192 protein-coding genes, 3 tRNA genes, 3 pseudogenes and 1 riboswitch are annotated in these 224,955 nt (G+C 75.5%); of the genes and pseudogenes, 109 read left to right on the forward strand and 89 right to left on the reverse strand.

Translation table 11 applies throughout. The features are described 5' to 3' along the window. Nucleotides 1–50 precede the first annotated feature (50 nt). From IE329_RS09080 to IE329_RS09095, 4 genes are all read right to left on the reverse strand, one after another. Nucleotides 51–704, reverse strand: coding sequence for a fasciclin domain-containing protein (locus tag IE329_RS09080; protein ID WP_190210335.1), 654 nt, complete (start codon nt 702–704; stop codon nt 51–53). A gap of 120 nt (nt 705–824) precedes the next feature. Continuing rightward, the gene (locus IE329_RS09085) at nt 825–2,474 is read right to left on the reverse strand and encodes a molybdopterin-dependent oxidoreductase (RefSeq protein WP_308438358.1); all 1,650 of its coding nucleotides are present in this window, start codon (nt 2,472–2,474) and stop codon (nt 825–827) included. A gap of 198 nt (nt 2,475–2,672) precedes the next feature. Then, the gene (locus tag IE329_RS09090; protein WP_190210337.1) at nt 2,673–4,193 is read right to left on the reverse strand and encodes an SDR family oxidoreductase; all 1,521 of its coding nucleotides are present in this window, start codon (nt 4,191–4,193) and stop codon (nt 2,673–2,675) included. Between the two features lie 28 nt (nt 4,194–4,221). After that, entirely contained in the window at nt 4,222–5,385 is a 1,164-nt protein-coding gene (locus IE329_RS09095; RefSeq protein ID WP_229927284.1) for a spore photoproduct lyase family protein, read from the reverse strand. Nucleotides 5,386–5,605: 220 nt separating this feature from the next. Here IE329_RS09095 and IE329_RS09100 point away from each other — a divergent pair, with 220 nt between their 5' ends. From IE329_RS09100 to IE329_RS09135, 8 genes and pseudogenes are all read left to right on the forward strand, one after another. Further along, the gene (locus tag IE329_RS09100) at nt 5,606–6,046 is read left to right on the forward strand and encodes an ester cyclase (protein WP_190210339.1); all 441 of its coding nucleotides are present in this window, start codon (nt 5,606–5,608) and stop codon (nt 6,044–6,046) included. A gap of 20 nt (nt 6,047–6,066) precedes the next feature. After that, a complete protein-coding gene (locus IE329_RS09105; RefSeq protein ID WP_190210340.1) occupies nt 6,067–7,101 on the forward strand; it encodes a helix-turn-helix transcriptional regulator in 1,035 nt (344 codons plus the stop codon). A gap of 280 nt (nt 7,102–7,381) precedes the next feature. Further along, nucleotides 7,382–7,966, forward strand: coding sequence for an ECF RNA polymerase sigma factor SigK (sigK, locus tag IE329_RS09110; protein ID WP_190210341.1), 585 nt, complete (start codon nt 7,382–7,384; stop codon nt 7,964–7,966). Continuing rightward, a complete protein-coding gene (locus IE329_RS09115) occupies nt 7,963–8,718 on the forward strand; it encodes an anti-sigma factor (RefSeq protein ID WP_190210342.1) in 756 nt (251 codons plus the stop codon). The genes sigK and IE329_RS09115 overlap by 4 nt, the downstream gene beginning before the upstream one ends. 178 nt (nt 8,719–8,896) lie before the next feature. Then, complete coding sequence (locus tag IE329_RS09120; RefSeq protein ID WP_229927311.1) at nt 8,897–10,192, forward strand: NAD(P)/FAD-dependent oxidoreductase; 1,296 nt, start codon at nt 8,897–8,899, stop codon at nt 10,190–10,192. 110 nt (nt 10,193–10,302) lie between these two features. Next, nucleotides 10,303–11,064: pseudogene (locus IE329_RS09125) on the forward strand (DUF1365 domain-containing protein); the annotation flags it as partial. 191 nt (nt 11,065–11,255) lie between these two features. Next, complete coding sequence (locus IE329_RS09130) at nt 11,256–12,584, forward strand: SAM-dependent methyltransferase (RefSeq protein ID WP_373311117.1); 1,329 nt, start codon at nt 11,256–11,258, stop codon at nt 12,582–12,584. Nucleotides 12,585–12,663: 79 nt separating this feature from the next. After that, on the forward strand, nt 12,664–13,521 hold the full coding sequence (locus tag IE329_RS09135) for a DUF1295 domain-containing protein (RefSeq protein ID WP_190210345.1): 858 nt from the start codon (nt 12,664–12,666) through the stop codon (nt 13,519–13,521). A gap of 13 nt (nt 13,522–13,534) precedes the next feature. Here IE329_RS09135 and IE329_RS09140 read toward each other — a convergent pair whose 3' ends face one another. Then, nucleotides 13,535–14,626: a PP2C family protein-serine/threonine phosphatase gene (locus tag IE329_RS09140; protein ID WP_190210346.1), complete on the reverse strand. Its 1,092-nt coding sequence runs from the start codon at nt 14,624–14,626 to the stop codon at nt 13,535–13,537. A 198-nt stretch (nt 14,627–14,824) separates the two neighbouring features. Here IE329_RS09140 and IE329_RS09145 point away from each other — a divergent pair, with 198 nt between their 5' ends. Further along, nucleotides 14,825–15,766 (forward strand): pseudouridine synthase, encoded by a 942-nt coding sequence (locus tag IE329_RS09145; protein ID WP_190210347.1) that lies wholly within the window; start codon nt 14,825–14,827, stop codon nt 15,764–15,766. 36 nt (nt 15,767–15,802) lie between these two features. Here the strand turns inward: IE329_RS09145 and IE329_RS09150 are convergent, their stop codons facing one another. Together IE329_RS09150 and IE329_RS09155 are read right to left on the reverse strand one after the other, a co-directional pair. Further along, on the reverse strand, nt 15,803–16,258 hold the full coding sequence (locus IE329_RS09150) for a nuclear transport factor 2 family protein (RefSeq protein WP_190210348.1): 456 nt from the start codon (nt 16,256–16,258) through the stop codon (nt 15,803–15,805). Nucleotides 16,259–16,341: 83 nt separating this feature from the next. Continuing rightward, nucleotides 16,342–17,262: a zinc-binding dehydrogenase gene (locus IE329_RS09155; RefSeq protein ID WP_190210349.1), complete on the reverse strand. Its 921-nt coding sequence runs from the start codon at nt 17,260–17,262 to the stop codon at nt 16,342–16,344. A gap of 119 nt (nt 17,263–17,381) precedes the next feature. Between IE329_RS09155 and IE329_RS09160 the strand changes: the two genes are divergently transcribed. The 3 genes from IE329_RS09160 (at nt 17,382) to IE329_RS09170 (ending at nt 20,462) form a co-directional block, all read left to right on the forward strand. Next, nucleotides 17,382–18,350 (forward strand): LysR family transcriptional regulator, encoded by a 969-nt coding sequence (locus tag IE329_RS09160; RefSeq protein ID WP_190210350.1) that lies wholly within the window; start codon nt 17,382–17,384, stop codon nt 18,348–18,350. 118 nt (nt 18,351–18,468) lie between these two features. Next, nucleotides 18,469–19,392, forward strand: a complete 924-nt coding sequence (locus tag IE329_RS09165; RefSeq protein WP_190210351.1) for an SDR family NAD(P)-dependent oxidoreductase — start codon at nt 18,469–18,471, stop codon at nt 19,390–19,392. After that, complete coding sequence (locus tag IE329_RS09170) at nt 19,389–20,462, forward strand: S-adenosylmethionine:tRNA ribosyltransferase-isomerase (RefSeq protein WP_190210352.1); 1,074 nt, start codon at nt 19,389–19,391, stop codon at nt 20,460–20,462. Before IE329_RS09165 ends, IE329_RS09170 begins: the two co-directional genes overlap by 4 nt. A gap of 64 nt (nt 20,463–20,526) precedes the next feature. On the opposite strand, the gene IE329_RS09175 is transcribed toward IE329_RS09170, so the two are convergent. Next, nucleotides 20,527–21,438, reverse strand: a complete 912-nt coding sequence (locus tag IE329_RS09175; RefSeq protein WP_190210353.1) for an aminoglycoside phosphotransferase family protein — start codon at nt 21,436–21,438, stop codon at nt 20,527–20,529. A gap of 162 nt (nt 21,439–21,600) precedes the next feature. Here IE329_RS09175 and IE329_RS09180 point away from each other — a divergent pair, with 162 nt between their 5' ends. The 4 genes from IE329_RS09180 to IE329_RS09195 all read left to right on the forward strand — a co-directional run bounded on the left by IE329_RS09180 (nt 21,601) and on the right by IE329_RS09195 (nt 26,605). Further along, a complete protein-coding gene (locus IE329_RS09180; RefSeq protein ID WP_190210354.1) occupies nt 21,601–22,983 on the forward strand; it encodes a uracil-xanthine permease family protein in 1,383 nt (460 codons plus the stop codon). Nucleotides 22,984–23,108: 125 nt separating this feature from the next. Continuing rightward, entirely contained in the window at nt 23,109–24,818 is a 1,710-nt protein-coding gene (locus IE329_RS41815; protein ID WP_190210355.1) for a response regulator transcription factor, read from the forward strand. A gap of 147 nt (nt 24,819–24,965) precedes the next feature. Further along, a complete protein-coding gene (locus tag IE329_RS41440) occupies nt 24,966–25,439 on the forward strand; it encodes a tetratricopeptide repeat protein (RefSeq protein WP_190210356.1) in 474 nt (157 codons plus the stop codon). Continuing rightward, nucleotides 25,436–26,605 (forward strand): flavin-containing monooxygenase, encoded by a 1,170-nt coding sequence (locus tag IE329_RS09195; protein ID WP_190210357.1) that lies wholly within the window; start codon nt 25,436–25,438, stop codon nt 26,603–26,605. The genes IE329_RS41440 and IE329_RS09195 overlap by 4 nt, the downstream gene beginning before the upstream one ends. Before the next feature lie 57 nt (nt 26,606–26,662). Here IE329_RS09195 and IE329_RS09200 read toward each other — a convergent pair. From IE329_RS09200 to IE329_RS09215, 4 genes are all read right to left on the reverse strand, one after another. Beyond that, nucleotides 26,663–26,742, reverse strand: a tRNA-Tyr gene (locus IE329_RS09200). 168 nt (nt 26,743–26,910) lie between these two features. Beyond that, nucleotides 26,911–26,995: transfer RNA gene (locus IE329_RS09205), tRNA-Ser, on the reverse strand. A 4-nt stretch (nt 26,996–26,999) separates the two neighbouring features. Continuing rightward, nucleotides 27,000–27,072 (reverse strand) — tRNA-Gln (locus tag IE329_RS09210). Between the two features lie 311 nt (nt 27,073–27,383). Beyond that, on the reverse strand, nt 27,384–27,935 hold the full coding sequence (locus IE329_RS09215; RefSeq protein WP_190210358.1) for a TIGR03086 family metal-binding protein: 552 nt from the start codon (nt 27,933–27,935) through the stop codon (nt 27,384–27,386). Between the two features lie 119 nt (nt 27,936–28,054). On the opposite strand from IE329_RS09215, the gene IE329_RS09220 reads away from it, so the two are divergent. Further along, the gene (locus tag IE329_RS09220; RefSeq protein ID WP_190210359.1) at nt 28,055–28,411 is read left to right on the forward strand and encodes an ArsR/SmtB family transcription factor; all 357 of its coding nucleotides are present in this window, start codon (nt 28,055–28,057) and stop codon (nt 28,409–28,411) included. Between the two features lie 36 nt (nt 28,412–28,447). Further along, the gene (locus IE329_RS09225) at nt 28,448–28,897 is read left to right on the forward strand and encodes an SRPBCC family protein (RefSeq protein WP_190210360.1); all 450 of its coding nucleotides are present in this window, start codon (nt 28,448–28,450) and stop codon (nt 28,895–28,897) included. A gap of 176 nt (nt 28,898–29,073) precedes the next feature. Here the strand turns inward: IE329_RS09225 and IE329_RS09230 are convergent, their stop codons facing one another. After that, a complete protein-coding gene (locus IE329_RS09230; protein WP_190210361.1) occupies nt 29,074–29,808 on the reverse strand; it encodes an ABC transporter ATP-binding protein in 735 nt (244 codons plus the stop codon). 176 nt (nt 29,809–29,984) lie between these two features. Here IE329_RS09230 and IE329_RS09235 point away from each other — a divergent pair, with 176 nt between their 5' ends. The 4 genes from IE329_RS09235 (at nt 29,985) to IE329_RS09250 (ending at nt 37,541) form a co-directional block, all read left to right on the forward strand. Then, nucleotides 29,985–33,344 carry an ABC transporter permease gene (locus IE329_RS09235; RefSeq protein WP_190210362.1) on the forward strand — a complete coding sequence of 1,120 codons (3,360 nt, stop codon included), beginning with the start codon at nt 29,985–29,987 and terminating at the stop codon, nt 33,342–33,344. Beyond that, on the forward strand, nt 33,341–36,133 hold the full coding sequence (locus IE329_RS09240) for a hypothetical protein (protein WP_190210363.1): 2,793 nt from the start codon (nt 33,341–33,343) through the stop codon (nt 36,131–36,133). Before IE329_RS09235 ends, IE329_RS09240 begins: the two co-directional genes overlap by 4 nt. Further along, nucleotides 36,130–37,134, forward strand: a complete 1,005-nt coding sequence (locus IE329_RS09245; RefSeq protein WP_190210364.1) for an ABC transporter ATP-binding protein — start codon at nt 36,130–36,132, stop codon at nt 37,132–37,134. The genes IE329_RS09240 and IE329_RS09245 overlap by 4 nt, the downstream gene beginning before the upstream one ends. Nucleotides 37,135–37,274: 140 nt before the next feature. Then, entirely contained in the window at nt 37,275–37,541 is a 267-nt protein-coding gene (locus tag IE329_RS09250; RefSeq protein WP_190210491.1) for a metal-sensitive transcriptional regulator, read from the forward strand. 120 nt (nt 37,542–37,661) lie between these two features. On the opposite strand, the gene IE329_RS09255 is transcribed toward IE329_RS09250, so the two are convergent. Further along, nucleotides 37,662–38,429 carry a CbtA family protein gene (locus IE329_RS09255; protein WP_190210365.1) on the reverse strand — a complete coding sequence of 256 codons (768 nt, stop codon included), beginning with the start codon at nt 38,427–38,429 and terminating at the stop codon, nt 37,662–37,664. Between the two features lie 20 nt (nt 38,430–38,449). Then, complete coding sequence (locus tag IE329_RS09260; protein ID WP_073921339.1) at nt 38,450–38,665, reverse strand: CbtB domain-containing protein; 216 nt, start codon at nt 38,663–38,665, stop codon at nt 38,450–38,452. A gap of 315 nt (nt 38,666–38,980) precedes the next feature. On the opposite strand from IE329_RS09260, the gene IE329_RS09265 reads away from it, so the two are divergent. From IE329_RS09265 to IE329_RS09285, 6 genes and pseudogenes are all read left to right on the forward strand, one after another. After that, complete coding sequence (locus IE329_RS09265; protein ID WP_190210366.1) at nt 38,981–39,583, forward strand: histidine phosphatase family protein; 603 nt, start codon at nt 38,981–38,983, stop codon at nt 39,581–39,583. Nucleotides 39,584–39,681: 98 nt separating this feature from the next. After that, a complete protein-coding gene (locus IE329_RS09270) occupies nt 39,682–39,903 on the forward strand; it encodes a hypothetical protein (protein WP_073921337.1) in 222 nt (73 codons plus the stop codon). 73 nt (nt 39,904–39,976) lie between these two features. Then, nucleotides 39,977–40,849, forward strand: a pseudogene (ligD, locus tag IE329_RS40415) (non-homologous end-joining DNA ligase); the annotation flags it as partial. A 192-nt stretch (nt 40,850–41,041) separates the two neighbouring features. Next, entirely contained in the window at nt 41,042–41,899 is an 858-nt protein-coding gene (locus IE329_RS40420; RefSeq protein ID WP_229927314.1) for an ATP-dependent DNA ligase, read from the forward strand. A gap of 144 nt (nt 41,900–42,043) precedes the next feature. Next, on the forward strand, nt 42,044–43,165 hold the full coding sequence (gene ku / locus IE329_RS09280) for a non-homologous end joining protein Ku (RefSeq protein WP_190210368.1): 1,122 nt from the start codon (nt 42,044–42,046) through the stop codon (nt 43,163–43,165). A 334-nt stretch (nt 43,166–43,499) separates the two neighbouring features. Further along, nucleotides 43,500–43,958 (forward strand): DinB family protein, encoded by a 459-nt coding sequence (locus IE329_RS09285; protein ID WP_229927315.1) that lies wholly within the window; start codon nt 43,500–43,502, stop codon nt 43,956–43,958. A gap of 23 nt (nt 43,959–43,981) precedes the next feature. On the opposite strand, the gene IE329_RS09290 is transcribed toward IE329_RS09285, so the two are convergent. The 3 genes from IE329_RS09290 to IE329_RS09300 all read right to left on the reverse strand — a co-directional run bounded on the left by IE329_RS09290 (nt 43,982) and on the right by IE329_RS09300 (nt 49,027). Beyond that, a complete protein-coding gene (locus IE329_RS09290) occupies nt 43,982–44,575 on the reverse strand; it encodes a 3'-5' exonuclease (RefSeq protein WP_190210370.1) in 594 nt (197 codons plus the stop codon). A 62-nt stretch (nt 44,576–44,637) separates the two neighbouring features. Beyond that, nucleotides 44,638–46,956 carry an alpha-N-acetylglucosaminidase gene (locus tag IE329_RS09295; RefSeq protein WP_229927286.1) on the reverse strand — a complete coding sequence of 773 codons (2,319 nt, stop codon included), beginning with the start codon at nt 46,954–46,956 and terminating at the stop codon, nt 44,638–44,640. A gap of 262 nt (nt 46,957–47,218) precedes the next feature. After that, nucleotides 47,219–49,027: a glycoside hydrolase family 35 protein gene (locus IE329_RS09300; protein WP_190210372.1), complete on the reverse strand. Its 1,809-nt coding sequence runs from the start codon at nt 49,025–49,027 to the stop codon at nt 47,219–47,221. A gap of 544 nt (nt 49,028–49,571) precedes the next feature. On the opposite strand from IE329_RS09300, the gene IE329_RS09305 reads away from it, so the two are divergent. Continuing rightward, nucleotides 49,572–50,684, forward strand: a complete 1,113-nt coding sequence (locus IE329_RS09305) for a substrate-binding domain-containing protein (protein WP_190210373.1) — start codon at nt 49,572–49,574, stop codon at nt 50,682–50,684. A 123-nt stretch (nt 50,685–50,807) separates the two neighbouring features. Here IE329_RS09305 and IE329_RS09310 read toward each other — a convergent pair whose 3' ends face one another. Together IE329_RS09310 and IE329_RS09315 are read right to left on the reverse strand one after the other, a co-directional pair. Continuing rightward, the gene (locus tag IE329_RS09310) at nt 50,808–51,500 is read right to left on the reverse strand and encodes a VOC family protein (protein ID WP_190210374.1); all 693 of its coding nucleotides are present in this window, start codon (nt 51,498–51,500) and stop codon (nt 50,808–50,810) included. 104 nt (nt 51,501–51,604) lie between these two features. Next, on the reverse strand, nt 51,605–53,770 hold the full coding sequence (locus IE329_RS09315) for a DUF2264 domain-containing protein (protein ID WP_190210375.1): 2,166 nt from the start codon (nt 53,768–53,770) through the stop codon (nt 51,605–51,607). A 346-nt stretch (nt 53,771–54,116) separates the two neighbouring features. On the opposite strand from IE329_RS09315, the gene IE329_RS09320 reads away from it, so the two are divergent. The 5 genes from IE329_RS09320 (at nt 54,117) to IE329_RS09340 (ending at nt 59,359) form a co-directional block, all read left to right on the forward strand. Then, nucleotides 54,117–55,463 (forward strand): ABC transporter substrate-binding protein, encoded by a 1,347-nt coding sequence (locus IE329_RS09320; protein WP_190210376.1) that lies wholly within the window; start codon nt 54,117–54,119, stop codon nt 55,461–55,463. Next, a complete protein-coding gene (locus IE329_RS09325) occupies nt 55,463–56,485 on the forward strand; it encodes a carbohydrate ABC transporter permease (protein WP_190210377.1) in 1,023 nt (340 codons plus the stop codon). Before IE329_RS09320 ends, IE329_RS09325 begins: the two co-directional genes overlap by 1 nt. After that, nucleotides 56,482–57,393, forward strand: a complete 912-nt coding sequence (locus tag IE329_RS09330) for a carbohydrate ABC transporter permease (protein ID WP_190210378.1) — start codon at nt 56,482–56,484, stop codon at nt 57,391–57,393. Before IE329_RS09325 ends, IE329_RS09330 begins: the two co-directional genes overlap by 4 nt. A gap of 327 nt (nt 57,394–57,720) precedes the next feature. Next, the gene (locus IE329_RS09335; protein ID WP_229927317.1) at nt 57,721–58,701 is read left to right on the forward strand and encodes a hydroxyacid dehydrogenase; all 981 of its coding nucleotides are present in this window, start codon (nt 57,721–57,723) and stop codon (nt 58,699–58,701) included. A gap of 187 nt (nt 58,702–58,888) precedes the next feature. Next, the gene (locus IE329_RS09340; protein WP_190210380.1) at nt 58,889–59,359 is read left to right on the forward strand and encodes a hypothetical protein; all 471 of its coding nucleotides are present in this window, start codon (nt 58,889–58,891) and stop codon (nt 59,357–59,359) included. Nucleotides 59,360–59,476: 117 nt separating this feature from the next. On the opposite strand, the gene IE329_RS09345 is transcribed toward IE329_RS09340, so the two are convergent. The 5 genes from IE329_RS09345 to IE329_RS09365 form a co-directional block, all read right to left on the reverse strand. Further along, entirely contained in the window at nt 59,477–59,983 is a 507-nt protein-coding gene (locus tag IE329_RS09345) for a DUF2199 domain-containing protein (protein WP_190210381.1), read from the reverse strand. A gap of 7 nt (nt 59,984–59,990) precedes the next feature. Then, on the reverse strand, nt 59,991–61,196 hold the full coding sequence (locus IE329_RS09350; protein ID WP_190210382.1) for a glycerate kinase: 1,206 nt from the start codon (nt 61,194–61,196) through the stop codon (nt 59,991–59,993). A gap of 102 nt (nt 61,197–61,298) precedes the next feature. Continuing rightward, complete coding sequence (locus IE329_RS09355) at nt 61,299–62,189, reverse strand: sugar phosphate isomerase/epimerase family protein (protein WP_190210383.1); 891 nt, start codon at nt 62,187–62,189, stop codon at nt 61,299–61,301. Continuing rightward, nucleotides 62,186–63,349: a dihydrodipicolinate synthase family protein gene (locus tag IE329_RS09360; RefSeq protein WP_190210384.1), complete on the reverse strand. Its 1,164-nt coding sequence runs from the start codon at nt 63,347–63,349 to the stop codon at nt 62,186–62,188. Before IE329_RS09360 ends, IE329_RS09355 begins: the two co-directional genes overlap by 4 nt. Nucleotides 63,350–63,402: 53 nt before the next feature. After that, nucleotides 63,403–64,554, reverse strand: coding sequence for a Gfo/Idh/MocA family protein (locus IE329_RS09365; RefSeq protein ID WP_190210385.1), 1,152 nt, complete (start codon nt 64,552–64,554; stop codon nt 63,403–63,405). Between the two features lie 128 nt (nt 64,555–64,682). On the opposite strand from IE329_RS09365, the gene IE329_RS09370 reads away from it, so the two are divergent. Together IE329_RS09370 and IE329_RS09375 are read left to right on the forward strand one after the other, a co-directional pair. Continuing rightward, on the forward strand, nt 64,683–65,744 hold the full coding sequence (locus IE329_RS09370; RefSeq protein WP_190210386.1) for a LacI family DNA-binding transcriptional regulator: 1,062 nt from the start codon (nt 64,683–64,685) through the stop codon (nt 65,742–65,744). 253 nt (nt 65,745–65,997) lie between these two features. Beyond that, complete coding sequence (locus IE329_RS09375) at nt 65,998–66,627, forward strand: class I SAM-dependent methyltransferase (protein ID WP_190210387.1); 630 nt, start codon at nt 65,998–66,000, stop codon at nt 66,625–66,627. 55 nt (nt 66,628–66,682) lie between these two features. Here IE329_RS09375 and IE329_RS09380 read toward each other — a convergent pair whose 3' ends face one another. Continuing rightward, nucleotides 66,683–67,192: a MarR family transcriptional regulator gene (locus IE329_RS09380; protein WP_229927287.1), complete on the reverse strand. Its 510-nt coding sequence runs from the start codon at nt 67,190–67,192 to the stop codon at nt 66,683–66,685. Between the two features lie 102 nt (nt 67,193–67,294). Between IE329_RS09380 and IE329_RS09385 the strand changes: the two genes are divergently transcribed. Continuing rightward, a complete protein-coding gene (locus tag IE329_RS09385) occupies nt 67,295–68,143 on the forward strand; it encodes an alpha/beta fold hydrolase (protein ID WP_190210388.1) in 849 nt (282 codons plus the stop codon). A 219-nt stretch (nt 68,144–68,362) separates the two neighbouring features. After that, nucleotides 68,363–69,064 carry an SDR family oxidoreductase gene (locus IE329_RS09390; RefSeq protein WP_190210389.1) on the forward strand — a complete coding sequence of 234 codons (702 nt, stop codon included), beginning with the start codon at nt 68,363–68,365 and terminating at the stop codon, nt 69,062–69,064. 96 nt (nt 69,065–69,160) lie between these two features. Here the strand turns inward: IE329_RS09390 and IE329_RS09395 are convergent, their stop codons facing one another. From IE329_RS09395 to IE329_RS09410, 4 genes are all read right to left on the reverse strand, one after another. Next, nucleotides 69,161–71,725, reverse strand: coding sequence for an ABC transporter permease (locus tag IE329_RS09395; protein ID WP_190210390.1), 2,565 nt, complete (start codon nt 71,723–71,725; stop codon nt 69,161–69,163). Continuing rightward, the gene (locus IE329_RS09400) at nt 71,722–72,525 is read right to left on the reverse strand and encodes an ABC transporter ATP-binding protein (RefSeq protein WP_190210391.1); all 804 of its coding nucleotides are present in this window, start codon (nt 72,523–72,525) and stop codon (nt 71,722–71,724) included. The genes IE329_RS09395 and IE329_RS09400 overlap by 4 nt, the downstream gene beginning before the upstream one ends. A gap of 198 nt (nt 72,526–72,723) precedes the next feature. Further along, nucleotides 72,724–73,170: a GlcG/HbpS family heme-binding protein gene (locus IE329_RS09405; protein WP_190210392.1), complete on the reverse strand. Its 447-nt coding sequence runs from the start codon at nt 73,168–73,170 to the stop codon at nt 72,724–72,726. A 162-nt stretch (nt 73,171–73,332) separates the two neighbouring features. Continuing rightward, entirely contained in the window at nt 73,333–74,544 is a 1,212-nt protein-coding gene (locus IE329_RS09410) for an MFS transporter (RefSeq protein WP_190210393.1), read from the reverse strand. Nucleotides 74,545–74,754: 210 nt separating this feature from the next. Between IE329_RS09410 and IE329_RS09415 the strand changes: the two genes are divergently transcribed. Further along, a complete protein-coding gene (locus IE329_RS09415) occupies nt 74,755–75,225 on the forward strand; it encodes a MarR family winged helix-turn-helix transcriptional regulator (RefSeq protein WP_190210394.1) in 471 nt (156 codons plus the stop codon). Between the two features lie 535 nt (nt 75,226–75,760). Here the strand turns inward: IE329_RS09415 and IE329_RS09420 are convergent. Then, the gene (locus tag IE329_RS09420) at nt 75,761–76,720 is read right to left on the reverse strand and encodes an SIS domain-containing protein (RefSeq protein WP_190210395.1); all 960 of its coding nucleotides are present in this window, start codon (nt 76,718–76,720) and stop codon (nt 75,761–75,763) included. A 211-nt stretch (nt 76,721–76,931) separates the two neighbouring features. Here IE329_RS09420 and IE329_RS09425 point away from each other — a divergent pair, with 211 nt between their 5' ends. Further along, nucleotides 76,932–77,438, forward strand: a complete 507-nt coding sequence (locus IE329_RS09425) for a MarR family winged helix-turn-helix transcriptional regulator (protein WP_190210396.1) — start codon at nt 76,932–76,934, stop codon at nt 77,436–77,438. An 86-nt stretch (nt 77,439–77,524) separates the two neighbouring features. Then, entirely contained in the window at nt 77,525–79,150 is a 1,626-nt protein-coding gene (locus tag IE329_RS09430) for an MDR family MFS transporter (RefSeq protein WP_190210493.1), read from the forward strand. A 231-nt stretch (nt 79,151–79,381) separates the two neighbouring features. On the opposite strand, the gene IE329_RS09435 is transcribed toward IE329_RS09430, so the two are convergent. The 9 genes from IE329_RS09435 to IE329_RS09475 all read right to left on the reverse strand — a co-directional run bounded on the left by IE329_RS09435 (nt 79,382) and on the right by IE329_RS09475 (nt 94,032). After that, nucleotides 79,382–83,185 carry a S8 family peptidase gene (locus IE329_RS09435; RefSeq protein ID WP_190210397.1) on the reverse strand — a complete coding sequence of 1,268 codons (3,804 nt, stop codon included), beginning with the start codon at nt 83,183–83,185 and terminating at the stop codon, nt 79,382–79,384. A gap of 235 nt (nt 83,186–83,420) precedes the next feature. Then, nucleotides 83,421–84,659 carry a styrene monooxygenase/indole monooxygenase family protein gene (locus IE329_RS09440; RefSeq protein WP_190210398.1) on the reverse strand — a complete coding sequence of 413 codons (1,239 nt, stop codon included), beginning with the start codon at nt 84,657–84,659 and terminating at the stop codon, nt 83,421–83,423. Nucleotides 84,660–84,777: 118 nt separating this feature from the next. Further along, nucleotides 84,778–85,467, reverse strand: coding sequence for a GTP-binding protein (locus tag IE329_RS09445; protein ID WP_190210399.1), 690 nt, complete (start codon nt 85,465–85,467; stop codon nt 84,778–84,780). Beyond that, entirely contained in the window at nt 85,448–85,906 is a 459-nt protein-coding gene (locus IE329_RS09450) for a DUF742 domain-containing protein (RefSeq protein WP_190210400.1), read from the reverse strand. Before IE329_RS09450 ends, IE329_RS09445 begins: the two co-directional genes overlap by 20 nt. A 20-nt stretch (nt 85,907–85,926) precedes the next feature. Next, a complete protein-coding gene (locus tag IE329_RS09455; RefSeq protein ID WP_190210401.1) occupies nt 85,927–86,394 on the reverse strand; it encodes a roadblock/LC7 domain-containing protein in 468 nt (155 codons plus the stop codon). Beyond that, the gene (locus IE329_RS40430) at nt 86,391–88,823 is read right to left on the reverse strand and encodes an ATP-binding protein (RefSeq protein ID WP_229927288.1); all 2,433 of its coding nucleotides are present in this window, start codon (nt 88,821–88,823) and stop codon (nt 86,391–86,393) included. The genes IE329_RS09455 and IE329_RS40430 overlap by 4 nt, the downstream gene beginning before the upstream one ends. Before the next feature lie 1,912 nt (nt 88,824–90,735). Continuing rightward, entirely contained in the window at nt 90,736–91,101 is a 366-nt protein-coding gene (locus IE329_RS09465; protein WP_190210402.1) for a hypothetical protein, read from the reverse strand. Between the two features lie 370 nt (nt 91,102–91,471). After that, the gene (locus IE329_RS09470; RefSeq protein ID WP_190210403.1) at nt 91,472–92,752 is read right to left on the reverse strand and encodes an FAD-dependent monooxygenase; all 1,281 of its coding nucleotides are present in this window, start codon (nt 92,750–92,752) and stop codon (nt 91,472–91,474) included. Nucleotides 92,753–92,934: 182 nt separating this feature from the next. After that, nucleotides 92,935–94,032, reverse strand: coding sequence for a glycoside hydrolase family 19 protein (locus IE329_RS09475; protein ID WP_370882339.1), 1,098 nt, complete (start codon nt 94,030–94,032; stop codon nt 92,935–92,937). A gap of 327 nt (nt 94,033–94,359) precedes the next feature. On the opposite strand from IE329_RS09475, the gene IE329_RS09480 reads away from it, so the two are divergent. After that, nucleotides 94,360–95,118 (forward strand): GntR family transcriptional regulator, encoded by a 759-nt coding sequence (locus IE329_RS09480; RefSeq protein WP_190210404.1) that lies wholly within the window; start codon nt 94,360–94,362, stop codon nt 95,116–95,118. Between the two features lie 45 nt (nt 95,119–95,163). Here IE329_RS09480 and IE329_RS09485 read toward each other — a convergent pair whose 3' ends face one another. Further along, nucleotides 95,164–95,574, reverse strand: coding sequence for an HIT family protein (locus IE329_RS09485; protein ID WP_190210405.1), 411 nt, complete (start codon nt 95,572–95,574; stop codon nt 95,164–95,166). A gap of 363 nt (nt 95,575–95,937) precedes the next feature. Between IE329_RS09485 and IE329_RS09490 the strand changes: the two genes are divergently transcribed. The 14 genes from IE329_RS09490 to IE329_RS09555 all read left to right on the forward strand — a co-directional run bounded on the left by IE329_RS09490 (nt 95,938) and on the right by IE329_RS09555 (nt 110,410). Further along, the gene (locus IE329_RS09490; protein WP_190210406.1) at nt 95,938–96,243 is read left to right on the forward strand and encodes an antibiotic biosynthesis monooxygenase family protein; all 306 of its coding nucleotides are present in this window, start codon (nt 95,938–95,940) and stop codon (nt 96,241–96,243) included. Nucleotides 96,244–96,459: 216 nt separating this feature from the next. Then, complete coding sequence (locus IE329_RS09495) at nt 96,460–99,924, forward strand: ATP-binding protein (protein WP_190210407.1); 3,465 nt, start codon at nt 96,460–96,462, stop codon at nt 99,922–99,924. Between the two features lie 135 nt (nt 99,925–100,059). Beyond that, nucleotides 100,060–100,455: a cupin domain-containing protein gene (locus IE329_RS09500; protein WP_190210408.1), complete on the forward strand. Its 396-nt coding sequence runs from the start codon at nt 100,060–100,062 to the stop codon at nt 100,453–100,455. Nucleotides 100,456–100,460: 5 nt separating this feature from the next. Continuing rightward, on the forward strand, nt 100,461–100,979 hold the full coding sequence (locus tag IE329_RS09505) for a hypothetical protein (protein WP_229927289.1): 519 nt from the start codon (nt 100,461–100,463) through the stop codon (nt 100,977–100,979). Nucleotides 100,980–101,311: 332 nt separating this feature from the next. Next, on the forward strand, nt 101,312–102,193 hold the full coding sequence (locus IE329_RS09510; RefSeq protein WP_190210409.1) for an SMP-30/gluconolactonase/LRE family protein: 882 nt from the start codon (nt 101,312–101,314) through the stop codon (nt 102,191–102,193). A gap of 156 nt (nt 102,194–102,349) precedes the next feature. After that, nucleotides 102,350–102,477, forward strand: a riboswitch (FMN riboswitch). 179 nt (nt 102,478–102,656) lie between these two features. Next, nucleotides 102,657–103,319, forward strand: a complete 663-nt coding sequence (locus IE329_RS09515) for a riboflavin synthase (protein ID WP_190210410.1) — start codon at nt 102,657–102,659, stop codon at nt 103,317–103,319. Beyond that, nucleotides 103,316–103,963 (forward strand): nicotinamide mononucleotide transporter family protein, encoded by a 648-nt coding sequence (locus tag IE329_RS09520; RefSeq protein ID WP_229927290.1) that lies wholly within the window; start codon nt 103,316–103,318, stop codon nt 103,961–103,963. The genes IE329_RS09515 and IE329_RS09520 overlap by 4 nt, the downstream gene beginning before the upstream one ends. Next, nucleotides 103,960–105,222 carry a bifunctional 3,4-dihydroxy-2-butanone-4-phosphate synthase/GTP cyclohydrolase II gene (locus tag IE329_RS09525; RefSeq protein ID WP_190210411.1) on the forward strand — a complete coding sequence of 421 codons (1,263 nt, stop codon included), beginning with the start codon at nt 103,960–103,962 and terminating at the stop codon, nt 105,220–105,222. The genes IE329_RS09520 and IE329_RS09525 overlap by 4 nt, the downstream gene beginning before the upstream one ends. A gap of 47 nt (nt 105,223–105,269) precedes the next feature. Further along, the gene (gene ribH, locus IE329_RS09530) at nt 105,270–105,755 is read left to right on the forward strand and encodes a 6,7-dimethyl-8-ribityllumazine synthase (RefSeq protein WP_073921289.1); all 486 of its coding nucleotides are present in this window, start codon (nt 105,270–105,272) and stop codon (nt 105,753–105,755) included. A gap of 163 nt (nt 105,756–105,918) precedes the next feature. Beyond that, nucleotides 105,919–106,191 (forward strand): phosphoribosyl-ATP diphosphatase, encoded by a 273-nt coding sequence (locus IE329_RS09535; RefSeq protein WP_073921288.1) that lies wholly within the window; start codon nt 105,919–105,921, stop codon nt 106,189–106,191. A gap of 167 nt (nt 106,192–106,358) precedes the next feature. Continuing rightward, complete coding sequence (gene hisG, locus IE329_RS09540; protein ID WP_073921287.1) at nt 106,359–107,207, forward strand: ATP phosphoribosyltransferase; 849 nt, start codon at nt 106,359–106,361, stop codon at nt 107,205–107,207. Nucleotides 107,208–107,298: 91 nt separating this feature from the next. Next, nucleotides 107,299–107,748, forward strand: coding sequence for a PH domain-containing protein (locus tag IE329_RS09545; RefSeq protein ID WP_229927291.1), 450 nt, complete (start codon nt 107,299–107,301; stop codon nt 107,746–107,748). A gap of 281 nt (nt 107,749–108,029) precedes the next feature. Further along, entirely contained in the window at nt 108,030–109,364 is a 1,335-nt protein-coding gene (locus IE329_RS09550) for a hemolysin family protein (RefSeq protein WP_190210412.1), read from the forward strand. Next, a complete protein-coding gene (locus tag IE329_RS09555) occupies nt 109,361–110,410 on the forward strand; it encodes a hemolysin family protein (RefSeq protein WP_190210413.1) in 1,050 nt (349 codons plus the stop codon). Before IE329_RS09550 ends, IE329_RS09555 begins: the two co-directional genes overlap by 4 nt. A 34-nt stretch (nt 110,411–110,444) precedes the next feature. Here the strand turns inward: IE329_RS09555 and IE329_RS41820 are convergent, their stop codons facing one another. Further along, complete coding sequence (locus IE329_RS41820) at nt 110,445–112,286, reverse strand: NAD(P)H-binding protein (RefSeq protein WP_308438359.1); 1,842 nt, start codon at nt 112,284–112,286, stop codon at nt 110,445–110,447. A 108-nt stretch (nt 112,287–112,394) separates the two neighbouring features. Here IE329_RS41820 and IE329_RS09570 point away from each other — a divergent pair, with 108 nt between their 5' ends. After that, nucleotides 112,395–113,333 carry an AraC family transcriptional regulator gene (locus IE329_RS09570; protein WP_190210414.1) on the forward strand — a complete coding sequence of 313 codons (939 nt, stop codon included), beginning with the start codon at nt 112,395–112,397 and terminating at the stop codon, nt 113,331–113,333. A 27-nt stretch (nt 113,334–113,360) separates the two neighbouring features. Here IE329_RS09570 and IE329_RS40440 read toward each other — a convergent pair whose 3' ends face one another. Together IE329_RS40440 and IE329_RS09585 are read right to left on the reverse strand one after the other, a co-directional pair. After that, nucleotides 113,361–115,709 carry an AAA family ATPase gene (locus IE329_RS40440; RefSeq protein ID WP_229927319.1) on the reverse strand — a complete coding sequence of 783 codons (2,349 nt, stop codon included), beginning with the start codon at nt 115,707–115,709 and terminating at the stop codon, nt 113,361–113,363. A gap of 367 nt (nt 115,710–116,076) precedes the next feature. Then, the gene (locus IE329_RS09585; protein WP_373311127.1) at nt 116,077–116,697 is read right to left on the reverse strand and encodes a uridine kinase family protein; all 621 of its coding nucleotides are present in this window, start codon (nt 116,695–116,697) and stop codon (nt 116,077–116,079) included. A 203-nt stretch (nt 116,698–116,900) separates the two neighbouring features. Between IE329_RS09585 and IE329_RS09590 the strand changes: the two genes are divergently transcribed. Beyond that, on the forward strand, nt 116,901–118,064 hold the full coding sequence (locus tag IE329_RS09590; protein ID WP_190210415.1) for an acyl-CoA dehydrogenase family protein: 1,164 nt from the start codon (nt 116,901–116,903) through the stop codon (nt 118,062–118,064). Nucleotides 118,065–118,172: 108 nt separating this feature from the next. Here the strand turns inward: IE329_RS09590 and IE329_RS09595 are convergent, their stop codons facing one another. Continuing rightward, nucleotides 118,173–118,703, reverse strand: a complete 531-nt coding sequence (locus IE329_RS09595; protein ID WP_190210416.1) for a hypothetical protein — start codon at nt 118,701–118,703, stop codon at nt 118,173–118,175. Nucleotides 118,704–119,175: 472 nt separating this feature from the next. Between IE329_RS09595 and IE329_RS09600 the strand changes: the two genes are divergently transcribed. From IE329_RS09600 to fxsA, 4 genes are all read left to right on the forward strand, one after another. Further along, nucleotides 119,176–119,616 (forward strand): Lrp/AsnC family transcriptional regulator, encoded by a 441-nt coding sequence (locus IE329_RS09600; protein WP_030058365.1) that lies wholly within the window; start codon nt 119,176–119,178, stop codon nt 119,614–119,616. Nucleotides 119,617–119,668: 52 nt separating this feature from the next. Then, a complete protein-coding gene (locus IE329_RS09605) occupies nt 119,669–121,288 on the forward strand; it encodes an amidohydrolase (RefSeq protein WP_190210417.1) in 1,620 nt (539 codons plus the stop codon). A gap of 164 nt (nt 121,289–121,452) precedes the next feature. Then, nucleotides 121,453–123,117 (forward strand): apolipoprotein N-acyltransferase, encoded by a 1,665-nt coding sequence (lnt, locus tag IE329_RS09610; RefSeq protein WP_190210418.1) that lies wholly within the window; start codon nt 121,453–121,455, stop codon nt 123,115–123,117. Between the two features lie 57 nt (nt 123,118–123,174). Beyond that, nucleotides 123,175–123,753: an FxsA family membrane protein gene (fxsA, locus tag IE329_RS09615; RefSeq protein WP_229927292.1), complete on the forward strand. Its 579-nt coding sequence runs from the start codon at nt 123,175–123,177 to the stop codon at nt 123,751–123,753. A gap of 307 nt (nt 123,754–124,060) precedes the next feature. Here fxsA and IE329_RS09620 read toward each other — a convergent pair whose 3' ends face one another. From IE329_RS09620 to IE329_RS09630, 3 genes are all read right to left on the reverse strand, one after another. Then, nucleotides 124,061–124,435 (reverse strand): RNA polymerase-binding protein RbpA, encoded by a 375-nt coding sequence (locus IE329_RS09620; RefSeq protein ID WP_030396357.1) that lies wholly within the window; start codon nt 124,433–124,435, stop codon nt 124,061–124,063. 340 nt (nt 124,436–124,775) lie between these two features. Then, entirely contained in the window at nt 124,776–126,431 is a 1,656-nt protein-coding gene (locus tag IE329_RS09625) for a hypothetical protein (protein ID WP_229927293.1), read from the reverse strand. A gap of 211 nt (nt 126,432–126,642) precedes the next feature. Then, nucleotides 126,643–126,837: a hypothetical protein gene (locus IE329_RS09630; protein WP_073921277.1), complete on the reverse strand. Its 195-nt coding sequence runs from the start codon at nt 126,835–126,837 to the stop codon at nt 126,643–126,645. A gap of 378 nt (nt 126,838–127,215) precedes the next feature. Here IE329_RS09630 and IE329_RS09635 point away from each other — a divergent pair, with 378 nt between their 5' ends. The 3 genes from IE329_RS09635 to IE329_RS09645 all read left to right on the forward strand — a co-directional run bounded on the left by IE329_RS09635 (nt 127,216) and on the right by IE329_RS09645 (nt 129,457). After that, a complete protein-coding gene (locus IE329_RS09635) occupies nt 127,216–127,656 on the forward strand; it encodes an ankyrin repeat domain-containing protein (protein ID WP_190210420.1) in 441 nt (146 codons plus the stop codon). A gap of 138 nt (nt 127,657–127,794) precedes the next feature. Next, nucleotides 127,795–128,310: a GNAT family N-acetyltransferase gene (locus IE329_RS09640; RefSeq protein ID WP_190210421.1), complete on the forward strand. Its 516-nt coding sequence runs from the start codon at nt 127,795–127,797 to the stop codon at nt 128,308–128,310. A gap of 127 nt (nt 128,311–128,437) precedes the next feature. Then, the gene (locus IE329_RS09645; protein ID WP_190210422.1) at nt 128,438–129,457 is read left to right on the forward strand and encodes a serine hydrolase domain-containing protein; all 1,020 of its coding nucleotides are present in this window, start codon (nt 128,438–128,440) and stop codon (nt 129,455–129,457) included. A 153-nt stretch (nt 129,458–129,610) separates the two neighbouring features. Here the strand turns inward: IE329_RS09645 and IE329_RS09650 are convergent, their stop codons facing one another. The 5 genes from IE329_RS09650 to IE329_RS09670 all read right to left on the reverse strand — a co-directional run bounded on the left by IE329_RS09650 (nt 129,611) and on the right by IE329_RS09670 (nt 134,665). After that, a complete protein-coding gene (locus tag IE329_RS09650) occupies nt 129,611–130,015 on the reverse strand; it encodes an SHOCT domain-containing protein (protein ID WP_190210423.1) in 405 nt (134 codons plus the stop codon). Nucleotides 130,016–130,195: 180 nt separating this feature from the next. Then, entirely contained in the window at nt 130,196–131,869 is a 1,674-nt protein-coding gene (locus IE329_RS09655) for an alpha/beta hydrolase (protein WP_229927294.1), read from the reverse strand. A 203-nt stretch (nt 131,870–132,072) separates the two neighbouring features. After that, nucleotides 132,073–132,735, reverse strand: a complete 663-nt coding sequence (locus tag IE329_RS09660; protein ID WP_190210425.1) for a vitamin K epoxide reductase family protein — start codon at nt 132,733–132,735, stop codon at nt 132,073–132,075. Nucleotides 132,736–132,877: 142 nt separating this feature from the next. Continuing rightward, nucleotides 132,878–133,819, reverse strand: coding sequence for a DsbA family protein (locus IE329_RS09665; protein WP_190210426.1), 942 nt, complete (start codon nt 133,817–133,819; stop codon nt 132,878–132,880). A 192-nt stretch (nt 133,820–134,011) separates the two neighbouring features. Continuing rightward, nucleotides 134,012–134,665: a hypothetical protein gene (locus tag IE329_RS09670; RefSeq protein ID WP_190210427.1), complete on the reverse strand. Its 654-nt coding sequence runs from the start codon at nt 134,663–134,665 to the stop codon at nt 134,012–134,014. 779 nt (nt 134,666–135,444) lie between these two features. On the opposite strand from IE329_RS09670, the gene IE329_RS09675 reads away from it, so the two are divergent. From IE329_RS09675 to IE329_RS09685, 3 genes are all read left to right on the forward strand, one after another. Beyond that, on the forward strand, nt 135,445–135,747 hold the full coding sequence (locus IE329_RS09675) for a hypothetical protein (RefSeq protein WP_190210428.1): 303 nt from the start codon (nt 135,445–135,447) through the stop codon (nt 135,745–135,747). After that, nucleotides 135,744–136,130: a hypothetical protein gene (locus IE329_RS09680; protein ID WP_190210429.1), complete on the forward strand. Its 387-nt coding sequence runs from the start codon at nt 135,744–135,746 to the stop codon at nt 136,128–136,130. The genes IE329_RS09675 and IE329_RS09680 overlap by 4 nt, the downstream gene beginning before the upstream one ends. Before the next feature lie 162 nt (nt 136,131–136,292). Beyond that, entirely contained in the window at nt 136,293–137,249 is a 957-nt protein-coding gene (locus IE329_RS09685; protein WP_190210430.1) for a CHAD domain-containing protein, read from the forward strand. A gap of 72 nt (nt 137,250–137,321) precedes the next feature. On the opposite strand, the gene IE329_RS09690 is transcribed toward IE329_RS09685, so the two are convergent. Beyond that, complete coding sequence (locus IE329_RS09690; RefSeq protein WP_190210431.1) at nt 137,322–138,236, reverse strand: uracil-DNA glycosylase; 915 nt, start codon at nt 138,234–138,236, stop codon at nt 137,322–137,324. Between the two features lie 181 nt (nt 138,237–138,417). Between IE329_RS09690 and IE329_RS09695 the strand changes: the two genes are divergently transcribed. The 3 genes from IE329_RS09695 (at nt 138,418) to IE329_RS09705 (ending at nt 141,109) form a co-directional block, all read left to right on the forward strand. After that, nucleotides 138,418–139,401 carry a slipin family protein gene (locus tag IE329_RS09695; protein ID WP_229927295.1) on the forward strand — a complete coding sequence of 328 codons (984 nt, stop codon included), beginning with the start codon at nt 138,418–138,420 and terminating at the stop codon, nt 139,399–139,401. Nucleotides 139,402–139,497: 96 nt separating this feature from the next. Continuing rightward, a complete protein-coding gene (locus tag IE329_RS09700) occupies nt 139,498–139,920 on the forward strand; it encodes a CBS domain-containing protein (RefSeq protein ID WP_073921268.1) in 423 nt (140 codons plus the stop codon). Nucleotides 139,921–140,098: 178 nt separating this feature from the next. Further along, the gene (locus IE329_RS09705) at nt 140,099–141,109 is read left to right on the forward strand and encodes an MBL fold metallo-hydrolase (protein ID WP_190210432.1); all 1,011 of its coding nucleotides are present in this window, start codon (nt 140,099–140,101) and stop codon (nt 141,107–141,109) included. Between the two features lie 100 nt (nt 141,110–141,209). On the opposite strand, the gene IE329_RS09710 is transcribed toward IE329_RS09705, so the two are convergent. Continuing rightward, complete coding sequence (locus IE329_RS09710) at nt 141,210–142,844, reverse strand: beta-propeller fold lactonase family protein (RefSeq protein WP_190210433.1); 1,635 nt, start codon at nt 142,842–142,844, stop codon at nt 141,210–141,212. A gap of 185 nt (nt 142,845–143,029) precedes the next feature. Beyond that, nucleotides 143,030–145,921 (reverse strand): FAD-binding and (Fe-S)-binding domain-containing protein, encoded by a 2,892-nt coding sequence (locus tag IE329_RS09715; RefSeq protein WP_190210434.1) that lies wholly within the window; start codon nt 145,919–145,921, stop codon nt 143,030–143,032. Nucleotides 145,922–146,042: 121 nt separating this feature from the next. Between IE329_RS09715 and IE329_RS09720 the strand changes: the two genes are divergently transcribed. After that, nucleotides 146,043–146,672: a hypothetical protein gene (locus tag IE329_RS09720; RefSeq protein ID WP_190210435.1), complete on the forward strand. Its 630-nt coding sequence runs from the start codon at nt 146,043–146,045 to the stop codon at nt 146,670–146,672. A gap of 52 nt (nt 146,673–146,724) precedes the next feature. Here the strand turns inward: IE329_RS09720 and IE329_RS09725 are convergent, their stop codons facing one another. From IE329_RS09725 to IE329_RS09740, 4 genes are all read right to left on the reverse strand, one after another. After that, complete coding sequence (locus IE329_RS09725) at nt 146,725–147,759, reverse strand: glycosyltransferase family 2 protein (RefSeq protein WP_190210436.1); 1,035 nt, start codon at nt 147,757–147,759, stop codon at nt 146,725–146,727. 351 nt (nt 147,760–148,110) lie between these two features. Then, on the reverse strand, nt 148,111–148,809 hold the full coding sequence (locus IE329_RS09730; protein WP_190210437.1) for an aggregation-promoting factor C-terminal-like domain-containing protein: 699 nt from the start codon (nt 148,807–148,809) through the stop codon (nt 148,111–148,113). Between the two features lie 554 nt (nt 148,810–149,363). Further along, nucleotides 149,364–150,299 carry an EI24 domain-containing protein gene (locus IE329_RS09735; RefSeq protein ID WP_190210438.1) on the reverse strand — a complete coding sequence of 312 codons (936 nt, stop codon included), beginning with the start codon at nt 150,297–150,299 and terminating at the stop codon, nt 149,364–149,366. Between the two features lie 189 nt (nt 150,300–150,488). Beyond that, nucleotides 150,489–151,916, reverse strand: coding sequence for an amino acid permease (locus IE329_RS09740; protein WP_190210439.1), 1,428 nt, complete (start codon nt 151,914–151,916; stop codon nt 150,489–150,491). A gap of 346 nt (nt 151,917–152,262) precedes the next feature. Between IE329_RS09740 and IE329_RS09745 the strand changes: the two genes are divergently transcribed. Beyond that, nucleotides 152,263–153,681 (forward strand): metallophosphoesterase, encoded by a 1,419-nt coding sequence (locus IE329_RS09745; RefSeq protein ID WP_190210440.1) that lies wholly within the window; start codon nt 152,263–152,265, stop codon nt 153,679–153,681. A gap of 66 nt (nt 153,682–153,747) precedes the next feature. On the opposite strand, the gene IE329_RS09750 is transcribed toward IE329_RS09745, so the two are convergent. Next, the gene (locus IE329_RS09750; protein WP_190210441.1) at nt 153,748–153,969 is read right to left on the reverse strand and encodes a hypothetical protein; all 222 of its coding nucleotides are present in this window, start codon (nt 153,967–153,969) and stop codon (nt 153,748–153,750) included. A 248-nt stretch (nt 153,970–154,217) separates the two neighbouring features. Here IE329_RS09750 and IE329_RS09755 point away from each other — a divergent pair, with 248 nt between their 5' ends. Then, on the forward strand, nt 154,218–154,532 hold the full coding sequence (locus IE329_RS09755) for a hypothetical protein (protein WP_190210442.1): 315 nt from the start codon (nt 154,218–154,220) through the stop codon (nt 154,530–154,532). A 117-nt stretch (nt 154,533–154,649) separates the two neighbouring features. On the opposite strand, the gene IE329_RS09760 is transcribed toward IE329_RS09755, so the two are convergent. Together IE329_RS09760 and IE329_RS09765 are read right to left on the reverse strand one after the other, a co-directional pair. Then, nucleotides 154,650–156,062: an NADP-dependent succinic semialdehyde dehydrogenase gene (locus IE329_RS09760; protein ID WP_190210443.1), complete on the reverse strand. Its 1,413-nt coding sequence runs from the start codon at nt 156,060–156,062 to the stop codon at nt 154,650–154,652. Nucleotides 156,063–156,183: 121 nt separating this feature from the next. Then, nucleotides 156,184–156,465 (reverse strand): DUF6158 family protein, encoded by a 282-nt coding sequence (locus IE329_RS09765; RefSeq protein WP_073921258.1) that lies wholly within the window; start codon nt 156,463–156,465, stop codon nt 156,184–156,186. Between the two features lie 221 nt (nt 156,466–156,686). On the opposite strand from IE329_RS09765, the gene IE329_RS09770 reads away from it, so the two are divergent. Next, nucleotides 156,687–157,298, forward strand: a complete 612-nt coding sequence (locus IE329_RS09770; protein WP_229927296.1) for an HPP family protein — start codon at nt 156,687–156,689, stop codon at nt 157,296–157,298. Between the two features lie 50 nt (nt 157,299–157,348). Beyond that, nucleotides 157,349–158,338 (forward strand): adenosine deaminase, encoded by a 990-nt coding sequence (locus tag IE329_RS09775; protein WP_190210444.1) that lies wholly within the window; start codon nt 157,349–157,351, stop codon nt 158,336–158,338. Between the two features lie 103 nt (nt 158,339–158,441). Here the strand turns inward: IE329_RS09775 and IE329_RS09780 are convergent, their stop codons facing one another. Then, on the reverse strand, nt 158,442–158,948 hold the full coding sequence (locus IE329_RS09780) for an ATP-binding protein (protein WP_190210445.1): 507 nt from the start codon (nt 158,946–158,948) through the stop codon (nt 158,442–158,444). Between the two features lie 290 nt (nt 158,949–159,238). Next, a complete protein-coding gene (locus tag IE329_RS09785; RefSeq protein ID WP_190210446.1) occupies nt 159,239–159,700 on the reverse strand; it encodes a VOC family protein in 462 nt (153 codons plus the stop codon). Between the two features lie 274 nt (nt 159,701–159,974). Between IE329_RS09785 and IE329_RS09790 the strand changes: the two genes are divergently transcribed. The 5 genes from IE329_RS09790 to IE329_RS09810 all read left to right on the forward strand — a co-directional run bounded on the left by IE329_RS09790 (nt 159,975) and on the right by IE329_RS09810 (nt 164,441). Beyond that, nucleotides 159,975–160,145 carry a hydrophobic protein gene (locus tag IE329_RS09790; protein WP_190210447.1) on the forward strand — a complete coding sequence of 57 codons (171 nt, stop codon included), beginning with the start codon at nt 159,975–159,977 and terminating at the stop codon, nt 160,143–160,145. A 643-nt stretch (nt 160,146–160,788) separates the two neighbouring features. Further along, nucleotides 160,789–161,703, forward strand: coding sequence for a SigB/SigF/SigG family RNA polymerase sigma factor (locus IE329_RS09795; protein WP_190210448.1), 915 nt, complete (start codon nt 160,789–160,791; stop codon nt 161,701–161,703). A 220-nt stretch (nt 161,704–161,923) separates the two neighbouring features. After that, nucleotides 161,924–162,304, forward strand: a complete 381-nt coding sequence (locus tag IE329_RS09800) for an STAS domain-containing protein (protein ID WP_229927297.1) — start codon at nt 161,924–161,926, stop codon at nt 162,302–162,304. A gap of 285 nt (nt 162,305–162,589) precedes the next feature. Further along, nucleotides 162,590–163,105, forward strand: a complete 516-nt coding sequence (locus IE329_RS09805) for an ATP-binding protein (protein WP_229927298.1) — start codon at nt 162,590–162,592, stop codon at nt 163,103–163,105. Nucleotides 163,106–163,559: 454 nt separating this feature from the next. Continuing rightward, on the forward strand, nt 163,560–164,441 hold the full coding sequence (locus tag IE329_RS09810; RefSeq protein WP_308438360.1) for a PP2C family protein-serine/threonine phosphatase: 882 nt from the start codon (nt 163,560–163,562) through the stop codon (nt 164,439–164,441). A gap of 69 nt (nt 164,442–164,510) precedes the next feature. Here IE329_RS09810 and IE329_RS09815 read toward each other — a convergent pair whose 3' ends face one another. The 3 genes from IE329_RS09815 to IE329_RS09825 all read right to left on the reverse strand — a co-directional run bounded on the left by IE329_RS09815 (nt 164,511) and on the right by IE329_RS09825 (nt 165,943). Next, on the reverse strand, nt 164,511–164,948 hold the full coding sequence (locus IE329_RS09815) for an ATP-binding protein (protein ID WP_229927299.1): 438 nt from the start codon (nt 164,946–164,948) through the stop codon (nt 164,511–164,513). 168 nt (nt 164,949–165,116) lie between these two features. Then, nucleotides 165,117–165,554 carry a response regulator gene (locus IE329_RS09820; RefSeq protein WP_190210451.1) on the reverse strand — a complete coding sequence of 146 codons (438 nt, stop codon included), beginning with the start codon at nt 165,552–165,554 and terminating at the stop codon, nt 165,117–165,119. Then, entirely contained in the window at nt 165,554–165,943 is a 390-nt protein-coding gene (locus tag IE329_RS09825) for a hypothetical protein (RefSeq protein ID WP_190210452.1), read from the reverse strand. The genes IE329_RS09820 and IE329_RS09825 overlap by 1 nt, the downstream gene beginning before the upstream one ends. Before the next feature lie 142 nt (nt 165,944–166,085). Between IE329_RS09825 and IE329_RS09830 the strand changes: the two genes are divergently transcribed. The 8 genes from IE329_RS09830 (at nt 166,086) to IE329_RS09865 (ending at nt 175,400) form a co-directional block, all read left to right on the forward strand. Continuing rightward, a complete protein-coding gene (locus tag IE329_RS09830; RefSeq protein ID WP_229927300.1) occupies nt 166,086–167,762 on the forward strand; it encodes a sensor histidine kinase in 1,677 nt (558 codons plus the stop codon). After that, nucleotides 167,759–169,063: a PP2C family protein-serine/threonine phosphatase gene (locus tag IE329_RS09835; RefSeq protein WP_373311133.1), complete on the forward strand. Its 1,305-nt coding sequence runs from the start codon at nt 167,759–167,761 to the stop codon at nt 169,061–169,063. The genes IE329_RS09830 and IE329_RS09835 overlap by 4 nt, the downstream gene beginning before the upstream one ends. A gap of 147 nt (nt 169,064–169,210) precedes the next feature. Then, nucleotides 169,211–170,068, forward strand: a complete 858-nt coding sequence (locus IE329_RS09840; protein ID WP_229927301.1) for an STAS domain-containing protein — start codon at nt 169,211–169,213, stop codon at nt 170,066–170,068. Continuing rightward, nucleotides 170,065–170,442, forward strand: a complete 378-nt coding sequence (locus IE329_RS09845) for an STAS domain-containing protein (RefSeq protein ID WP_190210455.1) — start codon at nt 170,065–170,067, stop codon at nt 170,440–170,442. The genes IE329_RS09840 and IE329_RS09845 overlap by 4 nt, the downstream gene beginning before the upstream one ends. A 38-nt stretch (nt 170,443–170,480) precedes the next feature. Further along, entirely contained in the window at nt 170,481–170,864 is a 384-nt protein-coding gene (locus IE329_RS09850; protein WP_373311141.1) for an ATP-binding protein, read from the forward strand. Then, nucleotides 170,852–171,904, forward strand: coding sequence for an ATP-binding protein (locus IE329_RS09855; RefSeq protein WP_190210456.1), 1,053 nt, complete (start codon nt 170,852–170,854; stop codon nt 171,902–171,904). The genes IE329_RS09850 and IE329_RS09855 overlap by 13 nt, the downstream gene beginning before the upstream one ends. Next, nucleotides 171,901–173,787 carry a hybrid sensor histidine kinase/response regulator gene (locus tag IE329_RS09860; RefSeq protein WP_229927302.1) on the forward strand — a complete coding sequence of 629 codons (1,887 nt, stop codon included), beginning with the start codon at nt 171,901–171,903 and terminating at the stop codon, nt 173,785–173,787. Before IE329_RS09855 ends, IE329_RS09860 begins: the two co-directional genes overlap by 4 nt. Further along, nucleotides 173,784–175,400 carry a fused response regulator/phosphatase gene (locus tag IE329_RS09865; RefSeq protein ID WP_190210457.1) on the forward strand — a complete coding sequence of 539 codons (1,617 nt, stop codon included), beginning with the start codon at nt 173,784–173,786 and terminating at the stop codon, nt 175,398–175,400. Before IE329_RS09860 ends, IE329_RS09865 begins: the two co-directional genes overlap by 4 nt. 33 nt (nt 175,401–175,433) lie before the next feature. Here the strand turns inward: IE329_RS09865 and IE329_RS09870 are convergent, their stop codons facing one another. From IE329_RS09870 to IE329_RS09890, 5 genes are all read right to left on the reverse strand, one after another. Continuing rightward, nucleotides 175,434–175,835 (reverse strand): response regulator, encoded by a 402-nt coding sequence (locus IE329_RS09870; RefSeq protein WP_229927303.1) that lies wholly within the window; start codon nt 175,833–175,835, stop codon nt 175,434–175,436. A 37-nt stretch (nt 175,836–175,872) separates the two neighbouring features. Then, a complete protein-coding gene (locus tag IE329_RS09875) occupies nt 175,873–176,259 on the reverse strand; it encodes a hypothetical protein (protein ID WP_190210458.1) in 387 nt (128 codons plus the stop codon). A 185-nt stretch (nt 176,260–176,444) separates the two neighbouring features. After that, a complete protein-coding gene (locus IE329_RS09880; protein WP_190210459.1) occupies nt 176,445–177,086 on the reverse strand; it encodes a vitamin K epoxide reductase family protein in 642 nt (213 codons plus the stop codon). Next, nucleotides 177,083–177,913 carry a DsbA family protein gene (locus IE329_RS09885; protein ID WP_190210460.1) on the reverse strand — a complete coding sequence of 277 codons (831 nt, stop codon included), beginning with the start codon at nt 177,911–177,913 and terminating at the stop codon, nt 177,083–177,085. The genes IE329_RS09880 and IE329_RS09885 overlap by 4 nt, the downstream gene beginning before the upstream one ends. A gap of 104 nt (nt 177,914–178,017) precedes the next feature. Next, entirely contained in the window at nt 178,018–178,731 is a 714-nt protein-coding gene (locus IE329_RS09890) for a hypothetical protein (protein ID WP_190210461.1), read from the reverse strand. 149 nt (nt 178,732–178,880) lie between these two features. Here IE329_RS09890 and IE329_RS09895 point away from each other — a divergent pair, with 149 nt between their 5' ends. Beyond that, the gene (locus tag IE329_RS09895; RefSeq protein ID WP_190210462.1) at nt 178,881–179,747 is read left to right on the forward strand and encodes an Fpg/Nei family DNA glycosylase; all 867 of its coding nucleotides are present in this window, start codon (nt 178,881–178,883) and stop codon (nt 179,745–179,747) included. A 60-nt stretch (nt 179,748–179,807) separates the two neighbouring features. On the opposite strand, the gene IE329_RS09900 is transcribed toward IE329_RS09895, so the two are convergent. After that, nucleotides 179,808–180,662 carry an SAM-dependent methyltransferase gene (locus IE329_RS09900; protein WP_190210463.1) on the reverse strand — a complete coding sequence of 285 codons (855 nt, stop codon included), beginning with the start codon at nt 180,660–180,662 and terminating at the stop codon, nt 179,808–179,810. Between the two features lie 487 nt (nt 180,663–181,149). On the opposite strand from IE329_RS09900, the gene IE329_RS09905 reads away from it, so the two are divergent. Next, the gene (locus IE329_RS09905) at nt 181,150–181,875 is read left to right on the forward strand and encodes a polysaccharide deacetylase family protein (protein WP_190210464.1); all 726 of its coding nucleotides are present in this window, start codon (nt 181,150–181,152) and stop codon (nt 181,873–181,875) included. Between the two features lie 104 nt (nt 181,876–181,979). On the opposite strand, the gene IE329_RS09910 is transcribed toward IE329_RS09905, so the two are convergent. Further along, nucleotides 181,980–182,900, reverse strand: coding sequence for an NAD-dependent epimerase/dehydratase family protein (locus IE329_RS09910; RefSeq protein WP_190210465.1), 921 nt, complete (start codon nt 182,898–182,900; stop codon nt 181,980–181,982). Nucleotides 182,901–183,159: 259 nt separating this feature from the next. Here IE329_RS09910 and IE329_RS09915 point away from each other — a divergent pair, with 259 nt between their 5' ends. The 5 genes from IE329_RS09915 (at nt 183,160) to IE329_RS09935 (ending at nt 189,614) form a co-directional block, all read left to right on the forward strand. Beyond that, nucleotides 183,160–183,933 carry a TetR/AcrR family transcriptional regulator gene (locus tag IE329_RS09915; RefSeq protein ID WP_190210466.1) on the forward strand — a complete coding sequence of 258 codons (774 nt, stop codon included), beginning with the start codon at nt 183,160–183,162 and terminating at the stop codon, nt 183,931–183,933. Between the two features lie 425 nt (nt 183,934–184,358). Further along, nucleotides 184,359–184,694, forward strand: coding sequence for a hypothetical protein (locus tag IE329_RS09920; RefSeq protein ID WP_190210467.1), 336 nt, complete (start codon nt 184,359–184,361; stop codon nt 184,692–184,694). Nucleotides 184,695–184,892: 198 nt separating this feature from the next. Continuing rightward, on the forward strand, nt 184,893–186,539 hold the full coding sequence (locus IE329_RS09925) for a beta-N-acetylhexosaminidase (protein WP_229927304.1): 1,647 nt from the start codon (nt 184,893–184,895) through the stop codon (nt 186,537–186,539). Nucleotides 186,540–186,767: 228 nt separating this feature from the next. Then, nucleotides 186,768–187,832, forward strand: coding sequence for a class I SAM-dependent methyltransferase (locus tag IE329_RS09930; RefSeq protein WP_190210468.1), 1,065 nt, complete (start codon nt 186,768–186,770; stop codon nt 187,830–187,832). Between the two features lie 237 nt (nt 187,833–188,069). After that, complete coding sequence (locus IE329_RS09935) at nt 188,070–189,614, forward strand: M1 family metallopeptidase (RefSeq protein WP_190210469.1); 1,545 nt, start codon at nt 188,070–188,072, stop codon at nt 189,612–189,614. Nucleotides 189,615–189,687: 73 nt separating this feature from the next. On the opposite strand, the gene IE329_RS09940 is transcribed toward IE329_RS09935, so the two are convergent. Both IE329_RS09940 and IE329_RS09945 read right to left on the reverse strand, forming a co-directional pair. After that, nucleotides 189,688–190,509, reverse strand: coding sequence for a class I SAM-dependent methyltransferase (locus IE329_RS09940; protein WP_229927305.1), 822 nt, complete (start codon nt 190,507–190,509; stop codon nt 189,688–189,690). A gap of 193 nt (nt 190,510–190,702) precedes the next feature. Continuing rightward, nucleotides 190,703–193,147 carry a phosphocholine-specific phospholipase C gene (locus tag IE329_RS09945; RefSeq protein WP_190210470.1) on the reverse strand — a complete coding sequence of 815 codons (2,445 nt, stop codon included), beginning with the start codon at nt 193,145–193,147 and terminating at the stop codon, nt 190,703–190,705. Nucleotides 193,148–194,312: 1,165 nt separating this feature from the next. On the opposite strand from IE329_RS09945, the gene IE329_RS09950 reads away from it, so the two are divergent. From IE329_RS09950 to IE329_RS09990, 9 genes are all read left to right on the forward strand, one after another. Further along, nucleotides 194,313–194,585: a hypothetical protein gene (locus IE329_RS09950; RefSeq protein WP_190210471.1), complete on the forward strand. Its 273-nt coding sequence runs from the start codon at nt 194,313–194,315 to the stop codon at nt 194,583–194,585. Continuing rightward, nucleotides 194,582–194,857 carry a hypothetical protein gene (locus IE329_RS09955; RefSeq protein WP_229927306.1) on the forward strand — a complete coding sequence of 92 codons (276 nt, stop codon included), beginning with the start codon at nt 194,582–194,584 and terminating at the stop codon, nt 194,855–194,857. Before IE329_RS09950 ends, IE329_RS09955 begins: the two co-directional genes overlap by 4 nt. Before the next feature lie 258 nt (nt 194,858–195,115). After that, entirely contained in the window at nt 195,116–195,637 is a 522-nt protein-coding gene (locus IE329_RS09960) for a hypothetical protein (protein WP_190210472.1), read from the forward strand. Next, on the forward strand, nt 195,634–197,508 hold the full coding sequence (locus IE329_RS09965; RefSeq protein WP_190210473.1) for a GMC family oxidoreductase: 1,875 nt from the start codon (nt 195,634–195,636) through the stop codon (nt 197,506–197,508). Before IE329_RS09960 ends, IE329_RS09965 begins: the two co-directional genes overlap by 4 nt. After that, nucleotides 197,505–198,482: a hypothetical protein gene (locus IE329_RS09970; protein ID WP_229927307.1), complete on the forward strand. Its 978-nt coding sequence runs from the start codon at nt 197,505–197,507 to the stop codon at nt 198,480–198,482. Before IE329_RS09965 ends, IE329_RS09970 begins: the two co-directional genes overlap by 4 nt. Before the next feature lie 449 nt (nt 198,483–198,931). After that, nucleotides 198,932–199,789, forward strand: coding sequence for an RICIN domain-containing protein (locus IE329_RS09975; RefSeq protein WP_190210474.1), 858 nt, complete (start codon nt 198,932–198,934; stop codon nt 199,787–199,789). Between the two features lie 350 nt (nt 199,790–200,139). After that, on the forward strand, nt 200,140–201,246 hold the full coding sequence (locus tag IE329_RS41445) for an AMP-binding protein (protein WP_373311136.1): 1,107 nt from the start codon (nt 200,140–200,142) through the stop codon (nt 201,244–201,246). Between the two features lie 54 nt (nt 201,247–201,300). Beyond that, nucleotides 201,301–202,467 (forward strand): hypothetical protein, encoded by a 1,167-nt coding sequence (locus tag IE329_RS09985; RefSeq protein ID WP_190210476.1) that lies wholly within the window; start codon nt 201,301–201,303, stop codon nt 202,465–202,467. 160 nt (nt 202,468–202,627) lie between these two features. Then, nucleotides 202,628–202,927, forward strand: a complete 300-nt coding sequence (locus IE329_RS09990; RefSeq protein ID WP_190210477.1) for a hypothetical protein — start codon at nt 202,628–202,630, stop codon at nt 202,925–202,927. 201 nt (nt 202,928–203,128) lie between these two features. On the opposite strand, the gene IE329_RS09995 is transcribed toward IE329_RS09990, so the two are convergent. Further along, nucleotides 203,129–203,695 (reverse strand): PadR family transcriptional regulator, encoded by a 567-nt coding sequence (locus IE329_RS09995; RefSeq protein ID WP_190210478.1) that lies wholly within the window; start codon nt 203,693–203,695, stop codon nt 203,129–203,131. 207 nt (nt 203,696–203,902) lie between these two features. On the opposite strand from IE329_RS09995, the gene IE329_RS10000 reads away from it, so the two are divergent. Both IE329_RS10000 and IE329_RS10005 read left to right on the forward strand, forming a co-directional pair. Next, nucleotides 203,903–204,295 (forward strand): nuclear transport factor 2 family protein, encoded by a 393-nt coding sequence (locus IE329_RS10000; RefSeq protein WP_190210479.1) that lies wholly within the window; start codon nt 203,903–203,905, stop codon nt 204,293–204,295. 207 nt (nt 204,296–204,502) lie between these two features. Further along, complete coding sequence (locus tag IE329_RS10005) at nt 204,503–205,000, forward strand: SgcJ/EcaC family oxidoreductase (RefSeq protein WP_190210480.1); 498 nt, start codon at nt 204,503–204,505, stop codon at nt 204,998–205,000. Nucleotides 205,001–205,101: 101 nt separating this feature from the next. On the opposite strand, the gene IE329_RS10010 is transcribed toward IE329_RS10005, so the two are convergent. Next, entirely contained in the window at nt 205,102–206,439 is a 1,338-nt protein-coding gene (locus IE329_RS10010; RefSeq protein WP_229927308.1) for a cytochrome P450, read from the reverse strand. Nucleotides 206,440–206,898: 459 nt separating this feature from the next. Between IE329_RS10010 and IE329_RS10015 the strand changes: the two genes are divergently transcribed. Beyond that, nucleotides 206,899–208,779, forward strand: a complete 1,881-nt coding sequence (locus tag IE329_RS10015) for an FHA domain-containing protein (RefSeq protein ID WP_190210482.1) — start codon at nt 206,899–206,901, stop codon at nt 208,777–208,779. Here IE329_RS10015 and IE329_RS10020 read toward each other — a convergent pair. The 10 genes from IE329_RS10020 to IE329_RS10065 form a co-directional block, all read right to left on the reverse strand. Further along, a complete protein-coding gene (locus IE329_RS10020) occupies nt 208,739–211,006 on the reverse strand; it encodes an AfsR/SARP family transcriptional regulator (protein WP_190210483.1) in 2,268 nt (755 codons plus the stop codon). The genes IE329_RS10015 and IE329_RS10020 overlap by 41 nt on opposite strands. A 225-nt stretch (nt 211,007–211,231) precedes the next feature. Next, nucleotides 211,232–211,963, reverse strand: a complete 732-nt coding sequence (locus tag IE329_RS10025; RefSeq protein ID WP_190210484.1) for a dienelactone hydrolase family protein — start codon at nt 211,961–211,963, stop codon at nt 211,232–211,234. Between the two features lie 280 nt (nt 211,964–212,243). Continuing rightward, a complete protein-coding gene (locus IE329_RS10030) occupies nt 212,244–213,476 on the reverse strand; it encodes an MFS transporter (RefSeq protein WP_373311137.1) in 1,233 nt (410 codons plus the stop codon). After that, complete coding sequence (locus IE329_RS10035) at nt 213,473–213,619, reverse strand: hypothetical protein (RefSeq protein ID WP_190210485.1); 147 nt, start codon at nt 213,617–213,619, stop codon at nt 213,473–213,475. The genes IE329_RS10030 and IE329_RS10035 overlap by 4 nt, the downstream gene beginning before the upstream one ends. Before the next feature lie 224 nt (nt 213,620–213,843). Beyond that, nucleotides 213,844–215,289: an RICIN domain-containing protein gene (locus IE329_RS10040; RefSeq protein ID WP_190210486.1), complete on the reverse strand. Its 1,446-nt coding sequence runs from the start codon at nt 215,287–215,289 to the stop codon at nt 213,844–213,846. Between the two features lie 541 nt (nt 215,290–215,830). Continuing rightward, the gene (locus tag IE329_RS10045) at nt 215,831–218,482 is read right to left on the reverse strand and encodes a SpoIIE family protein phosphatase (protein ID WP_229927325.1); all 2,652 of its coding nucleotides are present in this window, start codon (nt 218,480–218,482) and stop codon (nt 215,831–215,833) included. A gap of 588 nt (nt 218,483–219,070) precedes the next feature. After that, nucleotides 219,071–220,822: a glycoside hydrolase family 35 protein gene (locus tag IE329_RS10050; RefSeq protein ID WP_190210488.1), complete on the reverse strand. Its 1,752-nt coding sequence runs from the start codon at nt 220,820–220,822 to the stop codon at nt 219,071–219,073. A gap of 123 nt (nt 220,823–220,945) precedes the next feature. After that, nucleotides 220,946–222,283, reverse strand: a complete 1,338-nt coding sequence (locus IE329_RS10055) for an ABC transporter substrate-binding protein (protein ID WP_190210489.1) — start codon at nt 222,281–222,283, stop codon at nt 220,946–220,948. Nucleotides 222,284–222,339: 56 nt separating this feature from the next. Continuing rightward, nucleotides 222,340–223,233, reverse strand: a complete 894-nt coding sequence (locus tag IE329_RS10060; protein ID WP_229927309.1) for a carbohydrate ABC transporter permease — start codon at nt 223,231–223,233, stop codon at nt 222,340–222,342. Continuing rightward, on the reverse strand, nt 223,230–224,180 hold the full coding sequence (locus IE329_RS10065; RefSeq protein WP_373311138.1) for a carbohydrate ABC transporter permease: 951 nt from the start codon (nt 224,178–224,180) through the stop codon (nt 223,230–223,232). The genes IE329_RS10060 and IE329_RS10065 overlap by 4 nt, the downstream gene beginning before the upstream one ends. A 588-nt stretch (nt 224,181–224,768) precedes the next feature. Between IE329_RS10065 and IE329_RS10070 the strand changes: the two are divergent. After that, nucleotides 224,769–224,955 (forward strand): annotated as a pseudogene (locus IE329_RS10070) (substrate-binding domain-containing protein); the annotation flags it as partial.

Consider the following 224,955-nt stretch of genomic DNA (forward strand, 5'->3'; position numbering starts at 1 on the left):
GAGCCCGGACCGACCGACGGTCCGGGCTCGCGCGCGTTCGGGGGAGGTGCTCAGGAGGTCGGCATCAGCACGGTGTCGACGATGTAGACGGTCGCGTTGGCCGTGTGGACGTTGCCGCAGAGCACCTTGGCGTTGCCGTTGACGGTGAAGTCCTGCCCGGAGCCGGCCACCGTGAGGTCACTGCCCTCCAGGGTCTTGTGGCTGCCGGCCAGCGTCGCGGGCGCCAGGCTCTCCGGGGTGACGTGGTAGGTCAGGATCTTGGTGAGCATCGCCTTGTCGGCGAGCACCTTGTCCAGCGTCTCCTTCGGCAGCTTGGCGAAGGCGTCGTTGGTGGGCGCGAAGACGGTCACGTTCTTCGCCGAGTTCAGGGTGTCCGCCAGGCCGGCCGCCTTGACCGCCGTCACCAGGGTCGACAGCAGCGGGTTGTTGGAGGCGGCGGTGGCGACCGGGTCCTGGGCCATGCCGTTGAAGCTGCCCGCGCCGTCCTTCGGCACGGCGGCGCAGGCGGCGCCGAACGGCTCGGTCATCGAGGCGGCGGACGGGGCCGGAGCGGCGGGGGCGGAGCTGGTGGCCGCCGGTGCCGAGGAGCCGCTCTTCGCCGAGGAGGACGACGAGTCGCCGCTGCTGCCACAGGCGGTCAGGCCGAAGGCGAGGGCGCCGGCGGCGAGCAGGGCGGCGGTGGTGCGGATGCGGGTCACGGACATGAGAGGTCACTTCCTGTGGGGTGGCCGGCTCCGGGCATGGCGGTGCCATGGCCGGGACGGCGGTGGTGTCGCGTACCGGGCTGGTAGGCGGGGTGGGGATGTGGTTCGGGGCGGTAAGGGTCAGACGACGGTCACCACGGTGCTGTGCCAGCCCGTGGACCCGCTGGGGAAGGGTGCCGCCCTGGCCTCGGGCTGGACGGCGCCGGTGGTGTCGGTGGCGCGGACCTGGAGGGTGTGGGTGCCGGGCCGGGCACCCGGCCAGTCCCAGCTCCACTGCCGCCACAGGTCGGGCCCGGCGTCGGCGGCCAGCGTCGCCTCGGCCCACGGCCCGTCGTCGACCCGGACCTCCACCGCGGCGACCCCGCGGTGGGTGGCCCAGGCCGTGCCGGCCACCGTGACGGTGCCGGCCGGGACCCGGGCGAAGCCGGCCGGCACCTCGATCCGGGAGGCGGTCCGCACCGCGCCGGTGCGGTCCCAGCCGCGCCGCACCCAGTACGGGTCGTACCGGGCGAAGGTGGTGACCTCCAGCTCGGTCAGCCACTTGGTCGCGGAGGTGTAGCCGTAGAAGCCGGGGACCACCGTGCGGCACGGGAACCCGTGCGCGACCGGCAGCGTCTCGCCGTTCATCGCCACCGCCAGCAGGGCCCGCCGGCCGTCGAGCACCGACTCCAGCGGGGTGCCGATGCTCATGCCGTCCTGGGAGCGGCCGACCAGCTGGTCCGCGCCGGCCCGCACCCCCGCCGAGCGGAGCAGCGCCGGCAGCGCCGCCCCGAGCCAGCGGGTGGTGCCGACGTACGGCCCGCCCACCTCGTTGGAGACGCAGGACATGGTGTGGTCCAGCTCCTCCAGCGGCAGCCGCAGCAACTCGTCGAAGCTGATCAGCAGCGGGCGGTCGACCAGGCCGTGGACGCGCAGCGACCAGCGGTCCGGATCGATCTTCGGCAGGGTCAGCGCGGTGTCGACCCGGTAGAAGTCGGCGTTCGGGGTGACGAAGGGCGACAGGCCCGGGATGCCGGGGTGCACGGCCGCCGGCAGGGCGGTGGCCGGGCGGGCCGGTGGCGGTATCCGGACGGCGCGCCGGGCGGCGCTGATGTCGTTGCGGGACTGCGACAGCGAACGCCCCGCCCAGCCGACGGCCGCGGCCACCGCCACGGTGCCGCCGGTGGCGACCAGGAACTGCCGGCGGTCCGGCCGGACGGGCTCCGGCGCGTCGGCCGGTGCCGGATCGGCCGCCGGTGCGGGTGCCGGTGCGGACGGGGGCCCGGCCGGCAGGGCGCGGCGGTACCGGCCGGCCAGCAGCACCAGCACGGCGGCTCCGCCCAGTCCGGCGGCCAGCGAGGGCAGCAGGTAGGCGGGGCCCGAGGTGCTCCGGGACATCGCCGCCCACGCCCCGACCCCGCCGAAGACGGCGAACATCGCCGCGCCGGCCCGCGGACGCCGGACGGCGATCAGCCCGGCCAGCACCGCCAGCGCGGTGAGGGTCAGGTAGATCCCGCCCAGCAGCACCGGTTTGTCGTTGGTGCCGAAGGTCCGGACGGCGTACTCCTTGAGCGGAGTGGGCGTCAGGTCGATGGCGGCCGAACCGACCGCCAGCGCCGGGGCGCCGGCCGGGCCGGTGAACGCCGAGACCAGTTCGCCCAGCGCGATCGCCGAGGCGGCCGCGGCCACCCCGACCGCCGCGGCACCCGCCGCCCGGACCGCGGACGCGCGCAGGCGCCGGGGGCGGGATGCGTCGGGGGTTGCCGGCGCCTGGCCGGGTTCGCTGCTCACACCCACCATTCGGGGCGGCGGGTCCGCCGGATGGGTGCGAATTGCGATCTCACCCCCAGGGGTGAAATCCCCGCTCTGACCAGGGAGTTCAGCAGCTACCTGCTACCTGCTGCCCGCCGCCTGCCACCCGCTGCCCGCCGCCCGCCGCCCGCCGCCCGCCGGTGCGGACGGTGCGGTGCCGGTCCGGCGGACGACGGGTCAGCCCGCGGGCGCCGCCGCGTACTGCTCGGCCCGCGCGGCGATGTTCCGCGCCATCCCGCCGAACACGACGCTGTGGAAGGGCGCGACGGACCACCAGTACGCGTGGCCGGCCAGCCCGCGCGGGTGGAACAGGGCCCGCTGGCGGTAGACCGCGCCGCCCCGCGCGTCCGGCTCCACCCGCAGCTCCAGCCAGGCCGGCCCGGGCAGCCGCATCTCGGCGCGCAGCCGCAGCAGCCGGCCCGGCTCGATCTCCTCCACCCGCCAGAAGTCCAGCGAGTCGCCGACCCGCAGCCGGGCCGGGTCCCGCCGGCCGCGCCGCAGGCCCACCCCGCCGACCAGCCGGTCCAGCCAGCCGCGCAGCGCCCAGGCGAGGGGGAAGGAGTACCAGCCGTTCTCGCCGCCGATCCCCTCCACCACCCGCCACAGCGCGGCCGGCGGCACGTCCACCGCCAGCTCCCGGTCGTCCTCGTACAGGGTGCCGCCGGCCCAGTCCGGATCGCTCGGCAGCGGATCGCTGGGCGCGCCCGGCAGCGAGGCCGAGGACCACCGGGTGCTCACGTCGGCGTCCCGGATCCGCTTGAGGGCGAGCCGGACGGCCTCGTCGAAGCCGGTCGCGCCGCCGGGCGGGACGGGGGAGAAGCGGAGGATGTCGTGCTCGCCGCAGACCACCTCGTACCGCAACGACTCGACCAGCGGCCGGGCCAGGCCGCTCGGCACCGGCGTGACCAGCCCGACCCAGTGGCTGGACAGGCTCGGCGTCAGCACCGGCACCGGCACGATCACCCGCCGGGGCAGCCCGGCCACCCGGGCGTAGCGGAGCATCATCTCGCGGTACGTCAGCACGTCCGGCCCGCCGACGTCGAAGCTGCGGTTGACCTCGGGCGGCAGCCGGACGCAGTCGACCAGGTGGCGCAGCACGTCCCGGACGGCGATCGGCTGGATCCTGGTCCGCACCCAGCTGGGGGTGACCATCACGGGCAGCCGCTCGGTCAGGTGACGCAGCATCTCGAACGAGGCGGACCCGGAGCCGATGATCACGGCGGCCCGCAGCTCCGCCGTCGGGACGCCGCTCTCCCGCAGGATCCGGCCGACCTCGGCCCGGGAGCGCAGGTGCGGCGAGAGCTCCCGCTCGGGGACGCCGGCCGGGACCAGCCCGCCGAGGTAGACGATCCGCCGGACCCCGGCCGCGGCGGCGGCCCGCCCGAAGGCCCGGGCGGCGTCCGCGTCGCGCCGTTCGAAGGAGGGGCCGGTGCCCAGCGCGTGCACCAGGTAGTAGGCCACCTCGACGCCCTCGAAGGCCGCGGGCAGCGTCTCCGGGCGGGTGACGTCGCCGCGGGCGCTCTCCACCCGCCCCCGCCAGGGCAGGTCGCGCAGCCGGCCGGGGTCGCGGGCCAGGCAGCGCACCCGGTGGCCGGCCGCGAGCAGTTCGGGCACCAGCCGCCCGCCGATGTAGCCGGTGGCGCCGGTCACCAGGATGCGGGTGCCGCCGGCGCTGTCGCCGGCGGGGCTGTCGGTCATCGGTGCCTCCGGGGGTCGGGGGGATCGCTCAGAACGCGTACCTGATCCGCAGCCACGGTGCGTGCCGCTCGACCAGGCCCCGCAGGGTACGGACGGCGGCACCCTTGAGGCCGGTGCGGTAACGGACGTTCCAGGCGCCGTTCTGCGAACGCTTGGCCTCCTGGAGGCCGGGCCGCCAGAGCACGTCCTCCGCCCTGGGGTGCCAGCCCAGGTTGACGTCGTGCAGCTCGCGGTTGTGGGTCAGCATGATGATCTCCGCGGCGGCCTGTGCCTTCACGGCGCCCGGCAGGGTGTCGTCCATCCGGCGCAGCAGATCCGCCCAGTCGTGTTCCCAGCCCTCGCGCAGCACGACCGGGGAGAAGTTGAAGTGCACCTCGTACCCGGCGGCCAGGAAGTCCCCGGCGGCGGCCAGCCGCTCCGGCACGGGGCTGGTGCGGATGTCCAGCAGCCGGGCGTCGGCGGGCGGCATCAGCGAGAAGCGGATCCTGGTCCGGCCGCGCGGGTCGAGCGCCAGCAGCTCGCGGTTGACCCACTTGGTGGCGAACGAGGCCTTGGCGGTCGGCCAGTGCCGGAAGGCGCGGATGAGGTCGGCGGTGTTGTCGCAGATCAGCGCATCGACCGAGCAGTCGTTGTTCTCCCCGATGTCGTACACCCAGGACACGGGGTCACAGCTGTTGGGCTCGGTCTTGGGGCCCTGCCGGGCGACATGGCGGCCCAGGTGGGCGACGATCTTGTCGATGTTGGTGAAGACGGTGACCGGATTGGCGTACCCCTTGCGCCGGGGCACGTAGCAGTAGGCGCAGGCCAGCGCGCAGCCGTTCGCCGAGCTGGGCGCGATCCAGTCCGCCGAGCGGCCGTTGGGCCTGGTGGTGAGCGACTTCTTCACCCCGAGCACCACCACCTCGCTCTTGACCCGGGCCCAGCGGGCCACGTTGCCCTCGTTCCCGTGCAGGTGCGGGATCTGCCAGTGCGAGGGCACCGCGATCACCTTCGCGTCGGGGAAGCGGTCGAGCACCTGCCGGCCGCGCGGGGAGGCGGCCGCCGCCGGCTCCGCGTAGATCTCCCGGACGTCGAACAGCCGGCGCTCCGGGCCGGTGCCGCCCGGACCGCCCGCACCGGTGCCCGGACCGCCCGTACCCGTGCCCGTACGGATCGCGCCGTCGCCCGTCCCACTGCCCGTCCCGCTCGTCACCGTGCGCCGCTCCCTCGTTCGTCCCGGCCCGCGGGCCCCCGCCCGGCGGCTTCGCCGCGGAGTATTCGGTGCGGGCGGCTCGGAGGATTGGTGCCGGGCCCGGGCGGTGGCGGGCCGTCGTCGGGGCGCGCGGCGGATCCGTGCCGGGCCGCGGCCGCGTGGGGGGAAACCCCAGGTTTCTGGGGTACCAGGAGCCTCGGCGGCGTCCGAGACTGTGGCCATGGACACCATCGAGAAGACCCGAATCACAGCCAACCGGGAGATCGTGCGTGCCTTCATCGACGCACTGTTCACCAAGGGCGACCTCGCGGCGGTCGACGAGTACCTCGCCGAGGACTTCCTCGACCACGACCCGCCCGTCGGTACCGACACCGGTCGCGAGGGCATGCGCGCCGCCGCCGCCCTGTTCCGCGGTGCCTTCCCCGACTGGCACTCCATGCCGGACTTCCTCGTCGCAGAGGACGACCTGGTCGTGGAGCACTTCAGCGCCGCCGGCACCCAGCGCGGCGAGATCTTCGGCGCGCCGGCCACCGGCCGCACCGTCACGCTGCGCGGGATCAACATCTTCCGGGTCCGGGAGGGCCGCATCGTCGAGCGCTGGGGCCGGCTCGACGAGCTGGGGCTGCTGCGCGGGCTCGGGCTCGTCCAGGGCCCGGGGTAGCCGGGAGTAGGCTCGGACGCGTGGCAGGTGCGGCCGTGGAACGCCGGCTCGCCGACATCGAACGACGGTGCCGCGGCGGGCTGGACGCCGCCACGCTGGGCACGGAGATCGTCGGCCGGCTGCGCCGGGTGGTACCGGCGGAGGCGGCCTTCTCCGCGACCGTCGACCCGGTGACCCTGCTGTTCACCTCGGCGACCGCCGAGGACCCGCTCGGCCCCGCGACGGCGCTGTTCCTCGACAACGAGTTCGGGCGGGCGGACGTCAACAAGTTCGCCGGTCTCGCCCGGGCGGCGGATCCGGTCGGGTCGTTGGACCGGGCCACCGGAGGCGACCGCACGGACAGCGCCCGCCACCGGGAGATCATGGCCCCCCTCGGCCTCGGCGACGAACTGCGCGCCGCGCTGGTCACCGGGCACCGCTGCTGGGGAGTGCTCTGCCTGCACCGGGAGGCCGCCTCCCCGGGCTTCACCGACGCGGAGATCGCCCTGGTCCGACGCGTCGTACCGGCGCTGGCGGCCGGTCTGCGCACGGCGGTGACCGCGGCACCGCCTCCGACGGCCGCCGCCGCCCCGGACGGGGTGGGGCTGATCCTGCTCGACTCCGCCCTCAGGACGGTGTCCATGAGCCCCGAGGCCGAGCAGTGGCTGACCGACTTCCCCGACGGCGACCGGCAGGGCGGGGGCCTGCTCCCGGTCAGCGTGCTCGCGGCCGCGGCCGGCCCGGTGCCCTCGACCGTCCGCGTCCGCGGGCGCTCCGGTCGCTGGCTCGCCCTGCACACCAGTCGCCTCGGCCCGCAGATCGGCGTGGTGGTGGAACCGGCCCGGCCGGCGGAACTCGGCGCCGTCCTGCTCAGCGCCCACGGCCTCACCGACGCCCAGACCCGGGTCGCGGCCCTGGTCATCCGGGGGCGCTCCACCCGCCAGCTGGTCGACGAGCTCCACATCTCCGCCAACACCGTCCAGGAGCATCTGACCGCCGTCTTCGACAAATTCGGGGTCCGGAGCCGCCGCGAGCTCGTCGCCGTGGTGCTGGCGGACCTCTCCGGGCCCGGCTAGGGAAGAGGCCGCCGCGGTCGCCCCTCCGGGGCCCGCTCCTCCCGTGGGCCCCGCCTGCCCGCGTTCGGCCGGAACCGCGAAAAATCCCCGGCCGCGGCCAATCCACCGGCCAGGCTGATCCGAACACCAGATGCCCGCCCCCGCGCAGTGCTCGGGGCCGGACCGGACGTCCCATGCCCAGCAGGAGGCCAGTCATGCCCGCGACCCCACCGCAGGACCGCCCGTCGGTCCTGTACCAACGAGCGACGGCGCGGCGCGCCGGCCGTCGGGAGGTGGCGGCATGAACACGGTGGTCCATCTGTCCGGTCCGCAACGCCGAGGCCCTGACCTGCGGGAGCTGCTGACCAAGGTCGCCTTCGGTGACCAGGAGGCCTTCGGCCGGCTCTACGACGTGGTGGCCGGCCCGGTGCTCGGCCTGGTCCGGCGGGTGCTGAGGGACCCGGCGCAGTCCGAGGAGGTCACCCAGGAGGTCATGCTGGAGGTCTGGCGCACCGCCGCCCGCTACCAGCCCGAGCGCGGCGAGGTGATGGCCTGGGTGATGACCCTCGCCCACCGGCGCGCCGTGGACCGGGTGCGCAGCGCGCAGGCCGCCGCCGACCGGGACCGGCGGGCCGCCGCGCAGGCCCACGTGCCGGCCTACGACGAGGTCGCCGAGCAGGTCGAGAACCGGCTGGAGCGCGAACAGGTCCGCCGCTGCCTGAAGATGCTGACCGAGCTCCAACGGGAGTCGGTCACCCTGGCGTACTACCGGGGCTGTTCCTACCGGGAGACCGCCGAGATGCTCGGGGTGCCGCTCGGCACCGTCAAGACACGCATGCGGGACGGTCTGATCCGGCTGCGCGACTGCCTGGGGGTGGGGTCATGAGCACGGCCGCCGATCTGCACACGCTCACCGGCGCGTACGCGGCGCACGCGCTGCCGGAGGCGGAGAGCCTCGCCTTCGAGCGCCACCTGGCCCAGTGCCCGGCCTGCGCGCTGGAGGTGCAGGAGTTCAGGGCCGCGCTGGCCCGGCTCGGTGCCGCCGAGGCGACGCCGGTGCCGCCCGAACTCAAGCTGCGGGTGATGGCCGGCATCGGGTCGGTGCGCCAACTCGGGCCCGGCGGGCCAATGGACGAGCACGAGCCGGCGAGCGGCGGCGGGCGCGGCCGACTCGCCCGCTCCTGGCCCAAGTTCGCGCTGGCCGCCTCGGTGGCGGTCGCGCTCGGTCTCGGCGGCGTCGCCGTCAACGAGCACCGGCAGGCCGAGCGCGCCGACCGGCAGTCCGCCCAACTGCAGCAGCAGGCAGCCGCGTTCAGCTCGCTGCTGACCGCACCGGACGCCCGGACCAGGACGGCCACGGCCGGCTCCGGCGTCGGCACCGTGGTCTGGTCCGAGAGCCTCGGCCAGGCCGGATTCCTCGCCGCCGGCCTGCCGGACCTGCCGAAGGACAAGGTCTACGAACTCTGGTTCAACGACTCCGGCACCATGCGGCCCGCGGGCCTGCTGCCCACCACCACCGGCTCGTTGCTGCTCACCGGCGGGATCGACGGCGCGGCCGGGGTCGGGGTGACGGTCGAGCCGGCCGGCGGCTCGGCGGCGCCCACCGGCGCCCCGGTGATGCTGATGCCGTTCGTCTGACCGGCTGCCCGGATTCCGGCCAATCCGGCCGCCCTCCCGCTCCGAATACCTGATGTCCAGGGGAAAGGCGGCCCACCCGGAGGCGGGTGGGCCCGACGGAACGGGAGGGGTGTGCGTGAGCGTGCCCGAACTTGCCGCAGCGGCGCAGATCGCGGGTGACGATGCCGGACGGCGCCGGGTGCGCCCGCACGCGGGGGGCCGCCGCACCGCGGTCGTCGGCAGCGGGGTGGCCGGCCTCACCGCCGCGTACCGGCTGCACCGGGCCGGTGCGGAGGTCGAGTTGTTCGAGGCCGACAGCCGGCTGGGCGGCCACGCGCACACCCAGGACGTGACCGGCGCCGACGGGCGCAGCGTGCCCCTCGACACCGCCTTCCTGGTGCACAACGAGCGGACCTACCCCCATCTCATCGAGATGTTCGACGAGTTGGGGGTGGCCACCCGGCCCAGCGAGATGAGCATGTCGGTGCACTGCCGGGGCTGCGGCCTGCAGTACGCCGGCGCCCGCGGACCGGGCGGCCTGTTCGCCCAGCCGTCCCGGCTGCTGCGCGGCGACTACCTGAGGATGCTCGCCGAGGTGCCGCGCTTCCACCGCCGGGCCCGCCGGCTGCTGGCCGCCGCCGGCCCCGGTGCGGACACCCTGACCCTGCGGGACTTCCTCGCCGACGGCGGCTTCTCGCCGTACTTCGTCAGCCACTTCATGACCCCGGTGGTCTCGGCGGTCTGGTCCTGCGCGCCGGACATCGCCGGCGACTACCCGGCCCGCTACCTCTTCGCCTTCCTGGACAACCACGGGATGCTGGGCGTCACCGGCTCGCCGACCTGGCGGACGGTGGTCGGCGGCTCCCGCGGGTACGTGGAGAAGATCGCCGACCGGCTGACCGCCGTCCACCGGGGCACCCCGGTGCGTGCCGTGCGGCGCCACCCGGACGGGGTGGAGATCGTCACCGGCGGCGGCGAGCGGGCCGCCTTCGACTCGGTGGTCCTCGCCACCCACCCCGACCAGGCCCTGAGCCTGCTGGCCGACCCCACCGAGGCGGAGCGTGACGTCCTCGGCGCGTTCCGGTACTCGCTCAACCCGACCGTCCTGCACCGGGACGCGAGCCTGCTGCCGACCGCCGCCCGGGCCCGCGCCTCCTGGAACTACCGGATGGCCGACTGCGGCGGCAGCGCCGACCGGGTCGAGGTGAGCTACCACCTCAACCGCCTGCTCGGCCTCGACACCGCCGAGGACTACCTGGTCACCCTGAACGAGGACGCCGGCCACCCGGTGCCGCCGGAGCAGGTGGTGGCCCGGATGGTCTACCGTCACCCCGTCTACACCCCGGAGAGCGTCGCCGCCCAGCGCCGGCTGCCCGAACTCACCACCGGGCGCACCGCCTACGCCGGGGCGTACCACGGCTGGGGCTTCCACGAGGACGGCTGCCGCTCGGGGGTGCTGGCGGCCCGGGCCCTCACCGGGGCCGTGGCGCCGTGAACCGGCCCGCAGCCCCGGCCCGCGCCGGGAACGGCCGGGCGCCGGGAACGGCCGGAGCACCGGCAGCGGCACTGGCACCCGCCGAAATGCCGGCACCGGCACCCGCCGAAATGCCGGCACCGGCACCGGCCGGAGTGCCGGCTCCGGCCGAGGCGCTCCGGGTGGAGCTGCCCGGGCCCTGGGGCGCCGCCCTCTACGACTGCCGGACGACCCATGTGCGCACCGGCGCCGTCCGGCACTCCTTCAGCCACCGCACCTACCTGTGGCTGGTCGACCTGGACCGACTGCCCGTCCTGCCCGCCGTGCTGCGCCCGCTGGCCCGGTTCCGGCCCGCGGACCACGGCGACGGACGGCGCCCGCCGCGCCAGGACATCGAGGACTTCCTGGCCGGCCACGGCATCGACCTGGCCGGCGGGCAGGTGCTGATGCTGGCGCACGCCCGCTCCTTCGGGCACGTCTTCAACCCGCTCACCGTCTACTGGTGCCACGCCGCGGACGGCACGCCGCTCTGCACGGTGGCCGAGGTGCACAACACGTACGGCGGGCGGCACCGCTACCTGTTGCGGCCGGACCGGCAGGGCCGGGCGAGCGCCGGCAAGGAGTTCTACGTCTCGCCGTTCTTCCCGGTGGACGGCGAGTACCTGATGCGGGTGCCGGAGCCGGGGGCCCTGCTGGACCTCACCATCCACCTGCGCCGGGGCGGGGAGCGGGTGTTCACCGCCACCCTGCGCGGGACCAGGCGGCCGGCCGGCCCGCTCGGGCTGCTCCGGGCGGCCGTCCGGCACCCGCTGTCCACCCTCGCGGTCTCCCTGCACATCCGCTACCAGGGCGTCCGGCTGCTGCTGCGCGGCCTGCCGGTCCACCCGCGCCCGGCGCAGGACGGCCCGGCGGCGGACGGTCCGGCGCAGGACGGTCCGCCGCCCGGTGGCGCCGGGCCCGGCCGGGCCGGTCCCCGGAACCACCAACCCGCCTGCCCCGCCGCGGACCTGCCCGTACCCGCCGGCCCCGGCCCCGCCGCACCCCGTCCCTCCACCTCCGACGTCAAGGAAGAAGCCCCGCCCTCGTGACGACCTACAGCACCTACCGACCCTCCGCCGCGCCCGGACGGCCGCAGACGCCCCCGTCCGAGACCCCCGAGGTCGACCTGCTGCGCTGGCCCGACGTGGCCCGCGTGCCGGGCGGCCCGGTGCGGGCGGCCGTCGCCGGCCGGCTGCTGCGCAGCGTCGCCCGCCGGCTCGGGCTGCGCGTCGAACTGCCGGGCGGGCGGCTGCTGGTGCCCGCCCCCGAGCAGGCACCCACGCTGCGCCTGCACCGCCCGCGCGACTTCCACCGGCGGATCGGCGCCGACGGCCTGATCGGCTTCGGCGAGTCCTACCAGGCCGGCGACTGGGACTCGCCCGACCTGGTCGCCCTGCTCACCGCCCTGGCCGCCTCGCCCGGCACCCTGGTGCCGCCCCGGCTGCAGGGGCTGCGCCGCTGGCACGCCCAGCGGCCCCCGCTGGCCGAACTGGGCACCCAGGCCAACACGCGGCGCAACATCCAGCGCCACTACGACCTCTCCAACGACCTCTTCGCGCTCTTCCTGGACCCGACCATGACGTACTCGGCGGCGCTCTTCCCGCCCGGCGGGGACGGTGCGGCGGAGCCGGCCCGGGCCGGCTGGGACGACCTGGTGCCCGCCCAGCACCGCAAGATCGACCGTCTGCTCGACCTGGCCGGGGTCGGCCCCGGCAGCCGGGTGCTGGAGATCGGCACCGGCTGGGGGGAACTCGCCCTGCGGGCGGCCGGCCGCGGCGCCGACGTGGTCACACTGACCCTCTCCGAGGAGCAGCGACGGCTCGCCGAACGCCGGATCGCCGAGGCCGGCCACGCCCGCCGGGTCGACGTCCGCCTCTGCGACTACCGGACCGCCCAGGGGAGTTACGACGCGGTGGTCAGCGTCGAGATGATCGAGGCGGTCGGCCGGGCGTACTGGCCCGCCTACTTCGCCACGCTGGACCGGGTGCTGGCCCCCGGCGGGCGGGCCGCGCTGCAGGCGATCACCATGCCGCACGAGCGGATGCTGGCCAGCTCGGGCACCTACACCTGGATCCTCAAGTACATCTTCCCCGGCGGGCAGATCCCCTCGGTCGAGGGCCTCGCGCAGGCCGCCGCCGGGCACACCGGGCTGCGGCTGACCCACCGGGACGCCTTCGGGCCGCACTACGCGCAGACCCTGCGCCTGTGGCGCGAGCGGTTCACCGAGCGGGCCGACGAGGTGGCCGCGCTCGGCTTCGACCACGTCTTCCACCGGATGTGGGAGCTGTACCTGGCGTACTCCGAGGCCGGCTTCCGGACGGGCTACCTGGACGTCCAGCACCTGCTCTTCACCCGCGAGGAGCGGCCCCGATGAGGGCCCCGGCGACAGGGAGCCCGGTGGCAGGGGCCCGGGCGACAGGGGCCCCGGTGCGGGCCGACGGGCGGGCCGAGCGATGAGCGGCGTCGACGCGGGCGCGCTGCTGGCCGGCCTCGCGGCCACCCTCGGCGCGGCGCTGGCCGTGATGCTGGCGGCCTTCACCGTCGGCGTGCGGACCGGCCGGCACCGCGGCGTGGACGTGGCCTGGGGGCTGGCCTTCGCGGCCGTCGCGCTGACCGGGTACGCCGTCTCCGCCGGGCACGGCGACCCGGGGCGCCGGCTGCTGGCGACCGTACTGGTGCTGGTCTGGGGCCTGCGGCTGTCCGCCCACATCGGGTGGCGATCGCGCGGCGCGCCGGAGGACCCGCGCTACGACCGGATGCTCGCCAAGGCCCCGGGCGGGCGCCGGACGGCGTACGCGCTGCGGATCGTCTACCTGCTCCAGGCGGGCATCCTCTGGTTCGTCTCGCTGCCGGTGCAGGTCGCCCAGCAGCTGCCGCGGCCGCCGGGCCCGCTCGCCTGGGCCGGGGTCGCGGTGTGGGCCGTCGGCCTGTTCTTCGAGGCGGTCGGGGACGCCCAGCTGGGCCGCTTCAAGGCCGACCCGGCCAACCGCGGCCGGGTGATGGACCGGGGGCTGTGGCGGTACACCAGGCATCCGAACTACTTCGGTGACGCCTGCGTCTGGTGGGGCCTGTTCCTGCTGGCGGCCGACGCGCCGATCGGGTGGGCCACCCTGTTCAGCCCGCTGCTGATGACGTACCTGCTGGTCAACGGCAGCGGCAAGCCGATGCTGGAGCGGCAGCTGAGCGGCAGCAAGCCCGGCTGGGCCGAGTACGTGGCCCGGACCAGCGGCTTCGTCCCACTGCCGCCCCGGCGCCGGGGCGGTGCCGGCCGGGACACCCCGGCGGCGCGGCGCCGGCGCGGCGGTGGGTGAGCCCGGACCGGGGTCAGTGCGTCCAGCGCAGGGCCAGCATCGCCGCGTCGTCGTCCAGCCCCGTCCGGGTGTGGTTCCGGACATCGGCGAGCAGGGCCTCCAGCACCTCGTCCGGGTCCTCGGCGGGCAGCCCGGCCAGCCGCTCGGCCAGCGGGTAGAACCGGCCCTCGGCGTCCCGCGCCTCGGAGACCCCGTCGGTGTACAGCAGCAGCAGGTCGCCCGGGCGCGGGTCGAACAGGCCGGTCGTGTACCGGCCGCCGGCCAGCTCCAGCAGGGCCAGCGGCGGGGCGTGCTCCGGCGGCTCCAGCTCGCAGACCACGCCCGCCCGCCGCAGCATCGGGTGCGGGTGGCCGCAGTTCACCAGCTCGACCGGGCCGGGCCGGGACGGGACGTCGGCCAGCATCGCGGTCACGAACCGCCCGTCGGCCGGGCGCCGGGCCAGCGCGGCGTCCAGCCGGCCGGCCAGCCCGGTCAGCGAGGGCTCGGTCCGGGCGGCGTCCCGGAACACCCCCAGCACGTCGGCCGCCGTCTCCACCACGCCCAGTCCGCTGCCCTGCACGTCGCCGAGGATGAGCCGCAGGCCGCGCGAGGTCTCCACCACGTCGTACAGGTCGCCGCCGATCCGGGCCTCGGCCGCGGCGGCGGCGTAGCGGACGGCGATCCGGACCCGCCCCACCCGCTCGGGGGGCGGGCGCAGCAGGGCCCGCTGGGCCGCCTCGGAGACCGTCCTGACCTGCAACAGCTCCCGTTCGCGGGCCGTCACCAGGACGACGTTGGCCACGCTGGCCAGGGTCGCGGCCACCACCGCGATCAGCGCCGTGACGTGCACCGAGGCCGAGATGCCGCGGTTGGTGACCGCCAGCAGGCCCACCGAGAGGACGGCGGCGACGCCGGCCAGCAGGGGCACCCGGGCCGCCCGCGTGCTCGCCCCCGCCAGCACCGGCACCGCCGCCAGCACGGGCGAGACCGTGGTGCCCGGCCCGGACAGCGCGTCGGTGGCGACCGCGGCGACCAGCAGCAGGTAGGCGGCCGTGAGCAGCCGCCGGGCCCGCCGGGGCAGACGGGCCGGCGGGAGCTTCACGTCCTTGCGGGCGCCGCTGGTCAAGGCATCACTCCTCCGGGCGCGGCGGTACGGGCGGGCGCGGCACCGGGCTCGCCCGCCGCCGTCCTGCTTCCACCGTCCACTCTCCACCGGGCGCGGCCGGGCGGCCACGCCGGACCGGGCGGCCGGGGCGGGCGCCCGGGAGGTGGGGTGCGGCGACCCGGGCCGGCCGCCGCCCGCGGGCGTCTAGGCTGAGCGGCGATGAGACGCAAGACCGCGACACCGCCCGCCCCGCTCCCGCAGCGCCACGGCGTCGACCCCGTACGGCTGAAGCTGCCCGGCGAAGGCGCCTGGCCGACCCTGCGCGCCTACCTGGCGCACCGGCTGCCCGCCGTCGACCCGGCCAGGATCGACGCGATGCTGCGCGGCGGCGAGATCCACGGCCCGGACGGCCCGGTCGCCCCCGACGCCGCCTTCGTGCCCGGTGTCCACCTGTGGTTCTACCGGGACCTGCCCGAGGAGGTGCCCGTCCCCTTCGCGGTGGACGTGCTGCACCGGGACGAGCACTTGGTGATCGCCGACAAGCCGCACTTCCTGGCCACCACGCCGCGGGGCCGGCACGTCACCCAGACGGCGCTGTCCCGGCTGCGGCACGACCTCGGCCTGCCCGCCCTCAGCCCCGCGCACCGCCTGGACCGGCTGACCGCCGGGCTGGCCATGTTCGTGGTCCGGCCCACCGAGCGGGCCGCGTACCAGAACCTCTTCCGCGACCGGCTGGTCCGCAAGGAGTACCGGGCACTGGCGCCGTACGCGCCCGGGCTGGAGCTGCCGCGCACGGTACGCAGCCGGATCGTCAAGGAGCGCGGGGTGATCGCCGCGCAGGAGGTGGCCGGCCCGCCGAACAGCGAGAGCCTGATCGAACTGGCCGGGCACGCCGACGGGATCGGCCGCTACCGGCTCAGCCCGAGCACCGGGCGCACCCACCAGCTCCGCCTGCACATGAGCGGCCTGGGCATCCCGATCCTGGGCGACCCGGTGTACCCGGTGCTGCTGGCCGAGCCGGCCCCCGACGACTTCAGCCGCCCCCTGCAACTACTGGCCGCGGTGCTGGAGTTCACCGATCCGGTGACCGGGGAGCAGCGCCGCTTCGAGAGCCGGCGCCGGCTGTCGGCCGAGCCGCCCGCGAGCCGGCCCGCCGGCTGAGCGGAGCCCGCCGCACGCGGTTGCCCGCAGCCGTGCTCAGCCCGGCTGCGGGCCGCCGAACAGGCTCCGCTCCACGTGCTGGGTGTCGGCGTACTCCCGGACCGAGGTGATCAGGCCGTCCTGCACGGTGAAGACCCCCAGGCAGGCGTTGTCGTAGACCCGGCCGGTCGCGGCCAGGCCCTTGGACGTCCACTCGGCCACCACCTGCCCGCCGTCGGCGATCACGTTGGTGAGCGTCACGGCCGGGGCGCCGCTGGGCGCGAACAGCACGCCCGCCCCCAGCAGGAACCCGTCCACGATGGTGTCGCGGCCGCGGTACACCCCGGTCAGCGGGACGTCGCCCGGGTACGTCCAGGTGGCGTCGGCCGCGAAGCTGGCGCGGACGGTCACCAGGTCGCCCTCGGCGACCGCGTTGACGTAGCGCACGACGACGGTACGGGGGTCGGTCGGGTCGACGCCCGGCTCGGGCGTGGCGGGGGTGGGGGCGTTCATGCCGGTCTCTCCTCGGGTTTGTCGGCGGTGTGGTGCGGCCGGTGGGTGCGGTTGGTTGGTGGGCCGGCCGGGCCCGGCCGGGCTCAGGACAGCGTGAGGACGGCGTTGCCGCGGATCCGGCGGTCCCGCAGGTCGGCCAGGACCTCCGGGGTCCGCAGCCAGTCCTCGGTCAGCCCGATCTCGGGGTGCAGCCGGCCCTCGGCGACCAGGCGGACCAGGGTCGCCAGGTCCGGGGCGTCGGGCCCGTCGTGGTCGGCGTAGCTGAAGTGCCGGACGGTGGCGGAGACCGGGCCGGCGAAGAAGTCGAAGAAGTCCAGCACGGCCGGCTCCCGGCTCGCCTGGCCGAACCAGACCAGCTCGCCGCGCGGCGCCAGCCGGGACAGCGCGAGCGGGAGGTTCTTCCCGCCGGTCGACTCCAGCACCAGGTCGAAGACGCCCTCCGCCTCCTCGATCCCGCGGACCACCGAGGCCGCGCCCAACTCGGCCAGCCGCTCACCGCGTTCGGCCGAGGCGGTGACCGCCGTGACCGAGCCGCCGGCCGCCGAGGCCAGCTCCGTGACGTAGTGCCCGACCCCGCCGGAGGCCCCCGTGAGCAGGATCCGCCGGCCGGTCACCGACCCGGCCGTCCGCAGCAGCCGCAGCGCCGTCAGGCCGGCCAGCGGCAGCGCGGCGGCCCGCACCGCCGGGACGGAGCGCGGCAGCACGGCCAGCGACCCGGCCGGCACCGCCACGAACTCGGCCCAGCCCCCGCCCGCCGGATGGCCGACCACCCGCTGCCCGACCGCCGGCCCGGAGCCGTCCGGCGCCGCCTGGACCACCAGGCCGGCCACGTCCTTGCCCGGCCGGGCGCCGCCCGCCGGGCCCTCCAACTGGAAGATCTCGCCCCGGTTCACCGAGTACGCGTCCACCTTCACCAGCACCTCGTCGGGCCGCTGCACCGGCTCCGCGACCTCCGTACGCCGTACCGCCGCCGCCCGGTCCCCGGTCGCCACAAACGCCTTCATCGCCCTGCTCCTCGCTGTCCCGGCCGGTGCTCCCCGGCCGGACACCAGCAAACCGCCAGGCCCCGGAGGCGGTCCAACAACCGGAAGCCGGTGGTGACAACCGCCGGTTGTGGGCCAGGATGACGGGCGTGGATCTTGACCTCGCCCAGGTGCGCGCCTTCGTGCAGACCGCCGACCACCTGCACTTCGGCCGTGCGGCGCAGCACCTCGCACTGACCCAGCAGGCGCTCTCCAAGCGGATCGCCAGGCTGGAGGAGGGCCTGGGCGCCCTGCTGTTCGAGCGCGGCCCGGCCGGGGTCGCCCTCACCCCGGCCGGCGTCCGGCTGCTCGGCCCTGCCCGGGCCCTGCTGGCCGCCGGCGAGGCCGCCGTCGCCGCCGTCCGCCGGGAGGAGCGTCCCGTCCGGCTGGACGTCTGGGGCCACCTGTTCGCCCCGCTGCGCACCCTCCGCGAAGTCCTGGACGACCCGGCGTCCGCCGCCGTGCACGCCGAGGTCGGCCCGGCCCGGGACCTGCCGGCCGTGGCGGCGGCCCTGCTGCGCGGCGACAGCGACGCCGGGTTCGGCCGGTACCACCCGTTCGGGGACGGCCGGGACGAGGCGCTCGCCCACCGCCTGGTCCGGCTGGAGCCGGTCGACGCGATCATGGCCGTCGGCCACCCGCTGGCGGGCCGCCCCGCGCTGCGCCCGGCCGAACTGGCCCGGAGCCTGCTGGTGCTGCCCGCCGCCGCCGAACGGCTGGACTTCGCGCGGCGGTTCGCCGAGGAGTTCGCCGTGCCGGTGCTCCCGGGCGAGGCCAATCTCGGCTTCGAGCACCTGCTGGCCCGGATCCGCTCGACGCCGGGCGGCTTCACGCTCTTCCCCGCCGAAGTCCCGCTGCCGGACGGCTCCGGCCTGGTCGCGGTGCCGCTGGCCGACCCGACCCCGCTGTACGCCTGGTCGCTGCTCCGGCCGTCCGGCCGGCCGGCCCCGGCCGTGGACGCGCTGCTGCGCGCCTGCGCGGAGGCGGGCCGCCGCCGGCGCTGGCTGGAGTACCGGCCCGAGCGGGACTGGCTCCCGGAGGCCGACCAGGAGCAGGCCCGGGCGCTCTGACCGCGGCGCCGGACCCGGGGAGCGGAGGGGCCTAGGCCCGGCCTAGGCCCAAGGGACCAAGCAGCCGACCGGCCCGCGGCCGATCCGCACGGAGCCCTCGCGGAGCGAGAGTTGTGCCATGAACGCATCGCAGACGCCGCCCGCGCAGACCACCACCGGCACCCGCCCGTCCGCCGTGACCGGACCGGCGTCCGGGCCCGTGACCGAGCCCGCACCCGGCCCCGCTGCCGGGCCCGGCCCCCGGGTGGCCCTGATCACCGGGGCCTCGCGCGGCCTGGGCCTGGAGCTGGCCCGGGCCCTGGCCGCCGAGGGGCGGCAGCTCGTCCTGACCGCCCGCGACGCGGCCGAACTCGCCGCCGTCGAGGCCGAACTGGCCGTCGTCACCAAGGTGGTGGCGCTGGCCGGGTCGGTGGTCGACGACGGCCACCGGGAGCGGCTGGCCGAGGCCGCCGCCGCCCTCGGCGGGGCCGGGCTGCTGATCAACAACGCCTCCACGCTGACCGGTTACGACCTGGCCGGGGCCGCGCTGCCGAGGCTCGCGGACTTCCCGCTGCCCGGACTGCTGGAGACCTTCGAGGTGAACGTCCTCGGGCCGCTCGCCCTCACCCAGCTCGTGCTGCCCCAGCTGCGCGAGCAGGCGGGCTCGGTCGTCAACGTCAGCTCGGACGCGGCTGTGGAGGCGTACGAGGGCTGGGGCGGCTACGGCGCCTCCAAGGCCGCGCTCGACCACGCCTCGGCGGTGCTGGCGGCCGAGGAGCCGGAGCTGCGGGTCTGGGCCGTCGACCCCGGCGACATGCGCACCCGGATGCACCAGGAGGCGTTCCCCGGCGAGGACATCTCGGACCGGCCGCTGCCGCGGACCGTCGTCCCCGCCTTCCTCGCCCTGCTGCGCGATTGCCCCGCCTCCGGCCGGTACCGCGCCGCCGACCTGCTCGATGCCCCCACCAACGAGTCCGTCGTACCGGCCACCGGGTCCGCAGCCCCCACCACCGGGTCCGTCCCCGCCACCGCCACCTCCACCACCGACGAGGAGCACCGATGAGCACAGCCCTCGGCAGCCGCTTCGACTTCACCGTCCCGCCCGAACTCTCCGCCCGGGCCCCGGCGGAGGCCCGTGGAGTCGGCCGGGACGGCGTCCGGATGCTGGTGGGCCACCGGAACACCCTGGCCGTCGAGCACCACCGCTTCACCGACCTGCCGCAGGTGCTGCGGGCCGGCGACCTGCTGGTGGTGAACAACTCCGCCACCCTGCCCGCCGCGCTGACCGGCCGCCTCCCCGACGGCACCGCCGTCGCCCTGCACCTGTCCTCCGCCGAGCCCGGCCCGCTCGGCACCCACCTGGTCGAACTGCGCAGCGCCCCCGACGTACCGGGCGCGGCCGCCGGCTATTACCCGCCGGAGGCCGGCCCGGCCCGGGCGGGGCTGCGGATCGCGCTGCCCGGCGGCGCCGACGCCGTGCTGGGCGAGGCCTTCACCGCCCGGCTCCGGCACGCCCGGCTCACCCTGCCCGACGCGCTGCCGGCCTACCTCGCCCGGTACGGCCGGGCGGTGCGCTACGGCTACGTGGACCGGGACTGGCCGGTGGAGGCCTACCAGACGGTCTTCGCCACCGTCCCGGGCAGCAGCGAAATGCCCAGTGCGGCAAGGCCGTTCACCGCCGATACGGTGGCCCGGCTGGTCGGCCGGGGGGTTCTGGTCGCGCCGGTCACCCTGCACACCGGGGTCGCCTCGCCCGAGGCGCACGAAGCCCCGTACGCCGAGCGGTTCACCGTCCCCGCCACCACCGCCGCGCTGACCGGGCACGTCCGGGCCGCCGGGGGCCGGGTGATCGCGGTCGGCACCACGGTGGTCCGGGCCCTGGAATCGGCGACCGGGCCGGACGGCGTGGTCCGGGAGGCCGACGGCTGGACCGAGCTGGTGATCACCCCGGAGCGAGGGGTCCGCGCGGTGGACGGCCTGCTCACCGGCTGGCACGAGCCGCAGGCCTCCCACCTGCTGATGCTGGAGGCGGTGGCCGGCCACGCGCTGCTGGAACGCTGCTACGCGGAGGCGATCGAACACCGGTACCTCTGGCACGAGTTCGGCGACGTGAACCTCCTGCTGCCGGACTGACCCGAAACCCGGGCCGGGCCGCGTCGGCGTCCCGGAGCACGGCCCCGGCCGCCCGGGCGGCGGGTCAGCCGAACAGGTCGTGGTCGGCCAGGACCTCACCGAGGACCCGGCGGTGCTCGGCGGCCGTCACCGGATCGCGGGCGAGGAACTCCACCAGGCAGATCAGGGCCTTCCACACGGCCCACCCGCGGGCCCGCGCCCACATCGCGGCGTCCTGGCCGACAGCCGTCCGGAACGCCTCCCGGCTCTCGCCCGAGAACATCGTCCAGGCGATCACCAGATCGCAGGCGGGGTCGCCCACCCCGGACGTCCCGAAGTCGATCACCGCGGCCAGCTTCCCGTCCCTGACCAGCAGGTTGCCGCTCGCGATGTCGCCGTGGAACCAGACCGGCGAGCCCTGCCACCCCGCCGCCAGCGCGGCCTGCCAGACGGCCGCGGCCCGCCCGGTGTCGACCAGGCCGGCCAGGGCGGCGAGGGCGGCCCGGGTCTCCCCGTCGTAGAAGGCCGGCGGCGCACCGCGGTGGAAGCTGTGGGCCCCGGCGGACGGCCCGTCGGCCGCCTCGATCCGCTGCAGGGCGAGGAGGAACCCGGCCACCGAGACGGCGAACCCCGGCAGGTCGTCGACCGGGCCGCGGTTGGCGCTCTCGCCCTCCAGCCAGCCGCGGACCGACCAGCCGAACGGGTACCCCTCGCCCGGCACCCCCTGCCCCAGGATCCGGGGCACCGGCACCGGCAGGGAGGGGGCCAGCACCGGCAGCCACCGGCTCTCCTTCTCGACGGCGGGCGCGTAGCCGGCGGCGGTGGGCAGGCGCACCGTCATCGCGTCCCCGAGGCGGTAGGTGCGGTTGTCCCACCCGTCGACGGCGACCGGCCGCACCGGCAGGTCCCCCCATTGCGGGAACTGGGCGCGGATCAGCCGCCGCACCAGCTCCGCGTCGATCCCGGCACGACCGTCCTTGTAGCGGCTCCCGACCATCCCGCGATCCTGTCCGCCGGACCGTCGGGACGCAATCGAATTCCGCCGGGGCCGGCCGCCCTTCCTCGCACGATCGGCCGTCCCCGCTGGTGCGCGGGAGGCGGCTGTGATCGGCTCCTGATCACCTGTGTCTGTCGCGGACGCCGAGCGCGAGGAGTGTCGATGGGCCGCTTCGGGTGGAAGCTGCACGGTGACGGGCGCAACCCCGCGGTGGGGGAGGTCGTCAGGCCCGACGAACGGCTGACCTGGGGCCGGACGGTCGGTCTCGGCGCGCAGCACGTGGTGGCGATGTTCGGGGCCACCTTCGTGGCACCCGTCCTGATGGGCCTGGACCCGAACCTCGCGGTGCTGGTGTCGGGCGTCGCGACGATCTTCTTCCTGCTGGCGACCGGCGGCCGGATCCCGTCCTACCTGGGCAGCAGCCTCTCCTTCGTCGGGGTGGCCGCCGTGATCCGCGCCCAGGGCGGCGACTCGGCCACCCTCACCGGCGCCCTGCTGGTGGTCGGCGCCGTCCTGACGGCCTGCGGCGCGGTGGTCCGGGCCGCGGGCGCCCGGGTGATCCACGCGGTGCTGCCCCCGGTGGTGACCGGCGCCGTGGTGATGCTGATCGGTTTCAACCTGGCGCCGGTCGCGGCCGGCACCTACTGGCCGCAGGACCAGTGGACGGCCCTGCTGACCATGACCTTCACCGGGCTGGCGCTGGTCGTCCTGCGGGGCTTCTGGTCCCGGATCGCGATCTTCCTCGGACTGCTCTTCGGCTACGCGGTCTCCTGGCTGTTCGACCGGATCTTCGGCCGGATCCACTCCGCCGACGGCTCCGGCGCCGTCACCGACCACTGGCGGCTGGACCTGTCGGGCGTCGGGAAGGCGGACTGGATCGGGTTCCCCACCCTGCACGGTCCGAGCTTCTCCGCCTCGGCGATCCTGGTCGCGCTGCCCGTGGTGGTGGCCCTGATCGCGGAGAACGCCGGCCACGTCAAGGCCGTCGGCGAGATGACCGGGGACCCGCTGGACGACCGCCTCGGCCAGGCCGTGATGGCCGACGGCGCCGCCACCATGATGTCCACCGTCGTCGGCGGCCCGGCCACCACCACCTACGCGGAGAACATCGGCGTGATGGCCGCGACCCGGGTGTACTCCACGGCCGCCTACTGGTGCGCGGCCGGCTTCGCGATCCTGTTCGGCCTCTGCCCGAAGTTCGGCGCCGTGGTGGCCGCCATCCCGGGCGGCGTCCTCGGCGGGATCACCGTCGTCCTGTACGGCATGATCGGCCTGCTCGGCGCCCAGATCTGGATCCACAACCGGGTCGACCTGACCAACCCCCTGCACCTCGTCCCGGTCGCGGCCGGCGTGATCGTCGGCATCGGCGGGGTCACCCTCAGGTTCACCGACACCTTCGAGCTCGGCGGCATCGCCCTGGGCACCCTGATCGTCGTCCTCGGCTACCACGGCCTGCGCCTGGCGGCCCCCGCCCACATGAAGCACCCGCAGGCCGCCTCGCTGGACGCCGGCGCCGCCGAGTACGACGACGGGGCCGGCCGCTGAGACACCGGCCACGCCTCCCGGGCCGGGCACCGGCCTGGCGGGCCCCGGCCCGGCCGCGGGCTGACAGCGGGCGCACTCCGGCGGTCTAATGGAGTCCGGCGGCCTTCCGCGGGTCAGGAGGCGTGATGGCTGCGACCGGCACGGCTGCGACCCTGGCGGACGCCCGCCAGGCGCACGAGGACCAGGCGTGGCAGGACGCCTGCGCGGAGTTCGCGCGGGCGGACGGGCGCACCCCGCTGGCGATCGACGACCTGGAGGCCTGGGCCGAGAGCGCGCACATCCTGGGGCGCGGCCCGGAGGCCTGCCGGCTGCTGGAGCGCGCCTACCGGATGCGCGCGGAGGCCGGCGAGGTGGGAGGCGCGATCCGGTGCGCCTTCTGGCTGCACGAGGCACTGACCATGCGGGGCGAGTTCGGGCACGCCGGGGGCTGGCTGGCGCGGGCCGCCCGGCTGGCGCGCACCGCGCCGGGCTGCGCGCAGGAGGGGTACCTGCTGCTGCCGGAGGCGGAGCGGCAGCTGGCGCGGGACGCCGGCGCCGCGTTCGGGACCGCCGCGCGGGCCCTGGACCTGGCCGTCCGCTGCGGCGACCGCGACCTGGCCGTGGCCGCCACCCACCTCCAGGGGCTGGCCCGGATCAGGCAGGAGCGGGTCGAGGACGGGCTGGCACTGCTGGACGAGGCGATGCTCGCGGTGACGACGGGGGAGACCTCGCCGCGGGTGACCGGGTGGGTCTACTGCGACGTGATCGCGGCCTGCGGCGACCTCCAGGAGCTCCGGCGGGCCAGGGAGTGGACGACCGCACTGGACGCCTGGATGGCCACCCGGCCCCAGTTCGTCGGCGGCTACTCCGGCATCTGCCTGATCCACCGCTCGGAGCTGATGCGCCTGCTCGGCGACTGGCCGAAGGCCGCCCTGCAGGCGCGGACGGCCTGCGAGCGCCTCACCCAGGGCTTCGCCGAGATGCTGGCCGGCGCCGCGTTCTACCAGCTCGGCGAGGTCAGCAGGCTGCGCGGGGACTGGCCGGCCGCCGAGCAGGCGTACCGCCGGGCCGGCGCCCACGGTTGCGACGCCCAGCCCGGCCTGGCCCTGCTGCGGCTGGCGCAGGACCTGCCGGAGCCCGCCGTGGGCGGAGTCCGCCGGGCCCTCGCCGAGGCCGCCGGCCGGACGGCCAGGGCGAAGCTGCTGCCGGCCTGTGCGGAGATCATGCTGGCCGCGGGCGAGTCCGGGGCGGCCGCCGAGGCCGTCGCCGAGCTGGCCGAGATCGCGCAGGCGTACGACCGGCCGGCGATGCGGGCCCGCACCGAGTACGCCCGGGCCGCCGTCCGCCTTGCGGCGGGCGACAGCGCCGCCGCGCTGACCTCGGCCCGGCTCGCCTGGCGGCTCTGGCGGGAGCTGGACGTGCCGTACGAGGCCGCCCGCTCCCGGGTGCTGGTGGCACTGGCCTGCCGGGGCCTGGACGACGAGGACTCGGCGGCCGGGGAGTTCGAGGCCGCGCTGCGCGGGTTCGAGGCGCTGGGGGCGGTGCCCGACCGGGTCCGGACGGAGGCGCTCGTCCGGGCCCGGCCGGGCGGCCCGACCGCGGCCGGGCCCGCCGACGGCGGACGGGCCCGGGCCGCCGGGCCGCCGGCTGGCCTCACCCCGCGCGAGACGGAGGTGCTGCGGCTGGTCGCGGCGGGGGACACCAACCAGGCCATCGCGCGGCAGCTGGTGCTCAGCGAGAAGACGGTCGCCCGGCACCTCAGCAACATCTTCCGGAAGCTCGGGGTGGGCTCGCGCACGGCCGCCGCCGGGTACGCCTTCGAGCACGGACTGCACCGGCCCCCGCCCGGCCGGTAGCCGGCGCGCGGCCCCGGCGCCCGTGTGCGCAGAACTACCCACGTCACCGGCACGGGATTGCGCGATTCTTCCGATGCCCGGACCAGCACCGCTCCGTAGCGTCGGAGACGTGAGCGCGGGGGTTCCGCGGCGACCTGGGAGTCGATCATGGTGACGGGCGGGCCGGTCGGGGCGACGGACGGCACACGGGGCACCGGCCGTGGGCCCGGGCCGCGGGCCGAGGGTGAGCCCGTACGGTTCGCCGCCGCGGTGATGCGCGGGACGGCGCTGGCGGAACTCGGTGACTACGCCGGGGCCGAAGCCGTCCTGCGGGGTGCGATCCGGGTGCACGAGGCCGTGCACGGCCCGGACGATCCCCGCCTCGCGCTGCCGTTGCGGGCCCTCGCCGCGACCAGGGCGGCGCGCGGCGGCCTCGCCGAGGCGGAGCGGCTGTCCCTGCGGGTGCTCGCCCTCGTCCAGGACGGCGCGGGGCACCCGGCAGCCCGCGGCGCGGCAGCGGTACCCCGTCCCGCACCGGCAGCGCCCGCCGCCGCTGCGGCGGCACCGCACGGAACACCCCCGGCGGGCGCCGACGGCGGGGCCCGGCGGCAGGAACAGGAAGGGAGAAGTGAGCAGTCATGACCGAGGAGCGCTTCGAAACGGTGATCATCGGTGGTGGCCAGGCCGGCCTCAGCGTCGGCTACCATCTGGCGTCGCTGGGCAGGGAGTTCGTGATCCTGGAGGGCGGCCGACGGGTCGGCGACAACTGGCGGGTGCACTGGGACTCGCTGCGCCTCTACACCCCGGCCCGCTACGACGGCCTGCCCGGCATGAAGTTCCCCGCACCGCGCTGGTCCTTCCCCGGCAAGGACGCGATGGGGGACTTCCTCGCCGCCTACGCCGAGCGGTACCGGCTGCCCGTCCGGACGGAGGCGAGGGTGCGGCGGCTGCGGCCGGACGGTGACGGCTATCGCGTGAGCCTCGGTCACGGCGACAGTGACGGTGACGGCGAACTGCGGGCCGACAACGTGGTGGTGGCGACCGGCACCTTCGGTCGCAAACCGTACGTGCCGTCCTTCGCCGAGGAGTTGGACCCGGGCATCCGCCGGCTCCATTCGGCCTCGTACCGGAACGAAGCCCAACTGCGGCCCGGGCCCGTGCTGGTGGTCGGGGCCTCGCACTCGGGGGCGGACATCGCCTTCGAGGCGGCCGCCCGGCACCGGACCGTCCTGTGCGGCCGGGACACCGGGCAGATCCCGTTCCGGCTCGGCTCCCGGCCGATGAGGGCCGTCGCCCCGCTGCTCTGGCTGGTCGCCGGCCACCTGCTGACCGTCCGCACCCCGATCGGGCGCAAGGCGGCAGCCGAGATCCGTGTGCACGGCGGCCCGCTGCTCCGGGTGAGGTCCGCGGACCTCGCCGCCGCCGGCGTGGAGCGGGTCACCGACCGGATGACGGGCGTGCGTGGCGGCCGCCCGGTGCTGGCCGGCGGGCGTGTCCTGGACGTGGCGAACGTGGTCTGGTGCACCGGGTTCCGGCAGGACTTCAGCTGGATCGACATCCCGGTGTTCCGGGAGGACGGCTGGCCGGAGGAGAGCTGCGGCATCGTGGCCGCCTCGCCCGGGCTGTACTTCGCGGGCCTGTCGTTCCAGCGTGCCTTCAGCTCGATGCTGGTCGGCGGCGCCGGCCGGGACGCCCGGATCGTCGCCAGGCACATCGCCGCCCGCGAGCGCCCGACGGCCGGGCGCACCGGGCGCACCGGGACTCCCGGGAGCGCCGGACGGCGGCCCGGGGCGGTGACGGCCGCCTGACCGGCGGCGCACCGGTCGGCGGTGCCTGCGGGCCGGCGGGACGTGCCCGGCCGGGAGTGGGCGAGGACGGAGTCGAACCGTCACAGCCGAAGCGGGGGCTTTACAGGCCCTTGGGCTCACCAGTGCCCAGCTCACCCTGGACGGAGGGGCGGGCGGACGGACCGCGGACGCCTTCGCGTCGCGGGGGTCCGCCCGGCCCGGGCTCGGTTCGAGTTGCCGGCCCGGCCCTCCGGGAACTGCCGAGTGCGCTCCTCGGGAGCGCACTTCACAGCAAGGTCATGTATCGAGTGGATGACTTCACTGCGCGGAGAGTGCGCGGATCGAACGCGCGCGGGCTCGCACCCGACCACGGCTCAGCAAGCCGCTGCCCTACCACTCGGCCAACTCTCCAACGCTGCCGGACGAGGATTCGAACCTCGAATCTCCTGAGTCAGAGTCAGGCGTGCTGCCAGTTGCACCATCCGGCACGGGAGGGCGGCACGAAAAAGCCGCCCTCGCGGGGATTCCCCCGGGGCGGCTCGGCCGTCGGCCGGTCACCGTGCGAGGGGAAGTCCCCGACTGCGCCGGGAACGTGCGGAACGCTGATACGACTGGACAGTGGTGGTGTTCATCATGCGTTCCTTCCTGCGTTCTCCGGTGGCGATGCGCCCACTCTGCACCAGGGCGATCGGGGCGGGCAACCGCATTTTCCGCGACGGCCCGCCGGGGATTCCGGCGGGCCGCCGCGGGGCCGGTCCCGCTGCGGCGGGTCGTCGGCGGGGCTCGGCGGGCCCGCCGGTCAGGGGCGCCGGGCCGGGGTGCGTCCGCTGGCGCCGAGCGCGCGGTCGAACGGGCCGGCGTCGGCCGGGACGTCGACCGGAGGTCCGTACGAGCCGTTGGCGCGGGCCTGGCCGGCGAGCTGCTCGACCACGCCGAGGACGGTCTTCGCGGTGCTCTCGCCGACCGGGTGGTCGAGGCCGAGTGCCTGGGCCAAGTCCCATCCGTGCAGGGCGAGTTCCTGTAGCGTGATGGCCGCGGCGACCTCGGCGGGCAGGGTGCCGGGCCCGAATTCGGTGGTGCCGGAGAGCGCGTCGGGGGCGCGCCAGGCGGCGGCGGTGCGTTCGGCCGCGCGGGCGACGGCGGCCGGGTCGGTCAGCGGCGGGACGGGTTCGGCGGGGCGGGGCTCCTTGCGGGCGGCCCGCTCCGAGTCGGGCAGGATGCCGCCGAGGTGGGCCAGCAGGTCGCCGACGGAGTAGTCGGGGCAGGGGGTGCGGCGGTCGAGCTGGTCGGGGGTGATCCGGCCGGCGGTGGCGGCGAACAGGGTGGCGAGTTCGCTCAGTGCGGTGCGCATGGCGACGGTCCTTGCGGGAGAGGGGTGGTGCGGCCCTGGGGAGCGGGCCCATTCGCTTAAGTCGAGACTAAAACGACGGCCCGGCCGTCGCAAGCTGAAGCCATGACTAAAATGTCCCCATGGATGCGGTGCGCGTGGTCGCCGAACCCAGACGGCGCGCGATCCTGTGGCTGATCTGGGACGAGGAGTTGTCCGCCGGCGAGATCGCCGAGCGGTTCGACGTCACGTTCGGCGCCGTCTCGCAGCATCTGAAGGTGCTCCGCGACGCGGGGCTGGTTACGCTGCGCCAGGAGGGCCGCAAGCGCTACTACCGGGCCGACCGGGACGCGATGGGCCCGCTGGCCACGTACCTGCAGACGATGTGGGCCGACAGACTGGACGCCCTGGCCGAACTCGCCGAGCAGGCGGAGCGGGCCGGGAGCACGGAAGACCCCGAACGCGCCGCCCGGGCCCGGCAGGCGGACCCCCGGGCCTGACCGGCCCGCCCCGGGCCCGAGGGAAGGACCCCACCCATGAGCGACCCCGTGGTGACCGTGGAGCGGCGGATCGCCGCCCGGCCCGAAACGGTGTTCTCCTTCTTCACCGACCGTGACCGCTGGCTGTCCTGGATGGGCAGGGACGGCGACTTCGCGTTCGTCCCGGGCGGTGCCTACCGCACCCACGTGGCCGCCGCCAACCACGCGGCCGGGCACTTCGTGGAGATCGACCCGCCGAAGCGGGTGGTGTTCACCTGGGGCTGGGAGAGCGGCGGGATGCCCCTCCCGCCCGGATCCAGCACGGTCGAGATCACCCTCGAACCCGAGGGCGAGGGCACCTTCGTCCGGCTGGTCCACCGCGACCTGCCGCCGGAGGCCTGCGTCCCGCACCACGAGGGCTGGGTGCACTACCTGGACCGGCTGGTGGTCCGCGCCGAGGGCGGCGACCCGGGCGTCGACAGCTGGTTGGAGAGCACCCACGTCTGACAGGCGGCCCGTCCCGCCGGCCGGCAGCCCGCCGGCCGGCAGCCCGCCGGCCGGCAGCACGGCAGCCCGGCAGCCCGGTGGCCGGGCCGCCCGGGCCGGGTGGGGCCGCCGGCGGCCCGGGTCCTTCCGCACCGTCCGGCCCCCGTGCTGCCCGGTACGGTCGCGCCGGGGCCGGGCTACTCGGCCGCCTGCTCGGTCGTCCGGCCGTCGCGCAGTTCCACCACCCGGTCGGCGAGTTCCATCAGGGCGGGGTCGTGGGTGGCGACCAGGGCGGTGACTCCCTCGCTGCGGACCACCGCGCGGAGCAGCTCCATCACCGAGCGGCCGGTCTCGGAGTCCAGCTGGCCGGTCGGCTCGTCCGCGATGATCAGGGCCGGCTCGTTGGCCAACGCCCTTGCGATGGCCACGCGTTGCTGCTGGCCGCCGGAGAGTTCGCCCGGCCGTTGGCCGGCGTGGCCGGCCAGGCCGACCAGGGCGAGCAGGGCGTGGGCCCGCTCCTCGCGCTGCTTGGCGGGCAATTTGCGCAGGCGCATCGGGACGCCGACGTTCTCGGCGGCGGTGAGCACGGGGATCAGGCCGAAGGACTGGAAGACGAAGCCGATCCGGTCCCGGCGCAGGGCGAGCCGGCCGTCCTCGTCCAGCGAGGCCAGGTCGGTGCCCTCCAGCTCGACCCGCCCGCCGGTCGGGGTGTCCAGCCCGCCCACCAGGTTGAGCAGGGTGGTCTTGCCGGAGCCCGACCTGCCCTTGAGCGCGGTGAGTTCGCCACGGGCGGCGGAGAAGCTGACCCCGCGCAGGGCGTGCACGGCCTGCGGTCCGCTGCCGAAGCTCCGCCGCAGGTCCTCCACCAGCACCATGGGTGCCGGGACGTCCGCCGGTGAAGCCGCCGGTGTGCCCGCCGCTCGCTGGCTCATGCTGAGTCCCCCCGGGGGTCGGCCCGGAGGCCGGTCGTTGTCGGTGTGATGTTCGTGAGGGTTTGAATTTGCTCATCCTTTGCGCGAATTGCGCAAGACCCTTCCATGCGATGATCGAATCTGACAGGATCGTCCGCTATCCGGTGTGAAGGAACCGGCCTTGGGGGAGGAACGGCATGCTCGGGTTCGTCCTTCGCCGCCTGCGCGGGCGACTCCCGCTCGCCGCGGCCGTCCTGGTCACGGTGCTGATCACGACGGCGATGCTGACCGCGATCGTGGCGTTCAACCGCTCCGTGGGCGAGGCCGGTCTGCGCCAGGCGCTCCAGGGGCCCGGCCGGAGCAGGGCCACCGTCCTGGTCACCGGGGAGCGCGCCGCCCCGGACCGCGGCACCGACGACGCGGCCGTCCGGGCCTTCGCCGGCGACCTCTTCGGCCCGCTCCCGGCCCGGGTCGAGAGCGCCGCCCGCAGCCGCTCGTACGGGCTGCCCGCCGCCGGACCCGAGGCCGCCGGACCGGGGGCGGTCGGCGCCGCCGACGGCCGGGGCGCCACCGGCAAGGACCCGGATCTCACCGTCCTGGTGGCCCTCGACCGCGACCGGGCGCACCTGCTGGCCGGCCGCTGGCCGCAGCCGTCCGCCCCGACGCCCCGGGCCGCCGGACCCGCCGCCGGCGCTGCCGTCGAGGCCGCGGTCCCGCCCGCCGCGCTGGCCCGCCTGGGGCTGACCGCCGCGGCCCTGCCCGCCCCGGTGACCCTGGCCGACCGCTTCCAGGGGAGCTCGCTGACGGTGCTGGTCACCGGTGTGTACCAGGCGGCCGACCGCACCGACCCGTACTGGCGGCTCGACCCGCTCGGCGGCGCGGAGGTGCAGGTCAGCAGCTTCACCACCTACGGGCCCCTGCTGGTGGACGACGCCGCGTTCACCTCCGGCACGCTGGTCCAGAGCGGCCGGAGCTGGCTGGTCCGGGCCGACTTCGGTGCCGTCCGGCCCGCCGGGGCCGAGGCCCTGCGGCTTCGGGCCGACACCGTCGCCGCCGCCCTGCAGCACACCGCCGCGCTCCGCGTGCAGACCGAACTCACCGCCCTGCTCGGAGAGTTGAAGTCGGGTTCGGTGGTCGCCCGGTCGACCGTACTCATCGGCGCCCTGCAACTCGCGGTGCTCGGCGCGGCAGCCCTGCTGCTGGTCGTCACCCTGCTGACCGGCCGGCAGGAGGGCGAGAACGCCCTGCTGGCCGCCCGAGGCGCCTCGCGCGGCCGGATCGGCCTGCTCACCGCCGCCGAATCCGTCCTGCTGGCGCTGCCCGCGGCCCTGCTCGCACCCCTGCTCACCCCGCCGCTGCTGCACCTGCTGGGCCGCTTCGGACCGCTCTCCCGGGTGCCGCTGGACACCTCCCTGCCGTGGATCCTGTGGCCCGTCGCGGCCGCCTGCGCGCTGGCCTGCGTGCTGCTCACCACCCTGCCCGGACTGCTCCGCGGGGCCGGCGCCGCCGCGCTGCGCCGGGCCGGCCGCCGGCAGGCCGTGGTGGCCGGCGCGGCGCGCTCCGGCGCCGACCTCGCCCTGCTCGCCCTCGCCGTGCTGGCCCACCGGCAACTGGCCCGGCAGAGCGGCGGCCCGCTCGCGGCCGAGACCGCCGGGCGGCTCGGCGTCGATCCCGTCCTGGTCGCCGCACCGACCCTGGCCCTCTGCGCCGGCACCCTGTTCGTCCTGCGCCTGCTGCCGTTCGCCGCCCGGCTGGGCGGCCGGCTGGCCGCCCGCGGACGGGGCCTGGGCCCGGCCCTGGTGGGCTGGCAGTTCGCGCGCCGGCCCGGCCGGGCCACCGGACCGGTCCTGCTCCTGGTGCTCGCCGTCGCCACCGGGGTCCTGGCGCTCGGCCAGCACAGCGCCTGGTCCGCCTCGCAGCGCGACCAGGCCGACTTCGCGACCGCCGGGGGGCTGCGGATCACCGGCTCCGGCCTGGCCGCGATGGGCCAGGGCGGACGCTACGCCGCGCTGCCCGGCGGCGAACGGCTGATCCCGGTCGTCCAGGCCGACCAGTCGCTGCCCGGCGGTGGCACCGGCCGGGTGCTGGCGCTGGACGCGGCCGGCGCGGCCGAGCACCTGCGGGTCCGTCCCGACCTGTTCGACGGGCACGGCGCCCGCGAGCTGCTGGCGCCGCTGGTGCGCCCCGCACCCTCCGGCCGGGCGGCCGGCGTCGTGCTGCCGGGCCACCCGGCGCGGATCGACCTGGAGGTGGGCGTCCGGGTGCTGCAACGCTCCGCCGCGGCCGGGCCGCCGTCCGACGGCGCGCCCGTCCGCCCCGGCCTCTGGCTGATGCTGCGCGACCGCTTCGGCACCACCTACCGCACCCTCGTCCCCGGCCTGCCGGCCGAGGGCGAGGCGAAGGTCTCCGTCGACCTGGCCGCGCTGACGGACGCCCCGCTCGGCTCCGTCGCCGCGCCGCTGACCCTGACCGGCCTGGTGGTCGGCTACGGCTGGGCGGGCGGCGAACGGATCGAGGGCGAGCTGACGGTGGGCCGGATCGCGGCGGCCGACACCCCGGACGGCCCGGCCGCACCCCTCCCCGCCGGGCCGGACTGGTCGCAGGCGCCCGCGACGGGCGGCGGCACCGCGGCCGTGACCGTGGAGGACATCCCTGCGGAGCAGCGGGCCGCCGGCACGCTGCTCCGGCTGCGCTACCGCAGCGGGCCCGCGGACTTCCGCGGCGTCCGCGTCCCGCTGGTCCCGGCGGGCGGCGCCCCGGTCGCGTCCGCCGGCGGCGAACTGCCCGGCCTCGCCACGCGCGACTACCTGACGGCCGTCGGCGCCTCCGTCGGCGAGCTCGTCCGGGTGCCCTTCGGCGGGGTGCGGGTGCCGGTCCGGATCACCGCCGCCGTGGACTCGGTGCCGGTGGCCGGCCGCACCGCGCTCGTCCTCGACCTGGGCTCCGCCGGGCGGCTGCTGGCCGGCAGCGGGGTGGAGACGCCCGTCCCGAACGAGTGGTGGCTGCCCGCCACCTCCGAGCACGACCCCGACCCGGTGGCGGCGGCCGCCGCGCTCCGCTCCGCACCCGGCACCCAACTCCTGCACCTGCGCGAGGAGATCGTCGCCGGGCTGCTGGAGGACCCGGTGAGCGCCGCCCCGCAGACCGCGCTGGCCGCGCTGGCCGTCGCCACCGCGGTGCTCGCCGCGATCGGCTTCGCCGCGGCCGCGGCCGCCGCGTCGGCCGAACGGGCGGGGGAGTTCGCCGTGCTGATGGCCCTCGGCGTGCCGCGGCGCCGGCTGACCCGTACGGTCGCCGCCGAGCAGGCCGTCCTGGTCGGCCTGGGCACGCTGGTCGGGATCGGCCTGGGCACCCTGATGGTCCGGCTGATCGTCCCGCTGGTGGTGCTCACCCCGGCCGCCCGCCGGCCCGTGCCGGACGTGCTGGCCGGGCCGCCCCTCGGCGCGACCCTGCTGCTCGCGGCCGCGATCGGCGCCGTGCCCCTGCTGTCGGCCTTCCTCGGCGGTCGCCACCGCCGGGGCCCGGCCGCCCGGCTGCGACTCGTGGAGGAGATGTGAGCACCCGCGACCAGGCCGGACCGGCCGACCGGACGGGACGGGCCGACCGGGCCCGGCGGCCCGCGCCGTGGGTGCGCACCCGGCTGCGTGCGGCGCCGCCGGCCGTCCTGCTCGGCGCCGCCCTCGCCTTCGGCCTGGTCCTGCTCGCCACGGCCCTGCCGCGCGCCCTGGACCGCGGCGCCGACGGCGCGCTGCGCTCCTACCTCCGCGACGCCGGCCCGGTCGCGACCAGCCTGCTGGCCAGCGCCCCGCTGAGACCCGGGCAGGACTCGCCCGAGAGCCTCGACACGGCGCTCGCCACCCTCCGCGGCCGGGTCGGGTCCGCGTTCCGGCTCGACCCGAGCGGGCCGGTGCACGGCGCCCGTGCGCTGCACCCGCGCAGCCTCTCCAACCCCGAACTCGCCCGCCCCGAAGCGGTGCCGCCCCAGCTCGGCCTGTACTTCCTGCCCGCCGCCGGCGACCACGTCCGGCTGGTCGAGGGCCGGTGGCCCGCCGGCGGCCCGGCCGACGGCCCCATCCCCGTCGCGCTGGCCGCCGAGGCCGCCGCGACCCTCGGCGCCCGGGTCGGCTCCGTCCTGGTGGCCCCCTCCTCGGTCGGGGTCCCGCTGCGGGCGGAGGTGGTCGGCCTCTACCGCGCCGCCGATCCGGCGGAGGACTACTGGACCGGCCTGTCCTGCCTCACCGAGGCCTGCCTCAGCCTGACCAACGTCCTGCCCGCCGAGTCCTTCTGGACGACCGCCGGCCTGGTCGGGCCGGAATCCGTGGACCGACTGGCGGACTGGGGCGTCCGGGCCGAGGACTTCTGGCGGCTGCCGCTCGACCCCGGCGGGATGCGGGCCGACCGGCTGGCCGGCACCGGCGCCCAGCTGGCCTCCTTCGTGACCGGCCCGCAGGCCGCCGAACTGGCCTCCGCCACCGGCCGCGGCGAACTGCGGATCGCCTCCGACCTGCCGGACCTCTTCACCCGGGCGCAGGCCCGCCGGTTCGCCGCCGCGCCGCTGACCGCCGTCGGCCCGGCCGGCGTGGCCGGGGTCGCCCTGGTGGTGCTCTGCCTGGCGGCCGGACTCACGGCCGACCGCCGTGCCGGTGAGCTGCACCTGCTCCGGGCCCGCGGCGGGTCACGCGCCGGCATCCTCGGCCGGCTGCTCGGCGAGGGCGCGGTGACCGTGCTGCCCGCGGCGGCCGCCGCCACCCTGCTGGCCTTCGTCCTGCTCCCCGCACCGCGCTGGACGGCCGCCCTGCTGGGGGCCCTCGCCACCACGCTGCTCGCCCTGCTGGCGCTGCCGGTCCGGGCCGCCGTGCTGCTCGCCGCCCCCCGGTCGGCCGCCGGGCGGCGCCGCACGGTCGCCGAACTCGCCGTGCTGGCCGCCACGGTGGCCGCCGTGACCGAAGTCCGCCGCCGGGGTGTCGCGCCGCCCGGCGAGGGCCTGGACCCGCTGCTGGTCGCCGCCCCGCTGTTGCTGGCGCTGACCGGCGCGCTGCTGCTGGCCCGGCTCCAGCCGGTGCTGGTCGGGGCGCTGGCCCGGGCCGCCGGGCGCGGCCCCGGCGCGATCGGCTTCCTGGGGCTGGCCCGCGCGGCCCGGGGCACCGGGGCCCGCCCCGGCGCCCCGGTGCTGCCGCTGCTCGCCCTGTTGCTCGCCGTCACCACGGCCGGTTTCGGCGCCACCGTGCTGGACGCGGTGGACCACTCCCGGCTGCGGGTCGCCCGGCTCGCCGTCGGCGGTGACGCCGCCGTCGCCGCGCCCGTCCGGGGCACCCTGCCGGAGGCCTTCACCCGGGCGGCGGCGGGGCTGCCGGGCGTACGGACCGCCACCGCGCTCTGGACGGACGACGACATCGCGCTGCCCGCCGCCGCCGGCCGGGACCGGGCCACCGTGGTCGTCGCGGACCCGGCCGGGTACGCCGAGCTGGCCCGGACGGTCGGCCGCGGGCGCTTCGACCCGGCGCTGCTGGCCGGCGCGGGGCCGGGCGCCCCGGTGCCCGCGCTGGTGAGCGCCGACCTCGCCGGGTCGCTCGGCCCGGCCGCCTTCCCCCTGCGGCTGGCGGGCGGGACCGAGTTCCTGGCCACCGTCGCCGGGGTGGTCGACGGCACGCCGGCCCGCCCGAACGCGACGAAGGCGCTGATCGTGCTGCCGGCCGGCCCGACGGCGCTCAAGGTGCCCGCGGTCGGCCTCCCCAACCGCTGGTACGCGACCGGGAGCGTCGAGGACGACCGGCTGCGGGCCCTGGTCCGCGACACGGTCGCGCCCCCGGAGCCGCCCGCCGGTGCCCGGCCGGCACCGGCCGGCCGCGCGCAGGCCGGCCCGACGGTGCTGACCAGTGCCGCCATGGCGGCGAAGCTCGGCGCCGACCCGCTGCAGCACTCCGCCGGCCGGCTGTTCCAGGCCTCGGTGGCCGGCGCGGCGGGCCTCGCGCTGCTGGCGGTGCTGCTCACGCTCGTCCGGGCGGCGCCCGAACGGGGCGCGCTGCTGGCCAGGTTGCGCACCATGGGCCTGCGGCCCCGGCAGGGGCTGGCGCTGATCCTGGCCGAGACCCTGCCGCAGACGCTGGTGGCCTCGGCGGGCGGGATGCTGCTGGCGCTCGCCGCCGTGGCCCTGCTCGGGCCGGCCGTCGACCTGACCTCGCTGGTCGGCGCGGCGGTGCCGGCCGGGCTGCGGCCGGCCGCGCTGCCGGTGCTCACCCAGGCCCTGGGCCTGGCCGCGCTGGTGTCCGCCGGGGTGCTGGCCGAGGCCGCCGTGTCCGGGCGGCGACAGATCACCACCGAGTTGAGAGCAGGGGACAGCCGATGAACAGCGCGCCGCACGGCCCGGCCACCGAGCAGGTGCCGGCCCACCGCCCGCCCACCCTGGCGGAGTTGCGGCAGCGGGCGCTGGCGGCCGCGGCCCCGCGCACGCACGGTGCCGGGCTGGCGATCGTCTGCGAACGGCTGGTCCGGATCTTCAGCGCGGACGGGGTCGAGGTCCAGGCGCTGCAGGGCCTGGACCTCCAGGTCGACCAAGGTGACCTGATGGCCCTGGTCGGTGCCTCCGGCAGCGGGAAGTCCACCCTGCTCAACATCCTGGCCGGCCTGGACGTCCCGACCGCCGGCACCGCCACGGTGGCCGGCCGGGACCTGCTGGGCATGACCGCCAAGGAACGGCTGGCCTACCGCCGGGACGTGGTCGGCTTCATCTGGCAGCAGACCGCCCGCAACCTGCTGCCGTTCCTGACGATCGCTCAGAACGTCGCGCTGCCGATGCAGTTGCGCGGCGAGCGGGGCGGCCGGGCCCGCTCGGCGGCGCGCGCCGCCCGGGTGGGCGAGCTGCTGGAGGCGCTGGGCATCGGCGAGCTGGCCGGGCGCCGCCCGGCCGAGCTGTCCGGCGGCCAGCAGCAGCGGGCCGCGATCGCGGTGGCGATGGCCAACGACCCGGCGGTGCTGCTGGCCGACGAGCCCACCGGCGAGCTCGACTCGGAGACCGGTGCGGGGGTCTTCGAGGCCTTCCGGACGGTCAACCGCGAGCTGAACGCCACCGTGGTGATCGTCACCCACGACCCGCTGGTGGCCGGCGAGGTGCGCCGCACGGTCGCCGTCCGGGACGGGCGGACCAGCAGCGAGGTGCTGCGCCGTACCGTCACCGACGAGTACGGCGAGGAGTCGGTCAGCGAGCGCGAGTACGTGATGCTGGACCGCACCGGGCGGGTGCAGCTGCCGGCGAAGTTCCTGGAGGCGCTGGGCATGGAGCACCGGGTGGCGGTCGATCTGGGCGCCGACCACATCGCCGTCCGTCCGGACGGCCTGCCGGGGCACTGAGCCGCCGTGTCCGCCGCCCGGCCGTCCGTCCTTCGCCGGGCCCGCCCGCGTTCCGGCGGGCCGGGCCGCCGGGCGGCGGCCACCGGCGCGGATACCCCAGGGGGTACGATGGAGTGAACCATCGCGAGGAGGAGATGTCCGTGACCGTCGACGAGGAAGCCACCGGCGCCGTCCTGAACCGCCTGCGCCGCGCCCAGGGCCAGCTGAACGGCGTGATCGCGATGATCGAGGCCGGCCGGGACTGCAAGGACGTGGTCACCCAACTCGCGGCCGTCTCCAGGGCGCTGGACCGCGCCGGATTCAAGATCGTGGCCAGCGGGATGCGCCAGTGCCTGGCGGCCGCCGACGGCGGGACCCCGCCGATGTCCGAGGCCGAGCTGGAGAAGCTGTTCCTCACCCTCGCCTGAGCCCCGTCCCCGGCTGAGGCCCTGTTCCCGCCCGGGCGGCACCCGGCGAAGCCGGACGGGGCCGGTGGCCGCGACGAAGGTCGCTGCCACCGGCCCCGTTTCCGTGACCGGTACCGGGGGTCAGACCGCGGGAGCGGCGGCCTCCGGTGCGGCGGTGCGCTCCACGGCCGGAGCCGCCTTCGGGTTGAGCACCCGCTCGGCCAGGTGGCCGAAGAGCAGACCGAAGGACACCCAGAGGGTGACCTGGATGGCGAGGGCCGAGAGCCGGAACTGCCAGAGCAGCGTGGCCGGGAAGTCCTCCGGCACCTCGTTGACCGCGGGCAGGAACGCGTAGGCGAGGCCGACGGCCAGGGCGAACCCGGCCGCCGCGGCCACCGTCGCGTACCAGGTGCCCAGGCGCGGCGCCAGGCGCTTGCCGACGATCACCGCGGCGACCGCCAGCAGGATGCTGAGCGCCATCATCAGGAAGTACAGCGTGGTGCGCTTGCCGATCGTCTCCGGGTCGCCCACCGACGGCGGGTTGGCCGGGTACTTGAGGAACGGGACGACGTAGACCGCGAGCAGCGCCGCACCGGAGAGCAGCGCGGCGGTGGCGCGGGCGCCGAACCGGCCGACCCGGCCCAGCGCGAAGCAGAACGCGAGCGCGCCGAAGCCGCCCACCGAAATGCCGTAGACGAGCACGCCGGTGGCGAGACCGGCGGTCGACTGCACGGCACGGCTGACGAGTTCGACCTCGCCGTGTTCGTGCGCGTGCGCCTCCTCGAACGCGATCGCGGCGTCGACGTGCGGCTCACCCATCAGGTAGGCGACGATCAGGGCGAGCACGCCTGCGGCGAGGCCCGCGAGCATGCCGCGGACGAGCAGGGATCTGACAGCTGTGGAGTTCATGGAGCGGTTCCCCCGGAGTTTCAGTGGCAGGGGAAACCGAGCAGGTGGCGGCCGTCGTGCACCCATTCGTGCACGCTCTCGCCGGAGATGAGGGACGTCGCGCCCTGCTCGGCGCCGACGAAGTAGATGAGCGCCAGCATCAGGATGCCGAAGAAGACCGCCCAGGGGGCGATCGCCTTGAGCGGCAGGGTCAGTGGTGCGGCGGGGATGGCTGCGGGGGCAGCGGACTGTGCCATGACAGAGGAACCTCCTCGGGAACTCGCGTCCCGCTAGATGGTGCAGAAACGACGGCATCGGGTCTGACTCCCCGGCAGAACCGCCCGTACGGGCCGGTGCTGCGGGCTTACAGTGGCGCGACCGTGCCGGATTCTCACCGGACTTCCGTCATACCGTCGTCGTATCGGGCTTGAAGGTACCGTCTGCGGTCGGGTCCGCCAAGGGCGTGGGGACGGCGCTCTTGGGGCGGCGCCGCGCCGGTACCACCGCCGAGCGCCCGGTGCACGGAGCGATTCACCCCCGCGGCAGAGGAGTTGGACAGGATGGAGCGAGCGATGACCGTCCGCGTGACCTTGGTCTCAGCGGCGATGGGCAGCGCGCTGCGGGAGGCCCGCTTCGACGACGGCGGGCCGCTGGAGCCGGCCGGCCTGCGGCAGGCCGAGCGGGCCGCCGGTGCGCTGCCGGCCGCCGCCCGGGCGTACGCCTCCCCGTCGCCGCGCTGCGCCGCCACCGCCGCGGCGCTCGGCCTGCGGGCCGAGCCGGCGCCCGCGCTGGCCGGGTGCGCGATGGGCCGCTGGACCGGCCTGACGCTGGCCGAGGTGGCGGCGGCCGAGGGCGCGGCGGTGGCCCGCTGGCTGTCCGACCCCGCGGCCGCCCCGCACGGCGGCGAGAGCCTGCTCGACCTGTTCGCCCGGGTCGCCGGCTGGCTGGACGCGCTGCCCGGCGTCGTGGCCTCCGGCGTCGTGGCGTCCGGCGACGGCCGCGGCCCGGTGGTCGCCGTGGTCGAGCCGGACGTCGTACGCGCCGCCGCGCTGCACGCGCTGGGCGTGCCCGGGCCGGCCTTCTGGCGGCTGGACGTGCCTCCGCTGTCCGTCACCGAGCTGACCGGCCGCTCCGGCCGCTGGAACGTCCGCTGGGGGAGGCCGGCCGGCGGGTAGGCCCGGGCCGCGTCGCCCGATCGGCCGATCGGGATGGCAGCCGGGCCCGCCCGGCCAGAGCCTGGGGGCATCGTCCCCGTCCCCCGAGGAGCCCCGTCATGACCGTCACCGCCGACCTGGACAAGGTGCTGGACAAGAAGTACGAGAACCTGAGCCTGCCGGAGGTGCTCGACGCACCGGTCGCCGCCCTGGCCGGCCTCACCGACGCCCACGGCGAGGCGCTCGCCTCGCTGCGGATCAAGACCGTCGGCGACCTCGGCCGCAACAAGTACATCCGCTGGGCGGTCGCGATGGCCGACCTCCAGGACCGCACCCACTGAGCGGTCGCACCCCTGGTCCCGGCGGCCGCACCCGCGGCCGCCGGCCGGCGCGCGGGAGGTGGCGGCGGTGCCGATGACGGTGGTCGAGGGGCGCAGGCTCAACCTGTCCCACCTCGACAAGGTGTACTTCCCGCGGACCGGGACCCGCAAGGGCGAGGTGATCACCTACTACGCCACCGTGCAGTCGGCGCTGCTGCCCCACCTGCGCGACCGGCCGCTGTCCTTCCTGCGCTGCCCCGAGGGCGTGGAGGGCGAGCGGTTCTTCGCCAAGAGCCCGCCGGCCGGCACCCCCGGCTGGGTGCGCACCGTCGCCGTGCCGAGCACGGCCGGCGGGCTGCGGCAGGTGGTGGTGGAGGACGGCGCCACCCTGGTCTGGGCGGCCAACCTCGGCTGCGTCGAGTTCCACGTGCCGCAGTGGCACGGCGCCGAACCGGCGGTGGCCGACCGGCTGGTGCTCGACCTCGACCCCGGCGAGGGCGCCGACGTCCTGACCTGCCGGGCGGTCGCCCGGCTGCTGCGCGAGCGGCTGGCCGCGGACGGCCTGACCACCTGGGTCAAGACCTCCGGCTCGAAGGGCCTGCACCTGCTGGTGCCGATCACCCCCACGCCGGGGGAGGAGGTCTCCCGGTACGCCAAGGCGGTGGCCGCGGAGCTCGAACGGCTCCACCCCGACCTGGTCGTGCACACCATGGCGAAGGCCCGCCGGGTCGGCCGGGTGCTGGTCGACTGGTCCCAGAACGCGGCGAGGAAGACCACGGCCGCGCCCTACACCGTCCGGGCCCGCCCCCGCCCGACCGTCTCGACCCCGGTCAGCTGGGAGGAACTCGACCGGGCCCGGTCCGCCGGGGACCTGGAGTTCACCATCGCCGACGTCCCCGGCCGGCTGCGGGCGGACGGCGACCTGCTCGCCCCGCTGCTGCTGCCCTCCCGGGCCCGCCCGCTGCCCGAGGCCGCCGGGCCGGCCCGGGGCGCACCGGCCGCCCCCGGGCGCCGGCCGGCTCCCGCCGCGCCGGAGCGGGCGGCCCCCGGCAGGCCACGGCGCCCGGCGTCCACCCCGGCGGTGACCGCCGCGTCGACCCCGGCGTCGACCCCGGCGGCCACGGCCGGGGCCCGGCCGCCGGAACCGCCGCTGGAGGTGATGCGCCCGGCCGCCGTCGACGAGGTGCCGGAGCCGGACGGCCTCGGCGGCTCCGGCGTCGTCTACGAGCTGAAGCTGGACGGCTTCCGCTGCCTGGCCTTCGCCCGCGGTGACCGGCCGCCCTACCTGCAGTCCCGCTCCGGCCGCGACCTCTCCGCCGACTTCCCCCCGATCGCGCGGGCGGTCGCCCGGCTGCCGGTCGGCCTCGTCCTGGACGCCGAACTCGTCGCCTGGCGGGACGGCCGGTTCGCCTTCGAGGAACTCCTGCGCACCCGCGCCGCCCGCGAGGCGGACGACGTGGTGCTCGGCCTGATCGCCTTCGACGTGCTGGCACTGCCCGGCGGGCAGGACGTCCGCGGGCTGCCGCTCACCGACCGGCGCCGGCTGCTCGCGGAGGTGCTGGCCGGGGTGCCGCCGCCCGTCCAGCAGGTGATGGCCACCACCGACCGCGCCGAGGCGCTCAGCTGGGTCGAGCGGCTCGCCGCGACCGGCGTCGAGGGCCTGGTCTGCAAGGGCGCGGCCTCCCCCTACCGGGCCAGGGGCGCGGGCCGGGTCTGGGTGAAGTACCGCCCGCACGACACCACCGACGCCACCGTCACCGCCCTCACCGGGACGGCCGGCCGGCCGCAGGCGCTGCTGCTGCGGCTGGAGGACGGCCGCGAGGTGCTCAGCTCCCCCCGGCTCACCCCCGTCCAGGCCCGCCGGGTGGCCGAGGCGGCCGCCGGACTGCTCGGCGAGCCGCGCACCGACCCCGAGCACGGCCCGGTGCACCCGCTGGCCGGCCCGCTGCGGGCCGAGGTCCGGTTGGACACCGGACGGGTGCTGCGGGCCCGCTTCGTGCGGCTGCGCGGCGACTGACCGGCCGGGCGCCCGCAAGGGTGCGGCCACCGACGGACCAGCCCGGACGGACACGTGCGCCGACCAGGCCGAAAGTGGTCCCATGGATGCAGGACCTCGGCAGCGCGCGGCGCGCCCGGGCGGTCGTTCGAGAGGAGGCCAGTGATGGCCCGACCGATTTGGAGCGGGATCCTGAGCTTCGGCCTGGTGTCCGTGCCGGTGTCGCTGTACGCGGCGACCGAGGACCACACCGTGCACTTCCGGCAGATCCAGCGCGGCACCTCGGACCGGGTGCGCAACCTGCGGGTGAACGAGCGCACCGGTGAGGAGGTCGCCTTCGGCGACATCGTGAAGGGCTTCGAGACCGCCGAGGGCGAGTACGTGGTGGTCGAGCCCGAGGAGCTGGACCAGATCTCCCCCGGCCGTTCCAAGACCATCGAGATCACCGGCTTCGTCGACCTCGACCAGGTGAAGCCGATCTTCTTCGACAAGACCTACTACCTGGGCCCCAAGGGCAAGGAGTACGGCAAGGTCTACACCCTGCTGCAGAAGGCGCTGGAACAGGCCAACCGGGCCGGGATCGCGATGTTCTCGATGCGCGGCAAGGAGTACCTGACGGCCGTGCGGGCCGAGAACGGCATCCTCACCGCCCACACCATGCACTTCGCCGACGAGGTGCGCGACCCGCACCACGAGATCGGCAACCTCCCGGACGGCGACACCGCGGTCAGCGACCGCGAACTGACCATGGCCGAGCAGCTGATCGAGATGCTGGCCGTGGACTGGAACCCGGACGACTACCACGACACCTTCGAGCAGAAGGTGCACGAGCTGATCGCGGCCAAGCAGTCCGGCGCCGATTACGCCGCCCCCGAGGCAGCGCCCCGGCCCAGCAACGTCATCGACCTGATGGACATCCTCAGCCGCAGCCTGGAGAGCGCCGGCCGGCCGGCCGGGGCCGCCGGACCGGAGCAGGCCGAGGAGGCCGAGGAGGCCGAGGAGGCTCCCCGGAGCGGTCGGACCGCCGCCGGCGGCAAGGGCGCCGCGAGCCGGAAGACCGCTGCCACCACCAGGAGCAGCGGCAAGGGCAGCGGGAAGAAGGCCGCCGCCGAGGACCTGTCGCGGCTCACCAAGGCGGAGCTCTACAAGCGGGCCGGCGAGCTCGACATCCCGCACCGCTCGACGATGACCCGGGACCAGCTCCAGGCCGCCCTGGAGGAGACCACCGCCCGGGCCGGCGACCGCCCGGCCGCCAAGCCGCGCCGGCACCTGCGGGCGGCCTCCTGAGCACCGGCCCGCTCGCCTCCGCGCCGGAGCCCGGGCGGCGCGGAGGCCCCGGGCCGTCCTGCCGTGCCGCCGGCGTGCCGGGCGGCCTCTCCGGGCGGCGTTCCCGAGCGGGCGTTCCCGAGCGGGCGTTCCCGAGCGGCTGGGGCAGGCTGCGGGGGCAGGCACCCGGGCGCCGAAAACCCCTTGATCGCCGGCCCGGGCGGCGCGGTAGCCTGGCACGTCGATTCGGGCCGCCCGCGCGACGGGTGACGGGCACCGCGGCAGGCCGCGGGCGGAAGGACCAGCAGTGACCACCGAACGGATCGCCCCGCCCCTCACCGGCGGCGAGCGCGAGATGCTGCGCGCCTTCCTCGACTTCCACCGCGCCACCCTGGCGATGAAGTGCGACGGCCTCTCCGACGAGGAGCTGCGCCGGCGGTCGAGCCCGCCGTCGACGCTCTCCCTGCTCGGGCTGGTACGGCACATGGCCGAGGTCGAGCGGACGTGGTTCCGGCGGGTGATCGACGCCGAGGACGTCCCGCTCGTCTGGTCGGACGAGGTCGACTACCAGGCCGCCTACGACGCGAGCACCGCCACCCGCTCGGAGGCGTTCGCGGCCTGGCAGGCCGAGGTGGAGCACTCCCGGCGGATCGAGGCGGCCGCCGAGTCGCTCGACGTGACGGGCCACCAGCCGCGCTGGGGCGAGGACGTATCGCTGCGCCTGGTGATGCTGCACATGATGCACGAGTACGCCCGGCACAACGGGCACGCGGACTTCCTGCGCGAGGGCATCGACGGGGTCGTCGGCGCCTGAACCGGGCCGTCCGGCCCGGGGGTTCACCCGGTGGCCGGGCGGCCGCCGAGCGCTGCGCCGGCCGGCCAGGCGCCCCGGGCCGACAGTCCGAGGACCAGCGCCGCGATGTTCCACGCGTCGTCCTCGCCCCGGTGGTGGCGCCCCTCCAGCGGCAGTCCGGCGATCTCCAGCGCCCTGGCCATGCCGGGGCGTCTGCGCAGCCCGTGCGCCTCGGTGAACACCGCCTTGGCGTTGGTGTGCAGCCGCCCGAAGGGGTACTCGGTGCGGGTGGCGGCGCACTGCCGGGTGAACTGGTGCCGGTCGTAGTCGCCCCAACTGGCCCAGGGGCGCGAGCCGGACCGGTGCTCAGCGGCCAGCAGCCGGCAGGCCTCGGCGAAGCCGAGCCCGGTGTCCACCTCGGCCTGGGTCAGCCCGGTCAGCGCGGTGCAGAACGCGCTGACGGACGAGCGCTCCGGCCGGACCAGGATCCGGTGGCGGCCCACCCGCTCACCGCGGCCGGGGTCGACCACGGTCAGCCCGATCTCGATGATCTCGCTGACCGCGCCCGGCGGCGGCTGCCCGTCCCAGCAGGTCGCCTCGACGTCCACCACGTTCCACAGCCCGCCCCCGTCGTCCATGCCGCCCAGGGTAGGGAGCCGGGCGCGCCGGGGCACCTGGATTTCGGCCCGCCCGGCGGTGCTCAGCCGCGGCCGGGCGCGCGTGCCCCCGCTGCCACGGCCGCCGCCGCGGCCCGGGCCAGGGCGACCGGGTCGCCGCCGGCGGTGACCGGGTGGGCGTCCGTCCGCCGGGCCCAGTCGTCGTCGATGCTGAACCAGTCCACCGGGGCCGGCGGGGTGCCGGTGGCCAGCGCCGCGTCCAGCGAGTCGAAGTACACCCCCCAGCGCTCCGCGTAGAGGCCCGAGACCAGCCCGGACCACTCCCGGCCCGCGTAGTCGTGCAGCCCGCCGCCGTCGCTCGGGCCGCGACCGCCCCAACTGGTCAGGATGGAGCGGGCGTCGTACTCCAGCTGGTCCGCCTCGGCCGGTGACGCGCCCTGGGCCCGGGCCGCGGCCAGCCACGGCCCCAGGAGGAACCGCCGGTCGGATCCGAGGAGTTCGTCCAGCAGGCCGAGCGCGTCCTGCCAGCCGGCGGCCGCCGACCGGAAGCCCGCCAGGTCACCGGCCTCGTAGGCGGCCCTGATCCGGGGCAGCAGGGCCCGGCCGTGATCGGCCAGTGCCTGCCGGGCGAGGTTCACCAGGTCGAAGCGGTAGGCGTCGCCCGTCCGCAACGCCGGTGCCACTGCCAGCAGTTCGTCCAGTGCCCGGCGCACCAGAGCGGGGTCGTAGCGGATCGAGGGCGGGCTCCAGCCGGCCGCGCTGGTGACGGTCAGGCTCGGACGCGCGGCGAACAGGCCGTCCTGTGCCTCGCTCCAGGTGTCGGAGGGCATCGCGTACGGGCCCTGCCGCAGGGCGTCCCAGGCGGCGGCCGCGTGCGGGTCGGCGGCGCCGTAGCGCCGGGCGGCGTAGCCGCCGAACCAGCCCGCCAGGTCCACCGGCCCGTCCTGCCAGGCCAGTCGGGTGAACAGGGCGAAGGCGGCCGGGTCGGCGCCGGTCCCCTCCGGCAGGTAGGCGATGCCCTGCAGGGCGCTGCCCGGCCGGGTGCGCCACTCCTGGAAGCGCCGCGCCCAGACCCCCGCGTTGGCGCCGATCGTGGTGTGGCCGCCGAAGTTGGGGATGCTGCCGAAGGCGTACGGGGTGCCGTGCCAGTCGGCGTCCCGGTCCAGGCCCTCGTACCGGTCGGACAGGCCGTCCACGATCAGCATCCTGGACCGGTCGACCCCGGCCAGCAGCGCGTCCGAGGGGTTGTCCTGCCAGCCCAGGATGGCCCAGGTCGCCCCGGGGCGGGCGGTGAGCAGCGCCCGCTGGACGGCGGCGGCGGCCGCCGTGACGTCCACCGGGCCCGCCTGGCCGCCCTCGTGCAGCAGGTCCATCTTGAACATCGTGCTGTCCCCGAAGGCCTCGCGCTGCGCCCGGTACCAGGCGGCGGCGAGCCGGCCGAACACCGGCCCGGTCGGGTCCAGCCAGTCGGGCCGGGTGAAGCCGACCCAGTCGCCCTGCGGGACGGTCCTGGCACCGGGGTTGCGGGCGGCGAAGCCCGGCGGCACGGTGCCGAAGTACCCGGGCAGCACGGGTGTCATCCCGAGCGAGCGCAGCTGGTCGGTGATGCGTCGGCCCAACGCGGCCCGGGCGGTGAGGAGTTGCTCGGAGACCGGCCCGCCGAAGCCGCTCATGTTCTGCAGCAGCCACCAGCTCTGGTGGGCCGGCGCCGGGATCCAGCCGCGCAACTCGTCCGCGCCGTAGCCGAATTCCTGCAGCGCCCGGTAGTACGGGTACTCGGCGCCGGCCTGCACGAAGACCTCGTTGACCCCGTGCAGCGCCAGGACGTCGATCTCGTGCTGGTACGCGGCGAAGTCCCGGTAGGCGCCGGAGTAGCCGTCGTCGGTGTCGTTCAGCGCGTAGCGGTGCGGGACGACGGCCGCGCGGGTGACCGGGGCCGGCACGGCCGGCAGCACCGCGGGCAGGGCGGCCGTGGAGTCGCCGGGCAGCCCGATGTCCACCCCGGCCACGTTCTCCAGGTACCAGCCGACGCCGGTCAGCAGCGCGGCGGGGGAGGTGCCCCGGACGGCGACCGCGCCGGCAGTGCCCGAGACGGAGTAGGTGTCGGCGCCGGTCCGCGGAGCCGCCGTCAGGGTGAACTGCGCCGCCCTGGCGGGCAGCAGGCGCCCCAGCGCGGCGACGGCCGGCGCGGTGTCGAAGGGTGCGGCGGTCTGCTGCACGGCGTCGGCCTTCTGTACGGCGTCGGCATTCCGCACCGCGTCCGCCTGCCGGACGGGACGGGTCTGCCGGACGGGACCGCCCGCCGCCGCGGCGGGCAGGGGGGTGGCCCTGGCCGGGCCGGCGGCGGGTACCAGGGCGCAGCAGGCCGCCAGGGCGGTCAGGAGGGCCAGGACCGCCGGCACCGCCGGATTCGAGGGCACTCCGGCGGGTCCGGCGGCGGTCCGGGGCCGGCCGCGGCGGGGACGAGGTGGCATCGGTGCTGCCTTCCGGGCGCGGCGCGGGAGCGCCGGGGGAGGGAGGGGCTCACCTCGGGATTCTCCAGGCCGGCGGGCGCCGGGGCCGGTCCCGACGCCGAGGCGTACGGGTGACAGCGGCGGGCCGGGGTGTCGGGGGGCGGGGTGCCGGGGCGGGGCGCGGCCGGCGGGTGGGCCGGGCCCCGTGCGGTCACCAGGCCGGGATCGGGGCGGGTTCGGCCGGGCCGAGGTCGGGGGTGTCCCGCAGCTCCAGGAGGGGGCCCGCGCGGTGCAGCTCCAGCACGATGATCTCGTTCCGGCCGGCCCGCCACAGCGGCGCGGGCGCGTACAGGGTGCGCTGCGGCCCGTCCTCCCGGTACCGGCCCAGGGCGAAGCCGTTCAGCCAGACCGTGCCCCGGCCCCAGCCGGGCAGGGCGAGGAAGCCGTCGGCGGGGGCGTCGAGGTCCAGCACCGCCCGGTGGAAGGCCGGGCCCCCGGGCGGCCCGACGGGCGGGCCGCCCGGGGCCGGGCTCTCGTCGAACGACAGCCCGGAGAGGTCGGTGAGCGGCAGCGGGCGGATCTCCCAGCCGAACTGGTACTGGCTGTCCAGCCGCACCCCGCCGGTGATGCCCTTGCGGTCGGCGAGCAGCGGGCCGTAGTTGATCCGGCCCGAGTTCTCGACCAGGACGTCGAGTTCGGCGCCGCCGGCCGGGACGGCGAGGGGCAGCGCCCGGCCGGGCCGGTTGCGGTCGAGGACGCCCAGCTCCACCCCGTCCAGGAAGACCTGGGCCCGGTCGGCGAGGCCGTCGATCCGCAGCTCGGCGTGGTCCAGCGGGCCGCGCAGCCGGGTCCGGTAGTGGATCAGGCCGAGCGACTGGCCGAGCGACTCCATCGGCTCGGGCTCGGGCCGGTGCTCCGGTCGGGCCAGCACGTCCAGCGCGGACAGCAGGCCGGTGCGGCCGTCCGGGACGACGCCGCGCGGGGCCAGCCGGGCCGGCGGCGGCGGGGGCGTGTGGGCGACCGGGCCGGTGTGCTTCTCGATCACCTCGCGGAAGCGGTGGAACTTCTCGGTGAGTTCGCCCGCCTCGCCCACCGGGGCGTCGTAGTCGTAGCTGGTGACGGTCGGCTGGTAGACCTCCCCGGTGTGGTTGGCGCCGTTGTACCAGCCGAAGTTGGTGCCGCCGTGGCCCATGTAGATGTTCACCGAGGCGCCCGCCGCGAGGAGTTCGTCCAGCACGCCGGCGGCCTCCTGCGCGTCCCGGGTGTGGTGCGGCTCGCCCCAGTGGTCGAACCAGCCGTGCCAGAACTCCATGCAGACCAGCGGCCCTTGCGGCTGGTGGCGGCGGAGGCAGTCCAGCGCGGACCGCGGGCGGGAGCCGAAGGTGCCGGAGGTGAGGACCCCGGGCAGCCGTCCGCCGAGCTGGAACCCGTCGGCCGCGCCGTCGGCGGTGAACAGCAGGCAGTCGACGCCGCGCCGGACCAGGCCGTCGCGCAGGTGCTCCAGGTAGGCCGTCTCGTTGCCGTAGCTGCCGTACTCGTTCTCCACGCCCATCGCGACCACCGGCCCCCCGTTGCCGGCGAGCAGCGGGAGCAGGACGGGCACCAGGACGTCGAACCAGGCGTCGACGGCGGCCAGGTAGGGGGCGTTGACCCGGCGCAGCCGCATCCCGGGGTCGGCCAGCAGCCACCCGGGCAGGCCGCCGAACTCCCACTCCGCGCAGATGTACGGGCCGGGCCGGACGATCACGTCCAGTCCGAGCGCGCCGGCGGCGCGGACGAAGGCCGCGACGTCCTGCCCGCCGTCGAAGTCGTGCCGGCCGCGCACGGGTTCGTGGACGTTCCAGGCGACGTACGTCTCGACGGTGTTCACCCCCATGGCGCGCAGCCGCAGCAGCCGGTCGTGCCAGAGGCCGGGGTGGACCCGGAAGTAGTGGATGGCGGCGGAGACGATCCGGTGCGGCCGGCCGTCGCGCAGGAAGCCGGTGTCGGTGAGGGCGAGGCTGGGGGCGGGCTGGTGCATGGGGATCCTGGGGCCGGGACTGGGGTGGGCGGGCTGGCGCTCGATGTGGGTAAGCGCTTACCCGATGGGAACGGTACGAGCCTCGGGTCTGGAGGTCAAGGGCGGACCGGGCCGGGCCCGCCCCGGAGAGGAGCGAGCCGGGGAGGGGCGGGCCGGGAGAGGAGCGGGCCGGGGCCGGCCGGGGGAGGGTCCGGGGGAGAACCCCGGGACGACACCGTGCCACCCGGGGTGCACCTGGTGGCGGTGAAGTCGCCCCGGCCGGGTACCCGTCGGTGCCGAGGTCGGAGAAGATGTTGCCGGCCGGCCGGGCGCTTGCGGGCCGGCCCGGCCGGACGGGACGCCGTCGGTGGGCGGCGCTCCGCGGCCGGCGGCGGGCCGTGTCCGGGAGGAGGCAGTGTCCGGGAGCGGCCTTCGGTGGCACCGTAGGCTCGGTAGGCTGATCGAGTCAATACGTTGAGAGCACTGGATCGTATATTGATCGAGTGATACGAATGCGACCAGTTGGGCTCACGTCGAGTCGGGCCCGGGATCGGGGAAGAACGCCATGACCCTTTCGTCGGAGGAACGCCGCGCGCGGATCCTTGAGGTGGTGCGCGACACGGGGACGGTGCGGGTGGTGGACCTGGCCGCCCGGATCGGCATCTCGGCCGTGACGGCCCGCCGCGACGTCGCCGCGCTGGCGGACGCCGGCCTGCTGCACCGCGTGCACGGCTCGGTCGCGCTCCCCGACACCGGGGCGTTCGGGAAGCCGGAGGGCCGCGACCGGGTGATCGGCATGCTGGTGCCCACGGTGGCCTCGTACTTCAACGAGGTGATCGCCGGTGCCCGGGCGTCCGCGGCCACCGCCGGGGCCCAGCTCGTCCTGGCCATCTCGCCCTACGAGGCCCGGGACGACCGGGCCCAGGTGGAGCGTCTGCTGGAGTCCGGCGTGGACGGCCTGCTCCTCACCCCCAACTGGCGGCCCGGCAGTTGGCCCGCCGACAGCGAGTGGCTGGCCGAACTCCCGGTGCCCGCCGTGCTGGTGGAGCGCAAGGCGCGGCCCGGCACGGCCGCCGCGGAGCTGGACGCGGTCTCCTCCGACCACCAGCACGGCGTGCTGCTGGCGCTGCGCCACCTCGCCTCGCTCGGCCACCGGTCGGTGCTGCTGGCCGCCCGCGAGGACACCTGGACGGCGCAGCGGGTCCGGACCGGCTACGCCAAGGGCATGCAGTACCTGGGCATGGAGGCGTACCCGGTGACCGACATCCGGTTGGCCGGCCCCGGGGCGACCGCCGCGTCGCCCGACCTGGAGTACGTGGCCGACCAGATCGCCCGGGCGGTCGGGCAGGGCGTGCGCGCCGCGCTCGTCCACAACGACCAGGACGCCATCCAGCTGGCGCCGTTGATGCGGGCCCGCGGCCTGCGGATCCCGGACGACCTGGCGCTGATCTCCTACGACGACGTGTTCGCGGCCCTGGCGGCACCGCCGCTGACGGCCGTCGCCCCGCCCAAGCGGGCCGTCGGCGGGGCCGCGCTGGACCTGCTGCTGCGCCGGCTCGGCGGCGGCGCCTCGCTGCCCGCCCACCACATCGAGCTGCTGGCCAGCCTGAAGGTCCGCGGCTCCTGCGGCGCCAAGGTGGCCGCGCTGCCTCCGGAGGGCCCGGCGCCGACGGCCTGACCGGCCGTCGGCCCGTCACCCGGCCCGTCACCCGGCCCGCCTTCCGGCGTCGGCCCAGGCGGGTCCGCCCGGTCTCGTGGGTCCGGCCGGCTCCCCGGCGGGCGCCGGCTCCGACGGGACCGGTCAGCCGGCCTCCGGCCCGGGGCAACCGGCCGCGCCGACGCACGCCTCGTTGCCCTCGGGGTCGGCCAGCACGTAGTTCGCCGGCGCGTCGGCGTCGCTGACCAGGCGTCCGCCGGCCGCGATCGCCGCGGCGACCCGCGCCTCGGCCTGGTCGTAGGGCACCCAGACGTCCACGTGGACGCGGTTGCGCTGCGGGCGCGGCGCGTCCATCTCCTGGAACCAGAACGGCGCCCCGCGGCGGCCGGGGTCGACCAGGTCCTCGCCGCTGTGGGCGCGCTCCTGGTAGCCGAGCAGCGCCCGCCAGAAGGGCAGCACCGCGGGGGTCGCCAGGGCGTCGACGGTGATCTGGACGGTCTGCACGGCGGACGGGTCGGCCGCGATGCCCAGCCCGCGGGCCGCGGCCGAGATCTCCCGGGCGAGCGTGACGTGGCGCTCGGTCAGCCCGTAGTAGTCGTCCGTGAGCGTGATCAGCCGTACGGTCACGCCCTCCGGCCGCAGGTCGACGTCCGGCGCGTCCTCCCCGAGGCCGGGCAGCTCGCCGATCGCCCGCACCAGCCGGGCGCCGGCCGTGAACGACCCGGTGCGGAAGTACGCGCAGGCCCCCTCGCCCAGCACCCGCCAGTCCTCCAGGCCGGCACTCCCGTGGAAGTGTGTGGGCCTGATCCGCTCGTCCTCGTCCACCGTCCGCGTCATCGGCCGAACATATCGTGCGCGTCGGACAGCCCCGGCACCGTCCGGGCGGCCGGCGCCCCCGGGCCGCCCGGGGGCGCCGGTCCGGGGGTGGAGTGGCCAGGGGGTCAGAACGGCCGGGGCCCCTCGTCGGCCGGCTCGCAGCGGACGGTGACCGTGCCGGCGCCGAGCAGGGCGTGCTGACGGGTGCCGTCCGGCCACCGCACCTCGACCCAGGCGCCGTCGGGGGTGTGGCCGGTGCGGACCAGCACCCCCGTGGCGGGCTCGGGCGGTCCGGGGGCGTCCGGGCCGGGTGCGGGTGGTGCGGCGCCGAGCCGGGCGCCGCTGACGAAGAGGTCCCCGCCGGGCCGGCCGGCCGTGACGCCGTCCAGCACGGGGACGGCCCCGGCCGGCCCGTACGCGGTGCCGCCGGCCAGCGGGACGGCCCGGGCCGCGCTGAAGCCGTGCAACTGCTTCAGTCCGCAGTGGAGTTCGGCGGCCTGCGGACGGTCGGTGCCGTCCGGCCGGCCGGGCTCCCCGGTGCGCTCGGGGGACCCGCCCCCGGCGGATCCGGTGGGCTCGGCGGGCCCGGTCCGTTCGCCGGGTCCGCTACGGACCCAGGCGTGGGTGCCGGCCGCCCCGGACCGGACGGCCGGGCCGGCCACCGGCCAGCCGCTCTGCCGGACGCCGGTGCCCGCGGCGGCGCCGGTGACCAGGTGGGCGTGGATCTCGTCGGCGCCGCGGGCCAGCACCACCGAGGTCACGGCCGCTCCGGGCAGTTCGGCGCCGCCGCTCCGGGGCCGGTGGCCGGAGGCGGCCCAGCCGGGCCCGGCGCCGAGCGGCCGGATCCGTCCGCGTTCGGTGACCGCCCCGGCGGCCAGCAGCCCGAAGTGGTTGTCCGGCACGTCGCCCGGGGCGCTCGGCCCGGTCGCGGTGGAGTGGGCCAGCCGGGCGTACAGCGGGTCGTCGGGCTGCGTCGCGTCGGCCGGCTGGTCGTCGCTGCCGTGGTTGTGGAGCCGGACGAGCCCGTCCGCGGCGGTCGACTGGACCAGCCAGCCGGGCCGGGGGAGCGGGTGCACGGCGTCGGCGCGTTCGACCGGGCCGGGCTCCTCGGGATCGGTCCAGGCCGGGTGGCCGGGCGACAGCAGGAGTCCGACGAAGCCCTTGCTCGCCCAGTACGGCGAGGCCGGGCCCGAGTACGGCTGGACCATCGGCGGGTACGGCCCGTACCAGCCGAGCGAGAGCAGGCCGTCGGGCCCGGCGGCGCCGCGTTCGAGGAAGTGCCGCAGGGCGCCGGAGGCGAGCCGGCGGGTGGCGCCGGGGGACAGCGGGGTGTGGCCGGTGAGCGCCCCGGCCCAGAGCGGGGCGGCGGCGGCGAAGCGGTAGCCGAGCGAGCGGCCCTGGTGCACGGGTGCGCCGTCGGCGCCGAAGGTCCGGGCGTAGCCGTCCAGGTAGGCGGCGAGCCGGGGGCCGTAGGTGTCGAGCAGCGCGGGGCCGGCGGCGGCCGGCCCCGGGGCGCCGCCGGGACGGCCGGGGGCGGCCGCGGTTGCCTTCGCCGCGAGGTGGGCGTGCAGGACGGGGTACAGGTGGAGGGCCCAGCCGTTGTAGTGGTCGAAGGCCCGGGGGCGGCCGTCGGTGTACCAGCCGTCGCCGCGGTACCACTGCTCGATCCTGGCCAGGCCGGTGTCGACGGCGCGGCGGGCGGCCGCCGGCTCGATGCCGGCCTCGGCCAGGAATCCGCCGACGGTGAGCGGGAAGAGCCACCAGTTGTTGTCGTTCGGGGCCCGGTGCAGGGCCTGGGCGAGCCAGGCACCGGCCCGTTCGCGGACGCCGTCGTCCAGCCGGTCCCAGAGCCACGGGCGGGTCAGGCGCAGGGCCAGGGCGACGGACGCCGCCTCCACCATGGCCTGGCCCCGGTCGGTGATCACGGGCCAGGAGTGCGGGTCGTCCGCGGTGACGGCGCGCTCCGTGGTGGGGGTGCGGGTGCCGGCGTCCAGCCCGGCGGCGTAGCGCTCCAGCAGGCCGCCGGGGTCGGCGCCGCCGGCGCCGGCGATCCGGAAGGCGGCGAGCAGGAAGGTGCGGGCGTAGCCCTCCAGTCCGTCCGAGCGCGGGCCGGACCAGCTGGGGCGGGCGCCGGGCAGGTTGATCAGGGCCTGGCCGGGGCCGGCGTGCGGCCGGACGGCGGCGAGCAGGCCGTCGGCGGCGGCCTCCCAGTGGGCCCGGGTCCAGCCGGTGCGGGGGCTGAGGACGCGGTCCTCGGGCGGGAGGGGGAACGGACGGGGCGGCTGGGGCATGGGGGCTTCCTCGGTCCGGGGCCGGAGCGGGCGGTCACCGCGCGGGCGTCCCGAATCTAGGAAGGCCGTGATCGTTCGTCAAGGATGGCGATCGAATGATCGGGGGGATCGATCGAGTCCGCCGCGGGTCGTTCCTGGGGCGGGACCGCGTGGCGAAGCCCCGGTTTGACGTCGGGGCTGGTCACGGTCGTCGCTCCGGCGGGCCGGCGGGGTTGCGCGCGGCCGTGGGGTGAGGGTCGATCGCGGCGATCGAATGATCGGTCAAAGATCAGTTGATCTAAAACTCTTGACTTCGATCAGCACCCGTCCCAGGATGACGGCACCCCCATCGCAGAGGAGCCGCGCCATGTCCCACACCTCCCGCCGCAGCAGCAGAGCCCTGCGCAGCGCCACCGCGGTAGCAGCCACCACCCTCTCGCTCGCCCTGCTCGCCGCCTGCGGCAGCTCCGGGAGTTCCGACAGCTCCGCCGAGGCCAAGAGCGACGGCAAGCCCGTCACGCTCACCTTCTGGGGCTGGGCCAAGGGCACCAAGGACGTGGTCACCGCCTTCAACGCCTCCCACCCCGGCATCCAGGTCACCTTCGAGGAGATCCCCTCCGGCAACGCCGGCGGCTACGCCAAGCTCGCCAACGCCGTGAAGGCCGGCAACGCGCCGGACGTCTTCAACGTCGAGTACCCCCAGCTGCCCGACTTCGTCAGCCAGGGCGCCGTCCAGGACATCAGCAAGCTGGTCGGCGCCGACCTCAAGAAGAAGTACCTGCCGCAGGCCCTCGACCTGACCACCCTGGGCGGCGCCAGCTGGGCGCTCCCGCTGGACGCCGCGCCGCAGGCCTTCTACTACCGCAAGGACCTCTTCGAGAAGGCGCAGATCACCCCGCCCAAGACCTGGGAGGAGTTCCGCACCGCCGCCGAGCGCCTCAAGGCGGCCGAGCCGACCGCCCGGATCGCCACCTTCTTCCCGGACGACCCGAGCACCTTCGAGGCCAACTCCTGGCAGGCGGGAGCCCACTGGTTCAACGCCGTCGGCACCACCTGGGACGTCCGGATCAACGGCGCCGAGACCCAGCGGGTCACCGACTACTGGCAGAAGATGGTCGCCGACGACCTGGTCAACGTGATGCCCTCGTTCAGCCAGCAGTGGACCGCCTCGCTGCAGAAGGGCGAGACGGCCGGCTACCTGGGCGCCTCCTGGGGCGGCGGGGTGCTGAAGAGCAACCTGCCCGACGCCTCCGGCAAGTGGGCCGTCGCCCCGGTCCCCACCTGGGACGGCAAGCCCGCCAGCGGCATGCTGGGCGGCACCACCTTCGCCGTCTCCAAGGACAGCAAGAAGGCCAAGGCCGCCGTCGAGTTCTCCACCTGGGCGACCACCACCGAGGAGGGCATCCAGGCCCGGATCGCCTCCGGCACCTCCTCCGCCTTCCCGGCCGCCCCCGCGCTGGTGCCGGTCGCCAAGAAGGCCTTCGACACCGCCTTCTACGGCGGCCAGGACATCTACGCCGTCTACAGCGCCGCCGCCACCTCGATCCGCCCCGACTGGACCTGGGGCCCGGCGATGGGCGTCACCAACACCTCGCTCAAGGACGCCTTCGGCAAGGTCGCCGGCAGGACCGACACCATCGAGGCGGCCGTCTCGGGTGCCCAGAAGGCCACCGTCGCGGAGCTGAAGAACCGCGGGCTCCAGGTCGCCGAGTGATGACCCGCCCGCTCGCCCCCCGCACCGGGGCCGGCCCCGGGCCGCGGACCGGGGCCGGTACGCCGGCCCCCGGCCCCGCCGGCTCCCGCGCCGACCGCCCCCGCGCCGACCGCCCCAGCACCGCCCGTACGGCCGGGCGGCGCGGGGCCCCGGCCCTGCTGCTCGCCCCGTTCATGCTGCTCTTCACGGCCTGCACGCTGATCCCGATCGGCTACGCCGTCCATCTGAGCCTCTACACCGAGCGCCGTTCCGGGCTCGGCTTCGGCGGCACCGTCAGCGTCTTCACGGGCCTCGGCAACTACACCCGGGCGCTCGGCGACCCGGCGTTCCGCGAGGGCTTCCTGGCCGTCGCCGGGTACTGCCTGCTGTACATCCCGCTGATGCTCGGGCTCTCGCTGCTCCTCGCGCTGCTGCTGGACTCCGCGCTCGCCCGGGCCCGCCGGTTCTTCCAACTGGCGCTCTTCCTGCCGCACGCCGTGCCCGGCATCATCGCCGCCCTGATCTGGATGTACCTCTACACACCCGAGATCAGCCCGGTGGTCGGAGCCCTCGACACCCTCGGCGCGCAGCCCGACCTGCTCGGCAACCCGCTGCCCGCCGTGGTCAACATCGCCCTGTGGGAGTGGGCCGGCTACAACATGGTGATCTTCTACGCCGCCCTGCAGGCCATCCCCCGGGAGGTCCTGGAGGCGGCCCGGGTCGACGGCGCGGGGGCGCTGCGCACCGCGTTCAGCGTCAAGATCCCGCTGATCCGGGCCTCGCTCACCATGGTCGGCCTGTTCACCGTCATCGGCTCCCTCCAACTGTTCACCGAACCGATGATCCTGCACGGCGCCGCACCGGCCGTGACCAGCACCTGGACCCCCAACATGTACGCCTACTCCGCCGCCTTCGACCGGAACGACTACGGTCTGGCCGCCGCCGCCTCCGTCCTGCTCGCGCTGACCGCCGCCGCGCTGTCCTACGCCATCACCCGGGGCGGCCGGGCCGGCTCCTCCCGACGAGCGAAGGCCGGCGCATGAGCATCCTCGCCCCCGGCCGCCGCACCCGGCCCGACCGCGCGCCCGCCGTGCCGCCGCCCGCCGCCCGCCGGCAGCCCTGGAGCCTGTCCAGGGGAGCCGTCAACGGCGCCCTCGTACTGGCCACCGCCTACACCCTGCTCCCGCTCGGCTGGCTGCTCAGCGCCGCCGCCAAGAACACCGGGGACCTGCTCGGCGGCCGGGGCCTGTCCCCGGAGCGCTGGCACCTCGGCGACAACCTGCACGCCCTGGCCACCACCGGCGACGGCATCTACTTCCGCTGGTACCTCAACTCGCTGCTGTACGCCGGGATCGGCGCCGTCCTCTGCGCCTTCGTCTGCGTCTGCGCCGGGTACGCGTTCCACGTCTACGCCTTCCGCGGCAAGGAGCAGCTGTTCGGACTGGTCCTGCTGGGCGTCCTGGTGCCGACCACCGCGCTGGCGCTGCCGATGTACCTGCTCGCCTCCCAGCTGCACATCGTCAACACCTTCTGGGCGGTGTTCATCCCGTCCCTGGTCAACCCGTTCGGGGTCTACCTGTCGCGGGTGTTCTGCGCCGGCTACATCCCGTCCGAGGTGCTGGAGGCCGCCCGCGTCGACGGCGCGGGCGAGCTGCGGACCTTCTGGTCGATCGGGCTGCGGATGGTGATGCCCGGGTTCGTGACCGTGTTCCTGTTCCAGTTCACCGCGATCTGGAACAACTTCTTCCTCCCGCTGGTGATGCTGTCGGACAACCGGCTCTTCCCGGTCAGCCTCGGCCTGTACGCCTGGAACACCCAGACCACGGCCTTCCCCGAGTACTACCCGCTGGTGGTGACCGGTTCACTGCTGGCCGTCGTGCCGCTGGTGGTCGCCTTCGTCGCCCTGCAGCGCCACTGGAGGGCGGGCCTGACGGCGGGCAGCGTCAAGTGACCTGCCCCGCGCCGCCCGTCCCGGGGCCGCCGTGACGGGCGGCGGCCCCGCGCACCCGTCCCTCCCGTCGACGCCGCCCGGCCCGGTGGCCGCCGCGTCCGGCACCCGGCCGGTGCGGCCCCGCCGCGGCGCCGACGCACACCCCGCCACCGGCGCACCGCGCCGGACCCGGCGGCCCCGCCCCGGCGGCCGCCCGCCCCCACCTGCCCCACAGGAGCCCCCCGAATGCCCGACCTGCAGCCCGCACCCCCCGCCGCAGGGCCCGCGTCCGCCTCCCGGACGGCGTCCGGCGCGGCTCCCGCCCGCCGCCCGCGCGTCCTGCTCGCCATGCAGCCGGACATCGCGCCCCGCCTGCTCGACGCCGACACCCTGGCCAGGCTCACCGCCCTCGCCGACCTCGACCCGGCGCTGGTCGTCGACGACTTCAGCACCCCCGCGGCGGCCGCCGCGCTGCGCGAGGCCGAGGTCATCGTCAGCTGCTGGGGCTGCCCCCCGCTGGACGCGACCGTCCTCGCGGCCGCACCCCGGCTGCGCGCCGTCATCCACGCCGCCGGGTCCGTCAAACACCACATCACCGAGGCCTGCTGGGAGCGCGGCATCGAGGTCACCTCGGCCGCCTGGGCCAACGCCCTGCCGGTCGCCGAGTACACCGTCGCCGCCGTCCTGTCCGCCAACAAGCGGCTGCTGCAACTGCGTTCCGACTACCGCCGGCTGCGCGCCCCGCACGACTGGCAGGCCGGCTACGCCGGGGCCGGCAACTACCGCCGTACGGTGGGCATCGTCGGCGCCTCCCGGATCGGCCGGCGGGTCCTCGACCTGCTGCGCCCGTACGACCTGCACCTGCTGTTGCACGACCCGTACGTGGACGCCGCCGAGGCCGCCCTGCTCGGTGCCCGGTCCGTCCCGCTGGACGAACTCTGCGCCGCCGCCGACGTGGTGAGCGTGCACGCCCCCGAACTGCCGGCCACCCACCACATGATCGACGCCCGCCGGCTCGCCCTGATGCCCGACGGCGCCACCCTGGTGAACACCTCCCGCGGTTCGCTGATCGACCAGGACGCGCTGGTCGCCGAGCTGACCACGGGCCGGCTGAACGCGGTGCTGGACGTCACCGTCCCCGAGGTGCTGCCGCCCGACTCCCCGCTCTACGACCTGCCGAACGTGGTGCTCACCCCGCACGTCGCCGGCTCCCTGGGCGGCGAGCTGCACCGGATGGCGGCGGCCGCGGCCGACGAACTCGCCCGCTGGACCGTCGGGCTCCCGTTCGCCCACCCGGTGGGCCCGGGGGACATCGACCGGTCCGCCTGACGCAATGTCAGGACATGTCCCCCTGGCGGTGGTTGGCCGGGCGCCCCGAGCCGTCCGTGGGACGTCGCCCGGCGGCGGGCCGTCCGTCCGGACCGCCCGCCGATGTTGCGAACCGCCCCGGACGGGGAAGGGAAGCCGGGAGATCGCCGAAGGGCCCGGCCGGCCGGGCGGGGAGGGGCACGCCATCATGGGCAAGCGGGAGTTGGGGCCCTACCCGGGGTTGTTGTACGCGCATCTGACCGACGTCCAGCACGGCGGCAGCGTCAAGGTGCACACGTTCGCCGTCCATCCGCTGCCGATAGCGCGGCCGGCCAAGGGCCGGACGGCCGAGACGCTGATGTGCGGAACCTGCCGGCAGCGGCTGCGCTACACCGTGCTGAGCCTGGCCGGGACGAGAGCCCGCCGCGCCGCGTGGCTCACCGTGGCGATCGTCGGACTCGTGGCCGCCGTGGTGTTCGGGTTCCAGACCTTCGCGCTCGGCGGGGACGTGCTGGAGGAGGGCCGGGAGAACCCGCTCGACCTGTTCGTCCCGCTCTTCCTCGGCGGCGCCGTGGCCGCGGTCACCGGGCTGAGCCGCTGGTGGCACGAGGACGGGGTCCGCGGGCCCGGCCGGCTGCTGGGGATGGGGACGCACAGCCTGCGCTGGCCCCGTTCGTAGCCCGGTGCTCCGGGCACCGGGCACCGCACCGCCGCGAGGCCCACGACCGGACGGGTCGTGGGCCTCGGTCGTGGGCCTCGGGCACGGCCGGACCGCGCGGGCGTCCGGCGGGTGCGGTCAGCCCCGCAGCAGCAGGCCCGCCAGTTCCTGGACCCGGGCCATGGTGATCCCCTCGCGCTGGTCCGCCGCGAGCGGACGGCCGGTGGGTTCGAGTTCGATCAGCGGGCGCCGGCCGACGGCCCGGGTGCGGACGTGGGTCTTGAGGTTGAGGGTCGATTCGGCGTAGACGGGCAGCTCGGTGGAGAGCCGGCCGAAGTACGGCGGCTCCTGCTCGCGTGCCGGGTCCTCCCACAGGTCGTGCGTGCGGGCGAAGTTCGGCTCGCTGAGGGAGACCCAGACGCCCCGGGAGAAGACCTCGTCACTGTCGAGCACCGGTATCTCCACCAGGCCGTGGACGAAGAAGTGCTTCCCCTTGATCATGCACTGGTCGGCGGTCAGCTCACTGTCCCGGCGCCAGGCGTACCGGCCCTTCCAGGTCACCGGGGCCGGGGCGCCGTAGGACATCGGCGGGCCGGACTGCGGTTCGGCGCAGCAGGAGCAGGTGTGGTGGCCATGGTCGGCCATGCCGTGCCTACTCAGGGCCCCTGCCACCCGGCCCGGGGGTGCCCGGGTCCGGCAGTCCCGGGCCGAGGTCCTCGGCGGTCCGCCCGCCGAAGTCCTCGGCGATCCGCGCGCCGAGCCGCTCCAGCAGCGGGCCGGCGCCGGCCATCGAGCGCGCCGGGTCGGGCTCCAGGGCGCTGAGCGGGTACGCGCGGGCGACGCCGAGGGCCGTCAGGCCCGCCGCGTCCAGCGCGAGCCGGCCGCAGACCGCGACCACCGGCACGCCGTCCCGCCGGGCGGCGGCGGCCACCCCGGCGGGGGCCTTGCCCTGCAGGGTCTGCGCGTCGAGCGAACCCTCGCCGGTGATCACCAGGTCCGCGGCGGCGAGCGCCGGGCCGAACCCGGTGGCCTCCAGCAGGACGTCGATGCCCCGGCGCCGGACGGCACCCAGGCCGGCCAGTGCGGCGAATCCGGTCCCGCCGGCGGCGCCAGCCCCGGGCCGCCGGGCCACCGCGGCGGCCTGCCCGCCCAGCACCTCGACCAGCCTGCGCAGGCCCTGCTCCAGCTGCCGGATCTGCTGGGCCGAGGCCCCCTTCTGCGGCCCGTACACGGCGGCGGCGCCGTCCGGCCCGAGCAGCGGGTTGTCCACGTCGCAGGCCAGCACGACGGCGGTGGCGGCCAGCCGGGGGTCGAGCCCGGACAGGTCCGCCCGCGCCAGCCCGGTGAGCGCCCCGCCGCCGGCGGCGAGCGGGTGGCCGGCGGCGTCGGTGAAACGCGCCCCCAGGGCCGTGAGCATCCCGGTGCCGCCGTCCGTCGAGGCGCTCCCGCCGACCCCGAGGACGATCGTCCGCGCGCCCGCGTCGAGCGCGGCGGCGACGAGCTGTCCGGTGCCCCGGGTGGCGGCCCACAGTGGCGCCGGGCGCCCGCCCGGCAGCCGGTCGAGGCCGGAGGCCTGGGCCAGCTCGACCACCGCCGTCCCGTCGCGCAGGGCGAAGGAGGCCTGCACCGGGTCGCCCAGCGGGCCCTCGACCGGCAGGGTGCGGCGCTCGAACCCGGCCGCCACGACGGCGTCCACCGTGCCCTCCCCGCCGTCCGCGACGGGCAGGACGCGCACGACCGAGCCCGGGGCCCCGGCCAGCAGTCCGGCGGCGAGGCGGTCGGCCGCCTGGGCGGCGGTCAGCGAACCCTTGAACTTGTCGGGGGCGACCAGGAAGCGAAGGGCGGTGCGGCGGTTCACGAAGTCCTCCGGGGACGGGACGGGGGCGCTCCGGCGGCGGGCCCGGCCCGTCCCGCCCGGGCGGCGGGCCGGGCCGGGCCGCCGGAGCGCCCGGTGCGGGTGTCAGATCCGGGCGAGGTGGGTGCGGTGGCGTTCGACGAGGGTACGCAGGGCCTGCTCGCCCGGGGTGTCCCAGACCTCCTGGTTGAAGATCTCCACCTCGGTGAACCCGGTGTACCCGGCGGCCGCCACGGCGGCGGCCAGCCGCGGGATGTCGATCAGGCCGTCGCCGACGTGGCCGCGTCCGAGCAGGGCGTCGGCGGGCAGCGGCAGCGTCCAGTCGCAGACCTGGAAGGCCAGGATCCGGCCGGCCGCGCGGGCGATCTGCTCCTCGACCTGAGGGTCCCACCAGACGTGGTAGGTGTCGACCACCACGCCGACGCCGTCGTCGCCGGTGCGGGCCTCCACCTCCTCGGCGAGGTCCAGGGCCTGCCCGAGGGTGGAGACCACGGCCCGGTCGGCGCAGAACATCGGGTGCAGCGGCTCGATCGCCGGCCGGACGCCGTGCTCCTTGGCGAACGGGGCGAGTTCGGCGAGCGCGTCGGCGACCGCGCGGCGCGCGCCGGGCAGGTCGCGGCTGCCCTCGGGCAGTCCGCCGCAGACCAGGACCAGGACGTCGGTGCCCAGGGTGGCCGCCTCCTCGACGGCGCGCCGGTTGTCCTCCAGCGCGGCGGCGCGGCCGGCGGCGTCCGGCGCGGTGAGGAAGCCGCCGCGGCAGAGGCTGGTGACGGTCAGCCCGGCCTCGCGGACCAGCCGGGCCGCCTCGGCGGCGCCGGTCTCGGCGACCCGGTCGCGCCACAGCCCGATGCCGGGGACACCGGCCCGTACGCAGCCGTCGACGGCCTCGGGCAGGGTCCAGCGTTTGGTGGTGGCGGTGTTGAGCGAGAGCCCTTCGAGGCCGGGGGCGGCCGCGAGACGGCCGGCGGCCGGGCGGGCAGCGGGACGGGCGGTCATCCGGCCACGCCCCGCGAGGCGAGGAGGGCCCGCATCCGGGTGGTCGCGAGATCCGGGTCGGGCAGCGCCCCGGCCTCGCCGGCCAGCCGGAACACCTCGGCCAGGTGGACGAGGTCGCGGCTGTCCTGCTCGCCGCCGACCATGGTGAAGTGGTCCTGGTGGCCCGCGAGATGGGCGAGCAGGACCACCCCGGTCTTGTAGTGGCGGGTCGGCGCGGTGAAGATGTGCCGGGCCAGCGGCACGGTGGGTTCGAGGATCGCCCGGTACGCGGCGGTGTTGCCCCGGTCCAGGGCGTCCAGGGCGGCCGCGGCGTGGCCGGCGAGCGGGTCGAAGACCCCCAGCAGGGCGTGGCTGAAGCCGCGGTCGTCGCCGAGGATCAGCTCGGGGTAGTGGAAGTCGTCGCCGGTGTACATCTTGATGCCCTCGGGCAGCGCGCGGCGCAGCGCGATCTCCCGGTCGGCGTCCAGCAGGGAGACCTTGATGCCGTCCACCTTGGCCGCGTTGTCGCGGATGATCTCCAGCACCAGGGCCGCCGCCTCGTCCAGGTCGGCCGAGCCCCAGTAGCCCTCCAGCGCCGGGTCGAAGGGCGTGCCGAGCCAGTGCAGGACGGCCGGCCGCTCCGTCCCGGCCAGCAGCCGGCCGTAGACCTCGGCGTAGTCCTCCGGGCCGGCCGCGGTGGCGGCCAGCGCCCGGCTGGCCATCAGGATCACCTGGGCCCCGGCCGCCTCGACCACCTCCACCTGCTCCTGGTAGGCCTCGACGATCTCGTTCAGGCCGGGTGCGGCGGCGGTCAGCTGGTCGGTGCCCGCGCCGCAGGCCAGCCGCCCGCCGCAGGCCCGGGCGGCGGCGCCGGAGCGGGTGATCAGCTCGCGGGTGGTGGCCCAGTCCAGGCCCATGCCGCGCTGCGCGGTGTCCATGGCGTCGGCGACGCCCAGGCCGAGGGACCACAGGTGCTGGCGGAAGGCCAGGGTGGCCTCCCAGTCGAGCGCGGCGGGCGCGCCGGGGCGGTGCGCCCGGGCGGGGTCGGCGACCACGTGGGCGGCCGCGAACACGGTACGGCTGCGGGCCGGGCCGGCCGGGGCGGGCCAGGAGGGCGGTTCGGGGACCCGGTAGCGCAGGAGGTCCCCGGAGGGGCGGGGGAGCAGGATCTCGTCGGACATGACTGGCCTCGAATCTGGCGGGCGGGTGGAAGGGGACTGCGGCCTGCGATGGCTCAGTGGGCCAGCGGCGGGATCGGCAGGCGTCGCCCGGTCCGGGCCGACTCCTGCGCCAGCTCGGCGAGTTGGACGCCCTTCGCGCCGGCCAGCAGGTCGTAGGGGAAGGGCGCGTCCGCGACCACGTGGGCGAGGAACTGCTCCCACTGGGCCTTGAACCCGTTGTCGAACTCCTCGTTGTCGGGCACCTGCTGCCACTGCCCGCGGAACGGCTCGGTGGCCGGCAGGTCCGGGTTCCAGACCGGCTTGGGGGTGCCGGCCCGGTGCTGGAAGCGGCAGTTGCGCAGTCCGGCGACGGCGCTGCCCTCGGTGCCGTCGACCTGGAACTCGACCAGTTCGTCCCGGTCGACCCGCACCGCCCAGGAGGAGTTGATCTGGGCCACGATGCCGCCCTCCAGCTCGAAGACGCCGTAGGCGGCGTCGTCGGCGGTGGCGGGATAGGGGCGGCCCGCCTCGTCCCGGCGCTCGGGGATGTGGGTGGCGGTGTGCGCGTACACCGAGGTGATCGGCGCGAAGGTCTGCTCCAGCACGTACTGCCAGTGCGGGAACATGTCCAGCACCATGCCGCCGCCGTCCTCGGCGCGGTAGTTCCAGGACGGGCGCTGGGCGCTCTGCCAGTCGCCCTCGAAGACCCAGTAGCCGAACTCGCCCCGGACGGAGAGGATCCGGCCGAAGAAACCGCTTTCCACCAGCCGCTTCAGCTTCCGCAGGCCGGGCAGGAAGAGCTTGTCCTGCACCACGCCGTTGCGGACCCCGGCGGCCCGTGCCAGCCGGGACAACTCCAGTGCGGCGTCGACCGATTCGGCGGTGGGCTTCTCGGTGTAGATGTGCTTGCCGGCGGCGATCGCGGCCCGGATCGCCGGCTCCCGGACCTGGGTCAGCTGGGCGTCGAAGTAGATCTCGTTGGCCGGGTCGGCGAGCGCCTTGTCGAGGTCGGTGGTCCACTGCTCGATGCCGTGCTGTTCGGCGAGGGCCCGCACCCGGTCGGCGTTGCGGCCGACCAGCACGGGCTCGGGCCGGACGACCGTGCCGTCCGGCAGGACGAGCCCGCCCTGCTCGCGGATCGCGAGGATCGAGCGGACCAGGTGCTGGCGGTGGCCCATGCGTCCGGTGACGCCGTTCATGATGATGCCGATCGGCCGGATGGCCATGTCGGGCTCCTTCGTGCGGTGGCCGGCGGGGGCGGATGCGGACGACGCCGGCGGAGGTGGGCGGGGTGGGGGCGCCGTGACGTGCGGAACGGTCATGGTAAGCGCTTTCCACGAGGTACGTTACGAGCATGGCGAACCCCAGGTCAACCACTCGTGCGGGCCGGTCCACCGGCGCCGTCACCCTGCAGCGCGTCGCGGAACACGCCGGGGTGTCCATTGCCACCGCTTCCCGCGTGCTGCACGGCGGCGGCTCGCGCACCGTCGGCGAGGAGCTGCGCCGACGGGTGGAGAGTGCCGCCCGGGAGCTGGGCTACGTCTCCAACGCGCCCGCCCAGGCGCTGGCCCGCTCGGCCACCTCGGTGGTCGGGCTGATCGTGCACGACGTCGCCGACCCGTACTTCGCCGCCATCGCGGCCGGGGCGATGCGGGCCGCCCGCCGCCAACGCCTGATGATCATGATCGCCGCGACCTTCCGCGACCCGGAGCTGGAGATCGAGTACGTCCGCAGCCTGCGCGCCCAGCGCGCCCGCGCCCTGCTGCTGGCCGGCAGCGGTACGGACGACCGCTCGCTGACCGACCGGCTGGCCGCCGAGCTGGCCGGCTTCCGCGAGGACGGCGGGCGGGTCGCCTGCATCGGCGAGCGGGGCGCCGGGCCGGCCGTCCCGCTGGACCATGCCGGGGGAGCGGCCCGGGCGGCCACCGAACTCTGGCGGCTCGGCCATCGGCGGATCGGTGTGGTGGCCGGCCCCGCGGAGCTGCTGACCGTCCAGCAGCGGCTGGCCGGCGCCCGCCAGGCGCTGGCCCAGCTCGGCGGTGAACTGCCGGACAGCCGCGTGGTGTTCGCCGACTTCACCCGGGCCGGCGGCCGCGAGGCGGCGCTGGAGCTGCTCGCCCGCGAACCGGGCCTCACCGCCGTACTGGCCCTGAACGACGTGATGGCGGCCGGCGTGCTGGCCGCGGTGCAGGACGACCTGGGCCGGGCCGTGCCGGGCGACGTCTCGGTGGTCGGCTTCGACGACGTGCCCTTCGCCGTGGACCTGCGGCCGGCCCTGACCACCGTCCGGCTGCCGCTGGAGGAGGCCGGCGAGCGGGCCGTCCAGCTGGTCGTCGAGGAGGCTCCGGCGGACCGCCCGCCGCTGGGCGTCTCCCTGGTGGTCCGGGACAGCACGGGGCCGGCGCCGCAGCGGTAGGACGAAGTCCGCCGGGCGGGACGGCCCGCCGCATTCCGCGGCCCGGAGGCTACGGCGCCCGCGGCCCGGTGACCGACGCGCAGCCCGGTGGCCGACGCGCCGCCCGGCGCGTCCGCCGGTGCCGTCCGTGCGCCGCGCCGCCCGGGCCGCTCGCGGTGCGGCACGTCGCGGCCGCCCGCGCACTACGCTGCCGGAAGGGCCGGCCGGCGCCGGGTCGCGGCGCCGCCCGCCGGGCGGAGCGAGGAGGATCCCGATGGACAGCCAGGACTGGGACGCGCGGTACGGCGCCACCGAACTCGTCTGGGGCACCGAGCCCAACCGGTGGGTGGTCCGCGAGACCTCCGCGCTGCCCGCCGGGCGGGCGCTGGACCTCGCGGCGGGGGAGGGGCGCAACAGCATCTGGCTGGCCGGGCGCGGGTGGCGGGTGACGGCCGTCGACTTCTCGGAGGTCGCCGTGGAACGCGGCCGCCGCCTGGCCGCCGCCGGGCCGGCCGAGGCGGCCGGGCGGCTGGAGTGGGTCCACGCGGACGCGCTCCGCCATGAACCCGAGCCGGACGGCTACCAGTTGGTGCTGGTGGTGTACCTGCACCTGCCGGCCGAGCAGCGGCGGGTGGTGCTGGGGCACGCGGCGCGGGCGCTGGCGCCCGGCGGCACCCTGCTGGTGGTCGGCCACGCCACCGCCAACCTGACCGGGGGCGTCGGCGGGCCGCGGGACGCCGGGGTGCTCTACAGCCCGCCGGACATCGTGGCCGACCTGGCCGGCCACGGGCTGCGCACCGTCCTGGCGGAGGAGGTGCGCCGGCCCGCCGTGACGGCCGAGGGGCGCCGCGCCGAGGCGATCGACACCCTGGTCCGGCTGGAGCGGGAGCGGCCGGCAGGCTGAGGCGGCGGCCGTCGAGGACGCCGGTGCCCCGGCCTGGCGGCCGGCGCCGGCCGGGTCAGCCTGCGGTGGGGTCCGCGGGTGACGGCGTGCCCGGCGGCCGCTCCGGTGCGGCCGCGCGCTGCTCGGCCACGATCCCCTGCACGGCGCCGAGGAAGCGCCGGACCGCCGCGAGCTCCGGCTCGCTGAAGTCCTGGCCGGTTTCGACGATCCCGCTGATCAGCGGCCCGAAGAAGGCCTGCCCCAGGGCGACCGCGCGCTCCTCCACCGCCAGCAGCACCCGCCGCCGGTCGCGGGTGTCCCGGACCCGCCGCACGTGGCCGAGCCGCTCCAGCCGGTCGAGCAGGGCGGTGGTGCCTGCCGAGTTCAGCCCGAGCTGCGCGCCGACCAGGCCGGGGGTCGCGGGGGTGCCCGCCCGGGCGGCGTCCAGGAGACAGACCAGGGCCCGCAGGTCGGTCGGGTGCAGTCTGTTGCGCTGCGCGAACTCGCCCCCGAGCAGGTTGAGTTCGATGGTGATGGCGCGGAGCTGGTGCACCAGTCGCAGGTCGGGCCCGGCCTCGTCCGTCACGTTCTCGCCTTCCGTCGCGGGTGCTTCCCCCAGCGGGTTCGACGGGCATAGTATCTCGCCCGGCGAGATACTCGCTGGGGAACCTGATTCTGGGGGTGTTCCATGACCGACGGCCCGACCCGCTTCCTCGCGGCCTACGACGCCGTCCTCGACGCCTGGCCGGTGCCCGTCGAGCGGCTGGACCTCGGCTCGGCCCACGGCACCACCCGGGTGCTCGCCTGCGGCCCCGAGGACGGCGAGCCGCTGGTGCTGCTGCACGGCGGCGGCGCCACCGCCACGGTGTGGTTCGCCAACGTGGCGGAGCTCAGCCGGACCAGGCGGGTGTACGCCGTCGACCGGATCGGCGAGCCCGGCCGCAGCGTGGCCGGGGGACGGCCGGTCCGGACGGCCGAGGACCTGTTCGACTGGCTGGACGGCGTCCTCGACGCCCTCGGCCTCGGCCGCACCGACCTCTGCGGGCACTCCTACGGCGGCTGGATCGCCCTCGGGTACGCCCTGCACGCACCGGAGCGGGTCCGCCGGCTGGTCCTCCTGGATCCCACCGGCTGCTTCGCCGGGTTCCGCCCCGGCTACCTGCTGCGCGCCCTGCCGATGCTGCTGCGGCCCACCGCCCGGCGGGCCAGGTCGTTCCTCGCCTGGGAGACCGGCGGCGCCGAACTCGACGCCCGATGGCTGGAGTTGTACGGCCTCGGCGCCGAACTGCCCCGTGCCCGGGTGGTGCTGGGGCGGCAGCCGTCGGCGGACCGGCTGCGGGCCTCGACCGTGCCGGTCCTGGTCCTGCTGGCCGGGGGCAGCCGGGCGCACGACAGCCGGCGGGTCGAGGCGGCGGCCCGGCGCCGGCTCCCGGGCGTCCGGACGGCGGTGCTCGACGGCCTCACGCACCACGGCATCCCCTCCGTCGGGGCCCCGGACCTGAACCGCCGGATCGCGGACTTCCTCGGCCGGCCCTGAGGCCGGCCCGGCCGGCCGGGGCGGACCGGTCGCAGCCGGGCGCCCGCTGCCGAACGGCCGGTGCCGGTGGGCCTGCTGTTGACTTGGAGAGCACTCCAAGTGGTGGAATCCCTGCCACGACAGCGGCCACGCCGACAGCTGCCCGACAGCTGCCCGAGCGCCCGACGGCGGCCCGTGAGCCGCCGCCCGGCCGTGGCCGCAGGACTCAAGGGGGTACGGATGACCGACTCGCCCGTCACACTGATCACCGGTGGTGGAAGCGGTATCGGGGCGGCCACCGCCCGGCAGCTGCTGGACCTCGGGCACCGGGTGGCCGTCACCGGGCGCGACAAGGGCCGGCTGGAGCGCTTCGCGGCCGAACTGGGCCGTCCGGCAGAACTGTTGGCGCTGGCCGGGGACGCCGCCGAGTACACCGACGTCGAGGCGGCGGTGGCGGCCACCGTGGCGGTCTTCGGGCGGCTGGACGCCGTGGTCGCCAACGCCGGTGTCGCCACCCACGACACCCTCGCCGACGGCGACCCGGCGGGCTGGCGCGAGATGGTGCTCACCAACGTGCTCGGGCCGGCCCTGCTGATCCGGGCCGCGCTGCCCGGACTCCGGGCGAGCCGGGGGCGGATCGTCCTGGTCGGCAGCGTGGCCGGCTTCGTGCACACCCCCGGCAACATCTACGGGGCCACCAAGTGGGCGGTGACCGGCCTGGCCGAGAACACCCGCCGGATGGTCACCGCCGACGGGGTGGGGGTCACCCTGATCGCTCCGGGACGGGTGGAGACCCCGTTCTGGGACGGGATGGGCGGGCTGCCCGAGGGGCTGCTGCTGACGGCCGACCAGATCGCCGCGTCGATCGTCTGGGCGATCGGGCAGCCGCCCGGCGTCGACGTCAACAACGTCATCATCCGGCCGATCGGCCAGCCGGTCTGAGCGGCCCGGCGGCCCGGCGGCCTGGCGGCCCGCACCGGGACCGCCGGTGCCGGGCGGTGTCGGGCCGGACGGGCCCGACCCGGCTGCGCCGGGCCGTCATTGCCGCCCGGCGCCGGCCTCGATCGGCCGGATCCTGAGCAGCGCCCGGGCCGGCAGCCCGGTGGCCGCCAGGGTGAGGGCCACCGCACCGGCCGCCAGCGGCAGGGCGGTGCCCGCCGGGACGTGGGGGGCGGCGCCGGTGATGCCGCGGGCGATCGGGACGAGCGTGATCCAGGCGATCGCCCCGCCGACCAGCAGGCCGGTGGCCGCCACCAGCAGCGCCTCCCAGCGCATCATGCCGCGGATCTGGCGGCGGGTGGTGCCGGCCAGCCGCAGCAGCCCGACCTCGCGGCGCCGGTCGAGGACCGTCATCACCAGGGTGTTGGCGGCGGCCACGGCCGCGAAGCCGCCGAGCACGCCCGCCATCACGGTGTTGGCCCAGGAGCTGATCTCCATGTCCCGGTCGGCCTGGGCGCGGTAGCCGGCCGCGTCGGTCACCGTCGCCCCCGCGGGGTCGAGCGCCGCCAGCCCTGCCGCGACCGCCGCGCGGTCGGCGCCGGCTGCGTCCGCGACCAGGACCTGACTGTCGAAGGCGCTGCTCACGTGTGCCGCGACCGCCGCCCGGGGCAGCAGCAACTGACCGAGCCCCAGGCCGCGTTCGTAGGTCGCGACGACGAGCGGGGTGACCTCGGTGCCGTCACCCAGCCGGAGCGGCACCCGCTCGCCGACCCTGACGCCCAGGGTGCCGGCCAGCGTGGCGTCGACCGCGACGGTGTCCGGGGCCTTCGCCAGGTCGGCCAACGAGCCCTCCTCGACGCCGAGATCGAGCACCTGCGGCAGCCGCGCCGGGTCGCCGGAGACGCCGAGCGCGGTCGCGGTGGCGAGCGCGTCCCCGGTCTCGTAGACGGCGCCGGTGCGCAGCACACCGAGTGCGGTCCGGACGCCCGGGACTTCGGCGGCCCGGGCGGCGGTGCCGGGCGGCAGGCCCGCGCCGGTGGAGCCGAGCACGTGGTCGGCGACGATCCCGGCCCGGACGTGTTCGGCGGAGACGTGCGCGATGGTGCTCTGCATGAACAGCAGGGTGCCGCAGAAGGCGGTGACCATCGCGATCGGGGTGATCGCGGAGGCCAGCCGGCGGGCGTTGGCCCGGGTGTTGTCGGCGGCCAGCGAGCCGGCGGCGCCCGCACCGCCGGACCGCAGCGGCAGGCCGAGCACGGTGGCGGCGATCCTGGCCACCGTCGGGCCGAGCAGCGCGACCGAGGCCAGCAGGCACATCACCACCCCGAGTGCCAGGTTGGCGGCGTCCGTCCCGGCCCGGCCGGCGGCCAGCGCGGCCAGGGCGACGCCGCCCGCCAGGGTGAGCAGGCCCAGGCCGGTCCGGACGACCCCGGGCCGGGACGGCTCCACCGCCGCCTCGCCGAGCGCCTGGCTCGGCCTGAGCTTCGAGGGCCGGCGGGCGGCCACGTACCCGGCGGTGAGCGCCGACAGCAGGCTGATCAGCACGGCCGCCGCCATCGGCAGCGGGCCGACGTCCAGCCGGACCCCGCGCGGCACCGCGCCGCGCTCCACCAGCTGCCCGAACCACCAGCGGGCCAGGGCGAGTCCGGGCAGGATGCCGAGGGCGGCGGCGACGGGGGCGAGCAGCACCGCCTCGGCGGCGATGGTCCGGCGGATCTGCCGCGGGGTGGCGCCGATCGCACGGAGCAGCGCGAACTCGCGGGCCCGCTGGCCGGTGGCCAGGGCGACGGTGCCCAGCACCACGAAGACGGCGGTCATCGCGGCGATGCCGCCGAACGAGCCGCCCAGGCCGCTCAGCAGCTCCCGGGCCTGGAGCAGCCCGGGCTGCTCGACCTCGGCGCGGTCGTCGCCGGTGAGCACCCGCGCGCGGTCACCGACGGCCTGCCGGACCTGCTCGGCCAGCGTCCCGGTGTCGACCCCCTCGCGCGGCCGGACGGCGATGGCGTCGGCCCGGCCCGGGTGGCCGGAGAGCTCCCCGGCCGCGGCGTCCGCGAACCAGGCACTGGCTGCGCCGGCCCCTTCGGCGGTGAGCCCGGAGATCCGGTAGCCGCCGCTGCCACCCGGTGCGGCGAGGGTGAGCCGGTCCCCGGGTGCCAGGCGGGCGGCCCGCGCCGTGGCGGCGTCCAGGGCGATCTCACCGGCGCCGGGCGCCCGGCCCTCGGTGAGGACGGCCGCGCCCCCGCCGGTGATCGCGGTGGCCGCGTACCCCCGGCCGGTGAGCGGCGGCAGCGCGGCGTCCGGGCCGGGGCGCCCGGTGCGCACCTCCTGGAGGGGGAAGGCGATGTCCGGGACGGCGGCGGCCACACCAAGCCGGGCGGCGATCTCCGCGGCGAGCGCGGTCTCCACCCGGGCGCGTTCCGGCAACGCGGTGCTGACGGTCTCGCGGTCCTCGCCCCGGTCGACGGTGACACGGGCCTGCTGGTCGGCGGCGACCACCACCGGCGTACCGGCGTGGCGTACGGGTGGCAGGTGGGCGGTGAGACCGGTCTGCAGCAGGGTGCCGCAGGCGGTGATGACCGCGGCGCCGAGCAGCAGCGCGACCAGGCTGCCGACGAAGGAGGCGGGCCGGAAGCGCACCGAGGCGCGGGCGAGGCCGTTCGTCATGCCGCCGCCTCCGCGCGCCGGCCGGCGGACCGGGCGGTGAGGGTGATCATCCGCTCGGCGACGCGCTGCGGGTCGGGGCGGACGATCTCGTCGGCGAGCGCGCCGTCGGCCAGGAACAGCACCCGGTCGGCGTGCGAGGCGGCGAGCGGGTCGTGGGTGACCATCACCACCGTCGCGCCCATGGTGTCCACGGCCTGCCGCAGCAGGGTGAGCACCTCGGCGGCGGTGCGGGTGTCCAGGGCGCCGGTCGGCTCGTCGGCGAAGAGCACCTCGGGGCCGGTGATCAGCGCCCGGGCGATCGCCACCCGCTGCTGCTGGCCGCCGGAGAGCTGGCCGGGCCGCCGGCCGGCCTGCTCGGCCAGGCCGACCTGGGCGAGCAACTGCCGGGCCCGTCCGCGGTCCTGGCGCTCACCGGCGAGGCGCTGCGGGAGCAGCACGTTCTGCTGGACGGTGAGCGAGGGCAGCAGGTTGAAGGACTGGAAGACGAAGCCGATCCGGCTGCGGCGCAGCTGCGTCAGCCGGTTCTCGCTGAGCCGGGTGATCTCCTCGCCGCCGAGCAGCACCTCGCCGGAGGTGGGCCGGTCCAGCCCGGCCGCGCACTGCAGGAAGGTGCTCTTGCCGGAGCCGGAGGGGCCCATCACGGCGGTGAAACTCCCACGGGCCAGGGCCAGGTCGATGCCGCGCAGGGCGTGCACGGCGCGGTCGCCGCGGCCGTAGCTGCGCCGCACCGACCGCAGTTCCACCGCGGGGTGCGGGGTGTACGGCGCCGGGGTGCTCGGGCGCTCGTGCCGGGGTGCCATGGTGTGCCTCTCTCCGCTGGTCGTTGACAAGATCAACGGTAGGAAGGACGGGCCGCACGGGCCATGGAGGCCACTGGCGTCCGGGGGGTGGGGATTACCCCCGGTCCGCGGTTCGGGCAGGCTCCCCCGGGCGTCCCACGGGCACGACGGTGCCCCCTCGCCCGGTGGACGGACGAGGGGGCAGGGTCGTACGGGGCGTCAGGCCCGCTGCGCCGATGCCGCGTCCAGGACGGCGGCGGCCGCCGTCGTGGCGAAGGCGTGGTCCTGCGCGGGGGCGCCGCCGCCGACGCCGAGGGCGCCGATCAGCCGGCCGTCGCGGTGCAGCGGGACGCCGCCGGCGATGAAGAGCAGCGGCCGGTCGAGGGCGGTGGGCAGGGTGTGGAAGAGCCCGCCGGGCTGGACGGCGTCGACCAGGTCGGCGGTCGGGGCGTCGAGCTGGAGGGCGGTCCAGGCCTTGCGGGTGCTGGTCTCGCCGGAGATCAGGACGGCCCGGTCGTCACGCCGGAAGGCCAGCAGGTGGCCGCCGGCGTCGAGGACGGTGATGCTGACCGTGACCCCGGCCGACTCGGCGGCGGTACGGGCGGCGGCGACGAGCGCCTCGGCGTCCTGGGTGGTCAGCGGGGTGACGGTGGCTGCGGTGCTCATGGTGTTCGTGTTCCTTGCGTGGACGCGTGGTCGGCGTGCGGGTGTGATGGGCGTACGGACGGGGTGCCGTGCGCCCGGGACGGGTGGCTACGGGGTGGTGTGCGGGCGGGGCGGGGCGGGGCGGGTGGCTGGGGTGGGCTGCGGGGCGGACGGCCGGGCGGCTCAGTGGTGCAGTGCGGGTGCGGCCCCGGTGGCGGTGCGGTCGCGGTGGTCGGCCACCGGGTGGGCGGTGCCACGGCGCTCCAGGGCGCCGGAGACCAGGGCCAGCAGCAGGGCGGAGGCGGCCAGCGCGGCGCCGACCCAGTTGGGGGCCGTCCAGCCGAAGCCGGCCGAGATCACCATGCCGCCGATCAGGGCGGCCAGCGCGTTGCCCAGGTTGAAGGCGCCGATGTTGACGGCGGAGGCCAGCGTGGGGGCGCCGGCGGCCTGGTCGAGCACCCGCTTCTGCAGCGGGGGGACGGCGGCGAAGCCGAGCGCGCCGATCAGCGTGATGGTGACCGCGGCCGCGAACCGGTTGTGGGCGGTGACCGTGAACAGGGCCAGCACCAGGGCGAGCGAACCCAGCGTGACGTACAGCAGCGGCATCAGGGCGCGGTCGGCGAGCTTGCCGCCGAGCAGGTTGCCGCCGACCATGCCGAGGCCGAACAGGACCAGCAGCCAGGTGACGGAGGAGTCGGCGAAGCCGGCCACCTCGGTCATCATCGGCGAGATGTAGGTGATGGCGGCGAAGACCCCGCCGAAGCCGAGCACGGTCATCCCCATCGCGAGCAGGACCTGCACGTTGCGGAAGGCGGCCAGCTCGTGGCGCAGGCGCACCCCCTCGGGCCGGGGGATCTCGGGCACCAGCCGGGCGATGCCGGCCAGGCCGACCACGCCGAGCGCGGCCACCACGAAGAAGGTGGTGCGCCAGCCGGCGGCCTGGCCGATCCAGGTGCCGAGCGGGACGCCGACCACGTTGGCGACGGTGAGGCCGGTGAACATCAGGGCGATCGCGCCGGCCTTCTTGGCGGGGGCGACCAGGTCGGCCGCGACGACGGCGCCGATGCCGAAGAAGGCGCCGTGGGCGAGCGAGGCGACCAGCCGCCCGGCGATCATCACCCCGAAGACGGGGGCCACGGCGGAGAGCAGGTTGCCGGCGATGAACAGGCCCATCAGCAGCATCAGCATCCGCTTGCGGGACACCCGGGTGCCGAGGGCGGTCATCAGCGGGGCGCCGATCAGCACGCCGAGCGCGTAACCGGTGACCAGCCAGCCGGCGGTGGGGATGGAGACGCCGAAGTCACCGGCGACCTGGGGCAGCAGGCCCATGATCACGAATTCGGTGGTCCCGATACCGAAGGCCCCGATCGCCAGGGCGAGTAGTGCGAGAGGCATGGGGTGCACCTTCCAGATGTTTGCTTCCGTGCCTTACGAGCGCCAACAATAATTGCAGGCGCGGGATAATTGCAAGCGCGGGCTATTGTGCGGGTGTCCTATCCTGGGGAGCGCACCGCTCGGACCTCGTCGGGCGCGCAGCCGCGCGGACACCCGCGGGAGCAGCCGCGCCGACCGGGGGGAAGAGCCGCACGGAGGAGGAAGCCGGACATGACCGCCACGGACCCCGCACTCACCGCCCTCGCCCAGGGCTGGTGCGCGCTGTCGCTGCTGCACGGCCGGATCGAGGCCCGGGTGGAGAAGGCCCTGCAGGCCGAACACGGCCTCAGCGCCAGGGAGTTCTCACTGCTCGACGTGCTCGGCCGGCAGCACGACGGCCCCGGCGGGCACCTGCAGATGAAGCAGGTGGCGGACGCCGTCGTGCTCAGCCAGAGCGCCACCACCCGGCTGGTGACCCGCCTGGAGGACCGCGGGCTGCTCTCCCGCTACCTCTGCCCCACCGACCGGCGCGGCATCTACACCGAGGTGAGCGACAGCGGCCGGGCCCTGCTCGCCGAGGCCCGCCCCACCAACGACACCGCGCTGCGCGAGGCCTTGGCGGAGGCCGCCGAGGTGCCCGAGCTGTCCGCCCTGGTGGAGGCCGTCCGCTCGGGCGGCGTGCCGGCCGGCGTTCGGGCCTGATCCGTCCGGCGGATCAGGCCCGCCGGTCCACGTTCGGGGGTTCACGCCCGGCGGTCCATGCCCGGCGGTCCATGCCCGGCGGTCCATGCCTGCCGGGCGCTCGCGGTGGTGCGTCGGGCCCGGCTCCGGTCGGTCCTGGTCACGTCCGGTCCCGGTCACGCCTGCTGTGGCCGGGGGAGGGGTGTCGGAGGAGTCCCGTGCCCTCCCGGGCTCTCCCGCGCCGAGGAGCCCCCGGCAGGTTTCTGCCGGGGGCTCGGTGACATCAGCGTCCAGCTCGCTTCGACGAGATCGCCCTGCCGGTCGGGGCCGGCGGGCCGTGATCGCGGGGGCCGCCGGTGCCGGCGCGCCGACGGCCGTCCTGGTCCGCCGGGACGGGGACGCCCTCCGCCCGGTGGCGCACCGCTGACCCCGGTCCGGCCCGCGTCGACAGGGTTCGGGCGGGCCGCGCGGGTCCGGCCCGGGGCCGGTGCACCACCCCGACGTCGGATCGGCATGGGTGTGCCCCGGCCCGGCCCGCAGTCGGGGCCCGGCAGGCTCAGCCGGGCTGGCCGCCGAGGACCACCGAGCGGGTCAGGTTGAGCGGGCGGTCGGGGTTGCGGCCGGCCGCCTCGGCGGCGGCGACGGCGAGCCGGTGCACCCGGACCAGGTCGGCCATCGGGTCCAGCGCGACGTCCTCCGGTCCGGACCCGGCGACCAGCAGGCCGCCGACCCGGGCGATGTCGTCCGCGAGGCCGGCCGGCAGGGTGCCGAGCATCCAGACCGCGCGGCCGGGGCCGGTGATCGCGATCGGGCCGTGCCGGTACTCCATCGCGGGGTAGGACTCGGTCCAGGAGCCGGCGGCCTCGCGCATCTTCAGCGCGGCCTCCTGTGCCAGGCCGTACGTCCAGCCGGCGCCGAGGAAGGAGATCTGGCCGGCCGTCACGGTACCGGCGGGGAGCTCCTCCGCCAGGGCGCGCTCGGCGTCCCGCGCGGCCGATGCGATGCCGCCGACGCCGGCGGGCAGCGCGTCCTCGCTCTCCAGGTGGGCGCGGAGCAGGGCGAGGGCGGTGGTGGCGAAGCGGGTCTGGACGACCGACTCCTCGTCGGCGAAGTCGAGCACCACGGTGGCGCCGGCCAGCTTCATCACCGGGGTGGCCGGGTCGGCGGTGAGGGCGGTGGAGGGGATCGAGGGGTCGAGCCGCGCGAGCAGGTCGAGCACCTCGGTGGTGGTGCCGGAGCGGGTGAGGGCGACCACCCGGTCGTAGCTCCGCCCGTGCGGGAACTCCGAGGCGGCGAAGGCGTCGGTCAGGCCGTGCCCGCCCTGCTCGCGGAGTGCCGCGTACGCCTGGGCCATGAACCAGGAGGTACCGCAGCCGACGACGGCCACCCGCTCGCCCCGGCGCGGCAGGGCTTCGGCGGCGGCCGGGACGAGGGCCGCGGCGCGGCGCCAGCAGTCCGGCTGGGTGTCGATCTCGACCGCCGTGCGGGAGACGGGGGAGGGCGTCGGGCTCGACATGGGGCGCTCCTGGAAGGCTCGGCACAGCGTGTGATTCGTAGTGCTCATTTGATAGCAGTTTCGCGCATGAATATGCAAGATCGGAATGGCATCGCCCAGGGTGGCCGTCCGGTCCTCCTTCGACTGTGAGGCAGAACACTGCCCCCAGGTTTGGTTGCCTGGGGCAACTAAGGACTATGGTTGCCTGAGGCAACCAAAAGGAGGCGGTCCGATGCGCGACGAGCAGGTGCTCGCCTCCGTCCTGGACAGCCTCGGTGCCGTCATGGAGCTGCGCCGGCACCAGCCGGCCCAGGCCAGAGCGAGGACGGCGATGCTCGCGGTGCTCAGCCGGCACGGCGAGCTGCGGGTGGTGGAGCTCGCCGAACATCTCCAGGTCGACATGTCGGCGGTCAGCCGCCAGTTGGCCCACCTCGAACAGGACGGCCTCGCCACCCGCCGCCCCAACCCCGCCGACGGCCGGTCCTGCCTGGTCAGCCCCACCGAGGCCGGCCTCGACCTGCTCGCCCGGGCCCGCCTGGAGAGCACCCGCCGGCTGGCGTGCTCCACCGAGGCGTGGGACCGCGCGGACCTCCGGGCCCTCGCCGGACTCCTCGACCGCCTCCACCGGGACCTGGCGCACGGGTTCCCACCGCCCGCACCGCCCGCCGTACCCGCACCGCCCGCCGTACCCGCCGTAACCGCGCCGCCCGCCGAAACCGCAGCACCCGCCCGACCGTGACGGGACCAAGGAGTCATGACGTGTCGCACCAGCAAACCAACGGGTCGCCCTCGGGCGTGACCGGGACCGCGGAGGCGGGGGCGCCGATGACGCACCGGCAGATCATGGAGGCCCTCTCCGGCCTCCTGCTCGGCCTGTTCGTGGCGATCCTGTCCAGCACCGTCGTCTCCAACGCCCTGCCGCGGATCGTCTCCGACCTGCACGGCAGCCAGTCCGCGTACACCTGGGTGGTCACCTCGACCCTGCTGGCCACCACCGTCTCCACCCCGATCTGGGGCAAGCTCGCCGACCTGACCAGCAAGAAGCTGCTGATCCAGATCTCGCTGCTGGTCTACATCGCGGGCTCCGCCCTGGCGGGGCTCTCGCAGAACACCGGGATGCTGATCGCCTGCCGGGTGGTGCAGGGCCTCGGGGCCGGCGGTCTCACCGCGCTGGCCCAGGTCATCCTGGCGACCATGATCCCGCCGCGCGAGCGGGGCAAGTACAACGGCTACCTCGGCGCGGTGATGGCGGTCGGCACCATCGGCGGCCCGCTGCTCGGCGGCGTCGTGGTGGACACCTCCTGGCTCGGCTGGCGCTGGTGCTTCTACGTCGGCGTCCCGTTCGCGGTGCTCGCCCTGATCGTGCTCCAGCGCACCCTCAAGCTGCCGGTGGTCCGGCGCAGGGTGAAGGTGGACTACCCGGGTGCCGTGCTGGTCAGCGCGGCGGTCAGCCTGCTGCTGGTCTGGGTCTCGCTGGCCGGTGACAGCTTCGCCTGGGGCTCCTGGCAGACCGCCGTGATGGTCGCCGGCGCCCTGCTGCTGGCGGGGCTCTTCGTCCTGGTGGAGCTGCGCACCGCCGAGCCGATCATCCCGATGCACCTGTTCCGCAACCGCACGGTGAGCCTGTCGGTGGTCGCCAGCCTCGCCGTCGGCACGGCGATGTTCGGGGCGACGGTCTTCCTCAGCCAGTACTTCCAGATCAGCCGCGGCAAGTCGCCGACGATGTCGGGCCTGATGTCGCTGCCGATGATCCTCGGTCTGACCCTCTCCTCGACGATCGTCGGCCGGCTGATCACCTCCTCCGGCCGCTGGAAGCGCTACCTGGTCACCGGCGGCATCCTGCTGACCACCGGGTTCGCGTTGATGGCGACCGTCCGGGTGGACACCTCCCTGGTGCTGCTCTCCGGCTACATGTTCCTGGTCGGCTGCGGCCTCGGGATGACCATGCAGAACCTCGTCCTGGCCGTCCAGAACACCGTGCCGATGCACGAACTGGGCGCGGCCAGCTCGGTGGTGGCGTTCTTCCGGACGCTCGGCGGCACCATCGGCGTCTCCGCGCTCGGCGCGGTGCTCGCCGCCCACGTGAAGACCTACACCGCCGAGGGCCTGGCCGGGATCGGTGTGACCTCGGCCGGCGGCGACGGCTCGCTGCCGGACGTCCGTACCCTGCCCGCACCCATCGCGCACGTGGTCGAGGGCGCCTACGGGCACGCCACCGGCGGTGTCTTCCTGATCGCCGCGCCGATCGCGCTGGTCGCCCTGATCGCGATCCTCTTCGTCAAGGAGACCCCGCTGCGCGGCGGCGGCGCGGCCCCCAAGGCCGGGAGCGCCCCCGGGCGGACCGCCGCCGGATCCGCATCCACCGCCGGTTCCGCATCCGGATCCGCATCCGCATCCACCGCCGGTTCCGCATCCGGATCCGCCACCGAGCCCGCCGCCGTGGCCGGCTGAGGCGGGCCGGGACGACTCCCGCAGACTCGGCGGCCCCGCGGCTCAAGGGACGGGGCCGGGCCGCCGGCCGGGCGCACCCAGGGCATGGGTGCGTACGGCGAAGCCGGGCCGGACCGCATCGCGCGGTCCGGCCCGGCCTGTTCACCTGCTGTGTTCACCCGGCCTCTTCACCGGTCCTGTTCACCGGTCCTGTTCACCGGGCGGCGTCCCCCCGGTGCCGGCGGCGGGCGGTCAGCGCAGGCCGAACGCCCGGATGATCTCCTGGCTCACCGAGCCGCCCTTGCCGTCCGAGGCGGTGGCCCGCAGCGAGACGAACCCGCCCGGCGTCCTCGGCAGCTTGACGTCGGCCGACCAGGCGCCCGCGCCGTCACGCTTGAGCTTGGCGGCGCTCCAGGTCGCACCGTCGTCGAAGGAGACCGACAGGGTCGCCGAGGAGGCCTTGGTCACGCCGTCCAGCCACTCCTGGGTGGCGGCGGAGAGCCCGATCCGGGTGGAGCCGCCGGCCTTGACGTCACCGGCGGTGTCCGTCGCCACGGCGTAGTCGAGCTGCAGCAGCCTGATGTCCTGCTGGAACGGCCCGTCCTGCGGGATCCGGCCGGAGCGGAAGCCCCACTCGGTGTGCGTCCTGGTCGAGGTCTTCCACACCCCGGCGTCCCGGCGGGAGTCCAGGACCAACCGGTACGGCTGCTCCTCGGCCGGCTGCTCCCAGCCGTAACCCGCCCGCCCGGCACCGGACTTCACCAGGGTGTCGCCCCGGTAGAGGGCGTAGGAGGTGGTGTCGTACTCGTCGTCGGGCATCGAGCCGGAGTGGCCGGCGCCGTTGTCCGTCCACATGCTGACGTTGAACTGGATGTCGTCGTAGATGCTGCGGGTGGGCCCCCAGTAGCCGGTGCCCAGGCGCGGGCGCTGGATGCCGCCGAACCAGTCGGTGCGGTAGGTCCGCCCGGGGCGGTAGGTGTCCCTGCCGCCCCGCATCTCGGCCAACTCGGTTTCGTAGCCCGGGCTGTAGACCGCGTGGTCCTCGTACCAGAAGGCGCTGCCGTGCTGCTCGGAGACCCACTCGGTACGGGTGCTCGGGTAGGTCTCCTTCTCCGCGAAGCCGATGCCCGGGCCCCAGGCCGGGATGTCGTAGCGGTAGCCGCCGCCGGGCACCGTGCGGAACCCGTTGTAGGTGGCCTCCACCTTGGCGAGGTCGCGCTTCGGGTCCGGGGTGTAGGCGAGCGCGCGGTCCGGGATCGTGCCGTCGTGCTGGTCGAGCAGGTCGTACAGGTAGCGGGTGTCCTTGCGCTGGGTGACGTCCAGGTCGAACCGGCCGCGCTGGGCGGCGGTGATCAGCGCGGCGCCGGCGTCGCGCATCACCGAGACCACGGTGAGCGGGGTCGCGGTGCCCTGGTCGTCGGCGTAGTACTCCATCAGCCGGCCGGGGCCCTCGTTGACGACGACGAGCAGCTTCGCCCCCGCCGCAAGGGCGTTGGCCGCGCGCTGGGCGGGCGGGACGGTGTCGGTGCGCCGGACGACGACCGCCTTGCCGCGCACGTCCAGGCCCGCGTAGTCGGCCGCCGCGCCCTGCCCGGCGTAGACCGCGCGCAGTTCGGCCGAGCCGTCGGTGACGGTGGCACCGGCCTGCGCGGTGGCCTCGGGGCCCTGGGAGCCGTGGCCCCGGCCGTCCTGCTGCTCCGCGGGGTCGTCCTGGCCGGCCGACCGGCCCTGGCCGCCCTTGCCGTCCGTGCGCAGGTCCACGGCGGGCTCGCCGAGGCGCCAGCGGGTCAGGTAGCTGAAGCTGCCGTCGGTGACCTTCTCGGTCGGGCTCGCGTACAGGGTGTCGTAGGCGGGCGGCATCACGTAGGCGTCGCGCAGCACGTTGCCGTTGCCGAAGGTGCGGGCGAAGTCCCAACGCAGCTGGCGCTGTTCGGCCCGCTGGGGTACCGCGGCGCTGACCCTGCGGGCCTTGCTCGCGTCCAGCGAGACGGTGGCCGGCCCGGTGAGCACGGTCTCGGGGTCGATCAGGACGGCCAGGCCGAGCGAGTCGGGCCGCTCGCCGCCGACGTCCAGCGCCGCCCAGGTGGCGTAGGTGCCGGGCGGCAGGCGCAGGGTGCGCTGCCCGTCCACGGCGATCGGCGACAGGTTCGGGTCGCCCTTCTCGGCGAGCACCACGACGCCGGCCGCCGGCTTGCCGTCCCGTCCGGTCAACTTCACCGTGTAGTCGTAGAGTTCGCGCTCCTTCTGGAGCGCGAAGCCGGTGTGCGCGAGGACCGCGCCGGAGGCCGGGTCGGTGGCGATCACCTGCCCGGAGAAGGTGGTGTCGTTCGGGACGCCCGCCGGGTCCAGGGTGAGCGTGACGTCCGCGGTGCCGCCGGCCGGCACGGTGACCGTCCTCGCCGAGAGGGAGTAGGCGGTGTCGGCGGTGTCGGTCGCCAGGCCGAGGGTGACGGCGGCCGCGCCCGTGTTGCGGTAGGTGACCGTCCGGGTGGCCGGGGCGGCGCCGGCGGTCGGCCAGTGGTAGACCGCGGCCTCCACCGAACCGGTCGCCTCCACCGTCGAGTTGACCGCCGCGAGCACGTCCAGCCGGCCGGTGCCCTGCTCGTACGGGGTGAAGCCGGCCAGCACCTTCGAGGAACTCATCAGAGCCTCCTTGAGCTGCTGCCCGGACCACTCCGGGTGACGCTGCTTGAGGATCGCGGCCGCGCCCGCCACGTGCGGCGTGGCCATCGAGGTGCCGGACATGGTCTGGTACATGCCGCTGCCCGAGGCCAGCGCCTGGGAGCGGGCGGCGGTGATGTCCACCCCGGGCGCGGAGAGGTCCGGCTTCAGCCCGTACGAGCCGCTCAGCGGGCCCATGCTGGAGAAGTCGGCCCGGCCGTCCTGCTTGTCGACGGCCGCGACGGTCAGCGCGGCGGACGCCGAACCGGGGGAGCCGATCGTGCCGGCGCCGTACGCGTTGCCGGCCGCGATCACGTACAGCGGACCGCCGTCCGCCGACAGCGCGTTCACGGCCTGCGCCATCGGGTCGGTGCCGTCGTCGGGAATCGCGGAGCCGAGGCTCATGCTGACCACATCGGCGCCCTGCGCCTTGGCCCACTCCATCCCCGCGATGATCCAGGAGTCCTGCCCGGACCCCTCGTCCGAGAGCACCTTGCCGATCAGCAGGCTCGCACCGGGCGCGACCCCCTTGTAGGCGCCGGCCGAGGCCGCGCCGCTGCCCGCGACGGTGGAGGCGACGTGGGTGCCGTGGCCGTTCCCGTCGGTCACCGCCTGCCCGGGGACGAAGCTCTGCTCGCCGGCGATCCGGTCCTTGACGTCCGGGTGGGTGCCGTCGACGCCGGTGTCCAGCACGGCCACCTTGCGGCCCGTGCCGTCGAAGCCGGCCGCCCACGCCTGCGGCGCGTTCACCTGCGGCACCGACTCCTTGAGGCTCGCCTCCACCCGGCCGTCCAGCCAGAGCTTCTCGATGCCCTTGGACTCGTTCAGCGACCGGGCGGCGGGCTGCGGCGTCAGGTCGTTCCAGAACGCCCTGGCCTCCTTGGCCGGGGCCTTCAGTGCCGCGCCGCCGATGCTCGGCAACTGCCGCACCACGGTGCTGCCGGCCGGCGCGGCCGGCAGCGAGCGGGCGGCCAGGGCCGCCTTGCCGTACGTGGCGATCAGCGGCATCCCGCCGGAGCGCGCGTCGTCGTAGCCCATCCGCACCAGCGCGGTGATGTCGAACAGCCGCTGGTCCAGCTTGCCGGCGGCGAGCAACGGCTGAGCCTCGTCCGGCAGTACGTGGATGTCGCCGCCGGACTGCTGGACGTGCACCCCGCCCCTGGCGCCCTCGGGGCGGTCCACGGTCACCGTGTCCTGGTCGCCGGGGCCGTCGGTGTAGTGCACGACGTCACCCGTGACCAGGGTGAGGTCGTAGGTGCTGGACGGCGCGGCGGCGGTGGGCGCGGTGGCACCCGGCGCGGCGTACGCGGAGGACGGAGGCAGCAGGATCCCGGTGCCGAGCAGCAGCGCGGTGGCGCCGGCCAGCAGGGGGACCCGTCGTCGTATCGGGGTCATGCACATGATGTACAGGCTGACGAGTGCTCAGGGCATCGACTCCGGAAGGCGGGAACCCGCCTGGGCGGCTACCCGCCTGGCCGGGCCGGGGGCGGAGCGGTCCCTGGTGAAGTCGTCCCGGAATCCCTCGGCTCCACGCACCTACGACGGGACAGGACCGGGACACAGTCGTGGTCCCGGCCCCCGCGCACGGGCGGGGGCCGGGGCCACGACGGGGTGCCGGTACGGCGGGCCGTCAGCCCTGCGGGGCCACCGAGCCGAGGTACGCGGCGGCCTTCTCCGGCTCGTAGAACCAGTGCTCGAAGTCGGCCGCGTTGTCGAACCCGTTGGCGAAGCGGTCCGCCACCGGCGGCAGCTGGCCGGCCGCGCCGATCAGGTTCAGCACGTGCTCCGGCGGCGGGGCGAGCATCGCGTTCGTCCACTTGGTGACGTGCTGCGCGGCGTCCCAGTAGCGGTCGAAGGCGGCCTGCATGAAGTCGCGGTCGAAGGCCTTGTCCCCGTGCTCCAGGATGGCCTCCAGGTAGACCGCCGCACACTTCGCCGCGTTGTTCGAACCCTGGCCGGTGATCGGGTCGTTGGCGACCACCACGTCGGCCACGCCCAGCACCAGGCCGCCCCCCGGCAGCTCGCCGACCGGGTTGCGGACCACCGGGGCGTACCGGCCGGCCAGCGTGCCGCCCGCGTCGGTGAGTTCGACGCCGGCCCGGGTGCGGTCGTACTCCCACGGGGTGAAGGTCTTCATCAGGTCCAGGGTGAGCCGCAGGTGCTCGGCCGGGTCCTTGACGTCGCCGAAGACGTCCAGCGGACCGCCGGGGACGCCCTCCCAGAACAGGATGTCACCGGGGCCCGAGGTGGTCAGGGTCGGCATGATGAACAGCTCGCCGACGCCGGGCACCAGGTTGCAGCGCACCGCCTTGAAGTCGTGCTCCGGGCGCGGCCCGAGGCCGTGCACGTAGCTGACGGCCAGCGCCCGCTGCGGAGTGTCGTAGGGGGAGCGCGAGGCGTCCCGGCCGAACATCGAGACCAGCTCGCCCTTGCCGGCCGCGACCAGCACCAGGTCGTACGTCCGGGCGAAGTAGTCCAGGTCGGAGACGGCGACGCCGTGCACCACGACCTGGCCGCCGCGCTCGGCGAAGGTCTCCAGCCAGCCCGACATCTTGATCCGCTGGTCCACGGACTGCGCGTAGCCGTTCAGCCGGCCCACCCAGTCGATCACCCGGGCCGACTCGGGGCCGGTCACCGAGACGCCGAGGCCCTCGATCCGCGGGGCCTCCTGCTCCCAGAAGTTGATGCCGAGGTCCCGCTCGTGCTGGAGCGCGGTGTCGAACATGCACTGGGTGGACATCACCCGGCCGTCGCGGATCTCGTCCGCCGTGCGATTGGTCATCACGGTGACGTCGTAGCCGTTGGACTGGAGCCCCAGCGCCAGCTGGAGCCCGGCCTGGCCGGCTCCGACGATCAGTATTCTGCGCATCGCTGTCTGCTTTCTCGATTGCGAGTGGTGGTCATGCCCGCCCCCGGACCGGACCGGCCGGGGCCCGGCCGGCCCGGGAGGTGCCGGAGGTGCCGCCGTGCCGGAGCGGCCCGGCCGGTCAGAGGCGCCCGGCCTGCGCCGACTCCTGGGCCAGCGCGTGCACGACCAGGGCGGTCAGCACCTCGACCGAGGACGCCCGCTCCCGCGCGTCGCAGAGCAGCAGCGGGATGTGCTCCGGCAGGGCGAGGGAGTCCCGGACGGCCTCGGTCGAGTAGACCGGGGCCCCGTCGAACTGGTTGACCGCCACGACGAACGGCAGTCCGGTGCCCTCGAAGTAGTCCAGCGCGGGGAAGCAGTCGGCCGGCCGGCGGGTGTCCGCCAGGATCACCGCGCCGACGGCGCCGCGGACCAGGTCGTCCCACATGAACCAGAACCGGCCCTGCCCCGGCGTGCCGAAGAGGTAGAGCACCAGGTCGGACTCCAGGCTGATCCGGCCGAAGTCCATCGCCACCGTGGTGGTGGCCTTGCCCGGGACGGCACCGGTGTCGTCGAGCCCGACGCTGGCCTCGGTCATCACCGCCTCGGTGGTCAGCGGGGGTATCTCGGAGACCGAGCCGACGAAGGTGGTCTTGCCCACGCCGAAGCCGCCCGCCACCACGATCTTGGTGGAGGTGGCCGTGCCCGCGATCAGCGGGACGCCCGGGGGCAGGTCCGCCCGGTCGGGCGCACCCGGTGCGCCCGGTACTGCCGGGGCAGTTGGTACGACTGAGGGCCGCTCCCTTGCGGCCTCAGAGCTTGCGAAGTCCACCCAGCACCTTCTCCAGCAGATCACGCTTCGACGTGCCGTGCGCCTCGCCCGCCCCGCCCGGGGCCCCCGCCGAGTCCGTGCCGTGCACCCTGATCCGGCCCTGGTCGGCGAGATCGCTGACCAGCACCTTGACGACCCCCAACGGGATCCGCAGCAGGGCCGAGATCTCCGCGACCGAGCGCATCTGACCCCGGCACAGCTCGCAGATCGCCGCCAGCTCGGGCAGCGCCCGGTCCGCCGGGTCGGTCGGCCGGTTGAGCGCCGACACCAGCGTTTCCACCAGCAGCACGCGGGTGAACCGCGTCCTGCCCCGGGTGATGGTGTACGGCCGCACCCGGGACGAACGCCCCTGGCCCGGCCGGGCCGTCGTGGTCCGTTGTGCGCGCAGAGCGTGGCCCTGCTCTGCCCCGTACGTACCGCCGTTGTCGCTGCCGGCCATGCTTCCCACCTCCCTAGACCTCATCGGACGGCCATCGCCCGGTGGAGTTCGCTGCGCACCTGCGGCGTCAGCGCATGTCCGGCGCGCTCCACGAGCAGCGCCATCTGGTAGGCGACCACGCCCAGATCGCATTCGAGGGAGGCGTACACACCGAGGCAGGAGCCGTCGCTGATCGCCATCACCACGAGATGTCCCTGGTCCATCGTCACCATGGTCTGTTTCACGGCGCCGCGGGCCAGCGAGCCGGCCGCGCCGGCCGCCAGGCTGGTCAGCGCCGAGACGATCGCGGCCAGTTGCTCGGAGCGGGAGCCGTCCCGCGAGTCGGCGAGCAGCAGGCCGTCCGAGGAGACCACCACGGCGTCGACCACGCCCGCGACCGAGCCGAGGAAGTCGTTGAGCAGCCACCGCACGCTGCTGGCGGCCTGGCTGACCGCGGCGGGACCGGGCGTACCGTCGCCCGCCTGTACCAGGTGTCCGGAATAGTTCATCGGTTGTCCCCCTCGGCGGCCGGGTCCTGCGGGCGCTCCGCCGCCGGCGCTGCCGACGGGTCGGTGAGCGGCGGGACGGCCGGCCGGATTGTGGTGGGCGGGGCTGTGGTGGGCGGGGTGGTGGGCCCGGTGGTGGTGGGCGCGGCCGTGCTGGGCCCGGTGGTGGTGGGCCGGTTCTCGGTGATCCGGTCCTCGTCGGGCCGGTCGCCGGTGGGTGGGTTCTCGTCGGGCCGGTCGCCGGTGGGCCGTTCCCCGTCGGGCCGGTGCTCGGTGGGTCGGTCCCCGGTGGGTGGCGTGGTGGGCGCCTGCTCCGGGTGGGCGGCGGCAGGGGCGGCTAGGGCCGAGTCCCGGGCGGCCCGGCGCAGTCCGCCCTGGAAGACGCCCAGTCTGCGACGGAGCTCCTCGGGGGAGACGCCCGACCGGGCGGGGGCGTGCTGCTCGGCGACGGGCTGCCCGGTGACAGGCTGCTGCCCCGCCGCGGGCCGGCCGCCGTCGGCCGCCGGAGGCGCGGTCCGGGCCGGCGTGCTCTCCTCGACCGCCAGGCGGCGCAGGCCGGAGGTGGGGGTCTCCCCGGTACCGGGCAGGCCGTTGCCGCGAGGGATCCGGCGCGGCAGACCGAGCGAGGTGACGGGGGCGTCGTCCGGCAGCGTCCCGCGTTCGGGGGCGCGGGCGCCGTCCCGGGGCTGCTCGGGTATCCGCTCGTCCGCCCGGCCGTGCCGGGCGGCCTGCTCGTCGGGCCGGACGGGGGAGGAGGGGTCGGCCGGGGGCTGTTCCACGGGCTGCGCCACGGGCTGTTCGGCAGGCTGTTCGGCGGGCTGTTCCACGGCGGCCGGTGGGGTCGTCGCGACGTCCTGCGGGCCGTGCCCGGCCGCCGCTGCATCGGCTGCCGCTGCCGGGGCTGCCGGGGCTGCCGCCGCCGGGGCCGTTGCGGCCGGGGCGGGGGCGGTCGGGGGCGTCTGATTCGCGGGCTTGCGGCGCGGCAGGACGGGCGGCTCCCCGCCCGGGACCACGGCCTCGGGGCGGGGCGCCGGGACCGCCGGGCGGGCCTGCGCGGCCGCCAGGGCCTCGGCCTGGATGCGGGCGCTCTCGGCCGCCGAGCTGACGGTCCGCTCCGCGCGGCGCTGGTCGTCCAGGTCGGTGTTGGTGACGGCGTCCTGCTGGAGGGCCTCCCGGGGGAGCATCACCATGGCGGTGATGCCGCCGCCCTGGGCGTTCTCCCGCAGCTGGACCCGGATGCCGTGCCGGCGGGCGAGCCGGGCGACCACGAACAGGCCCATGCTCCGCCCGGTCAGGGCGCCGGCCAGCAAGGCGTCACGGCGGTCGCTGCCGGGCTCGGACGGCTCGGAGAGCTGCTCGTTGAGGGCGCGCAGCCGCTCGCCGGGCAGGCCGATGCCGCGGTCCACCACGGAGATCATCAGCTCGCCGTTGTCGAGCAGCCAGCCGCCGACCTCGACCTGGTCCTGCGGGGGCGAGAAGGCGGTGGCGTTCTCCAGCAGTTCGGCGACAAGGTGGCTGGTGTCGTCGGCCACCGCGCCGCTGAGCCGGATGGAGGCCAGGAAGCCGAGCTTGACCCGCTCGTACCGCTCGATCTCGGAGACGGCGGCCCGGGCCACGTCCAGCAGGGTGACCGTCTTGCGGCTCCGGTGGCTGTTCTCCAGGCCGGCCAGCAGCAGCATGTTCTCGCTGTTGCGGCGCATCCGGGTGGCGAGGTGGTCGAGCCGGAACAGGCTCTCCAGCTGGGCCGGGTCGGCCTCGCGCCCCTCCAGTGCCTCGATCAGCACCAGCTGGCGCTCGACCAGGGTCAGGGTGCGCATCGCGAGGTTCACGAAGGTGGAGTCGACGCTGCCCTCCAGCTCGTCGCGCTCCTTGGCCAGCGCGTCCCGCTCCAGCACGAGCGCGTCGCGGGCCGCCGTCAGGACGTCCCGCTCGGCCGAGAGTTCGGTGACCAGGGCGTCGGTCCCGGCCTGCCGCTCGGCGGTCTCCTCCGACTGCCGGGTCAGCTCGTCCAGGGTGCGGAGCAGCTGCTCACGCTCGTGGAGCAACTGCTGCCGCTCGCCGGCGTAGGCGTGCAGCCGGCGGTCCTGGGTCTCCCGCTCGGCGGTCAGGCCGTGCCGCTCCTGCATCAGGGCGTCCAGGTTCCGCTCGGCCTGGTCCCGGGCGCGCAGCAGCGGACGGGCGGTCGCCCGGCGGGCGACGTACGCGCTGCCGCCGGCGAGGACCACGGCCGCGCCGGCGCCCCAGAGCGCGGGCACGGCGGAGCCGTCCGTCACCGCTCCGCAGCCGGAGAGCGAGAGCACCGCCAGACAACAGGCGAGGGGGCGTGGGAAGCGGCCGGGCATCGGTGCGCCGGCCTGAGCCGACCCGGTACGCGCGGTGCCCTCGTCGGCCGGGCCGCTCAACGCCCCGCCGGGGCGCCGGCGCTCCGTCATCCTTTTACGCAACGGTGCTCACAATCTCGTCAGGCCTCAAGTGCCAACGCACTTTCAGGCCTTCGTGGATCTCGCAGGAGGACGGTAACCCCCGATCCCGCCGCAGACACCCGCGAGAGTCAACCGTAGAAATAGGTGGACAAACAAGATCAACTCTGCATTTCCCCCGTCGGCTTCTCTGATGTGGTGTCATCTCAGCCCGAGTCGTCGCAGGTCAGCGCGGTACCGACAGTTGAGCGGTTGAAACTGTGGGTCACGGGATGTGACGGAGATCTCACGACATCCCGCCAGGTCGTCGGTGGGCGAACTGCTTTGCCTGGTGGGCTCGGTGGCTGTGCAGTCGCAGGGCGGTGGTGGTGGGGTGGTGGGGGTGGGGTGACGGCGGCGAGGTGCTGATGTGCGGTGGTGGTGGTGCTGGTGGTGCTGGTGCTGGTGCTGGTGGTGCGTCGGTGGCGTGGCGGGTGTCGAAGGGGCAGGTGCGGCCGTGGGGGCCAGGGCATCCCCGACGGAGGCTCAGGCGTCCTCGGTCCGGGGCTCGGGTGCCGCCATGGTCGGGAGTGCTCGGGTCGCCGGGGTGATGCCTCTCGGGCTGGTGCATTCCGTCGGCTTCCTTGTGCGGCCGGACGGGGCCGCGCCCACGAGTGCGATGCCTTCGGCGGTGGGTGTTGCTGCTGGTGGGTCCGCTCTAGCCGCCTGTCCCTGACCGGGTCCGCGAGGCTCGCCGGTCATCTTGCCCGTGTCGGCGCCGGGGCCTGCGGGGCTCGGTCGGGCATCAGTAGACCGGTCGGTCCAGTAGAGGCTCGTGCAGATTCGGTAGACCGGTCGGTCCAGTGGGTGTCCGGTGGGTCTGTGGCGTTTCGGTAGACCGGTCGGTCCAGCGGATCCTGTCCCGTGTATCGGTAGACCGGTCGGTCCAGGGCCTGTCCGAAGCTGATCACGTGGCAGGCAGAGGACGAGGTGATGGATGTGACGTGGGAGCAGATCGAGCCCCTTTCGCCGCGTGACGATTGGCGTGGTGGTCCATCCCCCGATCATCAGCAGGTGGCCGATGGGGGACGGCTACCTACGGGCGCTTCGCCCATCCCGCTCGCGCGTGCTCACGCCCGGCACCGTTGGCGACGCCGGCCACCGTGTTCGGCCAGGTCCTTCGCGGCATCCGCGTCTCGCCCACTGTCGTGGGGCGCCCGTGCGCGGTGCCGGATCGGGTCCTGGTGACAAGGCGTATCGCAGCAGGGTCATTGGGCGCCTGCTGCGGCTTCGGAGACCGTTGCGATGGTCCCCGAGGCCGGGGTCAGGCCGCCGACCCCCGACAGCGCGGGCCCTGCGCGGCCGGCTCCCCGCCGCTGGCGGGGGCATCCACGGGTCCGTCTCGTGGTCGAACGACACTTCGCCCGCCTGAAGCAGCCTGTGCAACCGCCACCAGGTGCGACAAGCCCGCTACTCGTCACCCCGTCATGGGCGTCGAGGTGGGCCGCGTCGATGCCGGAGCGCAGCGTGCGAAGTGCTTCTCGATGAACGAGAGCCGAGTCTGCCGGGCTCATTCCGTCCGCGAGTACGAGCTCGCGGATCAAGCCGCGATCCTGGTTGGCCACGTGCAGACCCTCGCACACACGTGGACGCCACTTCGGAGTGAGGGCTGCTGCACCGTGACCTTGCCGGGCACGATCCAGCGGGCTCGCCCGGGGTGCCAATGGACCGACCGGTCGGTCCGGCGGATCCGTCTCGCTTATCAGTAGACCGGTCGGTCTATTAAGCCCGCCTCGCCGCCAGTGAACCGACCGGTCGGTCCATTCCCCGGAATCGCCCACCGGCCGCGCAGCTCCCCGCCGAGCCGTGCAGCCCTCGCGGCAGCCGGGCAGCACCCAGCCGAGCGTGCGGACTCGCGACAGCCGCGCAGCCGCCCGGTGTTCGCTCAGCTCCCGTCCCCGTCCGGCCACTGTGCGACCGGGCCGTAGGAGCCGATCGCCTCGACCAGCGTGCCGGGCGGGACGAAGGAGTCGAAGGCGATCCCGGGGTCGCCGGTGTCGACCGTCACCAGCAGGACGTAGTGGCTCAGCTCGGACCAGCTGTTGCCGCCGATCAGCTCGATCGCGCTGACGTTCCCGGAGCGCTGGGCGGGCCGTTCCAGCAGGGCCGAGAGGTGGGGTGAGACGGCGTCGACGAAGGCCTGCCGGGTCTTCGTCTCCTCGGCCATCTGCTCGTCGGTCGGGTTCGAGCCGTTCCCGGTCTTCTCGATGCCGCTCGGGGGTGCGTCGACGCGGTACACGACGGTCGTCATCAGTGGCCTCTCCGGATCTCGACGGGCGGGGAGCGCCGGCGGGGCCGGGCCCTCGGTCGGCCCTCGGCCCGGCCCTCGGCCCCGGGGCGGCGCTGGACCCGCAAGGGTGCAGTCGCGATGCTTTCCCACCCGCCCGGCCGGTGCGCCGCGACGCACCCGGCGGCCACCGCCCGCCACCCGGCCGGAGTACGGGCCGGGAGCCTCCGGGCCCGTCCTTGCTCGGGGAAGCAGGTGTCCGGTGCTCCGGTCCTCCGGGGCCCGTGCGCCCGCCCGGAGTACGGGACTGCCGGCCCGGCCCGAGGGGCAGCGCCCGGCCGGCAGGGGAGCCGTCTGCGGCCTCTACCCCGCAGGCTGCAGCAGGCGGCCGGGCTCAGGAGGCCGGCGGCCCGGCCACCGGTACCACCGGGCTCCGGAACGCGTGTCCGCCGAAGCCGGCCGTGCCCGCCAGTTGCTCGTCCCACCAGGCGGCCGTGCGTGCGGGGTCCATCGTCGTCCAGTCGGGTGCCTGCTCGACCTGGGCCCGGCCGAGGCGGCGGCCGAGCGTGACCAGCGCGCGCCCTGCCTCGCCGCGCTCGCGCTCGTAGGTGGCGAGCAGGTCCTCCCACGAGGCGGACCGCCGCCAGGCGTCCTCGAAGGCGACGGCGTCCTGAACGGCCTTGGCGGCGCCGCTGGTGTTGTGCGGGCGCACCACGGTGGCGGCGTCACCGGCCAGCAGCAGGCGGCCCGAGGTGCGGCGCGGGGTGTCGAGGTCGTAGATCGGCTGCAGGAAGGTCCGCTCGGGCGGGGTGAGGGCGATCAGGGAGGCCCAGTAGGGCGGGAGGTGCCGCTCGGCGAGCAGCGCGACATGCGCGGTCAGCTCCTCGGTGGCGGCGCCCGGCGGGATGCTGGTCGGGTCCTCCAGCCGCAGGCCGGCGGCGGGCGGCGGGGCGTAGAAGACCCAGTTGACCATCGGCCGGCCGGGCTCCTGGCCGGGGATCCGGTAGAGCACGCACTGGCCGCCGGGAAAGCAGACCGTGGCGGCGTGCTCGGCCGGCCAGGCCAGGTCGGCGGGGCCGGCCAGGTGGTCCAGTGCCGCCAGTCGTTCGGCGGGGAAGCTGCCGCGCCAGCAGACGTACCCGGCGTATCCGGGCCGGGCCTCGGGGCAGACGGCCGTGCGCACCACCGAGCGGTACCCGTCCGCGCCGACCACCAGGTCGAAGCGCTCCTCCCCGCCGGAGACCAGCCGGACGACGGCGCCCGGGGTTCCGTCCGCCGCCGCGGAGGTGTTGCGGACGCCCGCCACCGGGTCGCCGAGGCGGTGCTCCACGGTGGCCGGGGTCCGTTCGCGCAGGCCGCGCCAGAGCAGGCCCCAGTGGTAGGAGCGGAAGGGGAAGGGCTGGTCCCAGAGCAGCCGGCCGAGCGGGGAGCCGTCGGCGGCCAGCCAGTGCCGCCGGGTGAGCCGGTGCCAGGCGATGCCGTCGTCCAGGTGGCCGGCCGCCGCGAGTTCGGCGTACCGGTCGTCGTGCACGCAGAGGCCGACCCCGCGGTCCGTCAGTTCGCCGTAGGAGCGCTCCAGGACGACCACCCGCCGGGCGCCGCCCCGGGCGGCCGCCGCCGCGAACGCGCAGCCCGCGATGCTTCCGCCGACCACCGCGACCGTTCCACCGAGCATGACCGGACCTCCCCGCCACCCGCGCCGCCGCGTCCCGTGCCCCCGGGCCCGCTCCGACCACCGTACGACGTGTACGGCCGACCCGTGGCCGATCCGGCGGGTCGGTGCCGTCCGGGCGTGCCGGAACGCGGAGGAGGGCGCGGCCCGCAGGCCACGCCCTCCCCGTCCGTCAAGGACCGGTGTCAGCAGCTCAGGTTGCTGCCGGCGGTGGTGCCGAGGATCTGGACGAAGCTCTGGTACGAGTTGATCCGGCTCTGGACCTGGGCGGGGTTGCCGCCGTTGCACTCCAGGCTGCCGTTGATGCTGCGGATGGTCTCACCGAAGCCGTAGCCGTTGACCATGGCGTTGTGCGCGGTCATGGTGCCCGGGCCGTTCTGGGTGTTCCAGTACCAGAGGCCGGTCTTCCAGGCGACCGAGGCGTCGGTCTGCACGAGGTTCGGGTTGTGCAGCAGGTCGATGCCCAGGGCGTCGCCGGCGGCCTTGTAGTTGAAGTTCCAGCTCAGCTGGATCGGGCCGCGACCGTAGTACGCGGACTGTCCGGCCGGGCAACCGTACGACTGCGAAGTGTCGCAGTAGTGCGGGTAGTTGGCGGTGTTCTGCTCGACCACGTAGACCAGCCCGCCGGTCTCGTGGCTGACGTTCGCGAGGAAGGCCGCGGCCTCCTGCTTGCGGACGGTGTCGCTGCCGGTGCCGGCGAAGCCGGGGTAGGCGCTCAGCGCGGCGGTCAGACCGGCGTAGGTGTAGAAGGGGTTGCGGCTCGGGAACATCTGGTTGAACTGAGCCTCGCTGACCGGGAATCCGCCCGGGTTGGCGGTCTGCGTCGGGCTCGGGGACGTCCCGCCGCCGGTGCAGGTGTACGGCGACCAGTACCAGGTGCTGATCACCGGGTCGTAGCCGGGGTTGTCGTGCGTGGCCTGGTAGTACTGGCCGTTGGTGTACTTGACGATCGCGCCGGTCAGGTACGTCTGGCCGGCGACCCAGGCCGGGTACGTGCAGCCGGTGCCGGACGTCGGGGTCGGGGTGGTCCCGCCACCGCCGCCGGAGCAGCTGCCCTGGTCGGCCCAGACGCCGGAGGAGCCGCCCGGGGTCTCGTTCTGGGTCCACCACTTCGCGGACCAGTTGTGCGAGTTGTACGAGACCTGGCCGCTGGCGGCGGTGTAGACCGTGGCCGAGTTCCAGGGCGTCGCACAGCCTGCCGCCGAGGCGGAGGCGGGGAGGAGCACGGCGAGCGCTATCGCTGTCGCGACGGCGGCCAGGATGGCCATCACGCGCTTGTGGATCGACATTTCATCACCCCTCGGTGCGGTGGGGGCCGCACGAGTTGGAGGACAGGACGGTCCCGCGGGGGGCCGGCCGTGGGGAGGCCGGGCCCCGACCGGGGTGCGGGCCGGGGCGGAACTGATGGGGACTCAACAGTAGTGGTCTATACCTGTCAATAGGTATGGACCAAATCTCCCGCAAACCTCCACGAGACCCTGCCGGGGCGCCCGTCCGCGGGTACCGGCGCGGGGCCGCCGTGCCGCCGCCCCCGCACCGGCCGCCGTCGCAACCGGGCCACGGCCCGTTCGTGCACCCGGGCGGCCACCGGGATCTGCGAGGATGGCGGGGTGAACGACTACCCCGGCCCCGGTGCGCCGATCAGGTCGGGCATCCCGGACCACGGCCGGGTGCCCAAGTACTACGCGGTCAAAGGCGAGTTGGACGCTCTGCTCGACGAACTCGGCGAGGGCGGGGTGCTGCCCACCGAGCGCGACCTGGCGACCCGCTTCGCGGTCTCCCGGGACACCCTGCGGCAGGCGCTGCGCGAACTGCTGATCCAGGGCCGGGTGCGCCGGCGGGGCCGGAGCACCGTGGTGGCGGGCCCGAAGCTGGAGCAGCCGCTGTCGCTGGCCAGCTACACCGAGGGGGTCCGGCGACAGGGCCGCGTCCCCGGCCGGAACCTGATCGGCCTGGAGACCTTCGCCGCCGACGCCGTGCTGGCCGGGCAGTTGGGCCTGAAGCCCGGCGACCCGGTCTGGCACCTGGAGCGCGTGCTGCTCGCGGACGGCGAGCGGGTCGGCCTGGAGAGCACCTACCTCGCGGTCGCCCGGGTGCCCGCGCTGGACCGCGAGTTCGACCCGGGGGCCTCGCTCTACGCCTACCTGGGGGAGAAGCTCGGCATCGGCTTCGGCGGCGCGGACGAGCGGATCGAGACCGTCCTCGCCACCCCGCGCGAGGCCCTGCTGATCGGCACCCCGCCCGCGCTGCCGATGCTGCTGCTGCACCGGTTGACCCGGGACGAGGACGGCCGGCCGGTGGAGCGGGTCCGCTCGCTCTACCGCGGCGACCGCTTCAGCTTCACCACCCAACTGGGTACGCCGGCCTGAGCCCCGCGCGCCCTCTCCGGCCGGGCCGGCCCGCCCGGCCGGGGCTCAGTCGAGGGCGGCCCGCAGCCGGGCGGCCACCTCGGCGGCCGTCGCCTCGTCGGGGTAGCGCGAGCGCGGCCAGAAGAAGCCGCGCAGCCCGTCCTTCGGGTTCCGGGGCACCACGTGCACGTGCAGGTGCGGCACCGACTGGCTGATCCGGTTGTTGGCCGCCACGAAGCTGCCGGCCGCCGCCATCCCGCGCTCCACCGCGGCGGTGACCAGTTGCACCCGCGCGAAGAACGGCCCGACATCGGCCACGGGCAGGTCGGTGACGGTCCGCAGGTGCTGCCGCGGCACCACCAGGACGTGCCCGGGGAAGAGCGGGCGCTGGTCGAGGAAGGCCACCGCCACCTCGTCGTCCAGCACCCGGTGGGCGGGCAGCCCGCCGGCCACGATCGCGCAGAAGACGCAGTCCATCGGACCAGTGAAACCCGTCGGACGGCCCCGCCCCGGCAGGCCGCGCCGCCGGTCACCGCCGGCCTTGCCCCCCGGCGGTCGGCCCGCTGCCGGACAGCGGCCCCGTACTGGCCCCGTACCGGCCTGGTACCGGCCTGGCGCCGGCCCTGTGACGGCTTCCGACCGGCCTCGTACCGGCCTCGTGCCCGTCCGGGGGCCGCGCGGCCGACGGCCGGCGTGCGACCGGCTGGACGAAGCCACCCGTCCCGGCAAGGGCCCCGCCGGGCGGACAATGGGTGACATACCCGGCGGGTCCGCGAGCCGGCCGGTTCGTCCCCCGACGAGGGGCGGCCACGGTGGCGCGGGCCGTGGGAGGAGGTAGCCGTGATCGTCCGGATCTGGGCCGCGCAGGTCTTGGCGGGGCACGTGGACGCGTTCTGCGCACTGCTGGTCTCCGAGGTGCTCCCGGGGCTGGCCGAGGCGGACGGGTGTCTGGGCGGGGAGGTGCTGCGGTCGATGACCGACGACGGCCACCGGGTGCTGGTGGTGACCCGTTGGCGGGACGAGGCGGCCCTGCGCGGGTACGCGGGGCCGATGTGGCGGATCCGGCCGGTGTGGGCCGAGGGCGAGCTGCGCTACCTGGTGCACCCGCCCGAGGTGACCCACTACCGGCCGCTGGCGACCGGGTGACCCGCCCTGCCCGTCCGCCTTGTCCATCCGCCTTGTCCATCCGCCCTGCCCGTCCGCCCGGCTCGTCCGCCGGACCGCCGCCGGGCCCGCCCGCTCACCGGCCTCACCGGTCCCGACAGCCTCACTGGCCTCACCGGTGCCGCCGCCCCCCACGGAGCCCGGCCGCGCGACGGGCCCGGGCTGGCTACGCTCGAAGCGGGGACGGGAGGACTGCCGATGCCTGGGCTCCCCTTCGTCGGACGTGCCGACCTGCTGGCCGAGATCGGCGACGCGCTCGCCGACACCCGGTCCGGCCGCGGCGGCCTGGTCGCGCTGACCGGCGCGGCCGGGGCGGGCAAGACCCGCCTCGCGGAGGAGGCGGTGCTGGCCGCCGAGGGCTTCCGGGTGGTCTGGGTCTGGTGCCCGCCCGGCGAGGCCGGCAGCGCGCTGCGCCCCTGGTCGCAAGTGGCCCGTGAGCTGGCGGCCGGTGCAGCCTGCGGCCGCCTGGTCCGGCGCTCGCCCGGCCTGCGGGCGCTGATCGCCGGGCACGGCCCGGCCGACCCGCCTTCCGCCGAGGCTCCCGTCCTCAAGGTGCCGGACGTCGCGGGCCCGGCCCTTCCGGTGACCGCCCGGACCCCCCGTCCCGAGCCCCGCCCCGAGCCCGGCCCCGCCTCCGACCCCGTCCCCGAGTCGGCCCCCGGCCCCGACCCCGCCGCCGGCCCGGCGGCCGCGCGGCTCCGGCTGGCCGGTGACCTGGCCGCGTTGGTCCGGGAGGGTGCGGCCGCCGGTCCGCTGCTGCTGGTCGTCGACGATCTGCACGAGGCCGACGCCTCCTCCGTCACGCTCCTGCTGGAGCTGGCGGCGGCGGTCCGTACGGCCCCGGTCCTGCTGCTGGCCACCGCCCGGGACGACGACACGGCCTGGCGGGGCCGGACGGCGGCGCTCGCGGCGCTGCTGCGCACCGCCCGCTGCCTGCCGGTCGGGCCGCTCGCCGAGGCGGAGGTCCACGCGCTGGCCCGGGCCGCGACCGGCGGCCCGCCGGATCCGGCGGCGGTGCGCGAGCTCCTCGCCCGTACCGGTGGGGACGCCTTCTTCGTCACCGAGCTGCTCCGGCGGCCGGGCGGCGCTCCGGTGCCGGTGTCCGTCCGGGCCGCCGTGCAGGCCCGGGTGGCGGCGCTCGCCCCGGAGTGCGCGCGAGTCCTGGGTGCGGCTTCCGCGCTGGGCGCCGGCTTCGACCTTGAGGTGCTCGCCGAGGTCGCCGGGGTGCTGCTGGCGGAGCTGCGTCCGGTGCTCGGGCAGGCGGTGGACGCCGGGCTGCTCACCCTGGCCGAGCCGGGCCGCGGAGCCTTCCGGCACCAGCTGACGCAGGAGGCCGTCCACGACGCCTTGTCCGTCCGGGAGCAGGCCGGGTGGCACCACCGGGCGGCGGACGTCCTGGCCGGACTCGCCGCCCGGGGGCGGGACGTGGGCCCAGCCGAGGTCGCCCACCAGCTCCTGCTGGCCGGCCCGGAGCACTCCCGGCGCGCGGCTGAATTCGCCCGCCGGGCGGGGGCGCGCGCGTACGGACTGCTGGCGTACGAGGACGCGGTGCGCTGGTACGAGGCCGCCGTGCTGGCCCTGGCCTCCGCCGGCGAGCCCGATGCCGGGCCGCCGGACCCGGGCGCCGGTCCCGACGCGTCCGCCGGCCCGGCCCGCGCTCCCGCTCCGGTTCCCGCTCCCGCTCCCGCTCCCGCTTCGGCTCCGGTTCCCGCTCCCGCCCAAGGCTCGGCGGCCGCCCGACCCGCTGCCGTGCCGGATGCAGCCCAGCCTCCCGTCGCCCGGCCCACCGCCGCTGTGCCCGCCGCCGAGCCCGCCACGTCGCCGGCCGAGCTGCTGATCGAGCTGGGCACGGCCCGGACTGCCACGGGGGAGCGGGCCGGGGCCCGGGCGGACTTCCTGCGGGCCGCCGCGCTGGCCCGCCGCAGCGCCCGGCCGGACCTGCTGGCCAGGGCGGCCCTCGGGCTCGGCGCCGGGCCGGCCGGGTTCGAGGTGGCCCTGCTGGACCGCACCCAGCTCGACCTGCTGGGCGAGGCCAGGGCCGCGCTGCCCCCGGAGCGCGCCGACCTGCTGGCCGCCGTCGCCGCCCGGCTCTCGGTCGCGGCCACCCTGGTCGAGCCGGAGCAGGACCGGACCGCCCTCGCCGAGGAGGCGGTCCGCACGGCCCGGGCCGGCCATGACGACCAGGCGCTGGCCTACGCGCTGGCCGCGCTCTGCGACGCCCGGTCCGGTCCGGCGTACTGCGCCGAACGCCTCGACCGGTCCGCGGAGATCGTCCGGCTGGCCCGCCGGCTGCCCGACCCGCCCGCCGAACTCCTGGGCCGGCGGCTGCGGGTGGTCGCGCTGCTGGAACTCGGCCGGGTCGCCGAGGTGGAGCAGGAGGTGCGGGCCTTCGAGGTGACCGCGACCGCGCTTGGCCAGCCGCTGCACGCCTGGTACGTCCCGCTCTGGCAGGGCATGCGCGCGCTGCTGGAGGGCCGGTTCGACGACGTCCGCACCGCCCTCGACCGGGTCACCGCGCTCGGCCGGCGGGCCGGCAGCGACAACGCCGAGCTGCTCGCCGCCACCCAGCGCTGGTGCCTGTTCGCCGAGACCGACGACCGGGCGGGCATCCGGGCGCTCGCCGAGCAGCTCTCGCTGCTGGACGTCTCGCTCGGCCTCTGGCCCCGGGTGACCAAGGCCCTGATCGCGGCCCAGCTCGGCGAGCCGGCCGAGGCCCGGCGGCGGCTGGCGGCGGTCGCCCCGCTGCTCCCGGCCGCCCCCAGGGACAGCGAATGGCTGCCGATGCTGGCCCAGGCGGCGGAGGTCCTCGGCCTGACCGGCCCCGCAGGGGAGTTGGCGGAGCCGGCCCGCCAGCTGTACGACTGGCTGGCGCCGTACGCCGGCCTGTTCGCGGTGGAGGGCATCGGCGCCGCCGTGCGCGGGCCGGTCCACCGCCACCTCGGGCTGCTGGCCGCCGCCCTCGGCGAGCCGGCCCTGGCCGAGCGGCACTTCACCGCCGCGCTGGCCGCCGCCCGGGCCGTCGGCGCGACCGGGCCGGCCGCCAGGATCGCCCAGGAGGCGGGCACCCGCACGCAGCTGGATGGCCGGAGCGTCTTCCGGCGGGCGGGGGAGGGCTGGGAGCTGCGCTTCGCCGGCCGGCAGGTCACCCTGGCCGACAGCAAGGGCCTGCGTGACCTGGCCGTCCTGCTGGCCCGCCCCGGCCGGCCCGTACCGGCCCTCGACCTCGTCGGCGCGGCGGCCGGCCCGGGACGCGGCACGGCCGGTACCGCCGGCGCGAACCCGGACGGGCTCCACCCGCCCGGCGACACCGGGGAGTTGATCGACGCCACGGCGCGACAGGCCTACCGGACCCGGCTCCGGGAGCTGGAGCAGGAGGAGGCCGGGGCAGACCGGGACGGGGACGCCGACCGCTCGGCCCGGATCGCCGCCGAGCGGCAGGCCCTGGTCGGCCAGCTGTCCGCCGCGTACGGACTCGGCGGCCGGCCGCGCCGGACGGGCTCCACCGCCGAGCGGGCCAGGACCACCGTGACCGCCCGGATCCGTGCCGCGCTCGACCGGATCGGCCGGGCCCACCCGCCGCTGGGCCGGCACCTGGCCAACGCCGTCCGCACCGGCACACTCTGCGTCTACGAACCCGAGTCGCCGGTGGACTGGCACCTGTGACGGTACGGTCCGCGGCGCGCCCGGGGGCGTCGCGCCACCGCCACGGGACCATGTGCCGGGCCCCGCCTCACATCGTGCATCCGGACCTCACGCCTGTTGGGTGGAGGGGACCGGAACGGAACGAGGAGGCCCACCATGCCCCGCATCTCGAAGGCCGAAGCGGCGCTCGCCGTGGACGAGCCGGTGATCGAAGGCCGCTACGCCGAACTGGACGGCTACACCGTCGGGTTCGAGACCCACAAGGCCGACCTGGACCCGGCCCCGCTGTTCGCCGGCCTGCCGCAGGACCGCTGCCAGAGCCCGCACTTCGGCCTGGTGGTGACCGGAAGGGTGGTCTACCGCTACCCGGACCACGACGAGGTCTTCCGGGCCGGCGACGCCTACCACGCCGCCCCGGGCCATCTGCCGCTGCTCTTCGCCGGCACCGAGCTGATCGAGTTCAGCCCGACCGAGGCGCTGGAGCGGACCATGGCGGTGGTCGGGCGCAACCTGGACGCCGTGAAGGCGAGCGGCGCGCACGTCGGGAGCTGAGCGCGATGACCCGAGCCATGGCACCGGCCGCCGCGTCGGCCGCGTCGGCCGCACCCGCCGCACCGACCGCACCCGCCGCATCCGCCGCACCGACCGTGCCGGCCGCCGGGGGCCGCACGAGCGGTCCCCGGGGCCGGGAGGCCCTGGCGGACCTGCTGGTCACCTTCCTGGAGACCGGCAGTCCGCCGGCGGGCCTCTTCCGGCCCGATGTCTTCTGCGACCTCACGGTGCCGCAGTGGCGGCTGCAGTCCGAGGGCCTGCCGGGCCTGGTCGCTCTGCGCCGGGCCGGACACCCCGCCCCCGGCGTCGTCCCGCGCCGCCGGGTCGACCCGACCCCGGCGGGGTTCGTGATCGAGCTGGAGGAGCGCTGGGAGCAGGACGGGCAGTCCTGGTACTGCCGGGAGCTGATGCGGGCGGACGTCGAGGACGGCATGATCGCCCGGATCTCCGTCTACTGCACCGGCGACTGGGACGCCGAGCAGCAGCGCCGGCACGGTCAGGAGGTGGTGCTGCTCAGGCCCTGACCCGGCGGGGCCCGGCCCGGCGGCGGGTCGGCCGCGGGCCGGCCGCCCCGAACCCGCAGGCCCGGGCGCCGCCCAACCCCCGGTGCTTCCCACCGCCCGGGCCCGGGCCCCGGCCCCTCGGCGGTCGACTCGGCTGTCGACCGCGCGGCCCATCACTGGCAGGATGGCGCCGAACGGGCCCGGATCCCCGCCGCCCACCCGCTCGGCGGCCTCCACATGCCCGGGGGACCGCCGAGGTGCTGGCCGTCCCGGCCGGGCCCGGCGTCCCGGACGCGAACGGCGCCCGCCGCCGACGGCGACGCCCGCGCCGTCCCCCCGGAGGTCGACACCCGATGAGCAACCCCGCAGGCATCCCCGCCCCCGTGCCGGTCGACGACCGGGTCAGCGGACTCGGCGAGGGGCCGGTCTGGGACGTCCGCAGCAACTCCCTTCGTTGGGTGGACATCCCGGCCGGCGTGGTGCACGACTCCGACGGCGGCTCCCGCCAACTGCCGCCGCCGGCCTCGGCGATCCTGCCGACCGCGGACGGCTGGGCGGCCGTGCTCCGCGACCGCGTGGTCGAGCTGGACGGGCCCGGGGCGGCGGCCGTGCCGCTCGGCGCCGCCGAGCGCTGCAACGACGCCAAGGCCGACCCGGCCGGCCGGCTCTGGGTCGGCACCATGTCCGGCGACGAGCGGCCGGGCGGCGCGGCGCTGCTGCGCCTGGACGGCGCCGTCGCGACCGAGGTGATCACCGGGGCGACCATCGCCAACGGGCTGGGCTGGAGCCCGGACGCCCGCCGGATGTACTGGATCGACACCCCGACCCGGCGGATCGACGTCCTGGACTACGACCTCGCCGACGGCAGCGTCCGGGACCGCCGCCCCTTCGTCGCGGTGGACGCGGACGCCGGCTGGCCGGACGGCCTGGCGGTGGACGCCGAGGGCGCGTTGTGGGTGGCCCTGTGGGGCGGCTCGGCCCTGCACCGCTACACGCCGGACGGGCGGTTGGACACCGTCCTGCCGATCGGCGTGGCCTGCCCGACCAGTTGCGCGTTCGGCGGCGAGGACTTCCGCACCCTGTACATCACCACCGCCCACCGCCCGGACGAGCACGGGCGGTTCGCACCCGACGCGGGCAGGCTGCACGCCGTCCGGGTGCCGGTGCCCGGGCCGCCGCCCACCCCGGCCGTGCTGCCCGCAGCCGCCGGCGGCGCAGCGACCGGCGGCGCCTAGGCTCGGCCGGGAGCCGGGAGCCGGGAGCCGGTCCGGGCGCCCGGCGCACCTACCCCGCGCATTCCCGGAGGGGGAGTGAAACAGCCCACAGTGAATGCCTCTCCCTGCGGCCCGGCGGGTCGTGGCACAATGACGGCAGTAGTAGTAGTGACGTTCAGCGCACTCCGGGGTCGGTGAAAATCCGAACCGGCGGTTACAGTCCGCGACCCGTCCGCAGCCAGCGGGCGGTTGACCAGGTGAGATTCCTGGACCGACGGTTAAAGTCCGGATGGGAGGCGTGCGCGACGGATCGAGCAGTGCCGTGGTCCCCCGGTGGACCGCGGGTGGTGTGCACAGATGGAGCTCTCCCCGGCGACGGCGCCGACGGAGCGGCTCCCGTCGGCGTACGCCCGTCCCTGTGCCGTTCCGTGTCATCTCCCCATGCCGCCCCGGAGTCCGCGCCCTATGCGCGAGGAGAACCCGGGTGTTCACCGGCATCATCGAAGAGCTCGGCGAGGTCGTCTCCATCGAGGAGATCGGCGACTCGTCGCGGATCCGCCTGCGTGGCCCGGTGGTTTGTCAGGGTGCGCACCACGGCGACTCCATCGCGGTCAACGGCGTCTGCCTGACCGTTGTCGACACTCCTGAGCAACTGGCAGCCGAGAACGGCGAGTTCACTGCCGACGTGATGGCCGAGACGCTGCACCGCTCCAGCCTCGGCGCGCTGCGCACCGGCTCCCCGGTCAACCTGGAGCGGGCGATGGCGCTCGGCGCCCGGCTCGGCGGCCACCTGGTGCAGGGTCATGTCGACGCCACCGGCGCCCTGTTGAGCCGCGAGCCCGGCGACCTCGACGCGGACGGCACCGTCCGCTGGGAGGTGCTGCGGTTCTCGCTGCCGGAGAGCATCTCGCGCTACCTGGTCGACAAGGGGTCCATCACGGTGGACGGCGTCAGCCTGACCGTGGTCGAGGCCGCCCGCGACAGCTTCACCGTCAGCCTGATCCCGGCCACCCTCGCGCTCACCACGCTCGGCGCCAAGGCGGTCGGCGACCCGGTGAACCTGGAGGTCGACGTCCTGGCCAAGTACGTCGAGCGGCTGCTCGACTCCCGGGCCCTGCCCGACACCATCGCGAAGGAAGCCTCGTGAACGGGCTGAGCGGCACGGCGTTCACCCTCCTCGGTGAGCCGGTGAAGTGGGCCGACATGATCGGCAACGGGTTCGGACTGGTCGCGCTCGGCTTCGGGTGGCGCCGCTCGGCCTGGACCTGGCCGCTGCAACTGCTCTCCGGCGCCGTCCTGATCGCCGCCTACTGGTCCGGCCACGTGCCCGGCCTGATCGGCAAGCAGCTGATCGTCGTGGTCGCGGCGGTCTGGGGCTGGACCCGGTGGCGCCGGGGCCGGCAGCAGACCGGTGACATCACGGTCCGCTTCGCCACCTGGACCGAGCGGGCGGCGCTGGTCGGCGCCACGGCGCTCGGCACGGCCGCCGTCACCTGGGCCTTCCTGCACATCACCGAGACGGTCTACCACCCCTGGGCGATGGCCTACATCTTCGTCGGCACCCTCGCGGCGATGTACGCGCAGGCCAGGGGCTGGGTGGAGTTCTGGATCGCCTGGATCGCCGTCGACGTGGTCGGTGTCCCGCTCGCGTTCAACAGCGGCTTCGCCTTCACCGGTCTGACCTTCAGCATCTACTTCGTGCTGGTCCTGCTGGGCCTGCGCGCCTGGTGGCTGCGCACCCGTGACACCCGTCCCGTCACCGAAACCGTCCCGCAGGGAGCATCCGCATGAGCACCCAGCCCGCCACCGACGACCTCGCCCTCGACCCCGTCGAGCGTGCCGTCGCGGACATCGCCCTCGGCCGCCCGGTGATCGTGGTGGACGACGAGGACCGCGAGAACGAGGGCGACATCGTCTTCGCCGCCTCCGCCGCCACCCCCGAGCTGCTGGCCTTCACCATCCGCTACAGCTCCGGCGTCATCTGCGTCCCGATGACCGGCGACGAGCTCGACCGCCTCAAGCTGCCCCCGATGACCCAGGTCAACGAGGACCGCAAGGGCACCGCCTACGCCGTCTCGGTCGACGCCCGGGACGGCGTGGACACCGGCATCTCGGCGGCCGACCGGGCCCGGACCGTCCGGCTGCTGGCCTCCGCCGGCACCGAGCCGGGCGACCTGACCCGCCCCGGGCACGTCTTCCCGCTGCGCGCGGTGGAGGGCGGCGTCCTGGTGCGCCCCGGGCACACCGAGGCCTCCGTCGACCTGGCCCGGCTCGCCGGGCTGGCCCCGGCCGGCGCGATCGCCGAGGTGGTCAACGACGACGGCACCATGGCCCGGCTGCCCGAACTGGTCGCCTTCGCCCGTGAGCACGGCCTCGCGATCATCTCGATCGAGGACCTGATCGCCTACCGCCGCCGCACCGAACTGCACGTCGACCGCGCCGCGGTCACCGCGCTGCCGACGGCCTACGGCGACTTCACGGCCGTCGGCTACCGCGGCACCCTGGACGGCATCGAGCACATCGCCCTGGTCGCGGGGGGCCTGGACGCCGACGGCAAGGTGGCGGACGGCGAGGGCCTGCTGGTCCGGGTCCACTCCGAGTGCCTGACCGGGGACGTGTTCGGCTCGCTGCGCTGCGACTGCGGCCCGCAGCTGCAGGCCTCGCTGGAGAAGGTCGCCGCGGCCGGCCGCGGCGTCGTGCTCTACCTGCGCGGCCACGAGGGCCGGGGCATCGGCCTGGCCCACAAGCTGCGCGCGTACGAGCTGCAGGAGCAGGGCCGGGACACCGTGGACGCCAACCTGGACCTCGGCCTGCCCGCCGACGGCCGGGACTACAGCATCGGCGCCCAGATGCTCACCGACCTGGGCGTGCGCTCGCTGACCCTGCTGACCAACAACCCGGACAAGATCGCCGCGCTCACCGAGCACGGCCTCAAGGTGAAGGGCCGCGAGCCCGTCCCCACCGTGCCCGGCGAGCACAACCTGGCCTACCTGCGCACCAAGCGCGACCGGATGGGCCACGAGCTGCCCTGGCTCGGCCAGGACTCCTGACAGCACCCCGCACCACCACCCACCACCACCGAACAGGAAGTACGAACGTGAGCGGCCACGGAGCCCCCGAGCTGACCCTGAAGAACTGCGCCGACCTGCGGGTCGCGGTGATCGCCGCCCAGTGGCACGAGCAGGTGATGGACGGGCTGCTGGACGGCGCCCACCGGGCCCTCAAGGAGCTCGGCATCGAGGAGCCGACCGTGCTCCGGGTACCGGGCACCTTCGAGCTGCCGGTCGCCGCCAAGCAGCTCGCCGAGCGCGGTTACGACGCCGTGGTCGCCCTCGGCGTGGTCATCCGGGGCGGCACCCCGCACTTCGACTACGTCTGCGAGGCGGCCACCCTCGGCCTCACCCAGGTCAGCGTGAACACCGGCGTCCCGGTCGGATTCGGTGTGCTGACCTGCGACAACGAGGAGCAGGCGCTGGACCGGGCGGGCCTGCCCGGCTCCGCCGAGGACAAGGGCCACGAGGCCGTCACCGCCGCCGTGGCCACCGCCGCGGTGCTGCGTTCGGTCTCCGAGCCCTGGCGGTAGGCGCCCGTCCGGCGCCGTCCCGTGCCCGGCCGGTGCCCCCGGCCGGGCACCGTCGTGCTCCCTCCGGCGCACCCGGCCGGGGGGAGTACGACGTCCAAGGCGGTGTCCACGGTCCGGGACCGTTTACCGTCCGTATGCCCGCAAGCCGTAAGGTGAGTCCATCATGGCTTCGAAGACATTCGAGGAGCTCTTCACCGAGCTCCAGCAGAAGGCCGCCACCGGCGACCCCTCGTCCTCCCGCACCGCGCAGCTCGTCCAGCAGGGCGTCCATGCGATCGGCAAGAAGGTCGTCGAGGAGGCCGCCGAGGTCTGGATGGCCGCCGAGTACCAGTCCGACCAGGAGACCGCGGAGGAGATCTCGCAGCTCCTCTACCACCTTCAGGTGATGATGGTCGCCAAGGGGCTGACGCTCGACGACGTGTACGCCCATCTCTAGACCGGGCCCGAGAACTCCGGGTACGGGCCGCCGGCGTGCGGCCCGTACCGCTGTACCGACCGAGTGACCAGCATCAACCGCACCACCCGCACCACCCGTGAGACCTGCACCACCTGTACCACCCGCACCACCCCTCACCCGCTACCTCAGCGAAGGATTCACCACTCATGCTGCGCATCGCCGTCCCCAACAAGGGTTCGCTCTCGGGTCCCGCGGCGGAGATGCTCCATGAGGCGGGCTACCGCCAGCGCAAGGACCCGAAGGAACTCGTCCTGGTCGACCCGAACAACGAGGTCGAGTTCTTCTTCCTGCGCCCGCGCGACATCGCCGTCTACGTCGGCTCCGGCCGCCTGGACGTCGGCATCACCGGCCGTGACCTGCTGCTCGACTCGGCCTCCAACGCGGAGGAGGTGCTCGCGCTCGGCTTCGGCGGCTCGACCTTCCGCTTCGCCCGCCCCGAGGGCCTGGACGTCGAGAACGTGAAGGGCCTGGAGGGCCTGCGGATCGCCACCTCCTACACCGGCCTGGTGCAGCAGCACCTGGCCGACCACGGGGTGAAGGCGACCGTCACCAAGCTCGACGGAGCGGTGGAGACCGCCGTCCAACTGGGCGTCGCCGATGTGATCGCGGACGTCGTGGAGACCGGCACCAGCCTGCGCAACGCCGGCCTGGAGGTCTTCGGCGACCCGATCCTGGTCTCGGACGCCGTGGTGATCCGCCCCAAGGGCGCCGGCGAGGACAGCCGCGTCGAGCAGTTCCTGCGCCGCCTGCAGGGCGTCCTGGTGGCCCGCCGCTACGTGCTGATGGACTACGACATCCGCGCCGAGTCGGTCAGCGCCGCCGTGGCGCTCACCCCCGGCCTGGAGTCGCCGACCGTCTCGCCGCTGCACACCGAGGGCTGGGTGGCCGTCCGCTCGATGGTGCTCCGCAAGGAGGCCCAGCGGATCATGGACGACCTCTGGAGCATCGGCGCCCGGGCCATCCTGGTGACCAACATCCACGCCTGCCGGCTCTGAGCCCGACCCGCTCGGCCGATCGAAGCACGGGCGGGGACGCGAGCGTCCCCGCCCGTTCTCTCTGAGACCCCGCACTCCGTCTGGAGACCCCGTGAGCGCCCCCGTCCAGCTTCCCGTCACCTGGTTCCCGCGCCGCACCCGCGCGGTGCTGCTGCCGGTCAGCGCCCTGCTGGTGGTCATGTTCAGCGCCATCGCGGTCGCGCTGCCGGCCAACTGGCAGCTGAACGACCGGGTGGCGATGGTGGTCAGCGGGCTGGTCTTCGCCGGCGCCGGCCTGATGCTGGCCCGGCCCAAGGTGTCGGCCGACGCCGAGGGCGTCACGGTGGTCAACTTCGTGCGCAGCCGCCGGCTCGCCTGGGCCGAGATCGTCCGGGTGAACTTCCGCCAGGGCGACCCCTGGGCCAGCCTCGACCTGGCGGACGGCACCTCGCTGGCCGCCGTCGGCATCCAGGCGGGCGTCGGCCACCAGCAGGCGGTCAGCGCCGCCCGCGCCCTGCGTGACCTGGTCGAGGGTCACGGCCGGGCACCCGCCGAGGTCTGACCTCCGGCTGGCCGCCGCACCGCCGACCCGGCCCGTGCCGGGACCGATCCGCCGGGCCGCCGGTCAGGCCGATGACCCGACCGGTCGGGCGGATCGCGCGCACGCCGCCGGGTCGAACAAGATCCTTATACTCGTACGGGTATCGTCTACGCTGGTAAAAGCAGGGCAAAGCCCTGTCCTGTCCGCCCGCGACCTGAGGAGTGACACCTCCCCTCGATGGACGATCCGTCCGGTAGTACCGACGCCGCCCCACTTCCGATCCTCGGAAGGCAGGCGGCACTGTGATCACCGCCTGGCTGCTGCTGTTCGCGGCCCTGCTGCTCATCCTCGCCAACGGCCTGTTCGTGGCCGCCGAATTCGCCTTCGTGACGGTCGAGCGCGGTGCGGTCGACCGCGCCGCCGCGGCCGGGGACCCGAAGGCCCGCCGGATCAGCCACGGGCTGCGGCACCTCTCCTTCCAGCTCTCCGGCGCCCAGCTCGGCATCACCGTCACCTCGCTGGTGGTCGGCATGCTCGCGGAGCCGGCCCTGTCCGTCCTGCTCAGCCCACCGCTGACCGCCATCGGCGTCCCGGCGTCCGCCGCCCGCGGCGTCGCCGTGATCGTCGGCATGGTGCTGGCCACCGTGCTGCAGATGGTGATCGGCGAACTCGTCCCGAAGAACTGGGCGATCTCCCACCCGATGCAGGTGGCCCGCGCGGTCGCCGCACCGCACATGGCCTTCTCCGCCGTCTGCCGCCCGCTGATCAGCCTGCTGAACGGCGCCGCCGACCGGACGGTCCGGGCGCTGGGCGTCGAACCGCAGGAGGAGCTGGGCCACGCCCGCACCCCCGCCGAACTGGTCTCGCTGGCCCGCCACTCGGCCCGGGCCGGCGTCCTGGACGAGGAGTCGGCGACGCTGTTCGTGAAGACCCTCGGCCTCGGCGAACTCACCGCCCAGAGCGTGATGACCCCGCGGGTCGACGTCGCCGCCCTCCAGCGCGACGCCAGCGCCGCGGACGTCCTCAACCTCACCCGGGCCACCGGCCTGTCCCGGTTCCCGGTCTACGCCGACAGCCTGGACGAGGTCACCGGCACCGTGACGCTCAAGGACGCGCTCGCCGTCCCGCACGAGCACCGCGGCAGCGTCCGGGTCGCCGACCTCGCCACCGCGCCGCTGCTGGTGCCCGAGACGCTGCCCGCCGAGGCACTGCTCGACCAGCTGCGCCGCCAGCAGCCGATGGCCATCGTGGTGGACGAGTACGGCGGCACCGCCGGCGTGGTCACCATCGAGGACATCGTCGAGGAGATCGTCGGCGAGGTCCAGGACGAGCACGACCCCGAGGACACCCCCGAACTGGTCCCGCTGCCGCCCGTCGACGGACTGCCCGCCTGGGCGGCCGACGGCCGGGCCCGGATAGACCAGCTGGAGGGCCTCGGGCTGCACGCCCCCGAGGGCCCGTACGAGACCCTGGCCGGACTGGTCGCCGACCTGCTGGGCAAGCTGCCCGCGCCCGGCGAGACGGCCGAGCTGCCCGGCTGGCGGCTGACCGTGGAGAACGTCGACCGGCACCGGACGACCAAGGTCCGGGTCGAGCGCACCGCCGAGCACCGCCACGACGAGGACGAGACCCGATGACCGCGCTCCAACTGGCCGCCGCACTCCTGCTGCTGCTGGGCAACGCCTTCTTCGTCGGCGCCGAGTTCGCCGTCATCTCCGTCCGGCGCAGCCAGATCGAACCGCTCGCCGAGGCGGGCAACAAGCGGGCCCGCACCGTGCTGCACGCGCTGTCCAACGTCTCCGCGATGCTGGCCGCCGCGCAGCTCGGCATCACCGTCTGCTCGCTGGGCCTCGGCGCGCTCGCCGAGCCCACCATCGCGCACCTGGTGGAGGGCCCGTTCCATGCGATGGGCGTTCCCGAGGGCCTGATGCACCCGCTCTCGTACGGGCTCGCGCTGGCCGTGGTGGTCTTCCTGCACATGGTGATGGGCGAGATGGTGCCCAAGAACCTGGCGCTGGCCGGCCCCGAGAAGGCCGCGCTGGTGCTCGGCCCGCCGCTGGACCGGCTGGCCCGGGTGCTGGCCCCCGTGATCAGCTTCCTGAACGCCTTCGCCAACGGCATCCTGAAGCTCTTCAAGGTGGAGGCCAAGGACGAGGTCGCGTCGGTCTTCACCACCGAGCAGCTGATGTACCTGCTGCTCGACTCCCGGGACGCCGGCCTGCTCGACGTCGACCGCCAGGAGCGGCTGGAGGACGCGCTGGAGCTGGGCCACCGCCCGGTCACCGACGTGGTGCTGCCGCCCGAGCAACTGGTCACCGTCGGCACCAAGGTGACCGCTGCCGAGATCGAGCAGCTGGCCGTGCGCACCGGTTTCTCGCGCTTCCCCGTGGTGGACGGGGACGTAGCCGGCAACGGCTTCCTCGGCTACCTGCACCTCAAGGACATCCTGGACGTCGAGGACCCGTCCGCGCCCGTGCCGGCCAGGCTCTGGCGGCCGATCACCGTGGTGCGCGGCAGCCTGCCGCTGGACGACGCGCTCGGTGCGATGCGCCGGGCCGCCTCGCACCTGGCCGCCGTGGTCGACGCCGAGGGCCGCACCCTCGGCCTGATCGCCCTGGAGGACGTGGTCGAGGAGCTGGTCGGCGAGGTGCACGACCCGGACCACCGCCCCGCCGCGGCGTAGCGGCGGGCGGCCACCGCGCCGCGGGCCGGGCCGGTCAGGGGACCAGCGTGATCTTTCCCCTGGCCGGCCCGGCCTCGCTGTCCCGGTGCACCCGCGCCAGCTCGTCCAGCGGGTAGGACGCGGCGACCGGCACCGTCAGCACGCCGGAGTCCACCAGCCGTACGAGCCGCGCGAGCTGCCGGGCGTCGTTGCGGGCCACCAGGTGCACGGCGGTGGCGTCCACGCCGGGCGGCACCGGCACCGGGGTGGCCACCGAGACCAGCAGGCCGCCCGGCCGCACCAGCGGTACCAGGGCGGCCGCCGCCTCCGGCGCCACCGGCGCGAGGTTCAGCACCACGTCCACCGGCCGGCCGACGGCCCCGGCGAGCGGCCCGGCGGTGCGGTCGACGACCTGGTCGGCGCCGAGCCGGGCGACCGCCGCGGCGCTGTGCGGGCCCGCCACCGCGACCACCTCGGCGCCGGCGTGCTTGGCCAGCTGGACGGCGAACACCCCCACACCGCCGCCCGCGCCGTTCACCAGCACCCGCTGCCCGGCGCTGAGCCGGGCCCCCTCGAAGACCGCCTGCCAGGCGGTCAGCCCGGCCAGCGGGATCGCGGCCGCGTCCGCCAGCGGCACGGTCCGCGGGGCGGCGGCCAGCAGGGAGGCCGGCGCGAGCGCGTACTCGGCGCCGCCGCCGCCCGCGTCGACCCGCCCGATCACCCGGTCGCCCGGTGCGAGGCCGGTGACGCCCGGGCCCGTCCCGACCACCGTGCCGGCCACGTCCCAGCCGAGGGTGTACGGCAGCGCCACCGGCAGCAGGTCGCGCAGCAGGCCGGCCCGCAGGGCCGCCTCGGTCGGGTTGAAGGAGGTGGCGGCGACCCGGATCAGCACCTCTCCGGACCCGGGCACGGGCCGGGGGACGGTGTCGACGCGGATCACCTCGGGGCCGCCGAACCCGTGGATCCGGGCGGCCCGCATGGTGGGGCGGAACTCGCCGGCGTGCGCCCGCGCCCAGTCGCGGAAGCTCCGGGCCGGCGCCCCGGTGACCTCCCGCACGGTGTCGGTGACCACCGCGGGTGCGGCGAGGGAGGCGGCCAGGGCGCGGAGGACGCCGTCCGCGGCGGCCGCGGGCCAGCCCCGGTCCAGCATCTGCTGCCGGGCCTCCGGCTCGCCGGCCTCCTCCCAGCGGACCGGGCGGCCGAGCGCCTCCCCGAGGATCCCGGCCTGCTCGGACCTGGTCATCGACCGCGGGCCGGTCAGTTCGAGCACGGCGCCGAGCTGCCCGTCGCCGGTGAGGGCCCGGACCGCGACCGCCGCGACGTCCCGCTCGTCCACCGGGGCGGTGCTGGCCGCGCCGAAGGCCTCCCGGACCGCGCCGCCGGCGCGGACGGCGTCGGCCCAGCGCCGGGCGTTGGCGGCGAGGGCGTGCGGGCGCAGCACCGTCCACCCGGTCCCGGAGCGCTCCACCAGCCGCTCGACCTCCCGCTCATGCTCGCGGACGGCGGCCGAGGACAGGTACACCACCCGGCGGGCGTGGCGTGCCGTCTCCTCCAGCACGGCCCGGGCTCCCTCGGCGCCGGCGAACGGCCAGAGCAGGAACACCGCGTCCGCACCGCCGAGTGCGGTCCGCAGGCTCGCCGGGTCGGTGAGGTCCCCGCGCAGCACCCGGACCCCGGCGGGCAGCGCGGCCCGCTCCGGCGCCCGGCTGAGCGCGCGGACCTCGGCGCCGGCCGCCAGCAGGCCGTCCACGACCAGGCGCCCGACCGTGCCGGTCGCGCCGGTCACCAGGACGGTGGGCCGGCCCTGCTCCGGCGGCTGCGCCCGCGGACCCTGCTCCGGCGGGCCCTGCTCCGGCGGACCCTGCTCCGGCGGCTGGTGCGGTGACTGCTCCGACATGGTGGTTCCCCTTTCGTCGGATCCAGCCTAGGAGCGCCGGGTGAGACGACCAATGCGTGCGAGTCCATGATTCATACGCGATCGTGCTCCCGGCGCTAGTATCGCTCCGTGGACCTGCTCAGCGACGTGGTCGCCCTGATGCGCACCGGCGAGCCCCGTTCGGCCCGGGTCGCCTGGTATTCGCCGTGGGCCCAGCGGTTCCCGGCGGTCAGCGGTTCGGCCGGCTTCCAGGTGATCCTCCAGGGCGGCTGCTTCCTGCTCCCGCCGACCGGCCCGCCGGTCGCGCTGAGCGCCGGTGACGTCCTGTTCCTGCCGCACGGGCACGGCTACACGCTCGCGGACGACCCGGGCACCGTGCCGGCCGAGCCCGACTGCGACCCGGCCGCCGAGGCGGAGCTGTTCGCCTCAGCCGCCGCCGGCGACCTGCGCGGCCCCGCCACCGCGGTGACGCTCTGCGGGGGCTACCGGCTCGACCCCGGACGGGCCCACCCGCTGCTCGCCGGCCTGCCCGAGCTGGTCCACCTGCCCGCCCGCCCCGGGCACCGGCCGGACCTGCGGGCGGCGGTCGAGCTGCTGGCGGGCGAGGTGGAGCGCCCCCGGCCCGGCGCCGACACCGTGGTCACCGCCCTGCTCGACATGCTGCTGCTGCTCGTCCTGCGGGCCTGGTTCGAGGACCGGCCCGCGGACGGTCCGGCCACCGGGTGGGCCGCCGCGCTGGCGGACCCGGCGGTCGGCGCGGCGCTGCACGCCGTCCACCGCGACCCGGCGCACCCCTGGACGGTCGAGTCCCTCGGCGCCCGCGCGGGACTGTCCCGGGCGGCCTTCGCCCGGCGCTTCGCCGCACTGGTCGGGCGGCCGCCGCTCGGCTACCTGACCTGGTGGCGGATGACCGTCGCGGCCCGGCTGCTGACCGAGTCGGACGCGCCGCTCGGCGTGGTGGCCGCCAAGGTCGGCTACGGCTCGGAGTTCGCCTTCGCCAACGCCTTCAAACGCGAACGCGGCATCGCGCCGGGCGCCTTCCGCCGGCGGACCGCACCGGCCGGCTGAGCCCGGCCCGGTGCCGCCGGCCCGGCCCTATCCCTCCGCCGGGCCGCCGCGGCCGTCGATCAGCTCGCCGTAGGCCTGCACCAGGTCGGGCAGCCGCAGGGTGGCCAGGTCCTCCCGGCTCGGCTGGCCGCCGGTGAGGGAGAGCCGCAGGTCGCGGTAGGCGCAGGACTTCTCGTACAGGGTGCGGATGAACCGGCCGTTGCCGAGGTCGTCGATCCAGCCCTCGCGGACCACGTGCCCGCAGATGCTGGTGAGCTCCTCGGTGGCGTCCTCGTCCCAGCCGTCGCCGTCGCGGCCGGCCAGTGCGGCGCCGATCGCGGTGAGTTCGGCGGGCCGGTAGCTGGGGAAGTCCACCCGGGTGGTGAAGCGGGAGTTGAGGCCCGGGTTGGTGGCGAGCAGCCGGTTCATCCCCTCCGGGTAGCCGGCCAGGATCACGACCAGCCGGTCCCGGTTGTCCTCGGCCCGCTTCAGCAGCACCTGGAGGGCCTCGTCGCCGTAGGCGTCGCCCTTGCTGTAGCCGGAGTTGGAGAGGCTGTAGGCCTCGTCGATGAAGAGCACCCCGTCGAGTGCGGAGTCGATCAGCTCGTTCGCCTTCACGGCGGTCTGGCCGAGGAACTCGCCGACCAGGTCGGCCCGCTGGGCCTCCACCAGGTGATTGCCGGAGAGCAGTCCGAGGGAGTGGAACACCCGGCCGAGGATCCGGGCCACGGTGGTCTTGCCGGTGCCGGAGGGGCCGGAGAAGACGAAGTGACGTTTCGGCGGCTGCACCGGCAGGCCCTCGCCGGCCCGCAACCGGGACATCCGCAACTGTGCGGACAGCGCCCGGACCTGGCGCTTCACCGGGTCCAGCCCGACCATCCGCTCCAGCGCGTCCAGGGCGGCGTCCAGCTCCTGCCGGCTGCCGGAGCGGCCGGGGGAGGCACGATGGGCCGGCACCGCCTGCGAGCCGACGGCGCGGCCGGGGAGGAACAGGGTGGCCGCCGGACCGGGCTCACCCGGAGCGCCGGAGCCCGAGCCGGTGCCGGTACGGGCACCCGTGCCCTGCGGCGCCGGCCCGTCGAGACCGCCCGGCCGCTCGAAGCCGCCGCCAGGTCCCTCGAAGCCGCCCGGACCGTCGAACCCGCTCGGCCCCTCGAACGCCGGGCCCTCGAACGCGCCCGCCCCGGGGCGTGGTTCGGAGCCGGCGCCGCCCTCGGCCCCCGGTCTGGTGCCGCCCGTCGCCTGCGGCCCGGCCGCGTCGCCGGCGCCCTGGCCGGCGCCCGGGGCCTCCTCGAAGCCCGCCGGCGGGCCGAAGCCCTCGTCCGCCGGGAAGCCGCCCGGCAGGCCGCCCGCGAAGTCGCCCCGGAATCCGGCCGGGAACTCCGCCGGCAGGTCCGCGGGCGGCTCGCCCGGGTAGTCCGCGGTGAAGGCCGCCCCGGATTCCGTCGGGCGCCCGGCCCCGGGCGCCGCGCCGTACCCCACCGGGAGGTCCTCCGGGGTCTCGTAGTCCACTCCGTAGCCCGCCGCGGCCCCGAAGCCCTCGCCCGCCCCCAGCTCCTCCGCCGGGTCGTAGGCCTCGTCGGTGCCGAAACCGGCCACCGGGCCGGCCTCGCGCCCGGCGCCGGTGCCCGCGCCGCCGCCCGCCGACGGCCCGCTGCCGGTGACGCCCTCCAGCAGCGCGTCCACCAGCCCGTCCTCGGCGGAGATCGCCGTCAGCCGGGCGGCGGTGTCCATGAACGCGGGGTCGGCCCGGTGCACCGCGCGGTACAGCGGCAGGGCGGCGGCGCTGCGACCGGCGCCCTCGTAGGCCCGGGCCAGCCAGTAGCGCAGCTCCTTGCGCTGCGGCTGTTCGGAGCGGCAGCGGGCCAGCGAGGCCGCCAGCGGGCCCTGGGCCTGCGCGCACATGTCCAGCCGCACCCGGGCCATCCCGCCGAACAGGCCGGCCTCGATGCCGAGCAGCGGGTCGTCCAGCAGCCGGTCGGTGTCCCGGATGAGCTGCTCCCAGTCCTTCAACAGGTAGGAGCGGCAGGCGTGCAGGAAGCGCACCGACGGGTCCTCGCCGGGGGGCGGGCACTGGGTCAGGGCGGTGTCGAGCTCGGTGAGGTGGCGTCCGTCGAGCCAGTGCGAGGCGTGCGCGAGGGCCAGGTCGCGGGCGTCCTCCAGCACGGGCTGGACCCACCAGCCCAGCCAGTACCAGGAACTGAGCGGCCGTCGGTGCCGGCTGCGCTGCTCGCCGAAGCGCTTGCGGTGCCGGTGCATCGCCAGCAGGGCGCCGGAGGTGTCGCAGCGCAGGGCGTGCAGCCCGAGCCAGGCGTCGGCCATTCCCGGGTCGAGGCGCACCGCCGCCCGGAACTCCTCCTCCGCGCGCGCGTACGCGCCGGCCGTATAGGCGTCCATCGCCCGCAGCCAGGCGCGGTCGGCGAGCCTGCCGGGGCCCCCGCCCGCGTTGTTGCCGTCGGAACTCTCCACCGTCGTCACTCACGCCCCCCGCGGTGTGCATCGGAGCTCGGCCGGCTGCATGGTTCGCCGGTGGAGAGAGCCCCCGGGGCGCATATGCGCCTGCCAGGAATCGTACCGGCGCGGAGCTGATCCGGAAGGGTGCCGCGCCAGGTCAAATCCAAACGGCGCGCGGCTCGTTGGGGTACGGGGGAAGGAGAACGGCATCTCCGGCTCACGGGGGAACAAGCCGGAGATGCCGTGTCTGTGGTTGCGCGATCAACAATCTCGCAACGAGGGAAAACCTAGTTCCCGGCGACGGCCCAGGTCAAGGGAGGTCCGGCAGCTCACCGAGGGTGCCGGAGGCGATCCGTCCGGTTACTCCGTCCACCCGGCTGTCGGCGTACGGACGGCTCGGATCGGCGGCGAAATGCTCCTGCTCGGCCCGCGCCCAACCGGCCCAGAATCCGGCCAGTTCCGGGCCGTCCCGGAGCTCCCCGCGCCGGCGCGCGGCCGCCGCGTCCAGCTCCATCCAGACCAGCCCGGCCAGCCAGGGCCGTACCGCCCGCCGGCCGGCGCCCACGCCCTCCACCAGTACCACCGGGGCCACCGGCACCGTCCGGGTCCCCTCGAACCGGCGCGACGTCCAGTCGTACACCCGGTGCCGGGCCTCCCGGCCGGCGGCCAGCGGCTCCAGCACCTCCGCGCGCAGCCGCTCCGTCCACCCGAACGGCTCGGCGTGCGTCGCCAGGTCGTCCAGATGGACCACCGGCGCACCACCGAGCGCCGCGGCCAGCCGGCCGGCGAAGGTGGTCTTGCCGGACCCGGCGTGGCCGTCCACCCCGATCAGGCGGACCGGCCCGCAGGAGGGCGCCGCCGCGGCGATCCCCGCCAGCAGCGCGCTCAGCCCCGAGTCACCCTCCCGACCTGCACCGTCAGTCACGGCCATCACTGTACGGGCGCCCTCGCGGCCGTGCGGACGGTGATCGGCCGCCGGCCGTGACGGCCGGGCCCGGATCGGGCATACTCACATCGCCAGACATGTGAACGACCGTTCACCGCGACCCGGTGACGGTCGGGCCGACCTGCCACACCCGTGCCGTGCCCGCCACCTCTGGGCCCGGCGCCCGATCGAGGAGGCGACCAACCGCCATGAGCCCCGCACCCGCGAAACCTGTGGACCGCCAGCTCCCCAGCGACGAGGCCCGAGAGCTCCTGAGCCTCACCCGCGACCTGGTCCAGCGCGAGCTCGCACCGCGCGCAGCCGGGGACGAGGCGGCCGACCGCTTCCCCCGCGAGGTCTTCCGCACGCTCGGCGAGGCGGGTCTGCTCTCCCTCCCGTACGGTGAGGAGCACGGCGGCGGCGACCAGCCCTACGAGGTCTACCTGCAGGTCCTGGAGGAGCTCGCGGCCGGCTGGCTGGCCGTCGGCCTCGGCGTCAGCGTCCACACCCTCTCCTGCCACGCCCTCGCCACCTTCGGCAGCGACGAGCAGCGCGCCGCCTGGCTGCCCGCGATGCTCGGCGGCGACCAGCTCGGCGCCTACTGCCTCTCCGAGCCGCAGTCCGGCTCCGACGCCGCCGCCCTGCGCACCCGCGCCGAGCTGGACGGCGAGCAGTACGTGATCAGCGGCACCAAGGCGTGGATCACCCACGGCGGCCAGGCCGACTTCTACAGCGCCCTGGTGCGCACCGGCGAGGACGGACCGCGCGGCATAAGCTGCCTGCTCGTCCCGGCCGGCAGCGCGGGCCTGTCCGCGGCGCCGCCGGAGCACAAGATGGGCATGCGCTCCTCGCCGACCGCCCAGGTGCACTTCGACGGCGTGCGGGTCGCCCGCGAGCGGCTGATCGGCACCGAGGGCCAGGGCTTCCAGATCGCGCTCTCCGCCCTGGACTCCGGGCGCCTCGGCATCGCCGCCTGCGCGATCGGCGTCGGCCAGGCCGCCCTCGACCTGGCCGTCGACTACGCCGGCAGCCGCCGCCAGTTCGGCCGTCGGATCGCCGACTTCCAGGGCCTGTCGTTCATGCTGGCCGACATGGCCACCCAGCTGGAGGCCGGCCGCTCGCTCTACCTCGCCGCCGCCCGCCGCCGCGACGCCGGGCTCTCCTTCTCCAAGGAGGCCGCGATGGCCAAGCTGTTCTGCACCGACGCCGCGATGCGGGTCACCACCGACGCCGTCCAGGTGCTCGGCGGGTACGGGTACACCCAGGACTTCCCGGCCGAGCGGTACATGCGCGAGGCCAAGGTGCTGCAGATCGTCGAAGGCACCAACCAGATCCAGCGCCTGGTGATCGGCCGCCACCTCACCGGCAGCTGAGGCCGGGCGGGTCGACGGTACGTCGGGTGTGAGGCCGTCCGGTCCGGCGGCCGCCCCGTCTCGACGGTGGGGCGCCGGACCGTACGGGTCCGCCACGGGGCCGCCGGGTCAGCGGCGGGCGAGCTGCGCCGCCGGGCGGCGGCCGGCCTGCACGGGGCGGCCCGCCACCGGGCGGGAGGCCGTGCGCTGGGCCGGCACCGCGTCGGGGGCGGCGGGCGCCACCGGCTGCGCGCCGGCGGCCTTCACCGGGCTGTGCGCCACGGCGTGCGAGAAGGGCTGGGTGCGCCAGTCCAGGGCGGCGGGCAGGGCCAGCAGCCCCTCCAGGCCGGGCGCGACGGTGTCCTCCGGAGCGTCGATCTCCGCCAGGTCGTCCGCGGGCACGCCCGAACCGGGGCACAGCGCGGGGGAGAAGGGGTGCCAGGCGGTCGGCAGGACCGCGTGCTGCGGGAGCCGCTCCTCGTCGCCCAGCAGGGCGATCGGGCGGTCGCACTCGGGGCAGTGCACCCGGATGATCTCCCAGGTGTCGGCCTCGCCGGGGTCCGTCCCCGGGGTCGGGCCGTACGAGACCGCGAAGGTGTCGCGGTCGTTCGTATCGTGGGTGTCGTCCGCGCTCAGCGAGCGCTCGTCAACGGCAGACATGGTGATCCCCCTCGGATCGGGCCGGCCTGGTCGGCCAGGGCCACAACCAGCACTTCCCGGTGACGGGGGCTCATAATCCTGCGGTGGGTGGCACGGTGATGCATGGAGTGTGTCGTTCGCCACATTCGTCCGGCACATGACAGGCCCCATATGCGGCGGCTCGCCGCCGGAGCGCTTTAGGCCCGGTGCCGACGGTCGTCGCTCCGTCGCTCGCCCTCCTTGCCCGCCGGCGGGCAGGAGGGGCCCACCCTTTCGGCACCGGCGCGCTCCTTCGGCTCGCAGCCTGGGAGGTGGGGGGTGGAGGTGGGGTGGGGGGTCAGAACGTGCTGGTGCGGCCCGCGCGGGCGGTGGTGACTCGTGGTCGGGCAGGGCCCCGGGGGAGGGGGCGCGGGTGGGTGTCCGTGGACGCCGGCGGGGTGGATTCGGCGGCCGTGTCGGCGGGAGGGTCCGCGGGGCAGTAGGTTTGCGCCTTGTGGAGGATCTCGACCAGCGCATCGTTCAGCTGCTCCTTGAGGACGGCCGGATGAGCTACACGGACCTGGGCAAGGCCACCGGCCTGTCCACCTCGGCGGTGCACCAACGGGTGCGTCGCCTGGAGCAGCGCGGGGTGATCCGCGGGTACACCGCGATCATCGACCCCGACGCCGTCGACCTCGCGCTGACCGCGTTCATCTCGGTCAAACCGTTCGACCCGAGCGCCCCGGACGACACGCCGGACCGCCTGGCCGGGCTGCCCGAGATCGAGGCCTGCCACAGCGTGGCGGGCGACGAGAACTACATCCTCAAGGTGCGCGTGGGCGCTCCCGGCGACCTGGAGGACCTGCTCGCCCGGATCCGCAGCGCGGCGGGCGTCTCGACCCGGACCACCGTCGTCCTCTCCACCCCGTACGAAGCGCGCCCCCCGAAGCTCTGAGACGCGCCCCCCGGGGCGTCCGCCCGGACGGTGCGGGTGCAGACTTGGGCCCATGACCGAACGCACCTCCCGGACCGTGCTGCTGCGCGGCGGATCCGTCTACAGCCCCGCCGACCGGTTCGCCACCGCGATGCTCGTCGAGGGCGAGCACGTCGCCTGGGTCGGCAGCGACGGTGCCGCCGAGGCCTACGCGGACGTCGCGGACGAGATCGTCGAGCTGGACGGTGCGCTGGTCACCCCCGCCTTCGTGGACGCCCACGTGCACGCCACCTCGGCCGGCCTGGCCCTCACCGGCCTGGACCTGACCGGCTGCCCCTCGCTGGGGGAGGCGCTGGAGCGGATCGCCGGCTTCGCCTCCGCCGCCGCCCGCCAGGGGGGCGGGACGGCGGGCGTGCTGATCGGCCACGGCTGGGACGAGACCCGCTGGGCCGAGGGCCGTCCGCCCACCCAGGCCGAGCTGGACGAGGCTGCCGGCGGCGCCGCCCTCTACCTCTCCCGGACCGACGTCCACTCCGCGCTCGCCTCGACGGCGCTGCGCGCGCTCACCCCCGGCCTGGAGGCCCTGCCGGGCCACAGCGCGGACGGTCCGCTGACCCGGGAGGCCCACCACGCGGTGCGCCGGGCCGCCCTCGCCCACCTGACCCCGGAGCAGCGCCGGGCCGCCCAGCGCGCCACCCTGGCCCGGGCCGCCGCGCTCGGCATCGGCTCGCTGCACGAGTGCGCGGGCCCCGACATCTCCTCCGAGCAGGACCTCACCGACCTGCTCGCGCTCGCCGCCGAGGGGGACACCCCCGAGGTCTTCGGCTACTGGGGCGAGCTGGGCGGCGTGGAGGCGGCCCGCCGGCTGGGCGCCGTCGGCGCCGGCGGCGACCTCTTCGTGGACGGCGCGCTCGGCTCGCACACCGCCTGCCTGCACACGCCCTACCAGGACGTGCCGCACACCGGCACCGCCTACCTGACCGCCGAGCAGGTCGCCGACCACGTCGCCGCCTGCACCGAGGCCGGCCTGCAGGCGGGCTTCCACGCCATCGGCGACGCCGCGCTGACCGCCGTGCTGGACGGTGTCCGGGCCGCCGCCGACCGGGTCGGCCCGGCCCGGGTGAAGGCGCTGCGCCACCGGGTCGAGCACGCCGAGGCGCTGGACGACAAGGCGGTCGCCGCCTTCGTCGAGCTGGGCCTGGTCGCCTCCGTCCAGCCCGCCTTCGACGCCGCCTGGGGCGGTCCCGAGGGCATGTACGCCCAGCGGCTCGGCGCCGAGCGGGCGGCCGGGCTGAACCCCTTCGCCGCGCTGCTGCGGGCCGGCGTCCCGCTGGCCTTCGGTTCGGACGCCCCGGTCACGGCCCTCGACCCCTGGGGCACCGTGCGCGCCGCCGCCTTCCACCGCACGCCGGAGCACCGGATCTCGGTCCGGGCCGCGTTCACCGCCCACACCCGTGGCGGCTGGCGCGCGCTGGGCCGCGACCAGGACGGCGTGCTGGTGCCCGGCGCGGTCGCCAGCTACGCGGTGTGGTCCGCCGGCGAGCTGGTCGTGCAGACCCCCGACTCCCGGGTCGCGGGCTGGTCCACCGACCCCCGGTCCGGCACCCCCGGCCTGCCCGACCTGACCCCCGGCGCGCCGCTGCCGGTCTGCCGGCGCACCGTCGTCCGGGGCCGGACCGTCCACCAGGCCTGAGTCGCGGCGCACCGCCGCGCCCCGGGGCCGGACACCGGCGGCCCGGGGCGCGGCCACCCCGTTATCCGTACACCTCCGGATCCGGGGTACCGTCTTCGCACGGCGTCCGGTCGACGGACGGCGAAGGACGCGTGAACACGTACGACCAGAGAGATGGTGCGCAGGTGGCACTGCCCGTCACGCAGGAGCGGTCGGCATCCGGGCCCGCGCCCGAGGAGCCCGCCTCGGCACCCGCGGCCGGCCGGGGCGCCCGTGCCCTCGCCAAGGTCCGCGCCGGCCTGCCCCGGACGGGCCTGGCCGTCCTGCTCGGCCTGCTGCTCGGCGCGGCCTTCCCCCCGTACGACCTGTGGCCGCTCTCGATCGTGGCGGTGGCCGGGCTCTCGCTGCTGACCCGGGGCCGGACCGCCCGGCAGGGCGCCTGGACCGGCTTCGCCTTCGGCCTGCCGTTCTTCGTGCTGCTGCTCAAGTGGCTGACGGTGATCGGGACGGACGCCATGATCGGCCTGTCGGTCGTCGAGGCGCTGTTCGTCGCCGCGCTCGGCGCCGGCCTCGCCGTCACCTCCCGCCTCCCCGGCTGGCCGCTCTGGACGGCCTGCCTCTGGGTCACCCAGGAATGGGCCCGCGACCGGCTCCCGCTCGGCGGGTTCCCCTGGGGCCGGCTGGCCTTCGCCAACACCGCGACGCCCTTCACCCCGCTCGCCGCACTCGGCGGCGCCCCGCTGGTGACCTTCGCGGTCGCCCTCTGCGGCGCCCTGCTGGCCTGGGCGGCGCTGCGCCTGCGCGGGCCGCTCCGGTCCCCCCGGGCCGCCGCGCTGGCCGCGCTGGGAGCCGTCGCCGCCGTCCTGGCCGGGTACGCCGTGCCGGTGCCGACCGCGGCCGACGACACCCTGAAGGTCGCCATCATCCAGGGCAACGTGCCCAACCCCGGGATGGACTTCCTCGGCCGCCCGATGCAGGTGCTCAACAACCACGCGGAGGCCACCGAGAAGCTGGCCGCGGACATCGCGGCCGGCCGCCGGGAGCGCCCCGACGTGGTGATCTGGCCGGAGAACGCCTCCGACCTGGACCCGTTCAGCGACCCGCTGGCCTACCGGCGGATCGACCAGGCCGTGAAGGCCGTCGGCGTCCCCACCCTGATCGGCACCCTGGTCGACGGGCCGGACGCGCAGCACGTCCAGAACGAGGGCATCGTCTGGGACCCGAAGACCGGCCCCGGCGCCTCGTACACCAAGCAGCACCCGGTGCCGTTCGGCGAGTACGTGCCGTTCCGCGCGGAGCTCTCGAAGATCATCACCCGGCTGGACCGGGTCGCCCGCGACTTCTGGCCCGGCACCTCCACCGGCGTGATGCAGCTCGGCCCGGCCCGGATCGGCGACGTGATCTGCTTCGAGGTCGCCTACGACGAGATCGTCCGCGACACCGTCAACCAGGGCGCGCGGGTGCTGGTCGTGCAGACCAACAACGCCACCTACGCCCTCAGCGGCCAACCCGACCAGCAGCTGGCGATGTCCCGCCTGCGTGCCGTCGAGCACGGCCGGGCCGTGCTGATCGCCGCCACCAGCGGCATCAGCGGCGTGATCGCCCCGGACGGCTCGGTGGTCACCCGCACCGACGAGCTGACCGCCGCCGAGATCGCCGCGACCGTGCCGCTGCGCGACGGGCGGACGGTGGCCGACCGGCTCGGCGCCGTCCCCGAGTGGACGCTCGCCGTCGCCGGACTGCTGGCCTGCGGCGCCGCGGCCGGCGCCGGACTGCGCCGTCGCCGCGCCGGACGGCCCGGCGACGGAACACCCGCCGGGGACGACGCGTTGAACCCGGTGGTGCCGTAACCGCCCCGGACTCCGCCGGGCGGCGCGGAGAGCACCGCGATGGAGTGGATCCCTACCGTGACCCAGCAAGCCACCCCCGCCCGCCCGGCCCCCCGGGGCAGACTCCGGCGGGTGCTGCCGCTGCTGATCACCGCCTGGCTGGTCCTGGAGATCTGGCTGCTGGTCCAGGTCGGCTCCGCGATCGGCGGCTTCGCCGTCGTCCTGCTGCTGCTGGCCGGCGTCCTGCTCGGCGGCTGGCTGATCAAGCGGGCCGGCCTGAAGGCGCTCTCGGCGGCCTTGGAGCAGAGCCGTGACCCCAAGCCCCAGCAGGCCCAGACCGGTACCAGCCTGACCGTGCTGGCCGGGCTGCTGCTGATCGTCCCGGGCTTCCTCTCCGACCTGCTGGCGGTGACCCTGCTGCTGCCGCCCACCCGGGCGCTCTGGCGGGCGGCCGGGCGCAGGGCGGCCGGCGCCGCGCTGCGCCGCTCCCCGGTGGCGGGCACCGATCCGTTCGCGGACGCCGTCCGGCTCCAGGAGCAGCTGCGGATCCACCGCCCGGACGGCAAGATCGTCCAGGGCGAGGTGGTCGATCCGGCCCAGGGTCCGCGTGGTCCGCAGGGCCCGGAGACCGGCTACCGCCCGCCGATCGCCGGCTGAGCCGCCGGGACACCGGGCCCGGCCGTCCGACCGGCGGAACTCACCTGACCCGGTACCACCGTTGCCGGTACCACCGTTGCCCGTGGGGGCGGCCCGTCGTCACACCGACGGGCCGCCCCCACGGGCATGCCGGGGGAGCGGACGGGGGAGGGAAGCACCGACGGACAGGCTGCGGGCGGACGCCGACGGACAGGCTCCGGGTGGACGGACAGGCTCCGGGCGGACGACCGGATCCGGACACACGAAAGGGACCCTGAACAATTCAGGGTCCCTTTTCGACTGCCTCCCGCACGGGGCGGGAGCGAGGTCAGGCGCTCTTGCGGGTGTCCCGCGGGTGCACCGCGAGATTCATCCCACCGGAGCGGAGCACGGCCAGCCGTTCGGCCAGCACCTCCTCCAACTCCTCGCGCGTCCGGCGCTCCATCAACATGTCCCAATGGGTACGCGTGGGCTTGGTCTTCTTCTCCTCCGGCTCGTCGCCGTCGAGAAGTACTGCTTCCTGGCCGCAGAAACGGCATTCCCAGGCCGAGGGAATCTCCGCTTCGACGGAGAAGGGAACCTCGAATCGGTGTCCGTTCTGACATGCATACTCGACAGTCTGGCGCGGAGCCAGATCGATACCGCGGTCGGTCTCGTAGCTAGTGGCCCCGAGTCGCGTGCCGCGAAGAGCTCGCTCGCTCATGAATCGTGCCTCCCGGGCTTATGGCCCACAGGACTAGTTGGTCGCTGTTCTTCGTCAGTTCGGTCAACGCCCGGCTGTCGACGAAGATTCCCGTCCGGGGACATGCGTCGTTTGGCGTGCCGCCCCTGTTTGTACCCATCAGCGCCCGATTTGTCACATCTGGCCGGTGATATCACCCTAGGTGTCACTAATTTCACAACTGGTGATCAGTTCGGGTTTCAACCATGAGCGTAGCGGTTCGTGACTTTCCCGGCGTGGCCGGGCCCGGCGGCGGCCCGCGCCGCCGTCCGGCCCGGCGCCCGTCCCGGGGTCCCGGCCGCGCCGGACCGCCGCGCCGGGCTCACCAGACCGGGCGCGGCCGGACGGGCGTGTGCTCCTTGCCCAGCTCGACCGGACGCTCGGCGAGGACGTCCCCCGTCAGGTCGTCCAGTCCACCGGCCGGCTGCTCGCCGGCCCGCCGCACCGGCTCGGCCGGGGGCGCGACCGGAGCTGCGGCCGGGGCCGCCGCCTCGGTCCGGGTGTCCCGGTGCGGCAGCAGTGCGATCACCGCGTCGCGCAGCTGGGCGGGCGCCTCGTCGTCCAGCGGGTCCACGGTCGCCGGGACCTGCAGCCGGACGGGGGCGGCGGTGCCGATCCGGGCGTAGCCGCGCCCGGCGGGGGCGTGCGCGGCGGGCACGATGTCCAGCGGGGCGCCGAGCGCGGCGTGCCCCTCCTCGGGGGTGGTGGGGCCCAGCACCACCCGGGCCCGGGTGGTGGCGCGCAGCGTGGGGGTGATCCGGTCGCGGGCCTCGATGTCGTCGGCGATCACCACGGTGACCCGGGCCGCGCGGCCGTGCCGCAGGGGCGTCTCCAGCAGGTCCTGCGGGTCGGGGCGGCCCTCGGCGTGCGCCAGTTCGCTCAGCTCGGTCGGGTGGTCGAGCAGCAGCCACAGCGGCCGGGTGACGTCCTCCGGCGGGGTGGTGCCGGCGTGCCGGGCGGCGTTCAGCGCGGTCAGCCGGCGGGCGGTCTCCTGGGCCGCCCACTCCAGCGCGGCCAGCGTGCCGTGCAGGCTGGTCTCCACGGTGTGCACGCCGGGCCGGTTCACCAGGCAGGCGTGCTCGCCGGTGCCGGCGCCGTCGATCAGCACCAGGTCGGCGAAGGGCAGGGCCTGCAGGGCGATCGAGCGGATCAGGGTGGAGGTGCCGTGGCCCGTCGCGCCGAGCGCCAGCAGGTGCGGTTCGGAGGAGCGCGGCCCGGTGCGCCAGATCACCGGCGGCTGCTGGGCGCTCACCCCGGCCTGGGTCACCGGGATCATCCGCCGGCTGCCCGCCTCGTCGGTGAAGCCGAGCACGATCTCGCCCGGCGCGGTCACGAAGCGCTGGGCGGCGATGTCGGTGGCCAGCGGGGCGAGCGCGCTCACCCGCAGCCGGTTGGACTCCTCGTCCCAGTCGAAGCGGTACTCGCGGGCCCGGCCCGCCTTGCCCTGGACGACCTGTTCGATCCGGGCCCGGGCGGCCGGCTCGGTGTCGGTGAAGTACGCCGGGTAGGCGAGCTCCAGCTCGGTCAGCCGGCCGTCGCCGTCGAACTCCCAGGAGCCGAAGGCCGTCCGGAACCCGTTCTCGTTCCCGTAGAGCGGGCTCAGGTCGTCGGGCGAGGCCAGGTACGGGGTCAGGGCCGCGTACAGCGCGGTCAGCTTGACCTCGGCGACGTCGGGCTCGGGCGGCGCGGGCGGCGCCTTGGGCGCCCGGCCGACCCAGGCGGCGCTGGCCATCAGGCCGACCAGGGTGAACAGCGGCCCGTGCGGCAGCAGGAAGATGCCGAGCACCATCGCCGCGCAGAGGAAGAGCGTCGGCCCCCGCCGGTCCTTCGGGGTGGCCTGCCAGCGGCCCTTCGCCCACTCGGCGTGGCGCCTGAGCCCACGGCCGATGAGGGTGATCGGCGCGAACATGTCTGCGGCGTGGTCGCCGGCCGTGCGGGCGAGGGTGCGGCCCTTGCTGAGGTGGCGGTTCAGGGACATTCCTGGGACTCCCCGGGCGAGTGGGACGGGTCGGTGGGGGCGGGTCGGGACGGGGCGGGTCTGGACGGGGCGGGCGGGGCTGGGTCGGAGCGGGTCGGATCGGGCTGTGCCGCGGTGCCGGCCGGTGCGGTCCGGCGGCCCGGCCGGCGGGTGAACGGGCAGGCCCGGGGCGGTGGGATCCGCGCCCGGGCCTGTGCGGGGGAGTGGCGGCTCAGAACTTGATGCCGCCGAGCAGTCCGGCCAGGCTCGCGCCGCCTGCCGTGATGCTCGGTGCGATGGACGAGCCCGCCACGTAGAAGCCGAGGAGGGCACAGACCACGGCATGGGAGATCTTCAGACCGTCCCGGCGGAAGAAGAGAAAGGCGATGGTGCCGAACAGGACGATGCCTGAAATGGAGAGGATCACGCGTCTGCTCCTCGGGGAGGGGTGACAGGGACAGTGTCACGGAAAGTGCCCTAATCGTGACAAAAAGTAATAGATGATGGAACGGCGCAAATGGGTGGTTCGATTCGGGAAATTCGCTGACGGGTGTATGCGAACCGCGCGGTCGGGACTGCTCAAGGGCTCCGTTCCGCCGTCCCGAGCCATTCCCGGCCCGCCACCCCCGGGGTGCCGCCGGCGGGTGGAAGTTCGCCCGAACGGACGCGTAACCGACAGGTCGACGTGTCGACATGTCGCGTGGACGCGCACGGTGTGCTCCACATACCGGACAACTGCTGGATCACCGGTACGCCCGGCCGCTACGGTGCCGTACGTCACGTCGTCCCCCCGAAAGGTCCCCTCATGGCCGACTCCGCCGAATCCACCGGCCCCGCCGACCCCGCCGCGCCGCAGGCCCCCGACGCCGAGGCCGACGTGATCGAGCTGGCCGGCCGGCTCTTCGACGCCGCCCGCGCCGGCGACTCGGCCACCCTCGCGGCGTACGTCGACGCCGGGGCCCCCGCCAACCTCTCCAACGACCGCGGCGACACCCTGCTGATGCTGGCCGCCTACCACGGCCACGCGGACGCCGTCCGGGCCCTGCTGGAGCGCGGCGCCGACCCCGACCGGGCCAACGACCGCGGCCAGACGCCGCTGGCCGGCGCCGTCTTCAAGGGCGCCGACGAGGTGCTCACCGCCCTGCTGGACGGCGGCGCCGACCCCGGGGCCGGTACCCCCTCGGCCGTCGACACCGCCCGGATGTTCGGCAAGGACGACCTGGTCGCCCGCTTCACCGCGCGCTGACCCGGCGGCCCCGCCGGGCGGGCGTCCGGCCCGGGCCCCGGACGCCCCCGCCCGCCGGCCGGGCCACCCGCCTCCCGGGCGCCGGCCGGGCCACCCGCCTCCCGGGCGCCGGGCCGGTCCCACGTAGGCTGGACGACCATGGAGAGCACCACGCAGAGCGTCGTCGAGATCCGCGTCACCGGCTACGGGCACCCCGACGCGCAGCGCCTTTCGGCGGAGGTCCAGGAGGAGTACGTCCGCCGCTACGGCGAGGGCGACCTCACCGAGATGCACCCGGACCACTTCGATCCGCCCGCCGGCCTCTTCCTGATCGCCTACCTGGACGGCGAGCCGGTCGCCTCCGGCGGCTGGCGCGCGAAGAAGGCCGGCCCGCACGGCCTGCGCGACGGCGACGCCGAACTCAAGCGGATGTTCGTCGCACCGGCCGCCCGCGGCCGGGGCCTGGCCCGGGCGCTGCTCCGCCGGCTGGAGGAGACCGCCGTGGAGGCCGGTCACACCCGGGTGGTGCTGGAGACCGGCACCCTGCAGCCCGAGGCGATCGCCCTGTACACCTCCGAGGGGTACGCCGACATCCAGAAGTTCGGCCTCTACCGCGAGCACCCGCAGAGCGTCTGCATGGGCAAGGAGCTTCCCCCGGCCGCCCCGCGCCCCTGAGGCCCGCGGGACGCCGTCCGCCGCCCTGCCCCGCCGCCGCGCCGGAGCCAGGTCCTGACCCGTCCGGCGCGGTCGCCGGGCCGCCCCGCTGGGTAGGCTCCCCGCCGACGGCGACGGAGGCGGGGGCATGACCAGCAGCAGCGAGCCACTGGTGGCACTGGTGACGGACGGCCTCCGGGAGGTCGGCACCGGCGCGGTCTGGGCGGTGGGCGACGCGGCCGGTGTGCGCCAGGAGGGGCGGCACGGCCCGCTGGGGCGCCGCCCGGGCGGGCCGGGGATGGCCCGGGACACCCTGTTCGACCTGGCCAGCCTGACCAAGATCGTCGCCCTCTGGCCCTGCGCCGGCGCGCTCTGGTCGGCCGGGCGGCTCCCGCTGGACGAACCGCTCGGCGGCTACTGGCCCGAGGTGGCCGGGCGCCCCGTCGGCGGGCTCACCGCGCGCCGGCTGCTGACCCACACCGCCGGCCTGCCGCCGCGGACCAACTTCGCCCGGCTCTACGGCACCGACCCGGCCGCCGTCCGGGCCGGGGTGCTGGCCGCGCCGCTGCACCGCCCGCCCGGGCAGGCCGTGGAGTACACCGACCGGGCCGCGATCATCCTCGGGTACCTGGTCGAGGCCCTGGGCGGCGCCCCGCTGGCCCGGCTCGCGGCCGAGCAGGTCTGGCGCCCGCTCGGCATGGCCGACACGTCCTTCGGGCCGCTCGGCCCCGACGTCCGCGCCCGCACCGCGCCCACCGAGTTCGACCCGGTCACCGGGGACTACCTCGCGGGGGTCGTGCACGACCCGTCCGCCCGGCTGCTGGGCGGCGTCTGCGGCAGCGCCGGCGCCTTCTCCACCGCCCACGACCTGGGGCTCTTCCTGACCTCACTGCTCGGCCCCGGCCCCGCGGCGGGCTGGGTCGCCGAGTCCCTGCGCGAGCAGACCGGCGGGCTGGCACCGGCCCGCGGGCTCTCCTGGCTCTGCGCCCCCGGGACGGACCCCTCGGCGGGGACCTTCGTCCACTACGGCTTCACCGGCACCGCCATCTGGCTCTCCCCCCGGCAGGGGCGCTGGGCCGTCCTGCTCACCAACAAGATCCACCTCAACCGCGAGCTGCAGCCGCTCACGGACCTGCGGAACGCCTTCCGTCGCGAGGTTTTCGGCTGAGGCCGGCCGCCGCCGTGGCGCGCGGGGCCCCGCCTCCGGCCGGCCGCCACTGTGCCCCCGCCGTCCCACCACTGTGCCCCCGCCGTCCCACCCCTGGACGGCCGACCGCCGCCGCACCCGGGGGTGCGGCGGCGGTCGCGGGACAGGCCCGGATCAGGCGAGCACCTTGGCCTTGGCCTTCTCGTACTCCGCCTCGTTGATGGCGCCGCTGCTCTTCAGCTCGGCGAGCTTGGCCAGCTCGTCCGCATGGCTCCGGGCGGGGCCGCCACCGCCCTCGGCCGCGGTCTTCTGGACGTAGGAGCGGAAGTCCCGTTCGGCGTCCGCCCGCATCTGCATCTCGCGCTCGCCCATGCCCTTGCCGCGGGCGATCAGGTAGACCAGCACGCCCAGGAACGGCAGCAGGATCACGAAGATCGCCCAGCCCGCCTTGCCCCAGCCGCCGACCGAGTCGTCCCGGAAGAGGTCACCGAAGATCCGGAAGAGCAGGAAGAACCAGAGGATCCAGAGGAACAGCCACATCATGGTCCAGAAGATGTTGAGCAGCGGATAGTCGTCCATGGTGCCTCCTGCCTGGGCGGCCGCCCCCGGAACGGGCGCGGCCGGTGAAGGGCCCCTCGCGACTCCTGCGAGCACGTCCGAGGGGCCGCTCTCGCGTTCCACTGTGCTCCCGGGGGGCCCGGCCGCACCTCGCGGCCTGGGCCGACCGGGTGAATCCCGCGCCGCCGCCCGGCCCGGCGGTCACCCGCCGTTCGCGATGATGCCCCTGAGACGGTCCAGGTCCTGGCCGGAGAACCCGGACGGCCGCAGGACGGTGTTCCAGCCGTCCACGTACTCGGCCCGGTACGAGTGGCCGTGGCCGGCCGGCACCCCGGTGGAGAACGGGAGGTCCGCGGTGACCTGCCAGAAGGTGACGAACGGGATCCAGACCATGCCCTGGAGCACGTCCCGGCCGTGCGGCTCGCTGATCCAGTCGGGCCTGCCCAGGATCAGGTGCGGACTCCACCAGACGATCGGGTCCGAGGGGTGCATCAGGTAGAGGACCCTGGTGCCCTCCCACGGCCGGTCGGCCGGCGGGATCCCGGCCGCCGGGTCGTTGCCGAAGCGGACGGTCCGGCCGTCCTTGAAGACCGGCTGGATCTCGGGGCTGCCCGGGTCCCGGTTGTCGCTGAACTCGCGGAAGAGCGTGTTGAAGTTGGGCGGACCGGCGAACAGGGTGCCCGCGGTGCGGTTGCGCAGGTCGGCCTCCCCGCTGAACGCCGTCTCCGCACCGAACGAGCCGAGGCTCTCCCCGGCGACGAACAGCCGGGGCCGGGTGCTCTGGGGCAGCTTCGACCAGACCTCGTAGACCGCGTCGAAGAGGTCCCGGCCGGCCGCCCTGGCCCTGGACTGGTCCACCAGGTAGGAGATCCAGGACGGCAGGTAGGAGTACTGCATGGCGACGGTGGCGGTGTCGCCGCCGCTCAGGTACTCGAAGGAGTCGACCGAGGCCGGGTCCACCCAGCCGCTCCCGGTGGTGGTCACCACCAGGAGGTTCGCCCGTCGGAACCCGCCCGCGCGTTCGAGGTCCTGGACGGCGAGCGCGGCCCGCGCCTCCGTGTCGTCGGCCGACCCGAGCCCGGCGTAGGACCGGATCGGCTCCTGGGCCGGCTGGTGGGTGAACGCGGTGATGTCGGCCTCGGACGGGCCGGTGCCCACGAAACCGCGCCCTTGCCGGCCCAGGGAGTCCCAGGGCACGACCGAGCCCGGGCCGCCCGAGCGCAGGGCGGTCGCCGGCTGCTGCGCGCCCTCGGGCGTCGCGTCGTCCCGGACGGAGAAGATCTCGTTGGCGACGCCGACGAAGCCGTTCAGCAGCAGCCCGCTGATCACCAGGTAGGCCAGGCCGGCGGTCAGCAGCCAGCCGACGGTGTGGGCCGCCCGCCGCCCGAAGCGGCGGCTCAGCCGCCCCGCCGTCCAGCGGTACAGCGCGCGGACGCCGCGGGCCGCCAGCAGCAGGAGCCCGAAGACCACCGCCGCGACCAGGGGGGAGAGCAGCACGTACCAGACGTTGTAGTCGCTCACGCCCATCAGCCCGCGGATCAGGTACTGCCAGTACTGGCCGAGCCCGAAGAAGACCGGGAGCAGGACGGCCGCACCGATCAGCAGGGAACGCCGGGTCCAGGGCCGGGGCTGCCGGGCCTCGCGGTCGGCGAAGGCCCGCCAGACGTACGCGAGGAGGACGCCGAGGCCGTAGCCGATGGCCGCGCCGATGCCCCAGACCAGGCCCTGGACGATGCCGCCGCGGGGCAGCAGCGACGGCGTGAAGGACAGACAGGAGAGGACGAGGGCGCCCCAGCAGCCGGGAATCGTGAGTGCCGGGTCCCAGCGCTTCGCGGGCCGGTCCGCCGGTTTCGGGCCTCTGGCGAAGATTCTCAAGGCGGCCACCGATCGAGAGGGAGCGGACGGCACGACCTGTCCGGTGGGCCGCCCGGGCGGCGGTCGCGGCACCGCGTGACCCGGCCGGACGCCTGCCCGGCTTCCATGGTCGCCCTCCGGGCCGCCGCGCGCCAGGCAACCGGCCGGGCGCGGCGGGCCGGCCGGGACGGCGGGTGAGGTCCGCGGCCGGCCGCCGGGGCGGATCAGAGCAGGGTCCGCCAGTAGGACCAGAACCGGTTGAGCACCAGCAGCGCGATCACCGCGTACCAGAGGGCGGGCACCACCCAGTGGTAGCGGACGGCCTCCCGGACGACCGGGCGCAGGCGCGCGGGGACGGGGACGACACCCCGCCGCAGGGTGTGCAGCGTGAGGTACCAGAACAGGGCGATCGTGACGGCCCAGACCACCATGCAGTACGGGCAGAGCGCGCCGATCCGGTAGAGCGCCTGGACGATCAGCCAGTGGGTGAAGGCCAGGCCGAGGACGGCGCCCAGCTGCAGCCCGAGCCAGAACCAGCGCCGGAACGCCGCCCCGGCCAGCGACCCCGCGCCGACGGCGAGGACCACCGCGAAGGCGGCGATGCCGAGCAGCGGGTTGGGGAACCCGAAGACCTCGGCCTGTGCGGTGCGCATCACCGAACCGCAGCTGATGACCGGGTTGATGTTGCAGCTGGGGACGTACGAAGGGTCCGACAGCAGACGGATCTTGTCGAAGGTCAGGACGGCCGAGGCGATCAGGCCGACGAGGCCGGCCAGGGTCAGCAGCAGGGCGAGGGCCCGGCCGGCCGGCACGGGGGCCAGGGCCCGGGCGGGGGCCGGGTGCTCGGGGCGGGCGGACCCGGCGGGGTACGCGGACAGGACAGTCATCGGGACGGACTCCGGTGGGTGTGGAACTCCGGTGGGCACGGCGGGGCCCGGCCCGGCCTCGGCGGCCGGGCCGGTGCTGTTCTTCGGGGTGCTGCTCAGTGGCCGGCAGGCGGCAGCGGGCGGGCGGCGGCCGCCCGCCCGCTCACCGGGCGCCGGCGGCCTGCTTCAGCTGGGTGGTGAGCTGGTCGGCCGTCAGGGGCCGGCCGCTGTCGTCGGCCAGCTTCACCGGCTTGCCGTCCAGCTTGACGGTCGGCGTGCCCGTCACCCCGCTGGAGTTGAACGCCTCGGCCACCTTGGCCGCCCACGGCGCGTAGGTGCCCTCGGTGACCGCCTTGGTGAAGGCCTCGGTCTTCAGCCCGGGGACCTGCTCGGCCAGCGCCAGGATCCGGTTGACGTCCCCGAAGCCGTCCACGCGCTCCTCCGGCTGGTTGGCGTAGAGCACGTCGTGGAACTGCTTGAACTTGTCCACGCCCTCGTTGGCCGCGGCGCCGGCGGCGGCCAGCGCCGTCCGCGAGCCCCGGCCGCCGAGGTTGACGTCCAGGAAGGCCGCCAGGTGGTACTCGATCTTGTAGGTGCCGTCGTCCGCGAGCTGCTGGACGGCCTTGCCGTGCGCCTTCTCGAAGGTCTTGCAGACGGGGCAGCGGAAGTCCTCGAACACCTGGAGGGTGTGCGCGGCGTCCGGCTTCCCGTAGGTGATCACGGTGCCGTCCGGGCCGGAGGTGTTGGCGGGCACCACCAGCGGGCCGGCCGAGCCGGCCGTCCCGGCCCGGGCACCGGCGGCGGCCGGGGCGTCCTCGGCGCCGCCGCCCGCGGTGCTGATGGCCAGTGCGGTGCCGCCCGCCAGGGCCAGCACCGCGACGATCGCGGCGCCCACCACGATCCGCCGGCGGGTCCGGGCGGACCGGGCCTCCAGGCGGTGGGCCTCCTGGATGCGCTCGCGTGCGGTCGGCAGGGAGGCGCGGTGCGGGTTCTGCGGCGGGAGCGGCCGGGCGCCGCCCGGGGTGCCGGGCGCGCTGCTCCGCGCGTCGGCGGGGTTCGGGACGGCGGGGTTCGGGACGGCGGGTCGGGTCGGGTTCTTGGACATCGGGGTCAACTCCTGGACGGATGCTGCGCCGGCGCGGGCGGCCGCGGCCCGGGGCAGCCCGCCGGAGGGCGGGTGCGGGCGGGCGGCGCGGGGCCGGGCGGTGGATGCTCTGGACGGCCGGGGTGGGCGCGCCGCCGGGGCACCGTCGTCCGGGCACGGCCCGGGGAGCCGTGGAGGAACGGCGGGACGGTCTCAGGCGGCGAGCGCGAGGACCGGCGGGCCGCGTCGGGGGGCCGGGCCGCACAGGACGTCCGTGCGGCGCGGGCGCGGGCGGTCCGCGACCGGCGGCGGGACCAGCCGGACCGGGCTCGCCGGCACCGGCGCGAGCAGCAGCAGCCGCCGGAGCGGGCCGCCGAGCGACTCGCCCAGGGCGCGCAGCGCGCCGGCCAGACCACTCAGCGCGGAGTCGCCCAGCCGGAGCCACAGGGCCGCGACGACCGCGACCAGCAGGTGGACCAGCAGCAGGAACACCTGGGCCGCCGCGGGCGCGACCGGGCCGGGGAGGAACGAGCTGTCCATCGAACCGCCGCCGCAGACCAGCAGGTTCATCCCGTGGACCGGGCCGTGGCCGGCGCCGAAGGCCGGCGCGCAGGTCGTCTGGCCGAGGTTGAAGGTGGTGTTCAGCAGCAGCTCGACGGGGACCAGCACCGCCGAGATGTGCAGCAGCCGCCGTTCGGCGCCGGCCAGTGCGGCGGCGACCAGGAAGACCACCACGGTCGCGCCGGCCACCAGGGCCGGCGGCAGTGGGCGGCCGGTGACGACGACCTGGCCGGACGCGGACAGCGGCACGGCGAGCGCGGTGAACACCGCTGCCCGCAGGGCCCTCGTCGCGTGGCTGGTCGTCATGTTTCGGGAGTATGCCATGCGACCGGCCGCGGGCACGAGGCCGCCCGCTGCGACGCCCGCCCGGTGCGGTGTCCACCCCGGTGGAACGGCCGCCCGGGGACGTACGGGTGTCGCAGCCTCGGGTTCCCGTTCGTCACCCTGGGCCCGCAGCTTCACCCCTGAGGCGGTTTCGGCCGCGGATCCGGGTGATCGACGCCGGGGGGCTCTCAGGGCGGCTGGAGAATCAGCCGATGGACAACGCCGCTCACTCTCCGCAGGCCTCCCAGGCCCCCCAACTGCCGCAGACACCGCACCCGTCGGAGCATTCCGCACCCGCGCACCCGGCCCACCCGGCCGGTGCTCCGCACGGCCCGCAGGCGCCTCCCGCCCCGCACCCCGCGGAGCACCAGGACGACCACCCGTCCGGTCACGACCCGGACGACCACCACCCGTCCGGTCACGACCCGGACGGTCACGACCAAGGCGACCACCACCCGTCCGGTCACGACCCGGACGGCCACCACCCGCCGCAGGACGGCCACCCGTCCCACGACCAGCACCACCCGCCGGACCCGCCGCCGCACGACGGCCACCCGCCGCACCTCCCGCATCCGCCGCACGTGCCGGCGCCCCCGTGCGAACCGCCGCCGCCCCCACCACCCTGTCCACCCCCGCCGCCCTGTCCGCCGCCCAAACCCGATCCCCCGCTGCCCCCGGTGGTCCATCCGCCGGACCCGCCCGTGCCCCCGCCCCCGCCCCCGCCGCCGGACCCGCCGGCGCCGCCACCCCCGCCCCCACCGGTGAAGGCGGAGGCGCCGGAGCCGGTCAAGGCCACCCCGACGGCGGCCGCGCCCGTCCCGGTGAAGCCGGCCAAGGCCAAGGCGGTCGTGGTGGCCGCCCCGCCCCGGCCGACCCCGCCCCCGCCGGCACCGGTGGCCACGCCGGTCGCGGGCACCGCCGTCCCGGCGCCCCCGCCGCCGCTCGCCGTGGCACCCCAACCCGCGCTGGACCCGGTGGTGCTGTCCGTCGTCCTGCTCGTCACCGTCCTCGTCCCCGCGGCACTCGCCGCGATCTTCCACCCCGTCACCAGGAGTCGCAGATGAACCCCGCCCCGATCGTCGGAGCCCTCGCGGCAGCGACCGTGGCCCTGATCAGCCTGGCCGTCGCCCAGCGGATGCGTCCCGCCCTGCCCGAGGGCGAGGAGGCGGACGGCCCGCACCCGGTGCTGTCCACCATCGGCGGCGGCCTGCTGTCGGGCTTCGTGCTGCTGACCGGGTTCCTGGTCGCCACCGGCTGGGCCGCCCACAGCACCCAGGTGGTGCCGCCGGTCGGCCTGTACGCGGCCGACCTGGCGGCCGGCTGCGCCGTCCTGGTCTACCCGTCCCTGGCGGGCCTGCCGTTCAGCGCGCGGCACGCCACCGCGGTCGGCCTGTTCGGTGCGCTGGTCGGGTACACGCTCTCGCTGGCGATCCAGCTGCGGCCCTGAGCCGGGGCGGCCGCCTCCCGTCCTCGGGGCCCGCGCCGGGCCGGCGGTCCCGCGCGGGCCGTCGGCCCGGCACCGGCGCCGGGTGAGTCCTAGGCTGGAGGCCAGAGCTTCGGACCGGCCGGGTCGCCGGCCGGTCCGGTCGACCCGCGAGGGGGTGACCAGGTGCCGGCACCCGCGACCGGCGCACCCGGGACCACGATCGGGGCCGCCGTCCTGGCCAGGCTGGCCGCCCAGGCCGAGGTGCTGGCCGCGCTCGACCCGGCGGTGCGGGCGGACGAACCGGACGCCGTGCACCGGATGCGGGTCGCCTGCCGACGGCTCCGCAGCGCCCTGCAGACCCACCGGCGGCTGTTCGCGGAGGGCCCGGCGCGGGAGCTGGCCACCGAGCTGAAGTGGTTCGGCGCGGTGCTGGGGCAGGCCCGCGACCGTGAGGTGCTGGGCGAGCGGCTGCTGGCCGAGGCGCGGGCACTGCCGCCGCCCTGCCGGCCGGAGCGGACGGCCGGCCGGCTCGCCGCCTGGTCACGGCGGGAGGCGGAACGCGTCCGGCCGGAGGTCGTCGCGGCCCTGGACAGCCCCCGCCGGCAGGCCCTGGCGGCGGGCCTGGCCGGGTTGCTGGCCGATCCGCCGCTGCGCGGCCGGGCCGGGCGGGCCGCCGGACCGGAGTTCTCCCGGATCGCCGCCCGCGAGCAGCGCCGGACGGCCGACCGGGTGCGGACCGCCCTGGCGGCCGGGCCCGGGCCCGGCGGTGACACCGCGTTGCACGAGGCCCGCAAGGCGGCCAAGCGGGCCCGGTACGCCGCCGAGACCGCCGAGCCGGTGGCCGGCCGGGCCGCCCGCCGGTACGCGGCACGGATGAAGGCCGTCCAGGAACTGCTCGGTGAGCACCAGGACGCCGTGGTGGCCGCCGCCGCCCTGCGCGAGCTGGCCGCCGGCACCCACGAGGGCCCGGGCGCGGGGACGGCGACGGGCCCGGACGCGGGCGGTGCACCGGGGCGCGAGGACGCCTTCGCGTACGGCGTGCTGTACGCCCGGCAGCTGGCCGCGGCCTCGGCCGCCCGGGAGCGGCTGCCGGAGGTCTGGGCCCGGGCGGCCGAGCGGCGCCTGTCCCGCTTCGGCTGACCGGTCGGGCCGCGTGCCCCGGCGGCGGACGCCGCGCGCTGCACGCCGCACGGGTCCCGCGCGGCGCGTGCGCTACGGCTGCGGCTCCGGATGCGGGTCCAGGCCCGCGCCGCGGGCCGCCGTGCGCAGGACGTCGCAGAGCATCGCGGGGGTCAGCCGGCCGGTGAAGGTGTTGCGCGGGCTGACGTGGTAGCAGCCGTGGAGCTCCAGCGGCGGTCCGCCGTCGGTGGCCGGCAGGCTGACCCGTGCGCCGTGGCCGAACACCGGACGCGGCCGGGGCAGCTGCCAGCCGGCCTCGGCGAGCGCCGGGAGCAGCGCCTGCCAGGCGAAGCCGCCGAGGGCGACCACGGCCCGGACGTCCGGGCGCAGCAGGGCCAGCTCGCGGGCGATCCACGGCCGGCAGGTGTCGCGTTCGGCGGGGGTCGGCCGGTTGTCGGGCGGCGCGCAGCGGACGGGGTCGGTGATCCGTACGCCGTGGAGTTCCAGGCCGTCGCCGCGCCGGACGGACTCGGGGCGGGAGGCCAGGCCGAGGCGGTGCAGTTCGGCGTAGAGCAGGTCGCCGGACGGGTCCCCGGTGAAGATCCGGCCGGTGCGGTTGGCGCCGTGGGCGGCGGGCGCGAGGCCGACCAGCACGAGCGGGGCGTCGGGCGGGCCGAACCCGGGGATCGGCCGGGCCCAGTAGTCCCAGTCCAGGTAGGACTTCCGCTTGGTGCGGGCGGCCTCCTCGCGCCAGGCGACCAGCCGGGGGCAGGCCCGGCAGCCGGTGACGGCGGCGTCCAGCACGGCCAGGTCGGCGGCGGCCGCCGCGGTGACGGCGGGGTGTCCGGGATGCTCGGGCCGGTCGGGCCTGTCAGGTTCGTTCGCGCGGTCCGTCCGGTCCGGACCGCGCGGTCGCTCCGACGCCGCACCGGGCGCCGGGTGCGGAAGGCGGGCCGGGAGCGACGGGCCGCCGGGGGTGCGGCGCGCGGGAGGCAACTGGTCCGGCATGCCGACGATCCTAGGGGGCCCACCCGCCCCCGCGGCCGGGCGCCGCGCCCGGGGGAGTGCGGCCGGCCTCCGTCCCGGCCGAGCTCCGGCAGGCGTAGCGTGGAAGGCGGCTGTTCCGGTGATCGTCAGCCCGGTCCCACCCCGACCGGGCCGGAGCGGCCGGGTGCCTGAGGTGGCGGCGATGCTGATTATCGATGTGGTGCTGGGGGCAGTGGCGGCGGCGGGACTGTGGGCGGGGCTGAGTTTCCGCGTGGTCCAGCAGTTCCAGCGGGGCGTGGTCTTCCGGTTCGGGCGGGTCCGCGCACAGGTCCGTGATCCGGGCCTGGTGATGCTGATGCCGGTGGCCGACCGGCTGCACAAGGTGAACGTGCAGATCGTGACGATGCCGATCCCGGCCCAGGAGGGCATCACCCGCGACAACGTGACCGTACGGGTGGACGCGGTGGTGTACTTCCGGGTGCTCGACCCCGTCCGTGCGGTGGTCAACGTGCAGGACTACGGCTTCGCGATCTCGCAGGTCGCGCAGACCTCGCTGCGTTCGATCATCGGCAAGAGCGAGCTGGACGACCTGCTCGCCAACCGCGAGCCGATCAACCAGGGCCTGGAGCTGATGCTGGACACCCCGGCCATGGGCTGGGGCGTCGAGATCGACCGGGTGGAGATCAAGGACGTGGCGCTGCCGGAGTCGATGAAGCGCTCGATGTCCCGGCAGGCGGAGGCCGAGCGGGAGCGGCGGGCCAGGATCATCACGGCGGACGGCGAGTTCCAGGCCTCGGCCCGGCTGTCGGAGGCGGCCGCGGTGATGAGCGCGACCCCGGCGGCGCTCCAACTGCGTCTCCTGCAGACGGTGGTGGAGGTCGCGGCGGAGAAGAACTCGACCCTGGTGCTGCCCTTCCCGGTGGAGCTGCTGCGCTTCCTGGACAGCGCGACGGCCGCCAACGTCCGGGCGGTGCCGGCGGGCGAGGCCGAGGGCGAGCAGCAGCCGGGGGTGGTGGAGGCGGTCGAAGCCGTCGAGGCGGCCCGCCGCGGCGTCGAACAGCTGGAACTGCCGCCGCTGGAGGAGCTGTTGGCGCACGTCCCGCGCGAGGAGCGGACGGCGGTCGACGTCCCGCAGGTGGACGGCGCGGACGGCTCCGGGCCGGACGGTCCCGGCCGCGAACCGTGACGTCCGGTGGCGCCGCGGCCGGGGCCGGACCACGATGGGAGCAAGGGGCCAGGAACGGGAGCCGGGGGAGAGGCAGTTACGGCAGGAGGCCTGACGATGACCAGAGCCGGCGACATCATGCACGCGGGGGCGGAGTGTGTCGGCGAGCACGACACCCTCGCCGACGCGGCCAGGATCATGCGGGAGCGGGACGTCGGGGCGCTCCCCATCTGCGGCGACAAGCAGAAGCTGCTGGGTATTCTCACCGACCGCGACATCGTGCTGAAGTGCGTCGCCGAAGGGCGCGACCCCAGCCAGGTCGAGGCCGGTGAACTCGCCCAGGGCCGGCCGATGGTGGTGGAGGACGACGAGGACACCGAGCAGGTGCTCCGGGTGATGGAGCAGTACCGGGTGCGGCGGCTGCCGGTGATCAACCACCCGGACCACGAGCTGGTCGGGATGATCAGCGAGGCGGACATCGCCCGTGGCCTGCCGCAGGCCCGGGTCGCCGAGTTCGTGTCGGTGATCTGCGCCCGGTAGCGCCAGGGCGGCGGCCGGCGGACGTACCGGTCCCCGGAGGGGGAGCCGGTACGTCCGCCGGTGCTGCCCGCCGGGCGGTCCGGGCGGCGGTGTGGTCCGAATCCGTCGCCCGGCGCGTGTTCTCCGGTGGCGGTGCGCGCCCGCGCCCGCCGGAGGAACCCGGAGAGGACACCACCCGATGCGGAAGCCCGCACTCGACCGCCGTACCTTCCTGCGCACGGCGGCCGCCGCCGGGGCCGGACTGCCCGTGACGGCCGCCGCGTTACCCGCCGGAGCCACGCCCCGGGAGCGACCGGGCGGGCCCGCCGCCGCGCAGGAGCCGGACCGGCCCTCCCGGAAGGACCAGGCCGGCACGGTCTTCCGATGGCTCGGCACGGCCGGCTGGCGGATCGACCACGGCGGCCGCACCGTGCTGTTCGACCCCTACCTGACCCGCTTCACCACCGGCCTCTACGTCGACGGCGGCAAGGCCTTCGACCCCGCCACGCCGCTGGTCACCGACCCGGCGCTGGTGGACCCGCACATCGGCACCCCGGAGCTGCTGCTGGTCAGCCACAGCCACTGGGACCACATCAACGACGTCCCCTACATCGCCGCCAGGACGGGCGCGCCGGTGGTCGGCACCGAGACCACCTACCACCTGCTGCGCGCCCTCGACGTGCCCGCCGGGCAACTGATCGTGGTGAAGGGCGGCGAGGTGCTGGACTTCGGCGGCGGGCTGACGGTCGAGGTGGTGGCGAGCCGGCACAGCCGCAACGACCAGCGCCGCTACTTCGCCCCCGGGACGCTGAACGCCCTCCCGCCGCGGCGCCCGGCCACCGTCGGCGACCTGCCCGAGGGGGACACGCTGGCCTTCCAGGTCGGGTTCGACGGCGGCCCGACGGCCTTCCTGACGGGCGCCAGCGACTTCGCCGAGCGGGAGGCGGCCGGGTTGCGGCCCGACCTGGCGATGATCGCCGTCCCCGGCAGCGCCGCCACCCACGGGTACGTGCCGCGGCTGATGCGGGCGCTGGGCAGTCCGCGGACGGTCGTGCCGGTGCACTGGGACACCTTCGAGAGCGCCCTGGTGAACCCCGTCCGGCCGGACCCGCACATGGACCTGGCCGCGTTCACCGCGCAGGTCGCGCAGGCCTCGCCGCAGACCCGCGTGGTGGTGCCGGACTACCTGACGCCGCGCACCTTCGGCTGATCCCGGGCGGGCAGCGCGCCGGCGGGGGGGGCCCCGGGGGGGGGTGCCCCGGGGGGGGGGGCCGGGGGGGGGGGCCCCCCCGCCGGGTGGAGCGGTGCGGTCAGCTGCAGGTGATGCTCAGCGAGCTGTTGGCCTTGCAGGTGCGGGTGGCGCTGTCGTTGGCCGCCGCGGGGTCGGCCGGGACGCTGGCGGTCCGGGTCGCGGTGACGGCGAACGTCCGGTAGGTGAGCAGGCTGACCGGGACGGTGAAGTGCCGGGTCACGCTCGCGCCGCTGGCCACGGCCGGCAGGGTGCAGGTCACCTTGCCGGCGGCCGCCGTGCAGTCGGTCGAGGTCGCGGTGGTCGGGGAGGCCAGCGGCACCGAGACGGTGCCGGAGGTGAGCTTCGAGGGGCCGCGGTTGGTGACGGTCAGGGTGTAGTCGACCCGTCCGCCGAACAGCGAGGTCACCGGCGTCGCGGTGAGGGCGACGGCGAGGTCCGCCTGCTCGGTGTAGGTGTAGCGGTCGCCCTGGACGGCGGGGCTGACCCCCTCCGGCGTGGTGACCCGGATGTCGACCGTCCCGGCGGCGCCGGCCGGCGCGGTGGCGGTGCAGCTGGTGGCGGTGCACGAGACGGCGGTCGCGGCGGCGGTGCCGAAGGTCACCGCGGTGGCGGTGGCCAGGTTGGTGCCGGTGACGGTGACGGCGGTGCCGCCGGTGACCGGGCCGGTCGCGGGGCTGACCGCGGTGACGGTCGGGGTGGGCCGCGGGATGTCCAGCACGCTCACCGCGCCGGCGCCGAAGTCGGCCAGGTAGCCGCGCTTGCCGTCGGGGGTGATCGCCAGTCCGTACGGGTTGGTGCCGACCGGCAGGGTGGCGCTCACCGTGTTGTCGGCGGTGGCGATGACGCTCACCGTGTTGTCGTCGTAGTTGCTGACGAACGCCTGCCGGCCGTCGGGGGCGACGGTGACGGCCAGCGGGTTGGCGCCCACGGCGATGGAGCCGGTGGCGGCACCGGCGGCGGTGTCGATCACCCCGACGCTGTGGTCCTCCCAGTTGGCGGTGTAGATCCGGGCGCCGTTGGGCGTGACCGCCAGGTCGAACGGGGTGCTCGGGACGGTGATGGCGCCGCTCACCGTGTTGGTGGCGGTGTCGACGACCTGCACGGCCTTGTCGCCGGGGACGGCGACGTAGAGCTTGTGGCCGTCGGGCGAGAGGGCCAGCCCGTGCGGCTCGGTGCCGACCGGGACGGTGGCGCTCACCGTGTTGCCGGCGGTCTCGATCACGCTGACGGTGTTGGCGTCGGCGTTGCTGACGTAGACGTGCCCGCCGTCCGGCGCGACCGCCACGTCGAAGGGGCCGGCGCCGACCGGGACGGTGGCGCCGACCGTCCGCGCGGTGGTGTCGATCACGCTGACGGTGTTCTCCGCGGAGTGCGTCAGGTACGCGTGCTTGCCGTCGGGCGCGACGGCGACCGCGTAGGAGCCCGAGCCGGTCTCCACGGTGGCGGCGACGGTGCCGGCCGCGGTGTCGATGACCTTCACCGCGCCGGTGCTCTGGCTGGTGACGTAAGCCTGGGAGCCGTCGGGCAGAACCGCCACCCCGGCGGGGTAGGGGCCCACTTGGATGGTGCTGGTCACGGTGGGCGGTGCGTCCGCGAACGCCGCGCCGGCCGGGCACGTCACCAGCGCTCCCACGGTCAGACCTGTCGCCAGCAGGGCCGTCCAGGGTTTGCGGAACGAACGACGTGTCCTCACAGAAGCCTCCGGGGCTCATCACATTCGGTAGGAGTGGTTCCGGTGGACACCGCAGTGCGTCGCCGGAGCCGGTGCACAGCGTAGGAGGTGTCCTGACGCCGGGTCAGAACGTTGGGTGGATTGTCGTTTAATGATTGAAGTTGAAAAGTCGTGAAATTTGTGGGGCTGTTGGGAAACGGGCCCGGTCACGCCCGTTCGCGCGGCTCCCCCGGACCGGCCCGCAGGGCCCGCTGCAGCAGTTCGGCGAGGTGCAGCGCCCGCCGGCCGTCGCCGAGTTGGGCGATCTGCGTCCGGCAGCTGAAGCCGTCCGCCAGCACCACCGTGCCGGCCGCCGCGGCCCGGACCTCGGGCAGCAGCACCCGCTCCGCCACCGCGACCGACACCTCGTAGTGGCCGCGCTCGAATCCGAAGTTCCCGGCCAGGCCGCAGCACCCGGAGTCGAGCACCCGGTTCGCCAGCCCGATCCGGGCGTCGATCCGGCGGTCGGCCGCGGTGCCCAGCACGGCGTGCTGGTGGCAGTGGGTCTGGGTGATCGCCTCCCCGCCGGCCCGCGGCAGCTCCAGCCCGGCGGCGTACTCGTCCAGGAACTCGGCGAAGGTCCTGACCCGCTCCGCCACGGGCCGGCCGGCCGGGCCGAGCAGCTTGGGCACCTCCTCGCGCAGGGCCGCCGTGCAGCTCGGGTCCAGCCCGACCACCGGGACGCCCTCCGGCAGGGCCCGCAGGCTGCGCCGCATCACCCGGCGGGCGGTGTCCAGCTGCCCGGTGGAGACCCAGGTCAGGCCGCAGCAGACCGGCCCCGTCGGCAGCTCGACCGCGAAGCCGAGGTGCTCCAGCACCTCCACGGCCGCCCGCAGCACCTCCGGCTGGAGGTGCTCGGCGAAGGTGTCCGGCCAGAGCAGCACGCGCTGCCCGCCGGCCGGGGCCGGGTGCGCGGCCCGGTGCCGGCGGAACCAGCGGCTGAAGGTCTCCGGGGGCAGCACGGGCAGCGTCCGGCGCCCGTCGACGCCCGCCAGCCGCTTCAGCGGGCCGGCCGCGGCCGAGCGGGCCACCCGGTTGGCCAGGCCCGGGGCGAGGGCCGTGCCGCGCAGCCAGAGCGGCAGCCAGCCCATCGACCAGTGCGAGGCGGGGCGCAGCCGCCGGCGGTGGTGCTGGTACAGGAACTCGGCCTTGTAGGTCGCCATGTCGACATGGACCGGGCAGTCGCTCGCACAGCCCTTGCACCCCAGGCAGAGGTCGAGGGCCTCCCGCACCTCCTCCGACCGCCAGCCGTCCGGCACCGCCTCGCCGCGCAGCATCTCCGCCAGCAGCCGGGCCCGGCCCCGGGTGGAGTGCCGTTCCTCGCCGGTGGCCATGTAGCTCGGGCACATCACCCCGGTGCTGGTGTCCACGCACTTGGCCACCCCGACACAGCGGTGCACCGCCTTGAGCAGGCTGCCGCCGTCCTGCTCGTAGGGCAGCGCCAGCGGCAGGTCGCGCACCGGGCCGTCGAAGCGCAGGTCCGCGTCGAGGGGGCGCGGGTCGACCAGGTTGCCCGGGTTCAGCAGGTTCTCCGGGTCCCAGATCCGCTTGAACCCGCCGAACAGGGCGATGATCCCCGGCGGGTACATCCGGGGCAGCAGCTCGGCCCTGGCCTGCCCGTCGCCGTGCTCGCCGGAGAGCGAACCCCCGTACGAGACCACCAGGTCGGCGGCCTGCTCAAGGAACTCCCGGAACACCCGGCCGCCGCGCGGCGCCGTCAGCGGGAAGTCGATCCGCAGGTGCACGCACCCCTCGCCGAAGTGCCCGTACGGGACGCCGCGCAGTCCGGACCGGCGCAGCAGCCCGCGCAGGTCGCGCAGGTAGTCGCCGAGCCGCTCCGGCGGCACCGCCGAGTCCTCCCAGCCGGGCCAGGCCTCCCCACCGCCGGGCAGCCGGGTGACGATCCCCGCGCCGGCCTCCCGGACGCCCCAGAGCTGGCGCTGCTCCGCGGGGTCGGTGACCACCGCGGCGGTGGCGGTCCGCTCCCGCCGGACGGCGTCGACCAGGGCGCGGGCGGCGTCCAGCGCCTGCGCCACGGTCGCGCCGCCGGCCTCCATGAACAGCCAGCAGTCGCCGTCCGGCAGCCGGTCCAGCGCGGGCGGCCGGGGGCCGGCCGCGAGCAGGGCGGCGATCAGGTCGCCCGACATCCCCTCCACCGTGAGCGGGCCCAGCGGCAGCAGCGCGGGCACGGCGTCCGCGGCCGCCGTCTCGTCCGGGTAGCCCGCCACCACCAGCACCCGGGCGGCCGGCTGCTCGACCAGCTTCACGGTGGCGCCGAGCAGCAGCGCGCAGGTGCCCTCGGTGCCGGTGAGCGCGCGGGCCAGGTCGTGGCCGCGCTCCGGCAGCAGGGCGTCGAGGGCGTAGCCGGAGGTGCGGCGCGGCAGCTGCGGCATCCCCTGGCGCAGGGCGGCCAGGTTCCGGTCGGCCAGCTCCTGCAGCGCCCGGTGGACCTCGCCGGGCCGGCCCGGCAGTTCGCGCAGCCGCCCGCGCGCGGCGGGGGAGAGCGGGCCGCCGACGGTCAGTTCGGTGCCGTCGGCGAGCAGCAGGTCGAGCGTCTCCACGTTGTCGGCGGTCCGCCCCCAGGCCACCGAGTGCGCGCCGCAGGAGTCGTTGCCGATCATCCCGCCGAGGGTGCAGCGGCTGTGCGTGGACGGGTCCGGCCCGAAGCGCAGCCCGTACGGGCGGGCGGCGGCCTGGAGGTCGTCCAGCACCGTGCCGGGCTCGACCCGGGCCAGCCGGCGCTCCGGGTCCACGGACAGCACCCGGCCGAGGTGCCGGCGGAAGTCGAGCACCACCGCGCCGGGCCCCACGGCCTGGCCGCCGATGCTGGTGCCGGCCCCCCGGGCGACCACCGGCACGCCGTGCTCCCGGCAGAGCGCGAGTGCCGCGCGGACGTCGTCGGAGTCGGCGGGTTTGACCACGCCGAGCGGCAACTGCCGGTAGTTGGAGGCGTCGTGGCTGTACACCGTGCGTTCGGCCGGCCCGAAGCGGACTTCGCCGCGCAGCGCGGCGGCGAGCGCCCGGGCCAGTTCGGTGCCGACGGCGGAGTGCTGGGTCACGGCGTGCCTCCCGGGGCGGGCGCGGCGGTCATAGTGCCGATGATCCCAGCCGGGGCGCCGGGGCGCGGGGCGGCCACCCCGGGCGGAGGCGACGGGGTGTCATGTGGCAGGCTGGGCAGGCATGATCACCGACAACAGCGACCCGGCACGGGTCACCGGGCCCGGCGCGTACCTGGACCGGCTCCCGATCGGCCGGCGTCCGCAGCTGCGGGCGGACGGCGTCCAGGCCTGGGACATCTTCCCCTACGAGGGGGAGCTGCGGGTCAAGGTCCTGGACGAGCCGGTGCTGCCCGAACCGCCCCGGCAGGGCGAGGCCGGCGCCGAGGAGTGCGACCAGTGCGCCCGGCCGGACTCCGACTTCCTCTGGACGGACGAGCACTGGCGGCTGAGCGGGCCCGACCGGCCGGCCGGGTTGCCAGCCATGGTGCTGCTCCAGCCTCGGGAGCACCACGACCTGGCCGACCTGCCGCCCGCCCGGGCCGCCGAACTCGGCGCGATGCTCCAGCGGACCGAGCGGGCCGTCCTGTCGCTCGGCGGGATCGCCCGGGTGCACATCGACAAGTGGGGCGACGGCGCGGCGCACCTGCATTTCTGGCTGATCGCCCGGCCGGAGGGCATGGCGCAGCTGCGCGGCGCCTGCCTGCCGCTCTGGAACGACGCGCTGCCCCCGGTGCCGGCCGAGGAGTGGGCCCGTACTGGCCGGCTGATCGCGGCCGCGATGGCGGCCGGGGGCGGCATCGCGCAGGTCTGACGGCGGCGCGGCCGGATCCGGCGCCCCGGTCGCCCGCTGCCGGTCGGGGCCCTCAGCCGGCCGGCTCCGGGGCCCGGAGCCGGCCGGCCCGGGCGGTGACGGCGCCCCTGGCGATGTGGGAGAGCTTGGCGACCTCGAACGCCGGGTACGAGCCGCCCGCCAGCAGGGAGAACTTCAGCCCCTCCCGACCGGCCGGGCGCCGGTGCCCGGCCGGCAGGAAGCGCCGGTGGTGCTCGGCGGCGCGCTGGAAGAACTGCGGGCGCTCGGCCCTGGACACGCACCCGGCCAGGTCGAAGACGAACAGGTAGTGCCGGATCATCCGGTCGAACAGGTGCGGGCGGACTGCCTCCAGGGCCGGTCTGGCGTCCAGCAGCTCGAAGCTGCGCTCGTACTGGCCGAAGAGGTCGAAGTGGCTGCTGCCGGGCGAGCCGGTGGGGTGCAGGGTGTGCCGGCGGCGCAGCTGGACGCACTCGCGGGGGAGGACGGCGATCCGCCGGGCGTCCATCAGCGCCTGCTGGACGACGGGCACCTCCTCGTAGCGGCCCTCGGGGAAGGCCAGGGCCAGGTCGCTCCAGCGGGCGCGGTTGTGCAGCCGGTCCCAGCTGTGCGGAGGGGCGCCGAACAGTTCGGGGCGCGCCTGCGGTCCGAGGACGGCGCCGCCGGCGGTGCCCAGCTGCTGCTGCGCGCCGCCGGGCCAGTCGCGGCCGCCGTGCCGGCGGGTGTGGCCGAACAGCAGGACGTCCACCTCGCCGGTCTCCGCCAGGCGCTCGGCCAGCGAGTCGAAGGCGTCGGGCGGCAGGACGTGGTCGCTGTCCAGGAAGAGCAGGTACCCGCCGCGGGCCCGGGCGGCGCCGGCGTTGCGGGCCCGGCCGATCCCGACGGCCGCGTTGAGGTGCAGCGCGGAGACGTTCGGGTGCTGGGCGGCGTAGGCGTCGGCCAGGTCCGCGGAGACCTCCGGGGAGCGGTCGGCGACCAGGATGACCTCGAAGTCGCGGAAGGACTGGGCGAGGAGCGATTCGAGGCAGTCCGTCAGCTGTTTCTGCTGGTCGTAGGCGGGGAGTACGACGCTGATCAGGGGTGAGGGCATGCCGTGGAGGGTAGGAGCGGCCGCGTTCGCAGGCAACGGCCGGCGGCCGGCCGAAACTGACCATTCCCCGCCAAAAGGCACGGCGTGCGCCAGATCTTCACGCCGTGCGCCGCGGGCGTCCACCGGGGCCGCGCGCCGGGCGCACGGAACAGCGCACCCGACAGGCCGGCGTGCGCCCCCCGGGACGGCCTGGTCGGACGGTTGACCAGCGCGGATCCGGCCCGGCGCCGGATCATCCGTGTGCGGGTGGTCGGTGCACGGTCGGCCGGTGCACGGGGTGAGCGCAGGTGGCTCCCGGGGGCGGGCCGGGCACCGGGTGCCGGGTGCCCGGGAGCGGCCCGGGCGTCCGGCTCAGTACGCGTGGTGGACCTGCCAGAACTTCCACGCCCCGCACGGGCTGCCGTAGGTGGCGTTCATGTAGCTCAGGCCCCACTTGATCTGGGTGGCGGGGTTGGTCCGCCAGTCCGCGCCGGCCGCGGCCATCTTGGAGCCGGGCAGGGCCTGCACCAGGCCGTACGCGCCGGAGCTGGGGTTGGTGGCCGTCACCTTCCAGTTGCTCTCGCGTTCGATGATGTTGTTGAAGCACTGCAGCTGTCCGGCCGGCACGATCTGCGCGGCGATCTGCTGCGGGGTCCCCGTGAACGCGGAGCCGCTGTTCAGCGCGGGGCGCTGCTGCGAGCGGGAGGCGGCCGCGGCGGCGTCCGCCTTCGCCTTGGCCTCGGCCTGCGCCTTCGCCTGGGCCTGCGCCTGTGCGGAGGCCGCGTCGGCCTGGGCCTTGGCGTCGGCGTCCGCCTGAGCCTGGGCGGCCTGGGCCGCCGCCGCGTCGGCCTCGGCCTGCTGCTTCGCGGCGGCGTCCGCCTCGGCCTGCGCCGACTCCTCCGCGGTCGGCGCCGCGGGGAGCGCGTCGACGGAGGCGCTGGTCACGGTGGTCGCGGCCGCGGCGGTGCCGCTGTCCTGCGGGAGGGCGAGCGAGAGGGTGGCGGCCCCGGCCAGCGCGATGGTGGTCACACCGGTGATCAGGGAGTTGCGGCGGGCATGGCTGAGCGGCATGGGGCGGGCGTCCTCTTCCGTCGGGCGTGGGACCGCGCCGGAGCGCGGGGCGGCCGGGCCCCTCGGGAGGAGGGGGCCGGCGCCGCTCCGCGGGACGGCGGTGACACCCCGGCTGCGGGACGGGGCGGGCAGGTGGCGCGGCGGTGGGACGCCTCGCGGCCTGGCGGCCTGCACATTCTTCGCAGAGCGCCGAGCGGGGAGCAAAATGCCCGGCTACTACGGCCGGTAGTGGACGCGGCGGTACCCGGCCGTAGCGGGGTGCGACGAATCCGGTTACCCGGAGTAGGGGAATCGGGCGCCGGGCCGGCCCGGCCGGCGCCGCGTCCAGGGCCGGAAGTCACCTGGTGGCCCGCGCTCCCGCCCGGGGGCGCCCTCCCCCCGCCGCCCCGGCCGGCGGGCGGCGGAGGGAGGGCGGGGGATGCCCGGCACCCTTCAACGATCAGCGGTAGTAGTGCTGCGGGAGCCTGTGTCCGGCCTCACAGCGGGCCCGCGCCCCCGTGTCGCGGTGTCACCGCCCGCTCACCTTCGGTGGCACCGCCCGGACGGGTCCGGTGCTACGGCGCGGAGCGGTAGGGATTGGCCTCCACCCCGCCCTGGTACGGGTTCCGCACCTGCGGGGGCTCGGCGTACGGGTTCTCGGGGCAGGCGCTCGCGAAGGCCTGGCCGCCGCGGTACGGGGCCCCGTCCGGGGCGTCGCCGGGGTGCTGCCCGGACCCGTCCGCCGCCGGGTCCTCCTCGCCGTCCTGGCCGGCGTCGACCGGGACGAGGTCCCGGGCCAGCAGGGTCGCGCCCGCGACCGCGCCCGGCATCGCCAGCACGGTGAGCAGCGGGACGAGGAACAGCAGGATCAGCGGCACGCCGAACCCGAGCGCCAGCGGGAGCCGGCGGCGCAGCAGCCGGATCCGCTCGGCCTGCGGCACGCCGCGCCGCTGCAGGGCCACCGCGGAGAGCTCGACGACCAGGAAGAAGCCGGAGACGCAGAAGCCGGCGACCGGCACCACGGTCTGGCCGACCACCGGGATGAACCCGCAGGCGAACAGCAGGATGCCGAAGGCGAGCACCCGGACCAGGACGTACAGGCTGTCCCGGGCGGAGATCAGCAGCTCGCGCCAGAGCGGGATCTCCGGCTTGGCCGGTGCGCCGCCCTCGGTCTCGTCCACCTTCTCGCAGAGCGACTCGTAGAAGGGCTGGCCGACCAGCAGGGTCACGGCGGTGAAGGTGATCAGGGCGATCAGCAGGCCGCCGCCGAAGGTGATCGCCGCGAGCGCGCCGCGCAGCAGCCCCTGCCAGGGGGAGCCCCAGCCGTCGGCGAACGGGGTGGCCCAGGCGGCCAGGTCGTCGGCCCTGGTGCTCAGCAGCACCAGCGCCACGATGTACCCGACCAGGGTGATCAGCGCGGGAATCATCCCGAAGCCCCACCAGCGGCCGTGTCGCGCCACCCACTTCTGGCCCTTGGCCAGGTACCCCATCCCCGCCACAAGATCTCGCATAGGGGGAAGGGTAGGGGACGCCGCCGGACCGGTCACCTCAGGCCGGTCGCCTCGGGCCTGGGCCCACGGGCCCGCCGGGTCGCGCTGCCGGCCGGGCCCGGCCGGCGGTGGTCCTGACGACGCGTCCGGCCGCCCGCCCGGCCGGGGCGGGGCGGCCGGCCGGCCGGAGGCGGTGTGCCGGGGAACCGGCTAGGCGGCGGCGAGCGCGGCGGCCTTGCGGCGCCGGTCCACCAGGGCCGCCGCGACCAGGACGACGGCTGCCGCGACCAGCGACAGGTACATCTGGGTCCGGCCGTCGTGGTCGGTGAACATGTAGATCATCACGAACCCGATCAGGCCGATGGTGGCCCAGGTCAGGTACGGGTAGAGCCACATCCGGACGGTGAGCCGCTCGGGCGTCTCCCGCTCGATGATCTTGCGCATCCGCAGCTGCGAGAAGCAGATCACCAGCCAGACGAAGAGGGCCACCGCACCGGAGGAGTTGATCAGGAACTTGAAGACGGTGTTCGGCGAGGTGTAGTTGAAGAACACCGCGAGGAAGCCGAAGACCACCGAGGACAGGATGGCCACCCGGGGCACGCCGCGCGGGCTCACCCGGGCGAAGGCCTTGGGCGCGTCGCCGCGCTGACCGAGCGAGAAGGCCATCCGGGAGGCCGTGTAGAGGCCGGAGTTGAGGCAGGACAGCACGGCGGTCAGCACGATCACATCCATCACCCGGGCGGCGCCGGGGATGCCCACGTGCTCCAGCACCGCGACGTACGGGCTGCCCTTCACCGAGGCGTCGTTCCACGGCAGCAGGGTCACCACGATCGCGATCGAGCCCAGGTAGAAGACGCCGATCCGCCAGATCACGCTGTTGGTGGCCCGGCTGACCGCCTTCTCCGGGTCGGCGGACTCGCCCGCGGCCAGCGTGACGATCTCGCTGCCCATGAAGGCGAACACCACGGTCAGCATGCCGGTGAAGACGGCGCCGACCCCGTGCGGCAGGAAGCCGCCGTTGCCGGTCAGATTGGCCGTGCCGACCGCGCTGGTGCCGGGCAGCAGGCCGAAGACGGCCAGCCCGCCGATCACGATGAAGGCGATGATCGCCACCACCTTGATGCCGGCGAACCAGAACTCGAACTCCCCGTAGGAGGCCACCGAGAAGAGGTTGGTGGCCGTCAGCACGGCCATCACCAGCAGGGCGAACGCCCACTGCGGCACACCGGGGACCCAGGTGTTGAGGATCTTGGCCCCCGCGGTCGCCTCCACGGCGAGCACCACGACCCAGAAGAACCAGTACAGCCAGCCGATGCTGAACCCGGCCCAGCGGCCGAGCGCCCGGTCCGCGTAGGCGGAGAACGAGCCGCTCTGCGGGTCGGCGGCGGCCATCTCGCCGAGCATCCGCATCACCATCACGACCAGTACGCCGGCCAGGGTGTACGAGAGCAGGATGCCGGGGCCGGTGGAGGCGATGCCCGCGCCGGAGCCCACGAACAGGCCGGCGCCGATCACGCCGCCGATGGCGATCATCGACAGGTGCCGGTTCTTCAGGCCGGCCTTGAGGTTGCCGTCCTGGCCGCCGTCGCCGTGGGCGTCCGGGGGTGACGCGGTCCGGGTGGTGGTTTCCGCACTCATCTGCAGGGTGCCTGTGCCTTCCCGCGCGGTCGACCCCTTCGGCCTGTGGTGCCGGAGGGTGGGGGGACGGATCCGCGCAATGCGACGCAACCTAACTTCTACTTCCGGGTATCGGAACAGGGCATCGGATTCTGTCCGCTCAGCGGACGCGTAAGGCCTGGTCAGAGGCCCTTTTGAGTTGTCCGCGAAAGCTCAAATCTGACCCGGGGTCAGGCGGTTCGGCCCCGGTCCGGGCGTGACCCGGCCGTGATCCGGCGGGTGCCGGGGGCAGGTCGGGGGCCGGCCGCGGGGGTGCTCATACTGTGGGGGTGAAGATCAGCGGAACGGTCCCGGAGTTGATGGCGGCGTGATCGTGGTCGTGGTGCTCGCCCTCCTGCTCGCCCTGGCCGTCGTCGGCCTCGCCCACTGGTACCTCTGGCGCCGCCTGGTCCGGGACGTCAGCGCCCCCGGCGGGCTCTGGCGGCGGACCGGCACCGTGCTGGCGTTCCTGCTCCCCGTCCTCGGCATCGGCGCCGTGGCCGGCGGGCGCGCCCTGCCGATGGCGGCCGAGCGCTGGATCGCCTGGCCCGGGTTCCTCTGGCTGGCGGTGCTGCTCTACCTGCTGCTCTTCCTGCTGGCCGGCGAACTGCTCCGGCCGCTGCTCCTGCGGCTGCCCGCCCGCCGGGGCCCGGTCCAGGACGGGTCTCAGGACGCGGTACGGGACGTGGCACAGAGCGGGACCCAGGGTGGGTCCCAGGACGCGGCCGGGGGCGCGACCCCGGCCGGTGCCGCCGCCGGGCCGGTCGCGGCACCGGTGGCGGACCTCGCGCCTGACTCCGGCCCGGCCGGTCCCGCGCCGTCCGCCGCCCCCGCGCCGTCCGGCCCCACCGGCGCGCCGTCCGCCGACGCGGTACCCCCGTCCACCGTGCCCGGCGGCCCGGTGCCCGGCGGCCCCGCCTCGCCGCAGCGGCGGCTGTTCATCGCCCGCACGGTCGCGATCGGCGCCGCCGGCGCCGCGGCCGCCGTGGTCGGCAACGGCACCTACGGCGTGCTGCGCGGCCCGCGCCTCAAGCAAGTGACCGTCCCGCTGTCCAAACTCCCCGTCCGGGCGGACGGCTACCGGATCGCCGTGGTCAGCGACATCCACCTCGGCCCGATCCTCGGCCGCGCCCACACCCAGCGGATCGTCGACACCATCAACGGCGCCCGGCCCGACCTGATCGCCATCGTCGGCGACCTGGTCGACGGCACCGTGCCCGAACTCGGCCGGGACGCCGAGCCCCTGGCGCAGCTCAGGGCCAAGGACGGCGCCTGGTTCGTCACCGGCAACCACGAGTACTTCTCCGGCGCGGCGCCCTGGGTCGACTTCGTCCGCTCGCTGGGCGTCCACCCGCTGCAGAACGCCCGGGTGGAACTCCCCGGCTTCGACCTGGCCGGCGTCAACGACCTGGCCGGCACCTCCGAGGGCGACGGGCCCGACTTCGACAAGGCGCTCGGCGACCGCGACCGCTCCCGTACCTCCGTCCCGCTCTCCCACCAGCCGGTGACCGTGCACGACGCCGTCCGCCACGGCGTCGACCTGCAGCTCTCCGGCCACACCCACGGCGGCCAGCTCTGGCCGGGCAACTACCTGGCCGAACTCGCCAATCCCACGGTGGCCGGGCTGGAGCGCTACGGGGACACCCAGCTCTACGTCACCCGAGGCGCGGGCGCCTGGGGCCCGCCGGTGCGGGTCGGCGCCCCCTCGGACATCACCATCGTCACGCTGGCCTCGCCGCGGGCCTGACGGAACGGACGCGGGGCGGGCGTCGGGCACCCGGCACCGGGCTGCGGAACGGGGCGGCCCGGGCGCTCACAGCGGTCGCAGCCGGAGCAGGGTGATCAGCCGCCGGTCGGCGGGCCGCCCGGTCAGGCGGGCGGCGATGATCCCGGGGATGTCGCTCTCCTGCGAGTGGCCGGGCAGCACGGTCACGTCCGCCGAGCGGACCCCGGCGGTGCCCGCCACGAGATAGGTGACCCGGTAGGTGGTCCGCTCCGGCGGCGGCGCGGACGTGCCCGGCGCGTACTCGATCATCCGCGTCGGCCTCCTCACCAGCGGCCCCGTACCCCTGCGGCCATTCTCGTCCGGGCGGCGCCCGCTGTCCTGGGCGCGGACCCGGCCGGGGCCGCCGTCCGCGCAGAAGTCCCGCGGCGGCCGGTGTAGATCCCTCCGGGACCGGGCAGCACGCCTGTAGGGCCCGGCACCGGCATGATCCGGAGGTGGCGGGCGACGACCGACCCGGACCGACCTGGCGCGTACGCCGGGGTCTGGAGGCGAACGAGATGGATCCGCAGACGACCGGGGGCCCGAGGACGACCGGAGGCCCGGCCGCAGGACCGCCGCAGCAACCGCACGGCCACTGGCTGAAGCGGGCCTGGAAGGCCGATGTCGGGCTGTCCACCACGACGGCGGTGTTCCTGGTGGCGCTGTCCCTGGGCCTGGTCCTGGTGGCCGTCCAGATGTCGTACACACCCTTGCTGGTGGTGTTCGCCGTGGTGTGGGGCGTGACCGTGATGGTCCTCTTCGGCGCGGTCTCGCGCTGGATCAGCAAGAGCCAGGGCCCCGGCCGGCACCGGCGGATGGCCACCGGGCACTGACCCCGCCCGCTCGGCCAGGCGCCGTCCGGACGACCCGCCCCGGACCGGCCCGCCGCGGCGGGCGCGGGCGGGCCGGTCCGGACGGCGCCGGCTCAGGAGGACGCCGGCCCCACGGTCTCAGGCGGACGGCGGCCCCATCCACACCGTGGTGATGTTGCAGAACTCCTTGATGCCGTGGCCCGACAGCTCCCGCCCGAAGCCGGAGCGCTTGACCCCGCCGAAGGGCAGCGCGGGGTGCGAGGCGGTCATCCCGTTGAAGAAGACGCCACCCGCCTCGATGTCCCGGACGAAGCGCTGCTGCTCCGCGCCGTCGGTGGTCCACACGTTGGAGCTGAGGCCGAAGGGCGAGTCGTTGGCCAGCTCGACCGCCTCGTCCACGTCCGCCACCCGGTAGACCGTCGCGACCGGGCCGAAGGTCTCCTCCAGGTGGACGCGCATCCGCGGCGTGATGCCCGAGAGCACCGTCGGCTCGTAGAACCAGCCGGCCGCCAGCGCCGGGTCCAGCCCCGGCGGGCGGCGGCCGCCGCACTCCACCCTGGCCCCGTGCGCCCGGGCGTCCTCGACCAGCTCCTCCAGGTCGGTGCGGCCCTGCTCGCTCGCCAGCGGTCCCACCTCGGTGCCCTCCGCCATCGGGTCGCCGACCTTCAGCGCCCGCATCGCCGCGGTGAAGGCGGCCAGGAAGGGCTCGTACACCTCCGCGTGCACGATGAACCGCTTGGCCGCGATGCAGGACTGTCCGTTGTTCTGGATCCGCGCCCGCACCGCCGTCGCCACGGCGGCCGCCAGGTCGGCGCTCGGCATCACCACGTACGGATCGCTGCCGCCCAGCTCAAGCACCGCCTTCTTCACCTCGTCCGCCGCCGTCGCGGCGACGGCGCGCCCGGCCGGCTCGCTGCCGGTCAGCGTCACGGCCGCGACCCGGCGGTCGCGGATCACGCCCTCCACGGCGGCCGAACCGATCAGCAGGGTCTGGAAGCAGCCCTCGGGGAACCCGGCCCGCCGGAACAGGTCCTCCAGGGCGACCGCCGTCCGGGGCACGTTGGAGGCGTGCTTGAGCAGGCAGACGTTGCCGGCCATCAGGGCGGGCGCGGCGAAGCGGATCACCTGCCAGAACGGGAAGTTCCACGGCATCACCGCCAGCACCGCGCCGATCGGGCGGTAGCGCACATAGGCGTCCGTGGCGCCGGCGTCCGCGATGTCCTCCCGGCGCGGGAGTTCGTCCGCGAGCAGGGCGGGCGCCTGGTCGGCGTACCAGCGCAGCGCCTTGACGCACTTCGCGGCCTCGGCCCGGGCGGCCGCCAGCGGCTTGCCCATCTCCTCGGTCATGGTGCGGGCGACGGCCTCCTGGTCGGCCTCCAGCAGGTCGGCCGCGCGGTGCACCAGCGCGGCACGCTGTTCGAAGTCCGTGGTGCGGTACTGCCGGAAGGCCGATTCGGCCCTGGACAGACACAGCTCGATCGCCGCGTCGTCGTGGGCTTCGAAGGTCTCCAGGGTTTCGCCGGTCGCGGGGTTCACGCTGGCGATGGGCATGGCGGGCTCCCTGACGGGGTGGTGGGCGGTCGGGATGGGCGGTCGGGTGGTGGGGCGGACGGACGGGCGGCCGCCGCGCCGTCCGGACGGCCGGGGTGCCCCGGCCGGAGCCCCCGGGTGTTCATTCCGGCGTGGCCTCGGCCCGGGCGGCCGCCTCCCGGGTGCGGGCGCCGGAGCGGGTACGGGCGGCGGTGACCTGGCGGTTCGGGAACCGGTGCAGGTACTCCGCCTCCAGTTGGGCGGTGCGCGTGGTGTGGTGCGCCAGCGCGTCGTCCGAGCCGTACAGGAAGGTCTCGTGCCTGGTGCGGTGGAGCTGCTCCAGTTCGTGCAGCAGCACCCCGTTGTCCAGGGCGTGCGGGGAGATCCCCTCCGGCTTGCTGCGGGGGCCGTCCGGGTGCCGCATGTCCGTACCTCCTCGGCGGTTGAACCTCCTTCTACCTTCTACCCGGGCTCGTCACTCCGCCGCCGGTGACCGGGCGGCGGACTGGGCCGATCGGGTGCGATCCGGCGCGAGCGGCCCGGGACGGGCGGCGGGCGGGTATCGCACTGCCTGTCGGCGCACCCGCTTTCCTCCCCGCCGACCCCTCGATCCCGGGCCCGCGCCCGGCGCGCCGGACGGTGGCAATGATCCGAAGATTCCTCGCCCGGTTCGAACTGTCGGCGGTGATGGAACGGCACGACCCCAGCCTGGTGCTGGCCTCCTACTCCGCCGTCAACGCCGGCATCTCGCTCGCGGTGATGGCCGCGCTGGCGCACTTCAGCAACGCGCCCTTCCTCTTCCCCTCGCTCGGGCCGACCGCCTTCCTGCTCTTCTACACACCGACGCTGCCGAGCGCCTCGCCCCGCAACACGGTGTACGGGCACCTGATCGGCGTGCTGTCCGGATACTTCGCGCTCGCCGTCACCGGCCTGCTGGACACCCCGCCGAACCTCAACGACATCACCTGGGCCCGGCTCGGGGCGTCCGCCGTCGCGCTGGGCCTGACGTGCGGGCTGATGCCGCTGTTCGGCGTCGCCCACCCGCCGGCCGCCGCGACCACGCTGATCGTCGCGCTCGGCCTGCTGCGCACCCCGCTGCAGCTGACCGTGGTGATGATCGCGGTCGTCCTGCTGGTCGCCCAGGGCCTCCTGGTCAACCGCCTCGCGGGCATCCCCTACCCCTGGTGGCGGCCCGCGCCGCCGGCCGCTCCCAAGCCCGCCCCGGCGGCGGACGGGGTGCGCGGCGGCGGGTCGTAGGATGGTCCCTTTCCTGGTAGTTCCATCCCCGAGTACCGAATCGATCCCTTATGTCGCTGCCCAAGGCCGAACTCCACCTGCATATCGAAGGCACCCTGGAGCCTGAACTCGCCTTCGCCCTCGCCGCCCGCAACGGCGTCACGCTGCCCTTCGCGGACACCGAGGAGCTGCGGCACGCGTACTCCTTCAGCGACCTGCAGTCCTTCCTCGACCTCTACTACGCGCTGATGGCGGTGCTGCGCACCGAGCAGGACTTCGCCGACCTCGCCGACGCCTACCTGGCCCGCGCCGCCGGGCAGGGCGTGCGGCACGCGGAGATCTTCTTCGACCCGCAGGCGCACACCGCGCGCGGCGTGGAGATCGGCACCGTCGTCGAGGGCCTCTCGCGCGCCCTGGAGCGCAGCGAGGAGCGGTACGGCATCAGCACCCAGCTGATCATGTGCTTCCTGCGGGACGAGCCGGCCGCCTCGGCGCTGGAGACCTTCGAGGCCGCCGGGCCGCACCTGCACCGGATCTCCGGCGTCGGCCTGGACTCCGCCGAGGTCGGCAACCCGCCGGCGAAGTTCCGCGAGGTGTACGAGCTGGCGGCCGCCGCCGGCCTGCGCCGGGTCGCGCACGCCGGGGAGGAGGGCCCCGCCGAGTACATCCGCGAGGCGCTGGACGTGCTCGGCGTCGAGCGGATCGACCACGGGCTGCGCTGCCTGGAGGACCAGGAGCTGGTCGCGCGGCTGGTCCGCGAGCAGGTCCCGCTGACCCTCTGCCCGCTCTCGAACGTCCGGCTGCGCTGCATCGACACCCTCGCCGACCACCCGCTGCGCCGGATGCTGGACGCCGGACTGCTGGTCACCGTCAACTCCGACGACCCGGCCTACTTCGGCGGCTACGTGGAGGACAACTTCACCGCCCTGCGGGACGCCCTGGGCCTGGACCGGGAGACCCTGCGCACGCTCGCCGCCAACTCCTTCAAGGCCGCCTTCCTGGACGAGCCCCGCCGCCGCGCACTGCTCGCCGAGGTGGCCGCGTACGAGTTCACCGACTGACCCGTCCCGGGGCGGCCGGCCGGGCCGCCAGGGGTCCTGGCGGTGCGGGTGTCCTGGTCGCGCGGAGGTCCGGGCCGTCAGGGGTCATCCGGGCCGTCAGGGATCAGGGGTCAGGGCGGGGTGCCAGCCGGGCCCAGACCGACTTGCCGCCGGGGAACGCCTCGACGCCCCAGGCTTCGCTGAGCCTGGTGAGCAGGTGCATGCCGAAGCCGCCGTCGGCACCCGGATCGCGCCGGACCGGCAGCCGGGGCGAGGAGTCGCCGACCCGCAGGAGCACCCCGCCCGGCACCGGGCGCAGTTCCAGGTCCGCCGGGCCGCCGGCGTGCCGGTGGGCGTTGGTGACCAGCTCGGACACCAGCAGTACGGCGTGGGCGTACTCCTCGCCGGGGTAGTCCCACTCCCGCAGGGTGTCCCGGGCGAGTTCGCGGGCGCGGGCGAGTGCGCCGCCCCCGGGCGGGATCCGCCACCCCCGGCCGGGCGCGCCGGGGAGGCCTGAGGTGTCCGGGAGGCCTGGGGCGTCCGGGAGTGCTGGCGCGTCCGGGAGGCCCGGGGTGTTCAGGTGGACGGTGGTGTCGGGGCGGACGGCGGCGTCCGGGGTGGTGTCAGTCATCGCGCGGAGCCTCCTCCGGCCCGCAGGGTCCCACCGGGTCCCACCGGCCCGGGGCCGGCCCCCGGGCCGTCCGGGCGTCGCTCTCCGGCTGTGCCATGTCCACTGCTCCTCCCTGGTCCGGGTCGCTTCCGGCTGGTCGGGGCCGGTGCTCGGATGCTCCCGGCCCGCGACCCGCCTACCCGGACGGGTGCGGCGCATGCGGCCGGCGGTCCCTTTTGTCCGTCATCCCGTGCCGGGCCCCGGGCCGGCCGCTCCCGCGCGTGGGCGGCCGGCCCGAGGGCCCGGCCGCGTCAGTCCAGGCAGAACTCGTTGCCCTCGGGATCGGTGAGCACGATGAAGCCGGCGCCCAGCGGGGGAGCGGGCTCGAAGCGGCGCAGCCGGGCCGCACCCAGCGCGACCAGCCGCTCGCACTCGGCCTCCAGCGCCGCCATCCGCTCCTCTCCCTGCAACCCGGGAGCCGCCCGGACGTCGAGATGGACGCGGTTCTTGGCGACCTTGTCCTCCGGCACCTGCTGGAAGAACACCCGCGGCCCGTGCCCGTCCGGGTCCTCGATGGCCGACCGGGTGTTGCGCTGGTCCTCCGGCACGCCGATCCGGGCGAGGAAGTCGTCCCACGCGGCCAGCGGGTCGGCGCCCGCGGGCAGCTCCACCCCGGGCGGCCCGGGGTGGACGTAGCCCAGTGCGTCGCGCCAGAAGGACGACAGCGCTCGCGGGTCGTGGGCGTCGAAGGTGACCTGGAAGCGGCGGCTCATCGGGGTGCTCCGTTCGTAGCGGTGCGGGTGCGGGTGCGGGTGCGGGTGCGGGTCCGGTGCGGACGGTGGTCGTGCGCGGGTGTGCGGCGGGCGGACGCGCGCGCGTCCGCCCGTGCGGGGTTGTCGGCGTGCCCGCAACCACCCTGACACCTGGGACCGACAGGACCGCTGCGGCGGGCCCGGCCGTATGCCCGCCTTCATACGGAAAATTCCCAGGAATAGCCGCGACGGACCCGGGCATGCGCAGTTCGACACCGACTGGGAGGTCTTCGAAATGGGTCCGCTGCTTCTTGTACTTCTGCTCGCACTGCTGCTCTTCGGCGCCGGTTTCGCCCTCAAGGCACTGTGGTGGATAGCAATCTTCGTCCTGGTGGTCTGGCTGATCGGGTTCGTGGCCCGGGGGACGCACCCCTCCGGCGGCCGTCACCGGTGGTACCGCTGGTGACCTGCTGAGCCCGTGGGGCACGGTGATCGCAAGGCAGTTCGGGCGGGGCGCACCCTGGGGTGCGCCCCGCCCGCGTCTGTCCGGCCGCCCGCCCCGGCCCACCCGCCCGGGCGTCCGCATCATTCCTGAAATGACGGGAAGGCGAACGGTGCGGATGTCAGAACGGCCAGGAAAACGTGACGGCAGTTCGCCGGATGTCCCATCACCGGACGCACCGTCGGAATATCGGAGGAAATCCCATGTACATAGGACTCGGCACCGTGGTCATCGTGATTCTTGTCATCCTCGCGGTCCGCGCCCTCCGGCGCGGCTGATCCGGCCTCCGGCGGCCTCCGGGCCGGCCGGAGTTCGGCCGGCCGCGCTCACCGACGAGCGGTGGCCGGTGCGCGCGGTACGGCTCTCGACGGCTCCGGCCCACGGTGTGGGGCCGGAGCCGTCGGCTTTCCGGGAGGAGGCCGGCGCTCGGGGAGCCAAGGGGAGCCCAGGGGAGCCCAGGGGAACAAATCTGTACAAGCATCACTTAAGCCGTATATAAGGTCAGTTTTGTAGGGCGGTGCATGAGCCGGTGATCGCGGGGTAGCCGCGGCCCAGGAGCGTTGCGCCTATCCGTGGCCCGCGTTCGTGACCCGGAAGAGGGATACCCATGGCAGTCCTTCAGGACACAGCGTCAGCCGTCGCTTCGGACCTCGTCGAGGCTCCGGCCCCGACAGACGTCCGACCCGCGGCCGCTCCGGCGGCCCCCGGCGGTCCGGCGCCGCGCATCGAGGACGCCGGTGCGATCGCACCCGCCGACGCCCGGGTGCTGTCGAAGGACCTCTTCCTGCGGCTGCGGGACCTGGAGGAGGGCACCCGTGAGTACTCGTACGTCCGTGGCACCCTGATCGAGCTGAACATGGCGCTGGTGAAGTTCGCCGCCCGGCGCTTCAGCAACCGCAGCGAACCGATGGACGACATCATCCAGGTCGGCACGATCGGCCTGATCAAGGCCATCGACCGGTTCGACCCGACGCGCGAGTTCGAGTTCGTCACCTTCGCCCTGCCCACCATCACCGGTGAGATGAAGCGGTTCTTCCGCGACACCAGCTGGATGGTGCACGTGCCCAGGGGGATGCAGGAACTGCGGCTGGCCCTGGCCAAGGGCTCCGACGAGCTGGAGCAGGTCCTGGACCGCCTGCCGACCACGGCCGAGCTCGCCGAGCACCTCTCGCTGACCGAGCGTGAGGTGATCGAGGGGATGAAGGCCGCCAACGCCTACACCGCGCACTCGCTGGACGCCCCCTCCGAGAACGACGACGCCGGGTCCGGCTCCGGCGCCGGACTGGGCGCCCGGTTCGCGGTGGAGGAGCCCGGTTTCGAGGCGGTGCTGCACCTGGAGACCCTCAAGCCGCTGATCGCCGCGCTGCCCGCGCGGGACCGCAGGATCCTCGCGATGCGGTTCGGCGCCGAGATGACCCAGGGCCAGATCGGCCAGGAGCTGGGCCTGTCCCAGATGCACATCTCCCGGCTCCTCGCCCGCATCCTCGGCCACCTGCGCACGGCCCTGCTCGCGGAGAGCTAGGGCCTGCGCACTCCCCCCGCGCGTCCGCCCCCGGACCGGGGCCGGGCCGGCGTCCGCGCCGCCCCCGGCCCCGGTCCGCGCGGTGCCCGGGGCGGACCGGGGGCGCCCGGACGGGGGTGCCCCCGGTCGGCGACGACCGGCCCGCCCACGGCGGATCGGGCGATTGTATGGTCAGGCGTGAGGGTCGGTGCGGTGCCGACGACGAAGAACTGAGGTGGAGATGAACGATCCGGCGAACGCCGCCGCGATGCCGGCCCCCGACGGGCCGGGCGCAGAGTTCCGGCGGACCGACGACGGCGCGCTGGTCTGTTCCCTGGCGGGTGAGCTGGACCTGGACGGCGTGCTCGCGGTCGGGCCGGCCCTGGAGGAGGCGGTCCGCTCCGGCGCGCCGCTGATGGTCGTCGACCTGTCCCGGGTCGGGTTCTGCGACTCCTCCGGCCTCAACCTGCTGCTGCGCACCCGTACCGACGCCGACAGCGCCGGTACGGCCCTGCGGCTGGCGGGGGCGCCCGACCAGCTGCTGCGGCTGCTGGAGATCACCGGCGCGGACCGGGTGTTCGCACTCGAACCCACGCTCGAGCACGCGCTCGCCGCACGTTGACCGGGCCCGGAGCGGTGCCGGCCACCGGCGCCGGCCGGACGGCCGCACCGGCCGCGCCCGTGGCCGCCGCTGCCCGCCGGGCGGCCCGGCGGCCCGGCCCGGCCCGCCCGCCGTCCGGGGAGATGTGCAGAAACGGGGCACCTGGTGTTCCCCGGGTCTCAGCGGGCAGGCGTGACACGGTACGGAACGGCGTGCGAGCCGCCGGCCCGGCGGACCGCGCCGGACACCACCGGATCCGTGACCTCTCGATCCACCGACAGCGCCGAACCGCGGGGTGAGAACGTAGTGACATCCATCGACCCAGGGGCGGGCGTGCCGCAGCGGGCGGGCGTGCCGAAGGCCGGCCAGCGCCGGCGCCTCGCCCTGCTGGCCGTGCCTGGCCCCGTAGGCCGCGGCCGCCACTTCGCCCGGCAGGCCCTGGAGGACTGGGGGTGGGCCGACGCCGACACCCTCACCGACGACATCCTGCTGATCGTCTCCGAGCTGCTCGCCAACGCCTGCATCCACGGCGGCGGCCCGCGCGAACTCGTCCTCACCGCCTCCCCGGAGGGGCTGCGGGTCGAAGTGCTGGACCACGAGGCGACGCTGCCCAGTCCGCGCCCGCCGCACCTCACCACCGCCCCGGGCGGCCACGGGCTGCACATCGTGGCGCGGCTGTCGGAGCGCTGGGGCGCCGACCTCCACCCGGGCGGGAAGAGCGTCTGGGCGGAGCTCGGCGCGGCCCGCCTGCGCAGTCGCGAACCGGCCGGTCCCGGCGTCACGGGCAGTCCCGCCGGACGGGGTTCCGCGCCGGCGGTGTGAGCGGCTCCGCGGTGCTGACGGCCGACCGGCCGCGCACCACCGCCCGGCCGCGCCAGGGCCTGGGTGAGCCGCCTCCCGGCTGTGCCACCGCCCGGCCGCGCCACCGCCCGGCCGCGCCACCCGCCGGGTGCGCGACCAGGGGTGCCTGCGAGCGGTGCGTGCGAGCGGTGCCGGCGAGCGGCCCCGCACCAGGTGGTGGTGCGTTGCGTTGCGTTGCCCCCACGCCGGCGGGCCCCGGTGGGCGAACCGAGGGGCATGGGAGCGGCCGGGGCGGGCAGGCGGGACGTACGGCGGGGCGGTTCGCCCCCCGCGTCCGGAACGGCGAGTCCTTCCGGAGCCGTACCGCTGCTCCCGAGTCGCGCGCCCTGACCGGCGCGTCCCGAGTCCCGCCCGAGGTCCCATGAATCATCACAAATCCCTGTCTGCCGAGGAGGCGGATCCGTCGGCCGATGGCGTGCCCTCGGCTCGCGAGCGCGAGCTGCTGGCGGCCCTCCAGGACGCCCGGGCCCGCTGCCGTGAGTCGGAGCGTTGTCTCGCGGAGCTGCGGGAGAAGCACCGGGAGGCGACCGCGCGGTACTCGGTGCTGTCGGCCGAGCTGGAGGAGACCAACCGCGGCGTGGTGGCGCTGTACAGCGAGGAGCACCAGTTCGCCCTGACGCTCCAGCGCACCTTCCTGCCGGCGACCCTCCCCGACTGGCCGGGCGTCGACCTGGCGGTGCGGTACCTCCCCGCGGCGACCGAGAACGAGATCGGCGGGGACTTCTACGAGGCCGTCGCCACCCCGGACGGCCTGCTGATGGCGGTCGGCGACGTGGCCGGCCACAACCTCCAGGCCGCCATGGTGATGGGGGAGCTGCGGCACGCGCTGCGGGCGTACGCCAACGAGGGGCACCCGGCCGACGTGCTGCTGGAGCGCCTGGACGCGCTGATGGGCCGGCACCGTCCGGGCTGGACGGCGACGCTCTGCGTCGCGCTGCTGGAGTCCGGTACGGGCCTGCTGCACCTCGCGAACGCCGGGCACCTGCCGCCGCTGCTGATCGGCCCGGACGGCCGGGCCCGGTACGTGCACGAGCACGGTCCGCTGTTGGGCCTGGGCCTGCCGCAGCCGCCGGCCGGCCGGCACGAGGTCGCCCCCGGCAGCAGGCTGGTGATGGTCACCGACGGTCTGGTCGAGCGCCGGGGGGTAGACCTGGACCGGTCGCTGGAGCGGCTGCGGCTGACGGCCGCGGCCGGACCGGCCGAGCCGGAGGCACTCTGCGACCACCTGCTGGACGGCTTCGGCACTCCGCAGGAGGACGACACCGTCGTCTTCGCGGCCCGGCTGGGCGGCATCTGAGCCCGCGCGGGCCGTCCGTCCCGGGTGGGCCCGGGGCGGACGGCGCCCATGACGGACGGCGGTGCCGGCTCAGTCCAGGGGAAGGTGCGCCCGGACGCGCTTGCCGCCCGCGTGCCGCTCGATGTCGTAGCGGCGGCACACCGCGAGGACGATCTCCAGGCCGTGCTGGCCGACCCGCGCCGGGTCGGGGGAGCGGGGCGCCGGCAGACGGGCCTCGGTGTCCCAGACGGTCACCCGGATGTCGTCGACCGTGAGTTCCAGGTCGAGCAGGCACGGGCCCGGGGCGTACTTCGCGGCGTTGGTGACGAGTTCGCTGACCACCAGCCGTACCGTGCCGGCCAGCGCGGCGGTCACCGGTACCGCGTGCCGGGTCTGCGCCTCGGCGAGGAAGCCGTCGGCGAAGCGCCGGGCGGCCGCGGCGGTGCCCGGCTGGCCGTCGTAGGCGGCGCCGGCCCGGAAGGTGATCTCCGTCCAGGTCTGTTCCGTCAGTGTTCCCGCCTCCGGCACCAGGCACCGTCCCCGTTCGTGGGCCCGGTGCGCTCGCGGCCGGGCATGGGCCACCGCCTACCCCGGTTCCGCGAGGTCATGCACCGGCCGTCGGACAAGTGTCCGGCGACCGGGAGGCCCGGCCGGGGGCCGTGCCCGGCCGGATGGCCGCGGGGCTCCGGCCGCAGGTCAGCGGTGGTGCAGGACGGCGGCCGTCTCCAGGTAGAAGTTGTCGATGCTCTGGACGGCCCGGGTGAAGTCGTCGAGGTTGACGGGCTTGGTGACGTAGGCGTTGGCGTGGCGGTGGTAGGCGCCGCTGACGTCCTCCGGGGCTGCGGAGGTGGTGAGCACCACGATCGGGATCAGCTTGAGCTGGTCGTCCGCCTTGAGGACCTCCAGCAGCTCACGGCCGTTCATCCGGGGCATGTTGAGGTCGAGGATGATCAGGTCGGGGTACCGGGCGACGTTCTCCCGCAGGTGTTCGAGGGCGGCGACGCCGTCCTCCGCCTTGACGATGGTGCGAGCCATGCCCTGTTCGAACAGGGCCTCCTCGATCAGCATGGCGTCGGCGAGGTCGTCCTCGACGAGCAGGACGCTGTAGGAGCGGGCTTGCGAGCGGGTGGCCATCAGGCGCTCCGGTTCTCGGAATGGGTGGTGCGATGGGGTAGCGGCGGGACCAGCCCGGGCCAGCGCTGGCGGGCCGCCTGGCGGCTGATCTCGCAGGCCTGGCCGAGCTGCGGGTAGCCCGCCCCGGCCCTGGCCGCGTCACGGGCCGCCTGGTCGGCGAGGCGCTCGGCGGCCTTCCGCAGGTGCATCAGGGCGTGCAGCCGGGTCAGCGCGTCGTGCTGCGGGTCCGCCTCCCAGGGCTCACCGGGTGCGGGGGCGCCGGGTTCGGTGGCGGGCAACGGCCGGAACGCCCGGGCGGCGAGGCGGCCGGCGAGTTCACCGAGCGTCGCGTCCGCCAGGGCCGCGAGTTGGTCCTCGCTCATGAGGGCGGCGAAGCGGTCGGCTGGCATGCCTGCCACCTTAGGGGACCATTCGTCGGGCGACAACCAAACTTGTCGGACGGCGTGTAGGGTGTGGCTGCCGCGGGCGACCTGCCGCAGGCGGGCACGGACGAAGGCGCATCCGGCGACGGATGCCGGACGAAGGACCGACATGGCCAGCCAGACCCCGGCGGCGGAGCACCCCGCCGCCGAGACCCAGGGGCACCCCCGTCCGGAACGGGCGGCCGCCGGCACCGGCGGCTGGAGCACCCGTCGCTGGCTGCGCGTCGGGGTGAGCACGTCGCTGGCGGTCCTCGTCCTGCTCGGAGCGCTGGGGTTCTGGGTGTTCGCCCACTCCTCGGTGGTGAACAACCGGCTGGTCGACGTCAGCTCGCCGGCCCTCATCGCGGCCGTCCGGCTGGAGTCGGGCCTGGTCAACCAGGAGACCGGCATCCGCGGCTACGGCCTCACCGGGCAGGCGGAGTTCCTGGCCCCGTACGAGCAGGGCATCGCCCAGCAGCGGGACGCCGTCGCCGAACTCCGGCGGCTGATCACCGGCGAGCAGAGCCGGGCCGACCTCGACCTGGTCGTCGCCCGGGCCGAGGCCTGGCAGAGCCAGGTGGCCCGGCCGGTGGCCGCGGCCCCGCCGGGCAGTGCCGCACCGGCCGCCGGCCGGCAGACCACCGAGGGCAAGGCGGCCTTCGACGCCCTGCGCGCGGCGATGACGCTGCAGCAGGAGCACCTCCAGGCCGACCGGGCCGAGAGCCGGGCGGCCCTGCAGTCCGTCCGCACCCTGCGCAACGTGGTGTTCAGCACCATCGCGGTGATCATCCTGCTGCTCGCCGCCCTGGTCTTCGAGGGCCTGCGCCGCGGCGTCACCCGCCCCCTGGAGCACCTCTCGGCCGACGCCGAGCGGGTCGCCCGGGGTGACTTCAGCCACCCGATCACCCCCACCGGCCCCGCCGACCTGCGGCAGCTCGCGGCCGTGGTCGAGTCGATGCGCGGCCGGCTGGCCCAGGAGCTCCTCGCCAAGGAACAGGCCCGGCAGGTGCTCGACGCCCAGGCCGTCGACCTGCGGCGCTCCAACTCCGAGCTTGAGCAGTTCGCCTACGTGGCCTCGCACGACCTCCAGGAGCCGCTGCGCAAGGTGGCCAGCTTCTGCCAGCTGCTCCAGCGCCGCTACGGCGGCAGCCTCGACGCCAGGGCCGACCAGTACATCGAGTTCGCCGTGGACGGCGCCAACCGGATGCAGACCCTCATCAACGACCTGCTGGCCTTCTCCCGGGTCGGCCGGGTGCACGCGAGCTGGACGCCGGTCGACCTGGAGCAGGTGTTCGATCGGACCGTCGACTCGCTGAGCATCGCGATCGCGGACAACGAGGCCGTGATCACCCACGACGCGCTGCCCCGGATCAGCGGCGACGCCACCCAGCTCGGCATGCTCCTGCAGAACCTGATCAGCAACGCCGTCAAGTTCCGCAGCCCGGACCGCGCCCCGCGGATCCACCTGGAGGCGGTCCGCGACGGCGGTCTGTGGCGGTGCGCGGTCACCGACAACGGGATCGGCATCGACGGCGACTTCGTGGACAAGGTCTTCGTCATCTTCCAGCGCCTGCACACCCGGGACGCCTACCCCGGCAACGGCATCGGCCTGGCCATGTGCAAGAAGATCGTCGAGTTCCACGGCGGCACCATCGAGGTCGACCTCACCCACACCCCGGGCACCCGCCTGGTCTTCACCCTGCCCGTCGAGGAGTCCGTGGAGCAGCAGGAGACCGCCGGGGCCCCGGCGGCCGGCCGGAGCGAGGGTCGCGTGGCGGCTCCCCGGGCCGAAGCGGGGCGCTCGTGATCCCCGGCCAGCAGCACCGGACCGAACCGCCGGCCCACCCGCTCGGGCAGCCCGGCGCGGAGGCGGCCGGGGTACGCGTCCTGCTGGTGGAGGACGACGCGGGGGACGCCCTGCTGGTCGAGGAGCTGCTCGCCGACACCGACCTGGACCACAGCCTGCGGTGGACGCCGACCCTCGCCCAGGCCGTCGCCGAGCTGGAGCGGGAGCCCGCGGACTGCGTCCTGGTCGACCTCCATCTGCCCGACGGCTCGGGCGTGGGCCTGGTCGCCGCCGTCCAGCAGGCCTGCCCCCGGGCCGCGGTGATCGTCCTCACCGGCATGGCGGACTCCGGGGCCGGCGCGCAGGCCGTCGCGGTGGGCGCCCAGGACTACCTGGTGAAGGGGCAGGTCGACGAGCAGCTGCTGCAGCGCGCCCTGCGCTACGCGGTCAACCGCAAGCAGGCCGAGCTGGCCGGCGCCGAGCTGCGCGAGGACCGCATCCGGGCCCGGGAGAACGCCCGGCTGGAACGCGGTCTGCTGCCGACCCCGTTGCTGCGCGGCGTCACCGCCACCGTCACCACCCGCTACCTCCCCGGGCGCGAGCGCGCCCTGCTCGGCGGGGACTTCCTGGACGTGGTGGAGACGGCGGACGGCACGGTGCACGCCGTCATCGGCGACGTCAGCGGACACGGGCCGGACGAGGCGGCGCTCGGTGTCTGCCTGCGGATCGGCTGGCGCGCGCTCGTCCTGGCCGGCCACCGCGGCGCCGAGCTGCTGGACCTGCTGGAGCAGATCCTGGTCGCCGAGCGCGACCGCTCCGACATGTTCGCCACCTGCAGCCTGGTGTCGATCGCGCCGGACCGCCGGTCGGCGACCCTGTACCTGGCCGGGCACCACGAGCCGCTGCTCACCGCCGCCCGCGCGGAGGGCGCCGGCCGGCCGGCCGGCGCGACCGAGGTGGCCGCGGCGCACGGCGTGGCCCTCGGCATCGCGCCCGGCCTGCGGCACTGGCCCGCCACCGAACTGTCGCTGCCGCCCGCCGGCGCGCTCCTGCTCTACACCGACGGTCTCACCGAGGGCCACTGCGGCCCGGGCGCCGAGCGGCTGGGCACCGAGGGCCTCCTGGAGCTGATCGCGGCCGCGCCGCCATCCGGCCCCGCGGCCTTCCTGGACCACCTGGTCGACACCGTCCGGCGGCTGAACGCGGGCCGGCACGCCGACGACCTGGCCATCCTGCACCTCGCCTGGACCCCCTCCGCGGACCGGCCGGGAGCCGGGGGGCTCGTCCCGGGCCCGGCCATGATCCGGGCGGAGTCGGGCTGAGCGGGTGTGTGGGTCCCGGGGGAGCGGGGCAGGTGCCGAGGGGCCGTTCGTGGTCTGTACCTACTCGGCCGTAGCATGGCGCGGGGCGGTCACGGCCCGCGAAACGTTGGTCGTACGGCCGGATGCCGTTGTGATGAGGGAGTTTTGGTGGCGGAACGTCAGGAATCCGAGCGACTGGTGAAGCTGCTCTCGCAGCAGGGCGACGTCCTCGTCGGCCGGTGGATCGAGGGAGTCTCCCACACGCTGCGCGGGCGACTGAGCGTGCTGGAGCTGGACCGGGAGCTGCGGGAGCTGTACAGCGCGCTCGTCGAGGGCCTGCGGGCCGGTGGGCCGGACTGGCGGGGTGAGGGCTGGTCGGAGGTCCGGGCGCTGCTCACCGAGCTGTCCCGCAACCGCGCCCGGCAGGGGTTCAGCCCGACGGAGACGGCCACCGCCGTCTTCGCCCTGAAGGAGCTGCTCGTCCCCGACACCGACACCTCGCAGCAGGACTTCGCGGCCTACCTGGAGCTGAACCGGCTGGTCGACGCGCTCGGGCTGTTCACCGTGGAGACGTACTCGAAGACCCGTGAGGAGATCATCGGCGCGCAGGCCGAGCAGCTGCTGGAGCTCTCCACCCCGGTGGTCAAGCTCTGGGACGGCGTGGTGGCGGTGCCGCTGGTCGGCACGCTCGACTCGGCCCGGACCCAGGTGGTGATGGAGAAGCTGCTGCAGACGCTGGTCGACACCGGCTCCGAGCAGGCGATCATCGACATCACCGGCGTTCCGGCGGTCGACACCGAGGTCGCCCAGCACCTGCTGAAGACCGTGGTGGCGGCGCGGCTGATGGGCGCCGAGTGCACCATCTCCGGCATCCGCCCGCAGATCGCCCAGACCATCGTCGCCCTGGGCATCCAGTTCGGCGACATCGTCACCAAGGCGACCCTGGCCGACGCCCTCAAGCACGCCCTGCGCCGGATCGGCACCTCGCCCGAGGCCGCCGCCGCCACCGTGCGGGGCGCCCGGTGAGCGAACGCATCCCGGTCCTGCGGATCGGTGACGTCCTGCTGGTCTCCATCCAGACCGACCTGGAGGACCAGTCCGTCCTCGACCTCCAGGAGGACCTGGCGGAGCGGATCGTGGAGACCGGCGCGCAAGGGGTGGTGATCGACATCACCGCGCTGGAGATCGTCGACTCCTTCGTCGGGCGGATGCTGGCCACCACGGCCGCCATCTCCCGGATCCTGGACGCGGAGACCGTTCTGGTCGGCATGCGGCCCGCGGTGGCCATCACCCTCGTCGAGCTCGGCCTGTCGCTCGGCGGGGTCCGTACGGCGCTCAGCCTGGAACGCGGCCTGGCGATGCTCGGCCGGGCCGGTGGCGTCGGCGCGGGGCGCGCGTGATCACGGCCCCCGCCGTACCCGAGGGCGAGCAGCAGACCCTGCCGATCGCCTCGAACGACGACGTGGTGCGGGCCCGGCAGCTGGTCCGCACGCTCGCCCAGCAGTGCAAGCTCTCGCTGGTCGACCAGACCAAACTGGTGACGGCCGCCAGCGAGCTGGCCCGCAACACGCTCGTCCACGGCAACGGCGGGACCATGCGGGTCGGCCTCGTCGACAAGGGCGGCCGCCGGGGCGTCAGCGCGGTGTTCCAGGACACCGGGCCCGGCATCCCCGACCTGGAGCTGGCGCTGACCGACGGCTGGACCTCCGGCGGCGGCATGGGCCTGGGCCTGAGCGGGGCCAGGCGGCTGACCGACGAGTTCGCGATCGACACCGAGGTCGGCCGCGGCACCGTCGTCACCGTCGTGAAATGGACCAGGTGAAAACCCCTTTGCTGTTGGAGACGCAGGACATCGCCTGGTTCCGGGACTCGGAGTCGCTGCCGACGGCGGCACGCGGGGCCGCCACCGCACTGGCCCGCCGGATCGGCCTCGGCGACCAGCGGGCCGCCGAGGTGGGCCTGGCCGTGACGGAGGCGGCCACCAACCTGCGCCGGCACGCCGTCGACGGCTCGCTGCTGCTGAGGGTGCTGCGGAACCAGCACGACGCCGCGGTGGAGTTCCTCACCCTGGACAGCGGCCCGGGCATGCCCGACGTGCCGTACGCGATGACCGACGGCACCTCCTCGGCGGGCACCCTCGGCATCGGACTCGGCGCCATCGCCCGCCTCGCGGACACCTTCGACGTGCACTCCCTGCCCGGCACCGGCACCGTGCTGGCCGCAAGCTTCTGGGGGCCGGGCGCCGCACCGAGGGTGCCGGCCGGCACGACCCTCGTCGGCGGGCTGACCCGCCCGATCAGCGGAGAGGAGTCCTGCGGGGACGCCTGGGCGGCCCGGCCGGCCAGCGCGGCCGACCCCGACGGCCCGCTGCTGGTGATGTTCTTCGACGGGCTGGGGCACGGTCCGATGGCGGCCGTCGCCTCCGAGCAGGCCGTCGCGGCCTTCCGGGCCTCCGTGGCCGGCCGGCCGGCCGAGGTGCTGACCCAGGTCCACCACGCCCTGAACGGCACCCGGGGCGGCGCCGCGGCCGTGGCCCGGATCGAGCCCGCCGCCGGCCGGGTGCTGTTCTGCGGGGTGGGCAACGTCAGCGGGTTCGCCGTCGACGAGCAGAAGCGGCACGCCCTGCTCTCCTCGCCCGGGATCGTCGGCCACCAGCTGCCGACCCTGCGCACCCACGAGCAGGCGCTGCCCGGCGGCGGCGCGGTCGTCCTGCACTCCGACGGGCTCACCGAGCGCTGGCGGCTCGCCGCGATGCCCGGACTGTTGCGGCACATGCCGCTGGTGACGGCCGGCATCCTGCTGCGCGAGGCGGGCGTGCGTCGCGACGACGCCGGGGTCGTCGTCGTCAAGGGGAGCTGGTGACACCCCGGGCGGCCCTGCCGCTGCTGACCAGCGCGGTCGGCTCCGAGCAGGAGATCTTCGCGCTGCGGCGCAGTGGGCGGGTCGTCGCGCAGGCCATGGGCCTGGACAACCAGGCTCAGGTACGGCTCGCGACCGCCCTCAGCGAACTCGGCCGCGACCTGCTCGGCGTCCGCGGCCTGAACGCGTCCTTCACCCTCGCCCCGGGCGAGGCGCCGGCCCTGCTGGTCACCCTCCGCTGGGAGGACCGGCGGCGCTCGCCCGGTGAGGAGACCCTCGAAGCGGTCGGGCGGCTGCTGCCCGGCGCGGTCCGCCGGCCCGCCGTGCCGGGCTGCCTGGTGGTCGAGCAGCCGCTGCCCGGGAACTCGCCGTCGCCGGCCGAGCTGGCCGAACGGACCCTGCGGGTGCTGAGGGCCCAGCCGGCGCCCAACCCGATGGAGGAACTCCGGGCGCAGAACCGGGACCTGATCGCCGCGCTGGAGGACTCCCGCGCCCAGCGCGAGGAACTCCAGCGGCTCAACGAGGAGTTGGAGACGACCAACCAGGGCGTGGTGGCGCTCTACTCGGAGCTGTCCCAGGAGCTGGAGGACACCAACCGCGGTGTGGTCGCGCTCTACGCCGAACTCGATGACAAGTCACGCCAGTTGCGCGAGGCCGGTGACGCCAGGACACGGTTCTGGGCCAACGTCAGCCATGAACTGCGCAGCCCCGCCAACTCGGTGATCGGGCTGGCCCGGCTGCTGCTGGACGCGGACGAGGACCAGCCGGCCGAGGAACGCAGGCACCAGCTGGCCCTGATCGGCGCCTCGGGCAGCACCCTGCTGGCCCTGGTGGACGAACTCCTCGACGTGGCCAAGGCCGAATCGGGCCGGCTGGACCCGCACTGGAGCTCCGTCGACCTGCGGATCCTGCTGGGACAGCTCCGCGGCACCATGCGCGGCCTGGTCCAGTCGCCCGCCGTCACCCTGGTGATCCCCGACCCGCTGCGGCCGCCGGAGCTGACCGGCGACGAGGTCATGCTGACCCGGATCCTGCGCAACCTGCTCTCCAACGCCCTCAAGTTCACCGAACAGGGCGAGGTCCGGCTGGAGGTGGCCACCGAGCGCGCCCCCGACGGCTCCGAGCTGGTCGTGCTGACCGTCACCGACACCGGCGTCGGCATCCCGGTGGACGAGCAGGAGCGGATCTTCGAGGAGTTCTACCAGGTGCGCGGCCCGCACCAGCGGGGCCGTTCGGGCACCGGACTCGGCCTGCCCTACGTCCGCCGGGTGGCCGAACTGCTCGGCGGGTCCGTCTCCCTGGTGAGCGCGCCGGGCCGGGGCACCACCGTGACCCTGCGGCTGCCCGCCGTGCCGCCCGCACTCCGCACCGCGCCCGCGGCCGGGGGCGCGCCCGCCAGACTGGCCGTCCTGGTGACGGTCGACGACGACCCGGCCTTCCGGAGCGGGGTGCGCCCGGTGCTCGGCGAGATCGCCGACCGCGTGGTCGAAGTCCCCCGGAGCGCGGACGCCCTGGCCGCCGTCCGGCGCGAACGCCCCGACGCCGTGCTGCTCGACCTCCACATGCCCGCCCCCGACGGCTACCAGCTGCTGGCGGACCTCGCCGCCGACCCGCTGCTGCGGGACGTCCCGGCCCTGGTCCTCACCTCGGCCCGGAGCGCCGACCTGGACCACCGACGCCTGGTCCACGCCCGGGCGGTGGTCGAGAAGACCGGGCTCGACGCGGCCCGGTTGGCCCGGGCGCTGGCCCTCGGAGCCCGCGTCGGCGCCACCGGCCCCGCGCCGGACGGCCCGGCCGGCACCCCCGCCGGACCTGGGCCGGACGGCCCGGCCGGCACCCCCGCCGCGGCCGCGCCGCGCCCGCACGGAGACGGAACCCCGCCATGACCGAGCAGGCCAATCCCGACAGCGCGGCCGCCACCGTCCTGGTCGTCGACGACGACGACACCAGCCGCTACATCCTGGCGAGTTGGCTGCGCCGGGACGGCCACCGGGTGGCCGAGGCGGCGGACGGCGCGCAGGGGCTGGCGCTGCTCGCCGCCGCGACCGGCGCGGACCGGCCCGAACTCGCCGTCGTCGACGTCAACCTGCCGGACATGAGCGGCTTCCAGGTCTGCGAGAGCATCAAGGCCGACCCGCTCACCGCCCACCTGCCGGTCATCCACGTCTCGGCGACCGCCATCGAGGTCAACGACCGCGCCCAGGGCCTCTACCGCGGAGCCGACGCCTACCTCACCGAGCCGATCGCCCCGACCGAGTTCCTGGCCACCGTCACCGCCGCCCTGCGGTACGCCCGGGCCCGCCGCCGGGCCGAACGCCTGGCCGGCCGGATCGCCGTCCTCAACCAGGTCACCCTGGACGTGTACGGCGCGCGCGACGGCCGGTCCTTCGCCGCCCTCGCGGCGGCGGGCGCGGCCGGCCTGATGTCCGCGCCCGCCGCCGTCCTGGCCCTGGACCCCGACGGGCGGGAGGTGCGGGCCGCGACCGGCGGGCCGGGCGACGGCCCGCGGCCCTTCGGCGGGGAGGCGGCCGTCCTGGGGGTGCTGGCCGACGCCTCCGCCCCGCAGGAGGGGACGGGCACCAGGACGGCGGTGCTGACCGCCGGGCAGTGGGCCGGCCTCACCGGCTGCGAGGTGTTCGAGGGTGCCGGCGAGGTGGCGGTGATCCTGGCCCGGACCTCACCCGGCCGCCCTCCGGTGGCCCTCGCGGTGCCCGCCCGGGCGCTCGGCGGCGGCGACCGCGACCTGTTCGCCCAGCTCGCCCGGACCTGTGCGCTGGCCCTGGAGGCACAGCGCAGCCTGCGGGAGGAGCAGGGCCTCGCCCTCGCGCTGCAACGCACCTTCCTGCCGAGCCGGCTGCCCTCGGCGCCCGGGGTCGGGCTGGCCGTCCGGTACGTCCCGGCCGGCTCCAGGACCGAGATCGGCGGCGACTTCTACGAGGCGGTCGAGACGCCCGGCGGACTGCTGCTGGCCATCGGCGACGTCGTCGGGCACTCGCTCGCCGCGGTGGTCGTGATGGGCGAACTCCGGCAGGCCCTGCGGGCCTACGCCATCGAGGGGCACGAGCCGCACGTCGTCCTCGACCGGCTGGACGCGTTCCTGGCCCAGTTCCACCCCGGGGTCACGGTGACCGCCTGCCTGGTCCTGGTGGAGCCCGGCCGGCGGAGCGTCCTGGTCGCCAACGCGGGCCACGTCCCGCCGGTGCTCCGCGACCCCGGGGGACCGGCCCGGTACCTCACCGAGCACGGCGTCGTCCTCGGGCTCGGCACCGCCCACCCGCCGGCGGTCCGCCACCCGGCGCCGGCCGGGTCCACCCTGCTGCTGTTCACCGACGGCCTGGTGGAGGTCCCGGGCGAGCACCTCGACCGGGGCCTGGAGGCCCTGCGCCGGCGGATCACCGAGGGCCCGCGCGAGCTCGCCGCGCTCTGCGACCACCTGCTCGGCCTGTTCGCCGAGGGCAAGCAGGACGACGTCGCCCTGCTGGCCGCCGGGCTGGACTGACGTCCCCGCCGCCGCACCCGCGCCGGACGGGTGTCAGCGCGCCTCGTGCGGGGGCAGGGCCACCGTGTCGAGGTAGAAGGCGTCGATGCTCTGCGCGGCCCGGGTGAAGTCGTCGAGGTTCACCGGCTTGGTGACATAGGCGTTCGCGTGGTGCCGGTACGAGCTGGTGATGTCCTCGGGGGCCGAGGACGTGGTGAGCACCACGACGGGGATCTGCTGGAGCTCGGTGTCGGTCTTCAGCACGTGGAGCAGCTCACGGCCGTTCAGCCGCGGCATGTTGAGGTCCAGGATGATCAGGTCGGGCAGCCGGCGCAGGCTGTCGCGCAGGTACTCCAGGGCCGCCACGCCGTCCTCGGCACGGGTGATCGTCCGGGCGGAGCCGCGTTCGAACAGGGCCTCCTCGATCAGCATCGCGTCGGCGGTGTCGTCCTCCACCAGCAGGACGCTGAGCGATCGGGCCGGACGGGGACGGTCATCGGGGGCTCCGCTCGGTCGGGGGGTTGCTCGGGGCAGCGGGGACGAGGCCCGGCCAGCGCTTCCGGGCGCCCTGGCGGCTCATCGCCAGGGCCTCCCCGAGCTGCGGGTAACCGGCGCCGGCCTCGACGGCGTCCCGGGCGATCCGGTCGGTCAGCCGCTCCGCCGACCGGCGCAGGTGCACCAGGGTGTGCAGTCTGGCCAGGGCGTCGCCCTGGGGGTCCGCCCCCTCCTCGGGGGCCGTCGGCGCGCCCGGACCGCCGGGGGGCGGCAGCGGCCGGAAGGCCCGCTGCGCCAGCCGTGCGGCGAGGTCGGCGAGGGCGGCGTCGGCGAGGGCCGCGATCTGCTCCTCGCTCATCCGGGGGACTCGGCGGGCACGGGACATGGCACCACCCTACTGGTCCGGTCCCGGGCCGGTCCCGGGGTCCTCGGGACCGGCGGCGGCCGGCCCGGGTGGCGGGCGGACCGTCGACCGCCGGAAAGGCGGCGGCCGGCCCGGGAGATGGATTCCCGGGCCGGCCGACGGCGACGGTGCTCCCGCGGGTGCCGGGCAGGCGCGCGGTGCGGTACTCAGATCAGCGTGCGCCAGTAGTACCAGAACCGGCTGAGGATCATCAGGGCGATCACCGCGTACCAGAGCACCGGCACCACCCAGTGGTAGCGCAGCGCCTCCCGGACGGCCGGCCGCAGTCGTCCGGACACCGGGATCACGCCGCTGCGCAGGTTGTGCAGGGTGGTGTACCAGAACAGCGGGATCATCGCCGCCCAGACCAGCATGCAGTACGGGCAGAGCGCGCCGATCCGGTACAGCGTCTGGACCATCAGCCAGGTGACGAAGCCGACCCCGAACACGGTGCCGGCCTGGAGGCCGAGCCAGAACCACCGCCGGTAGCGGGCCCCGGCAAGCAGGCCCACGCCGATCGCGACCACCACGGAGAAGCCGGTCAGGCCGATCAGCGAGTTCGGGAAGCCGAACGCCTCCGCCTGGTCGCTGCCCATCACCGAGCCGCAGCTGATGATCGGGTTGATGTTGCAGTTGGGGACGTACGACGGGTCCTGCAGCAGGCGGATCTTGTCGATGGTCAGGACGACCGAGGCGGTCAGGCCGAGCGCGCCGGTGACCACCAGCAGCCAGGCGAAGGCCCGGCTCGCGCCGATCGGGGCGCCGCCCGCCCGGGTGGCGTCGGTGCTCTCCAGGCCGGCGGGGGTCATCCGGTGGCCTGCTTGACCATCGCGGTGAACTGCTCCGGGGTGACCGCGGCGCCGTTGCTGAAGACCTCCAGCTTCTTGCCGTCCAGGTTCACCGTCGGGGTGCCGGTGACACCGCTGTTGTCGAAGGCCTTGGAGACCTCGGCGGCCCAGGGGGCGTAGGTGCCGTCCTGGACGGCCTTGACGAAGGCGTCGGTCTTCAGGCCCGGGACCTTGCCGGCCAGGTCCAGCAGGTGGCCGGTGTCGGCGAAGGCGTCGTCGCGCTCGTCCGGCTGGTTGGCGTAGAGCACGTCGTGGAAGGCCTTGAACTTGTCCACGCCTTCGTTGAGCGCCGCACCGGCGGCGGCGAGCGCGGTGCGCGAGCCCTTACCGCCGAGGCCCTTGTCGAGGAAGGTGGCCAGGTGGTACTCGATCTTGTACGTGCCGTTGTCGGCCATTGCCTGCATGGTGGGCCCGTCGGTGGTCTCCAGCTGCTCGCAGTAGGGGCAGCGGAAGTCCTCGTAGACCTCCAGGGTGTGCGCGGCGTCGGCCTTGCCGTACGTCACCACGGTCCCGCCGGGGCCGCCGGCGTTGGCGGGGACCACCAGCGGGCCGCTCTGCGCCCCGCCACCCGAGCCGCCGACGGCGAACGCGACGCCGGCGGCCAGCGCCAGGACGGCCGCCGAGGCGGCGCCGACCACGGTGCGGCGGCGGATCTTCGCGGACCGCTCGGCCCGCCGGCGCTCCTCGTGCAGCCGCTCGGTGGCGGCCCGGCCGGCGGGCTTCCGGGGGCCGTTGCCGTTGCCCTTGTTGTTGGTGCCGTTGGTGCCGTTGGTGCTGTTCTTGCTCATGGGGAGGTCGTCCTGTGCTCGATCGGAGGTCGGCTGGCGCCGGCGGCCCGCGGAGGGGCGGGGGGCCTGGCGCGGCGGGTCGACCGCTGAGAGCGGAGGTGTTCTCAGCAGGCCGGAGCGAGCACCGGCGGACCGCGCCGGACGGCCGGGCCGGTCAGGACGTCCTCGACCGGGAGGTGCTCCCGGCTCGACGGCGGGAGCGGCAGCCGGACCACCGGACGGGCCGGGACCGGCGCGGTGAGCAGCCGGAACAGCCCCCGGACGGTGGCCGTCGCCCGGCGGTGCAGGAAGTCGCGCAGGGTGCGCAGCGACTCGGCGAGGCCGGTCAGGGCGGCATCGGCGCGCCGCAGCCAGAAGGCGGCGACCAGGGCGATCAGGGTGTGCACCAGCAGGAGCAGCACACCGCCGGCGGCGGTCGGCACGCCGGCCGACGCGGCGCCGTGGCCCAGCAGGCCGCCGTCCCCGGCCAGGCTGCTGTTCCCGACGAGGAAGGCGCCGACCGAACCGCCGCGGCAGACCAGCGGCTCGAAGACGTGCGGTCCGGCGCCGGAGCCCGGGCCGCAGGTCGTCTGCGCGAGGTCGAAGAGGGCGGACAGGGCCAGCTGGAGCGGCAGGAACACGGCCGCGATCCGGCCGAAGCCCCGCCGGCGGCCGGCCAGCGCCAGGGCGAGCGCGAAGACGGCGCCGCCCGCGAGGGCCAGCACCGCGACGGGCAGCGGGCGGCCGGTGACCAGCACCTGGCCGAGCGCGGCGAGCAGCACGACCAGCGCGGCGAAAACCGCCGCGCGGAGCGTCCTGGTGGCCTGCTTGCTGTCCATTTGTCCGAGTCTGCCACAGGTGTGTGTGCGGACCGTCGGCCCTGTGAAGAGCCTCACGGTGCGGCCCCGCGTCCGGCGGACGGTTGCGGCGGGGCCGGTCGGGCGTCCGGCGGGCTGCGGCGGCGGGGCGGCTGCGGGAGACTTCTCCCATGCCGGAACTGCCGGAGGTCGAGGCCCTCAGTGCCTTCCTGGGGGAGCACCTGGCCGGGCGCACCGTGGCGAAGGTCCACCCCGTCGCCGTGAGCGCGCTGAAGACGTACGCGCCGCCGCTGAGCGACCTGGAGGGCCGCACCGTCGACGCGGTGACCAGGCACGGCAAGTTCCTCGACGTCGCGGCCGGCGGGCTGCACCTGGTCGTCCACCTGGCGCGGGCCGGCTGGCTGCGCTGGCGCGAGAACCTCCCGCCCGAGCCGCCGCACCCCGGCAAGGGGCCGCTGGCCCTGCGGGTCCTGCTGGCCGAGCCGGCCGGGGCCGGCTTCGACCTCACCGAGGCGGGCACCCAGAAGCGTCTCGCCGTGTACTGCGTGCACGACCCCGCCGAGGTGCCCGGCATCGCCCGGCTCGGGCCGGACCCGCTCGACCCGTCCTTCACCCCGGAGGCCTTCGCCCGCCTGCTGAGCGGCGAGCGCCGCCGGCTGAAGGGCGTCCTGCGCGACCAGGGCGTGCTGGCGGGGGTGGGAAACGCGTACTCGGACGAGGTGCTGCACGCGGCCCGGATGTCGCCCTACAAGCTGGCGGCGAGCCTCGACGAGGAGGAGACGGCCCGCCTGTACGAGGCGCTCGGCAGCACCCTGCGGGAGGCGGTGGAGCGCTCACGAGGGCTGGCGGCCGGGCTGCTCAAGGCGGAGAAGAAGAGCGGACTGCGGGTGCACGGGCGGGCCGGGGAGCCGTGCCCGGTCTGCGGCGACACCATCCGGGAGGTGTCGTTCAGCGACTCGGCCTTGCAGTACTGCCCGACCTGCCAGACCGGCGGCAAACCGCTGGCCGACCGCCGGATGTCCCGGCTGCTGAAGTAGCGGCCACCGGTCGCGGACCGCCGCACCCCGCCCGCGCCGTCGGGGTGCGGCCGGCGGCGGCTACTTCTTGCGGGCGACGCCGGACCAGTAGTAGGCGGTCTCCGGGTCGGCGGTCAGCTCGCCGTCCGGCAGCCAGGACATCACCGGCGAGACCCCGGGCTCCAGCAGCTCCCAGCCGTCGAAGAAGCGCGCCACCTGCTCGCGGGTCCGCGGGACGAGGGTCATGCCGCCCTGGCGGGCGGACTCCTCGACCCGCCGCACCGCCTCGGGGTCGAAGTCCTGGGTCGGGTGGGTCAGGGCGATGCAGCTGCCGGAGGGGAGGGCGTCGCGCAGGGCGGCGACCTTCCCCCAGGGGTCGTCCTCGTCGGCGATCAGCATCAGGACGGCGATCAGCAGCAGGCCGACCGGCTGCTCCAGGTCCAGGGTGGAGGTCAGCGCCGGGTCGGCCAGGAGCTCCTCGGACCGGCCCAGGTCGGCGTGGATGTAGCTGGTGCGCCCCGACGGGTCGCCGACCATCAGCGCGCGGGCGTGGGCCAGCACGATCGGGTCGTTGTCGACGTAGACGACCCGGGTCTCCGGGGCGATGGCCTGGGCGATGTCGTGGGTGTTGGGAGAGGTGGGGATGCCCGTCCCGAGGTCGAGGAACTGGCGGATGCCCTGCTCCCGCACCAGGTGGCGCACCGCGCGGCCCTGGAAGGCGCGGTTCTCCTTGGCCATCGTGCGGATGCCGGGGATCGCCTGCCCGATGGCCTCGCCCATGGCCCGGTCCGGGGCGAAGTTGGTCTTGCCGCCCAGCCAGTAGTCGTAGATCCGCGCGGAGTGCGGCTTGCTGGTGTCGACGCCGAAGCGCTCCCAGTCGCTCACCTCGCTGCGGTCGCCGTCGTCCTGCTGCGCGAAAGCCTGACTTGTCGTCATTACTACTTCCTCTGGAGGCAGATCATCACACTGCGGGCCAGGGTAGCGGTCGTGGCTCGGCGGAGGGGCTGCTTGCGCCGTCCGGGTGGTGAATCGCCCGCTGGGATCCGCGGGCCGGGAGGGAGGCGCGGTGACGGGGCAGGGATTCAGAATGTCGTCCGATCGTCAGATTTACTCGCGAAGAGTGCTGTTGGTCGCCGCCGGCGCTGCCCTGCTGTCGGTGAGCGGGTGCGGTCGCCCGGATTTCCAGCAGGGCGAGAGCGTCGCGTGGCCCGGCTCCGGGGCCTTCGGCGCCGGCCTGGACGCCGGTGCGGTCCCGGCCGGCGGCGACGGCCCCCCGCCGGAGCGCCCGCCGGCCCCGGCCCCCGGGCCGAGCCGTGGTTCGCCGTCCGCCGCCGGGTCGTCCGCCGGGCCGGGCGCGAACCAGGCCGCCGGTTCCGTGCGGAGTCCCGCGCCGAGTGCCGCATCGAGTGCCGCATCGAGTGCCGTGTCGAGTCCCGCCGGCGGGCCCGGGCCGGGCCACGGCACCCCGTCGGTCCAGGGGGCCGGCGCGAGTCCGGCCGCCGCTCCGTCGGCGACGGCTCCCGCCCCGGCGCCCGCGCCGCGGGCCCTGGACCAGGCGCAGAACCGGACGGTCAGCGAGCTGTCGCCGGACCGCCGGGTGGTGGCGATCACCGTGGACGACGGACCCGACCCCCGGTACACCCCGGCGGTGCTGGCGCTGCTGCGGCAGTACGGGATCCGGGCCACCTTCTTCGTGATCGGCCAGAACGCCGCCGAGTACCCCTCGCTGATCCGGGCCATCGCCGACGGCGGCCACCACCTGGCGAACCACACCTGGTCCCACCCCGAACTCCGGCGGCTGTCCGAGGCCAAGGTGCGGACCGAGCTGCAGCGCACCTCGGAGCTGCTGGAGCGGGCCACCGGCCGGGCGACGACCTGGTTCCGGGCGCCGGGCGGGGACTGGTCCCCGGTGACGATGAAGGTCTGCTCGGAGCTGGGGCTGCGCCCGATGAGCTGGTCCGTGGACCCGCAGGACTGGGCGCGGCCCGGTACGGCGGCGATCACCTCGCGGGTGCTGGGCGGCGTGCGGCCCGGCGCGATCGTCCTCAACCACGACGGCGGGGGCGACCGCTCGCAGACCGTCGCGGCCCTGCGGGCCTACCTGCCCGCCCTGATCGACAAGGGGTACGCGTTCACGGCGCCGCCCTGAGCCCCGGCGGGCCTCCCGGGCCGGACGGTCCCGTCCGGGCGCGCTGCCCGGGGCCCGTCCTCCGGGCCCGTCGTCCTGGGCCGGCCGTCCGGCCCGCTCCCGGGTCAGCGGGAGGCGGCGGCGATCGCGCCGAGGAGTTCCGTCCACGGGGTGGGCTCCAGGCCGAAGGTCTTCCGGGCGGCCGTGGAGTCCATCACGAACGGGCTCCGCAACTGGTAGGCGGTCTCCTTGAGGGCCCGGACGGTCGGGTTGAACAGCCCGACCGCGGTGAGCACGGCGTCCGGCAGGCGGGTCACCCCGACCGGCGGCACGCCCGCGGCGCGGCAGAAGTCGGCGACCACCTCGCGCTGGGTCCGGGGCTCGTTGGTCGGCACGTGCCACGGCCGGCCCCAGGCCCGCTCGTCGCCGCCGACGGTCACCAGCAGCCGGGCGGCGTCCTCGGTGTACGTCCAGCTGTGGGTGGTGTCGGGGTCGCGCATCACCTGCACGGCCCGCCCGGCCAGGGCCTTGCCGAAGACGCGGGCGTCGATGGCGCTGAGGGCGCCCGGGCCGAGGTAGTCGGAGCTGCGGATCTCGGTGGCCCGGACGCGCCCCGCCAGGTGCAGGGCGTGGGCGTCCTGCCACATCCGGGCGCGCACCCGCCCCTTCACCGAGTTCGGGTTCAGCGGGGTCTCCTCGGTCATCGGCGCGGTGACCGCGCCGTAGCCGTAGAGGTTGCCGACCGAGGCCAGGACGGCGCCCGAGCGCTCCGCGGCGACCAGCAGGGCGGCGGCCAGCGGCGGCCAGTCGGTGGCCCAGCGGTGGTAGGCGGGCCCGGCGCAGTTGTAGAGCACGGCCGCGCCCCCGGCGGCCTCGGTGAGGGCGGTCGCGTCGGTGGCGTCCAGCCGTATGCGGCGCACGCCGGGCAGCGGGGCCGCGCTCGCGCCGGAGCGGGTGGCCACCGTGACCTCCTCGCCGCGGGCGGCCAGCAGGCGTGCGGTGGCGGTGCCGACGGGGCCGGCGCCGACGATCAGGTGCTTGCTCACGGTGGACTCCTCGGGTGGTTCCGGCCGGGCGGTCGATGGGCGACGCCCGGCGGGTGACCGTCGTCGACATCGGCGAGAACACTGTTCTCGCTCGATGACGAGAGTGGCGGACGCCGGGTGCCGGTGTCAAGAACACCGTGCTCGTTTCCGATCGCCGTTCTCTTTCGCGAGCTGCGTTCTCCTACGTTGGCGGTGTTCTCGTACGAATGCGGCGTTCTCCGATGTTGCGGGTGTTCTCGCCCGCTGCCAGGATGGGCGCATGCCCACCGCGCCCAGATCGCTCACCGCCCGTGAGCGGGCCCGCGTCGAGTTCACCCGGGACATCAAGGAGGCGGCCCGCCGGCAGCTCGCCGAGCACGGGGCCGCCGGGATCTCCCTGCGAGGGGTGGCCCGCGACATCGGCCTGGTCTCCGCCTCCGCGCTCTACCGGTACTTCCCCGGGCGCGACGCGCTGCTCACCGCCCTGATCGCGGACAGCTACAGCTCCCTCGGCGACGCCGCCGAGGCCGCCGCGGCGCCGGACGCCGAGGTCCAGGACGGAGCCCCGGACCCGGGGGACCACCTCGGCCGGTGGGTGGCCGTCTGCCACGCCGTCCGCGCCTGGGCCCTCGCCCACCCGCACGAGTACGCGCTGATCCACGGCTCACCGGTGCCGGGCTACACCGCTCCCGCCGAGACCACCGAGCCGGGCACCCGGGTCCCCTTCCTGATCGGCGGCCTGTTCGCCCGGGCCGCCCAGGACGGCGCCTACCGCCCGCTCGACCGGCTGCCCGTCCCGGCGGACGCGCACCGGGCGCTGCTCCCGCTGCTCGGGCGGCTGCCCGACGGCATTCCCGACCACCTGGTGGTCGCCGGCCTGACGGCCTGGACCTACCTCTTCGGCGCGGTCTCCTTCGAGGTCTTCGGGCACCGCGCCAACATCGTCGACGACCAGCGGGCCTACTTCGACCACGAGGTCCGCCGCCTGGGCGTCCTGCTGGGCCTCGGCCCGGTGGCCGCGGACGGCGGACGGCCGTCCGGGCAGGGCGCCTGACGGTCCGTCCCCACGGCCGCCCGTGCCCACGGCCGCCGGCCCCGGGTGGCCTGGTGGTCCGGTGCCCGGGTGCCCCCGGGGCAGGTCCTCGCCGGGCGTGCGGCGTTCGGCCCAAGCGTCCGCCGTGGCGGTCCGCCGGGCGCCCCTCCCGGTGCCGCCCGGCGCGTTCCCCGTCCGTGGCCGGCCCGCCCCCGGCCCGCCCCCCCGCCTGCACGCGGACCGCTCCCCCGCCTGCACGCGGACCGCTCCCGACCCGGGTCCGGCGCGCACTCGGAGCCCCGGCCGGGGGGTACGCCCTCGCGGTCGACAGGTAAGGGGTTCATGGCCAAAACCACCGAAAAGGGTGAATCAGAAGAACCGTTTCGCCACTTTTCCGGCACCTAGGGTGATTCTGCACCGCTTCACTTGGAAAAGGATCACCTCTCATGCGTCTCCGCAACGCCGCGATCGCCGCCGCCAGCGCCGTCACCCTCGTGCTGGCCGTCCCGGGCTCGGCGAACGCCAGCTTCGGCGAGTTCCGCTACACCTACCGAGACGCCGGCGCGGAGCGGACCGGACGGCTGGTCGGGCCGCCGAGCGGAGCATGCGTCAACCTGGCGGAGGCCACCCGGGAGGAGCCCGCCCGCACGCCGAAGAACCGGACCGGCGCGACCGCCACGGTCTTCCCCGGCCCGGACTGCGCGGGTGACGGCTCGTACGTGCTGCGGCCCGGCGTCGTCGCCCCCGAGGGGTCGGCGGTCCGTTCGGTGGTCTTCTCCTGACGGTGCGGCGCCCCCGCCGGGCGCACGGCCGGCCCCGGACGGCGGAGCCCGGCCGCCGGGGTGGCGGGCCGCCCGCGCCGGCCGGCCGCCCGCCCCTGCACATCTCCCGCACATTTCCCACCATCCCCAGGACGTCCGCCGCCCCGGCTGCCACACTGTCGGCACCCGGGGCGGCCCCGGGTGTCAGGACCCGGGGGAGTGGCTGTGCGGATTGGGCGGGCGGGACTCACCTCCCGGAGCGGCCGGATCGTGCTCGTCAGCACGCTGTTGGCGCTGGTCGCGGCCGGTCTCGGCATCCAGCGGGCGCTGGGTGACGATCCCGGCGGGCCCGGCGCGGGCGCGGCGGGCGGACCCACCGGATCGCACCGGATCGTCCCCGCCCCGCTGACCGTGACCGACGGCACCGGCGCCGGCTACACCCTCACCGCGCGGACCGCGATCAGCGCGGCCGGCGGCAACCCGGCGGCCCGGCGGATCGCCGACCAGCTCGCGGCCGGACTGCGCCGCTCCACCGGCCTCGCCCTGCCGGTGACCGACGACCACGGCGCCCGGGACGGCATCGACCTGGCCCTGGACCCGGCCCTGCCCGAGGAGACCGGTCCCGAGGGCTACCGGCTCCAGGCCGACGGCCACGGCGTGCGGATCACCGCCCGGACCGAGGAGGGCCTCTACCGGGGGACCCAGACCCTCCGCCAGCTGCTCCCGGCCGAGGCCGACAGCCGCACCCCGGCCTCCGCCGACTGGACGGTGCCCCCGGTCGGCATCACCGACCGGCCGCGCTACGCCTACCGCGGCGCGATGCTCGACGTCGCCCGGCACTTCTTCACGGTCGACGAGGTCAAGGCCTACGTCGACCGGCTGTCCCTGTACAAGTTCAACCACCTGCACCTGCACCTGACCGACGACCAGGGCTGGCGGCTCGCCGTGCCCGGCCGCCCGGCGCTCACCGGGATCGGCGCGGCCACCGAGATCGGGGGCACCCCCGGCGGCTTCTACACCGAGGCGGACTACCGCGAGATCGTCCGCTACGCGCAGGAGCGGTACCTGACCGTCGTCCCGGAGATCGACCTGCCCGGGCACACCAACGCCGTGCTCACCGCCCACCCCGAGCTCGACTGCTCCGGCGGGCCCCCCGCGCAGCCCTACTTCGGCAACGCGGTCGGCTTCAGCCTGATCTGCCCGACCGACGAGCGCACCTACGCCTTCACCGGCGAGGTGATCGCCCTGCTGGCCTCGCTGACCCCCGGGCCGTACCTGCACATCGGCGGGGACGAGGTGAAGACCCTGGCGCCGGCCGGGTACCAGGAGTTCGTCCGCCGGGTCGCCGCGCAGGTCCGGGCGGCCGGGAAGATCCCGTTCGGCTGGAACCAGACGGCGCCGGTCGCGGGCGGGGACGGCGTCGGGCTGCTGGAGTTCTGGAGCACGGACGGCGCCGACGCGCGCGCGATGACCGCGGCCGCCGGGCGCGGCGCCCGGGTGGTCATGGCACCGGCCGGCCGGGCCTACCTGGACATGAAGTACGACAGCGGCACCGCGCTCGGGGTCCGGTGGGCGGGCACGGTGAGCGTGAGCAACGCGTACTCCTGGAACCCGGACACCGAACTGGAGCTGCCGGCCGGCACGGTCGCCGGGATCGAGGCGCCGCTGTGGACGGAGACCCTGCCCGGCCTCGCCGAGGTCGACCAGATGGCGCTGCCCCGGCTGCCCGCGCTGGCGGAGGTCGGGTGGTCCGCGCAGTCCGGGCGTGACTGGGACGGCTTCCGGCTCCGGCTGGCCGCGCAGGGCCCGCGCTGGGATGCGGCCGGCTTCGGTTACGCCCGGCGCCCGGAGATCCCCTGGCCGTAGCGGCCCGGAGATCCCTTGGCCGTAGCGGCCCGGGGACAGCGGCCGGCCGCAGCGGAGCGCCCTCCGGCCCGCGCTCCCGCCCGGGGGCCGTTCGCTTCCGCGTGCCGGGCCGGCCGGCGGGAGCGTAGCGTTGCCAGGAGAGAGTATGTCCGGATCATCCGCCCGCCGAGCCGTGTCCGGGCGGCCGAACCCGCCTCCCCGCCGCGGCCCGATGCCGTAGGAGGAGCGATGACTGTTCGGGAGCTCGACCGGGCGAAGCAGGAGGCGTTCGCCGGCCGGATGGTGCAGATGCTGAACGACGGCTGCCTGGCGCTGATGACCAGCCTGGGGCACCAGGGCGGCCTGTTCGACGCCATGGCGGACCTGCCGCCGTCCACCTCGCAGGAGATCGCGGCCGCCACCGGGCTGACCGAGCGCTACGTCCGTGAGTGGCTGGGGTCGATGGTGGTCGGCGGCATCGTCGAGTACGAACCCGGTGCCCGGACCTACCGGCTGCCGGCCGAGCACGCGGCCTCGCTGACCCGGGCGGCCGGGCCGGACAACCTGGCCGGCCTGATGCAGGACTTCGCGATGATGGGCGAGGTCGAGCAGCGGGTCCTGGAGGCCTTCCGGTCGGGCGGCGGGGTGCCGTACTCCGCCTACCCGAGGTTCCAGGAACTGCAGGCGGAGGAGACGAACCGGGTCTACGACGCGGCGCTGGTCGGGAGCATCGTCCCGGTCGTCCCCGGGCTGGCCGAACGGCTGGCGGCGGGGGCCGACGCGATCGACATCGGCACCGGGCAGGGGCATGCGGTGAACGTGCTGGCCCGGGCCTTCCCGGCCGGCCGGTTCCACGGCCTGGACATCTCCGAGGAGGGCGTCGCCGCGGGGCGGGCGGAGGCGGCCGCGCTGGGGCTCGGCAACGCCACCTTCGAGGTGGGCGACTGCGCGGAGCTGACCGGCGAGTACGACCTGGTCACGGCGTTCGACGTGATCCACGACCTGGCCAGGCCGACCGCGACCCTGGCCGCCGTCGCCTCGGCGCTGCGCCCCGGCGGGGTGTTCCTGATGGGTGACATTGCGGCCTCCAGCAATCTGGAGGAGAACGTCGGGAACCCGTTCGCGCCGGCCCTGTACACCTTCTCGGTCTTCTACTGCATGACCGTCTCGCTCGCCCAGGGCGGCGAGGGGCTGGGGACGGTCTGGGGCGAGCAGACCGCGCGGCGGATGCTGGCCGAGGCGGGGTTCACCCAGGTGGAGACCCACCAGGTGGAGGGCGACGTGCTGAACGTCTACTACGCGGCACGGCGCTGACCGCCGGGCACCCGGCACGGTGCCGGCGGTGTCCGGTGCGACGGGGGCCGGACGCCCCCGGGCGGTACGGCGTGAGGTGCGTCTCCGGCGTGGCACGGCGTGATGGCGCCGGAATGACGGTGCGTTAGCTAGCATGAACATTTCATAACAGGAGAGTGGACCGCCGTCCGCCGGGACAGGACGGAAGGCAGACCTGTCGTCAGGTCCCCACCGCCCCAGCGATCCTGGAGGAATCACGTGCGCAAGAGGCTGATCGTCTCTGCCGCGGGCGCCGCCGCCCTGCTTCTGGCCGTCCCCGCCGCGGCCGCCCCGGCCGGAGCCGGCACGGCCGGCATCGGCGACCCGTACTACCCGACGTACGGCAACGGCGGCTACGACGTGTCGCACTACGACATCCGCCTGACCTACCAGCCTGCCACCGACCGGCTGGAGGGCACCACGACCGTCCTGGCCACCGCCACCCAGGACCTCACCCGCTTCAACCTCGACTTCGCCCTGGACGTCAGCCAGGTGCTGGTCAACGGCCGCCCGGCCGCCCACGCCGCCACCGGGGAGCAGGAACTGGAGATCACTCCGGCCGTCCCGCTCGCCAAGGGCGCCACGGCCACCGTCGTGGTCCGCTACGCGGGCACCCCGTCCAAGGTCTCCCGCTACGGGTTCACCGCCTGGCTGCGCACCCCCGACGGCGGGATCGCGGCCGGGGAACCCGAATCGGCCTGGTGGTGGTTCCCCGGCAACGACCACCCCGCGGACAAGGCCACCTTCGACGTCTCCGTCCAGGTGCCCGACGGCACCCAGGCGATCAGCAACGGCACCCTCGTCTCGCAGACCTCCAGGCTCGGCTGGACCCGCTACAACTGGCGCCAGAACAAACCCCAGGCGACCTACCTCGCCACTCTCGCCCTCGGCAGGTTCGAGATCAGCACCGACACCACGCCCGGCGGCCTGCCGGTGCTCAACGCCTACAGCAAGGACCTCGGCGACAACGCCGGCGCCGCCCGCGCCAGCGTCCAGCGCACCGGCGAGGTGCTCGACTGGCTCAGCGGCTACTTCGGCCCGTACCCCTTCGGCTCGGCCGGCGGTTACGTCCCCAACGTGACCACCGGGTACGCGCTGGAGACCCAGGGCCGGGTCTTCTACAGCCCCCGGCAGTTCGCCGCCGGCTCCAACACCTCCGTGGTCGTCCACGAGCTGGCGCACCAGTGGTACGGCGACAGCGTCTCGTTGCAGCGCTGGAGCGACATCTGGCTGAACGAGGGGTTCGCCCGCTACGCCCAGTGGCTCTGGTCCGAGCACGAGAACGAGGGCACGGCCCAGGAGATCGCCGACTACGTCTACGCCCTGCACCCGGCCGGCGACACCTTCTGGAACGTCAAGCCCGGCGACCCGGGCCCGGAGCGGCAGTTCGACGCCGCCGTCTACGACCGGGGCGCGCTCACGATCCAGGCGCTGCGCAACACCGTCGGCGAGGAGGCCTTCTTCCGCATCCTCAAGGAGTGGCCGGCCGAACACCGGTACGGCAACGCGACGATCACGCAGTTCCAGCAGTTCGCCGAGCGGGTCTCCGGGAAGCCGCTCGGCGACCTGCTGAACACCTGGCTCTACACGGCGGGCCGCCCCGCAGCCGGGCCGGCGGCGCCGCCGGCCGCAGGGGCGCCCTTCGCCGCAGCGGCCCGGCCCTCGGCCGACGCGGTGCCGGAACCGCGCTCGTGGAAGCAGATCCGGGCCACCGACGGCGTCCACGACCACGCGGAGCGGCACCCCGCCGGCGCCCGCCCGTAGCCGTCGCCGCGACCGGCCCCGGGCGGGGTGCCCGGGGCCGCACCCGTCGACGCCCGCGTCGTGCCGGGGCCGGTCAGGGCGTGCCGGGCCGGTCCGCCGTCACCAGGTAGTAGTCGAGCAGCCCGTCCCGCCAGGCGGGCAGGAAGTTGCGCGACCAGTGCCCGGGCGGCACCACGCCGCCCGCCAGGAAGCGGTCGAAGCCGGGCCAGACCGCCGGCCCGATCGACCGCACGGCCGGGCGGGCGAACCCGGCGGCGTCCAGGGCCTCGGCGAAGCCGGCGATCGGATGGGGCACGTCCAGCCCGTCCGCGAAGCTCTCCAGCAACTCGCGCAGCGGCCCGGCCGCTGCCGGGCCGCTGGTGAAGAAGGTCGTCACCACCAGCCGTCCGCCGGGGCGCAGCACCCGGGCCGCCTCCCGGGCGAAGCCCGGCAGTTCGGGGAAGTGCTGGGCCGCCTCCACCGAGTACACGCCGTCGAGCGTGCCGGCCTCGAACGGCAGCCGGTCGGCGGCGCCGGTGGTGTATGCGAGCCGGTCCGGGTGGGCGGCCAGCGGGCCGGCGTTGGCGGCCGTCGCCCGGGCCACCTGCTCGGGGTGGATGTCCACCCCCGTGACCGCCGCGAACCCCAGCTCCTCGACCGCCAGCGCGCACCCGAGCCCGCGCCCGCACCCCACCTCCGCCAGCCGGCTCGCCCCGGGGTGCGGGAACTCGCCCAGCACCCGGCGGTAGAGCGCCTGCTGGCTGCGCACCCGGTCCGCCCGGGAGGGCGGGCCGGCCGGAGCCACCCCGCTCCAGTCCCCGAAGTTGATGTACCCGCCGGCGAAGGGCGCCGCGGTGCTGAGGTCCTCCGGTCCGTAGACCCGGCGCACCGCGGGCGGAATCCCGTCCTGGCTCACCCGAACTCCGATCTGTAGCCGCTGCTCCGCGGGCACCTGCGCCGGCGGACGAGGAGTACGTACCCGCACGGGCGCCCCGGTGACACCGCTCGCGCGGGTGGAGCCGGGCCCCGGGGGCGCGCCACCCCGGGCCGCCCGCCTTCGGAGACCGGCACGCCGGCCCCCCGCACCCCGCCAGGCACGCCGCCCGGGGTCAGGTGCCGGTGACGGCGATCTCGGCGGCGGAGGTCCACGGCCCCCGGTTGCCCGCCTCGGTGAGCGCGCGCAGTCGCACGTACCGGCCGTTGACCGTGGGGAAGGTGACGGTCTTGGGCCCGGCGTCGTCGGCGAAGGTGCCGGTGGCGACCGGGGTGCCCCAGTTGGCGGGGTCGTTGCTGACGTAGACCTCGTACCGGCCGATGCGGCCGTTCGCCCCGCCGCTCTGCCTCGGCAGGTAGCGCAGGCCGGTCACCGCGTGCGGGCCGCCGGTGTCGAGCTGGATCTCGTGCGGCAGGGCCGCCGGGGCCGGAGACCACTGGGTGTGCCAGATGGTCTGGGGATCGCCGTCGACGGCGTTGGTCGCCGCGCCGTTCTCGCCGCTGACCTCCTGGCTGTCGACGTGTCTGACGGTGGTCCCTAGGACGCTGGTGACGGCAGGATCGGTGGTGCTCTCCTGGCCGTTCTCCGCGTGGCCGGCGAACCGGCGCAGGAAGCCGTCGGTGGTGTCGGCGGTGGCGGTGAGGTCGTACCACCCGTTGCTGTCGCTGATCGTCCAGGAGTTCTGCACCGTCGCGGAGGCGGGCAGGCCGAACGTCCAGGGGCCGTCCGTGCGGTAGGCACCCGCGGTGACGGTGACGGTGCACGGGGCCGTGCCGCTGTTCACCATGGTGAGGGTGAGGCGGCCGTTCGCGCCGTCGGCCCGTGCGGTGACCTCGGGGTTGGCCCGCCCGGCCGTGGTGGCGGTGACCCGGTTGCCGCGGAACCGCCGGTGCAGGCCGTTCGGGCCGTAGAGGGAGAGGTCGTAGGCGCCGGCCGGACTCCCGCTGACGAAGTAGTCGGTGAGGGTCTTGCCGGCTTCGACGGTGTGCCGCCACGGGCCGTCCGTACGGTAGGCGTTGGGGTGGAGCTGGACGCACTGCCCGGCCGCGCCGGTGTTGGCCATGTCGATGTAGAAGGCCTCGGCGGCGACGCGGCCGGAGGCCTCGAACGCGTACGGCAGTGCTCGGGCCTTGCGATGCCCGGGCTCCTGCACGGGGAGCGTCTGGACGGCGGGCACGGCCGGCGAGGGGAGGTTCGCGCACTGCGCGGCGGCCTGGGCGGAGTAGTTGGCGGTGCTCGGCAGGGCCGGCCAGGTGGTGTTCGCAGAAGCGAAGTTGAAGGCCGACAGCAGGTCTCCGGTGACCGCCTTGCGCCAGGGGCTGATGTTCGGCTCGGCCACCCCGAACACCTGGGAGCAGAAACGGATGACCGAGGTGTGGTCGAAGACCTGCGAGCAGACGTACCCGCCGCGGGTCCACGGGGAGACCACGATCAGCGGCACGCGGAAGCCCAGCCCGATCGGCTTGCCGTCGGAGATCTCGCCGGCGGTGGAGACCGTGGAGAGCCCGTCGGAGTCGGAGGCCGGCGGCATCGGCGGTGGCACGTGGTCGAAGAAGCCGCCGTTCTCGTCGTAGTTGAGGATGAACGCGGTGCTGGACCAGACGGCCGGGTTCGCGGCGAGTTTGGCGAGCAGCCTCGCGGTGAGGTTCTCACCGTCGGCCGGGCGGTAGTTGGAGTGCTCGGACAGGGCCGTCGGGGCGACGATCCAGCTGACCTGCGGCAGCGTGCCGCGTGCGACGTCGTTGCCGAAGGCCGTGACGATGTCCGCGACGGTGGCCAGGCCCTTGGTGCGGAGGGGACTTGACGCCCCCGACTGCTTGAAGGAACTGAACCAGGCGAGTGCGTTGTCGTCGAAGTTGTCGGCCTGCTGGTAGACCTTCCAGCTGACGCCGGCCGCCTGCAGGCGCTCGGCGTACGTCGTCCAGCTGAACCCGGCGCTCGGCTCCGTGTTGTCCATGACCGCGGACTGGCCCACCGAGAGGCCGTTGCTGCCGGTGAAGGCGTGCAGCCGGTTGGGGTTGGTCTGGGTCAGGGTGGACTGGAAGTAGTGGTCGCAGATGGTGAAGTTGTCCGCGAGCTGGTAGTAGAAGTCCAGGTCCGGGCGGGTGAAGTAGCCCATCCCGACGCCCGGGCTGCGGGCGGTGTTCCACGCGTCGAACCGGCCGCCGTTCCAGATGGCGAGGTCGGTCGGCCAGTCCATGGCCGGGGCGTTGGCGCAGGTGGCGGACGTGGTCGTGGTGTTCATCCGGAAGGGCAGGATGTAGCCGGGGCCGCCGGAGGCGGGTTGGTACCAGACGGGGCTGCCGCCCGGGAGGCTCACCGCGTTGCGGTCGCCGAAGCCGCGGACCCCGCTGAGGGACCCGAAGTAGTGGTCGAAGGCGCGGTTCTCCTGCATGAAGATCACCACGTGCTTGACGTCGGCGATCGTCCCGGTCCCGGCCGTCACCGGGGCGGCCATGGCCCGACGGAGCGCGCCCGGCAGCGCGGTCATGGCGGCCGCGGCGGCCGCGCTGCCGAGGAGGGCACGCCGGCTCACGCGGGGGGTGGGTTCGTCGTTCATCTGCGGAACTCCTGCACAGCCGAGGGGGGTGGGGGAAGCCGGTGGACGGGGGATCTCCGTGGACGCGGCCACGCGCAGCGGGCCGCGGGACGGGGTGTGCGCCACGGCGGTGCGGGCCGTACGCAGGGGAATTCCTTCGTGGCTGTGGGCCGCGGCCGGAGGGTGCACCCCGTCGGCCGCCTCGACGGAGACCTGTGGGGACGCCGGTGGGGCCGGTCGTGCCCGGCCGCCGGAGTCCGTTGTCCTGCTCCGGCCGGGCACGCCAGGGTTCTTGAGGGCGCGCCCACCGTCCTCGTGTTTGCGCCAACAGGATGCTGGCGCACAGCTTCCATCGCCGACAGGCGGGGAGTCAAGCCATTCGCGCCGTCCGGTGCGGTTGTCGTAAGAACCGGCCTCAGGGGTCTCCACGAGCAGTGGTGGATCCCCGCCCGTGCCGTGAGCCGCCCACGTTGCGGCGGTTCGGCGGGCGATCCGCCCACTGGTCCGGCAGGTGGGGTGCGAGGTATTGACACTCTCGATGTTTGCGGCAACACTCACCGCGCGGGGCGCCCCGTCGTGACGCGGCCGCCGGCCGGCCCGCACGCTCGCCTCCTCGGTCCACCCCCTTGAGGGGGCACCTCCACGGAGTACCCGTGAGGGAGTGCCTCCACGGGGTGCCCGCCCGACACCGACGGGCGGGCCGGCCAGGTCTTCGCCCCCCGTGCCCCGGCGCCGGGGACCGCCATCGCGCCGACCTGGCCGGAGCCCGGGTCGTCGGCCCGGCGTCGTCACCGTCGCAAGCCGAACAGGGGTGTTCCGGCCCCCACCAGCGGTGTTCGCGGTGCCCCGGAGCCCGGGCCCGGCGGGGCGGTCGAGGTGAGTGTGCGTCCGTGAGTGTTGGGCGGGCGATGGTTGGGGTACCAACAGGGGGACGGCGGGCCCCACCGCCTCGGCGCGGACGGTCCGGGTGTCCCGTACCCGCCGGGTCCGGTCCCGCCGCTTCGCTCGTACGTTCCCAGTCCCTCCCGGCACAGTCGTCCGCGCCGGGCCGAGCCCGGTGCGGCTGCCGGTCTGCCGCCGGCCCCCGACGCTCCGCGCTCCGGCCGGACGTGTCGTCAATCCCCCCGCGCCGTGGCACCGTCGTGCCCGCGCGCCCCCGCCCGCCTCACCGGAACGGAGAACCCGCATGTCGGACGCCGCTCGCCGCACCGCCCGAACGGTGCTGCAGTCCACCCTGGCCCTGGCCGCCGGACTGCCCCTGCTGATAGACACCGCCGGCCTGTCCCGGGCGCTGCCCGGGGTGGGTGTCGCCCTCACCGTCGCGACCGTGCTGACCCGGCTGATGGCCCTGCCGGCCGTCGACCGCGCGCTACCTCCCTGGCTGCGGACCGCCGAACCGCCGAAGGCGCTGCCGACCGCCCCGCCACCGCCGGACGACGCGCCGCCGGAGCAGCCGTGAACCACGGGGACCCGGACGGTCAGCCGGGTCTGGGGGTGGAGGTGGCGGTCAAGCTGGAGCACATCCGCGGCATCATGGAGACCGGGTTCGCCCGGCTCAACGGCCGTCTCGACGTGGTCTCCACCCGGATCGCCCAGTTGGAGGACGAGGTCGCGACCCTGCGCGAGGAGATGGAGGCGGTGCAGCGCTCGCGCTGGCCGCTGCCGTCGCTGGCCGCGCTGACCGGCATCGGCGCGCTGGTGCTCTCCGTGGTGGTCTACCTGCAGCGTTGACGGGCCGGCCACGTTGCGACCCGTGGGGCCCGGGCGCCGGGGCCGGGTGGCCGTCCGCCCGGCCGCGTGCGCCCCCTGCGCCGGGCGTTGCGCGGGAGGGCCGGTCGTGCGCGGGCGTGCGGCGATCTCCGCGCGCTGGGGGCGGCCGCCGTCCGCTCCGGTCCGACCGCACGTACACGCATGACCGCGGGGGTGCGGAGGAATGATCCTCGGCGGCGTCGGCGTCATGCCCATGGCGCACGCCCCGGAAGGTGGGTCATGACCGGTACCGAGGAGTTCCTGTTCCTCTCCGCCGAGTTGACGGGGTTCGGGGTCGGACAGCTGTCCGCGACCGGGCTGGCCGACACCTATCGCAGCCTGGTGCTGGAGCGCGCCGGACCGCCCCGGCTCGACCGCCTGCGGGCCGCCGTGGCCGCCGGCGCCGGCCGGCCGCCCGCCTTCCCCGACGAGTCGGTACGGGAGCTGGCGCGGGCGGTCGTCCACCTCTGGTACCTGGGCACCTGGCCCGGGCTCCCGCCGGCCGGCGCCGAGGGGGCGGCGGACGGGACGGCGGCCGCGCCGCCGGACGAGCAGGTGGACAGGCCGGCGGACGGCCCCTTCGTGGTCTCGTCGCGGGCCTATGCCGAGGGCCTGGTCTGGCGCACCTTCGGCGCCCGGGCGCCGGGCACCGTACCCCAGGCGCACGGGAGTTGGAGCCTCCCGCCGTCCGTGGAGGAACCGGCGGGCGGGCCGCCGGGGCCCCGTCGCGGCGTCGCGACCGCCCCGGCGGGGCAGCGGTGAGCGGGCCGGCCGCCGGCCGGTGGGACGTGATCGTGGTCGGCGCCGGGTTCGCCGGCTCCCTGGTCGCCCGGGACCTGGGCGCCCGGGGCTGGCGCGTCCTGGTGCTGGAGGCCGGCGCGGGGACGCCCGACGACCCCGGCCGGGAGCGGGCCGACGCGCTGGAGAACTTCCGCACGGCCCTCGCCAAGGTGCCCAACTCGCCCTACCCGGTGAGCACCGCCGCGCCCTCGCCGGACATCCTCGACCTCACCGGCCGCCCGGAGGGCGGCTTCGAGGCGGACGGCTACTTCGTGCAGCGCGGCCCGCTGCCGTACGCCAGTGGGTACCTGAGGGCCAACGGCGGCACCGGACTGGCCTGGACGGGCCTGGCGCCGCGGATGCACCCCGAGGACTTCCGCGCCGGCGACTTCGGCCACGGCCGCAACTGGCCGGTCGGGTACCAGGACCTGGAGCCGTTCTACCGCGCCGCCGAACGCGAGCTGGGGGTGGCCGCCGACGCCGACGAGCAGCGCGAGGCCGTCGGCCTGCCCCTGCCGGCGGGCTACCGGTTCCCGACCCGGGCGATCCCGCGCAGCCACCTGGACACGGTGATCGCCGGCGCGCTCGACGGCCACCCGGTCCGGGAGGAGGCCGGGGCCGCGCCGACCACCCTGCGGGTCGTCACCACCCCGCACGCCAGGAACGGCCGGCCGCACCCGGAGCCCGGCCCGGACGGCGGGCCGCGGCCCGGCGCCGAGGACGCGGTCTGCCGCGGGCACGCCAGCTGCGTGCCGATCTGCCCGTCCGGCGCCAAGTACACCCCGCTGCGCACCCAGGCCCGGTGGGCGCCCTCCGTCAGCCTGGTCACCCGGGCCGTGGTCAGCCGCCTCCGGCTGGACGCGGGCGGCCGCGTCACCGGTGTCGAGTACCTGCGCCACCCGGCGGACGGGAGCGCGACGGGAGCCGCGACCCGCACGGCCGAGGCCGATCTGGTGGTGCTGGCCGCGCACGCGATCGAGAACGCCAAACTCCTGCTGCTCTCCGGGGCGGCGGCGGGCAGCGGACAGGTCGGCCGCAACCTGATGGACCATCCGGTGCTGCTCACCTGGGGGCTGATGCCGGGACAGGTCGGCCCCTACCGCGGCCCGGGCTCGACCTCGGGGCTGGAGGGATTCCGGTTCGGCCCGGCCAGGGCCCGCCGGGCGCCGTTCCGGGTCGAGATCGGGAACTGGGGGTGGACCTGGGCGCTCGGCCCGCCGGACGGGCGGGTCGCCGAACTCCTGCGCACCGGCGGGCCGGACGGGCGCGGCCGGTTCGGCCCGGAGCTGCGACGGGCGGCCGGCGACCGGATCGGCCGCGAGTTCGCCTTCCAGTTCGAGATGGAACAGGACGCGGACCCGGCGAACCGGGTCACCCTCGACCCGGCCGTCCGCGACCCGCTGGGCATTCCGCGCCCGGTCCTGCACTACGACCTGTCGGACTGGGTGAAACGGGGGATCGCCGCCGCCAAGGCCGTCTCCGACCAGCTCTTCGCGCTCCTCGGGGCCGAGGACCGGACCCGCTTCGCACCCGGGCCGGGGTGGCCCGGCCGCTTCGAGCACGAGGGCCGTGCCTACGCCTACCGGGCGGCCGGCCACGGCGCGGGGACCCACATCATGGGCGACTCCCCGCGGACCTCGGTGGTCGACCAGTGGCAGCGCTGCTGGGACCACCCCAACCTGTACGCCGTCGGCTGCGGCAGCATGCCCAGCGTCGCGACCTCCAACCCCTCGCTGACCATGGCGGCCCTCGCCCTGCGCAGCGCCGGGCGGATCCACCAGGACCTGCTCGCCCGCCACCGGCCGGTGCCGCTCCGGGGCCCCGCCGCACTCGAAGGAGCCGACCACTCGTGAGCCCGACCCCGTCCCCGACCCCGTCCCCGTCCCCGTCCGCAGGCCCGTCCCCGCGCACCGCTCCGGCCACCCCGCCCGCCCGTTCGGCCGACCCCGGCCGGGCGTACGCCCCCGCGCGGGCGGAGCGGCCGCCGCTGCCACCCGTCCCCGCGCCGTACCAACTCCCCTTCCACTACGGCGCGCTGCACACCGTCGGGCTGGACTACCTGGTGGCCCCGGGGCCGGTCCGGGACCTGCTCGCCGAGCACCATCCCGACCTGGCCGCGGCCGACTTCGACGGCCGGGCCTGCGTCTCCCTCAACTACCAGCTGTACTTCGCCCAGTACCCGGGCGGCGGCGGGATCACCCAGGAGGTGGAGGTCAACATCGTCGCCCACCCCGCGGCCGCGGCCGGCCGGCTGGCCGCGATCGGGTACGGGGAGTACGCGCGCGGGGTCGACCAGACCAAACTGCTCGGCATCGCCCGGATCCACGTCCTGTGCGACAACCCGCTCGCCATCGACGCCGGCCGCCGGCTCTACGCCGAGCCCAAGTCCCCGGGCCGCTTCGAGAGCGTGATGCCCTCGCTCAACGGGCCCGCCGACGGCCGGGCCTGGTCGGTGGTCTGCCGGCAGGCGACGCCCGGTGCGGACGGCGGGGTCGGCCCGGCCGGCCGGACCTTGTTCTCCTTCTCGGCCGATCTGGCCGGCCTCACCCCGGAGCCGGTCAACAGCGCGCCCGTCACCGGGTACGGCACCGATCCGGCGGCGGGTCTGCTCGCCGGGCCGATGAACGTCTACCAGCCCTACCACTACCATGAGTTGGACGGCTCCACCGCGAGCCGGGTCGCCCTCACGGTCGAGGACCGGGCCGCCGGTGCCGGCCGGGACCTCGCCCTCCTGGTCGGTGACGCCCCGGCGGCGGGGGTCTGGACCTTCCAGTCGGCGCCGGTGGCCGCCCACAACCGGCCGTACTACATCCCGTCGAAGCCCTGAGCCCGGCCGGACCCGCCCGCCTCGGCCCGCCGCCCGCCTCGGCCCGCCGCCCGCCTCGGCCCGCCGGGTGGCCCGGGGGGCCGGACGGCACCCGTCGTCCTCGCCGGTCGGGCCCTTGGGGCCGGTCGGCCGGGTCCGGCCCGAGCAAGGAGACGACGGATGCACCGGGACAACGTGACCGCCGTACGCCTGGCTGCCGTACGCCGGGCCCCCGTACGCCTGGCCCCCGTCTGCCCGGCCGTGGGGCGGGCGGCCCCGGGTGCCCGGAGGACGGGCCGGCGTCCGTCGTGACCGGGCGGAGCGTGCGCTGCCACGACCTCGGCCTGCTCGGCGACCGGCAGGACAGGTCGGGCGGGCCGGAGGGGTCGGGCGGGCCGGACAGGTCGGATGGGCCTGACCGTCAGGGCAGGTCGGGCAGGTCGGGCAGGCCGGGTCGGCCGGGGAGGCCCGTGCTCCCGGGCCCCGGCGAGGGGCCCGCCGGCCTGCCGCAGGGGCCGGCCGCGACCGCGGCCAAGGCCGTGGCCTGCCTCGCCCTGGTGCTGGCGGTGCCGCTGACCGGCGGCGCCGGCCAGGCGTCCGGCCGGCCGGCGGACGACCCGGCCGCCGAACCCCGGTCCGCCCACCGCCTGGCCGGCCCGTACACCGACCCTTCGGTCGGGGCGCCGGGCGGCGACAGCGGTGATCCGGCCGGGCGGGCGGCCTCGGCCGAACTGCCGCTCGCCGTCCGGGCCGCCGCGCCCCCGTACCAGGGGCTGGGAATGCTGGTCGCGCAGCGCTCGGGCCTGCGGCTGGAGTCCGCCCCGGCCCAGGAGCGCCCCTCGATGCAGGCCGCCGGGACCGCTGCCGGGGCGGGGGCCGGGATCGATGCCGCTGCCGGGGCCGGGCTCGGGGACCGGGTGGGGGAGGAGGCCGGTGCCGCGGCGGCCGGGGGCGCCCAGCAGTGGACCCTCCGGCCCGCACCGGGCGGGGAGGTGGTCGTCCGGTCCCTGGCGTCGAGCGGCTCCCACGAGCCCAGGGTGCTCACGGTGCTGGCCGACGGCACGGTCGGCCTGCGGTACGACCGGTCGCCGGCCGGCCCGGACGACTCCTCCCAGTTGTGGAGATTCGTTGATCGTTCGGTGGTGGCGCTCCGGGCCGACCCGGTCACCGGGCTGCGGGCGACCGCCTTCAGGATCCTTGCGCACCACGGTGGTTGCCTGCTGGACATGGGCGCCGGCCGGGCACCCGCACTGGGGCCGTGCGAGGACCCGCGGGCCTGGTGGAGGGCCCTGGGCTTGTACCACGGAACCCCCTGGGAGCTTCGGTAGTTGCTACGGGTACCTGAGCAACCGGTGTGCTGCCCGAGGGTGCTGGTGCGCCGTTCGGACGGGGCGCCGAGGGGGCGGACACGGGGCACCGGGACGTTCGGCGGCCGGGGCCGGCCTTGCCCGGCGGCTCGGGCCGGTGCTGGGATGGGCAAGGGAGAGGTGTCCGGGGGTGTACTCCGGGCAGGGCGGGGCAGACGCGTCCGTGGACGCCGGACCCTCCGTCCGGATGCGCCGACGGTCCACACCACGGGGCCGGGCGGGCGGGCCGCGCCGGCGGCCCGCCCGCCATGCCGTCGGCGGTGCCCGTGAACCGCGCTGTTTCCGCCTGTTCGAACGAGGAGTTTTGCAGCATGTACGGGGATGACATGTACGGGAACGGTTCCGGACTGGTGTACCGCTGCGTGGACCGGCACGTCGAGGCCGGCCTCGGCGACCGGGTCGCGATCCACTTCGAGGGCGGCCCCGGTGGCGGCCGCTCGGTCAGCTACGGCCGCCTCCAGCAGGAGGTCGCCCGCGCCGCCGAGGCGCTGGCCGAGCTGGGGGCCGCCGAGGGCGACCAGGTGGCGGTGCGGGCCGCGGCCACCCCCGAGACGGTCGTCACCGTCCTCGCCTGCGCCCGGATCGGCGCCGTGCCCGTGCCGTCGGACGGCCCGTCCGAGCCGGGCGCCGGGGGCGCGGCCGGTGACGTGCTGGCCGTCCGGAGACGTGAGCGGGCGGGGCGGGCCGTCGGTGCCGACGTGGACTGCGGTTGCGGCTGCGCCCGGCCGGCCGAGGCCGGGGAGGGCACGGAGGGTACGGAGGCGGCGCCGGCGGGCGGCAGTTGCGCCGGTGCTTCGGCGGGCCGCCCGCCGAGGGCCGGCCAACCGCGCTGCGGCGGACCGGAGTCCGGCCGCACCGCGCGGGCGCACCCGGGCCCGGCCGCGCCCGGCCGCCGCCGTCCCGGCGCCGCGGCGCCCGCCCAGCTCACCGTCCCGGTCCCCGCCCGGCGCGTCGTTCCCGCGCCCGAGGCGGACGTCGACGTCTACTGGAGCCGGTTCACCGACGGCTGGGGGAGCGGCCTCCCGGAGGGCGTCCGCGGCCCGCTCGCGGCGGGCGCCACGCAGGTGATCCACACGGCCGACCCGGAGGGCCTCCGCGAGGAGGAGCTCTGGGAGACCGTCCAGAAGTACGGCGTGAGCGTGCTCTACACCACCCCCGAGGACATCCGGACGCTGATGCTCTGGGGCGACGAACTGGGCACCCGCCACGACCTGTCCAGCCTGCGCATCCTCGGTACGGTGGGCGCCCGGAGCGGCACCGAGGGCTGGATCTGGTACCGCGACCCGGACGGGGCCGACGGCCTCGGCGCCGAGGACGGCGAGCCGGGCGGAGCGGCGCCGTGGGAACTCCGTACCTGCTCCACCCCGTGGGCCGCGCCGGCGCCGGGCGGCCGGCGCCGGCTGTACGTGGTGCGCTGACCGGCCGCCCGGCTGCACCGGGTGGGCCGGACGGCCCGGTGAGGAGGAGGAAGCGTGCGCGATCCGTTGGAATGGCGGGCCGGGGACGGGCCGTTGGCCGCCTGGCTGGAGCTGGCCGGGGAGCTGCTGGCCGGCCCGCAGCCGGACGGCTACGTCGTCCGGGGCGACGTCCGGTGGCCCGACCAGCCCTACGGCGTGGAACTCGCCCGGGGGTTGACGCCGGCCGCGGTGGCCGGCCTGCTCACGGCGGAGGGCGTGGCGGGCCTGCACGTCCGCACCTCCGGCGGCCGGCGGTTCGCCGAGCCGCACCTGGAGATCGCGCCCACGGCCGAGCCCGGCCTCGGCCCGGACGGCCCCGGCGCGCGGATCCTGCACGTCACGCCGGCCGGGGTGCCGGCCGGCACCGTGCCGCTGGCCGGCCGGATCCGGACGCCCGCCGAACTCGCCGGCTGGCTGGGCCGGCTGTCCCCGCTGCTGCCCGGCGGGATGCCCGGGTTCGACTGGGCGGGGACGGCCCTGGCCGAGCCGCTCGGCGCGACCCTGCTGCTCCGGCGGGACTCCGTCCTGCTGACGCTGCAACCGCTGGAGGCCGCCGAGCGCAGCGGGGCGGACGCCACCTCCCGGCTGGTCCTCACCTCCCGCGCCCCGGACCTGGCGGAGCACGCCGCGCTGCTGGGCCCGCCCGCCGTGCTGGAGGAGCGGACCCTGTCCACCGTGCGCGATCTCGGGCGGTGGCTCGGCGAACTGGCGGCAGGGTGGGGGAGCGGACCGCCGCCGAAGCCGGGCCGCCTGGCGGGCGCCGCACCGCTGCCGCGCGCCACCCGCGCGAGCGTGCGCAGGATCGAGGACGGTGAGGCCGAGCTGATGCTGCGACGGCACGGGCGCTCCGAACTGTGGGTGCGGGGGCCCGCCCCCGAGGTCGCCGCCTGGGCCCTCCCGCTGCTGGAGCCGGCCGTCCACGAGGAGGCCCCGGCCGGCTCCCGGCGCCGGCTCACCCGGTGGCTGGAGCGCGTCGGCGGCGCGGTCCTCGGCGGGCCCGCCGTCTGGACGGTGAGCGGGCTCGCGGCCCCGTTGTCCGCCGCCGAGCTGGCCGGCCGGCTCCCGGCACTGTGCCCCGGACGGGCCTTCGCGGTGGACCGGGCCGGCGCCGGCGAGCTGACCCTCGGCGGGACCAGGACGGCGGACGGCTGGGTCACCGTCACCGGGCGCCGCGCCCCCTGAGGCCGCTCCGGAGAGCGGGCCGAGAGCGGGCCGGAGAGCGGGCCGGAGAGTGGGCCGGAGCGGTGCGGCGGACCTCCGCAGGACCGGGCCGATTGTCAGACCCCGCGCCTAAAATAGGTGTTGTCAGTGAGCACCCCACCGCCGCACCAGGAGGTCGCCGATGTCCGCTGCCACCGTCAGCCGCTCCACGTCCAAGCGCAAGGCCGCAACTCCCGCCCGCCCACGCCGCCGTCTCGGTCCGCCCGCCCCGCAGCCCCTGCCGCCCGGGCTGCCCCGGGCCTGGTACGAGGACCACAACCGCCGCCTCAAGGCGATGCGCCTGGCCATCGTCCTGCTCGACTCCGGCAACTACCTCCCGCAACAGGCGACCAACCGCCGCATCCGCTCGGTCGCGAGCCGGATCGGCATCCACCGGCCTTCGGCGGTGACCTGCCGCGCGGTCAGGTCCCTGCTGGCGTAGTCCTGGTAGGGGGCGGACGCTCCGGGCGGCCCCGGCGCCCGGCCGACGAGCGCCGTCGCGGCCCGCGGCGTCCGCCCCTGTGTTCTCCGCATCCGTGTTCCCGGCCGTCTTCCCGGGCCGCGCCCCGCCGGCGCTCACGGCCGGGGTCGGCGGCCGGCCCCGGACAGCCGTCCGGGCCCGGGACGTTCCCGCCCGCCGCCTTCAGCCGCGGACCGCGGACCGCTCGTCGAGCACCCGGAGCGCCAGCTCGCCCCAGCGGATGTTCTCCCGCTCGAAGGCCATCCCGCGCAGCAGCGTCAGATAGGGGCCGACGCGCTCGGCCCCGGCGAAGTACTGCTCCTCGCTCCGGCCGTTCAGCATCCGGGCCTGGAGCCGTTGGTAACGGGCCAGTTTGGCCGTCGCCCACTCGATCCGCTGCGCCACGGCCGTCCGGACCGCCCCGAGGTCGCCGACGTCCGCGCACCGGACCTTGACCATCAGCTCGTCGCGGACGGCGGTCGGCCTGGCCGGCGATTCGGCGGTGTAGGCCCGGACGGCCGCCAGCCCGGCCTCGGTGAGCGAGAAGAGCCGTTTGGTGGGCCGCCGTTCCTGCTCGACCACGCGTGCGGCGATCAGCCCGTCGCCCTCCATCCGCTCCAGCTCCCGGTAGAGCTGCTGCGGCGTGGCCATCCAGAAGTTGGCGACCGAGGCGTCGAAGGCCTTGGCGAGGTCGTACCCGGACGCCTCACCGTCCAGCAGGGCGGCCATCACCGCGTTGCGCAATGCCATCCGGTCAACCTAGCACCAGGTGGGCGGGCCGCCCGTGGGCCGGCGACCGGTACCCGGCGGCCCGTCCGGCGCCGGCTCCGGTGTTCGTTCCGGTGCTCGTCCCGGTGGTCGGGGGGCGTCTGTGCGCGGGCTCTGGACACCGGGCGGGCGCACCCGGATACTCACTGAAGCACCTACTCAATTTGTTGACTATCGAGAGGTTGGCCCGTGCACCCCTTCCGCAAGGCCGTCGAGGCCCGCGACGAGAAGGCCCTCGCGGCGCTCCTGGCCGAGGACGTCGTCTTCACCAGCCCGGTCGTCTTCAAGCCCTACCCGGGCAAGGCGATCACCGCGGCGATCCTCCGGGGCGCGATGCGGGTCTTCGAGGACTTCGCCTACGTCCGCGAGATCGCCAACCCGGACGGCCGCGACCACGCCCTGGTCTTCACCGCGACCGTGGGCGGCAAGCAGATCCAGGGCTGCGACTTCCTGCACTTCAACGAGGCCGGGAAGATCGACGAGTTCACCGTCATGGTCCGCCCGCTCTCCGCCGCCCAGGCCCTCGCCGAGGCGATGGGCGCGCAGTTCGACCGGATCGCCCAGGAGGCGACGGAGCAGTGAGCGCGGGGCGGCCGTCCGTCCGGACACGGCGGAACGGCCGGGCCGGACCGGAGGCCGCGATCTCCCGTCGCGGTGCCACCAGGACGGCGACGGGGCCAGCCCGGGATGCGTGGATCGCTTGACTTGAAGTGTGCTTCACCTTGGAGGCTGGGAGCGTCCCTCCCCCGGTCGGGAGGGGGCCGCCCGACAGCCACGAGGAGATCCGTCATGAGCCCGCAGATCGCAGGAGTCACCGTTCCCCAGGAGGACGTGGACGCGGTGGTGGCGCTGGTCGCCGACGTCGAGCACGCCCAGCAGCACGCCCTGCCGGAGGCGTTCCTGCGGCACTTCAGGGCGGACGCGATCTGGACCACCGGGCACGGCAGGCTGCTCACCGGCCTGGACGAGATCGCCGCCTTCACCCGCACGGTGCTGCCGCCCACTGCGGACTCGCCCACCACGGCCGGCTACCGGCCCGTCCACATCCTCTTCGTCCGTCCGGACATCGCCGCCGTCAAGGTCCGCCAGCGCCCCGTCACCCGCGACGGGGTGTACCTCGACGAGATCTTCCACGGCCACCCGGACCCGGCCGCCCTCGCCGTCGAACGGCCGGGTGCGCTGCCCGGCACCCCGACCTACTTCCTGGCCAAGGACGACGGCGTCTGGCGCATCGCCGCCGCCCAGAACACCGTCGTCCAGGACCCGGGCACCCTGGCGGCCGGCTGAGGCGGCCGCCGGGGCCCGATGCCGGGTCGGCACGTCCGGGCCTCGCCGCCGCGCAGCACCGCAGCGGCCCGGGCGCCGACCCCGGGCGCCGAGTTTGCGCGTCAGCCCTGGCCGGCGACCGCCGTGAGGGTGGCCGGGGTCGGCCCGTCGGGGCGGACGGTGATGCCGTACGCGGCACCGGCGGGCACCGAGTGGAGCTCCACGCCGTAGGCGGGCAGCAGGTGTTCGAGCAGGACGACCGACTCGCGCAGCGCGAACTGCAGCCCCAGGCAGGCCCGGGGCCCGAGACCGAACGGCAGGTAACTGCCCGGCACCGCCGGCCGCAGTCCCGCCGTGGTGAACCGCGCGGGGTCGAAGCGCTCGGGATCCGGCCACAGGGCCGGGTCGCGGTGCGTGAGGTACGGGCAGACCAGCAGATCGGTGCCCGCCTCGACCCGGTAGCCGCCCAGCACGTCGTCCTCGGTGGCGTGCCGCGGCAGCACCCAGGCCGACGGGTAGAGCCGGAGGGTCTCGCTGACCAGGGCCTGGACGGCCTCGCGGCGCTCCGGCGAGCCCTCGCCGCCGGCGGCCAACGCCCGCCCACGGGCCTCCGGACGGCGGTCGAGGAGCAGGTACAGCCAGGTCAGGGTGCTTGCCGTGGTCTCGTGGCCGGCCACCAGCAGGGTCACCAGCTCGTCGCGGATCAGCCGGTCGGTGTACTCGGGCCGCTCGGCGGCCGCGTCCAGCAGGACGTGCAGCAGGCCCGGGCCGTCGGGGCCGGCCGAGCCGTCCCGGGCCGCCTCGATCGCCCGGGCGGCGACGGCGTCGATCCGGGCCAGGTCGGCCGCGACGGCCTGCTGGGCGCCGGGCGTGCCGACGGGCAGCGTCGGCAGGGCCGCCACCACCGTGCCGACGGAGGCCAGTTCGCGCTCCGTCCCGGCGTCGAGCGGGTGCCCGGTGAGGGAGCGCCAGATGGTGTCGAGGGCGAAGCCGCGCATCTCCAGGCCGATGTCCACGGGCTGCCCGGTCCGGGCGTGACCGGCCCAGCGCTCGGCCGTCCGCCGGGCGGCCGCCTCGATCCGCTGTTCGTGGCGGCGCATCCCCGTACCCGTGAACTGGGCCTGCAGCACCCGCCGTTGCTGCTTCCAGGCCTCGCCGGTGGCGGCCAGGACGCCGTCGCCGATCAGCAGCCGGGCCCGGTGGGACCGTTTCACGTACTGGTCCGGCCGCTGCGCCAGGACCCGCAGGGCGGCCGCCGGGTCGGTGACCAGCACGGTCGGGTCCGGCCCGAGCCGGACGGCGGCGACCCCGCCGAGCCGCTGGCGCACCTGGGTCAGCAGGTCGACCAGGTCGGCGCCCCCGGAGCGCCACCGCTCCACCAGGGCCGGGTCCGCCTCGGGGACGGGCGGTGCTCCCGAGGGGTTCGGGGGGACGGGTGCGGGACTGGCTTGGGTGGCCACCGGTCTTCTCCTGTTCGGCCGCCGGGGGTCGTTCCTGACGGAGCGTCGACAGCTCGGACTGTACGCGAACCGGCGCGACCGGTGACAGCCCGCCCGACGCCCCCGCCGTACCCCGGTGCTCTGGCGTCCCATCCGAAGCAGTGATCGCGGCCGGCTTGCAACCATCGTGCAACTGGTCTGCAACTTCCCGCGTCATGACCTTGCGCGCGGCCGCCCACTGCCACAACCCTTGGACCGGACGCCGATCCGGCGCCCGGCGTCCCTCACGCCGAACCGCTTCCCCCGCAGGCGCATTCACCAGCGGTCTCGCGCCCGGACGGCCCGCCGTCCGGCCGCGCGAGCCTACCGAAGACCGTCCACCACAACGATGTTGGCGAGATGCGTCCGGCAGCCCGGGCGGGCCGCCGGTCCAGGCCCGGACACGGCCGAGCACCCACAGACTCAAGGAGCGGAGTGACGATGCCAGCTGCGATCATCGGGCGCGAGGGGCCCCTGGCCGGACGGCGGTTCCCGATCGGCAGCAAACCGGTCACCTTCGGCCGCAGCGCCGACAGCGGCGTGGTGATCGCCAGCGGGAGCGCCTCGCGGCTGCACGCCGAGGTGGTCCGCGACGGTGACCGGTACATCCTGAAGGACCGGGGGAGCCGCAACGGGACGCTGGTGAACGGCGTCCCGGTGACCTCGCGGGTGCTCAACCCCGGTGACCTGATCACGATCGGCGGCGAGGTCTTCGCCTTCGAGGTCGCCGACTCGATGGAGACCATCACCGAGGTCTTCAGCCTGCCGCCCGCCCCGGCGGAGCCCGTCCTGCACGTCACCGTCTCCGGCGGCGGGCCGGTGGGCCTGGCCTTCGCCCTGCTGCTGGAGCACCACCTGGGGCGGCGGGTGTCCGTCACCGTGCACGACGGCCGCTGGATCCAGGACGGTCCGCGGGTGGTCTGGAAGACCGAGGCGCAGGGCAACGTCCGGCGCCAGCAGGTGGTGACCGTCCAGAGCCGTCAGTTCCTGAACCTCCCGGAGGAGGTCCAGGCCCGGCTGTTCACCGCGGAGGCGTTCTCGGAGATGTGGCCGGCCGGGCCGGACTCCATCCGCGGCTTCGGCCCGCGCAACATCCGGATCGCCCATGTCGAGGACGTCCTGCTGGAGATGGCGAACGAGAAGGCGGACCGGATCCGGCTGGTGCCGGCCAACTTCGACCCGGCCGAGCAGCGCGAGGAGGTCGCCAAGGGGCACGTGCTGGCGATCTGCGAGGGCGGCCGCTCCAGGACGCGGGAGTTCTTCACCGACAAGTTCGGCACCCCGGACACCTCGATCTACTCGCTGGAGGGGCGGCACGTCCAGGACATCGTGCTCGGCCTGCGGGTGAAGTCCGGCCTGTCGGACCCGACGGCCGTCCTGCTGACCGTCGCCCAGAACCGGTTCCTGCTCAACTCGCTGCGCGGCGAGGGCTTCCTGAACATGCGGCTGACCGACGCCGAGGCCCGCGAGGTGATCGGGGTCGACCCCGTCCGGCAGGTCTTCGAGCAGTGCGTCGCCTCCCGGCCGTGCCTGATGGGACGGGACGAGGAGGGCGACTTCCGCTGTTCGACCCACGGCACGCTGTTCCTGCCCGCCCTGGTCAAGGGCTCCGCCCTGTGGAAGAGGGTCCTGGAGGGGCTGGCCCTGTTCGGCGTCACCGAGGACAACCTCAGCGCCGTCACCGGGTTCCGTCTCGACATGGTGCAGCGGCCGCGGTTCACCGCCCACCTCTACTCCGCCACCGCCAACACCCCCGGGACGTACGGGTTCCTGCTCGGCGACGCCGCCAACGCGATCCACTTCTGGCCGGGCCGCGGCCTCAACAGCGGCCTGGCGTCGGCGATCTCGCTCGCCCGCTCGCTGAACAACGCCTGGCGCGGCCGGTCCTTCCGGGACGCCGACTTCGTCCGGCACGAGGCGGCGATGTCGATGCTCCAGTACCGGCACAAGAGCCGCGCCTGGAACGCCATGGTGACCACCGACCAGCAGGGCGTCACCTGCGCCATCAAGGACCGGATCGCCCTGAGCATCGAGGAGGGCCTGCCGGAGGGCGAGGACGGCTCGGCGGACCGCGAGGCGCTGCTGGACCAACTGCGGCAGATCAGGGACCGCCTGGCGCCGCGGATCGCCGGCATGCCGGACGACGCGACCCTGCGCGAGCACCTGGGGCAGCTGAAGGCCGAGACGGTCCGGACCCTGCTGGCGAGCGGCGCCTGGGACACCTTGACGGTCGGCGGCGAGGAGGTCGACATCGACATCTTCTACCGGGAGGGCCCGCCGCTCACCGGGGCGAAGGCGCTGGCGCCGGTCCGACGGCCCTGACCCCGCCGGGGCTGCCCCCTGCCCGGTCCTGACCCTGCCGGCCCCGGCTCCCGGCTCGCCCGGACCGGGCGGGGGCCGGGGCCGGTCCCGTCGGCGCCGGGTCCGGCACCCCGGAGGTGAGGGCCGCCGGTGCGGCCTGGGCCACCGGCGGCGCGAACGGCGGGCGGACGCCCTCCGGGAGCGCCGCGTGCTTCGCCCCCGCCCGGTGGTAGTGGTCGAACAGCCGGACGGTGGCGGCGCGCCCGACGGCCTCGCCCTGCTCGGCCAGCAGCTCCGCGCCGAAGCTGCGGACCAGCCCGGACTGCGCGTGGTGGCCGGGGGACACCTCGGTGAGCAGGTGGTGGTCCGCCAGCGCGGCCAGCGCCCGGCGGGCCCGCGGCCGGTCGCAGTCGAGCAGCGCGGCCGCCGAGCCGGCGTCCACCGGGCGGCCGGGGTGCACCGCCAGCAGGCCGAGCAGGTGCGCGGCGTCCCAGGGCAGGTGACGGTAGGTCATGACCAGCCGGCTGCGCAGGCCGGCCGCGCCGGGGGTGTCCAGCGTCTGCAGCCGGGTGCGTTCGTCGGCCAGCGCGGCCGCCAGGGTGGCCGTGCTCCAGGTCGGGCGGGCGCAGAGCCGGGCGGCGGCGGTCCGCAGGGCGAGCGGCAGCCCGTCGCAGAGCGCGGCGAGCCGCCGCACGTCGACGGCGCCGGCGCCCGTACCGGTGCGGGCGTCCGCGTCCGCCCGGGCCGGCGTACCGGTTACGGCCGGTCCGGGCCCGCCGGGCGGCAGCAGCCGGTCGAGCAGCGCCACCGCGTCCTCCTCCGGCAGGGGCCCGAGCTGCAGCAGGGCCGCGCCCTGGGTCACCGTCACCTCCTCCAGGGTGGCGCGGGCGGTGATGACGGTGACGCAGTGCGGCCCGGCCGGGAGCAGCCCGGCGACCTGTGTCGCGTCCCGGGCGTCGTCCAGCACGACCAGCAGCCGGCGCCGGCCGGCCTCCCGCTGGTAGAGCGCGGCCCGGGCCGGCGACTCGTCGGGAACCGCGGCCGCGGGGACGCCCAGCGCGCGCAGCAGCGCTCCGAGCACCTCGGCGGGCGCGGCGGGGCCGGCCGGGTCGAAGCCGCGCAGCGGGACGAACAGCCGGCCGTCCGGGAACCCGGGGGCCTGCCGGGCCCAGCTCACGGCGGTGGCGGTCTTGCCCACGCCGGCCGGGCCGGTGACGACGGCGATGCCGCCGCCGGCCGGCCGCGGCCCGTGCAGGCGGTCCAGCCACCGGTGGGCCTCGGCCCGGCCGACCAGGTCGTCCGGCAGCCGGGGCAGCGCGAGGCCGGCGGCCGCGGCGCGGTGGCGCTCGGGTGCCGCCGGCCGCTCCGCGACGGGCGGGCCGCACCCGGTGTCCGGTCCGGGGGCCCGGCCGGGGTTCCCCGCCGTGCTCCGGTCGGTGGCCGGTTCGCTGCCCCGGCCGACGGGGCGTTCGGTGGCCCGGCCGGGGGCCCGCCGGGCGGGCAGCGGTGGGCCCCCGCCGTCCGTCCCCAGGGCGGCGCGCAGCGCGTCCCGCAGGGCGGGGCCCGGTGCGATGCCCAGCTCCTCGTCCAGCCGGCGCCGGGCGTGGTGGTAGGCGGCCAGGGCGTCGGGCGCGCGGCCGTCCTGCACCAGGCAGCGCATCAGCAGCGCGACGGCCGGTTCGCGCAGCCCGTCCGTGCGGACGTAGCTCTCCAACTCCGGTACGGCCGCCGCGCCGAGCCCGAGCCGCAGCTGCCGCTCCGCCCAGGCGGCCAGCACCCGGGCCCGGGCCTCGGCGAGCCGGGCCGCGAGGTCCCGGCAGAGCGGCGTGTCCGCGAGGTCGGCCAGCGGCAGGCCGTACCAGAGGTCGAGGGCCTGCTTCAGCAGCAGCGCCGCCGAGCGGTCGTCACCCCCGGCGGCCTCGGCGCGGGCGGCCAGCGCCTCGAACCGGCACAGGTCGATCTGCTCCGCATCGCCGGTGAGGAGGTAGCCGGGTGCCCGGGTGCGGAGTTCGAAGGCGCTGCCGTCCAGGGCCTTGCGCAGGGCCGCGACGTGCCCCTGCAGCGCGGCCCTGGCCCGGGCCGGCGGCTCGTCGCCCCAGAGCAGGTCGAAGAACCGGTCGAGCGGGACGACCCGGTCGAACTCGACGGCCAGCAGGGCCAGGACGGACCGCTGTTTCGGCCCGGCCACGGTGGCGGGAACGCCCGCCGCGGTCCGTAGTTCGATCGGCCCCAACAGTCGTATGCCCACGCCGTCCACCCTACTGGCCGTCGCACCGGATTCCGGTCACGGATGGTCGCAGGGCGGTCGCGGGCCGCCCGCCGGGCCGTCGGCCCGTCGGCCGGACGGCCCGTCAGGCCGCCCGGTCCGTGGCCCGCGCACGGCCCGCGCCGGCCGTGGCCGGATCACGGCCGGCGCACCGGAGCGAACCGGCGGGGCGGAAGGATCCTGCCGAGCAGTCGTGTTGACCGAGCATCAGCCCAGATGGCGGGCGAAGAACCGCAAGGAGTCCTCCGGCTCGGACGCCGGCAGGTCCCCGTGCCCGCCCGGGTGGGCGTGCAGCGTCTTCTCGGCCGAACCGAAGGCGTCGAACAGGGCCAGGCCCTGGGCCCGCGGCACCCGTTCGTCGTCCCACTGCAGCAGGAACTCCACCGGGACGCTGATCCGCGCGGCGGCCCCGGCCGACGACAGGGCACCGCCCAGGCCCAGCACCGCCGCACGGACCCTGGGTTCGGCGGCGACGAAGGGGACCCCGAGCCCGCAGCCCAGCGACACGCCCCAGTAGCCCACCGGGCCGGCGCCGACGTGGCCGTGCCGCTGGACGGCGTCCAGCACCGCCCGCCACTCCGGGACGGTCCGGCGCGCCACCAGGGCCTGGAAGCCGGCGATCAGCGGGGCAGGCTCGGCGCCGGCCGCCACCCGGGCCTGGTTGGCGGTCGCGATCCGGTCGAGCTCCTCGTCCTTCGGCCGGTCGCCGTGGCCGGGCACGTCGACCGCCACCGCGGCGAAGCCGCCCCCGGTGACGAAGCGGTGGGCCCGGGCGATGACGTCGGGGGCCTTCTTGTGCTGTCCGCCGCCGTGCCCCAGCAGGATCAGGGGGCGGGTGGCGGCGGTGCCTTCGGGAGTCCACAGCACGCCGGGGATCCCGCCCAGGGTGAAGGAGTGCTCGATGACGCCGGCGGAGGACGTGCGGGAGGTGAAGCGCATGGTGTCGCGGCCTTTCGGGGTGCCTGTGCGGGCGCTCCCTAGACCTCACGGGGGAGGGAGCCCCGACCTGTCACAGCGTTGATCGGTCTCACCTCCTCGGGTCGCGGCGGTTCACGGCGACGCCGAAGGTACCACGAAGGGCCGTCATTCGCGCGGCCCCGAGGGCGGAGGGTGGCCTGACGCCACGTCAGGTCCTGGGCGGACGATCCGTCCGCGGGCGGGGCCGGTGCGGGCGGGTCCGGTGCGGCCGGGCGACGTCCTCCGGCCGCACCAGGGCGCCTCAGCCGCCGCGCCGTGCCGGGGAGCCGGTGGCGCGCCCCAGCCACAGCGCCGCCAGCAGGCACAGCGCCGAGAGCCCGCCGAGCAGCAGCGGGACGGCGCGCACCCCGGACCACTCGATCGCCTTGCCGAGCGCCGGCCCCGCCGCGACGCCGCCGAGCATGGAGGCGGCGATGACCAGCGCGCCCGCCCGTGCGGCCCGTGGCGCGGCCCGGTTCAGCCAGGGCAGGCCGGTCGGGAAGATCGGCGCGATGAACAGGCCGACACCCGCGTACGCGTACGGGGCGAGCCCGGGGACGGAGGCCAGCAGCAGGCAGACCGTCATTCCCGCGCAGGAGGCGGTGACGACGGCCCGGGCGGTGAAGCGCAGGGCCAGCGGCGCGACGAGGAAGCGGCCGACGGTCAGCATCGACCAGTAGACGGACGTCGCGGTGGCGGCGACGCCCGCGCGGTAGCCGACCGTCTCCAGATGGGTGGGCTCCCAGCCGCCGACGCCCGCCTCGATCCCGACGTGCAGGACGTAGAGCACGACGAAGAGGGTCAGCACCGTGAGCAGGCTGCGGTCCCTGGCCCGGCCGGGGCCGCCGGCCTGGGGGGTGCCGTCGTCGGGCCCCGGCGCGTCCTGCCGGCGTATGCCCCGCAGGAGGAACAGCAGCGGCAGGTTGGCGAGCGCGAAGCCCAGGAAGACCGCGGGGTAGTGTTCGGGGCCCACCACGCCGATCAGCACCGGTCCGAGGATCGCGCCCACCCCGAAGTGGGCGTTGAGGATGTTGAGCATGGCGGCCGAGCAGTGTCCGAAGCCCACCGCGAAGAGCAGGTTGAGGCCGTGGTCGACGCCGCCGAAGCCGAGCCCGGCCAGCAGGGCGGCGGCCAGGGCGAAGGGCCAGTCCGGCGCCAGGGCGAAGCCGGCCGAGCCGACGGCCATCAGCAGGTACGAGCTGCCCAGGATCCGCCGGCTGCCCAGCCTGCCGTGGAGCCGGGCGAAGAGCAGGACGCCGGCCACGCCGCCGGCGAAGTGGGCGCTCAGCCCCAGGCCGGCGGCGGACGGGGAGAGCCCGAACTCCTCGCGCAGGGCGGGGATCGCCGGGCCGTACAGGGCCTGGAGAGCGCCGATCAGGACGAAGCCGACGCAGCAGGCGACCACGGCCGCCGGGGTGAAGAGCGCCGCCGCGCGTGGTTCGGCCGCGCCCGGTTCGGCCGTGGCGGCCCGCCGTGCGGTCCGACCGGCGGTCACCCGGACACCCGGGCGGGGGCGGGGCGGCCGGTGCCGGTACTGATGCCGGCGCCGCTGCCGGTGGGGTCCGCAGGTCGTCCGCGGTCCGTGGGCGGGACGGACCCGGGCCGGGTGGCCGCGGCGGTCAGGGCGATGGTCGGCATCGGTGTGTCTCCCCCGGGAATCATCGAAGTCATCAAGATTCAACCAGAAGGCACATATATCAACAATGGGAGGAGTTGACCTCCGGCGGGGGACGCCGCCGGCCGCCCCCGGTGCCCATGCCGCCGGCCCCCGTACCCATGACGACGTCACGGCCCGGTCGTGGGTGGCAGGGATCCTGCCACCCACGACCGGGCCGTGACGTCCTTCATCCCGTGAGCAGGCCTCAGACGGTGGTCCGCCGCCAGTGCTGGTTGGTGCCGCCGGAGCAGGTCCACTGGTCGAGCGCGGTGCCGTCGGCGGTCGAGGTGTTGACCACGTCCAGGCACTTGCCGCTGTGCTTGGCGACGATCTCGACGTAGCCGGCCGTGTCGGTGGCGCGGAGCTTCCACTGCTGGGAGGGCTGGCCGTTGCAGGTGTTCTGGACAGCGAGCGCGCCGTCCGCGGTGGAGGCACCGGCGATGTCGAGGCACTTGCCGCTGTGCCTGGCCATGATCTGGACGTACCCGTTGCCGAGCTTCTTGATCCAGAACTGGTCGTTGGCGCCGGCGCCGCAGCCCCACTGGATCAGCTGCACCGCGTCCGAGGTGTCGTAGTTGGCCACGTCGGCGCACTTGCCGCTGTGCTGGGCCGCCAGGGTCTCCCAGACCACGTTCATGCCCTTGACCGTGCCGGCCGCCGTGTCGACGGTGATCTGCGGCGAGTACTCCAGGCTCATCGACGTCTTGGTCGGGAACTTGACCGGCAGCCAGACGTACTGGGAGTCGTTGACCGACTTGCCCATCGAGTTGCCCCAGCGGTCGCCCATGTAGAGGAAGCTGGTGCCGGCGGTGCCCTGGACGGGCAGCACGTACGCGGTCTGGCTGCGGAAGGCGGTGGAGTCGCCGACGTCCTTCAGGCCGCTCCACGCTCCGGTGATGCTGGTGGCGGTGGCGTACTTCTGCTGGTTGGGCGCCCAGCCGGTGGCGCCGGAGGTGAGCAGGAAGTACACGCCGTTCCGCTTGAACATCGCGGGGGCCTCCCGCGAGCTGCCCTGCCAGAGGTTCTGCACCTGGGCCTGGATGCCGGTGTAGTCGGCCGTCAGCCGGTAGACGTGCAGGTCCCGGTTCTCGTTGGCGGCGGAGATCATGTAGCCGGTGCCGTCGGTGTCGACGAAGGTGGTGATGTCGCGGGACATCTCGCCCAGCGGCCGGAAGCTGCCCTTGTAGCTGTAGTCGCCGTCGACCGTGGCGGAGACGGCCACCGCGGCCCGGGCCTCCCCGTAGTCCGCGCTGTTCTCCTTGTGCATCCACATCACGAACTGGTGCGTCGCGGCGTTGTACATGACCTTCGGCCGCTCGATGTTGGCGGACCCCAGCTCCGGATCGGTGGCCTGGGTCAGCGCGTGGTTGCGGAACTCCCAGGTCTTGAGGTCGGTGGAGCGGTAGACCGAGACGTAGCGGAAGGTGTTGTCGGCGTTCCGGTCCTCACCGAACCAGTAGTAGTACTGGTCGACCTTGACCACGCCGCCGCCGTGGGCGTGCACCGGGTTGCCGGCCGGGTCGGTGAACTGGGTGGCGTTGTCGATGCTGACCGGCGCCGCCTGCGCCGGGGTGACGGCGCCGGCCAGGGAGAGGGGGAGGGCGGCCAGCGCGGCGAACAGCGCCGCGGAGGCCTTGCTGCGGAGAGACATGTGGGTACCTCTTGCTCTTCACTTCAGGCATGACCGGTCCGTGCTCCGGGCGGGCCGGGAGCGCAGGTGGGGACGGACGCGCGAGGTCATGCGGCGGGCGGAGGCGATGGCCGGCCGGCGGTGCCGGGCAGGAGGCGATCGCGGTCCCGAGGAGGGACGGGCGGACCGGTGGTGGCCGGTCGCCGGGTGGACCGTCGCGCCGGGTGGGGTGGCCCGGGGGGCGGTGAACCGTGGGGGGCGCGCCGGTCGCGCAGAGTCTGATGTCTGCGCTAACACGGCGGGTTGAGGAGAGTCTGGGATCAGCGCGGGAGTCTGTCAAGGCATCTCGTCGCGGCCGCTCCGGCGGGCCCGCGCCGCAGCGGCCCGCCGCACCCGCCCGGGCCTGCGAATCCCTGGGGGCACGGCCGCGGAGCCGCTGTTCGTCCGGCTGCCGCCGAGGTGGGCCTCACGATGCACGGCCCGGGAGTCGCGGGTACCAAAAGGGGCACAGTCGGGCGTACACCCGCACGCCGGGCTGCCGGGCGGCCCGGGCCGCGGCGGCTCAGAGCTCCAGGTCGTCCCACTCGCCGGAGAACATGTCGCCCAGGGCCTCGTCGTCCGGCGACCCGCTGTCGAGCGACTGGGAGGCCCAGATGGTCTTCCCCCGGGTGGAGTAGCGGGTGCCCCAGCGTTCGGCGTACCGGGCGACCAGGAAGAGGCCGCGGCCCCCTTCGTCGGTGTCCTTGGCACGGCGGATGTGCGGGGCCGTGCTGCTCCCGTCGGAGACCTCGCAGACCAGCGTCTCGGTGAGCAGCAGCCGGACCCGGATCGGCACCTTGCCGTAGCGGACGGCGTTGGTGATCAGTTCGCTGAGGATGAGCTCGGTGCCGAAGGAGATGTCGTCCAGGCCCCACTCGGCCAGCTTGCGGGCGCAGGCGTTGCGCACCGGGCCGACGGCCGCCGGGTCCGGCTCGACGTCCCACGCGGCGACCCGGTCCGGTGCGAGCAGCCGGGTCTGCGCCACCAGCAGCGCCACGTCGTCGTCGGGCCTGGTCGGCAGCATCGACTCCATCACCTCCGCGCACACCTGCTCCGGCCGGCGGTCGGGCCCGCCGGCGGCCTGCCGCAGCGCCTCCAGCGCCGCGTCCAGGTCACGGGTGCGGTTGTGCAGCAGCCCGTCGGTGTAGAGGACCAGGCGGGAGCCCTCGGGCAGGGTCGCCTCGGCGGTCTCCACGGGCATGCCCGCGTTCAGGCCCAGCGGCGGGGAGACCGGCGGGCGGAGGAAGGTCACCGTCCCGTCGGGGTGGGCCAGCGCCGGGGGCGGGTGGCCGGCCGTGGCTGCGGTGACCAGCCCGGAGACGGCGTCGTAGACGACGTACAGGCAGGTCGCGCCGGTGATCGCCGGCTGCGCGCCGTCCTCGGGCTCCTCGGTGTCCTCGTCCTGGAGGTCGATGCGCGCCACCAGCTCGTCCAGGTGGCTCAGCAGTTCGTCCGGGGGGAGGTCCAGGGTGGAGAAGTTGTGGATGGCGACCCGCAGCCGGCCCATGGTGGCCGCCGCGTGCAGGCCGTGGCCGACGACGTCGCCGACCACCAGCGCGACCCGGGCGCCGGGCAGCGGGATCACGTCGAACCAGTCGCCGCCCACCCCGGCCTGCGCGGGCAGGTAGCGGTGGGCCACGTCCAGGGACTCCTGGGCGGGTACGCCACGGGGCATCAGACTGCGCTGCAGGGTCACCGCGGTCGCGTGCTCGCGGGTGTAGCGCCGGGCGTTGTCGATGGACACCGCGGCCCGTCCGGCGAGCTCCTCGGCGATGGAGAGGTCCTCCCGGTCGAAGGGCGGGGAGTCGCCGGCCCGCCAGAAGTTCACCAGGCCCAGCACCACGCCGCGGGCCTGCAGCGGCACCACCGCGAGGGAGTGGATCCCGTAGTCGAGGATCTCTTGGGCCCGCGCGCGGTCCTGGCCCTGCCAGCCGGGGGAGCGGGCCAGGTCCGGCTCCAGCACGGACCGGCCGTCGGCCACGCTGGTCGCCACAGGGGTGCCCGGTACGAAGTGGATCAGTTGGCCGACCGGGTAGAGGGGGTGGTCCTCCGCCAGGCCGGCGACGGCGGTGCGGCGCAGCTCGGTACTGGCCCCGCTCGGCTCCTCGCCGCGCAGGACCAGGTCCTGCAGCTCCACCGTGACCACGTCGGCGAAGCCGGGGACGGCCGATTGCGCCAGCTCCTCGGCGGTGCGCGAGACGTCCAGGGTGGACCCGATCCGCATCCCGGCGTCGTAGAGCAGCCGCAGCCGCCCGCGGGCCACCTCGGCCCGGCCCGAGAGCGTCCGCAGCTCGGTGGTGTCCCGCAGGGTCACCACGCTCGTGCGGTGCACGCCGAAGGGCGTGGTGGAGCGCTTGTTGAGGGAGAGCAGCCGGTCCGCCGCCAGGTGGACCTCGTCGGTGGCGATCCGGTCGGAGGCGAGGAGTTCGGCGGTGCCCGGCTCCAGGCCCAGCGAGTCGACGGGCCGGCCCTCCGCGTCGGCGGGCAGGTCCAGCAGCCGCCGGGCCTCGTCGTTGGCCAGCAACAGCCGGCCGTCGGCCCCGGTGATGAGCACGCCCTCCCGGACGGCGTGCAGGACGGCGTCGTGGTGCTCGTACATCCGGGTCATCTCGGCCGGGCCCAGGCCGTGCGTCTGGCGGCTCAGCCGCCGGCTGACCAGGCCCGCGCCGACCGCGGCCAGGGCGACGGCCGCGCCCGCGCTGACCAGGAACACGGGCAGCTGCCGGTTGACCGTCTTCTGCACCGTCTCCACGGTGACCGGGGCGGAGACGATGCCGACCACCTGACCGGAGGCGTCCTTCACGGGGGCGGCCGAGATCACGGACGGGCCGAGCGCGCCGTTGAAGGTCCGGGTGAAGGCCTGCCCCTCGGCGGCCTGGGCGTACGGGCCGATGACGTGCTTGCCGAGCTGCGAGACGTCGCTGTGGGTCAGGGTGATCCCGTCGAGCCGGTAGACGATGAGGGCGTCGACGCCGGCGGCCTTGCGGGTCTCCTCGGCGAGCGGCTGGAGCGTGGCGCTCGGGTCCGGGCCGTTCAGGGCGGCAACCAGCCCGGGGGCGTGCGCGAAGGACTCGGCGGCGGCGAGGGAGCGGTGCCGGGCGTCGGCCATGGTGTCGCGCCGGGTCTGCACCACGACGGCCACCAGCGCGGCGGCGACCAGCAGGATCACCAGCATCAGCTGGAGGAGGAAGACCTCCCGGGCGAAGCTGCGCGGGGTCTGCCGGGCCCGGGGGCGGGGCGCGCCCGGGGCCGCCACCGCGGTGCTGCCGGCCGGCTGCGGGGTGTCGCCGGTTTCGGGAGGGGGCGGGTCCACCGTGCCGGCTTTGCCGGAACGGCGGGTCAGCCAACTCCGGAGAGTGCCCGAATACTGGCTCATACTCCCCATTTATCCCGCTTCGGCGGGGCGGTGGCAAGGAGCGGACCGGTGGCCGGGACACCGGGTGGGGTCCTCGCGGGGCCACCGCGAGGCGTGGCCCGGAGCTGCCGGCCGGTGGCGCGGCCGCGTCGGCAGGGCCGTTCACCAGGCACGATGTCCCGGTGCGGGCCAGCTGCGCCGGTGGCGGCGGCGTTCAGGAGGCGGGGCCGGGGCCGTGGGATTCACCGGGTAGCGCAATGCCCGGAGGCCGCGGGTACGTTCCGTGACCGCGGCCTCCGGGCGGGGGGTCCGGCGTCCCCGCCCGGCACCGGAACCCCTGCCGCCGGGCGGGGAGCGGTGCGGCAGCAGGGGTTCCGGCGGGGGTGCGGGGAGCGGGGAGCCGTCCGGCTACTCCTCGGTCGGTCCCAGGTCGGGGATGTCGCGCAGTTCGACGGTGAGCGCGCGGTGGGCGGCGTGCAGCTCCAGCACGGTGATCTCGTTCGACCCCTGGCGCAGGACGGGGCCGGGGACGTAGAGCGAGCGCTGGGGGCCGCGGGACCAGTGCCGGCCGAGGTGGAAGCCGTTGACCCAGACGTTGCCCTTGGTCCACCCGGGCAGGTGCAGGAAGCTGTCGGCGACCTCGTCCAGCTCCACGGTGCCGCGGTGGAAGGTGGGGCCGGCCTGGGCGGGGCCGTCCTCGGTGAAGGAGAGCCCGTCGAGGGTGTCGAGCGGCAGCGGCCGGCTGGTCCAGCCGGTCAGCTCGGCGCCGTCCAGCAGCACCCGGCCCAGCAGGCCCTTGCGGTCGTGGATCCCGCTGCCGTAGTTGACCCGGCCCTGGTTCTCCACCAGCACGCTCAGCAGGGCGCCCTCGCGCGGCACGGTGAAGGCGACGGCGCGCTCGTGGTTCTCGCGCTCCAGCACGCCGACCGGCTGGCCGTCGACGAAGACCTGGGCGCGGTCGCGGACCGTGCCCAGCTCCAGCAGGACGGGGCCGGCGGCCGGCAGGGCGCACTCGTAGAGGACGAAGCCGAAGTCCTGGCCCAGCTGCTCCATGGTGAGCGGCCGCTCGGCGACGACGGCGGCGCCGAGCGCCGCCAGGTTGGCGAACAGCGGCGCGTGGGCGCCCAGCCGGATGCCGGCGGCGGCGGTCTTCGGGCCGGGGTCGGGGATCGGGTCGGCCGGGACGGGGGCGTACTTGGCGATCACCTGGCGGAAGGCCTCGTACTTCTCGGTCGGGTCGCCGGCCTCGTCGAGCGGGGAGTCGTAGTCGTAGGAGCCGACCGTCGGCCGGTAGGTGTGCTTGTCGTTGGCGCCGTTGGTGAAGCCGAAGCTGGTGCCGCCGTGGAACATGTAGAGGTTCACCGAGGCGCCGGTGGCGAGCAGGGCGTCGAGCTCCTGCGCGGCCTGGGAGGGGTCGCGCACCACGTGGTGGCCGCCCCAGCGGTCGAACCAGCCGATCCAGAACTCGGTGCACATCAGCGGGCCGGCCGGCTGGTGCGCGCGCAGCGCGGCGAGGCCCTGCTCCGAGCGGCTGCCGAAGTTGGCCGTGGCGAGGACGCCGGGCAGCGATCCGCGGACCAGGTCACCGGGCTGGTCGCAGGTGAAGAGCGGGACGTCGACGCCGTGGCTGCGCAGCGACCGGGCCAGGTGCGCCAGGTGCTCGGTGTCGTCGCCGTAGGCGCCGTACTCGTTCTCGACCTGCACGGCCAGCACCGGGCCGCCGTTGGTCGACAGGTGGCGGTTCAGCGGCGGCAGCAGCCGTCCGAAGAAGTCCTCCACCGCGGCGAGGTAGCGCGGGTCCTGACTGCGCAGCAGGATGTCGGGGTCGGCGAGGAGCCACGAGGGCAGGCCGCCGCCCTCCCACTCGGCGCAGATGTACGGGCCGGGCCGCAGCAGGACGTGCAGCCCCTCGGCGGCGGCCAGGTCCAGGAAGGCCGGCAGGTCCAGCCCGCCGTCGAGGCGGAACTCGTCGGGGCGCGGCTGGTGCAGGTTCCAGGGGACGTACGTCTCTACCGTGTTCAGGCCCATCAGGCGGGCCTTGCGCAGGCGGTCGGCCCAGAGACCGGGGTGGACGCGGAAGTAGTGCAGGCCGCCGGAGATGATCCGGAAGGGCTGGTCGTCGAGGCGGAATCCCTCGTCGGTGATCTGCAGGACGGGCATGGTGCTGTTGCTCCTGGGTGAAGTGGGTGCTCGGCGGGACCGTCCCAGCGGGCGCTCGCGGGGTGGTCACCGGCCGGCGCCGGCGCGGGGTGGATCGCACCCCGCACCGGCACCGGCGTCGGGTCACGGCGCGGTGACCTTGAAACCCTGCTGGTTGCCATAGTCGGTGATGCGCTTCTGCCAGGCGGTCAGGCCGGTGTTGATGTCGGTCGAGATGTTCGGGCCGACGGTGTCCTTGAAGACCGAGTTGGCGTAGAGCTGGTACGGCAGGTACTGCCAGCCCTTGCCGACGCCGGCGGAGGAGTCGGCGAAGACCTGGTTGGCCTTCTGGCCGCCGAGGCCCGCGACCGGCTGGTCGAGGAAGGCCGGGTCCTTGAGCAGTTCGGTGGTGGCCGGGAAGAGGCCGTTGGCCGAGAGGGAGCGGACGGCCTCCGGGTCGGAGTTCAGCCAGATCGCGAAGGCCGCGGCGGCGGCCTTGTTCTTGCTGCTGGTGGGCACCGCGACGGCGGAGCCGCCGTTCTCGGAGGAGACCGTGTCGCCGGCGTTCCACTGCGGGATGGGCGCGGCGCGCCAGTCCTTGGCGGTCTCCGGGATGGTCGAGCCGATGTTGCCGGGGGCCCAGGCGCCGATGATCCACATGGCGTACTGGCCGCTGCCCATGGACTGCCACCACTCGTTGGTCCACCCGGGGGCGGTGTCGACGAGCTTGCGGTTGATCAGGGAGGTCCACATGTCGGCGGCCTTCTTGGCGCCGGGGTCCTGGAGGTTCACCGAGACGGAGGAAGCGTCCTTCTGCTGGAAGGGGCGGCCGCCGGCCTGCCAGATCAGGCTGTCCACGCCGCCGGCGTCGCCGGGGTCGATGGAGGTGATGAACCGCTTCGGGTCCGACTCCTTGATCTTGACGGCGGCGGTCTCGAACTCGGCCCAGGTCTTCGGCGGCTCGATCTTCAGCTCGTCGAGGATCTTCTTGTTGTAGAACATCGCCATCGGGCCGGTGTCCTGCGGGACCGCGTAGACGCCGTCCGCCACCGCGACCTGCGACCAGGCGGAGGCGGTGAACTTGGGCTCCAGGGCCGCCGCGCCGTACTCCTTCAGGTTGACCAGCCGCTTGGAGAGCGCGAGCTCGGGCAGCGCGAAGTACTCGACCTGGGCGACGTCCGGTCCGCCGCTGCCGGCCTTCACGGCGGTCTGGAGCTTGGTGTACTCGGCCGCCGACTGCCCGGCGTTGACGACGTTCACCTTGACCTTCGGGTACTTCTTCTCGAAGAGGGCGACCGTCTTCTCGATGTTGGGGGCCCAGGTCCAGAAGGTCAGCGTGGTCTCGGTGTCCAGCGCGGCACTCGGGTCGGCCGAGACCACGGGGGCGGCGTCCGAGCCGCAGGCGGTCAGCGTGAGGGCGAGCGCTGCGGCCGGCACGAGTGCCAGGAGTCTGCGGCGGGAGGGGATGGATGCACGGGTCATGGCACGACTTCCTTGCTGAGGTGGTGGGGCGGGCCGGACATGAGGGTGGGAACGCGTTACTCCTTGACGCTTCCGGCGGCGAGGCCGGACTGCCAGAACCGCTGGAGGAAGAGGAACGCGACGACGAGCGGGATGATCGCCAGCACGCTGCCGGTGACCACGAGGGGGTAGAAGCCGGTGGTCGTGGCACCGCTGCCCGCCGCGCCGGTGGCCAGGGCGTTCCACTGGTTGAGGCCGACCGTGAGCGGGAACCACTGCGGGTCGCTGAGGACGATCAGCGGCAGGAAGTAGTTGTTCCAGGTGGCGACCAGCGAGAACAGCAGCACCGTGACGAAGCCGGGGGCGAGCAGGCGCAACGAGATGGTGAAGAAGGTCCTGATCTCCCCGGAGCCGTCGATGCGGGCCGCTTCGAGCATGGAGTCCGGGACGGCGCCGATGGCGTAGACCCGCATCAGGTAGACGCCGAACGGGCTGACCAGGGAGGGCAGCAGGACGGCCCAGGGGGTGTCGATGACGCCGATCTTGCTGAACAGCAGGTAGGTCGGCACGGCCAGGGCGGTCCCGGGGATCGCGATGGCGCCGAGCACCACGGCGGCCAGCACGTTGCGGCCGCGGAACCGGTACTTCGCCAGCGCGTACCCGGCGGCGGTGGAGATGAAGGCCGCCCCGCCGGCGCCGACGACCGCGTAGAGCAGGGTGTTGGCGAACCAGCGCAGGTAGATGCCGTCGTCGTAGGTGAGGACGTTCCACACGTTGTCGAAGAGGTGGAAGCCGTGTCCGAACCAGAGACCGAAGCTGGTGCTCAGGGAGTTGGAGTCCTTGGTGCTGGAGAGCAGCAGCCAGACCAGCGGGAGCAGCGCGTAGAGGAGCATCAGCCCCATGGCCACGGTGAGCGCCGTGCTGGACCGTCGTGCGCGTCCTCGGCCGCCTACAGGGGATTTGACGCTCACAGGCTCTGTTCCTTCCGCATCGACCTGGCCTGCACGGCGTAGGCGACCACTGCGGTCACCCCGCCCAGGACCACGGCGACGGCTGCCGAATAGTTGAACTGCTGACCGTTGAAGGCCAGGTTGAAGGCGTACATGTTGGGCGTGTAGCTGGTGGAGATCACGTCCGGGGCCAGCGACTGCATCACGTTGGGCTCGTTGAAGAGCTGGAACGTCCCGATGATCGAGAACACCGTGGCCAGCGCCAGCGCGGGCCGCAGGGCGGGGAGCTTGATGCTCCAGGCCTTGCGCAGCTCGCCGGCGCCGTCGACCTCCGCCGCCTCGTACAGCTCCTGCGGGACGGTGCGCAGCGCCGCGTACAGGATCAGCATGTTGTAGCCGACGAATTCCCAGGTCACGACGTTGCCGATGGAGGCGAGCATCCAGGACTCGCTGAGCAGCCGGGGGACGTCGACGTGCAGGGCGTCACCGATCTGGCGGATCAGTCCGAACCGGTCGCCGTACAGGTATCCCCACATCAGGGACGCCACGACGGCCGGGACGGCGTACGGGACGAAGATGCCGATCCGGAACAGGGCGGGCCAGCGCAGCCGCCCGCTGTCGATGGCCAGGGCGGCCAGCAGGGCGAGGGCCAGCATCACCGGGACCTGCACGAGCAGGAAGAGGGTGACCCGCCAGAGTCCGGCCCGGAAGAGCTCGTCCCCCAGGGCGCGGGTGTAGTTGTCGAATCCGACGAAGACGTTCCCGCCGACCAGCCGGTCCTGGAAGAAGCTCAGGTAGGCGGCGTAGCCGAGCGGTGCCGCGATCCCGATCACGAAGACGACCAGGAACGGGGCGAAGAAGACGTAGCCGAAGGACCCGTGACCGATGCGACCGGATCGCGGTACCGGCCGGGACCGGCTTGTCGGCCGGGCCGGGGTGGACTGGGCAGGGGGGTGCGTCGTGCTCACGGGGGTGCCCTTCACGGCTGATGTTTACGCCAACATGAAGCTGGCGTTGAGTCTTGACCGCCGACGGCGGGCGAGTCAAGTGGTCGTCACGGCGTGATGCGCCTTCGTGATGAAACCCGTCGGTAGCTCAGTGCAATCACCAACGACCCCCGGGGGCCCGCGAGTCGGCGGGGCGCCGCGGTGTCCTCGTGCGGCCTTCCGTGCTGGTGGGCGCCCCCGGGGCGGGCCGCGGGCGGCGGTGGCCGAGTCCTTCGTGGGCGGTCGTACCGCGCTGCCCGGTCGCTGACCGTGAGGGCCTGCCGTGCGGGTGTCACCGGGAGGCGGCCGGGGGGCGGCCGGCCAGGGGCGGGTCGGGCGAAGTCGAAGGTTACGAGCGGATATCAGTCCGTTTACCGGCTTGACGCACGAGCGCGGGGCGAGTGTCATTGTTCCAACGCGTTGGAATCTGTTGAGTTCTGATCGTTATTGGCTCCCGCCTGGTTCCCCATCTGTCCGGCCAGCCCGGTCGCCCGGCCCTCCGTGGCCCGTCCTTGCCATCCCCATCACCGTGCAAGCACCGTCTCCGGTGTGCGCGCTAGGAGTGTCCCCATGTTCCGTACCCATGGCAGCCGGGCTGCCGGCGCCGCCGCCCTGCTCCTGACGCTGGGCCTGGCCACCGCCTGCTCCACCGGCCAGGAGACGACCTCCGGCTCGGACGCCACCGTCGCACCGGTCTCCGGCAAGATCTCGATCACCTACCTGCAGAAGCAGGGCGACCAGGAGTACTTCGTCGGCG

This window comes from Kitasatospora indigofera (genome assembly GCF_014655955.1).
In the GTDB taxonomy this organism is placed as follows: Bacteria; Actinomycetota; Actinomycetes; order Streptomycetales; family Streptomycetaceae; genus Kitasatospora; species Kitasatospora indigofera.

Bases quoted from the DNA above. Each gene is read 5' to 3' on its own strand.
- IE329_RS09080 (WP_190210335.1), bottom strand. From the start codon at position 704: ATGTCCGTGACCCGCATCCGCACCACCGCCGCCCTGCTCGCCGCCGGC.
- IE329_RS09090 (WP_190210337.1), bottom strand. From the start codon at position 4,193: ATGACCGACAGCCCCGCCGGCGACAGCGCCGGCGGCACCCGCATCCTG.
- IE329_RS09100 (WP_190210339.1), top strand. From the start codon at position 5,606: ATGGACACCATCGAGAAGACCCGAATCACAGCCAACCGGGAGATCGTG.
- sigK (WP_190210341.1), top strand. From the start codon at position 7,382: ATGAACACGGTGGTCCATCTGTCCGGTCCGCAACGCCGAGGCCCTGAC.
- IE329_RS09115 (WP_190210342.1), top strand. From the start codon at position 7,963: ATGAGCACGGCCGCCGATCTGCACACGCTCACCGGCGCGTACGCGGCG.
- IE329_RS09135 (WP_190210345.1), top strand. From the start codon at position 12,664: ATGAGCGGCGTCGACGCGGGCGCGCTGCTGGCCGGCCTCGCGGCCACC.
- IE329_RS09145 (WP_190210347.1), top strand. From the start codon at position 14,825: ATGAGACGCAAGACCGCGACACCGCCCGCCCCGCTCCCGCAGCGCCAC.
- IE329_RS09150 (WP_190210348.1), bottom strand. From the start codon at position 16,258: ATGAACGCCCCCACCCCCGCCACGCCCGAGCCGGGCGTCGACCCGACC.
- IE329_RS09155 (WP_190210349.1), bottom strand. From the start codon at position 17,262: ATGAAGGCGTTTGTGGCGACCGGGGACCGGGCGGCGGCGGTACGGCGT.
- IE329_RS09160 (WP_190210350.1), top strand. From the start codon at position 17,382: ATGACGGGCGTGGATCTTGACCTCGCCCAGGTGCGCGCCTTCGTGCAG.
- IE329_RS09165 (WP_190210351.1), top strand. From the start codon at position 18,469: ATGAACGCATCGCAGACGCCGCCCGCGCAGACCACCACCGGCACCCGC.
- IE329_RS09170 (WP_190210352.1), top strand. From the start codon at position 19,389: ATGAGCACAGCCCTCGGCAGCCGCTTCGACTTCACCGTCCCGCCCGAA.
- IE329_RS09175 (WP_190210353.1), bottom strand. From the start codon at position 21,438: ATGGTCGGGAGCCGCTACAAGGACGGTCGTGCCGGGATCGACGCGGAG.
- IE329_RS09180 (WP_190210354.1), top strand. From the start codon at position 21,601: ATGGGCCGCTTCGGGTGGAAGCTGCACGGTGACGGGCGCAACCCCGCG.
- IE329_RS41815 (WP_190210355.1), top strand. From the start codon at position 23,109: ATGGCTGCGACCGGCACGGCTGCGACCCTGGCGGACGCCCGCCAGGCG.
- IE329_RS41440 (WP_190210356.1), top strand. From the start codon at position 24,966: ATGGTGACGGGCGGGCCGGTCGGGGCGACGGACGGCACACGGGGCACC.
- IE329_RS09195 (WP_190210357.1), top strand. From the start codon at position 25,436: ATGACCGAGGAGCGCTTCGAAACGGTGATCATCGGTGGTGGCCAGGCC.
- IE329_RS09215 (WP_190210358.1), bottom strand. From the start codon at position 27,935: ATGCGCACCGCACTGAGCGAACTCGCCACCCTGTTCGCCGCCACCGCC.
- IE329_RS09220 (WP_190210359.1), top strand. From the start codon at position 28,055: ATGGATGCGGTGCGCGTGGTCGCCGAACCCAGACGGCGCGCGATCCTG.
- IE329_RS09225 (WP_190210360.1), top strand. From the start codon at position 28,448: ATGAGCGACCCCGTGGTGACCGTGGAGCGGCGGATCGCCGCCCGGCCC.
- IE329_RS09230 (WP_190210361.1), bottom strand. From the start codon at position 29,808: ATGAGCCAGCGAGCGGCGGGCACACCGGCGGCTTCACCGGCGGACGTC.
- IE329_RS09235 (WP_190210362.1), top strand. From the start codon at position 29,985: ATGCTCGGGTTCGTCCTTCGCCGCCTGCGCGGGCGACTCCCGCTCGCC.
- IE329_RS09245 (WP_190210364.1), top strand. From the start codon at position 36,130: ATGAACAGCGCGCCGCACGGCCCGGCCACCGAGCAGGTGCCGGCCCAC.
- IE329_RS09255 (WP_190210365.1), bottom strand. From the start codon at position 38,429: ATGAACTCCACAGCTGTCAGATCCCTGCTCGTCCGCGGCATGCTCGCG.
- IE329_RS09260 (WP_073921339.1), bottom strand. From the start codon at position 38,665: ATGGCACAGTCCGCTGCCCCCGCAGCCATCCCCGCCGCACCACTGACC.
- IE329_RS09265 (WP_190210366.1), top strand. From the start codon at position 38,981: ATGACCGTCCGCGTGACCTTGGTCTCAGCGGCGATGGGCAGCGCGCTG.
- IE329_RS09270 (WP_073921337.1), top strand. From the start codon at position 39,682: ATGACCGTCACCGCCGACCTGGACAAGGTGCTGGACAAGAAGTACGAG.
- IE329_RS40420 (WP_229927314.1), top strand. From the start codon at position 41,042: ATGCGCCCGGCCGCCGTCGACGAGGTGCCGGAGCCGGACGGCCTCGGC.
- ku (WP_190210368.1), top strand. From the start codon at position 42,044: ATGGCCCGACCGATTTGGAGCGGGATCCTGAGCTTCGGCCTGGTGTCC.
- IE329_RS09285 (WP_229927315.1), top strand. From the start codon at position 43,500: ATGCTGCGCGCCTTCCTCGACTTCCACCGCGCCACCCTGGCGATGAAG.
- IE329_RS09290 (WP_190210370.1), bottom strand. From the start codon at position 44,575: ATGGACGACGGGGGCGGGCTGTGGAACGTGGTGGACGTCGAGGCGACC.
- IE329_RS09300 (WP_190210372.1), bottom strand. From the start codon at position 49,027: ATGCACCAGCCCGCCCCCAGCCTCGCCCTCACCGACACCGGCTTCCTG.
- IE329_RS09305 (WP_190210373.1), top strand. From the start codon at position 49,572: ATGACCCTTTCGTCGGAGGAACGCCGCGCGCGGATCCTTGAGGTGGTG.
- IE329_RS09310 (WP_190210374.1), bottom strand. From the start codon at position 51,500: ATGACGCGGACGGTGGACGAGGACGAGCGGATCAGGCCCACACACTTC.
- IE329_RS09315 (WP_190210375.1), bottom strand. From the start codon at position 53,770: ATGCCCCAGCCGCCCCGTCCGTTCCCCCTCCCGCCCGAGGACCGCGTC.
- IE329_RS09320 (WP_190210376.1), top strand. From the start codon at position 54,117: ATGTCCCACACCTCCCGCCGCAGCAGCAGAGCCCTGCGCAGCGCCACC.
- IE329_RS09325 (WP_190210377.1), top strand. From the start codon at position 55,463: ATGACCCGCCCGCTCGCCCCCCGCACCGGGGCCGGCCCCGGGCCGCGG.
- IE329_RS09330 (WP_190210378.1), top strand. From the start codon at position 56,482: ATGAGCATCCTCGCCCCCGGCCGCCGCACCCGGCCCGACCGCGCGCCC.
- IE329_RS09335 (WP_229927317.1), top strand. From the start codon at position 57,721: ATGCAGCCGGACATCGCGCCCCGCCTGCTCGACGCCGACACCCTGGCC.
- IE329_RS09340 (WP_190210380.1), top strand. From the start codon at position 58,889: ATGGGCAAGCGGGAGTTGGGGCCCTACCCGGGGTTGTTGTACGCGCAT.
- IE329_RS09345 (WP_190210381.1), bottom strand. From the start codon at position 59,983: ATGGCCGACCATGGCCACCACACCTGCTCCTGCTGCGCCGAACCGCAG.
- IE329_RS09355 (WP_190210383.1), bottom strand. From the start codon at position 62,189: ATGACCGCCCGTCCCGCTGCCCGCCCGGCCGCCGGCCGTCTCGCGGCC.
- IE329_RS09360 (WP_190210384.1), bottom strand. From the start codon at position 63,349: ATGTCCGACGAGATCCTGCTCCCCCGCCCCTCCGGGGACCTCCTGCGC.
- IE329_RS09365 (WP_190210385.1), bottom strand. From the start codon at position 64,554: ATGGCCATCCGGCCGATCGGCATCATCATGAACGGCGTCACCGGACGC.
- IE329_RS09370 (WP_190210386.1), top strand. From the start codon at position 64,683: ATGGCGAACCCCAGGTCAACCACTCGTGCGGGCCGGTCCACCGGCGCC.
- IE329_RS09375 (WP_190210387.1), top strand. From the start codon at position 65,998: ATGGACAGCCAGGACTGGGACGCGCGGTACGGCGCCACCGAACTCGTC.
- IE329_RS09385 (WP_190210388.1), top strand. From the start codon at position 67,295: ATGACCGACGGCCCGACCCGCTTCCTCGCGGCCTACGACGCCGTCCTC.
- IE329_RS09390 (WP_190210389.1), top strand. From the start codon at position 68,363: ATGACCGACTCGCCCGTCACACTGATCACCGGTGGTGGAAGCGGTATC.
- IE329_RS09395 (WP_190210390.1), bottom strand. From the start codon at position 71,725: ATGACGAACGGCCTCGCCCGCGCCTCGGTGCGCTTCCGGCCCGCCTCC.
- IE329_RS09400 (WP_190210391.1), bottom strand. From the start codon at position 72,525: ATGGCACCCCGGCACGAGCGCCCGAGCACCCCGGCGCCGTACACCCCG.
- IE329_RS09405 (WP_190210392.1), bottom strand. From the start codon at position 73,170: ATGAGCACCGCAGCCACCGTCACCCCGCTGACCACCCAGGACGCCGAG.
- IE329_RS09410 (WP_190210393.1), bottom strand. From the start codon at position 74,544: ATGCCTCTCGCACTACTCGCCCTGGCGATCGGGGCCTTCGGTATCGGG.
- IE329_RS09415 (WP_190210394.1), top strand. From the start codon at position 74,755: ATGACCGCCACGGACCCCGCACTCACCGCCCTCGCCCAGGGCTGGTGC.
- IE329_RS09420 (WP_190210395.1), bottom strand. From the start codon at position 76,720: ATGTCGAGCCCGACGCCCTCCCCCGTCTCCCGCACGGCGGTCGAGATC.
- IE329_RS09425 (WP_190210396.1), top strand. From the start codon at position 76,932: ATGCGCGACGAGCAGGTGCTCGCCTCCGTCCTGGACAGCCTCGGTGCC.
- IE329_RS09430 (WP_190210493.1), top strand. From the start codon at position 77,525: ATGACGCACCGGCAGATCATGGAGGCCCTCTCCGGCCTCCTGCTCGGC.
- IE329_RS09435 (WP_190210397.1), bottom strand. From the start codon at position 83,185: ATGACCCCGATACGACGACGGGTCCCCCTGCTGGCCGGCGCCACCGCG.
- IE329_RS09440 (WP_190210398.1), bottom strand. From the start codon at position 84,659: ATGCGCAGAATACTGATCGTCGGAGCCGGCCAGGCCGGGCTCCAGCTG.
- IE329_RS09450 (WP_190210400.1), bottom strand. From the start codon at position 85,906: ATGGCCGGCAGCGACAACGGCGGTACGTACGGGGCAGAGCAGGGCCAC.
- IE329_RS09455 (WP_190210401.1), bottom strand. From the start codon at position 86,394: ATGAACTATTCCGGACACCTGGTACAGGCGGGCGACGGTACGCCCGGT.
- IE329_RS40430 (WP_229927288.1), bottom strand. From the start codon at position 88,823: ATGACGGAGCGCCGGCGCCCCGGCGGGGCGTTGAGCGGCCCGGCCGAC.
- IE329_RS09465 (WP_190210402.1), bottom strand. From the start codon at position 91,101: ATGACGACCGTCGTGTACCGCGTCGACGCACCCCCGAGCGGCATCGAG.
- IE329_RS09470 (WP_190210403.1), bottom strand. From the start codon at position 92,752: ATGCTCGGTGGAACGGTCGCGGTGGTCGGCGGAAGCATCGCGGGCTGC.
- IE329_RS09485 (WP_190210405.1), bottom strand. From the start codon at position 95,574: ATGGACTGCGTCTTCTGCGCGATCGTGGCCGGCGGGCTGCCCGCCCAC.
- IE329_RS09495 (WP_190210407.1), top strand. From the start codon at position 96,460: ATGCCTGGGCTCCCCTTCGTCGGACGTGCCGACCTGCTGGCCGAGATC.
- IE329_RS09500 (WP_190210408.1), top strand. From the start codon at position 100,060: ATGCCCCGCATCTCGAAGGCCGAAGCGGCGCTCGCCGTGGACGAGCCG.
- IE329_RS09505 (WP_229927289.1), top strand. From the start codon at position 100,461: ATGACCCGAGCCATGGCACCGGCCGCCGCGTCGGCCGCGTCGGCCGCA.
- IE329_RS09510 (WP_190210409.1), top strand. From the start codon at position 101,312: ATGAGCAACCCCGCAGGCATCCCCGCCCCCGTGCCGGTCGACGACCGG.
- IE329_RS09525 (WP_190210411.1), top strand. From the start codon at position 103,960: ATGAGCACCCAGCCCGCCACCGACGACCTCGCCCTCGACCCCGTCGAG.
- IE329_RS09535 (WP_073921288.1), top strand. From the start codon at position 105,919: ATGGCTTCGAAGACATTCGAGGAGCTCTTCACCGAGCTCCAGCAGAAG.
- hisG (WP_073921287.1), top strand. From the start codon at position 106,359: ATGCTGCGCATCGCCGTCCCCAACAAGGGTTCGCTCTCGGGTCCCGCG.
- IE329_RS09555 (WP_190210413.1), top strand. From the start codon at position 109,361: ATGACCGCGCTCCAACTGGCCGCCGCACTCCTGCTGCTGCTGGGCAAC.
- IE329_RS41820 (WP_308438359.1), bottom strand. From the start codon at position 112,286: ATGTCGGAGCAGTCACCGCACCAGCCGCCGGAGCAGGGTCCGCCGGAG.
- IE329_RS40440 (WP_229927319.1), bottom strand. From the start codon at position 115,709: ATGGACGCCTATACGGCCGGCGCGTACGCGCGCGCGGAGGAGGAGTTC.
- IE329_RS09585 (WP_373311127.1), bottom strand. From the start codon at position 116,697: ATGGCCGTGACTGACGGTGCAGGTCGGGAGGGTGACTCGGGGCTGAGC.
- IE329_RS09590 (WP_190210415.1), top strand. From the start codon at position 116,901: ATGAGCCCCGCACCCGCGAAACCTGTGGACCGCCAGCTCCCCAGCGAC.
- IE329_RS09595 (WP_190210416.1), bottom strand. From the start codon at position 118,703: ATGTCTGCCGTTGACGAGCGCTCGCTGAGCGCGGACGACACCCACGAT.
- IE329_RS09605 (WP_190210417.1), top strand. From the start codon at position 119,669: ATGACCGAACGCACCTCCCGGACCGTGCTGCTGCGCGGCGGATCCGTC.
- IE329_RS09620 (WP_030396357.1), bottom strand. From the start codon at position 124,435: ATGAGCGAGCGAGCTCTTCGCGGCACGCGACTCGGGGCCACTAGCTAC.
- IE329_RS09625 (WP_229927293.1), bottom strand. From the start codon at position 126,431: ATGTCCCTGAACCGCCACCTCAGCAAGGGCCGCACCCTCGCCCGCACG.
- IE329_RS09635 (WP_190210420.1), top strand. From the start codon at position 127,216: ATGGCCGACTCCGCCGAATCCACCGGCCCCGCCGACCCCGCCGCGCCG.
- IE329_RS09640 (WP_190210421.1), top strand. From the start codon at position 127,795: ATGGAGAGCACCACGCAGAGCGTCGTCGAGATCCGCGTCACCGGCTAC.
- IE329_RS09645 (WP_190210422.1), top strand. From the start codon at position 128,438: ATGACCAGCAGCAGCGAGCCACTGGTGGCACTGGTGACGGACGGCCTC.
- IE329_RS09650 (WP_190210423.1), bottom strand. From the start codon at position 130,015: ATGGACGACTATCCGCTGCTCAACATCTTCTGGACCATGATGTGGCTG.
- IE329_RS09660 (WP_190210425.1), bottom strand. From the start codon at position 132,735: ATGACTGTCCTGTCCGCGTACCCCGCCGGGTCCGCCCGCCCCGAGCAC.
- IE329_RS09665 (WP_190210426.1), bottom strand. From the start codon at position 133,819: ATGTCCAAGAACCCGACCCGACCCGCCGTCCCGAACCCCGCCGTCCCG.
- IE329_RS09670 (WP_190210427.1), bottom strand. From the start codon at position 134,665: ATGACGACCAGCCACGCGACGAGGGCCCTGCGGGCAGCGGTGTTCACC.
- IE329_RS09680 (WP_190210429.1), top strand. From the start codon at position 135,744: ATGAACCCCGCCCCGATCGTCGGAGCCCTCGCGGCAGCGACCGTGGCC.
- IE329_RS09690 (WP_190210431.1), bottom strand. From the start codon at position 138,236: ATGCCGGACCAGTTGCCTCCCGCGCGCCGCACCCCCGGCGGCCCGTCG.
- IE329_RS09695 (WP_229927295.1), top strand. From the start codon at position 138,418: ATGCTGATTATCGATGTGGTGCTGGGGGCAGTGGCGGCGGCGGGACTG.
- IE329_RS09700 (WP_073921268.1), top strand. From the start codon at position 139,498: ATGACCAGAGCCGGCGACATCATGCACGCGGGGGCGGAGTGTGTCGGC.
- IE329_RS09705 (WP_190210432.1), top strand. From the start codon at position 140,099: ATGCGGAAGCCCGCACTCGACCGCCGTACCTTCCTGCGCACGGCGGCC.
- IE329_RS09720 (WP_190210435.1), top strand. From the start codon at position 146,043: ATGATCACCGACAACAGCGACCCGGCACGGGTCACCGGGCCCGGCGCG.
- IE329_RS09725 (WP_190210436.1), bottom strand. From the start codon at position 147,759: ATGCCCTCACCCCTGATCAGCGTCGTACTCCCCGCCTACGACCAGCAG.
- IE329_RS09730 (WP_190210437.1), bottom strand. From the start codon at position 148,809: ATGCCGCTCAGCCATGCCCGCCGCAACTCCCTGATCACCGGTGTGACC.
- IE329_RS09735 (WP_190210438.1), bottom strand. From the start codon at position 150,299: ATGCGAGATCTTGTGGCGGGGATGGGGTACCTGGCCAAGGGCCAGAAG.
- IE329_RS09740 (WP_190210439.1), bottom strand. From the start codon at position 151,916: ATGAGTGCGGAAACCACCACCCGGACCGCGTCACCCCCGGACGCCCAC.
- IE329_RS09750 (WP_190210441.1), bottom strand. From the start codon at position 153,969: ATGATCGAGTACGCGCCGGGCACGTCCGCGCCGCCGCCGGAGCGGACC.
- IE329_RS09755 (WP_190210442.1), top strand. From the start codon at position 154,218: ATGGATCCGCAGACGACCGGGGGCCCGAGGACGACCGGAGGCCCGGCC.
- IE329_RS09760 (WP_190210443.1), bottom strand. From the start codon at position 156,062: ATGCCCATCGCCAGCGTGAACCCCGCGACCGGCGAAACCCTGGAGACC.
- IE329_RS09765 (WP_073921258.1), bottom strand. From the start codon at position 156,465: ATGCGGCACCCGGACGGCCCCCGCAGCAAGCCGGAGGGGATCTCCCCG.
- IE329_RS09770 (WP_229927296.1), top strand. From the start codon at position 156,687: ATGATCCGAAGATTCCTCGCCCGGTTCGAACTGTCGGCGGTGATGGAA.
- IE329_RS09775 (WP_190210444.1), top strand. From the start codon at position 157,349: ATGTCGCTGCCCAAGGCCGAACTCCACCTGCATATCGAAGGCACCCTG.
- IE329_RS09780 (WP_190210445.1), bottom strand. From the start codon at position 158,948: ATGACTGACACCACCCCGGACGCCGCCGTCCGCCCCGACACCACCGTC.
- IE329_RS09785 (WP_190210446.1), bottom strand. From the start codon at position 159,700: ATGAGCCGCCGCTTCCAGGTCACCTTCGACGCCCACGACCCGCGAGCG.
- IE329_RS09790 (WP_190210447.1), top strand. From the start codon at position 159,975: ATGGGTCCGCTGCTTCTTGTACTTCTGCTCGCACTGCTGCTCTTCGGC.
- IE329_RS09795 (WP_190210448.1), top strand. From the start codon at position 160,789: ATGGCAGTCCTTCAGGACACAGCGTCAGCCGTCGCTTCGGACCTCGTC.
- IE329_RS09800 (WP_229927297.1), top strand. From the start codon at position 161,924: ATGAACGATCCGGCGAACGCCGCCGCGATGCCGGCCCCCGACGGGCCG.
- IE329_RS09820 (WP_190210451.1), bottom strand. From the start codon at position 165,554: ATGGCCACCCGCTCGCAAGCCCGCTCCTACAGCGTCCTGCTCGTCGAG.
- IE329_RS09825 (WP_190210452.1), bottom strand. From the start codon at position 165,943: ATGCCAGCCGACCGCTTCGCCGCCCTCATGAGCGAGGACCAACTCGCG.
- IE329_RS09830 (WP_229927300.1), top strand. From the start codon at position 166,086: ATGGCCAGCCAGACCCCGGCGGCGGAGCACCCCGCCGCCGAGACCCAG.
- IE329_RS09855 (WP_190210456.1), top strand. From the start codon at position 170,852: ATGGACCAGGTGAAAACCCCTTTGCTGTTGGAGACGCAGGACATCGCC.
- IE329_RS09865 (WP_190210457.1), top strand. From the start codon at position 173,784: ATGACCGAGCAGGCCAATCCCGACAGCGCGGCCGCCACCGTCCTGGTC.
- IE329_RS09875 (WP_190210458.1), bottom strand. From the start codon at position 176,259: ATGTCCCGTGCCCGCCGAGTCCCCCGGATGAGCGAGGAGCAGATCGCG.
- IE329_RS09880 (WP_190210459.1), bottom strand. From the start codon at position 177,086: ATGACCCCCGCCGGCCTGGAGAGCACCGACGCCACCCGGGCGGGCGGC.
- IE329_RS09885 (WP_190210460.1), bottom strand. From the start codon at position 177,913: ATGAGCAAGAACAGCACCAACGGCACCAACGGCACCAACAACAAGGGC.
- IE329_RS09890 (WP_190210461.1), bottom strand. From the start codon at position 178,731: ATGGACAGCAAGCAGGCCACCAGGACGCTCCGCGCGGCGGTTTTCGCC.
- IE329_RS09895 (WP_190210462.1), top strand. From the start codon at position 178,881: ATGCCGGAACTGCCGGAGGTCGAGGCCCTCAGTGCCTTCCTGGGGGAG.
- IE329_RS09900 (WP_190210463.1), bottom strand. From the start codon at position 180,662: ATGACGACAAGTCAGGCTTTCGCGCAGCAGGACGACGGCGACCGCAGC.
- IE329_RS09915 (WP_190210466.1), top strand. From the start codon at position 183,160: ATGCCCACCGCGCCCAGATCGCTCACCGCCCGTGAGCGGGCCCGCGTC.
- IE329_RS09920 (WP_190210467.1), top strand. From the start codon at position 184,359: ATGCGTCTCCGCAACGCCGCGATCGCCGCCGCCAGCGCCGTCACCCTC.
- IE329_RS09930 (WP_190210468.1), top strand. From the start codon at position 186,768: ATGACTGTTCGGGAGCTCGACCGGGCGAAGCAGGAGGCGTTCGCCGGC.
- IE329_RS09945 (WP_190210470.1), bottom strand. From the start codon at position 193,147: ATGAACGACGAACCCACCCCCCGCGTGAGCCGGCGTGCCCTCCTCGGC.
- IE329_RS09950 (WP_190210471.1), top strand. From the start codon at position 194,313: ATGTCGGACGCCGCTCGCCGCACCGCCCGAACGGTGCTGCAGTCCACC.
- IE329_RS09960 (WP_190210472.1), top strand. From the start codon at position 195,116: ATGACCGGTACCGAGGAGTTCCTGTTCCTCTCCGCCGAGTTGACGGGG.
- IE329_RS41445 (WP_373311136.1), top strand. From the start codon at position 200,140: ATGTACGGGGATGACATGTACGGGAACGGTTCCGGACTGGTGTACCGC.
- IE329_RS09990 (WP_190210477.1), top strand. From the start codon at position 202,628: ATGTCCGCTGCCACCGTCAGCCGCTCCACGTCCAAGCGCAAGGCCGCA.
- IE329_RS09995 (WP_190210478.1), bottom strand. From the start codon at position 203,695: ATGGCATTGCGCAACGCGGTGATGGCCGCCCTGCTGGACGGTGAGGCG.
- IE329_RS10005 (WP_190210480.1), top strand. From the start codon at position 204,503: ATGAGCCCGCAGATCGCAGGAGTCACCGTTCCCCAGGAGGACGTGGAC.
- IE329_RS10015 (WP_190210482.1), top strand. From the start codon at position 206,899: ATGCCAGCTGCGATCATCGGGCGCGAGGGGCCCCTGGCCGGACGGCGG.
- IE329_RS10025 (WP_190210484.1), bottom strand. From the start codon at position 211,963: ATGCGCTTCACCTCCCGCACGTCCTCCGCCGGCGTCATCGAGCACTCC.
- IE329_RS10035 (WP_190210485.1), bottom strand. From the start codon at position 213,619: ATGCCGACCATCGCCCTGACCGCCGCGGCCACCCGGCCCGGGTCCGTC.
- IE329_RS10040 (WP_190210486.1), bottom strand. From the start codon at position 215,289: ATGTCTCTCCGCAGCAAGGCCTCCGCGGCGCTGTTCGCCGCGCTGGCC.
- IE329_RS10045 (WP_229927325.1), bottom strand. From the start codon at position 218,482: ATGCTGGTGATCCTGCTGGTCGCCGCCGCGCTGGTGGCCGTCGTGGTG.
- IE329_RS10050 (WP_190210488.1), bottom strand. From the start codon at position 220,822: ATGCCCGTCCTGCAGATCACCGACGAGGGATTCCGCCTCGACGACCAG.
- IE329_RS10055 (WP_190210489.1), bottom strand. From the start codon at position 222,283: ATGACCCGTGCATCCATCCCCTCCCGCCGCAGACTCCTGGCACTCGTG.